General features: G+C 67.8%; 240 protein-coding genes, 3 tRNA genes, 1 other RNA gene, 1 pseudogene and 2 riboswitches (2 of these 247 cut by a window edge). Of the genes and pseudogenes, 107 read left to right on the forward strand and 138 right to left on the reverse strand.

All coding sequences use genetic code 11. From position 1 onward, the window contains the following. Positions 1-997, forward strand: the 3' portion of a protein-coding gene (dnaJ, locus tag MARKY_RS07605) for a molecular chaperone DnaJ (RefSeq protein WP_013704292.1). 89 nt of this gene lie to the left of the window's left edge; the window shows 997 of its 1,086 coding nt (coding positions 90-1,086); its start codon lies off the left edge, out of view; it ends in the stop codon at positions 995-997. Positions 998-1,003: 6 nt separating this feature from the next. Here the strand turns inward: dnaJ and MARKY_RS07610 are convergent, their stop codons facing one another. Further along, entirely contained in the window at positions 1,004-1,477 is a 474-nt protein-coding gene (locus MARKY_RS07610) for a ferritin (RefSeq protein WP_013704293.1), read from the reverse strand. 163 nt (positions 1,478-1,640) lie between these two features. Here MARKY_RS07610 and carB point away from each other — a divergent pair, with 163 nt between their 5' ends. Both carB and MARKY_RS07620 read left to right on the forward strand, forming a co-directional pair. Then, a complete protein-coding gene (gene carB, locus MARKY_RS07615) occupies positions 1,641-4,733 on the forward strand; it encodes a carbamoyl-phosphate synthase large subunit (protein ID WP_013704294.1) in 3,093 nt (1,030 codons plus the stop codon). 4 nt (positions 4,734-4,737) lie between these two features. Continuing rightward, positions 4,738-5,355, forward strand: coding sequence for a cyclase family protein (locus MARKY_RS07620; RefSeq protein ID WP_013704295.1), 618 nt, complete (start codon positions 4,738-4,740; stop codon positions 5,353-5,355). On the opposite strand, the gene MARKY_RS07625 is transcribed toward MARKY_RS07620, so the two are convergent. The 10 genes from MARKY_RS07625 to ffh all read right to left on the reverse strand — a co-directional run bounded on the left by MARKY_RS07625 (position 5,352) and on the right by ffh (position 13,131). Next, positions 5,352-6,116 carry an ABC transporter permease gene (locus MARKY_RS07625; protein ID WP_013704296.1) on the reverse strand — a complete coding sequence of 255 codons (765 nt, stop codon included), beginning with the start codon at positions 6,114-6,116 and terminating at the stop codon, positions 5,352-5,354. The genes MARKY_RS07620 and MARKY_RS07625 overlap by 4 nt on opposite strands. After that, positions 6,113-7,231 carry a betaine/proline/choline family ABC transporter ATP-binding protein gene (locus MARKY_RS07630; protein ID WP_041658348.1) on the reverse strand — a complete coding sequence of 373 codons (1,119 nt, stop codon included), beginning with the start codon at positions 7,229-7,231 and terminating at the stop codon, positions 6,113-6,115. The genes MARKY_RS07625 and MARKY_RS07630 overlap by 4 nt, the downstream gene beginning before the upstream one ends. Before the next feature lie 2 nt (positions 7,232-7,233). Further along, complete coding sequence (locus MARKY_RS07635; RefSeq protein ID WP_013704298.1) at positions 7,234-8,457, reverse strand: ABC transporter permease; 1,224 nt, start codon at positions 8,455-8,457, stop codon at positions 7,234-7,236. A gap of 55 nt (positions 8,458-8,512) precedes the next feature. Continuing rightward, entirely contained in the window at positions 8,513-9,427 is a 915-nt protein-coding gene (locus tag MARKY_RS07640) for an ABC transporter substrate-binding protein (protein ID WP_013704299.1), read from the reverse strand. Between the two features lie 173 nt (positions 9,428-9,600). Then, positions 9,601-10,014, reverse strand: a complete 414-nt coding sequence (gene rplS / locus MARKY_RS07645; RefSeq protein ID WP_041658350.1) for a 50S ribosomal protein L19 — start codon at positions 10,012-10,014, stop codon at positions 9,601-9,603. Positions 10,015-10,092: 78 nt separating this feature from the next. Beyond that, on the reverse strand, positions 10,093-10,836 hold the full coding sequence (gene trmD / locus MARKY_RS07650) for a tRNA (guanosine(37)-N1)-methyltransferase TrmD (RefSeq protein ID WP_041658351.1): 744 nt from the start codon (positions 10,834-10,836) through the stop codon (positions 10,093-10,095). Between the two features lie 25 nt (positions 10,837-10,861). Further along, the gene (rimM, locus tag MARKY_RS07655) at positions 10,862-11,344 is read right to left on the reverse strand and encodes a ribosome maturation factor RimM (RefSeq protein ID WP_013704302.1); all 483 of its coding nucleotides are present in this window, start codon (positions 11,342-11,344) and stop codon (positions 10,862-10,864) included. Next, positions 11,341-11,559 (reverse strand): KH domain-containing protein, encoded by a 219-nt coding sequence (locus MARKY_RS07660; protein WP_013704303.1) that lies wholly within the window; start codon positions 11,557-11,559, stop codon positions 11,341-11,343. Before MARKY_RS07660 ends, rimM begins: the two co-directional genes overlap by 4 nt. Further along, positions 11,556-11,828 carry a 30S ribosomal protein S16 gene (rpsP, locus tag MARKY_RS07665; protein WP_013704304.1) on the reverse strand — a complete coding sequence of 91 codons (273 nt, stop codon included), beginning with the start codon at positions 11,826-11,828 and terminating at the stop codon, positions 11,556-11,558. The genes MARKY_RS07660 and rpsP overlap by 4 nt, the downstream gene beginning before the upstream one ends. Positions 11,829-11,832: 4 nt before the next feature. Then, positions 11,833-13,131 carry a signal recognition particle protein gene (gene ffh / locus MARKY_RS07670; protein ID WP_013704305.1) on the reverse strand — a complete coding sequence of 433 codons (1,299 nt, stop codon included), beginning with the start codon at positions 13,129-13,131 and terminating at the stop codon, positions 11,833-11,835. A 324-nt stretch (positions 13,132-13,455) separates the two neighbouring features. On the opposite strand from ffh, the gene mgtE reads away from it, so the two are divergent. Continuing rightward, positions 13,456-14,814 carry a magnesium transporter gene (gene mgtE / locus MARKY_RS07675; protein WP_013704306.1) on the forward strand — a complete coding sequence of 453 codons (1,359 nt, stop codon included), beginning with the start codon at positions 13,456-13,458 and terminating at the stop codon, positions 14,812-14,814. A gap of 53 nt (positions 14,815-14,867) precedes the next feature. On the opposite strand, the gene MARKY_RS07680 is transcribed toward mgtE, so the two are convergent. Together MARKY_RS07680 and MARKY_RS07685 are read right to left on the reverse strand one after the other, a co-directional pair. Beyond that, positions 14,868-15,395 carry a phosphoribosyltransferase family protein gene (locus MARKY_RS07680; RefSeq protein WP_013704307.1) on the reverse strand — a complete coding sequence of 176 codons (528 nt, stop codon included), beginning with the start codon at positions 15,393-15,395 and terminating at the stop codon, positions 14,868-14,870. Positions 15,396-15,403: 8 nt separating this feature from the next. Further along, the gene (locus tag MARKY_RS07685; protein WP_148230415.1) at positions 15,404-15,946 is read right to left on the reverse strand and encodes a phosphoribosyltransferase family protein; all 543 of its coding nucleotides are present in this window, start codon (positions 15,944-15,946) and stop codon (positions 15,404-15,406) included. Positions 15,947-15,982: 36 nt separating this feature from the next. Here MARKY_RS07685 and MARKY_RS07690 point away from each other — a divergent pair, with 36 nt between their 5' ends. Then, complete coding sequence (locus tag MARKY_RS07690; protein WP_013704309.1) at positions 15,983-16,414, forward strand: bifunctional nuclease family protein; 432 nt, start codon at positions 15,983-15,985, stop codon at positions 16,412-16,414. A 3-nt stretch (positions 16,415-16,417) separates the two neighbouring features. On the opposite strand, the gene MARKY_RS07695 is transcribed toward MARKY_RS07690, so the two are convergent. Further along, entirely contained in the window at positions 16,418-16,747 is a 330-nt protein-coding gene (locus tag MARKY_RS07695) for a histidine triad nucleotide-binding protein (RefSeq protein ID WP_013704310.1), read from the reverse strand. 54 nt (positions 16,748-16,801) lie between these two features. On the opposite strand from MARKY_RS07695, the gene MARKY_RS07700 reads away from it, so the two are divergent. Further along, positions 16,802-17,215: an acyl-CoA thioesterase gene (locus tag MARKY_RS07700; protein WP_013704311.1), complete on the forward strand. Its 414-nt coding sequence runs from the start codon at positions 16,802-16,804 to the stop codon at positions 17,213-17,215. Between the two features lie 8 nt (positions 17,216-17,223). On the opposite strand, the gene MARKY_RS07705 is transcribed toward MARKY_RS07700, so the two are convergent. Next, on the reverse strand, positions 17,224-18,222 hold the full coding sequence (locus MARKY_RS07705) for a tetratricopeptide repeat protein (RefSeq protein WP_013704312.1): 999 nt from the start codon (positions 18,220-18,222) through the stop codon (positions 17,224-17,226). Between the two features lie 35 nt (positions 18,223-18,257). On the opposite strand from MARKY_RS07705, the gene MARKY_RS07710 reads away from it, so the two are divergent. From MARKY_RS07710 to MARKY_RS07745, 8 genes are all read left to right on the forward strand, one after another. Then, positions 18,258-19,073 carry a glycosyltransferase family 2 protein gene (locus MARKY_RS07710; protein WP_013704313.1) on the forward strand — a complete coding sequence of 272 codons (816 nt, stop codon included), beginning with the start codon at positions 18,258-18,260 and terminating at the stop codon, positions 19,071-19,073. Positions 19,074-19,206: 133 nt separating this feature from the next. Beyond that, the gene (locus MARKY_RS07715; RefSeq protein WP_148230470.1) at positions 19,207-19,689 is read left to right on the forward strand and encodes a DUF5317 domain-containing protein; all 483 of its coding nucleotides are present in this window, start codon (positions 19,207-19,209) and stop codon (positions 19,687-19,689) included. A 61-nt stretch (positions 19,690-19,750) separates the two neighbouring features. Continuing rightward, positions 19,751-20,758, forward strand: coding sequence for an isocitrate/isopropylmalate dehydrogenase family protein (locus MARKY_RS07720; protein WP_013704315.1), 1,008 nt, complete (start codon positions 19,751-19,753; stop codon positions 20,756-20,758). Between the two features lie 229 nt (positions 20,759-20,987). Beyond that, on the forward strand, positions 20,988-22,130 hold the full coding sequence (gene pilM, locus MARKY_RS07725) for a type IV pilus assembly protein PilM (protein ID WP_013704316.1): 1,143 nt from the start codon (positions 20,988-20,990) through the stop codon (positions 22,128-22,130). Beyond that, the gene (locus tag MARKY_RS07730) at positions 22,123-22,758 is read left to right on the forward strand and encodes a hypothetical protein (protein ID WP_013704317.1); all 636 of its coding nucleotides are present in this window, start codon (positions 22,123-22,125) and stop codon (positions 22,756-22,758) included. Before pilM ends, MARKY_RS07730 begins: the two co-directional genes overlap by 8 nt. Further along, positions 22,748-23,323, forward strand: a complete 576-nt coding sequence (locus MARKY_RS07735; RefSeq protein WP_041658357.1) for a type IV pilus inner membrane component PilO — start codon at positions 22,748-22,750, stop codon at positions 23,321-23,323. Before MARKY_RS07730 ends, MARKY_RS07735 begins: the two co-directional genes overlap by 11 nt. Next, positions 23,320-24,270: a hypothetical protein gene (locus MARKY_RS07740; RefSeq protein WP_013704319.1), complete on the forward strand. Its 951-nt coding sequence runs from the start codon at positions 23,320-23,322 to the stop codon at positions 24,268-24,270. The genes MARKY_RS07735 and MARKY_RS07740 overlap by 4 nt, the downstream gene beginning before the upstream one ends. A 2-nt stretch (positions 24,271-24,272) precedes the next feature. After that, positions 24,273-25,844, forward strand: coding sequence for a type II secretion system protein GspD (locus tag MARKY_RS07745; RefSeq protein ID WP_013704320.1), 1,572 nt, complete (start codon positions 24,273-24,275; stop codon positions 25,842-25,844). A gap of 73 nt (positions 25,845-25,917) precedes the next feature. Here the strand turns inward: MARKY_RS07745 and MARKY_RS07750 are convergent, their stop codons facing one another. Both MARKY_RS07750 and MARKY_RS07755 read right to left on the reverse strand, forming a co-directional pair. Then, the gene (locus MARKY_RS07750; protein WP_013704321.1) at positions 25,918-26,247 is read right to left on the reverse strand and encodes a metal-sulfur cluster assembly factor; all 330 of its coding nucleotides are present in this window, start codon (positions 26,245-26,247) and stop codon (positions 25,918-25,920) included. After that, entirely contained in the window at positions 26,244-27,407 is a 1,164-nt protein-coding gene (locus MARKY_RS07755) for a hypothetical protein (RefSeq protein ID WP_013704322.1), read from the reverse strand. Before MARKY_RS07755 ends, MARKY_RS07750 begins: the two co-directional genes overlap by 4 nt. A 99-nt stretch (positions 27,408-27,506) precedes the next feature. Here MARKY_RS07755 and MARKY_RS07760 point away from each other — a divergent pair, with 99 nt between their 5' ends. From MARKY_RS07760 to MARKY_RS07800, 9 genes and pseudogenes are all read left to right on the forward strand, one after another. Further along, positions 27,507-27,737 (forward strand): DUF2249 domain-containing protein, encoded by a 231-nt coding sequence (locus MARKY_RS07760; protein WP_013704323.1) that lies wholly within the window; start codon positions 27,507-27,509, stop codon positions 27,735-27,737. Positions 27,738-27,763: 26 nt separating this feature from the next. Next, positions 27,764-28,549, forward strand: coding sequence for a DUF2249 domain-containing protein (locus MARKY_RS07765; RefSeq protein WP_052297212.1), 786 nt, complete (start codon positions 27,764-27,766; stop codon positions 28,547-28,549). Positions 28,550-28,593: 44 nt separating this feature from the next. Further along, positions 28,594-29,745 carry a chorismate synthase gene (aroC, locus tag MARKY_RS07770; RefSeq protein WP_013704325.1) on the forward strand — a complete coding sequence of 384 codons (1,152 nt, stop codon included), beginning with the start codon at positions 28,594-28,596 and terminating at the stop codon, positions 29,743-29,745. Then, positions 29,742-30,296, forward strand: coding sequence for a shikimate kinase (locus MARKY_RS07775; RefSeq protein WP_041658359.1), 555 nt, complete (start codon positions 29,742-29,744; stop codon positions 30,294-30,296). Before aroC ends, MARKY_RS07775 begins: the two co-directional genes overlap by 4 nt. Further along, positions 30,277-31,305, forward strand: a complete 1,029-nt coding sequence (locus MARKY_RS07780) for a 3-dehydroquinate synthase (RefSeq protein WP_013704327.1) — start codon at positions 30,277-30,279, stop codon at positions 31,303-31,305. The genes MARKY_RS07775 and MARKY_RS07780 overlap by 20 nt, the downstream gene beginning before the upstream one ends. Beyond that, positions 31,302-31,745, forward strand: a complete 444-nt coding sequence (gene aroQ / locus MARKY_RS07785; RefSeq protein WP_013704328.1) for a type II 3-dehydroquinate dehydratase — start codon at positions 31,302-31,304, stop codon at positions 31,743-31,745. Before MARKY_RS07780 ends, aroQ begins: the two co-directional genes overlap by 4 nt. Further along, entirely contained in the window at positions 31,742-32,383 is a 642-nt protein-coding gene (locus MARKY_RS07790) for an O-methyltransferase (protein ID WP_013704329.1), read from the forward strand. The genes aroQ and MARKY_RS07790 overlap by 4 nt, the downstream gene beginning before the upstream one ends. A gap of 109 nt (positions 32,384-32,492) precedes the next feature. After that, positions 32,493-33,565, forward strand: a pseudogene (locus tag MARKY_RS07795) (integrase core domain-containing protein); the annotation flags it as partial. Positions 33,566-33,603: 38 nt separating this feature from the next. After that, positions 33,604-33,680, forward strand: a tRNA-Asp gene (locus MARKY_RS07800). A 31-nt stretch (positions 33,681-33,711) separates the two neighbouring features. Here the strand turns inward: MARKY_RS07800 and MARKY_RS07805 are convergent. After that, the gene (locus tag MARKY_RS07805; RefSeq protein WP_013704331.1) at positions 33,712-34,989 is read right to left on the reverse strand and encodes a (Fe-S)-binding protein; all 1,278 of its coding nucleotides are present in this window, start codon (positions 34,987-34,989) and stop codon (positions 33,712-33,714) included. 20 nt (positions 34,990-35,009) lie between these two features. After that, a complete protein-coding gene (locus MARKY_RS07810; RefSeq protein WP_013704332.1) occupies positions 35,010-35,297 on the reverse strand; it encodes a rhodanese-like domain-containing protein in 288 nt (95 codons plus the stop codon). A gap of 55 nt (positions 35,298-35,352) precedes the next feature. On the opposite strand from MARKY_RS07810, the gene MARKY_RS07815 reads away from it, so the two are divergent. From MARKY_RS07815 to MARKY_RS07825, 3 genes are read left to right on the forward strand one after another with little or no spacing between them, the layout of a single operon-like run. Further along, entirely contained in the window at positions 35,353-36,936 is a 1,584-nt protein-coding gene (locus MARKY_RS07815) for a DNA repair protein RecN (protein ID WP_013704333.1), read from the forward strand. A gap of 47 nt (positions 36,937-36,983) precedes the next feature. Further along, positions 36,984-37,844 (forward strand): cell division protein FtsX, encoded by an 861-nt coding sequence (locus tag MARKY_RS07820; RefSeq protein WP_013704334.1) that lies wholly within the window; start codon positions 36,984-36,986, stop codon positions 37,842-37,844. Continuing rightward, complete coding sequence (locus MARKY_RS07825) at positions 37,841-39,031, forward strand: murein hydrolase activator EnvC family protein (protein WP_013704335.1); 1,191 nt, start codon at positions 37,841-37,843, stop codon at positions 39,029-39,031. Before MARKY_RS07820 ends, MARKY_RS07825 begins: the two co-directional genes overlap by 4 nt. A 78-nt stretch (positions 39,032-39,109) precedes the next feature. Here the strand turns inward: MARKY_RS07825 and hpf are convergent, their stop codons facing one another. Further along, positions 39,110-39,661, reverse strand: a complete 552-nt coding sequence (hpf, locus tag MARKY_RS07830; protein ID WP_013704336.1) for a ribosome hibernation-promoting factor, HPF/YfiA family — start codon at positions 39,659-39,661, stop codon at positions 39,110-39,112. A 78-nt stretch (positions 39,662-39,739) separates the two neighbouring features. Further along, the gene (gene ftsE, locus MARKY_RS07835; protein WP_013704337.1) at positions 39,740-40,423 is read right to left on the reverse strand and encodes a cell division ATP-binding protein FtsE; all 684 of its coding nucleotides are present in this window, start codon (positions 40,421-40,423) and stop codon (positions 39,740-39,742) included. A gap of 55 nt (positions 40,424-40,478) precedes the next feature. Here ftsE and MARKY_RS07840 point away from each other — a divergent pair, with 55 nt between their 5' ends. Together MARKY_RS07840 and MARKY_RS07845 are read left to right on the forward strand one after the other, a co-directional pair. Beyond that, positions 40,479-41,807: a S41 family peptidase gene (locus tag MARKY_RS07840; protein WP_013704338.1), complete on the forward strand. Its 1,329-nt coding sequence runs from the start codon at positions 40,479-40,481 to the stop codon at positions 41,805-41,807. Positions 41,808-41,878: 71 nt separating this feature from the next. Next, a complete protein-coding gene (locus tag MARKY_RS07845; protein WP_013704339.1) occupies positions 41,879-42,271 on the forward strand; it encodes a DUF3197 domain-containing protein in 393 nt (130 codons plus the stop codon). 37 nt (positions 42,272-42,308) lie between these two features. On the opposite strand, the gene MARKY_RS07850 is transcribed toward MARKY_RS07845, so the two are convergent. The 14 genes from MARKY_RS07850 to MARKY_RS07915 all read right to left on the reverse strand — a co-directional run bounded on the left by MARKY_RS07850 (position 42,309) and on the right by MARKY_RS07915 (position 57,564). Then, positions 42,309-44,216 carry a S9 family peptidase gene (locus MARKY_RS07850; protein WP_013704340.1) on the reverse strand — a complete coding sequence of 636 codons (1,908 nt, stop codon included), beginning with the start codon at positions 44,214-44,216 and terminating at the stop codon, positions 42,309-42,311. Positions 44,217-44,304: 88 nt separating this feature from the next. Beyond that, a complete protein-coding gene (locus tag MARKY_RS07855; RefSeq protein ID WP_013704341.1) occupies positions 44,305-45,294 on the reverse strand; it encodes an ABC transporter ATP-binding protein in 990 nt (329 codons plus the stop codon). Continuing rightward, positions 45,291-46,313, reverse strand: a complete 1,023-nt coding sequence (locus MARKY_RS07860; RefSeq protein WP_041657962.1) for an ABC transporter ATP-binding protein — start codon at positions 46,311-46,313, stop codon at positions 45,291-45,293. The genes MARKY_RS07855 and MARKY_RS07860 overlap by 4 nt, the downstream gene beginning before the upstream one ends. 22 nt (positions 46,314-46,335) lie before the next feature. After that, positions 46,336-47,742, reverse strand: coding sequence for an ABC transporter permease (locus tag MARKY_RS07865; RefSeq protein ID WP_013704343.1), 1,407 nt, complete (start codon positions 47,740-47,742; stop codon positions 46,336-46,338). Between the two features lie 8 nt (positions 47,743-47,750). Beyond that, a complete protein-coding gene (locus tag MARKY_RS07870; RefSeq protein WP_041657964.1) occupies positions 47,751-48,749 on the reverse strand; it encodes an ABC transporter permease in 999 nt (332 codons plus the stop codon). 55 nt (positions 48,750-48,804) lie between these two features. Then, positions 48,805-50,511, reverse strand: a complete 1,707-nt coding sequence (locus MARKY_RS07875; RefSeq protein WP_013704345.1) for an ABC transporter substrate-binding protein — start codon at positions 50,509-50,511, stop codon at positions 48,805-48,807. Positions 50,512-50,744: 233 nt separating this feature from the next. Next, positions 50,745-50,972, reverse strand: coding sequence for a preprotein translocase subunit SecG (gene secG / locus MARKY_RS07880; protein ID WP_013704346.1), 228 nt, complete (start codon positions 50,970-50,972; stop codon positions 50,745-50,747). 144 nt (positions 50,973-51,116) lie between these two features. After that, positions 51,117-51,203: transfer RNA gene (locus tag MARKY_RS07885), tRNA-Leu, on the reverse strand. 52 nt (positions 51,204-51,255) lie between these two features. After that, positions 51,256-52,524: a phosphoribosylamine--glycine ligase gene (purD, locus tag MARKY_RS07890; protein WP_013704347.1), complete on the reverse strand. Its 1,269-nt coding sequence runs from the start codon at positions 52,522-52,524 to the stop codon at positions 51,256-51,258. An 8-nt stretch (positions 52,525-52,532) separates the two neighbouring features. After that, on the reverse strand, positions 52,533-53,453 hold the full coding sequence (gene purN / locus MARKY_RS07895) for a phosphoribosylglycinamide formyltransferase (RefSeq protein WP_013704348.1): 921 nt from the start codon (positions 53,451-53,453) through the stop codon (positions 52,533-52,535). Between the two features lie 8 nt (positions 53,454-53,461). Next, positions 53,462-54,358 carry an MBL fold metallo-hydrolase gene (locus MARKY_RS07900; RefSeq protein ID WP_013704349.1) on the reverse strand — a complete coding sequence of 299 codons (897 nt, stop codon included), beginning with the start codon at positions 54,356-54,358 and terminating at the stop codon, positions 53,462-53,464. Then, positions 54,355-55,113: a fumarylacetoacetate hydrolase family protein gene (locus MARKY_RS07905; protein WP_013704350.1), complete on the reverse strand. Its 759-nt coding sequence runs from the start codon at positions 55,111-55,113 to the stop codon at positions 54,355-54,357. Before MARKY_RS07905 ends, MARKY_RS07900 begins: the two co-directional genes overlap by 4 nt. 16 nt (positions 55,114-55,129) lie before the next feature. Next, positions 55,130-56,995, reverse strand: coding sequence for an ABC-F family ATP-binding cassette domain-containing protein (locus tag MARKY_RS07910; protein ID WP_013704351.1), 1,866 nt, complete (start codon positions 56,993-56,995; stop codon positions 55,130-55,132). Then, positions 56,995-57,564 (reverse strand): glycerol-3-phosphate acyltransferase, encoded by a 570-nt coding sequence (locus tag MARKY_RS07915; RefSeq protein WP_013704352.1) that lies wholly within the window; start codon positions 57,562-57,564, stop codon positions 56,995-56,997. The genes MARKY_RS07910 and MARKY_RS07915 overlap by 1 nt, the downstream gene beginning before the upstream one ends. 26 nt (positions 57,565-57,590) lie before the next feature. On the opposite strand from MARKY_RS07915, the gene MARKY_RS07920 reads away from it, so the two are divergent. Beyond that, positions 57,591-58,670, forward strand: a complete 1,080-nt coding sequence (locus tag MARKY_RS07920) for a LacI family DNA-binding transcriptional regulator (RefSeq protein WP_013704353.1) — start codon at positions 57,591-57,593, stop codon at positions 58,668-58,670. On the opposite strand, the gene MARKY_RS07925 is transcribed toward MARKY_RS07920, so the two are convergent. From MARKY_RS07925 to MARKY_RS07945, 5 genes are all read right to left on the reverse strand, one after another. Next, on the reverse strand, positions 58,667-60,481 hold the full coding sequence (locus tag MARKY_RS07925; protein WP_013704354.1) for an ABC transporter ATP-binding protein: 1,815 nt from the start codon (positions 60,479-60,481) through the stop codon (positions 58,667-58,669). The two genes, MARKY_RS07920 and MARKY_RS07925, sit on opposite strands and share 4 nt — an antisense overlap. Further along, positions 60,481-62,232: an ABC transporter ATP-binding protein gene (locus tag MARKY_RS07930; RefSeq protein WP_013704355.1), complete on the reverse strand. Its 1,752-nt coding sequence runs from the start codon at positions 62,230-62,232 to the stop codon at positions 60,481-60,483. The genes MARKY_RS07925 and MARKY_RS07930 overlap by 1 nt, the downstream gene beginning before the upstream one ends. Positions 62,233-62,324: 92 nt before the next feature. Continuing rightward, positions 62,325-63,185 (reverse strand): hypothetical protein, encoded by an 861-nt coding sequence (locus tag MARKY_RS07935; protein WP_013704356.1) that lies wholly within the window; start codon positions 63,183-63,185, stop codon positions 62,325-62,327. Positions 63,186-63,216: 31 nt separating this feature from the next. After that, the gene (locus tag MARKY_RS07940) at positions 63,217-64,248 is read right to left on the reverse strand and encodes a M20/M25/M40 family metallo-hydrolase (protein WP_013704357.1); all 1,032 of its coding nucleotides are present in this window, start codon (positions 64,246-64,248) and stop codon (positions 63,217-63,219) included. Positions 64,249-64,257: 9 nt separating this feature from the next. Then, a complete protein-coding gene (locus MARKY_RS07945) occupies positions 64,258-64,908 on the reverse strand; it encodes a response regulator (protein WP_013704358.1) in 651 nt (216 codons plus the stop codon). Between the two features lie 104 nt (positions 64,909-65,012). Here MARKY_RS07945 and MARKY_RS07950 point away from each other — a divergent pair, with 104 nt between their 5' ends. Continuing rightward, entirely contained in the window at positions 65,013-65,489 is a 477-nt protein-coding gene (locus MARKY_RS07950) for a putative dsRNA-binding protein (RefSeq protein ID WP_013704359.1), read from the forward strand. A 12-nt stretch (positions 65,490-65,501) separates the two neighbouring features. On the opposite strand, the gene MARKY_RS07955 is transcribed toward MARKY_RS07950, so the two are convergent. After that, complete coding sequence (locus tag MARKY_RS07955) at positions 65,502-66,632, reverse strand: radical SAM protein (protein ID WP_013704360.1); 1,131 nt, start codon at positions 66,630-66,632, stop codon at positions 65,502-65,504. A gap of 16 nt (positions 66,633-66,648) precedes the next feature. Between MARKY_RS07955 and MARKY_RS07960 the strand changes: the two genes are divergently transcribed. From MARKY_RS07960 to wecB, 4 genes are read left to right on the forward strand one after another with little or no spacing between them, the layout of a single operon-like run. Further along, positions 66,649-67,494, forward strand: a complete 846-nt coding sequence (locus MARKY_RS07960) for a phosphotransferase (protein ID WP_245526772.1) — start codon at positions 66,649-66,651, stop codon at positions 67,492-67,494. Between the two features lie 13 nt (positions 67,495-67,507). Beyond that, positions 67,508-68,134 (forward strand): uracil phosphoribosyltransferase, encoded by a 627-nt coding sequence (gene upp / locus MARKY_RS07965; RefSeq protein WP_013704362.1) that lies wholly within the window; start codon positions 67,508-67,510, stop codon positions 68,132-68,134. A gap of 25 nt (positions 68,135-68,159) precedes the next feature. Continuing rightward, on the forward strand, positions 68,160-69,302 hold the full coding sequence (locus MARKY_RS07970; protein ID WP_013704363.1) for an MraY family glycosyltransferase: 1,143 nt from the start codon (positions 68,160-68,162) through the stop codon (positions 69,300-69,302). Continuing rightward, positions 69,299-70,417: a non-hydrolyzing UDP-N-acetylglucosamine 2-epimerase gene (wecB, locus tag MARKY_RS07975; protein ID WP_013704364.1), complete on the forward strand. Its 1,119-nt coding sequence runs from the start codon at positions 69,299-69,301 to the stop codon at positions 70,415-70,417. Before MARKY_RS07970 ends, wecB begins: the two co-directional genes overlap by 4 nt. A 60-nt stretch (positions 70,418-70,477) precedes the next feature. Here wecB and MARKY_RS07980 read toward each other — a convergent pair whose 3' ends face one another. Genes MARKY_RS07980 through MARKY_RS08000 form a run of 5 tightly spaced genes read right to left on the reverse strand, consistent with a single transcriptional unit; the run spans position 70,478 to position 75,560 of the window. Continuing rightward, the gene (locus MARKY_RS07980; RefSeq protein ID WP_013704365.1) at positions 70,478-70,945 is read right to left on the reverse strand and encodes a c-type cytochrome; all 468 of its coding nucleotides are present in this window, start codon (positions 70,943-70,945) and stop codon (positions 70,478-70,480) included. Between the two features lie 59 nt (positions 70,946-71,004). Beyond that, positions 71,005-72,219 (reverse strand): MFS transporter, encoded by a 1,215-nt coding sequence (locus MARKY_RS07985; RefSeq protein ID WP_013704366.1) that lies wholly within the window; start codon positions 72,217-72,219, stop codon positions 71,005-71,007. A 36-nt stretch (positions 72,220-72,255) separates the two neighbouring features. Next, positions 72,256-74,118: a TRAP transporter permease gene (locus tag MARKY_RS07990; protein WP_013704367.1), complete on the reverse strand. Its 1,863-nt coding sequence runs from the start codon at positions 74,116-74,118 to the stop codon at positions 72,256-72,258. Continuing rightward, positions 74,103-74,594 (reverse strand): DUF1850 domain-containing protein, encoded by a 492-nt coding sequence (locus tag MARKY_RS11435; protein WP_013704368.1) that lies wholly within the window; start codon positions 74,592-74,594, stop codon positions 74,103-74,105. The genes MARKY_RS07990 and MARKY_RS11435 overlap by 16 nt, the downstream gene beginning before the upstream one ends. 3 nt (positions 74,595-74,597) lie before the next feature. Next, positions 74,598-75,560 carry a TAXI family TRAP transporter solute-binding subunit gene (locus tag MARKY_RS08000; protein WP_245526773.1) on the reverse strand — a complete coding sequence of 321 codons (963 nt, stop codon included), beginning with the start codon at positions 75,558-75,560 and terminating at the stop codon, positions 74,598-74,600. Between the two features lie 127 nt (positions 75,561-75,687). Here MARKY_RS08000 and MARKY_RS08005 point away from each other — a divergent pair, with 127 nt between their 5' ends. From MARKY_RS08005 to MARKY_RS11800, 6 genes are all read left to right on the forward strand, one after another. Further along, positions 75,688-76,848: an acyl-CoA dehydrogenase family protein gene (locus MARKY_RS08005; RefSeq protein ID WP_013704370.1), complete on the forward strand. Its 1,161-nt coding sequence runs from the start codon at positions 75,688-75,690 to the stop codon at positions 76,846-76,848. A gap of 1 nt (position 76,849) precedes the next feature. After that, positions 76,850-77,755, forward strand: coding sequence for a DNA polymerase III subunit delta (holA, locus tag MARKY_RS08010; protein ID WP_013704371.1), 906 nt, complete (start codon positions 76,850-76,852; stop codon positions 77,753-77,755). A gap of 67 nt (positions 77,756-77,822) precedes the next feature. Continuing rightward, positions 77,823-79,217, forward strand: coding sequence for a TldD/PmbA family protein (locus MARKY_RS08015; RefSeq protein WP_013704372.1), 1,395 nt, complete (start codon positions 77,823-77,825; stop codon positions 79,215-79,217). Between the two features lie 12 nt (positions 79,218-79,229). Continuing rightward, positions 79,230-80,543, forward strand: a complete 1,314-nt coding sequence (locus tag MARKY_RS08020) for a TldD/PmbA family protein (RefSeq protein WP_013704373.1) — start codon at positions 79,230-79,232, stop codon at positions 80,541-80,543. Positions 80,544-80,723: 180 nt separating this feature from the next. Continuing rightward, positions 80,724-82,229, forward strand: coding sequence for a sodium-dependent transporter (locus MARKY_RS08025; protein ID WP_013704374.1), 1,506 nt, complete (start codon positions 80,724-80,726; stop codon positions 82,227-82,229). Continuing rightward, the gene (locus MARKY_RS11800; RefSeq protein ID WP_013704375.1) at positions 82,226-82,336 is read left to right on the forward strand and encodes a MetS family NSS transporter small subunit; all 111 of its coding nucleotides are present in this window, start codon (positions 82,226-82,228) and stop codon (positions 82,334-82,336) included. Before MARKY_RS08025 ends, MARKY_RS11800 begins: the two co-directional genes overlap by 4 nt. Before the next feature lie 130 nt (positions 82,337-82,466). Here the strand turns inward: MARKY_RS11800 and MARKY_RS08030 are convergent, their stop codons facing one another. The 12 genes from MARKY_RS08030 to MARKY_RS08080 all read right to left on the reverse strand — a co-directional run bounded on the left by MARKY_RS08030 (position 82,467) and on the right by MARKY_RS08080 (position 92,878). Further along, positions 82,467-82,760 carry a hypothetical protein gene (locus tag MARKY_RS08030; protein ID WP_013704376.1) on the reverse strand — a complete coding sequence of 98 codons (294 nt, stop codon included), beginning with the start codon at positions 82,758-82,760 and terminating at the stop codon, positions 82,467-82,469. 248 nt (positions 82,761-83,008) lie between these two features. Then, on the reverse strand, positions 83,009-83,161 hold the full coding sequence (locus tag MARKY_RS11915) for a hypothetical protein (RefSeq protein ID WP_013704377.1): 153 nt from the start codon (positions 83,159-83,161) through the stop codon (positions 83,009-83,011). 25 nt (positions 83,162-83,186) lie between these two features. Continuing rightward, positions 83,187-84,038, reverse strand: a complete 852-nt coding sequence (locus MARKY_RS08035; RefSeq protein WP_013704378.1) for a hypothetical protein — start codon at positions 84,036-84,038, stop codon at positions 83,187-83,189. 432 nt (positions 84,039-84,470) lie between these two features. Next, a complete protein-coding gene (locus MARKY_RS08040) occupies positions 84,471-85,106 on the reverse strand; it encodes a V-type ATP synthase subunit D (RefSeq protein ID WP_013704380.1) in 636 nt (211 codons plus the stop codon). A 19-nt stretch (positions 85,107-85,125) separates the two neighbouring features. Then, positions 85,126-86,538, reverse strand: coding sequence for a V-type ATP synthase subunit B (locus tag MARKY_RS08045; RefSeq protein WP_013704381.1), 1,413 nt, complete (start codon positions 86,536-86,538; stop codon positions 85,126-85,128). Positions 86,539-86,548: 10 nt separating this feature from the next. After that, positions 86,549-88,285 carry a V-type ATP synthase subunit A gene (locus MARKY_RS08050; protein WP_013704382.1) on the reverse strand — a complete coding sequence of 579 codons (1,737 nt, stop codon included), beginning with the start codon at positions 88,283-88,285 and terminating at the stop codon, positions 86,549-86,551. An 80-nt stretch (positions 88,286-88,365) separates the two neighbouring features. After that, positions 88,366-88,689: a V-type ATP synthase subunit F gene (locus MARKY_RS08055; protein ID WP_174490738.1), complete on the reverse strand. Its 324-nt coding sequence runs from the start codon at positions 88,687-88,689 to the stop codon at positions 88,366-88,368. A 2-nt stretch (positions 88,690-88,691) separates the two neighbouring features. Beyond that, complete coding sequence (locus MARKY_RS08060; RefSeq protein WP_013704384.1) at positions 88,692-89,675, reverse strand: V-type ATPase subunit; 984 nt, start codon at positions 89,673-89,675, stop codon at positions 88,692-88,694. 9 nt (positions 89,676-89,684) lie between these two features. Continuing rightward, positions 89,685-90,251, reverse strand: a complete 567-nt coding sequence (locus MARKY_RS08065; RefSeq protein ID WP_013704385.1) for a V-type ATP synthase subunit E — start codon at positions 90,249-90,251, stop codon at positions 89,685-89,687. Next, positions 90,251-90,553 carry an ATP synthase subunit K gene (locus MARKY_RS08070; RefSeq protein ID WP_041658368.1) on the reverse strand — a complete coding sequence of 101 codons (303 nt, stop codon included), beginning with the start codon at positions 90,551-90,553 and terminating at the stop codon, positions 90,251-90,253. The genes MARKY_RS08065 and MARKY_RS08070 overlap by 1 nt, the downstream gene beginning before the upstream one ends. A 43-nt stretch (positions 90,554-90,596) precedes the next feature. Then, a complete protein-coding gene (locus MARKY_RS08075; protein ID WP_013704387.1) occupies positions 90,597-92,567 on the reverse strand; it encodes a V-type ATP synthase subunit I in 1,971 nt (656 codons plus the stop codon). Further along, positions 92,564-92,878, reverse strand: a complete 315-nt coding sequence (locus MARKY_RS08080; RefSeq protein ID WP_013704388.1) for a V-type ATPase subunit subunit G family protein — start codon at positions 92,876-92,878, stop codon at positions 92,564-92,566. Before MARKY_RS08080 ends, MARKY_RS08075 begins: the two co-directional genes overlap by 4 nt. 143 nt (positions 92,879-93,021) lie before the next feature. Here MARKY_RS08080 and MARKY_RS08085 point away from each other — a divergent pair, with 143 nt between their 5' ends. The 7 genes from MARKY_RS08085 (at position 93,022) to MARKY_RS08115 (ending at position 100,016) form a co-directional block, all read left to right on the forward strand. Beyond that, complete coding sequence (locus MARKY_RS08085) at positions 93,022-94,188, forward strand: 23S rRNA (cytosine(1962)-C(5))-methyltransferase (protein WP_013704389.1); 1,167 nt, start codon at positions 93,022-93,024, stop codon at positions 94,186-94,188. Further along, the gene (locus MARKY_RS08090; RefSeq protein ID WP_013704390.1) at positions 94,188-94,400 is read left to right on the forward strand and encodes a DUF3248 domain-containing protein; all 213 of its coding nucleotides are present in this window, start codon (positions 94,188-94,190) and stop codon (positions 94,398-94,400) included. The genes MARKY_RS08085 and MARKY_RS08090 overlap by 1 nt, the downstream gene beginning before the upstream one ends. After that, positions 94,401-94,856 (forward strand): DUF3809 domain-containing protein, encoded by a 456-nt coding sequence (locus MARKY_RS08095; protein WP_013704391.1) that lies wholly within the window; start codon positions 94,401-94,403, stop codon positions 94,854-94,856. It begins immediately after the preceding gene. 73 nt (positions 94,857-94,929) lie between these two features. Continuing rightward, positions 94,930-95,601: a metal-dependent hydrolase gene (locus tag MARKY_RS08100; protein WP_013704392.1), complete on the forward strand. Its 672-nt coding sequence runs from the start codon at positions 94,930-94,932 to the stop codon at positions 95,599-95,601. Next, positions 95,598-96,455, forward strand: a complete 858-nt coding sequence (locus MARKY_RS08105; protein WP_013704393.1) for a serine/threonine-protein kinase — start codon at positions 95,598-95,600, stop codon at positions 96,453-96,455. The genes MARKY_RS08100 and MARKY_RS08105 overlap by 4 nt, the downstream gene beginning before the upstream one ends. Further along, positions 96,452-98,395, forward strand: a complete 1,944-nt coding sequence (locus tag MARKY_RS08110; protein WP_013704394.1) for an AMP-binding protein — start codon at positions 96,452-96,454, stop codon at positions 98,393-98,395. The genes MARKY_RS08105 and MARKY_RS08110 overlap by 4 nt, the downstream gene beginning before the upstream one ends. After that, positions 98,388-100,016, forward strand: a complete 1,629-nt coding sequence (locus MARKY_RS08115; protein ID WP_013704395.1) for a dynamin family protein — start codon at positions 98,388-98,390, stop codon at positions 100,014-100,016. Before MARKY_RS08110 ends, MARKY_RS08115 begins: the two co-directional genes overlap by 8 nt. A gap of 229 nt (positions 100,017-100,245) precedes the next feature. On the opposite strand, the gene MARKY_RS08120 is transcribed toward MARKY_RS08115, so the two are convergent. The 4 genes from MARKY_RS08120 to sdhC are packed head-to-tail and all read right to left on the reverse strand — an operon-like array spanning position 100,246 to position 103,448. Next, positions 100,246-100,944 carry a succinate dehydrogenase iron-sulfur subunit gene (locus MARKY_RS08120; RefSeq protein ID WP_013704397.1) on the reverse strand — a complete coding sequence of 233 codons (699 nt, stop codon included), beginning with the start codon at positions 100,942-100,944 and terminating at the stop codon, positions 100,246-100,248. Positions 100,945-100,953: 9 nt separating this feature from the next. After that, positions 100,954-102,687 (reverse strand): succinate dehydrogenase flavoprotein subunit, encoded by a 1,734-nt coding sequence (gene sdhA / locus MARKY_RS08125; protein WP_013704398.1) that lies wholly within the window; start codon positions 102,685-102,687, stop codon positions 100,954-100,956. Between the two features lie 9 nt (positions 102,688-102,696). Next, on the reverse strand, positions 102,697-103,092 hold the full coding sequence (locus MARKY_RS08130; protein ID WP_013704399.1) for a succinate dehydrogenase hydrophobic membrane anchor subunit: 396 nt from the start codon (positions 103,090-103,092) through the stop codon (positions 102,697-102,699). Then, positions 103,092-103,448: a succinate dehydrogenase, cytochrome b556 subunit gene (gene sdhC / locus MARKY_RS08135; RefSeq protein ID WP_013704400.1), complete on the reverse strand. Its 357-nt coding sequence runs from the start codon at positions 103,446-103,448 to the stop codon at positions 103,092-103,094. The genes MARKY_RS08130 and sdhC overlap by 1 nt, the downstream gene beginning before the upstream one ends. A 321-nt stretch (positions 103,449-103,769) precedes the next feature. Between sdhC and speD the strand changes: the two genes are divergently transcribed. Further along, a complete protein-coding gene (speD, locus tag MARKY_RS08140) occupies positions 103,770-104,210 on the forward strand; it encodes an adenosylmethionine decarboxylase (RefSeq protein ID WP_013704401.1) in 441 nt (146 codons plus the stop codon). Between the two features lie 46 nt (positions 104,211-104,256). Here the strand turns inward: speD and MARKY_RS08145 are convergent, their stop codons facing one another. Genes MARKY_RS08145 through gmk form a run of 5 tightly spaced genes read right to left on the reverse strand, consistent with a single transcriptional unit; the run spans position 104,257 to position 107,534 of the window. Further along, complete coding sequence (locus MARKY_RS08145; protein WP_013704402.1) at positions 104,257-104,877, reverse strand: MarC family protein; 621 nt, start codon at positions 104,875-104,877, stop codon at positions 104,257-104,259. Then, the gene (argR, locus tag MARKY_RS08150; RefSeq protein ID WP_013704403.1) at positions 104,874-105,332 is read right to left on the reverse strand and encodes an arginine repressor; all 459 of its coding nucleotides are present in this window, start codon (positions 105,330-105,332) and stop codon (positions 104,874-104,876) included. The genes MARKY_RS08145 and argR overlap by 4 nt, the downstream gene beginning before the upstream one ends. Positions 105,333-105,374: 42 nt before the next feature. Further along, complete coding sequence (gene coaBC / locus MARKY_RS08155) at positions 105,375-106,571, reverse strand: bifunctional phosphopantothenoylcysteine decarboxylase/phosphopantothenate--cysteine ligase CoaBC (protein WP_013704404.1); 1,197 nt, start codon at positions 106,569-106,571, stop codon at positions 105,375-105,377. Between the two features lies 1 nt (position 106,572). Then, on the reverse strand, positions 106,573-106,875 hold the full coding sequence (rpoZ, locus tag MARKY_RS08160) for a DNA-directed RNA polymerase subunit omega (protein WP_013704405.1): 303 nt from the start codon (positions 106,873-106,875) through the stop codon (positions 106,573-106,575). A 2-nt stretch (positions 106,876-106,877) separates the two neighbouring features. After that, positions 106,878-107,534, reverse strand: a complete 657-nt coding sequence (gene gmk / locus MARKY_RS08165) for a guanylate kinase (RefSeq protein WP_041657971.1) — start codon at positions 107,532-107,534, stop codon at positions 106,878-106,880. Between the two features lie 248 nt (positions 107,535-107,782). Between gmk and MARKY_RS08170 the strand changes: the two genes are divergently transcribed. The 3 genes from MARKY_RS08170 to MARKY_RS08180 all read left to right on the forward strand — a co-directional run bounded on the left by MARKY_RS08170 (position 107,783) and on the right by MARKY_RS08180 (position 113,163). Further along, a complete protein-coding gene (locus tag MARKY_RS08170; RefSeq protein ID WP_013704407.1) occupies positions 107,783-110,650 on the forward strand; it encodes an adenosylcobalamin-dependent ribonucleoside-diphosphate reductase in 2,868 nt (955 codons plus the stop codon). An 85-nt stretch (positions 110,651-110,735) separates the two neighbouring features. Beyond that, the gene (locus MARKY_RS08175) at positions 110,736-113,039 is read left to right on the forward strand and encodes a glutamine--tRNA ligase/YqeY domain fusion protein (protein ID WP_013704408.1); all 2,304 of its coding nucleotides are present in this window, start codon (positions 110,736-110,738) and stop codon (positions 113,037-113,039) included. Positions 113,040-113,087: 48 nt separating this feature from the next. Then, positions 113,088-113,163, forward strand: a tRNA-Trp gene (locus MARKY_RS08180). 115 nt (positions 113,164-113,278) lie between these two features. On the opposite strand, the gene MARKY_RS08185 is transcribed toward MARKY_RS08180, so the two are convergent. The 4 genes from MARKY_RS08185 to erpA all read right to left on the reverse strand — a co-directional run bounded on the left by MARKY_RS08185 (position 113,279) and on the right by erpA (position 118,220). After that, positions 113,279-114,652, reverse strand: coding sequence for an ABC transporter permease (locus tag MARKY_RS08185; protein WP_013704409.1), 1,374 nt, complete (start codon positions 114,650-114,652; stop codon positions 113,279-113,281). A 10-nt stretch (positions 114,653-114,662) separates the two neighbouring features. After that, positions 114,663-115,670, reverse strand: coding sequence for an ABC transporter permease (locus tag MARKY_RS08190; protein WP_013704410.1), 1,008 nt, complete (start codon positions 115,668-115,670; stop codon positions 114,663-114,665). An 83-nt stretch (positions 115,671-115,753) separates the two neighbouring features. Continuing rightward, a complete protein-coding gene (locus tag MARKY_RS08195) occupies positions 115,754-117,631 on the reverse strand; it encodes a peptide ABC transporter substrate-binding protein (RefSeq protein ID WP_013704411.1) in 1,878 nt (625 codons plus the stop codon). A gap of 202 nt (positions 117,632-117,833) precedes the next feature. After that, the gene (gene erpA, locus MARKY_RS08200; protein WP_013704412.1) at positions 117,834-118,220 is read right to left on the reverse strand and encodes an iron-sulfur cluster insertion protein ErpA; all 387 of its coding nucleotides are present in this window, start codon (positions 118,218-118,220) and stop codon (positions 117,834-117,836) included. A gap of 83 nt (positions 118,221-118,303) precedes the next feature. On the opposite strand from erpA, the gene MARKY_RS08205 reads away from it, so the two are divergent. Next, positions 118,304-119,455 (forward strand): M24 family metallopeptidase, encoded by a 1,152-nt coding sequence (locus MARKY_RS08205; protein WP_013704413.1) that lies wholly within the window; start codon positions 118,304-118,306, stop codon positions 119,453-119,455. Positions 119,456-119,488: 33 nt separating this feature from the next. Here MARKY_RS08205 and ssrA read toward each other — a convergent pair. Beyond that, positions 119,489-119,838: a transfer-messenger RNA gene (ssrA, locus tag MARKY_RS11680) on the reverse strand. A 52-nt stretch (positions 119,839-119,890) separates the two neighbouring features. On the opposite strand from ssrA, the gene MARKY_RS08210 reads away from it, so the two are divergent. From MARKY_RS08210 to MARKY_RS08220, 3 genes are read left to right on the forward strand one after another with little or no spacing between them, the layout of a single operon-like run. Then, positions 119,891-120,850, forward strand: a complete 960-nt coding sequence (locus MARKY_RS08210) for an MBL fold metallo-hydrolase (protein WP_013704414.1) — start codon at positions 119,891-119,893, stop codon at positions 120,848-120,850. Between the two features lie 17 nt (positions 120,851-120,867). Continuing rightward, positions 120,868-121,068 (forward strand): hypothetical protein, encoded by a 201-nt coding sequence (locus tag MARKY_RS08215; RefSeq protein WP_041657974.1) that lies wholly within the window; start codon positions 120,868-120,870, stop codon positions 121,066-121,068. A gap of 44 nt (positions 121,069-121,112) precedes the next feature. Beyond that, complete coding sequence (locus tag MARKY_RS08220; protein WP_013704416.1) at positions 121,113-121,625, forward strand: HNH endonuclease; 513 nt, start codon at positions 121,113-121,115, stop codon at positions 121,623-121,625. Here the strand turns inward: MARKY_RS08220 and MARKY_RS08225 are convergent. After that, positions 121,622-122,491 carry a DMT family transporter gene (locus MARKY_RS08225; protein ID WP_041657977.1) on the reverse strand — a complete coding sequence of 290 codons (870 nt, stop codon included), beginning with the start codon at positions 122,489-122,491 and terminating at the stop codon, positions 121,622-121,624. The genes MARKY_RS08220 and MARKY_RS08225 overlap by 4 nt on opposite strands. A gap of 291 nt (positions 122,492-122,782) precedes the next feature. On the opposite strand from MARKY_RS08225, the gene MARKY_RS08230 reads away from it, so the two are divergent. Together MARKY_RS08230 and MARKY_RS08235 are read left to right on the forward strand one after the other, a co-directional pair. Next, on the forward strand, positions 122,783-123,142 hold the full coding sequence (locus MARKY_RS08230; protein ID WP_013704418.1) for a type II secretion system protein: 360 nt from the start codon (positions 122,783-122,785) through the stop codon (positions 123,140-123,142). 304 nt (positions 123,143-123,446) lie between these two features. Beyond that, complete coding sequence (locus tag MARKY_RS08235; RefSeq protein ID WP_013704419.1) at positions 123,447-124,988, forward strand: O-antigen ligase family protein; 1,542 nt, start codon at positions 123,447-123,449, stop codon at positions 124,986-124,988. Here MARKY_RS08235 and ribH read toward each other — a convergent pair. From ribH to MARKY_RS08260, 5 genes are all read right to left on the reverse strand, one after another. Further along, complete coding sequence (gene ribH / locus MARKY_RS08240) at positions 124,985-125,449, reverse strand: 6,7-dimethyl-8-ribityllumazine synthase (protein ID WP_013704420.1); 465 nt, start codon at positions 125,447-125,449, stop codon at positions 124,985-124,987. The two genes, MARKY_RS08235 and ribH, sit on opposite strands and share 4 nt — an antisense overlap. 12 nt (positions 125,450-125,461) lie before the next feature. Continuing rightward, on the reverse strand, positions 125,462-126,658 hold the full coding sequence (locus MARKY_RS08245; protein WP_013704421.1) for a bifunctional 3,4-dihydroxy-2-butanone-4-phosphate synthase/GTP cyclohydrolase II: 1,197 nt from the start codon (positions 126,656-126,658) through the stop codon (positions 125,462-125,464). Further along, positions 126,655-127,263, reverse strand: coding sequence for a riboflavin synthase (locus tag MARKY_RS08250; protein WP_013704422.1), 609 nt, complete (start codon positions 127,261-127,263; stop codon positions 126,655-126,657). Before MARKY_RS08250 ends, MARKY_RS08245 begins: the two co-directional genes overlap by 4 nt. Further along, on the reverse strand, positions 127,244-128,416 hold the full coding sequence (ribD, locus tag MARKY_RS08255) for a bifunctional diaminohydroxyphosphoribosylaminopyrimidine deaminase/5-amino-6-(5-phosphoribosylamino)uracil reductase RibD (RefSeq protein WP_013704423.1): 1,173 nt from the start codon (positions 128,414-128,416) through the stop codon (positions 127,244-127,246). Before ribD ends, MARKY_RS08250 begins: the two co-directional genes overlap by 20 nt. A gap of 77 nt (positions 128,417-128,493) precedes the next feature. Then, a riboswitch (FMN riboswitch) is annotated at positions 128,494-128,622 on the reverse strand. Positions 128,623-128,721: 99 nt separating this feature from the next. Then, positions 128,722-130,092 carry a tryptophanase gene (locus MARKY_RS08260; protein ID WP_013704424.1) on the reverse strand — a complete coding sequence of 457 codons (1,371 nt, stop codon included), beginning with the start codon at positions 130,090-130,092 and terminating at the stop codon, positions 128,722-128,724. Positions 130,093-130,270: 178 nt separating this feature from the next. Between MARKY_RS08260 and MARKY_RS08265 the strand changes: the two genes are divergently transcribed. The 7 genes from MARKY_RS08265 (at position 130,271) to MARKY_RS08295 (ending at position 136,552) form a co-directional block, all read left to right on the forward strand. Beyond that, on the forward strand, positions 130,271-130,645 hold the full coding sequence (locus MARKY_RS08265; RefSeq protein ID WP_245526774.1) for a 4-fold beta flower protein: 375 nt from the start codon (positions 130,271-130,273) through the stop codon (positions 130,643-130,645). A 12-nt stretch (positions 130,646-130,657) separates the two neighbouring features. Further along, the gene (locus tag MARKY_RS08270; RefSeq protein ID WP_013704426.1) at positions 130,658-131,803 is read left to right on the forward strand and encodes an acyl-CoA dehydrogenase family protein; all 1,146 of its coding nucleotides are present in this window, start codon (positions 130,658-130,660) and stop codon (positions 131,801-131,803) included. 19 nt (positions 131,804-131,822) lie between these two features. Further along, entirely contained in the window at positions 131,823-132,584 is a 762-nt protein-coding gene (locus tag MARKY_RS08275) for an electron transfer flavoprotein subunit beta/FixA family protein (RefSeq protein WP_013704427.1), read from the forward strand. An 11-nt stretch (positions 132,585-132,595) separates the two neighbouring features. Continuing rightward, on the forward strand, positions 132,596-133,558 hold the full coding sequence (locus MARKY_RS08280) for an electron transfer flavoprotein subunit alpha/FixB family protein (protein ID WP_013704428.1): 963 nt from the start codon (positions 132,596-132,598) through the stop codon (positions 133,556-133,558). Positions 133,559-133,630: 72 nt separating this feature from the next. Beyond that, positions 133,631-135,196 (forward strand): acyl-CoA carboxylase subunit beta, encoded by a 1,566-nt coding sequence (locus tag MARKY_RS08285; RefSeq protein WP_013704429.1) that lies wholly within the window; start codon positions 133,631-133,633, stop codon positions 135,194-135,196. 4 nt (positions 135,197-135,200) lie between these two features. Continuing rightward, positions 135,201-135,884, forward strand: coding sequence for a hypothetical protein (locus tag MARKY_RS08290; protein WP_013704430.1), 684 nt, complete (start codon positions 135,201-135,203; stop codon positions 135,882-135,884). Beyond that, the gene (locus MARKY_RS08295) at positions 135,881-136,552 is read left to right on the forward strand and encodes a uracil-DNA glycosylase (RefSeq protein ID WP_013704431.1); all 672 of its coding nucleotides are present in this window, start codon (positions 135,881-135,883) and stop codon (positions 136,550-136,552) included. The genes MARKY_RS08290 and MARKY_RS08295 overlap by 4 nt, the downstream gene beginning before the upstream one ends. A 44-nt stretch (positions 136,553-136,596) precedes the next feature. Here the strand turns inward: MARKY_RS08295 and MARKY_RS08300 are convergent, their stop codons facing one another. Then, on the reverse strand, positions 136,597-137,250 hold the full coding sequence (locus tag MARKY_RS08300; protein WP_013704432.1) for an MIP/aquaporin family protein: 654 nt from the start codon (positions 137,248-137,250) through the stop codon (positions 136,597-136,599). A gap of 62 nt (positions 137,251-137,312) precedes the next feature. Between MARKY_RS08300 and MARKY_RS08305 the strand changes: the two genes are divergently transcribed. Then, positions 137,313-137,774: an HD domain-containing protein gene (locus MARKY_RS08305; protein ID WP_013704433.1), complete on the forward strand. Its 462-nt coding sequence runs from the start codon at positions 137,313-137,315 to the stop codon at positions 137,772-137,774. Here the strand turns inward: MARKY_RS08305 and MARKY_RS11685 are convergent. After that, positions 137,673-139,517: a hypothetical protein gene (locus MARKY_RS11685; RefSeq protein WP_013704434.1), complete on the reverse strand. Its 1,845-nt coding sequence runs from the start codon at positions 139,515-139,517 to the stop codon at positions 137,673-137,675. The genes MARKY_RS08305 and MARKY_RS11685 overlap by 102 nt on opposite strands. 454 nt (positions 139,518-139,971) lie before the next feature. Here MARKY_RS11685 and MARKY_RS08315 point away from each other — a divergent pair, with 454 nt between their 5' ends. The 11 genes from MARKY_RS08315 (at position 139,972) to MARKY_RS08365 (ending at position 150,743) form a co-directional block, all read left to right on the forward strand. Beyond that, complete coding sequence (locus MARKY_RS08315) at positions 139,972-140,988, forward strand: GHMP family kinase ATP-binding protein (protein ID WP_013704435.1); 1,017 nt, start codon at positions 139,972-139,974, stop codon at positions 140,986-140,988. A gap of 23 nt (positions 140,989-141,011) precedes the next feature. Further along, a complete protein-coding gene (gene gmhA / locus MARKY_RS08320) occupies positions 141,012-141,551 on the forward strand; it encodes a D-sedoheptulose 7-phosphate isomerase (RefSeq protein ID WP_041658377.1) in 540 nt (179 codons plus the stop codon). Further along, entirely contained in the window at positions 141,545-142,792 is a 1,248-nt protein-coding gene (gene gmhB, locus MARKY_RS08325) for a D-glycero-beta-D-manno-heptose 1,7-bisphosphate 7-phosphatase (protein ID WP_013704437.1), read from the forward strand. The genes gmhA and gmhB overlap by 7 nt, the downstream gene beginning before the upstream one ends. Then, positions 142,789-144,168, forward strand: coding sequence for a UDP-glucose dehydrogenase family protein (locus MARKY_RS08330; RefSeq protein WP_013704438.1), 1,380 nt, complete (start codon positions 142,789-142,791; stop codon positions 144,166-144,168). Before gmhB ends, MARKY_RS08330 begins: the two co-directional genes overlap by 4 nt. 190 nt (positions 144,169-144,358) lie before the next feature. Next, the gene (locus MARKY_RS08335) at positions 144,359-145,495 is read left to right on the forward strand and encodes a glycosyltransferase family 4 protein (RefSeq protein WP_013704439.1); all 1,137 of its coding nucleotides are present in this window, start codon (positions 144,359-144,361) and stop codon (positions 145,493-145,495) included. Between the two features lies 1 nt (position 145,496). After that, complete coding sequence (locus MARKY_RS08340) at positions 145,497-145,913, forward strand: hypothetical protein (protein ID WP_013704440.1); 417 nt, start codon at positions 145,497-145,499, stop codon at positions 145,911-145,913. Then, a complete protein-coding gene (locus tag MARKY_RS11440) occupies positions 145,906-147,471 on the forward strand; it encodes a hypothetical protein (protein WP_013704441.1) in 1,566 nt (521 codons plus the stop codon). The genes MARKY_RS08340 and MARKY_RS11440 overlap by 8 nt, the downstream gene beginning before the upstream one ends. A gap of 123 nt (positions 147,472-147,594) precedes the next feature. After that, the gene (locus tag MARKY_RS08350; RefSeq protein ID WP_169311734.1) at positions 147,595-148,416 is read left to right on the forward strand and encodes a DUF1616 domain-containing protein; all 822 of its coding nucleotides are present in this window, start codon (positions 147,595-147,597) and stop codon (positions 148,414-148,416) included. Continuing rightward, complete coding sequence (locus MARKY_RS08355; RefSeq protein WP_013704443.1) at positions 148,409-149,332, forward strand: CPBP family intramembrane glutamic endopeptidase; 924 nt, start codon at positions 148,409-148,411, stop codon at positions 149,330-149,332. The genes MARKY_RS08350 and MARKY_RS08355 overlap by 8 nt, the downstream gene beginning before the upstream one ends. A 97-nt stretch (positions 149,333-149,429) precedes the next feature. Then, positions 149,430-149,597, forward strand: coding sequence for a hypothetical protein (locus tag MARKY_RS11920; protein ID WP_169311735.1), 168 nt, complete (start codon positions 149,430-149,432; stop codon positions 149,595-149,597). Between the two features lie 3 nt (positions 149,598-149,600). Next, positions 149,601-150,743 (forward strand): glycosyltransferase family 4 protein, encoded by a 1,143-nt coding sequence (locus tag MARKY_RS08365; RefSeq protein ID WP_013704445.1) that lies wholly within the window; start codon positions 149,601-149,603, stop codon positions 150,741-150,743. A gap of 3 nt (positions 150,744-150,746) precedes the next feature. Here the strand turns inward: MARKY_RS08365 and MARKY_RS08370 are convergent, their stop codons facing one another. From MARKY_RS08370 to MARKY_RS11445, 3 genes are read right to left on the reverse strand one after another with little or no spacing between them, the layout of a single operon-like run. Further along, positions 150,747-152,363, reverse strand: coding sequence for a hypothetical protein (locus MARKY_RS08370; RefSeq protein WP_013704446.1), 1,617 nt, complete (start codon positions 152,361-152,363; stop codon positions 150,747-150,749). Then, on the reverse strand, positions 152,360-154,771 hold the full coding sequence (locus MARKY_RS11925; RefSeq protein WP_169311736.1) for a hypothetical protein: 2,412 nt from the start codon (positions 154,769-154,771) through the stop codon (positions 152,360-152,362). The genes MARKY_RS08370 and MARKY_RS11925 overlap by 4 nt, the downstream gene beginning before the upstream one ends. Next, a complete protein-coding gene (locus MARKY_RS11445; protein ID WP_013704448.1) occupies positions 154,737-157,466 on the reverse strand; it encodes a glycosyltransferase in 2,730 nt (909 codons plus the stop codon). The genes MARKY_RS11925 and MARKY_RS11445 overlap by 35 nt, the downstream gene beginning before the upstream one ends. Positions 157,467-157,911: 445 nt before the next feature. Here MARKY_RS11445 and MARKY_RS08385 point away from each other — a divergent pair, with 445 nt between their 5' ends. The 5 genes from MARKY_RS08385 (at position 157,912) to MARKY_RS08405 (ending at position 160,429) form a co-directional block, all read left to right on the forward strand. Next, positions 157,912-158,295 carry a 4'-phosphopantetheinyl transferase superfamily protein gene (locus tag MARKY_RS08385; protein ID WP_013704449.1) on the forward strand — a complete coding sequence of 128 codons (384 nt, stop codon included), beginning with the start codon at positions 157,912-157,914 and terminating at the stop codon, positions 158,293-158,295. 97 nt (positions 158,296-158,392) lie between these two features. Beyond that, positions 158,393-158,614, forward strand: a complete 222-nt coding sequence (locus MARKY_RS08390; RefSeq protein ID WP_013704450.1) for a cold-shock protein — start codon at positions 158,393-158,395, stop codon at positions 158,612-158,614. Positions 158,615-158,717: 103 nt separating this feature from the next. Beyond that, positions 158,718-159,188, forward strand: a complete 471-nt coding sequence (locus MARKY_RS08395; RefSeq protein WP_013704451.1) for a GNAT family N-acetyltransferase — start codon at positions 158,718-158,720, stop codon at positions 159,186-159,188. A gap of 27 nt (positions 159,189-159,215) precedes the next feature. Next, complete coding sequence (locus tag MARKY_RS08400) at positions 159,216-160,004, forward strand: SDR family oxidoreductase (RefSeq protein ID WP_013704452.1); 789 nt, start codon at positions 159,216-159,218, stop codon at positions 160,002-160,004. A 5-nt stretch (positions 160,005-160,009) separates the two neighbouring features. Further along, complete coding sequence (locus tag MARKY_RS08405; protein WP_013704453.1) at positions 160,010-160,429, forward strand: OsmC family protein; 420 nt, start codon at positions 160,010-160,012, stop codon at positions 160,427-160,429. A 188-nt stretch (positions 160,430-160,617) separates the two neighbouring features. Here the strand turns inward: MARKY_RS08405 and MARKY_RS08410 are convergent, their stop codons facing one another. From MARKY_RS08410 to MARKY_RS08420, 3 genes are read right to left on the reverse strand one after another with little or no spacing between them, the layout of a single operon-like run. Beyond that, complete coding sequence (locus MARKY_RS08410) at positions 160,618-163,320, reverse strand: UvrD-helicase domain-containing protein (protein WP_013704454.1); 2,703 nt, start codon at positions 163,318-163,320, stop codon at positions 160,618-160,620. Then, a complete protein-coding gene (locus MARKY_RS08415; RefSeq protein ID WP_013704455.1) occupies positions 163,317-165,629 on the reverse strand; it encodes a PD-(D/E)XK nuclease family protein in 2,313 nt (770 codons plus the stop codon). Before MARKY_RS08415 ends, MARKY_RS08410 begins: the two co-directional genes overlap by 4 nt. A 17-nt stretch (positions 165,630-165,646) precedes the next feature. Further along, positions 165,647-166,843, reverse strand: coding sequence for a trans-sulfuration enzyme family protein (locus tag MARKY_RS08420; RefSeq protein WP_013704456.1), 1,197 nt, complete (start codon positions 166,841-166,843; stop codon positions 165,647-165,649). An 83-nt stretch (positions 166,844-166,926) separates the two neighbouring features. On the opposite strand from MARKY_RS08420, the gene MARKY_RS08425 reads away from it, so the two are divergent. From MARKY_RS08425 to MARKY_RS08435, 3 genes are read left to right on the forward strand one after another with little or no spacing between them, the layout of a single operon-like run. Further along, complete coding sequence (locus MARKY_RS08425) at positions 166,927-167,655, forward strand: class I SAM-dependent DNA methyltransferase (RefSeq protein WP_013704457.1); 729 nt, start codon at positions 166,927-166,929, stop codon at positions 167,653-167,655. Positions 167,656-167,700: 45 nt separating this feature from the next. Further along, complete coding sequence (locus tag MARKY_RS08430; protein ID WP_013704458.1) at positions 167,701-168,375, forward strand: response regulator transcription factor; 675 nt, start codon at positions 167,701-167,703, stop codon at positions 168,373-168,375. A 50-nt stretch (positions 168,376-168,425) separates the two neighbouring features. Next, positions 168,426-169,859 carry a sensor histidine kinase gene (locus tag MARKY_RS08435; protein WP_013704459.1) on the forward strand — a complete coding sequence of 478 codons (1,434 nt, stop codon included), beginning with the start codon at positions 168,426-168,428 and terminating at the stop codon, positions 169,857-169,859. Here MARKY_RS08435 and MARKY_RS08440 read toward each other — a convergent pair. From MARKY_RS08440 to MARKY_RS08475, 8 genes are all read right to left on the reverse strand, one after another. Further along, on the reverse strand, positions 169,810-170,187 hold the full coding sequence (locus tag MARKY_RS08440) for a DUF2089 domain-containing protein (RefSeq protein ID WP_013704460.1): 378 nt from the start codon (positions 170,185-170,187) through the stop codon (positions 169,810-169,812). The two genes, MARKY_RS08435 and MARKY_RS08440, sit on opposite strands and share 50 nt — an antisense overlap. 8 nt (positions 170,188-170,195) lie before the next feature. Next, positions 170,196-170,522: a hypothetical protein gene (locus tag MARKY_RS08445; protein WP_148230417.1), complete on the reverse strand. Its 327-nt coding sequence runs from the start codon at positions 170,520-170,522 to the stop codon at positions 170,196-170,198. Next, a complete protein-coding gene (locus MARKY_RS08450) occupies positions 170,519-170,890 on the reverse strand; it encodes an SHOCT-like domain-containing protein (protein WP_013704462.1) in 372 nt (123 codons plus the stop codon). The genes MARKY_RS08445 and MARKY_RS08450 overlap by 4 nt, the downstream gene beginning before the upstream one ends. After that, a complete protein-coding gene (locus MARKY_RS08455; RefSeq protein ID WP_013704463.1) occupies positions 170,880-171,608 on the reverse strand; it encodes a DUF4097 family beta strand repeat-containing protein in 729 nt (242 codons plus the stop codon). Before MARKY_RS08455 ends, MARKY_RS08450 begins: the two co-directional genes overlap by 11 nt. A gap of 10 nt (positions 171,609-171,618) precedes the next feature. Then, on the reverse strand, positions 171,619-171,828 hold the full coding sequence (locus MARKY_RS08460) for a hypothetical protein (protein WP_148230418.1): 210 nt from the start codon (positions 171,826-171,828) through the stop codon (positions 171,619-171,621). A 144-nt stretch (positions 171,829-171,972) separates the two neighbouring features. Further along, a complete protein-coding gene (gene ccsA, locus MARKY_RS08465) occupies positions 171,973-172,713 on the reverse strand; it encodes a cytochrome c biogenesis protein CcsA (protein ID WP_013704465.1) in 741 nt (246 codons plus the stop codon). Then, positions 172,710-173,927 carry a glutamyl-tRNA reductase gene (gene hemA / locus MARKY_RS08470; RefSeq protein ID WP_013704466.1) on the reverse strand — a complete coding sequence of 406 codons (1,218 nt, stop codon included), beginning with the start codon at positions 173,925-173,927 and terminating at the stop codon, positions 172,710-172,712. The genes ccsA and hemA overlap by 4 nt, the downstream gene beginning before the upstream one ends. Before the next feature lie 40 nt (positions 173,928-173,967). Beyond that, positions 173,968-174,669: a uroporphyrinogen-III synthase gene (locus MARKY_RS08475; protein WP_013704467.1), complete on the reverse strand. Its 702-nt coding sequence runs from the start codon at positions 174,667-174,669 to the stop codon at positions 173,968-173,970. Between the two features lie 77 nt (positions 174,670-174,746). On the opposite strand from MARKY_RS08475, the gene speB reads away from it, so the two are divergent. Further along, positions 174,747-175,619, forward strand: a complete 873-nt coding sequence (gene speB / locus MARKY_RS08480; RefSeq protein ID WP_013704468.1) for an agmatinase — start codon at positions 174,747-174,749, stop codon at positions 175,617-175,619. A gap of 5 nt (positions 175,620-175,624) precedes the next feature. Beyond that, positions 175,625-176,728, forward strand: coding sequence for a radical SAM family heme chaperone HemW (gene hemW / locus MARKY_RS08485; RefSeq protein ID WP_041658388.1), 1,104 nt, complete (start codon positions 175,625-175,627; stop codon positions 176,726-176,728). Here hemW and MARKY_RS08490 read toward each other — a convergent pair. Genes MARKY_RS08490 through MARKY_RS08500 form a run of 3 tightly spaced genes read right to left on the reverse strand, consistent with a single transcriptional unit; the run spans position 176,725 to position 179,328 of the window. After that, entirely contained in the window at positions 176,725-177,822 is a 1,098-nt protein-coding gene (locus MARKY_RS08490; RefSeq protein WP_013704470.1) for a 5-(carboxyamino)imidazole ribonucleotide synthase, read from the reverse strand. The two genes, hemW and MARKY_RS08490, sit on opposite strands and share 4 nt — an antisense overlap. Then, on the reverse strand, positions 177,819-178,316 hold the full coding sequence (purE, locus tag MARKY_RS08495) for a 5-(carboxyamino)imidazole ribonucleotide mutase (RefSeq protein WP_013704471.1): 498 nt from the start codon (positions 178,314-178,316) through the stop codon (positions 177,819-177,821). Before purE ends, MARKY_RS08490 begins: the two co-directional genes overlap by 4 nt. A gap of 43 nt (positions 178,317-178,359) precedes the next feature. Continuing rightward, entirely contained in the window at positions 178,360-179,328 is a 969-nt protein-coding gene (locus MARKY_RS08500; protein ID WP_013704472.1) for an alpha/beta hydrolase, read from the reverse strand. Between the two features lie 53 nt (positions 179,329-179,381). Here MARKY_RS08500 and MARKY_RS08505 point away from each other — a divergent pair, with 53 nt between their 5' ends. The 3 genes from MARKY_RS08505 (at position 179,382) to MARKY_RS08515 (ending at position 181,198) form a co-directional block, all read left to right on the forward strand. Further along, entirely contained in the window at positions 179,382-179,873 is a 492-nt protein-coding gene (locus MARKY_RS08505) for a redoxin domain-containing protein (RefSeq protein WP_013704473.1), read from the forward strand. Position 179,874: 1 nt separating this feature from the next. Beyond that, complete coding sequence (locus MARKY_RS08510) at positions 179,875-180,903, forward strand: zinc-binding dehydrogenase (RefSeq protein WP_013704474.1); 1,029 nt, start codon at positions 179,875-179,877, stop codon at positions 180,901-180,903. Between the two features lie 82 nt (positions 180,904-180,985). Then, positions 180,986-181,198: a YgaP family membrane protein gene (locus tag MARKY_RS08515; protein WP_013704475.1), complete on the forward strand. Its 213-nt coding sequence runs from the start codon at positions 180,986-180,988 to the stop codon at positions 181,196-181,198. Between the two features lie 36 nt (positions 181,199-181,234). Here MARKY_RS08515 and MARKY_RS08520 read toward each other — a convergent pair whose 3' ends face one another. Further along, positions 181,235-181,588: a hypothetical protein gene (locus tag MARKY_RS08520; RefSeq protein ID WP_041657994.1), complete on the reverse strand. Its 354-nt coding sequence runs from the start codon at positions 181,586-181,588 to the stop codon at positions 181,235-181,237. 90 nt (positions 181,589-181,678) lie between these two features. Between MARKY_RS08520 and MARKY_RS08525 the strand changes: the two genes are divergently transcribed. Further along, positions 181,679-182,239, forward strand: a complete 561-nt coding sequence (locus MARKY_RS08525) for a LabA-like NYN domain-containing protein (protein ID WP_013704477.1) — start codon at positions 181,679-181,681, stop codon at positions 182,237-182,239. On the opposite strand, the gene MARKY_RS08530 is transcribed toward MARKY_RS08525, so the two are convergent. From MARKY_RS08530 to rpsL, 36 genes are all read right to left on the reverse strand, one after another. After that, on the reverse strand, positions 182,236-182,754 hold the full coding sequence (locus MARKY_RS08530) for a ribonuclease FAU-1 family protein (RefSeq protein WP_041657995.1): 519 nt from the start codon (positions 182,752-182,754) through the stop codon (positions 182,236-182,238). The genes MARKY_RS08525 and MARKY_RS08530 overlap by 4 nt on opposite strands. Positions 182,755-182,821: 67 nt before the next feature. Further along, complete coding sequence (rplQ, locus tag MARKY_RS08535; RefSeq protein WP_013704479.1) at positions 182,822-183,178, reverse strand: 50S ribosomal protein L17; 357 nt, start codon at positions 183,176-183,178, stop codon at positions 182,822-182,824. A 4-nt stretch (positions 183,179-183,182) separates the two neighbouring features. Continuing rightward, positions 183,183-184,136, reverse strand: coding sequence for a DNA-directed RNA polymerase subunit alpha (locus MARKY_RS08540; RefSeq protein WP_013704480.1), 954 nt, complete (start codon positions 184,134-184,136; stop codon positions 183,183-183,185). 14 nt (positions 184,137-184,150) lie between these two features. Then, a complete protein-coding gene (gene rpsD, locus MARKY_RS08545; protein WP_013704481.1) occupies positions 184,151-184,768 on the reverse strand; it encodes a 30S ribosomal protein S4 in 618 nt (205 codons plus the stop codon). A gap of 12 nt (positions 184,769-184,780) precedes the next feature. Continuing rightward, positions 184,781-185,164, reverse strand: a complete 384-nt coding sequence (gene rpsK / locus MARKY_RS08550; RefSeq protein ID WP_013704482.1) for a 30S ribosomal protein S11 — start codon at positions 185,162-185,164, stop codon at positions 184,781-184,783. Positions 185,165-185,245: 81 nt separating this feature from the next. Continuing rightward, positions 185,246-185,626 carry a 30S ribosomal protein S13 gene (gene rpsM, locus MARKY_RS08555; RefSeq protein WP_013704483.1) on the reverse strand — a complete coding sequence of 127 codons (381 nt, stop codon included), beginning with the start codon at positions 185,624-185,626 and terminating at the stop codon, positions 185,246-185,248. A gap of 14 nt (positions 185,627-185,640) precedes the next feature. Beyond that, positions 185,641-185,754, reverse strand: coding sequence for a 50S ribosomal protein L36 (gene rpmJ / locus MARKY_RS08560; RefSeq protein WP_013704484.1), 114 nt, complete (start codon positions 185,752-185,754; stop codon positions 185,641-185,643). Between the two features lie 10 nt (positions 185,755-185,764). Beyond that, positions 185,765-185,983 (reverse strand): translation initiation factor IF-1, encoded by a 219-nt coding sequence (infA, locus tag MARKY_RS08565; protein ID WP_013704485.1) that lies wholly within the window; start codon positions 185,981-185,983, stop codon positions 185,765-185,767. Between the two features lie 9 nt (positions 185,984-185,992). Next, positions 185,993-186,745, reverse strand: a complete 753-nt coding sequence (gene map, locus MARKY_RS08570) for a type I methionyl aminopeptidase (RefSeq protein ID WP_013704486.1) — start codon at positions 186,743-186,745, stop codon at positions 185,993-185,995. Further along, entirely contained in the window at positions 186,745-187,299 is a 555-nt protein-coding gene (locus tag MARKY_RS08575) for an adenylate kinase (RefSeq protein ID WP_013704487.1), read from the reverse strand. The genes map and MARKY_RS08575 overlap by 1 nt, the downstream gene beginning before the upstream one ends. A 12-nt stretch (positions 187,300-187,311) precedes the next feature. Next, complete coding sequence (secY, locus tag MARKY_RS08580) at positions 187,312-188,631, reverse strand: preprotein translocase subunit SecY (RefSeq protein ID WP_013704488.1); 1,320 nt, start codon at positions 188,629-188,631, stop codon at positions 187,312-187,314. 1 nt (position 188,632) lies between these two features. Beyond that, positions 188,633-189,118, reverse strand: a complete 486-nt coding sequence (gene rplO / locus MARKY_RS08585) for a 50S ribosomal protein L15 (protein WP_013704489.1) — start codon at positions 189,116-189,118, stop codon at positions 188,633-188,635. Then, positions 189,115-189,300 carry a 50S ribosomal protein L30 gene (rpmD, locus tag MARKY_RS08590; RefSeq protein WP_013704490.1) on the reverse strand — a complete coding sequence of 62 codons (186 nt, stop codon included), beginning with the start codon at positions 189,298-189,300 and terminating at the stop codon, positions 189,115-189,117. Before rpmD ends, rplO begins: the two co-directional genes overlap by 4 nt. Continuing rightward, positions 189,300-189,770 carry a 30S ribosomal protein S5 gene (gene rpsE / locus MARKY_RS08595; RefSeq protein WP_013704491.1) on the reverse strand — a complete coding sequence of 157 codons (471 nt, stop codon included), beginning with the start codon at positions 189,768-189,770 and terminating at the stop codon, positions 189,300-189,302. Before rpsE ends, rpmD begins: the two co-directional genes overlap by 1 nt. Before the next feature lie 11 nt (positions 189,771-189,781). Next, on the reverse strand, positions 189,782-190,120 hold the full coding sequence (rplR, locus tag MARKY_RS08600) for a 50S ribosomal protein L18 (RefSeq protein WP_013704492.1): 339 nt from the start codon (positions 190,118-190,120) through the stop codon (positions 189,782-189,784). A 10-nt stretch (positions 190,121-190,130) separates the two neighbouring features. Continuing rightward, complete coding sequence (gene rplF / locus MARKY_RS08605) at positions 190,131-190,673, reverse strand: 50S ribosomal protein L6 (protein WP_013704493.1); 543 nt, start codon at positions 190,671-190,673, stop codon at positions 190,131-190,133. 1 nt (position 190,674) lies between these two features. After that, complete coding sequence (gene rpsH / locus MARKY_RS08610; protein ID WP_013704494.1) at positions 190,675-191,070, reverse strand: 30S ribosomal protein S8; 396 nt, start codon at positions 191,068-191,070, stop codon at positions 190,675-190,677. Between the two features lie 69 nt (positions 191,071-191,139). Beyond that, entirely contained in the window at positions 191,140-191,325 is a 186-nt protein-coding gene (locus MARKY_RS08615) for a type Z 30S ribosomal protein S14 (protein ID WP_013704495.1), read from the reverse strand. Between the two features lie 9 nt (positions 191,326-191,334). Further along, entirely contained in the window at positions 191,335-191,883 is a 549-nt protein-coding gene (rplE, locus tag MARKY_RS08620) for a 50S ribosomal protein L5 (protein WP_013704496.1), read from the reverse strand. A gap of 8 nt (positions 191,884-191,891) precedes the next feature. Then, positions 191,892-192,215, reverse strand: a complete 324-nt coding sequence (gene rplX / locus MARKY_RS08625; RefSeq protein WP_013704497.1) for a 50S ribosomal protein L24 — start codon at positions 192,213-192,215, stop codon at positions 191,892-191,894. Then, the gene (rplN, locus tag MARKY_RS08630; RefSeq protein WP_013704498.1) at positions 192,215-192,583 is read right to left on the reverse strand and encodes a 50S ribosomal protein L14; all 369 of its coding nucleotides are present in this window, start codon (positions 192,581-192,583) and stop codon (positions 192,215-192,217) included. The genes rplX and rplN overlap by 1 nt, the downstream gene beginning before the upstream one ends. Beyond that, positions 192,580-192,873 (reverse strand): 30S ribosomal protein S17, encoded by a 294-nt coding sequence (rpsQ, locus tag MARKY_RS08635; RefSeq protein WP_013704499.1) that lies wholly within the window; start codon positions 192,871-192,873, stop codon positions 192,580-192,582. Before rpsQ ends, rplN begins: the two co-directional genes overlap by 4 nt. Positions 192,874-192,878: 5 nt before the next feature. Then, positions 192,879-193,076 (reverse strand): 50S ribosomal protein L29, encoded by a 198-nt coding sequence (gene rpmC, locus MARKY_RS08640; protein ID WP_041657996.1) that lies wholly within the window; start codon positions 193,074-193,076, stop codon positions 192,879-192,881. Next, a complete protein-coding gene (rplP, locus tag MARKY_RS08645) occupies positions 193,063-193,488 on the reverse strand; it encodes a 50S ribosomal protein L16 (RefSeq protein ID WP_013704501.1) in 426 nt (141 codons plus the stop codon). The genes rpmC and rplP overlap by 14 nt, the downstream gene beginning before the upstream one ends. Further along, complete coding sequence (rpsC, locus tag MARKY_RS08650) at positions 193,475-194,218, reverse strand: 30S ribosomal protein S3 (RefSeq protein WP_013704502.1); 744 nt, start codon at positions 194,216-194,218, stop codon at positions 193,475-193,477. The genes rplP and rpsC overlap by 14 nt, the downstream gene beginning before the upstream one ends. Continuing rightward, on the reverse strand, positions 194,208-194,549 hold the full coding sequence (rplV, locus tag MARKY_RS08655; RefSeq protein ID WP_013704503.1) for a 50S ribosomal protein L22: 342 nt from the start codon (positions 194,547-194,549) through the stop codon (positions 194,208-194,210). The genes rpsC and rplV overlap by 11 nt, the downstream gene beginning before the upstream one ends. Positions 194,550-194,560: 11 nt before the next feature. Next, complete coding sequence (rpsS, locus tag MARKY_RS08660; protein ID WP_013704504.1) at positions 194,561-194,842, reverse strand: 30S ribosomal protein S19; 282 nt, start codon at positions 194,840-194,842, stop codon at positions 194,561-194,563. A 10-nt stretch (positions 194,843-194,852) separates the two neighbouring features. Then, the gene (gene rplB, locus MARKY_RS08665) at positions 194,853-195,683 is read right to left on the reverse strand and encodes a 50S ribosomal protein L2 (protein WP_013704505.1); all 831 of its coding nucleotides are present in this window, start codon (positions 195,681-195,683) and stop codon (positions 194,853-194,855) included. Between the two features lie 9 nt (positions 195,684-195,692). After that, on the reverse strand, positions 195,693-195,983 hold the full coding sequence (locus MARKY_RS08670) for a 50S ribosomal protein L23 (RefSeq protein ID WP_013704506.1): 291 nt from the start codon (positions 195,981-195,983) through the stop codon (positions 195,693-195,695). Continuing rightward, positions 195,980-196,603, reverse strand: coding sequence for a 50S ribosomal protein L4 (gene rplD, locus MARKY_RS08675; RefSeq protein ID WP_013704507.1), 624 nt, complete (start codon positions 196,601-196,603; stop codon positions 195,980-195,982). The genes MARKY_RS08670 and rplD overlap by 4 nt, the downstream gene beginning before the upstream one ends. Continuing rightward, positions 196,603-197,223 (reverse strand): 50S ribosomal protein L3, encoded by a 621-nt coding sequence (gene rplC, locus MARKY_RS08680; protein WP_013704508.1) that lies wholly within the window; start codon positions 197,221-197,223, stop codon positions 196,603-196,605. Before rplC ends, rplD begins: the two co-directional genes overlap by 1 nt. Continuing rightward, entirely contained in the window at positions 197,220-197,537 is a 318-nt protein-coding gene (gene rpsJ / locus MARKY_RS08685; protein WP_013704509.1) for a 30S ribosomal protein S10, read from the reverse strand. Before rpsJ ends, rplC begins: the two co-directional genes overlap by 4 nt. Before the next feature lie 8 nt (positions 197,538-197,545). After that, positions 197,546-198,763, reverse strand: a complete 1,218-nt coding sequence (gene tuf / locus MARKY_RS08690; protein ID WP_013703243.1) for an elongation factor Tu — start codon at positions 198,761-198,763, stop codon at positions 197,546-197,548. Positions 198,764-198,827: 64 nt separating this feature from the next. Then, positions 198,828-200,900: an elongation factor G gene (gene fusA, locus MARKY_RS08695; RefSeq protein ID WP_013704510.1), complete on the reverse strand. Its 2,073-nt coding sequence runs from the start codon at positions 200,898-200,900 to the stop codon at positions 198,828-198,830. 2 nt (positions 200,901-200,902) lie between these two features. Beyond that, complete coding sequence (rpsG, locus tag MARKY_RS08700) at positions 200,903-201,373, reverse strand: 30S ribosomal protein S7 (protein WP_013704511.1); 471 nt, start codon at positions 201,371-201,373, stop codon at positions 200,903-200,905. Positions 201,374-201,386: 13 nt separating this feature from the next. Continuing rightward, the gene (gene rpsL / locus MARKY_RS08705) at positions 201,387-201,770 is read right to left on the reverse strand and encodes a 30S ribosomal protein S12 (protein ID WP_013704512.1); all 384 of its coding nucleotides are present in this window, start codon (positions 201,768-201,770) and stop codon (positions 201,387-201,389) included. Positions 201,771-202,024: 254 nt separating this feature from the next. On the opposite strand from rpsL, the gene MARKY_RS12220 reads away from it, so the two are divergent. The 4 genes from MARKY_RS12220 to MARKY_RS08725 all read left to right on the forward strand — a co-directional run bounded on the left by MARKY_RS12220 (position 202,025) and on the right by MARKY_RS08725 (position 206,649). Further along, complete coding sequence (locus MARKY_RS12220) at positions 202,025-202,834, forward strand: alkaline phosphatase family protein (RefSeq protein ID WP_013704513.1); 810 nt, start codon at positions 202,025-202,027, stop codon at positions 202,832-202,834. 165 nt (positions 202,835-202,999) lie between these two features. Then, a complete protein-coding gene (locus MARKY_RS08715) occupies positions 203,000-204,001 on the forward strand; it encodes an iron ABC transporter substrate-binding protein (RefSeq protein ID WP_013704514.1) in 1,002 nt (333 codons plus the stop codon). A 69-nt stretch (positions 204,002-204,070) separates the two neighbouring features. Beyond that, on the forward strand, positions 204,071-205,588 hold the full coding sequence (locus MARKY_RS08720; RefSeq protein ID WP_245526775.1) for an ABC transporter permease: 1,518 nt from the start codon (positions 204,071-204,073) through the stop codon (positions 205,586-205,588). Between the two features lie 5 nt (positions 205,589-205,593). Beyond that, positions 205,594-206,649, forward strand: a complete 1,056-nt coding sequence (locus MARKY_RS08725) for an ABC transporter ATP-binding protein (protein ID WP_013704516.1) — start codon at positions 205,594-205,596, stop codon at positions 206,647-206,649. Here the strand turns inward: MARKY_RS08725 and MARKY_RS08730 are convergent. Next, on the reverse strand, positions 206,646-207,092 hold the full coding sequence (locus tag MARKY_RS08730) for a ferritin-like domain-containing protein (RefSeq protein WP_013704517.1): 447 nt from the start codon (positions 207,090-207,092) through the stop codon (positions 206,646-206,648). The two genes, MARKY_RS08725 and MARKY_RS08730, sit on opposite strands and share 4 nt — an antisense overlap. A 189-nt stretch (positions 207,093-207,281) precedes the next feature. Between MARKY_RS08730 and MARKY_RS08735 the strand changes: the two genes are divergently transcribed. From MARKY_RS08735 to MARKY_RS08745, 3 genes are read left to right on the forward strand one after another with little or no spacing between them, the layout of a single operon-like run. After that, entirely contained in the window at positions 207,282-207,620 is a 339-nt protein-coding gene (locus tag MARKY_RS08735) for a hypothetical protein (protein WP_041657999.1), read from the forward strand. A gap of 29 nt (positions 207,621-207,649) precedes the next feature. Further along, entirely contained in the window at positions 207,650-208,399 is a 750-nt protein-coding gene (truA, locus tag MARKY_RS08740) for a tRNA pseudouridine(38-40) synthase TruA (RefSeq protein WP_013704519.1), read from the forward strand. Next, positions 208,384-209,565 (forward strand): lipid-A-disaccharide synthase-related protein, encoded by a 1,182-nt coding sequence (locus MARKY_RS08745; protein WP_041658001.1) that lies wholly within the window; start codon positions 208,384-208,386, stop codon positions 209,563-209,565. Before truA ends, MARKY_RS08745 begins: the two co-directional genes overlap by 16 nt. 2 nt (positions 209,566-209,567) lie before the next feature. Here MARKY_RS08745 and MARKY_RS08750 read toward each other — a convergent pair whose 3' ends face one another. Continuing rightward, positions 209,568-210,362, reverse strand: coding sequence for a hypothetical protein (locus tag MARKY_RS08750; protein ID WP_013704521.1), 795 nt, complete (start codon positions 210,360-210,362; stop codon positions 209,568-209,570). Between the two features lie 163 nt (positions 210,363-210,525). After that, positions 210,526-210,635: riboswitch (TPP riboswitch) on the forward strand. 76 nt (positions 210,636-210,711) lie between these two features. Between MARKY_RS08750 and thiE the strand changes: the two genes are divergently transcribed. From thiE to MARKY_RS11450, 9 genes are read left to right on the forward strand one after another with little or no spacing between them, the layout of a single operon-like run. Beyond that, a complete protein-coding gene (thiE, locus tag MARKY_RS08755; protein WP_013704522.1) occupies positions 210,712-211,341 on the forward strand; it encodes a thiamine phosphate synthase in 630 nt (209 codons plus the stop codon). Continuing rightward, positions 211,322-211,516: a sulfur carrier protein ThiS gene (thiS, locus tag MARKY_RS08760; protein WP_013704523.1), complete on the forward strand. Its 195-nt coding sequence runs from the start codon at positions 211,322-211,324 to the stop codon at positions 211,514-211,516. Before thiE ends, thiS begins: the two co-directional genes overlap by 20 nt. Before the next feature lie 5 nt (positions 211,517-211,521). Then, on the forward strand, positions 211,522-212,316 hold the full coding sequence (locus MARKY_RS08765; RefSeq protein WP_013704524.1) for a thiazole synthase: 795 nt from the start codon (positions 211,522-211,524) through the stop codon (positions 212,314-212,316). Continuing rightward, positions 212,313-213,284 carry an NAD(P)/FAD-dependent oxidoreductase gene (locus tag MARKY_RS08770; RefSeq protein WP_013704525.1) on the forward strand — a complete coding sequence of 324 codons (972 nt, stop codon included), beginning with the start codon at positions 212,313-212,315 and terminating at the stop codon, positions 213,282-213,284. The genes MARKY_RS08765 and MARKY_RS08770 overlap by 4 nt, the downstream gene beginning before the upstream one ends. 10 nt (positions 213,285-213,294) lie before the next feature. Beyond that, complete coding sequence (thiC, locus tag MARKY_RS08775) at positions 213,295-214,617, forward strand: phosphomethylpyrimidine synthase ThiC (protein ID WP_013704526.1); 1,323 nt, start codon at positions 213,295-213,297, stop codon at positions 214,615-214,617. Beyond that, the gene (gene thiD, locus MARKY_RS08780; protein ID WP_013704527.1) at positions 214,614-215,390 is read left to right on the forward strand and encodes a bifunctional hydroxymethylpyrimidine kinase/phosphomethylpyrimidine kinase; all 777 of its coding nucleotides are present in this window, start codon (positions 214,614-214,616) and stop codon (positions 215,388-215,390) included. Before thiC ends, thiD begins: the two co-directional genes overlap by 4 nt. A gap of 45 nt (positions 215,391-215,435) precedes the next feature. Beyond that, on the forward strand, positions 215,436-216,191 hold the full coding sequence (locus tag MARKY_RS08785; RefSeq protein ID WP_013704528.1) for an ABC transporter permease: 756 nt from the start codon (positions 215,436-215,438) through the stop codon (positions 216,189-216,191). Next, complete coding sequence (locus MARKY_RS08790) at positions 216,192-216,938, forward strand: ABC transporter ATP-binding protein (RefSeq protein ID WP_013704529.1); 747 nt, start codon at positions 216,192-216,194, stop codon at positions 216,936-216,938. Next, positions 216,931-217,881, forward strand: coding sequence for an ABC transporter substrate-binding protein (locus tag MARKY_RS11450; RefSeq protein ID WP_013704530.1), 951 nt, complete (start codon positions 216,931-216,933; stop codon positions 217,879-217,881). Before MARKY_RS08790 ends, MARKY_RS11450 begins: the two co-directional genes overlap by 8 nt. Positions 217,882-217,962: 81 nt before the next feature. Here the strand turns inward: MARKY_RS11450 and MARKY_RS08800 are convergent, their stop codons facing one another. Further along, entirely contained in the window at positions 217,963-218,265 is a 303-nt protein-coding gene (locus tag MARKY_RS08800; protein WP_013704531.1) for a hypothetical protein, read from the reverse strand. Positions 218,266-218,373: 108 nt separating this feature from the next. Between MARKY_RS08800 and nucS the strand changes: the two genes are divergently transcribed. Beyond that, complete coding sequence (gene nucS, locus MARKY_RS08805) at positions 218,374-219,120, forward strand: endonuclease NucS (protein ID WP_013704532.1); 747 nt, start codon at positions 218,374-218,376, stop codon at positions 219,118-219,120. Here the strand turns inward: nucS and MARKY_RS08810 are convergent. Then, a protein-coding gene (locus MARKY_RS08810) for a Kelch repeat-containing protein (RefSeq protein WP_013704533.1) crosses the window boundary here: on the reverse strand, positions 219,117-219,406 show its final stretch. The gene runs 667 nt beyond the window's last position; the window shows 290 of its 957 coding nt (coding positions 668-957); its start codon lies off the right edge, out of view; it ends in the stop codon at positions 219,117-219,119. The two genes, nucS and MARKY_RS08810, sit on opposite strands and share 4 nt — an antisense overlap.

Here is a 219,406-nt window from a genome sequence, read left to right on the forward strand (position 1 = left end):
CCACCCGGACAAAAACCCCGGCGACAAGGAGGCCGAGGAGCGCTTTAAGGAGATCAACGAGGCCTACTCGGTCCTTTCCGACCCGGAAAAACGCGCGCAGTACGATCGGTTCGGCACCACCTACCCTGGTGCGGGACGGGAGTACCAGGACATCCCCTTCAACGACCTTTTCAACCTCTTCGAGGAGATGTTCGGGGTTTCCTTCGGTGGTCGGGGCGCCGCCCGAACGCGGCCCGCGCGCGGGGAGGACCTCGAGGTCAGCGTCCCGGTAGACCTCAAGACGGTCTACCAAGGCGGCGAGGTCGAGGTGCGGTACGAGCGGCTGGTGATGTGCGAGGCCTGCCGAGGGGAGGGGGGAGAACGCCGCACCTGTCCCTCGTGCCGTGGCTCGGGGCGCGTGGAGGCGTACCGGCAGAGCCTTTTCGGCACGATGGTTACCCAAACCCCTTGCCCGCAGTGCAAAGGGCGGGGGTTCATTCTCGTGGAGGCGTGCGACGCTTGCCAAGGCCGGGGGCGCACGCGCAAAGAGGAGCGTATCTCCGTGAACCTGCCCGCCGGCATGGACGAGGGCCATCTGTTGCGCGTGGCCGGCATGGGCAACCACGGCCCCGGTGGGGCGGGGGACTTATTCGTGCGCGTGCAGGTGCAGCCGCACCCTGAGCTCGAGCGCGACGGCCAGAACCTGGTGTACTGCCTGCGGCTGGGGTTGGCGCAGGCCGCGCTGGGCGCGAAGGTGGAGGTGCCCACCCTGGAGGGGCCGGTGCCCCTGGAGGTGCCCCCCGGGACCGGGCACGGCGAGGTGTTCGAGCTCGAGGGGTACGGCCTGCCGCACCCGAACGGGGCGCAAAAGGGAAGCCTGCTTGTGGTGACCGAGCTCGTCGTGCCTAAGAAGCTCTCGGCGAAGGCGCGGGACCTGCTCCGCGCCTACGCCGAGGAGGTGGGCGAGGCCGTGCACACCGAGGGGTTTTGGGACAAGGTCAAGAAGGTCTTTAAATAGCGCGGTTCACTCCGAGGGCAGGGCGGCCTGGGCCTGGAAGAGGTTCACGCCGCTTTCCACGATCTGGACGAGCTTGCCCATCGTGGCTTCTTCCTCGACCTGCTCCTCGATGAACCACTGGAGGAACTGGAAGGTGGTGTAGTCCTTCTCCGCGAGGGCGGTCTCGGCCATGCGGTGGAAGGAACGGGTCACCTCCTGCTCCCAGGCGAGGGCTTTCTGGACGGCCTCGAGGGCGGAGGCGAACCGGGGTTGGGCCTCGGGCACTGCGGGGAAGGTGAGGTCCGCCCCCACGTCGAGCAAGAAGCGCACGATCCGCATGGCGTGTTCGCGCTCTTCCTCCGACTGGCGGAAGAAGAACGCGGCCCAACCGTCGAGGCCTTGGCGCGCGAAGTAAGCGGCCATGGCCAGGTAGCGCTGGGCGGCTGTGTGCTCCGCGCCGATCTGGTCCACCAGCATTTCTCGTAGTTTTTCGCTGATCATATGCGACCTCCATTTTCATTATAGCGAGGCCGGTGCAGCCCCTACCTCAATTGATAAGTTATGCTTGATTCGTGCATGTTCATGCGTTAAGCTCCTCCAAGGGGCCGCCATGGTATGCTAAAGCCCCGGGTACAACTCGCCTACCCCTCGCCTAGGGAGGAGTATGCCGCCACGCAAAGACCTGAAAAAGATCCTGATCATCGGCAGCGGACCCATCACCATCGGCCAAGCGGCCGAGTTCGATTACTCCGGCACCCAAGCCGTCAAGGCCCTCCGCAACGCGGGGTACCAGGTGGTCCTCGTCAACTCCAACCCAGCCACGATCATGACCGACCCCGAGCTCGCGGAGGCCACCTACATCGAACCCCTCACCCCGGAGTTCATCGAACGCATCATCGCCAAGGAACGCCCCGACGCTCTGCTGCCCACCCTGGGCGGCCAGACCGCCCTCAACCTCGCCACCGCCCTCTGGGAGGCCGGGGTGCTCGAGCGTTACGGGGTCGAGCTCATCGGGGCGAACCACGAGGCCATCAAAAAAGGCGAGGACCGGGAGGCCTTCCAAGCCGCGATGCGCAAGATCGGCGTGGAGGTCCCCCGAGGCAAGATGGTGCACAGCCTCGAGGAAGGCCTGGCCTTCGCCCGCGAGGTGGGGTACCCGGTCGTGGTGCGCCCCTCGTTCACCCTGGGCGGCACCGGCGGCGGATTCGCCCACAGCGAGGAGGAGTTCATCCGGGTGCTCACCGCCGGCCTGCAGCAAAGCCCGGTGCACACCGCGCTCGTGGAGGAGTCCATCCTCGGGTGGAAGGAGTACGAGCTCGAGGTGATGCGCGACCACGCGGACACCGTGGTGATCATCACCTCGATCGAGAACCTCGACCCCATGGGGGTCCACACCGGGGACTCGATCACCGTAGCTCCGGCGCAGACGCTGACCGACGTCGAGTACCAACGCATGCGGGACGCCGCTCGGGCGATCATCCGGGAGATCGGGGTGGACACCGGCGGCTCGAACATCCAGTTCGCTGTGGACCCCAAGACCGGCCGCATGGTCGTGATCGAGATGAACCCCCGCGTCTCCCGCTCCTCGGCGCTCGCCTCCAAAGCCACCGGGTACCCCATCGCCAAGATCGCCGCGCTCCTCGCGGTCGGGTACCGGCTCGACGAGCTCCCAAACGACATCACCCGCAAAACCCCGGCCTCCTTCGAACCCACCATCGACTACGTGGTGGTCAAGATCCCCCGCTTCGCCTTCGAGAAATTCCAGCCCCTCCCCAACACCCAAGGCGCCCTCTCGGACGCGCTGGGCACGCAGATGAAGTCCGTGGGCGAGGTCATGGCGATCGGGCGCAGCTTCAAGGAGGCCTTCATGAAGGCCCTCCGGGGCCTCGAGGGCGACGTGCGCTACGAGGTGGGCGACCTTCCCACCGCCGAGCTGGAGGGCCTCCTCTACCCCAACCCCCGGCGGATCCACGCGGTGATGGAGCTCCTGCGGCGCGGCATGCGCGTGGAGGAACTCCACGAACGCACGCACATCGATCCCTGGTTCCTCCACCAGCTCGCTGAGATCGTGGAGGCCGAAGCCTACGCGAAATCCCTCGGCCCGATCGAGGACTGGACACCCGAGGACTTCCACGAGCTCAAGCAGGTGGGCCTCTCCGACCGCCGCCTCGCCGAGCTCGCCCAAACGAGCGAGCTCGAACTCCGCGCGCGGCGCAAGCAACTGGGCGTGGTGCCGGTCTACAAGACCGTGGACACCTGCGCCGCGGAGTTCGAGGCGTACACGCCGTACCACTACTCCACCTACGAGGAGGAGGACGAGGTCGCCCCTTCCAGTAAACCCAAGGTCGTCATCCTGGGCTCCGGCCCCATCCGGATCGGCCAGGGGGTGGAGTTCGACTACGCCACGGTCCACGCCGTCTGGGCGCTCCAGGAGGCCGGGTTCGAGACCATCATGGTGAACTCGAACCCCGAGACCGTCTCCACCGACTACGACACCGCGGACCGCCTCTACTTCGAGCCCCTCACCTTCGAGGACGTGCTGAACCTGGTGGAGCACGAAACCCCCGTGGGCGTCATCCTCTCCCTCGGCGGGCAGACCCCCCTCAAGCTCGCGAAACGGCTCGCCGAGGCTGGCGTGCCCATCCTCGGCACCCCCCCCGAGGCGATCCACACCGCGGAGGAACGCGAGGCCTTCAACCGCCTCACCCAATCCCTCGGCATCCCCCAGCCCAAGGGGGCCGTCGCCCGGGACCCGCTGCACGCCCAAGAGCTCGCGGAAACCCTCGGCTACCCCCTGATGGTGCGGCCGAGCTACGTCCTGGGCGGCCGGGCCATGCAGGTGGTGCGCACCCCCGAGGAATTGCGCCGCTACCTCGCGGAGGTGTACGGCGCGCTCGCGGAAAAACCCTCGATCCTCCTAGACCAGTACCTCGAGGGCGCTCTCGAGCTCGACGTGGACGCGATCGCGGACGGCGAGCGCGTGGTGGTGGCCGGGATCATGGAGCACGTGGAGCGGGCCGGGGTGCACTCGGGCGACTCCGCCACCCTCCTCCCCCCCACAAGCCTCACACCGCAACTCCTCGAGACCGTCAAGGACTACACCCGCCGCCTCGCCCAAGCCCTCGGCGTGCGGGGGCTCTTGAACGTGCAGTACGCCGTCAAGGACGACACCGTCTACGTCCTCGAGGCCAACCCGCGCGCCTCGCGCACCGTGCCCTTCGTCTCCAAGGCGATCGGGCACCCTCTCGCGAAGTACGCCGCGCTCATCGCGGTGGGCAAGACCCTCGAGGAGCTCGGGTTCACCGAGGATCCCAGCCCGCGCCTCTACGCGGTGAAGGAGGTGGTGATCCCCTGGCTCAAGTTCCCCGGCGTGATCCCGGTCCTGGGGCCGGAGATGCGCTCCACAGGGGAAAGCATGGGGATCGACACCGACCCGTACCGGGCCTACTACCGCGCCCAGGTGGGAGCGGGGCAGGCCCTGCCCCTCGAGGGCCGGGTGCGGTTCATCGGCGAGGGGCTGGAAGCCCTCAAGGCCGCCTACCAGCAGGCCGGGTTCCGGATCTCCGACGAGGCGTACGACCTCCTCATCTGCACCGTCCCCGACCCCGAGCTGCGCCGCGCCGTGGAGTTGGGCACGCCCTTCATCACTACGCCCGAGGCCGCCCGGTGGAGCCTCGAGGCCATCCTGCGCGCCCGCGAGCACGGCCTCGAGCCCCGCGCGCTACAGGACTGGCACGCCGCCCCAACCCGAGGGTAACCCCATGCCACCCCGCCTGATCGACATCACCCGCGCTCTGTACCCCGGCCACCCCGTCTGGCCGGGGGATGCGCCTTTTGCCCTCGAGCTCACCGCCAGCATGCGCGATGGGCAACCCGCGAACGTGATGCGGTTCTCCAGCACCACGCACCTGGGCACCCACCTGGACGCCCCCTTCCACTACGACCCGGCGGGAATCCGGCTCGGGGAGGTGCCCCTCGAGGTTTTGATGGGCCCTGCCCTCGTGATCCACGCGCCGGGCCGCGAACGCCTTGGGCCGGAGGTCCTCGAGGGGCTCGAGGCCCTTCCCGAGCGGGTGCTGTTTTTCACCGGGCAGCCGAACCGCTGGATGCGCTTCCCTACCGCGTTCACCGGCCTGAGCCCCGCGCTCGTGCATGCGCTCGCGCGGCGGGGGGTCCGGCTTGTGGGCACCGACGCGCCCAGCGTGGACCGCTTCGAGGACGCAGCGCTGCCCGTGCACCGGGCGTGCGCCGAGGCCGGCGTGTTCATCCTCGAGGGGCTGGTCCTAAAGGGCGTACCGGCGGGACGGTACGAGCTCGTGTGCCTGCCGCTTCCCCTGCCCACGGCGGACGCCGCTCCGGTGCGGGCCATTCTGCGCTAGTCACGCTCCCGCTCGAGCAGCAATCCGGCCGGGGTCAGGACGCGCTCCACCTGCCCCAGAAAGTAGTCCGCGATCACCGCGAGCAGTGCGGTCGGCACCGCGCCGAACCAGACGTGCGGGGGAATGCGGAGCTGGATGCCGTTCACGATCGGCTCCCCCAGCCCCCCGGCCCCTACGAGCCCCCCCAGCACCGCGGTGCCCACGTTCAGCACCACCGAGGTACGGATCCCGGCCAGAATGACCGGTACCGCGTGGGGCAGCTCCACCTGCCAAAGCAGCTGCCGGGGCGTCATACCCATCCCGAGCCCCGCGTCGAGCTGGGCGCGGTCCACGCTCTCGAGGCCCGCGATGGTGTTCCGTACGATGGGGAGCAGGCCGTTGATCACGAGGGCCACGATGGTCGGCCAGACCCCGAACCCCAGCACGGGAAAGGCGATCGCGATCACCGCGAGCGACGGCACCGTCTGCCCGGCATTGGCGAGGCCGCTCACGATCGGGGCGAACTCCTCGCGGTACGCGGGGCGCGTCGCGAGGATCCCGAGCGGCACCGCGATCAGCACCGAGATCCCCGAGGAGATCAGGACGAGCTCGATGGTGCGCAGCCCGAGCCGGAGCATGTCCCCGCCTGGGTAGGGGATGTCGTCCGCGTACTCGGGCCAGATCGCGAGCATTACGCGGGCGTGCAGCTCGTCCAGGCTGAAAAACCCGATCAGCAATCCCAGGGAAAGCAACGCCTGCAGTACGGGACCCAACAGCCTCAAGACGCGACCTCCCCCGCCTCGAGGTCCTCCAACAGCCGGATCAGCTTGGCCCGCGGCACCCACCCCACGAGCTCATCCCGGCCGCGCACCACCGCCACGATGCGGAACCCGGTCGCGATCATGACCGACAACGCCTCGCGCACCGTCGTGTGGTGCGGCACCGCGATGGTCCCAGCGTCCCGCCGCGCCAGGAGCGTGCGGATGGATTCGTTGCGCTCCAGGTCCTCCCGGTCCACCCACCCCACGAGCCGCCGGCCCTCCGCCACGAACACTCGACGCACCGCATAGCGCTGCATCAACTCCCGCACCTCGTCCAAGGACGCGTCCGGCCCCACCTGCGGCGGGTTGGGCTCCATCACGTCCTGTACGCGCAGCAAGCCCAGGGACTTCAGCGCGCGGTCCGCGCCGACGAAGTCGCGCACAAAAGCGTTAGCGGGCCGCTTGAGGATGGCCGCGGGGGTGTCGTACTGGATCAGCTTACCGTCCTTGAGGATCGCGATGCGGTCCCCCAGCTTGATGGCCTCGTCGATGTCGTGCGTTACGAACACGATGGTCTTCTTGAGCGCGCTTTGGATACCCAGCAGCTCGTCCTGAAGCCGTTCGCGCGTGATGGGGTCGAGCGCGCCAAAGGGCTCATCCATAAGGAGGATCGGCGGGTCCGCCGCAAGCGCGCGCGCCACCCCCACGCGCTGCTGCTGGCCCCCGGAAAGCTGCCGGGGGTACTTGTCGCGAAAGGCACGGGGCTCGAGGCCCACGAGCGCGAGGAGTTCGTCCACCCGCGCGGCGATGCGCTCCTTGGGCCACCCCAGAAGCCGGGGCACGACCCCCACGTTCTGCGCGATCGTCATGTGGTCAAACAGGCCGACGCTTTGAATCACGTACCCCATCTTGCGCCGGAGTTCCTCGGGACGCATCGAGCGGGTGTCCTTCCCCTCGATGAGCACCCGCCCCTCGGTGGGCTCCACCAAACGGTTGATCATGCGGAGCGTGGTGGTCTTGCCGCACCCCGACGGCCCGATCAAGACGCAGGTCTCCCCAGCCGCGATGGAAAGCGTGACGCCATCCACCGCCACGTGCGTCCCGTACCGCTTGGTGAGGTTCTCGAGTTGAATCATGCTCACGCGGCTTCCTCCCCCAAACGCAGTCCAGGCGAGGTTAACAAGCGCTGCACAAGCTGCAACACCCCGTCCACGCTAAACGCGAGCAACACTGCGGGAATCGTGCCCAAAAGGATCTGCACCAGGCTGACCCGCGCGATGCCCGTGAAGATGTAAAACCCCAGTCCGCCCGCCCCGATGAGCTGCGCGATGGTCGCGATGCCCACCGTAAGCACCGCGGCGTTGCGCACTCCCGCCATGATGACCGGAACCGCGCGGGGCAGCTGGACCCGCCAGAGGATCTGGCGGGTGGTCATGCCCATGCCTCGAGCCGCGTCCACCTGCGCCTCGGGGACGCTCTTCAATCCCACGTAGGTGTTGCGAATAACGGGCAGCAACGCGTACAAGGTCAACGCGGTGATCGCGGGGGCCGCGCCGAGCCCTGAGATCCCCACGCTCCGCAGCGCGGGGTAGGCCCGGCTGAGGGCCGCAAGCGGGTCTAGCAGCATCGCAAACAACGCGATGGAGGGAATCGTGAAGATCACACCCGCGACCCACAGACTCACCAAAGCCACCCGCTCGCGGTAACTGCCCCAGATCCCGAGGGGCACCCCGATCCCTACCGCGAAGGCCAACGCGAACCCGGTCAGTAGGAGGTGCTCGAGGAGGTGGATCTGCAGCTGGCCCCGGCGGATCTCGCGCTGGAACTCGAGGACGAGCAGGTTCTCCGCACCTCCCGCAACCACGCCGTACAGGATGTGCCCCAGCACCACCAGCCCTGGCAACCAGGTCACCGCAGTCACCAGGCTGCGCGGGTACCCTTGCCGGCGCAGGAGGAGCACACCCGCGGAGAAGACCAGGCCGAACCCCACCAGGCTCAGCCACGCGCCGCTGCTCCATAACGCCACCCGCGCGATCAACCCCTCCGCGCGGCCCGCGGCGATCAGGGTTTCGCTCAAGAAGTACACAAAGAGCAGCCCCACCCCTGCGCTTAGGGCGAGCCCCCACCCCTGGTAGCGGAAGGGCGCCCCCACGCTCAGGGCGAGGCTCACCCCCACCACCAGCGGGATCAGGTACGCGCCCGGCCACACCGCGGCCAGCGCGAGGAGGTGGATGAAGGTCGTGTTGAACTTGGAGCCCAGCGCGATCGGGTTCGGCGCGCTGATGAACCACGGCAGGGCCAGCATCGCGGCGAGCGCGAGCAGGCTCCCCAGCACCCCGACCCGGCTGACGGTACGCTCCATGGGCCTCCCCCAAGAAAAACGGCCGGGCCTTCGCGGCCCGGCTTTGAGCTCGAGGTTAGTTCAGGATGCCCAGTTCCTTCAGGTAGTCGCGGGCCACGTCCTCAGGGCGTTCCCCGTCCACATCCACGCGGCCGTTCAGGCGCGCGAGGGTTGCGTCGTCCAGGGTCTTGAAGATCCGGCAGAGGAGCGCCTCGATCTCGGGGTGCTGCTCGAGTAGTTCCCCCCGCACGACCGGCGTGGGGCGGAAGACGACCTGCGCGCCCTTGGTGTCCTTAAGCACCACCAGGTCGAACGCCCCGATCGTGCCGTCCGTCCCGTACACCACACCCAGGTTCACGCCCCCTGCACGGTTCGCCACGGCCTGTGCGGTCACGTAGGAGCCCTGCCCCAGAACGCGCACGTTCTCGCGGGGGATCTTGTACCCGTAGGTGCGCTCGAAGGCCTCCAGGGCGTCCGAGCGGTTCACGAACTCCGGGTTGGCCGCGAGGGTCACCTGCCCGCCCTCCGCGAGGTAGCGGGCCAGGTCCTCGTGCGTGAACACGTTGTTCGCCTCCGCAAAATCCCGCCGCACCGCGAGCGCCCAGGTGTTGTTCGCCGGAGCCGGGCAGAGCCAGTGCAGGTTGTTCTCCTCCGCGTCCACCTGCTTCAAAAGCTCGTACCCCTTCTCGGCGTCGTGCGCGAGCGCCTGGAGCTCCGCATTCTTCGAGAAAAAGACGGTGATCGCGGTGCCCGTGTACTCGGGGTACATGTCCAGCTCCCCGGCCTCGAGGGCCTCGCGCGCGACGGTGCTGCCGCCCAGCCCGAACTTGCGGTTGACCTTAAAGCCCTGGGCCTCGAGGGCCTGGGCCATCATCTCCCCGAGGATGAATTGCTCCGTGAAGTTCTTGGAGCCAATGGTGACGGTGCCCTTTTGCGCGAGCGCCGCGCCTAGCATAAAACCAAGTAGCAACAAGCCGATGGTCTTCCTCATGCGCATACCTCCAAGCAACCCTATCCCCTACGACCGCCATCGGCAGCGTTTTACGGGCTGCTTCCGTACTGTACGAACTCACTGTAACATTCAGTCCGCCCAGGTATGTTCACGAGATTACACTACAACCCGCCCCCGACCATGGTCGGGTGCGGGTTGGGCACGGCGTGCGCTTACTCCGCCTGTTCCTTCTTCTGCTTGGCCGCGGCGTACGCCTGCGCGTCGCGGTTGGTGCGCTTGCGGTCCTGCTTGATGCGGGCGGCTTTGCCCCGGCGCTCGCGCAGGTAGTAGAGCTTCGCCCGGCGCACCTTACCGCGGGCTAGCACGTCGATGCGGTCGATCAAGGGCGAGTGGAGCGGGAAGATGCGCTCCACACCTTCCCCGTGGGAGATCTTGCGCACGGTGAAGGAGGTGTTCAAACCGTTGCGCTTGATCTTGATGACCACCCCTTCGAAAGCCTGGATGCGCTGGCGGTTCCCCTCCACCACCCGGTAGTGCACCCGCAGGGTATCCCCCACGCGGAACTCCGGAAGGTCGTTACGGACGTAGGGCTGTTCTACGATTTTGAGCAGGGCACCTCGGTTCAGCTTCATCGCGTTTCTCCTTTCCAGCGGAGCCGAGAAGGCTCATGGATGCTCACAACGTGCCAGCCAGTGCCGGCCACGCTAACCTTCGTCAGTATAGTCGCCCCCTTCGGCCGCGTCAAACCGCGCTAGGAACTCGAGGTCCTCCGCGGTGAGCGGTGCGCGCTTGAGCAGGTCCGGCCGGCGCTTTAGGGTGCGTTCGAGGGCGCGCTCGCGCCGCCAGCGCTCGATCCGTGCGTGGTGGCCGCTCGTGAGGACCTCCGGCACCTCTAGTCCGCGGAACTCGGGGGGGCGGGTGTACTGGGGGTAGTCGAGTAACCCCCAGGAGAACGAGTCCTTCTGGTGGCTCTCCGGGTCCCCCAACACCCCCGGCACGAGCCGCGCGGTGGCCTCGAGGATCGCGAGGGCCGCGACCTCCCCCCCCATCAAAACGTAGTCCCCGATGGACACCTCCCGCGTCACGAAGTGCTCCACCCGCGCGTCGATCCCCTCGTACCGGCCGGCGAGGAGGACGAGGTGTTGTTTTTGGCTGAGCTCCTCGGCCATCCGTTGGGTGAAGGGATCGCCTGCGGGACTCAAGAGGATGACCTCGTCGGCGGGCAACGCGGCCTCGATCGCCCGGACGACCACGTCCACGCGCATCACCATCCCCGCGCCGCCCCCGTACGGGTAATCGTCCACCTGGCGGTGCTTGTCCGTGGTGTACTCGCGGATGTCGCGTACGTCCACCCGGATCAGGCCGCGGCGGATGGCCTTGGCGATCAGGGCCTCCTCGGTCCAGGGGCGCACCAAGCCGGGAAACAGGGTGAGGATGGTGTAGCGCAGCATGGCGAACCCGCGCGTTCGGCGGTCACTCCTCTAAAAGGCCGGGGATCGGGTCGACGTGAATCCCGTCCGCCCGCACCTCGACATAAGGGGCCTGGAGCGGCACCAGGTACTCGCGAAGGCCCTTGCGGATCACGAGCACGTCCTGCGCACCCGTGTCCCGGACCTCCGCAACCTCACCAAAAGCTTCGCCGCGCACGAAGACCCGCCGCCCCACCAGCTGGAAGTAGTAGTACACCCCCTCCTCCAACGGCGGGAGGGCTGCCTCGTCCGCGTACACCGCGAGACCCACCAGCTCCTCCGCGAGCGTGCGGTTCGTAACGCCCGCGAGGTACAGGATGAGGTCGCCGCCCACCTCCTCCACTCCCTCGATCGAGCGGTACCCTTTGCCCTCGATCCAGACGCGGTCCAGGTGCTCCAAAAGCCCTACCTCCCCCTCGGTGCGGAACCGGATCCCGCCCGAGAGGGCGTAGGGCTTCCCGAGCCGACCAATCAGGATGCGGCTCATCGCACCTCGACCGACGCGCGGCCGCGGGCGAAAGCCCGCACGATGGTGCGGATGCTCTCGATCACCCGCCCCTTGCGCCCGATCAGGCGTCCCTTCTCCTCGGGGGCGACCTCCACGTAGTAGACGGTCCCACGGGGGCCGCGCTTTTCCGTGACCCGCACGGCACCCGGGGTGTCCACCACGGCTTTGGCGAGGTACTCGACGACTTCCCTCATTCGCTCTCGGGTTTGGGCTCGTCCTTCTTGAAGACGCCGGCCATCCGCAGGATGCGGCGGGCGGTGTCGGTCGGCTGCGCGCCGACGCTCAGCCAGTAGCGGGCCCGCTCCACATCCACCTTGTACCAGTTGGGCGTGGTCTTCCGCGGGTCGTAGTACCCGATCTTCTCGATGTACTTCCCGTCGCGCTTGCGGCGCGCGTCGGCGACCACGATGCGGTAGTGCGGGTTGAACTTCGAACCAAAGCGAGCCAGACGAATCTTAACCATGTTCTTACCTCCTAAACCATCCCCTGCGGCGCTGGGTCTTCTGCAGGGTCTTCATCATGGCCTTCGTTTCCTCGAAGGTCTTGATGAGCCGGTTGATCTCCTGAACGCTCGTCCCGCTGCCGCGCGCGATGCGGCGCCGGCGGGAGGCGTTGAGGATCTTGGGGTTGCGGCGCTCCGCGGGCGTCATGGAGAGGATGATCGCCTCCACGCGCTTGAACGCGCGCTCGTCCACCGAAAACTCCGGCGGCAGCATGCGGGACACCCCCGGGATCATCTTCAACAGATCCCCCAACGAGCCCATCTTGCGCACCTGGCGCATCTGGTTCAAGAGGTCGTTCAGGTCGAACTCGTGGGGGGCCTTCTCCGGCGCTTCCAGCTCGGCCTCCTGGGCCTTTTCCAGCAGGGTCTGGATATCCCCCATGCCCAGGATGCGCTGCGCGAGCCGGTCCGGGTAGAAGGGCTCGAGGCCCTCGAGCTTCTCCGAGGTTCCCGCGAAGTAGATGGGTTTTCCGGTGACGAAGCGCGCGCTCAAGGCCGCCCCGCCTCGGGCGTCGCCGTCGAGCTTGGTGAGGACAAGGCCCGTGACGCCGATGCGCTCGTCGAAGGTCTTGGAGACGCCGAGCGCCTCCTGACCGGTCATCGCGTCCACCACCAAGAGGGTCTCGGTGGGGTTGAGCACCGCCTTCTGGCGCGCCAGGGCCTCCATGAGCGGCTCGTCGATCTGAAGGCGCCCTGCGGTGTCCACGATGACGAGGTCGCGGTAGTCCGTCTTGAGGTGGTCTTTGAGGCGCTGAGCGGTCACCTCGGGCGGCTCGTTGTCCGCGACCTCGAGCACCGGCACCCCGACCCGTTCGCCGAGGATCCGGAGCTGTTCGCGGGCCGCGGGCCGCTGGGTGTCCGCCGCGACCAGGAGCGGGCGGCGCCCCTTGCTCTTGTAGTAACGCGCGAGCTTCCCCGCGGTGGTGGTTTTACCCGAGCCCTGCAGGCCCACCAGGAACCACAGGTTTCCCTCGTGGCGCAGCTCGGGCTGCACGGCCTTGCCGCCCAAGAGGTCCGTGAGCTCGTTGTACACGATGGTGTAGACCTGCTCCGCCGGGGTAAGGCTTTCCAGCACCTTTTGGCCGATCGCCTTCTCCTGAACCCGAGCCACGAAGGCCTTGGCGACCTCGAAGTTCACGTCGGCCTCGAGGAGGCTCATGCGGATCTCGCGCATGACCTGCTTGAGGTCCGCTTCGGTGATCCGGCCACGGCCTCGCAGCTTGTCCAGACTCTCGCGCAGTCTTCGGCTTAGGTTCTCGAACATGCCTCACCCCTGGCCCCTCAAGGCCACACGCTAGGATAGCGCGCCCTATTTGAGCGTGTCAACCGCAATTTTTCTTATATTTTAAGCGAGGCATTTCCCCAACCTCCCCCATACGCAAGGGCGATTTCCCCTGTTTAGTTCTGCTTCACACCCCCTGCATGCTAAACTGGGCCTTGGGCTTTGCCCGGAGGTGGTGCCGTGGAAGGTTCGAGTCGAAGACGCAAGATTCCCTGGGGCCCGGCGCCTACCCCCGTGCAAAGCGCCGGCTAACCCCCCAAACCGTAACCCGCCACGGGACCCCTCCGCTCACGTGCGGAGGTGGCAATGCGGACGTTAGAGCGTGAAAACCTCTTCGAACTCCTGCGAACCGCTCTCGAACAAGGCGACATCCCCAAGGTTCGGGCGCTCGCGCAAACGCTCCATCCCCGGGAGATCCTCGATCGGTGGGCAGAGCTGCCCGGCGAGTACCGGTACGTCCTTCTCACCCACCTGCCCCCCGACCACGCCGCCGCGATCTTCGCGAACCTCGAGGCCGCAGACCAAGCGGAGTTCTTGGAAACCCTACCCCCGTGGCGGGTGCAGGAGCTCTTAGAAGCCCTCGACCCCGACGACCTGACCGACGCCCTACAAGCCCTCCAGGAGCAAAACCCCCAGCTCGCTCAGGAACTGATCGCCTCCCTCGAGCCCGAAACCCGCGCCGAGGTCGAGGCCCTCTCCGAGTACGAGGAGGACGAGGCCGGGGGGCTGATGACCCCCGAGTTCATCGCGGTGCGGGCCTCCATGACCGTGGAGGAGGTTCTGCGCTTTTTGCGCCGTACCGCTCCCGACGCAGAAACCGTGTACTACCTTTACGTGATCGATGATGAGCGGCGCCTGGTGGGCGTCCTCTCGCTCCGTGACCTGATCGTGGCCGACCCCCGCACGCGCGTCCAGGAGATCATGCGGCCGGACGTGGTGCACATCACCACCGACACCGACCAGGAGGAGGTCGCGCGCCTCATGGCCGACTACGACTTCAGCGTCCTCCCGGTCGTGGACGACGCCGGCCGCCTCGTGGGCATCGTCACCGTGGACGACGTGCTGGACGTGCTCGAGGAGGAAGCCACCGAGGACATCCACCGCCTAGGCGCCGTGGACGCCCCCGAGCTCGTCTACAGCCGCTCCAGCGTGTGGCACCTGTGGGGCGCGCGCGTGCGCTGGCTTGTCGTGCTAATCCTCACGGGGATGCTCACCTCGAGCATCCTGGCTGGGTTCGAGCGCGTCCTCCAAGCGGCCACGGCTCTCGCCTTTTACATTCCCGTGCTGCTCGGAACCGGGGGGAATACGGGGAACCAGTCCTCCACCCTGATCGTGCGGGCACTCGCCACACGGGACATCAACCTTTCCGACTGGCCCCGCATCCTCCTGAAGGAGCTGGGGGTGGGCGCGCTTTTAGGGCTGACGCTTTCCGCCTTCATCGCCGTGAAGGTCGCGGTGGACGGGTTTGCTGCCATCACACCGGTGGTCGCCCTCTCCCTGTTCCTCCTGGTGGTGGTCGCGAACCTGGCCGGCGCGCTGCTGCCCCTCGTGCTGCGGTCCTTGAAGCTGGACCCCGCCCTGATCTCCAACCCGTTAATCGCAACGGTCTCCGACGTTTCCGGCCTACTCATCTACCTTTCCGTCGCGCGCCTCCTCCTCTCCTAACCGCCGCCCCCGGCCATTGCGCCGGGGGCAAGTGCGCGTTCCAAGGATCGGGATCACAACACCGGGAGTTCCTCGAGCGCTACGACCTCCACCTTCGGGGTACCCTGCCGGAACGCCGCGAGCCGCGCCACAACCTCGGCCCCCGCCCGGTGCACGAGCCGCTCGAGGGCGTGCATCGTGCCGCCGCTCGCCACCACGTCGATCACCAGGGTAGCCTTCTGGTTCAGCAAGCGCTCCACGTAACGCCGGTCCAGCCAAAGGACCTCGTTGGCCCCTAGGGTTAAGGACTCCACCTCCTGGATCAAGGGGTCGTGCATGTACGGGCGGCGGCGCTTGCGCACCACCACGTACGGCTTGCCAAGGAGGGCGGCCATCTCGTGCACCAGCGGGATCGAGGAGGTCTCCGCGGTGACGAGCACGTCCGTTTCGGCCGGTACGTGCTTAACCAAAGCTTCGGCTAAAGCCTTGGCGAGTCCGACATCCCCCAAGAAATCGATGAGCGGAAGCCGAACGCCGGGGAAGGGTTCGTGCAGCGGCACGCGCCGCGTCAGGTTACCGATGGTGATCGGGTAGGTGTCCATGCTTCACCTCAAGCCTCGTCCGTCTTAAACAGGGGGAGGTGCCCCAAGGAGATCACGTCCTCGCGCGGCGTGCCCTCGGTGAACACCGCCAACACCGCGATCACGGTCCCGCCCACGCTCTCAATCAGCTCGCGCAGCCCCTTCAGGGTGCTGCCCGTCGAGACCACGTCGTCCACGATGGCCACCTTCCGGCCTCGAATCCGTTCGATGTCCGCCCCGTCGAGCACCAGCTGTTGCGGCTTCCCCGTCGTGATCGAAAGCACCTCCCGCGAGACCGGGTTGATCATGTACGGCTTCGCGGTCTTCCGCGCGACCACGTACGGCTTGCCCGTCCGCACCGAAAGCGCGTGCGCGAGCGGCACGGCCTTCACCTCGGGGGTCACCAAGACCTCAACCTCCTCTGGCAGTCGTCGCGCGAACTCCGCCGCGACCGCCTCCGTCAGTTCGGTATCCCCCAGGAGGTTCAGCAGGGCTACAGCCACACCTTCGCCCACCTGCACGATCGGCAGTTCGCGGTGGACCCCAGCGATGTCCACAGGGTAAGTCTTCATGCTTTCAGTGTACCGCATGCTGCCTATAATGAAACCATGGTTACGGCAAAAGTCGAGAACCTAGGCGTGGAAGCCTCGAGCGGAAACGTCGTGGTCCTGCTACGCGCGGAAACCGGGAAGCTCCTCCCCATCTGGATCGGCCCGCTCGAAGCGCAAAACATCGCCATCGCCCTTGGGGGCGAAAAACCGCCACGCCCCCTAACCCCGGACCTGATGCTCTCCGTCATGGAGATGCTGGGCGCCACGCTGAAACGCGTCGAGATCACCGAGCTAAAAGAAGGAACGTTCTACGCTCGGCTGATCATCGAACATCGCGGGATCGAGTACGAGATCGACGCCCGCCCCTCCGACAGCCTAGCCCTCGCCCTAAGGGCCCAAGCCCCCATCTGGGTGAACGAGGACGTGCTCGAGGAAGCCAGCATCGACGAGGGCCGGTTCGAACCGCACGGCAGTACCCCCGAGGCGTGACGCTTACCGGCGCCACCCCCCGAGCACGTGCACGTGCACGTGGAAAACCTCCTGTCCGCCCGCCTCCCCCACGTTCACCTGGACGCGGTAGCCTTCGAGCTTCAGCACATCCCGGGCCACGCGGTTCGCAGTGCGGAACAGCTGCCCGAGCGCCCTTTCCCCATCCTCGGTATCCGGGTAGTCGCTGAGCCGAGCCACATGCGCCTTGGGCACGACCAGGACGTGCACGGGCGCCTTCGGGCGAATATCCCGGAACGCCACGAACGCCTCATCCTCATACACCTTCTCCGCGGGCAACTCTCCCTGAACGATACGGCAGAAGACGCAATCCATGCCCTCAATATACGCAGGCGTCCGCCTTCAACCAACCGGGTACAATCAAAGCGTATGTCGCTGGACGCGTATCCTGTGGTCACCCCAATCCAAGTGCGGTTTCGCGACCTGGACTCCTTGGGGCACGTGAACAACGCGGTCTACCTCACGTACCTCGAGCTCGCCCGCATCCAGTACCTGGATCGCCTCAAGCTGGATACCCTCCGGCCCAGCATCGTTGTGGCGCGGATCGAGATCGATTACCTGCGCCCCATCCTCCTTGGGGAGGAGGTCGCGGTGGGTGTGCGCGTGACGAGCATCGGCAACAAGAGCTTCCGCATGGAGTACGGGATCGCCGCGGGCCAGGAGCTCGCCGCCCGCGCGACCTCGGTTCAGGTGTGGCTAGAAGCGGGCCGCCCCGCGCCCGTCCCAACCGCCGTTCGGGAAGCCATTCAACGCCTGGAACGCCTCCCAGTCCAGGGGAGGTAGCGCCCGCCTCACCCCCGCTCGACTCGAAACGGCGTGCGCACCCCCGCGAGCGCGATCTCCCGCGCCGCTTCAGGCGCCCAGGACAAAGCCAGGACCGTGCGGTACGCCCGAAGGGCCGCCTGCCGGTCCCCCAGAAGGTCCTGTACCTGCCCCAGGCGAGCGAGCACGTACCCAGGAAGGTACGCGGGGTGCTGGAACTCCTTGTGGATCAGGTCCTCCAGGATGGCTTGAGCTGCCTCCACCCGGCCCGCGGCCAGGTAGATCTGCGCTGCGAGGTACTGCGCTTCCGCGTTACCCACCTCCTGCAGCTGCGCGACCAGCCCGCCCCAGTCGTCCCCTTCCTCGAGCCGCCACGCCCGGTCCAGCACCGCGCGGTGCCGTTCCGCCTCGGTCGGCTCGTGCCGCCTTGGCCGCTCTGCCTCGGGCAGCAGCCCAGCAAGGACCGGGTAGTCCAGCACGTCCACCCACACCACGTACCGCCCCTCGGGTAGCGCCCGGAGGGCCTTCGCGACCCCGCGCATGCGGGCTTCGCGAAACCCGGTCGCCGGCCCCTCCCCAAACAATCTCGCCACCGCTTCGGTGTACGCCCTGAGCTTGAGGAGCACCGGCTCGCTCCCCAACGCCTCCGGCGTAAGGGGGCGCGTGAGCAAAGCCTGAAGCATCTCATCCAGCCTCGCGGCCTCCTCCAGGTAGGCCTTGCCCTTCTCGAGGCTTCCCAGGTACTCCCGGAATCGTTCGGCCTCCCCCTGCAACGCCTCCGCATCCTGTCCCAGCGCCTCTACCGGAATCCCGTTTGCCTCGGCCCAGGGCAGCAGGTGGAACAACCCCAGCTCATCCTTCGCGCGCCACAGGCCCTCAGCCAGCCCCTCGGGGCTGTACGAGGCGAGCAGCACGCGGTCCGGCGCGAACGCGCGCGTAAGCTCGAGCAGCGTCATCGCGTTGTAGCGCGGGTGGAGCAGGTGCAACGGCCCCAGTGTGGGTACGAGGAGTACGCGCATCGCCCCCATACTACCGGCTTTGGAACCGGGATAGACTGGAAGCGATGCTCTCGATCGTCGTCGTCTCGTACAACACGCGCGACATCCTCAAGGAGTGCCTCACCCGCCTCGAGGCGCACTACCCGGAGGCGGAACGCATCGTAGTGGATTCCAGCTCCACCGACGGGTCCGCCGAGATGGTGGCCCGATCCTTTCCCGACGTGCGCCTGGTCCGTGTGCCCAACCGGGGGTACGCCGCCGCGGTGAACCAGGGGCTCGGCCTCGCCCGGGGCCGGTACGTGGTGGAGATGAACGCGGACGTGTACCTGAACCCCGGGGACCTCGAGGCCCTCATCGCTGCGCTCGAGGCCGACCCCAAGGCGGCCTTCGCCGGCCCGACCCTCGTCACTCCCGAAGGGCGGCTCCAGAGCTTCGGCCCCCTGTACGCCCCGAACTACTGGCGGCTCCTCCGGCCGCGGCCCGTACCCTGGATCTCCGGCGCGCTGATCGTGGCCCGCCGCGAGGCCCTCGAGGCGATCGGCGGCATGGACGAGCGCTTCTTCTTCTATAACGAGGACCTCGAGTGGTGTACGCGCGCCCGGCGCTTGGGATGGCGGGTGCTGCTCGTGCCACGGCGCGTGCTGCACCTGGGGGGCGCCTCAACCCCGGAAGACCCGCGGTTCCTGGCGGAAGGGTACCGCGGCGGGCTCTTGTACACCGCGCTCTACTACCCCTGGCTGCACGGCCTGCACCGCAAGGCGGTGTGGCTCGAGGCACAGCTCCGCCACCGCTGGGACCCCCTGCCCCGGCGTCGGGAGGCGTACCGATTGATCCTGGAACGCTTGGAGCGGGACGATCTACAAGCACCTTTGGTATCATGAAGCTGGTCCGGCAGCCGAGCCGCTATCCTATGGAAAGACGGGAGGTGTTATTACGAGCCTGTTTCTCGCTAGCGCTGTTCTGGGTGTGGTCCTGGCCCTGCTCATCGGCGTCCGAATCCAGGACCTCGGGCGTATCGATCTCCGCGCGCCCTGGGCGTTCATCGCGGCCGCTCTGGCGGAAGGCGGGTTGGCTTACGCCACGTATCAGGGCCTGCTATCCCCCAGCCTCTCCGGGCCGCTCGCTAAAACCCTGGTCGTAGGGTTCGTGGGGTACGGCATCTATGCGAACCGCGGGCTTAAAAGCCTCTGGCTTGTGCTGACTGGGTTGGGCCTGAATCTGGCCGTAATGGCGGCCAACGGCGGGCACATGCCCGTCAGCGCGACCGCGCTTCAGGCCGCGGGCATCGGGCACTGGGTGCCCCTCCTCGAAACCACGCGCGACGGGGTGCACACCCTCCTCACCCCCACCACCCCGCTGGGGTTCCTCGGGGACACCATCCCCCTCTCCTTTATGCGGAAGGTCATCAGCCCGGGGGACGTGTTCATCCTGTTAGGGATTATCGGCGTGGTCGTTGAGGGCGGGCTTCGCGCCAAGAAGACCCGGCTCCAGGCGTAAGCCCCGGTCCCTTAGCGCATACCCCCCATCATCCCCTTAGAATGGGGGGCGGTGATTGCTGATGGGTCAAACCTACCGGATCTGTCTTATCGAAGGTGACGGGATCGGGCACGAGGTCGTCCCCGCCGCGCGTCGGGTGCTCGAGGCCACCGGGCTGAAGTTCGAGTTCACCGAGGCCGAAGCGGGCTGGGAAACCTTCGAGAAGTACGGAACCTCCGTCCCGGAGGAAACCGTGGAGAAGATACGCGCCGCGGACGCCACCCTCTTCGGTGCGGCCACCAGCCCCACCCGCAAGGTCGAGGGGTTCTTCGGCGCGATCCGTTACCTCAGGAAGCGGCTCGACCTCTTCGCGAACGTGCGGCCCGCCAAGTACCACCCCGTCCCCGGTGCGATCCAGGGGACCGACCTCGTGGTGGTGCGGGAGAACACCGAGGGGCTGTACGTGGAGCAGGAGCGGCGCTACGCCCGGGGCCGGATCGCGATCGCGGACCGCGTCATCACCTACGACGCCTCCTACCGGATCGCCGAGTACGCCCTCAAGCTCGCCCAGCGCCGTCGGGGCAAGCTGGCCCTGGTGCACAAGGCCAACGTGCTGCCCCTTTCGGACGGGCTCTTCCTCGAGGCCGCTTACGACGCCGCGAAGCACTACCCGGACGTGGAGATCAGCGAGGTCATCGTGGACGCGTGCGCCATGCGGCTGGTGCGCCGCCCGCAGGACTTCGACGTGCTCGTGATGGAGAACCTCTTCGGCGATATCATCTCCGACCTGACCGCCGGCCTGGTGGGCGGCTTGGGTATCGCGCCGTCCGGAAACATCGGGGAGGAAGCCGCGATCTTCGAGCCCGTGCACGGCAGCGCGCCGGACATCGCCGGTAAGGGCATCGCCAACCCCACGGCCACCATCCTTTCCGCCGCGATGATGCTCGAGCACCTGGGCGAAAAAGAGGCCGCAGAGCGGATCGAGCGAGCGGTGGACCGCGTGCTGGCGGAAGGGCCGCGCACCCCCGATCTGGGCGGCGACGCCACCACCGAGGCGTTCACCGACGCAGTGATTCGGGCGCTGGGCTAGCCCCCGCCCCACGCCGGGCGCGCGAGCACCCCTCGCGCGCCTGCGGCTTTGTATACTGTAATTCGATAGTGAAGCCCAATATGATCGCATTGCCTTACGTATTCTCTAGGGATAGGCGGGGGCCCCTAACGATTCCCGAACGTGCGTGATCCCGAGTGGGATCGAGCGAACGTGCCCGCGTGTTAGACTGACTACCGGCGATGATCGGTATGGCGTAAAGGGGGGAAGTGTGCGGAGGATATTAAGCAACTGGTTGCAGCCCCGTATCGAGGCTTTGGGCCTGGAGATCGGCGCCGCCAACCTCAAGTGCGTCGAGCTGAGCGGCACCCCCCCAGCCCTCAAAGCTTTCGCCATGCGCCCCACCCCTCCCGGCGCTGTACAAGGGGGCAACATCCTCGAGCCGGGCGCACTCGCGGCCGAGATCCGGGAGATGCTGGCCGAGATGCGAACCCGTAAACGCTACGTTGTAGCGGGTCTCTCCAACCTGGCCGTCATCACCCGCATCCTCCAAGTCCCCAAAATGACCGAAAAGGAGTTGGAAGAGGCCATCCAGTGGGAAGCCGAGCGCTACATCCCCTTCCCCATCGACGAGGTAGTGCTCGACTTCGCCCCCCTCACCCCCCCCGAGGAAGTCCCCGACGGGGAACAGCTCGACGTGGTGATCGCCGCGGCCCGGCACGAGATCATCGCGCAGCTCGTCGAAACCCTAAAAGAAGCCTCCCTCGAGCCGGTGGTGCTCGACATCAAGCCCTTTGCTGGTCTCAGGTCCATCGCCGCTCAGCTCGCCCCCAACCAGGACGGGCACGCTCCCGTCTCCATCTACCTAGAGATCGGCGCGGAATCCTCCACCCTGGTCCTCCTCCGAGGCCAACGCCTCCTCATGCACCGCAACATCGGTATCTCCGGCCAGGACTTCACCGAAGCCATCGCTCGGGCCTTCAACCTGGACATGCCCACAGCCGAAACCACCAAGCTCGAGTATGGGTTGGTCACCATCCCCACCGAGGATGAGGAGGCCCTCCTCGACTTTGACGCGGAGCGTGAACGATACAACCCCGCCCGTATGTACGACGCCATTCGGCCGGTGCTGGTGGACCTGACGACCGAACTTCGGCGGAGCCTGGAGTTCTTCCGCGTACAAGCCGGGGACATCGAGATCGAGCAGGGCTTTATCACCGGTGGGGGCAGCAAACTGCGCGGCCTACCAGGCCTGTTGAGCGAAGCCCTGGGCCTGCAACTCACCCCGATAGATCCCTGGGCCTCCATCACGGTCGACGAGCGGCAGTTCGATCCCAACCACCTACGCGCGATCGGGCCGGAGTTCACCGTGCCCGTCGGTCTCGCGCTTCGGGGGGTGGATCCCCTTGATTAAGCTCAACCTGCTCCCTAAAAACCTGCGCAAGCGCGTGGAACCCGGGTGGTGGCGGTTGGTGGCGGTGCTCTTCCCCCTCGCCACCTTCGCCGTCGTGGCCTTGGTGCACACCAGCACCCTCGGCCAGATCCGCACGCTGGAAAGCGAGCGCGACCAGCTCAAGCTCGAGGTCGAGGTGCTGCGCCCCTTCATTCAAAAACAAGCGGAGCTGAACCGCCGCAAGGCGGAGCTCGAGGAGGTCATCGCGGTCGCGCGCCAGATCGAGGAGCGGTTCATCCCCTGGTCGGACCACCTGGCCCGCCTCATCAACCAGATCCCTCGCGAGAACGACCAGTTCCGCGTCGCCCTCGCGACCATCGCCGCACAACCGGTGCCTCCTCAAACCCAAGAGGCGTACATGGCGCAAGGCTTGTACGACCGCAAACCCGTCCGTGTAGAGTTCCGCGTCGAGGGCGAAGCACTAGAAGAAGAGGCGCTGATCCGGTTCGTGCAAGCCTTTGAAACCTCGCCGGCCTTCGGGATCAACTTCCACCGCTCGAGCCGCGACGAGCAAGGCATGCTCAGGTTCAACGCCACCATCGGCCTGGTGGCCCCCACGGAGGAAGGGGGTGAAGCCCGTGCTCAATAGGCTTGGCCAACGGGGGGTCGCCATCCTGGTCATCCTTGTCAGCCTGCTCGCGACCGGAGGGTGGTACCTCCTCTGGTACACCCCAGCCCAGTCGGAGATCCGCGCTTTGGAGGAGGAGATCAGCCGTTTGGAGCTCCAGGCCGAGCGCGGGCGCCGGGCCCAACGCGCCTTGCCACAGCTCGAGGCGACCATCCAGGACCTGGAGGCGCAACGCGCGGAGTTCCTCCAGAAACTGCCGCCCAGGGAGCGTTTCGCCGATGTGCTGGAAGCCCTGAGCAGCCGCGCTGCGGAGACCGGCGTGACCGTACGCGGCCTGGCGCGCAGCCTCGGCGAGGTGCCGGTGGAGGGCGTACGGACGATCAACCTCACCCTTGAGCTGGAGTCCCCCTTCCCGGAACTCTTCGTTTTCCTCAGGGAGATCGAACGCATGCGGCGCTTCAGCACCATCAACGGCCTGACGCTCAGCCTGGGCCAGGAACGCACGCGGAACCCTACGCTTAACGCGAACCTCTCCATGACCGTTTACGTGTTTGAGCGCGCGGCTGAGGCGGAGGTGGAACGGTGAGAGGCAACCCCCGTTTACGCATCCTGATCCTGATCCTCCTGCTGACCGCGGCCCTATCCATCTGGTACACGCTCTTCACCCAAACGCGCCCCGAACTCGCCGCGCCTCCCGTCCCCTCTCCTCCGCCCGCACCTGCTGGCGAGCCCCCCAGCGCGAACCCCTCCCCTACAACCCCCGCGGCCACCAAGCCGCTGGAGGTGCTCCCGGTGCCCTTCCTGATCACCGAAGCGCCCGAGGAAGCTCCACTCGAAACGTCCGCACCGGAGTCCGAAACGATCGTGCTGGGCAGTACCGAGGTGCCCCCGAACCCCTTCGTGCCGCTACAGGTGGAGGAGCCCGCACAAGCGCAGCTCGTGGCGCGCCGCGGGCCTCCCGCTCCCCCCGCCCCCGTCCCCACCGACAACACCCCCATCCCCATCACTCCCCCGGAAGAAGCCCGCCCCCCCAGCATCCCGCTGCCCAAGGTGGTTCTTCCCCAAGGGGGGTCGGCCGCCCCCGTACCGGAGCCCCTCCTGGGCCAGGGCAGCCTACCCATTCGCCTGCACCCCCTCGAGCGTGAGCTGAACCGCGCCGCGCCCCTCGCCGAAGCCATGCCTGCCGTAGTGCCCCCCACTGACCCGACCACGGACCTACAGCTCTCGCTCGGCGCGGTCGGCCTCGAGCCCATTGCGGACACTCCCCCAGAGCCTTTGGATGTTCCCACGGAGGCCGCCCAGCCCGAAAACCCCCTTCTGGAGTGGGCGGCCGCTCAGGAGCTCACGCTCGAGGGCGTCGCGCTTGGCCCTGTCGGCATCGCGATCCTTAAGAGCGCGTACGGCTACCTCACCGTGCCCGTAGGGCAACCCATCCCAGGCACGGACATCCTGGTCAAGACCGTGACGGCCGAACGCGTGTTGCTGGTCCAAGGCCCGTATACGCTTACCCTGGAACACGGAGGCGGTGAGTGAGTATGAAACGTCTGTTAGCGCTCATGGTGACCGTGCTGGGGCTGGCTTTCGCCGGCACCCTGCCCGACGCCCCGCGATTCAGCACCCCGATCACGATCCAGACCGGGCCTGCAGGAGATCCCCTCGAGGTTGTGCTGAGCGCCGCCGCGCAAAGCGTGGGGCTCACCCCCGTGCTGCGCGACGTGCCCACCGTGAACGTGCGGCTCGCTCTGGTGAACAAGCCCTTCCGGCAGGTGTGGAACCTCTTGATCGCAACGTACGGGGAGGGCAAGCTGGACTACCAGCTCCTCGAAAACGACGTGATCCTCGTCGCGCCTACCGAGGTTATTGCGCGCCTCCGTACGCAGGAAACCCCGGACGCCGAAGCGCAGGAGGAGCCCGTCCTCCGCAGGTTCTACCCGGTGCCCACGGGCGACCCCAAACAGATCGCGGACTTCCTCGAGCAGGAGATCAGCGGCCTGAGCGTCTCGGTGGTTCCGGGGCAGAACGTGCTGGTCGTGCGGGGCGCCGAAGCGCAGCAGATCGAAGTGCAAACCCTGCTGAACCAGCTCCAAAAACCCGCGGAGGCCCCGCCTCTGTTGCAGCGCACCTTCCAGCTCTCCTACGCCAAAGCCGGGGAGCTCGCGAAGGTCCTAACCGAAGCCCTCGGCGCACAGGACGTGATCGACCGGCTGGCGGGCCTCGAGAACGTGGACGTGAGCCTCACGCCTCCGGAGGACGGCAGCCCCACGAAACCCATCAACATCGTGGCCGACGAGCGTACGAACACCTTGATCGTCACGGGCACCGCGGAGCAGATCGCGGTGGTCGAGGCGCTCATCCCCAAGCTGGACAAACCCGTGCAGCAGGTACAGCTCAAGGTGCGGGTGCAGGAGGTGGACTCCCAGGTCTTCAACAACCTGGGGCTGAAGTGGGACTCCCTCTCCGGAGGGAACCTCATCGCGAGCGTGCTCGATAACGGCTTGAACCTGATCTTCGACGCGACGCGCAGCCTGGCTTCGCTCAACATCGTCGCGACCCTAGACGCTTTGGAGAAGCAAAACCTGGCGCGTCGGGTGAGCGACGCGAACCTGATCATCGAGGACAATTTCGGCGCGAGCGACGAGGACCTGCGGCAGACCGGCGCGAAAGGTGCGGAACTCAAAGCCGGAGCGAAGCTCCTCCTCCCGATCCGCATCGGCGGTGAGATCGAGGTGCGGGAGTTCGACGTGGGGCTCACCCTGCGCCTTCGGCCGCAGATCACGGCGGACCGGCAGATTCTCCTCGAGGTCTTCACCCAGACCGGCGGCGACCCGCAGTCCGGCCCGGAGGGGAGCATCCTGATCCCGCAGAAGAGCACCCTTTCCAAGCTCCGCATCAAGGACGGACAGACCGTGGTGCTCGGCGGTTTGATCGAGCGCACCGTCAACAAGAGCGAGAACAAGGTTCCGTTCCTGGGTGATATCCCGATCCTGGGGATGCTCTTCCGTCAGACGAGCAACGAGGTGCGCGATACCGAGCTGCTCGTGGTGATCACGGCGAATATCGTGGACAACGCCCCTTCGGCGGAAGCCTCCGCCACCGGTACCCCATAGCTTCCACCTCACCGCCCCGCGCGGGACGGGCGTCCTTCGCCCGTCCCGGTTTTTTCAGCGGGGCACCGCGCCCCTACCCCCACCCGAGGGCACGCCGCGCCTCGGGGCTCATCCGCTCGGGTGTCCAGGGCGGGTCCCAGACCAGCTCCACCTCGACCGCCTCCACCCCCGGCAACCGCTCGAGCGCCCGCTCCACGGCCGGGGCCATGGCGTCGTGCAGGGGGCAGCCGGGCGTGGTGAGGGTCATCCGCACCCGGGCCTTCGGCGGACGGACCTCCACCGCGTACACCAACCCCAGGTTCACGATGTCAAGGCCGAGCTCGGGGTCGTAAACCTGAGCGAGGAGGGCGAAGGCCTGTTCCTCGAGGGGGTTTCGGGGCGACTCACCGTGGATCAGGTTCACCGTCGAACCACCTCCCACAACGCGTAGGTGTAGGGCAGCGTTCCCAGGGCGAAGAGCCAAAGCGCCTGGGGCCAGCCGGGCGCGAGCAGCGCGCCCAGAGCGAACAGCACGCCGGCCAGGTACGCGGCGCGTTCGGGCAGCATCTCCTTGAGCATCGGCACCGGCTCCCGCCCCACCCGGGGCGCGTAGCGGTGCGTCCAGACCAAAAAGGGCAGGATCTTGTAGAGCATGCCGGTGGTGACGAGGCCCACAAACCCCAGGACGAACCAGGTGCCGGCAACCAGCACGTTGCCCACGGCCAGGGCGCCCAGGGTCAACACCAAAAACCCCATCCCCGCCACGTAGTGGCGCACGCCGATATCCAGGGCGCGCCGGGTGCGCCGCTTCAGGATGCGCCACAGGTCCACCCCCCCAAGCCCCACCCCCACCGCGAGGAGCACGCCGCCCGTACGCTCCCCCAACGCGAGCCCCAGTAGCCCCAGGTTCACCGTCCAGAGCACAAGGCCCAGCACCTCCTCCCTCACCCCGTGCGCCAGGGTGAACATGGCGACGAGCTTGTGCCCCACCCCAAGGATCGCGAGAAGGAAAATCCCGCCTAGCCCCGCCAGAACGTGCCAAACGAGCCGTTCCGGGTCGTAAAACCCGTAGCGGGGGGCAAGGGCCTGCACCAGGCCCAGGACAGGGGTGAGCACGAGGTAGAAGGTGACCCAGGCCAGCGCCGTGGCCACCCGGTTCCACCGGGGGGCGCTAAGGAAAGTGAGGCCCATCTGGACCCCGAAGGTGAAGAGCGCCAGCAGCACGAGCCCGCCCCCAACGGCTACCCATTCCGGCCGCCCCGCGAGAAACCCCGCGGCCTCGAGGGGCACCCCCACGCCCCAAAGGAGCATCACCCCATACCCCAACCCCGGGCGGTACAAGGGCGCCTCGACGATCACAGGCACCAGCTGGTGCATGGCCCCCACGAGCACGCCTACCCCGAACCCCAGGAGCAGGAGGTGCGCTGCCGCGAGCACAACGGGGTGGCGGTACGCGGAAAGCGCCTCGGGATTCAGGGCGAGCAGGGCCGCCCCCCACGCGAGCGCTAGGCTGGCTAAAAGGAAGAACCCGCCGGGAAGGGTGAGGGGCACCACGCGCGCCTGGGATGGGGTCGCGGCAAGCATCACCCGGACCGTAAACCCAGGCTCTCCGGTCGGGCTATGACCTAGGTCATGGCGCACCGCCCCCCCAGCCCGGCATCCTGGGGCGCGGGAGGTGACCGAATGACGCGCGAAACGGTGCTCGACGTTCGCAAGATCCCGCCGCCCCAGCGGCACCCGCTCATCTTCGAGACCTTCGACGCCCTCGAGGCCGGCCAAGCCTTCGAGCTGGTGAACGACCACGACCCCAAACCCCTCTACTACCAGTTCCAGGCCGAGCGCCCTGGCCGGTTCTCCTGGACCTACCTCGAGGCAGGCCCCACGGTCTGGCGGGCCCGCATCGAGAAGCGGTAAGGGAGGCCCCCGTGGTCCGGCCCGAGATGAAGGTCAGCGAGGTGCTCCAGCGGTGGCCCGAACTCCTCGAGGTCCTCGTAGAGGCCAGCCCCGCCTTTCGGCGGCTCCATAACCCCTTGTTGCGCCGGACCATGCCCCGCCTCGTGACCGTGGCCCAGGCCGCGCGCATCGCCGGGATGCCCCCCGAGACCCTCGTCTCCCAGCTGAACGCCGCCCTGGGCGTGGAGACCAAACCCATGGAGATGCCGATCGCAAGCGATTCCAAGCTCCACACCCCCCCACCCCCCTGGCTCCAAACCCCTGTGGGCGCGCACCTCGACGTGCGCCCCATCCTCGAGGCCGGCGAGGAACCCTTCCCCAAGATCATGGCCGCGGCCCGCACGGTGAAGCCGGGAGGACGGCTGGTGCTCGAGGCGCCCTTCGAGCCCCTGCCGCTCTACCGCGTGCTGGCCAAGCAAGGGTTCAGCGCTTGGTGCGAGCAGCTCGGGGCGCAGCACTACCGGGTGCACTTCTACCGAGAACCCCTTCCAACACAACCCGAACCCACGAGCTCCTCCTCCGAACCGCTCACCGAAGCGGACTGGCAGGCCCACCACGCCGAGCTCACCGTGGACGCGTCCTGGGAACCGCCCCTGCCCATGCAGCGCATCCTGGAGGCCCTCGCGGCGCTCGAGCCGGGCCAGCGCCTTCTCGTCCATCACGTCCGCCGGCCCATTCACTTGCTCGCGCGGCTCGAGGCAGAGGGGTACCGGTACGCCCTGCGCGACCTTGGCCCTGGCCGGGTCGATCTCCTCATCGAGAAGCCCCGGTAAAACAGCTTCCCTCGCCTGGCCCAGGGGTGTGCTAGGCTTTCCCTATGCGGTTCTTGACGGCAGGGGAGTCCCACGGTCCACAACTCACCGGTGTCATTGAAGGCCTACCCGCCGGGCTTCCGCTCACCCCGGACGAGATCAACCCCTGGCTGGCCCGGCGGCAGGGCGGGTACGGGCGTGGCCGGCGCATGGTGATCGAGACCGACCGGGTGGAGATCCTGTCCGGCGTGCGGAACGGACGGACCACCGGCGCGCCGGTCACGCTCGTGATCCACAACGCCGACCACCGGAACTGGCAGGACATCATGGACCCCGCCCCAGGGTCCTGGCCCAGAAAACGCGCCCTGACCGCAGCCCGTCCTGGCCATGCGGACCTCGCGGGCGGTATCAAGTACGGACACAAGGACCTCCGGGACGTGCTCGAGCGCGCCTCCGCCCGGGAGACCGCGATGCGCGTCGCGGTGGGCGCGGTGGCGCACCAACTCCTCGCGGCCTTCGGCGTGGAGAGCGCCGCGCACGTGGTGGGCCTCGGCGGGGTGTGGAGCCAGACCCCCTTCGACTGGTCGCGCACAGCGGAGATCGAGGCAAGTCCCGTACGGGTCCTGGACAAGGAGGCCGAGGCCCGGATGATCGAGGCCATCGACCGCGCCAAAACAGCGGGGGACACGCTCGGCGGGGTGATCGAGGCCCGCTTCCGCGGCCTCGTGCCCGGCCTGGGCAGCCACGTGCACTGGGACCGGAAGCTCGACGGGCGCATCGCGCAGATGGTGATGTCCATCCCCGCGATCAAGGGCGTGGAGATCGGTACGGGGTTCGCGAACGCCATGCGGCCGGGCTCTGAGGTGCACGACCCCATCTACCGGGATGAGGCGCGGGGGTACTACCGCAAGACGAACCGCGCGGGCGGCCTCGAGGGCGGCATGACCAACGGGGAGGAGCTCGTGGTGCGGGCCGCGCTCAAACCCATCGCGACCCTGATGCGCCCCCTGCCCACGGTGGACGTCGTGACCCATGAGCCCGCCGACGCGGCCCGCGAGCGGTCCGACACCACCGCGGTGCCCGCCGCAAGCGTGATCCTACAAGCGTGCGTGGGGATCGTCCTCGCCCAAGCGTACCTGGAGAAGTTCGGCGGGGACACCCTGGACGAGCTGGTCGAGCGGGTGGAGCGCTACAAAGCGCACGTGCGGGCGTTCTGATGCGCATCGAGGTGCCTCGTCCCACCACGTGGGTGGCCCTCACCGGGTTCATGGGTGTGGGCAAGACGCGCATCGGACGCGAGCTCGCCCAGGAGTTGATGCTGCACTTCATCGATCTGGACCGGTACATTGAGCGCGAAACCGGCCTCAGCATCCCCGACATCTTCCGGTACCTGGGGGAGGCCACCTTCCGCCGCCTGGAGGCGGAGGCCGTCGCGGAGGTCGCGTCCAAACCCTACCTGGTGGTCGCGCTGGGGGGCGGGACCTTCGTGAACCCGGAAAACCGCCGCATCCTCCTGGCTCGAGGCCCGGTGGTCGCCCTCTGGGCCAGCCCGGAGACCATCTACGAGCGGGTGCGCCGCCGCCCCGGCAAGCGCCCGCTGCTCGCGGGCGAAGCGCCCCTCGAACGCATCCGGAAGCTGCTCGCGGAGCGTGAGGCCGCCTACCGCGAAGCGCCCATCCACGCCTCGACGGACCAGCGCGCCTCGCGCGAGGTGGTCCAGGAGATCATCGAGAAGCTCTGGAGGTGGCGTGAAGCTCAAGGTACGTGAACCGCCCTACACCGTACACATCGGCCGCGACCTCCTGCGCGAAGCGCAAATCTCGGCCCGGCCCGGCCCCAAGGCGCTGCTGTATGACCGCGCGGTCGAGGCCTTCGCACTCAAGGTCGCCGCCGCCCTCGAGATCCCCCACCGTCTCGGCATCCCGGGCGGGGAGGCGGCCAAGACCCTGGAAGGCTACCGCGCCGTCCTCTCGTGGCTCGCTGGGCTCGGCGTGCCGCGCGACGCGACGCTGTACGTCGTGGGGGGCGGCACGCTCACCGACCTGGGGGGGTTCGTCGCCGCCACCTACCTGCGGGGCATTGCGTACGTCTCGTGGCCCACCACCACCCTCGCCGTGGTGGACGCCAGCGTGGGCGGCAAGACCGGGATCAACCTCCCCGAGGGCAAGAACCTCGTCGGCGCGTTCCACGCCCCCGCCGCCGTGTACGCCGACCTCGAGGCCCTCCGCACCCTGCCCCCCCACACCTTCAAGGAAGGCCTGGTCGAGGCCTTCAAGCACGGCCTGATCGCGGGGGAGCGGGCCCTCCTCGAGCCCTTCGCCCTCTCCCCCACCCACCCCGAGCTCGGGGCCTACCTGGCGCGAGCCGTCGCGGTCAAGATCCGGGTAGTGGAGGCGGACTACGCCGAGCGCGGCGAACGGCGGAAGCTGAACCTGGGGCACACCCTGGCCCACGCCCTCGAGGCCGCCACCCAACACGCCTTCTCCCACGGGGAGGCCGTGGCGTACGGCCTCCTGTACGCCGCCCTGCTGGGGCGCGCGCTGGGCGGCGCGGACCTGACCGGTGCGGCCGCGCGGCTTCTGGCGTGGCTCGAGCCGCGGCCCTTCCCGGACCTCGCCTGGGAGGCGCTCGAGCCCTTCCTGGCGCGGGACAAAAAGAAGCGGGGTGGGGAGGTGCACTGGGTGGTGCCCCTCGCATTGGGTAAGCTGGTGGTGCGTCCGGTAGAACGCCGTGTGCTCGAGAGGACCTACCGCGAGTTTTTGGAGGTGGTGCGGTGATTCTCGTGTTGAACGGACCGAACCTGAACCTGCTGGGCACCCGGGAACCCGAGGTGTACGGGCGCCTCACACTGGAGGAGCTCGAGGACCGGATCGAGGCGTGGGGGGCGGAGCTGGGGTTGAGCGTCGTGTGCCGCCAATCCAACCACGAGGGCACCCTGATCGAGTGGGTGCAGCGGGCCGAAGGGGAGGGGTTTTTGGGGATCGTGATGAACCCGGGGGCGTTGACGCACTACTCGTACGCCCTCTACGACGCGATCCGTGCCCAGCCGCTGCCGGTGGTGGAGGTGCACCTCTCGAACATCCACGCGCGCGAGGCGTTCCGGCGCACCTCGGTGACGGCCGCGGCGTGCGTGGGGTCCATCAGCGGGTTGGGGCCCCTGGGGTACCGGTACGCCCTGGAGTTCCTCGCGGAACGCGTCGGAGCCCAGCAGCCGTGAAGGCCCGGAGCGACGCCCTCCTCAAGCCCGCGCAGGCCCGCTACCTGGAGGGCCTGTTGCCCGAGCGGGACCCGGTAGCTCGCGCGATCGAGGCGCACGCCCGCGCGCACGGCGTGCCCATCGTGGACCCTGAGGTCGGGGTGTTCCTCTACATCGCGGCCCGCAGCGCGGGGGTTCGGCGGGCCCTGGAGATCGGTACCGCCACCGGGTACTCCGCCCTATGGATCGCGCGGGCGCTGCCCCCCGAGGGACGGCTCGTCACGATCGATATCGACCCTGAGCGTCAGGCCTTCGCCCGGGAACGTTGGCAGGAGGCCGGGGTCTCGGAGCGGGTCGAGACCCGGCTGGGCCCGGCCCTCGAGGTCCTCCCCACGCTCCAGGGGCCGTTCGACCTGCTCTTTATCGACGCGGTGAAGCAGGAGTACCGCGCGTACCTCGAGCGGGCGCTGCCCTTGTTGCAGCCGGGCGCGGTGGTGCTGGCGGACAACGTGCTTTGGAAGGGCCGGATCGCCGAGGGGCGGCGCGACGCGGAGACGGAGGCCTTGCGGGCGTTCAACGCCTTCGTAACCCGCCACCCGCGGCTGACCGCCCTCCTGCTTCCGATCGGGGACGGGCTCCTCTACGCCATAGTCCACTAGCGCGGATCGCACGACCGAGGCCCAACCCGGTATGAACCCGGACAGACACATGTGAGACCGAATCGATAAGAATGTGGGGACCACTCCAGGAGAGAGGAGGTCCCCACGGATGCAGCTTACCACGGTTGGCCGAGAGGTGTGGAGAGGGGCGAGGAAGGCCCAACAACTCACCGAAGCAGGGGCCGGCGACCCCAGGGTCCAGGCCCGCGTGCGAAAGCTCAAACAGGTCGCGGCGTTCAGGGAACACGGGGTGGACCGGCCCGAAATCCAGGAGCTGGTGGGGATCAGCCGGGCCACCTACTACCGTTGGAGAAAGAGGCTCAAGGCGGAGGGGCTCAAAGGGCTGGCCCCGAAACCCAAGAGGCCCAAGCGTCTACGACAGAAGGTTTACTGGACCCCAACGCTGCTGATCGAGATTGAAGCCCTGAGGAAACAAAACCCCACCTGGGGGCGCTGGCCGATCTGGCTGAGCTTGAGGAGGCAAGGCTTTGAGGTCAGCGAGCGCACCGTGGGGCGGATCCTGGCCTACCTGGAGGCGCACGGCCGGGTGGAAAGGGTAGCCGCCTTTCTGGCGCGGGCCCGGCGGGGAAAGGTAAAGAGGAAGACCCGGCGCCCCTACGCCCAGAAAAAGCCCAAGGGGTACGAGGTCCACCACCCTGGGGACCTTATCCAGGTAGATACCCTGACCGTGACCTTGGGCCCTGGGGAGACGATCAAGCACTTCTCGGCCGTCGACCTCTTCACACGTTTCTCCCTTGCGGAACTCCACACCAAAGCCACGGCCAACCTGGCGGCCAGCTTCCTGGCTCACCGGGTTGCGCAAGCCCCCTTCCCCGTCAAAGCCATTCAGGTTGACGGCGGAAGTGAGTTCATGGCCGAGTTTGAAGAGACCTGCCAACGCCTGGGCCTGCAGCTTTTCGTGCTGCCGCCCAAAAGCCCCAAGCTGAACGGGCACGTGGAGCGGATGCAGCGGACCTTTAGGGATGAGTTCTACACCCGACCCCTGCCGTCGAAGATCCCCGAGCTTCAACAAAAACTCGACGCCTACCTGGACCACTACAACCGAAGGAGACCGCACCGGGCCCTAAACGGTCTGGCTCCCCTGGAGTTCCTGGCTATGATGCAAGAGGAGCCGGTCCCCAGGGAGTCTCAGATGTGTTGGCCGACCACACGGTATTGACGCGAGGCGGGGGCACGCCCTATACTTCCCTCGGTGGCAGGGCCCCGTGGTGTAGTTGGTTAACACACCCGCCTGTCACGTGGGAGATCGCGGGTTCAAGTCCCGTCGGGGCCGCCAATCCACCCCCCTCCCTAGCGGAGGGGGGTCGCTATTTTTCGGAACGCTGTTCCTGAAGCGCCGCCCACACCACCTCCGAAAGGTGGCGCACCTTCAGGCCGGGCGCGTGCCGGCGCGCGCCCAGGTCCAGCTGCAACAAGCACCCCGGGTTCTCCACCGTGAGCACCTCGGCCCCACTCTCCTTGACCCGCTGCATCTTAGCCTCGAGCAACCGCATGGAGGTCTCGGTGTGCGTCAGGTTATACACGCCCGCCGAACCGCAGCAGTCCATCTCCCCCACAAGGGGCCGGTAGTCCGCGATCTCGGCCAGGACCGCGCGGGGCTCGCGGTACACTCCCTGGGCGTGGCAGGCGTGGCAGGCCTGCTGGTGCGTGGTGGCGAAGGGAAAGCGCACCCCTTCGGGCAGCCCCGCGCGCCGCAGGAACTCACTGAACATCACGGTGCGCGCCCGCACCCGCTCGGCGAGCGGCCCGTAGACCGGGTCGTCCTTGAAGTGCCGCGCGTACTTCTTGAGCTCCGCGCCGCACGCGGCGCAGTCCGTGAGGATGTAGTCCACCTCGAGGCGGCCGTAGTACTCGAGGTTCCGCTTCGCGAGGGCCTCGAACCCCTCGAGGTCGCCCTCCTCGATGTGGGGCGCGCCGCAGCAGGTGGTCTCGCGGGGGATCTCTACCGCGTACCCCGCGCGCCGTACGACCTCGACCGTGGCCCGCGAGGCCTCGGAGAAGACCAGGTTCATGACGCAGCCCAGGAAGAACGCTACGGTACCCCGCTCCTCCCCCACCGCCGGGAGGCGGCGCGGGTAGGTGAGGCGGAGCGCCAGGTGGATCGGGCGTTCCGGGAGGAGGGCCTCGGCGAACTGCAACTTTCCCAGGCCCAGCCGCTCGAGCAGGCGCGTGCGGCGCACGAGGCGCTGCAGGCCGAGCCGCTGGTACAGCACGAGCAGGAGGTTCGCGAGGTCCACGAGCCACGGGTAGTGGAAGAAAGCGAGGGCCCACTTGACGAGGGGGTTCGCGGGCCGGCCCGCCTGCAGGGTGACGCGCGCATCGAGGGCCGCCTCACCAGGCCGGACCCCCATGGGGCAGACGCTCTGGCAGGCGCGGCAATCCAGGCAGTCGTACGCGGCCTCGAGGACCGCCGCCCGGTCGTTCACCTGCCCCTGGGCGTAGGCCGCGTACAGCATGACGCGGCCGCGCGGGCTTTGAATCTCGAGGCCGGTCTCGCGGTACGTGGGGCACACGGAAAGACAGAGGCCGCAGCGCACGCAAGCCTCCGCGTCCCGTACCAACTGCTCGGGGTCGAGGCGGGGCATGGTAGACCCAAGTATACCGGTTAGAAAAGGCCCAGCGCGTCCAACCCCCCCGCCAGGTTGTAGACCTCGGTGTACCCCTCGGCCTCGAGGTACAGCGCGGCGAGCTCGCTCATGCGGCCGATCTGGCAGACGAGGAGGAGGGGGCGGTCCTTAGGGAGGTCGTGATCCCCCTGTTGGATGCGCTCTAGGGGCAGGTTCACCGCCCCGTCCAGGCTCCCGTGCGCGAAACGTTCAGGGGGACGCACATCCACGATCACGGGGTTCAGGGCCAGCACCTCGGGTAGGGTCTCCGGGGTCACGGTCTTCATCAGGGACCAGTCTACCAACGCCTGCCGCGGGCAGGCCGGCGGTTAGACTAAGGGCATGCTCGAGCGCCTCGAGGTGAAGAACCTCGCCGTTCTCGAAGCCGCCACGCTGGAGTTCGGTCCGGGCCTGACCGTACTCACGGGGGAAACGGGGGCTGGAAAGTCCATCCTGGTGGACGCGCTCAGCCTGCTCCTCGGCGTCCGGGCGGACCCGGGGCTGATCCGGCCTGGCGCTGAGCACCTGTTGGTCACCGCGTGGTTCGACGGGAGGCCGTTCAGCCGCCGGGTGGGCCCGGCGCGCAGCGTCCCCCGGATCGACGGGGAGGTGGTGACCTTGCGCGAGCTGGCCGAGGCTACCGCGGCGCGCCTCGCCATCCACGCGCAGCACGCGGCCCTCACCCTCGCCACGCCCAGAAGCCACCGGGCGCTGCTCGACGCCACCGTGCCCTCCCCGACACGGGCGGCCTACCGCAAAGCGTACGCGACCTACCGGGCGCTCCTGGAGGAGGAAGCCCGGCTGCACGAAGCGGCCCGGGAGCGCGAGCGGCGGCTCGACGTGTTGCGTTTCCAGCTCGAGGAGATCCAGAAAGCCAACCCCACGCCTGGGGAGGACGAGGCGCTGGCCGCCGAGGCCGAAAAACTCCGGCACCTGGAGGTGCTCCGGGAGCGGGTCGCCCTCGCCCTCCAGCGGCTCAGTGGGGAGGAAGCCGATGCGCTTGGCCTCGTCGGAGAAGCTGTGCGCGCTCTGCGCAGCGCAGCCCGACACGACCCAGCCCTGACGCCCCTCGGGGAGGACCTCGAGGCCGCCGCCAGCACCCTGTACGCCATCGTGCAGGAGCTGGAGCAGTACCTGGAGGACCTCGAGGCGGATCCCGCGCGGCTAGAGGCGGTTGAGGCGCGCCTGGCCTTGCTCGAGCGCCTGAAACGCAAGTACGGGGACTCCCTCGAGGAGGTGCGGGCCTTCGCGGAAGCAACGCAGCGCGAGATCGAACACCTCGAGACGGCCGAAACCCGCTTGGGGGAGGTGCGCCAGGCCCTCGCCGAGGCGGAGGAGGCCGTCTGGCAGGCTGGACAAGCCTTGAGCACCGCGCGACGCCAAGCGGCGCAAGCCCTCGAGGCCGCAGCGACGCGGGAACTCCGGGCGCTCGGCATGCCGGAGGCGCGCCTCGAGGTGCGGCTCGAGGCCCAGGAAGCCCCGGGACCGGAGGGGCTGGAGGAGGTGCGGTTCCTGTTCAGCGCGAATCCGAACCTTCCCCCAGCCCCGCTCGAGCGGGCCGCGTCGGGCGGCGAGATGAGCCGGGTGATGCTCGCGCTCGCGCTTTTAACAGGCTCCGAGGCGGAAACGGTCGTGTTTGACGAGGTGGACGCGGGGATCGGGGGCGAGGCGGCGTGGGCGGTCGCGCAGCGGCTCGACCGGCTGGCGGCCGAACGCCAGGTCCTGGTCGTGACGCACCTGGCGCAGATCGCGGCCCGGGCCGCCACGCACTACCGGGTGGTGAAGGAAGAGGGTCGGGTGCGCGTCGAGCGCGTCGAGGGGGAGGCGCGGGTACGCGAGATCGCGCGGATGCTTTCGGGCTCGTACTCCGAGGCGGCCCTCCGGCACGCCCGGGAGCTGCTCGAGGGGCGCCGGGCGGACGTGTAGCCCCGCCCCTCACGCTTTTTAGCGTAGGGGCCGGGTAGACTGGGGACGTGTACGCGCTGGCCCAGGCCCTTCGTGCGTTTAAGCGACACCCTACGAGCGCTTTAGCAACGTTCACCACCGCTACGGTCTCCTTCGCGTTGTTGTTCCTGGTGGGGTTGGTGTTGTGGAACCTGGACCGCGTCATCGCCACAATCCAAAGCGAGGTTGAGGTGGTGGCCTTCCTGCAGGACGGCACCGCCCCCGAAGCCCTGCTCGCCGAGGTTCGCCGCTGGCCCGAGGTGCGCGAGGCGCGGTTTGTGAGCAAGGAGGAAGCGCTCGCTACGCTGCAACTGGACTACCCGTACCTCGCGCAGGCAAGCAGCCTCATCGAGAACCCGTTACCCCACACGCTGCACCTGCAACTCACAGATCCCGCGCAGGTGCGTCAGGTCGCCGAGCGGCTCGCCCGCATGCCCGGCGTGGCGGACGTGGAGTACGGCGGCGAGATCACCGAGCGTCTCATCCGCTTGCTGCACGGACTCCGGGTCGGAGCGAACGTTTTGATGTTGCTCCTCGTCCTCGACACCTTCTTCAGCGTGATGGGCACGATCCGCCTCTCGATCGAGAACCGCCGGGAGGAGCTGCGCATCATGCTGCTCGTGGGCGCCACCCGGCAGTTCGTGCAAGCGCCGTTTCTCCTCGAGGGGCTGCTCCTCACCTTGTCCGCGGCCCTGATCGCGCTCGCGCTTGGGAATCTCGCCTACCGCGCGGTCTCGGAAGCGGTTCAGGAACTCCTGCCTTTCGTCCCGGTCCTGTCCCGCGAGGACCTTCTCGCCGCCTCCGCCAGCCTGCTGCTCCTCTCAACGTTCATCGGGTACTTCGGTGCGTGGCTCTCCAGCCGCAGCCACATGCAGGACTCGGAGATATGAAGCGCCTCATCCTCGCCCTATTCCTCCTCCTCCCAGGCCTCGGCCTCGGTCAGAGCCTGGAGGCCTTGCAACGCGCCCTCCAGGAAGCCGAGCAACTCAAGCAACAACGCCTCCATGAGACACGAGCCTTGGAGGAGGCGCTTGCCCAGCTCGACGCCGAAAGCCGCGCTCTCGCTGAACGGCTCGCCCAGACCGAGGCGGAGGTCACGCGGCTCGAGCGAGAACGCAAGACGCTCGAGCGCGAAATCGCCGCGCTCGAGCAGCAGGTGGCGCGGGTGGAGGGGCAGATCGCCGCCGCGGAGACGCGCTTGCAAACCCTCAAGGCGCGCATGCAGCAACTGGTCCTCACGCTACACCGCGAGCGGGCCGGCCGGTACCTGCCTCTTTTGCAGGCGCGTTCGTTCACCGACCTGATCGTACGGGCCCGCTGGATTCAGTACCTGGGGCAGCGCGACGTGGAGCTGGTCGAGGAGTTAAAGGCGCTGATCGCGCAGCTCGAGGCCTCGCGGAAGCGGCTGGTGGCGCTCGTGCAGGAGTTGAACGCCAAGCAAGCCGAGCATACTCAACAGCTCCGCGCCCTCGAGGCTAAGCGCGGCGAGTATCAGGCCACCCTCCAGGCCCTTAATCAACGGAAAGAGGCGCAGCAGGTGCGGCTTGCCGAGCTCCTAAAAGCCCAGGAGCAGCTGGACCAGGAACTCGCCCGGCTGCAGCAACAGATCCAAGCGGAGCGGCGCCGCCTCGAGGCCGAGCGCCAAAAGCGCCAGGAGTCCGCGCGGCCCGTGGCCGCGGTATTTAAACCGCCGCAGGCGCTCGTTGGGCGTTTGTTATTCCCGGTTGCAGGGGGACGCATCGCGCGCGCTTACGGCACCGACGGGCAGGATTACGAGGAGATTCAAGCACCCAAGCCCGCCGCGCCGGTGCGCGCCGCGGCCGACGGGCAGGTCTTCGTGACGTTCTATTACGGGAACCTGGGGTGGCTGGTCATGATCCAGCACACGGACAACCTGTACACCCTGTACCACAACCTCCAGGACCCCCTCGTGGAGATCGGGGAGCGGGTTGAGCAGGGACAGCTGATCGGGTACCTGGGTGGAGGTGCCCTGATTCCTCCGGACGTGCTGTGGTTCCGGGTAGCGCTCGAGCAGGACGGGGCCTTCCGGTACGTGGACCCGGCGCTGTACTACTAACCCCACCCCGCGAAAGCACGTGGGGGTTAAACCGAAGGCCGGGCCGAAGCCGGCCCGGCGCTGGTGCAGGTCTCACGGTCACGGCCCAGGCTCGATCAAGCCGTAGTTGCCGTCCCGACGACGGTAGATCACGTTGATCTCATCGGTTTCCGCGTTGCGGAAGACGAAGAAGTCGTGCCCCAGAGCCTCCATCTGGATCGCGGCATCCTCGGGCGTCATGGGCTTCATCTCGAAGCGCTTGACCCGCACGATCTCCGGAGCCGGCTCTTCCTCCGTCTCGCTAGAAGGGACGGGCGGTACCGCAGCTTTCGCGTTCGTGGCACGCCGCCGATTCATCAAGCGTCCCTTAAAGCGCTTCAGTTGCTTCTCCAGGATCTCCACCCCGCGGTCAATCGCGGCGTACATATCCGCGTCGGACTCCTCAACCCGAATAATCCCCCCGGGCACGTTCAGTTGAAACTCCGCCTTGGCGCGGCGTTCGACGTGCGGGCTCCCGGCAACGGAGAGCACCACCTTAGCGTCAACAATGTGATCAAAATACCGGTCCAAGCGCGCGACTTTCTTATCGATGTAGTTCTTCAGGGCCTCGGTAACCTCGACGTTACGGCCAACGAGTTTGTAGATGTTCATGCTACCTCCCTTACCCGACTGTGCCTTAGCCCTATTGCCTCACCCCCATCTTAGCACCCCCACCCGGGACACTCCGCCCTACAGGTTGTACCGTGCTCCCTTCTCATCACGCACGATCTGCCCGCTCCGCAGCACGATCGTCCGCTGGGGGTACGCCTCCACCAGCTCCCGGGAGTGGGTGGCCACCACGACCGTCGCGCCTCGAGCGTGGATCGCCTTAAAGACCTCGAGGATCGCCAGGGCGTTATCCGGGTCGAGGTTCCCGGTCGGCTCGTCCGCCAGCACGATCGAGGGGTTCCCGATGATCGCCCGCGCGATCGCGACCCGTTGCGCCTCCCCTACGGAAAGCTGGTACGGGTACGCCCGCTTCTTGTGCACCAGCCCCACGGTGCGCAGCACGCGGGTGATGCGGTCTCGCCACTCGCCCTTCGGCACGCCCAGCACCCGCAACACGAAGGCCAGGTTCTCCTCAACCGTTAGACCGGCGAGCAACCGATGGTCCTGGAACACCATCCCGATCCGCCGGCGGTGCTGCGCGATGCGGTTCCCCTTGAGCGTCTTGAGGTTCTGGCCGTTCACGTACACCGCCCCTGAGGTGGGATCAAAGCGCTTGAGTATCAGGGAGAGCAAGGAGGATTTCCCGGCTCCTGAATGGCCTACCAGAAAGACGAACTCGCCTTTTTTAACCTCGAGGTTGATGTTGTACAGCGCCAGGGTCTTCGTGCTGGGGTACTCGAGCGAGACCCGGTGGAAGTGGATCATGGCAACAAGTATAGAGGACAACCCTCTTCTCATGGGAAGCGGGTAAAATGCGCTTATGACAAAGCGTAGAGGTCTGCTTCTCATCGTCCTCGGAGTCTTTACCGCGCTGGTATACGCGCAGTTCAGCAGGCCCTCCGCCCCGGACCTGACGAGCAATCCTCACGGGCGGGCTCTGCTGGAAACGTTTGAGTTGATCAGTCAACAATACCTGCAACGCTTATCGGGTGAGGAGCTCGATAAGATCATTCAAGGCGGCATTCAGGGCATGGTGGAGGCCCTCGAGGATCCCTTCACCAGCTACAGTTCCCCCCGCATCGCGCAAACCCGGGAGGAGGACCTCCGCGGGGAGTTCTTCGGGATTGGCGTGGAGATCACCGCCGCGCGCGGGGACGGTACCGGTGCGCGCATCGTGAACGTCTTCCGCTCTGGACCCGCCTTCCGCGCAGGGTTGCGCGTTGGCGACGAGATCGTCGAGGTGGACGGCGAGGACGTCACATCCCTGCAGCTTTTGGACATCGTCGCTCGGATCCGCGGCCCACGGGGCACGACCGTGCAGCTCGGGGTCAAGCGCGGGGATAGCAACGCCACGCTCGTCTTCGATATCGTGCGGGAAAAGATCGAGATCGTCTCGGTAAGCAAGGCCATGCTGCCGGAGGGGGTGGGGTACGTCGCGATCGAGACCTTCGGCAACCTCAAGGTCACCGACCAGCTCGCGGACGCCATCCGCGCCCTGGAGGAAGAAGGAGCGACCAAGCTCGTTCTGGACCTTCGCGACAACGGTGGGGGCCTCCTCGACCAAGGCTGCAGCGTGGCCGACGCCTTCCTGGACTCGGGCGTGATCGTCTACACCCGCATGCGAGACACCACCCGCGCCTGGTGCGAGGCCTCACGGCGCACCCTCTGGGAGGGCCCCATGGTCGTTCTGGTGAACGGGAACTCCGCCTCCGCCTCGGAGATCGTGGCCGGGGCTCTACAGGACTATGACCGCGCCACGGTTATCGGCGAAAAAACCTTCGGTAAGGGCGTGGGGCAGAGCGTGTTCACCCTGGCCAACGGCGGCAAGCTCACCCTGGTGACCTTCGAGTGGCTCACCCCCCAGCGGCGTGGCATCAACCAGGAGGGAATCACCCCGGACCTCGTGGTGCGCGACACCCGCTTCCCCAACCCGATCGCGTTTGAGGGCACCGGTGCACCGCCCGGCGCGACCGTCACCCTAACGGTGGACGGCCGCACCTTCACCGCCGTCGCGGACGAGGAAGGCGCCTTCAGCTTCAGCGAAACCCTTCCCCCACGCCCCCGCTCCGACATCCAGGGCGAGGCAGCGCTCGACCTTGAGCGCGACGCGATCCTGAAGAAAGCCCTCGAGGTGCTCAAGGACCAGTAACCCCAAATCTTCCTCCAGGCCCCGCGCCTCGATCGAGGCGCGGGGCCTGGGCGTGGACGTAAAATACGGGTATGGAGATCATCGGGTTTCGTGGCGCTCCAGAGATGACGCTCAAGGCTCTGCAAGACGCGCTGAAGAATACGCACTTCCCCTCCTTGATCGTCACGCTCGTGACCGACTGGCAGGACCAGCGGGACCGCGCCCGGTACGCCCTGTTCATCCGCGGGGCCAAGACCCCCATCCTTACCGAGGATGCGTTCGGTCCGGCCTTCGGTGAACCCGGGCGTCGCGCCCTCGCGGAAGCGGTGGCGTGGCTCGAGCAAAAAGGCGTTCGCAAGTTCTACGAGGCCGTGCTTCCCCCCTCGGAGTACCAGGGGTTATTCGACCTCGAGCCGGAGACGGCCTACCGACGGTTGGTCGCGTCGGCGAACCCGACAGACACCGCGATCTACAGCGTGGCTTAGCTTCTGGCCCCCTTTTGGAAGGGGGGCCAGGGGCACCTCATTCCTTCAGGTAGCGTTCAAACCACGCCAGGATCTCCTCCAGGCGCTTCACGCGTCGGTCGGGCCGGCCCGCGCGGGAAAGTTCGTGTCCTTCCTCAGGTACGCGCAGGAAGCGGACAGGCACGCCGCGCTCCCACAAGGCGGTAAACCAGGTCTCGCCCTGGTCCACCGGGCAGCGGTGGTCTGCTTCCGCGTGCACCACGAGCGTCGGAGCCTGGACCCGGTGCACCAGGCGCAGCGGGCTCTTGTTCCAAAGCACCTCCGGGTCCTCCCAGGGGCTGGCCTCGAGCTGCAGCTCCGTAAAGCGCGGCCCGATGTCGGAAGCGCCCCAGAAGCTCGTCCAGTTGCAGATCGAGCGTTGCGTTACCGCTGCCTTGAAGCGCTCCGGATAGCGGGCGGTGAGCCAGTTCGTCATGTATCCACCGTACGAACCGCCCGCGATGCCTACGCGCTCCGGATCCACGGGGAAACGCGCCAGCACCGCTTCTAAAAACCCCATGAGGTCCGCCTCGTCCACCTCTCCCCAGCGGCCCGCTAGGTCGGCGTACTCCTGGCCGTACCCGGTCGAACCCCGGGGGTTCGCGTAGGCCACCGCGATGCCGCGGGCGCGAAGGAGGTAGAACTCGAGCATGAACGCGTGTCCGTACGCGGTGTGGGGCCCGCCGTGAATGTAGAGCACGAGGGGGTGGGGGCCCGCTCCTTCCGGGAGGAGGACCCATCCCTCGACCGTGTGCCCTTCGGGGCTCGTCCAGCGGAGCGGTTCCGGCGGAGGAAGGGTCCCGAGCGCTTCACGGTTCGGGTCAAAGAGCACCTCGTCCCCTAACGCCAGCACTGGGGGGTGCACCTGGCGTTCGCGCAGGGTGTACACCCGGTCCGCGTCTAGCGCGAAGGCCGCGATGTTCACCCCTTCAGGCGTGAGGGCGCGGGCCTCGGCGGAGGCCAGATCCAGGCGAATGAGGCGGCTGGCACCTTGAACCGTCGCGGTGAAGTAGACCGCGTCCCCTTGCGGGCTGAGGGCGAGGCGGTTCGGGTAGGCTCCGTAACGCGCGTCGCTGTTGACGGTGTTTCCGATCCACAGGTCAAGGCTTTCGGTGAGGGAACGGGCCGATCCGCCCGCCAGAGGCTGCCTGTACAGGGCGGGTTGGGTACCGCCTTTACGTTCCCATCCGTGCCCTATGAACAGCACGGCCTCCTCGTCCGGCGTGACCAGAGGGCTCAGGATCGGACCACGCCCCCCGCCGATCTCCTCCACCCGCCCCTCGCTGGGGTCCAGCCGGTAGAGCCGCGTCCGCCAACGCGCGCGTTCCCGAGCGTCTCCCGGAGCGGTGAAGACAATGAACCGCCCCGTGGGAGCCCAGGCGAGCTCCTGAACGTCCTGGGGGTGCTGGGTGAGGCGGCGCGGCGTTCGCTCCGCCTCGCTCCACAACCAGATCTGGCGTGGCGTTTCCGGAAGGAGGCCGGCCCCGTCGAACTTGAAGGGGAGGGTTTCGTACACCCGGGGCGCGTCCCGCTTGGGCGCCTCCCAGTCCCCCCGCGAAAGAAAAGCGATCCGCTTTCCGTCGGGACTGGGCCAGTACGCCTCCACCCCGGCCTTGAGGTGCGTGAGTTGTTCGGCCTCCCCGCCCCTGAGGTCCAGGCGGAACAGTTGGGGAACGTTCTTAACTCGCCTCAGGAAGTACACGTACCGCTCACCGTCGTACCGCGGGCTATAGGCTTCCTCCTGGGTGAGCAGGCGCAGGGCTCCGTCCCAAAGCGCGAGACGGCGCCGGTAGGCGGGAGGGCCATCCCCGTCTTGGTCCGGTCGGTGGATCTCGGTCAGCACGAAGAGGGGACGCCCCCCAGGGCCGAGGGTCAGATCCGATAAAAAGCGCAACCTGTACAGCACATCCGGACGGAGTTCGCTCATGCCTCCATCCTACCTGACCCGCGGGTCAGTCAGGAAGGGCGTGGGGCCACGGTGCCCCCGTGGCCCCGACGCAAGACAAGCAGTGGGGTTAAAGGATGTCGTCGCGGATGCAGGCCTTGTAGTGCCCAGGCGAGACCTCGCGCAGCTCAGGCACCACCTCGGCGCACTCGGGGATCGCGTAGCGGCAACGGGTACGGAACACGCAGCCCGAAGGCGGGTTGATCGGGCTCGGGATATCGCCCTCGAGCACGATCCGCTCGCGTTTGATCGTGGGGTCCGGCACCGGCACCGCGGAGAGGAGGGCCTCGGTATAGGGGTGCTTGGGGTTCCGGTACAGCTCGCGGCTGTTCGCGAGCTCCATCACCTTACCGAGGTACATCACCGCCACGCGGTCCGAGATGTACTCCACTACGGCGAGGTCGTGCGCGATGAAGAGCAGGGTCAGCCCGAGCTGCTCCTTCAGGTCCTGGAGGAGGTTCACGACCTGCGCCTGGATCGAGACGTCCAGCGCCGAGACCGGCTCGTCCGCCACGATGAACTCGGGATCCACCGCGAGCGCCCGCGCGATGCCGATACGCTGCCGCTGCCCCCCGGAGAACTCGTGCGGGTACCGCCGCATATGGTCCGGCGACAACCCCACCATCTTCAACAGTTCCGCGACCCGCTCGGTCCGCTCGCGCGGCGAGTTATACAGGCTGTGGATCACGAGCGGCTCCGCGATGATATCCCCCACGGTCATGCGCGGGTTCAGCGAAGCAAACGGGTCCTGGAAGATGATCTGCATCTTCCGGCGGAACGGACGGAGCTTCGCCTTGGGAAGCTTGGCCACGTCCGTGCCAGCAAAACGCACCTCACCCGAGGTCGGTTCGATCAAGCGCAGGATGGTGCGCCCGACGGTGGTCTTGCCCGAGCCCGACTCCCCCACCAGGCCGAGCACCTCTCCCTTCCGCACAGTGAAGGAGACGTCGTTCACTGCCTTGACGTGCCCTACCGTCCGGGAAAGGATCCCGCCCCGGATGGGGAACCATTTTTTCAGGTTCTTGACCTCAAGCAACGGGCTGCCGTTCGCGTTTGTCATCGTACGACTTCCTCCTGAATCTCACGCCAACGCACGCAGCGTACCATATGCCCGTCACCCGCGTCCTCCAGCGGGGGGATCTCGGTGTTGCACCGGCCGTCCACCATGTACTTGCACCGCGGGTGGAACGCGCAACCCGGCGGCATAAAGAGTGGGTTCGGCACGTTCCCCGGGATCGCCTCGAGGCGCTGTTTGTGCTCCGAAGCGAGGTCCAGGCGCGGCACGGAGTTCAACAGGCCCATCGTGTACGGCATCAGGGGGCGCTTGAAGATCGAGACGACATCCGCCTCCTCCACCGCGCGGCCGGAGTACATCACCACCACGCGGTCCGCCATCTCCGCCACCACACCGAGGTTGTGCGTGATGAACAGGATGGACATACCGATCTCTTCCTGGAGCTTCTTCATTAGCTCCAGGATCTGCGCCTGGATGGTCACGTCCAACGCTGTGGTCGGCTCGTCCGCGATCAAGAGGCTAGGGTTACACGAGAGGGCCATCGCGATCATCACGCGCTGGCGCATCCCGCCGGACATCTGGTGGGGGTAGTTCGAAAGGCGTTTCTTCGGCTCGGGAATTCCCACGAGGTCCAGCATCTCCGCGGCCAGTTCCAGGGCTTCCTTCTTGGTCTTCCCCTGGTGGAGCATGATAGCCTCCGCGATCTGATCCCCCACGGTGTACACGGGGTTCAAGGAGGTCATCGGCTCCTGGAAGATCATCGCGATGTCGTTGCCCCGGATCCGGCGCATCTCCGCCTCGGATAGCTTGGTCAGGTCCTTGACCTGCCCGTCCTTACCCCGGAACAAGATCTCCCCACCGACGATCTTTCCCGGCGGGTACGGGATGAGCCGCATGATGGAGAGCGAGGTCACGGACTTTCCCGAGCCCGACTCCCCCACGACCGCCAGCGTCTCCCCCTTGTCGATGTGGAACGAAACCCCATCGACGGCCTTAACGACCCCCTCGTCGGTGTAGAAGTGCACCTTCAGGTCGCGTACCTCGAGCAAGCGTTTTTCGTCCATTTCCATGCGCGCTCCTTACAGCTTAGCGTTTCGCACGTGGATCCAAGGCGTCCCGCAGGCCGTCACCTAGAAAGTTATACGCCAAAATGCTCACGAAAATAAAGAACCCCGGCAACAGCAGCCACGGCCGCGTATTGATCGCCGCGATCCCCTCGGCTTGCGCCTTGGAGAGGAGCAGCCCCCAGGACGAGGCAGGCTCCTGGATTCCAAGCCCCAGGAAGGAGAGCGCGGACTCTCCCAGGATGAAGCCCGGAATCGCCAAGGTCATCACCACGATCAGGTACGTGAAGGTCCCCGGTAGGATATGGCGGATCAGCACGCGTGCCTCGGAGGCCCCGAGCGCTGTCGCGGCCTGCGCGTACTCCATCTCGCGCAACTGCAACACCATGCTCCGGATCGTGCGCGCCAACCCTCCCCACCCCACGAAGGACAGGATCGTGATCACCAGGTAGAACGTAAAGACCGGGGGTAGGTTCAACGCGCGCATCACCCCCGCCAGGGAGATCAGGAGGTACAGGCCGGGAATCGCCGCGAGGACCTCGGTCGTGCGCATGATCACGTCGTCCAGGTCCACCCGCAAGCTGCCAAAAAGGAGCGCCCACACGATCCACAGGATGGCGCCCCCACCGATCACCGTAGCGATCCAGCGCTCCAGCCCCGCGGAGACCTGCCAAAACCCGGCGAGGGTCACGGCGAGCACCGCGATCGCCCCGCCCCAGAACAGGATCTGGAGCAGCAAGGTTACCCCGAAGAGCCACGGGCGGCCGTTCTCCAAGCTCTCCAACCACCCCTTCCTGAACGACGGGTGGAAGAAACCGCGGATGGCGTATAACGGCCTCCCGGCGTATAGGCCCGCTAACCCCCCGAAGAACACGCCGAGCACCAGGGCTAGGATCGTGGCGAAGATCCCAACGGTCAGGCTGACCCGCGCCCCGAACCAGATGCGACTGAACAGGTCGCGCCCGAAATCGTCAGAGCCCCAAAGGAAGATCTGTGCCTTCTCCTCGGTCACCCAAGGCCCGCCGAACAGGTGGAGGTCCATGGGGATCAACCCGAGGAACTTGTACTCGTACCCCCGCACGAAGAAGTAGATGGGGTACTTCTCGCTGCAGTCCTCCTTAAAAACGAGCTTAAAGGTCCTAAGGTCCCGGGTGCGCGTGACCTTACACACGTACGGGCGGGTTAGCCGGCCGTCCTCGGTACGCCAGTGAATCGGTGTGGGAGGCGCGAACTGCATCTTCCGGAAGCTTTTCACCTCCGGGTACGGCGCGATAAAGTCCGCGAACAGCGCCCCTAGGTACAAGAAGAGCAGCACCCAACCCCCAAGGCGCGCCAGGGGGTGGCGGCGGAACCGGATCCAAGCCATCTGCCAAAAGCTCCGGCTCTCCTCCCCAAGACCTTCACGAAGATGGGTGTTTACCTCCGCCATACCCCCTCCTAGCTATACCGGATCCTGGGATCCACCCAGGCCAAAAGCAAGTCGGAAAGCAGGTTCCCCAACATCAACAGGATGCTGCTGATCGCGATCAAGCCCATGATGACGTACTGGTCAATGCTAAACAACGCCTCGAGCAGCATCGGCGTGAGCCCCGGCCAGGCCATCACCACCTCGACCAGCCCCGCCCCGCCGATCAGGTCCGGAAGCAGGAAACCGATCTGCGCGACCAGGGGGATGATCGCGTTCCGCAGAGTGTGCTTATAGATCACCACCCGTTCCGAGAGGCCCTTGGCCCGCGCGGTGCGCACGTAGTCTTGGCTTAGGGTCTCGAGCATCTGGCCGCGCATCACGCGCACCAGCCCAGCCATACCCGCTGTGGCCGCCACGATCACCGGAGGAATGGCGTGCCAAAGGATGTCCAGCCACTGCCGCCACTTGGGGGCCTCAAAGAAATCCACCCCCCCGATCATCTGAGAGCGCATCCCACCGATCGGTAGGATCTGACTCCCGGAAACGTCCTGCAGCCACAGCGCGAAGTACAACATGAGGAGGGCAAAAAAGAAGTTCGGGACGGCCAGACCGAAAAACGCCAGGAAGGTGAGCACCCGATCCCCCAGCGAGTACTGGCGCAACGCGGAGTAGATCCCCACGGGGATCGAGACCGCGTAAATGAGGATCACGGACAGGACGACCAGGACCATGGAGTTCAGGATGCGGGGCTTCAGGACCGTCCACACGTCCGTCTGGTACGAGAGCGAAACCCCCAGGTACCCCTTCATGAGGCCCGAGAGCCACTTCGCGTACTGCACGGTGAAGGGCTGGTCCAGGCCGAACTGCGCGCGTAACTGCGCGATCTGCTCGCGCTCGTAGGAGGGGTCGAGCTCGAGACGGGTGACGAAGTCCCCCGGGGCCAGTTGGATCACGAGAAACGCCAAAAACGTTGCCCCGAAGAAGGTTGGGATCAACTGTAGCAAACGCCGTACCAGGTACGCTGCCATCGCCTCACCATAGCACGAGGGGAAGGCCATATGGCCTTCCCCTCGTTGTTTCGCGTTACTGATCGATGAAGACGGTCTCGATGTAGGGGAACTGACCCACGAAGCTGTTCAGGTCCTCCTCACCGAACACGCCGCCCAAGCGCTTCAGCCGCGCGGGGTTGTACGCACCGGCCACCGTGTAGATGAGGGGCAGGTTCTCCGCCACCACCTTCTGGAACTGCACGTAGATCTCACGGCGCTTCTCCTGATCGAGGGTGGTCGCGCCTTGCTTCATGAGCTTGTCGATCAGGATCTCGAAGCTCTCGAACTCGGGGCCGTAGTTCCACATGTGCAGCGCCCCGTCAAGTTCCCAGACGTTGCGGCTAAAGGCCGGTTCGATACCGTCCGTCAGACCAACCAGGATCGCGTCGAAGTCGCGGGTGTTCAGGATCTTGCGCACCAGCTCATTGAAGTCGATCGGCGTGAAGTTGACCTTGACCCCGATCGCGCGGGCGTCCTCGGCGAAGATCTGCGCGATCTTCTCGCGAACGTTGTTCCCTTGGTTGGTGAAGAGGGTGAACTCGAGCACCCGGCCCGAAGCGTCCACGAGCCAGCCGTCCTCGTTCTTGGTGCGGAAGCCGATCTCGGCGAGCAGCTCGGCGGCCCGCTCGGGGTTGAACTCGAACTTCGGCACGTCGTCGGTGAAGAACTGCTTCGCGGGGATGGAGATGGGGCTCCACTGCGGCTGGCCCAGCCCGCCCAGGGCGAGTTCGATCATGGACTCCTTGTCCATCAGGTGGGCCATGGCCTGGCGGAACTTCTTGTTCCGGAAGAGCTGGGCCTTCCAGGGATCCTCGTTGTTCCAGTTGAAGAAGATGAAGTTGGTGCCGAAGTTCACGTCCGCGTTGGGGAAGATCTCGGCGTCGAGGCGGCCGGAATCGATCCGCTCGATGATCTGCGCGACCTGGTCCGCGTCCGAGGCGGTGTAGATGTCCGTCTCGCCTGCGAGGAACTTCGCGAGGCTCGCGTTCAGGTCAGGCACCACCGTGAAGATGTAGCGGTCCAGATACGGCACCGCCCGCCCCTCCGGGTCCACGCCCCAGTAGTTGGGGTTGCGCTTCAGGACGATACGCTCACCCGGAACGAACTGCTCGAGCATGAACGGACCGCCGGAAACGATCTCGGAGGGATCCGTGCCCACATCCCACAGCTCGGTCACCCGGCCTTCCTTGTAGGCGGGCTCGAAGATGTGCTTGGGCACGATCGACCAGCCCTGGAGCAAGGCCGGAGCGAAGGGCTTGGGGAAGTCGGCCTGGACGGTGTAGTCGTCGATCTTGGTCCAGATGACCGGCGAGCCGTCGATGAAGAAGCTCGAGCGGGAGTTGGAGTTCACCTCCTCGTCGGCGTGCACTTGGGCGCTGAAGATCACGTCGTCCGCGGTGATCGGGGTGCCGTCGGACCACTTGGCGTCCTTACGGAGGCGGAAGACGATGGTCAGGCCGTTGTTCTTAACCTCGAAGGACTCGGCCAGCATCCCGTCAGGCTCGATGGTGTAGGGGTTGTAGCCCGTGAGCGAGGGGAGGAAGAGGTCGATGACGTTCGTCGAGGACGTTTCCTTGGCCACAAAGGGGTTGAAGGTTTTGGGATCCGAGATCGAGTTGACCCGGAAGTCGCCCCCCATCTTGGGGGTCGCGTCCGGGTCCGGACCCTGGAACACTTTCGGCTGCGCGAGCGCCGCGCCACCCAAGGCGAGTGCAGCCAGCAAGAGTACCGTCTTTTTCATGTTGCGTGCCCTCCTCATAACGCGTTAGTGTGCGTGCCCAAACCAAGGGTACAGGCCAGCCAGCGCGTGCCACGTAGCGCACCGCACCTCTTCCCCGGTTTGGACTCACTGCTAAGTTACCGATGATTGCCTTTAATGTCAAGCGATTATGCCGGGTTCAACAGAGGACCTCGCCGTGCATCCAGAGCAAGGCCGGGGGCGCCGCGGCGCCCCCGGCCCTCATCTCTCCCGGGTTAGCGGGGCAATAAACCGATGAGCAAGGCCAACACAGCGAAGGCCGCGCCCATCCAGACCGTGAGCCGGTACATCCCCCCGGTCACCCCGCGCGCCGCAAACAGGTCCGTCTGCCCCCCGAGCAGGTCTCCCCCGCCCGTCTTGGGTTCCTGCGCCAGCACCAGCGCCACCAGCCCAATCGCGATACCCAGGTAAACCAGAATCAGCAGCACGTACAGGATGTCCATTATTGTTCCTCCCCTATCGCGTCCTACTGGACGCTCCGCGCACCAACCAGGACTTTACCACGGGGCCCCACCCCGCACAACCGACTCCCTTCCCATAAAACGGCGCGCCCCGACCGCGTCAAGCTCAGGGCGCGCACCTAGTCCTGGTGCCGGGAGAGGGACTCGAACCCTCACGGCCTTGCGGCCAGCAGATTTTGAGTCTGCCGCGTCTACCAATTCCGCCATCCCGGCGGGAAGGCGGGCGAACCGCGCCCTCTACTATAGGGCGGACCCCCGCCAGGCGTCAACCGTCCCCTAAGACCTCGAGCGCCTTCCGGCCGATATCCTTGCGGTACTGTGCGTGGGGAAACTCGACCGCCTCTACCCCCCGGTAGGCCACCGCCAGCGCCTCCCTCAAATCACGCCCACGCCCCACCACCGTGAGCACGCGGCCGCCGGCCGTCACCAGCCCCGCGTCCGTGCGCCGCGTACCCGCCTGGAAGTACAACACCCCCTCAGGCGGCGCTTCGGGAAGCCGCACCGGCAACCCCCGGTGGGGATCCTGCGGGTACCCAGGCGCGGCCATCACCACCCCCGCTGCCGCGCCTTCCTCCCACTCCAACCGGCACTCGGCCAACCGCCCCTCGACCACGGCCTGAGCGAGTTCCACGAGGTCCGACTTCAACAAGGGCAGCACCACCTGCGCCTCCGGATCCCCAAACCGCGCGTTGAACTCGAGCACCTTCGGCCCGTCCGCGGTCAGCATGAGGCCGGCGTAGATCACGCCCTTGTACACCACCCCTTCCTCGCGCAGCCCGTTGAGGAGGGGCCGGAGGATCTCCCGCTCGATCCGGTCCAGGGTGGCCGCGTCCAAGGGGTACGGGCAGACCGCGCCCATCCCGCCGGTGTTCGGTCCCTGATCTCGGTCCAACAGGCGCTTGTGGTCCTGCGAGGGCAGCAGGGGCTTGATCGTCTCGCCGTCGGTGAGCGCGAGCACGGTCACCTCGGTGCCCTCGAGGTACTCCTCCACCACCACCTCGCCGCGCCCGGCCTCGTCCGGGTGCCCCAGGATGTTCGCCACGGCCTGCTTGGCCTGGTGCAGGTCGGTCGCGACCGTGACGCCCTTCCCGGCGGCGAGGCCGGAGTCCTTCACCACGATGGGCACACCGACGGCCTCGATGTACTCGAGCGCCTCGAGGGGTTCATGAAAGACCCGGTACCGGGCCGTGGGGATCCCGTACCGCTCCATGAGCGTCTTGGCGTAGGCCTTGGACCCCTCGATCATCGCCGCGCGCTGGAGCGGGCCGAACACCGGGATGCCGCGCGCGCTGAACACGTCCGCGATCCCCTCCACAAGCGGCGCTTCCGGACCGACCAGGACGAGGTCGATCCCCTCCCGCTCGGCCCAGTCGGCCAGCGTGTGGATCGTGCCGTCCCACGGCACGATCTCCGCGAGCTCGGCGATCCCGGGGTTGCCCGGCGCCGCGTACAGGCGCGTGACGCGCGGGGACTGCGCGGCCTTCCAGGCCAGGGCGTGCTCCCGTCCACCTCCACCAACCACGAGGACCTTCATGGTGGGGATTATACCCGTTCCAGCAGGGTGCGCACCGCCGGGGGCAGCTCGGCCTTTAGGGCCTCCAGCTCCTGCCGCACCGCGGCCGCACCCGGCCGGTACGCCTCGAGCTTTAGGGTCTCCCAGGCCCACGCGGCGCGTTCCACGGGCCCGCCCGTGCCCTTCCAGGCCGCCAGGACCCGGTCCGGGTACCCGACCCGCTCGAGGAAGCGGGCCACGCGCAAATACTGTACCTTCCGGGGGGCTCCTTCGGGAGTGCGCCCCTCCAGCGCCGCGTAGATCGCCGCGGCCTCCGGCCCGTACCGCTCCCGCACGAAGCCTGCGTCGGGCGGCGGGAAGGCCCACCCCTCCAGTACGAGCCGCACCGCGTCCGGGTAGGCCCGGTGCTCCTCGTAAAGGATCCGCGCCGCGAGGGTCTCCTCCGTATCCCCTGGAAACACGGGCACGCGCCGCTGCAGCACCACAGGTCCCGAGTCCACCCCGGCGTCCACGAAGTGCACGCTACACCCCGCCTCGCGCGCCCCGGCCTCGAGGGCCTGCCGCTGGGCGTGCAACCCAGGGAAGTCGGGGAGGAGGGAGGGGTGGATGTTCAGGATGCGGCCCGCCCAGGCCTCCACGAACACGGGCGAAAGGATGCGCATGAACCCCGCGAGACACACCAGGTCGATCCCGCGCGCTTCGAGCGCCGCTTGCGCCTGGGCCTCGAACGCGGCGCGCCCCCCGCGGGGCCAGGGGATGTGAAGGGCCTCCACCCCGGCTGAGCGCGCGCGGGCAAGGGCGGGCGCATCCTCGCGGTCCGAGACCACCAGCACCACCGACCCCAAGGCGTCCCCTTGGGGGAAGGTCCGGAGGAGACTCGCCAGGTTGGTGCCGCGCCCCGAAGCGAAGACGGCGAGGCGGGCCGGACGGTCAAGGGGAAACGCGTCCATGCCCCACCTCACCCGAGGGCTTCCGGCCGGTGCTTGCGCCAGTACCGCACCAGCCCCATCACGCTCATCCACGCCGGGTCGGCCAGCTCGTACTCCCGCACCTCCGCGGGCGAGAGGCCGGCGGCCTCGAGCGTCTCCCGCACCAGCGCCTCGAACTCCGGCACGATGGCTTCCGCCTCCATCCCCTGCGCAAGCCGCGCGCGGATCCAGTCCGCCCAGTGAACCAGCCGCGCCTCCAGCGCGTCCAGGTGCGCGGCCACGTCCGTGAACCGCCCGAAGTGGGTCAGGTAGAGGGCCTCGAGGCCCTCCCGGCGCAGCCGGTCCAAGGAGGCCCGCCACGCCTCCACGTGGATGTCCGGGGGCGGGCACGGGGGGAGGACCGGCCCGTTACCGATCCGGACCCCGCCCACGTCCCCCGTGAAGGCCACGCCCTCCACGCGGTAGGCGTGGTGGTGCGGCGCGTGGCCGGGGGTCTCCAGCGCCTGGAAGGCCACCCCGCCGATCCGGAGCACCTCCCCGCTCTCCACGGGGCGGACCTGTTCCGCCGGGATGCCCTCCACGCGCCCCCACAGGCGCTCCATCGCCTCGCGGTAGATCCGCCGGGCCGAGTCCAAGAGCCGGCTGGGATCCACGAGGTGCTTCGCGCCGCGGGGGTGCACGTACACCCGGGCCCCGTGGTGCGCAAACCGCCAGGCCGCCCCCGCATGATCCAGGTGGATGTGGGTGACCAGCACGTGGCGCACGTCCTCAGGCGCGTACCCCAGCGCCTCGAGCCCCTCCGCTAAGCGGGCGTACGCCGACTCGGGTCCGGTCTCGATGAGGACCGGCCCGTCTTGGGTCTCCACCACGAAGCTCGCGATGATGCGGGGCACCCCGGCGTGGTGCACGTCGATCGTGTGGATCACCGGGCCTCCTCCACGATCTGCGTCCTAAGCGCCCCGATGCCTTCGATCTCGACCACGACCTCGTCCCCCGGACGGAGGGGCCCCACCCCTTCCGGCGTGCCGGTGAGGACCACGTCGCCCGGCCGCAGGGTCATGAAGGTGGAGATGTAGCTGAGGACGCGGGCGACCGGGAAGATCATCTGGCGGGTGGAGGCCTCTTGCCGCACTGTGCCGTTCACGCGCGTGCGGAGGGTGACGGCCTGCGGGTCGAGGGCCGTCTCGAGCCACGGCCCAAGGGGGCAGAACCCGTCCGCGGACTTCGCGCGGGTCCACTGCAGGTCCGTGCGCTGCTTGTCCCGCGCCGTCAGGTCCAGCGCGCACGTGTACCCCAGCACGTGCTCGAGCGCCGCCTCCTCCGAAACGTTGCGGAGCGGCTTCCCGATGACCAGCGCGAGCTCCCCCTCGTAGTGCAGTTCCTTCGTCCAGCTGGGGTAGGCCACCCGCGCGTCCGGGTCCGCGAGCGCGTTGGGGGCCTTCAGGAAGAGCCCCGGCTCCTGCGGGAGGTCCTTCCCGAAGTCGTGCCCCATCTCCCGGATGTGGTCCAGGTAGTTGCGCCCCACGCAGACGATCGCTCCGGGCGTGGCCGGCGCGCGGAGCCGCACTTCCTCTAGCGCGAAGGTGCGGCCGGTCGTAGCGCCGGCCGGCCCCTCGGTCTCCTGGATCGTGCGGCCTTCCAGCACCCCCCAGCGCCCCTCGTTGAACCGAACCAGCTTCATGGGAAAAAGTATACCCTCACCCCTCGAGCTCCGCCGCGAGCGCCTCCCACCGGGCGTATCGCTCCGCCAGCGCGCGCTCCAGCTCCGCTTGCTCGCGCGCGATGCGGGCGTAAGCCTCGGGGGAAAGGCCGGGGGTGTTCGCCTCCTGGGCGAGGGCCTGCCCGCGCGCCTCGAGCGCGGCAATCTCGGCCTCGAGCCGCTCCAGGGCGCGCTCGGTGTGCCAGCGGCTCTTGCCCCGACGGCGCGCGGGTCGGGGTTTTTGCGGCGCGGTGGGGGGAGTCTGGGGCGTGGAGCGCAGGCGCGCCAGGGCCTCGGAGGGCGGGGCGGGGTGGTCGTCGAACCGCCCCTCCCCCAGCCGCCAGGTGCGCGTCGCGACCCGGTCCAGGAAGGCCCGGTCGTGGCTCACCACGATCAGGGTGCCCGCGTACGCCGCTAGGGCCGCCTCCAACGCCTCGATCGTCTCGAGGTCCAAATGGTTCGTGGGCTCGTCCAGCACCAAGAGGTTGGCTTCTTTGAGGGCGAGCAGCAAGAGCATGAGCCGGGCCCGCTCCCCGCCGGAAAGGTCCCGCACCTTCTTGAACTGCGCGGCGTACGGGAAGCGCCACGCCCCCAACAGGTCGTGCGCCTTGCGTTCACCCACCAGGTCGTAGAGCGTCTCGAACAGTGTGCGCTCCGGGTCCACCCCGCTGAGCCGCTGGTCGTAATACCCCAGCACCACCCGCGCACCGAAACGCACCGTGCCCCTAGGATCGTCCGAAGCCAAGAGGCCCAGGAGCACCTTGAGGAAGGTGGTCTTCCCCGCCCCGTTCGGCCCCACGAGGGCCACGCGTTCCCCCCGCCGAAGCACGAGGTGCTCCACGGAGAATAACCGCCGCGCCCCGAAGGCCTTCACGAGCCAACGTGCCTCCAAGACCCGCTCCCCCGAGGGAGTCGCGGGAAACCGGATCCGAAGGCCGGCCGCCTTGCGCGGCGGCTCGGGCGGAGCCGCGGCCAGGTGGCGCTCGAGACGCGCCTCGAGCGCGTCCTTCCGCGCGGCCTGCTTGGCGCTGGTGGCCGCCCAGCGCCGGGTGCGCTCGAGGCTAGCCTCTAAACGGGCTTTTTCCCGCGCCCAGTGCTTCCACGCAGCGACCTCGGCCTCGAGCTCCCGCGCGCGCGCCGCCCGGAAGGCGGTATACCCGCCCTCGTACACCTGGAGCCGTCCGTTTTGGAGCAGGGCGGTCTTTTGAGCGACGCGGTCCATGAACGCGCGGTCGTGCGAGACGAAGAGGAGCGCGCCGCCATACCCCCGCAGGAACTCCGCGAGCCAGTCGCGCATCTCGAGGTCCAGGTGGTTTGTGGGCTCGTCGAGCAACAGCGCGTCCGCTCCCGAGAGCAAGGCCGCACCGAGCGCCAGTCGGCGGGCCTCCCCCCCGGAAAGGCGCGCCGCTTCCTCCTCCTCCCGGCCCGCAAACCCCAGCCCTTTGAGGACCGCCTCGTACCGGGCGCGGCGGGTGTACCCCCCACCGGCCTCGAACCGGGCGTGCAGCGCCTCCCAACGCGCGTACACCTCGGGGTCCGCGAGGCGGGGCTCGAGGGTGGCGAGTTCCTTTTCCATGGCTTCCAGCCGGGCGAAGCCTTGCTTGAGCACGGCCGCGACCGTCTGTCCCGGCAGGAAGATGGGGTCCTGGGCCAGTGCGGCGAGGTGCGCCTGGGGCGCGCGGATCACGCGGCCCGCGCTGGGCTCGAGCTCCCCCAGGAGGATCCGGAGGAGCGTGGTCTTTCCTGCGCCATTCGGCCCCACGAGGGCCACGCGCTCCCCCGTGCGCAGCTCAAAGCGCACGTCCTGGAACAGGTCGCGCCCGCCTACCGTGTAGGTGATGGCTTCCAGCGTAACGATCCGCATTAGCGTCGCCTCATCAGGATCTGCAATCCTCGAGCCAGCACCGCGAGGGCCACGAGCAGCACGGCGCTTAGGGCCTTGGGGTCCGTGCGCAGGGCGTAGAGCAGGTAGGCGTACCCCCAGATCGCCCCGAAGGGGATGGGGTAGATCCCGCGTCGGGTGTGCCGCCAGTACGCCAGGTAGTAAAGAAGCACGCCGAGAAGCCCCACCCCGAGCGCCGCCAGGGTGGGTCCGGGACGCAGGTACAGGAAGAACCCCAAGGTGGGCGCGATACCGCCGCCGCCGCGGAAACCGAAGTAGAGGGGCCAGGTGTGCCCCGCCACCACCCCGAGGGCCATGAGCGGCACCGTCCAAGGATGCTCAGCGAAGACGCTCAGGTACGCGACCACCGCGCCTTTTGCCATGTCCAGCAGGGCGACCGCCACCCCCCAGGCCGGCCCGAGCTGCCGGAACACCCCTGAGCCGCCGGGAAGGTCAGCACGCCGGATGTCCGTTCCACGTAGCAACCCGGCGATCACCCCGAAGGCGAGCGAGCCCACCAGGTAGCTCAGCGCCACGAGTAGCCCATCCATCGCTTTCGTAGGTTAGCATCTTGCGTGTGTTAGACTGTATTTGGAAATTAACGAGAAGCGTTTCCACGGGTTGCCATGAGGAAAAAATCACCATCCATGAGGTCGCCAAGCACGCCGGAGTCGGGATCGGCACCGTCAGCCGCGTGATCAACAACCACCCTTCCGTCCGGCCGGAGACCCGCGCGCGCGTCCTCGCGGCCATGGAAGCGCTGGGCTACACCCCCAACCCGCACGCGCGCCGCATCGCGGGAGGGCGCAGCTACACCGTCTCCGTCATGCTGCCCTTCATCGCCACCGAGTTCTACACCCGGCTCGTGGAGGGCATCGAACGCGTGCTTTCCGAGCAGCGCTACGACCTCGCCCTCTTCCCCATCCTGACCAAGCGGCGGCTCGAGCGCTTCCTCACCAGCCACACCCTCGCCTACCAGACCGACGGCTTGATCGTCGCCTCGTACAACCTCGCCGAGCTCTTCCCCGGCGGGCATCTCCCCACCGACCGCCCGGTGGTCTTCGTGGACGCGCAAAGCCCCCGGCACGACTCGGTCTACCTGGATAACCGCCTGGGCGGGCGGATCGCCGCGGAGTACCTGATGCGCTTCCCCGGTGGCCTGTACGCGATCGGGGTGGAGGAGGAGCTCGATCAGGCCTTCAAGAACACGGGGTTCGCCGAGCGGATCCAAGGATTCCAGGAGACCCTCGCCCAACACAACCGCCCCTTGCCGCCCCGCCACGTTTTCAAAACCCGCTTCAGCGCTGAAGGCGGACGCCTCGCCCTACAGCACTTCCTGCGCCAGGGCAGCCCCCCCTTCAACATCTTCGCCACCGCGGACCTCGTCGCGCTCGGCGTGATCGAGGAGGCCCAGCGCCTCAAGCTCAACATCGGCCAGGACGTTCGCGTCCTGGGGTTTGACGGCCAGCCCTGGACCGAAGCTAAAGGCATCTCCACCCTGATGCAACCGGTCGAAGCCATGGGAGAACGCGCCGCGACACTATTGCTCGAACGCATGGAAGGGCATAAGGGCCGACCGCGTTCGGTGCGGTTCGAGCCCATCCTGATCGAGCGCACCTCGACCGGGTACCCGCCGGACGCGGTGTACGTCCCCTAGGCGTGGGCGTACTGCAGCTCGTACAACTTCGCGTAGTACCCGCCGGCCTCGAGCAACTCCGCGTGCGTGCCCTCCTCGACGATGCGGCCCTTCTTGAAGACCAGGATCCGGTCCACGTGCTGAATCGTTGAGAGGCGGTGCGCGATGATCACCGAGGTGCGCCCCTCCATCACGCGCTCCATCGCGGCCTGGATCTTGCGCTCGGTCTCGGTATCTACGCTCGCCGTGGCCTCATCGAGGATCAGGAGGATGTCCGGGTTGTGCAGTACCGCGCGAGCCAGGGCGAGGAGTTGCTTCTGCCCGGTGCTGAGCCCGCCCCCGCGCTCGTGAAGCACCGTCTGGTACCCTTGGGGCAGCCGCTCGATGAACTCGTCTACCCCCACGAAACGGCACACCTCGCGGATGCGTTCCATCGGGATGCGCTCGTCCCCAAGGCGCAGGTTGTCCTCGATGGTGCCGGAGAAGAGGAAGGGGTCTTGAAGCACCAGCACCAGCCCAACCGCCCGCCGCAGGTCCTGCTGGCAGTACTCGCGCACATCCCGCCCGTCGATCAGCACGCGGCCCTTCTGGGGGTCGTAGAAACGAGTGATGAGGCTGATCGTGCTGGTCTTCCCTGCGCCGGTCGCTCCCACCAGGGCCACCTTCTCCCCCGGGCGGATCTGGAAGGACACGTCCTTGAGGACCCACTCGTCCTCCGCGGGTTCCCGGCCCGCCGGGGTGTAGGCGAACCACACGTGCTCGAAGCGGATCTCGCCCTTAAAGCGCGTGACCGGCAGGGCGTCGGGCTTATCGGTGACCTCCTCCGGGGTGTCCAGCAGGTTAAAGATCCGCTCGGCCGAGGCCATCGCGGCTTGGAAGATGTTGAACTTGTCGGACATGTCCTGAAGGGGCTGGAAGAAGTTGCGCGCGTAATCCAGGAAGGCCACGAGCACCCCAAACGTGATCGCCCCGCGCAGCACCTCTCCCCCACCGTACCAGATGAGCAAGGCCACCGTGATCTCGCCCAGCACCCCCACGATGGGGAAGAAGATCGCGAACCAGCGGATCACCTCGATCCAAGCGTCCCGCAGGCTTCGGTTCAGCGCGTCAAAACGCTCCGCCTGCCGGGCCTCCTTCACGAAAAGCTGCGTGGTCAAGACGCCGGAGAGGTTCTCCTGAAGGGCGGCGTTCACCCGCGCCAGCCTTAGGCGCATCTCCCGGTACGCCTCGCGCATGTGCACGCGGATCCAGGTCGTGACCCCCAGCAAGGCCGGCATCACCGCGAACGCGACCAAGGCCAGCTTCCAGTTCAGGGCGAGCATGAAGGCCATGATCCCCACCAGCATGAAGAGGTCGGCCAACAACCCGACCAGCCCTGCGGTGATGAACTGGTTGATCGCGTCCACATCCGAGGTAATGCGGGTCAGCAAACGCCCCACCGGGGTGCGGTCGAAATACCCCACGTGCAGCCGCTGGATCTTGCGGAAGATGTCCGAACGGAGGTCGTAGAGCACGCGCTGCCCGATCCAGGCGAGAAGGTAGGTTTCCGCGTAACGGGCCGCGAAATCCAAGGCACGCACCCCGAGAAACACCAGGCTCGCCCAGAGCAAGATCCGGTAGCGTTCGGCCACGGCGCGGGCCTCCTGCGGCACGATGGCCTCGTCGATCGCGTACCGCAGGATCAAGGGAAACACGTTCGCGGTCAAGGTAGAGATCAACAAAACGACGAGTGCAAGGACGACCTGCCGCCAGTAAGGCCGCACGTACTGCAGGATGCGGCGCGCAAGCCGCGGGTCGAAGGACTTCTTGTACGCCTCGTCTTCGCTATGCATCACTCCACCTCAGCCTCGAGCCGCTGCATGCGGTCCAGCTCCGCGTAAATCCCGCCCGCCTCGAGCAACGACTCGTGCGTGCCCTCCTCGACCACCCGGCCTTCGTCCAGGACCACGATCCAGTCCGCGTGGCGGAGCGTGCTGGTGCGGTGCCCGATCAGGATCGTGGTCTGCCGTCCCAGGACCTGCTTCAAGCCGTTCAGGATGCGCGACTCGGTCTCGGTGTCCACCGCGCTCATCGCGTCGTCCAGGATGAGGATCCGCGGCTGCTTCGCGAGCGCGCGGGCCAACGCGGTGCGCTGGCGCTGCCCGCCCGAAAGCGTTACGCCCCGCTCCCCGAGCGGCGTCCGGTACTGTTTGGGGAAGTCCAGGATGTCCTCGTGCACGCCCGCGAGTTTCGCGGCCCACACCACGCGCTCCATATCCACCTCGTCCAGCCCGAACGCGATGTTCTCCGCGATCTCCTCGGAGAAAAGGAACGGCTCCTGCGGCACCATGCCTACCGCGCCGCGCAGCACCGCGAGGGGGATCGTGCGCACCTCGTGCCCCCCCACGTAGACCCGGCCCCGCGTGGGTTCAAACAGGCGCGGGATGAGGCTGACCAGCATCGTCTTGCCGCTCCCCGTCCGGCCGGTGATCCCGAGGGTGGCGCCTTCCGGGATGGTCAGGGTGATCCCCTGCAAAATGGTCCGCCCCCCCAGCTCGAGCCAGACGTCCTCGAACCGCACCTCGCCGCCAAGCGTGCGGATCGCGGGGTTCACCTCGGGACCGTCCTGGATGCGCGGCTTCGCCTCGAAAACCTCCTTGAGGCGCGCCCAGCTGGTGGCGGCGCGCTGGAAGATGCCCATCACCCACCCAAGGCCCAGGAGAGGCCAGGAGAGCTGGAGCAGGTACGCGTTGAACTGGACGAGCTCGCCGAGGCTCATCGCGCCGCGGATCACGTCCTGGCCGCCGAACCACAGGACCGTGACCACGGTGAGGCCCGTGAGGAGGCTCATTAATGCGTGCAGCGGCCCCTCCACGCGGGCCAGGGCCAGGCTGCGCTCGATGTAGGCCTGGTTGAGCTTCTGGAAGCGCTCGAGCTCGCGTTCCTCGAGGGCGAACCCCTTGACCACGCGGATGCCGGAGAAGTTCTCCTGGGCGTGGGTGCTGATCCGGTCGAAGACCTCCTGCGCTTCGCGGTAGCGGCGGTGCACCAGGCGCAGCAGGACGCGCAGCGCGATGAACACAGGAGGCACCAGGAGGGTGATGAGGAAGGCCAGCCGGGCGTTGACCAGGTACATGGAGGCGAAGGCCATGAGCAGGAAGAGCACGATCCGCCAACCTATGTTGATGCCCGGGCCCAGCACGTCCCGCACGGCGGAGAGGTCGGTGTTGAGTTTGTTCATCAGGTCCCCCACCCGGGTCTTGCCGTAGTAGTAGGCATCCATGGTGAGGAGCTTCTCGAACAGCGCCCGGCGGATCCCGTACTCGACCTCACGGCTCGCGACGATGGAAAGTCTGCGCTGGGCCCAGGAGAAAAGCCCGGCGATCACCCCCGCGAGGACGACCAGGCCCGCGTACGTCACGTACGCGTCGGTGCCCTGACCGATCGCGTCGATGGCTTTTCGGAGGAAGTACGGGGCAATGATCACCGCGCCCAGGCTGAGCAGCCCGAAGGTAAGCCCCAGGGCGTACTTCCAGGCGAAGGGGCGCACGAAGCGCCACACGTCACGGACCAGCGTTAGAACTGACCGGTCAGTTTCCATCATCTCGATAATACTCCTTCATCCAATCCACCCAAACGCAACATACGCCCTCCGGCGAAGCGCGCCGCAGGGCTTATCCTAGCTCAGGCTAAGCGTCAAAAACGTGCGGCAAGGCGCGCAACCGCCTCGTCCGCCCGCTGCCCCAGGACGAGCACCTCGCTGGGCTTACGCAACCTCCGGGCAATCTTCCGGGCCAGGGAGGCCACCGCAGGGTTCTCGTCCTCCACCAGAAGCAGCACGCCCTTCACCCGGCCCAACCGGTCCAGGTACCGCGCCGCCCCGGCAAACTCCAGGTCCGTGGGCAGGTCCAGCTTCAACCCCATCCGCGCGCCTTCCTCGCGCAGGAAGGCCGGCGACCGGTCCGGATAATACGGGGCCAGATCCTCTTCCCGCAGCGCCTCCAGCACCTCCGGGTATAGCCGCGCGTCCTCCAAGAGGTACGGCTCGGCCGCAAGCCCCACCAAAGGACGCGAGGCGTCCAGCGAACCCCCCGGCGTGTAGGGACGGATCAAGTGCTGGGTGCGCTCGAGGGCCCGACGCACAATCTGGGGGTTGCGCACCAGCACCTGCCCAACCTCTGCGGCGGTGCCTTTGGTGTGCTCGGTCAGCTCCGCGGGTACCCGCAACACGGGCGGCAACCCAGGCACCACGCGGACCAGCATGCTCACCAAGTCCGCCGTCCAAGGGTTCTGCCCCCCGCCGCGCTCGCTCTCCACGCCGAACTGAGCGTCCGGGAGGAGCAGGTGGTCCACCCCCCTCTCCTTCAGCTCCAGCACCCGCGCCACCACAAGCCGTACGGGCCGCCCTCCCTCCAACCCCGCCAGGTCCGCACGCGCCAAAGCCGCGTCCACCGCCTCCGCGGGGCGCACGACCTCCACGCCCAATTCACGCAGGTACGCTTCCCAAAACGGGAGGTACCGCCGGTCCAGCCACGTGTCGAGAACACCAACGCGCATCAAGCCCCCATCTTACTCCCAACAAAACCCTTTAGCGCAAACCCCGCCCCACCCCGGCGGCCGTCAACTCCCGCACAAAGCGCAGCAACACCCGACGCCCCACGCGCAACGACGCTGGATCCACCCACTCCCCCGGCGTGTGCGCCCCGCCGCCGCGGTACACGCCGATCCCCAAAGCAGGAATCCCCGCCTCAACCGCCGCGCTCGCATCCGTCGAGCCCGCCTGGCGCAGCACCCTGACCCCCTCCGCCCAACACGCGGCCTCCGCCAGTGCCAGCAACCCCTCCGGCGCGGTGCGCCCCACCGGTCGGCGGCCCAACACCTCCACCTCGAGCCGTACCCCCACCCGTTGCGCAGCCGCCATCAGCGCCTGCCGCACCCCCCCCTCAAGGGCCCGCAACTCGCCCGGCTCGAGCGCCCTCAGGTCCAGCTCGCACCCCGCCTCGCGAGGCAGGGCGTTGATCGCCTCTCCTCCCCACACCCGCCCCGCGTTCACGGCCGTGTCCGCCCCCCGCGCCAGCGCGTACGCCTCCGCGAGCGCTTCCCCAAGAGCCCGGACCGGGTTCGGTGCCTTTCGGTCCCCCCAGGCATGCCCGCCCGGCCCTAAAAACCGCGCCCGCAACCGCACCGAACCCAGCGCTCGCTCCACCAGACTGCCCAGGTATCCATCCACCGCAACGAAAACCTCGGGCTTAAGGGCCCGCACCAAGGCCCGCGCGCCCTTAAGGTTCCCAAGCCCCTCCTCCCCCACGGTGAAGGCCAACACCACGCCCTCCGGGACCTCCCCCGCGAGGCTCGCCAGCACCGCGACGCCGCTCGAGTTATCCCCCACCCCCGGTCCCCACCACGCCCCTTCCGCCTCGCGGAGCGGGGTGGGCTCGAGGACCGTGTCGATGTGGGCGGCCAGCACCACCGTACCACGACCCACCCAGAGGTTTCCGAGAGCGTCCCGGCGCGGCTCCATCCCGCGTTGGCGGAAGTAAACCTCGAGGAAGTGGGCGCGTTCGGCTTCGGTGCGTAAGGGCGCGAAGGCGCGCAGAAGGTCCAGCACCGCGTGCGGCATGTCTCGGGGTTACTCCTCTGCGTCGGCCAGCCCTTCGCGGATGGCGTACAGGGCGGCCTGGGTGCGGTTGTTGAGGTGCAGCTTCGCGAAGATCTCGGAGAGCCGGTTGCGCACCGTCTTCTCCGAAAGCCCCAGCTCGTCCGCGATCTCCTGGTTCGTCGCCCCCTGCGCCAACAGCCGCAGGATCTGCACCTCCCGCTCCGTCAACTCCGCCGCCGGCGCCGTCGTCAGGGCCTCCCGCTTCGCCCGAAAATCCTGGATGATCTGCTCCGCCAGCTCCCCGTCCAAGAGCACCTCCCCCTGGTGCACCCGGCGGATCGCGTCGATCAGCTCCTCGGCCTGCGCGTCCTTGAGCAAATACCCCCGCGCCCCGGCCTTGACCGCCTCGAAGACGTACGCGTCCTGCCGGTACATGGTGAGCATGATCACCCGGGCCTCCGGGAACTCCCGCAGGATCTCCTGCGTGGCCTGCACCCCGTCCAGCTCCGGCATCTGGATGTCCATCAGAATCACGTCGGGACGCGTGGCGAGCGCCGTGCGCAGCGCCTCCCGCCCGTTCCCCGCCTCCCCGATCACCCGGAACTCCGGCTCGGCCTCCAGCAGCGTCCTGAGCCCCTGCCGGAACAGGGCGTGATCGTCCGCAAGCAGAATCCGGATCATGCTCCCTCAATTCTAAGCGAAACCGCCGAACTAGAGCCGGCCCGTGTTACAATAATTCAGCCCCCTAGGGTGGGGGTACGAGACCACACACAACGAGGGAGAACATGACCCATCCGAAGAGTGCGCTGATCGCCTACTGCCGCACCAAGGGGCTGGCAGGGCCCGAGTTCGACACCCGCGGCACCGGCCCCGAGCACGACCCCCTCTTCATCAGCGACGTCATGGTGAACGGCACCGTGGTCGCGACCGGCCAGGGCCGCACCAAACGCGAGGCCGAACGCATCGCCGCGGAACTCGCCTACGAAGCCCTGAAAAGCACCCACGGCGAGATCGAACGGAAAAGCGGCAGCGGGGGACGCAAGAAGAAGCGCAAATCCAGCGAACCCAGCAACAACGAGTCTTCCCCCGCGCTCACCTCCTGGCCGATCTTCCCCGAGGTGCTGGCCGAAGCGCTCCGGATCGCGAACCAACGCCTCCCCAACGGCCTGAAAGGACTCGAGGCCGCCGAGCAGGTCACGCGCCTCACCGCGGAGATCTACAAGGGACTGCTGGAGGACCTGACGGCCGAAGCAACGGAGTAGGCCGAGATCAGTTCAGTACACGAACTCACGGATGTCGTAACGGCTCGCCCGCACCCCCAAGCGGCGCACGGCGGCCGCGAGGCGCGCCAGTTCCGCCTCCACCTCCTCAGGGAGCATCGGTTCCAGGCCCGCCGCTTCGCGCAGCCGGGCGTATGCCGAGGTGGGGTGCTCCACAAACGGCGAGACGTAAACCAGGTCCTTCGCGTCCAGCGGCATCTCGCGTAACGCCTCGAGCGTGGCCTGGGCGTGCCGTTCGCGGTACGCCCGCCCCCCCACGCCTACCATCACGATCAGGCCCACGCCGAGCCCCGCTTGCTTTAGTTCCCCCACGAAGCGCACGAGCTCGGCCCGCGAGCCGGGCTTGTTGAGGAAGGCCAGCAGCGCGTCCAGGCCGGTCTCCATCCCGACGTACACCCGCTCGAGGCCCATCGTCTTGAGGGCCCGCCACTCCTCCAGGGTGTGCCGCTCCCCGGTGAAGACGTCGATAAAGCCGTACACCGGCCGGTCCGGAAAGGTCGCACGGGCCGCTTCCACGAGCGGAGCAAGCCGGTTCAACGAAAGCGCCAGGGCGTTCCCGTCCGCAAGGAAGATCCCTTTACGCAAGGCGAGGCCGCGCCCCAAAAACGCCCGGACCGCCTCCGCGTGCGCCGTGAACTCCGGGAGGTTGCGGGCACGGAACGGGCGGTCTGCGTAGAAGGTGCAGAAGGTACAGCGGTTCCAGGTGCACCCCTCGGTGGCCTGGAGGACGACCGCGAAATACTGGTCCGGCGGCAGGATCGAGATGGGCTTGTACACCTTAAGGAACCGCTCGCGTTCCGCCCACAAGCGCTCGGGTGTCCACCGGAGGACCTCCGCCTCCAGCCGCGCCCGCAACGCCGGGCCGGCCTCTCGCCACGCACGCTCGGCGAGTGCGTAGGCCTCGCGAAAGACCGCGAGGGCCTCCTCCACGTCCAAAACCCGCCGCACCCGCCGCCCCCCCTCCCGCACGCGCAGGTGCACCTCCGAGGCCAGACTGCGCTTATAGGTGCGCCCTGCCGCAAAGTAGGTGAGGAGACGCCCCTCCCGATCGAAACTCACGACGTGCGCACGGTCGGGGCTCACAACCGTCGCTTCGGGCCGAAGTTCGGCCAATAGCACGCTCATATTCTATGATGGGCGCGTGGCGCAGCGTTCGGTCCCCCTCACCGTCGTTCGGATGCTCGAGGCCCGCTTCGGCTTCCCCCTCACCCTGGTCGGGGACGGCCTCGAGGCCCGCGTGTTGCGCGGAGGGCCTTACGTCTTCAAGGTGTACGCCCCTCCCGAACGCGCCCTCGTCCGCCGGGAAGCGCGTAACATGGCCCGGGCTGGACTCAGCGAACGCGTGGTGGAGGTGCTGGACGATGCGACGCTGGACGGGTACGGTGCACTCATCATGCAAGCGTTCGAAGGGCAACCGCTCACCGCCGCGCGCTTTAACGACCGGGTCCTCGCGTACCTCTCCGGGTTCTTGCAACGCCTGCACACCCTGCCCGAGGCGGGGCGCACCTCGAGCACCGAGCTCGCCGCGCGGCTGGACGCTTTCGCTCAGGCGCTGCGCGACCTACCCGAGGCCACGGAGCTGATCCAGCAACTCAAGGGGCACCTCGCTCAAGTGGGCGGGGTGACGCACCGCTTTAGCCACCGGGACCTTTGGGCTGGGAACATCCTGGTGCGCGAAGGGGGAGAGATCCTGATCGTGGACTGGGCCCGCGCGGGTGGGGAGGACCCCGCCCGGGACCTGGCCATCCTGAAGACCGGCACGCTGGATCTCTTGGGCGAAGCGGCCGCTACCCACACCCTGCGGCGCATCGTGCGGCAGTACCCGGAGCCCCAAGCCCTCTGGGCGCGCCTGCGGTTCTACGTGCCGCTAACCTACTTGCACGACCTATACTGGTTCCGCACCAAGCACCCCGAGGGGTTCGCGGAGGCCGTGCGGGACAAGCTCCCACGCGCCCGGCGTTTTTACGAAGCGTTCACCCCGCTGTGATAGCCTTTGAGGGATGAAGGTCACGGTTGTGGATCACCCCCTTATTCAACACAAGCTGGCCCTTCTTCGGGACGAACGCACCGGAAGCAAGGACTTCCGAGAGCTCATGGCCGAGGTCTCGATGCTCATGGCGTACGAGGCCATGCGCGATCTGGAGCTCGAGGAGATCACCGTCAAGACCCCAGTCGCCTACGCGCGGGCGTACACCCTCTCGGGGAAGAAGCTCGCCCTGGTCGCGGTACTTCGGGCGGGGCTGGTGATGGTGGAGGGCATCGTGCGCCTGGTGCCGGCCGCCAAGGTAGGGCACATCGGGTTGTACCGCGATCCAGAGTCGCTCGCACCCGTCGAGTACTACGCGAAACTCCCGCAGGACATCCACGAGCGCCGGGTCTTCCTCACCGACCCCATGCTCGCCACCGGGGGCAGCGCCGCGCGGGCCCTTCAGATTCTGAAGGATAAAGGCGCGACCTCCATCAAGCTCATGAGCATCCTCGCGGCCCCCGAGGGCATCGAGCGGGTGCAGCGAGAACACCCGGACGTGGAGATCGTGACCGCGGCGGTGGACGAACGGCTGAACGAGAAAGGGTACATCGTGCCGGGCCTGGGCGACGCCGGGGACCGGATCTACGGAACGAAGTGACCCCGTACCGTTCCTAAAGGAGCTTATGCCCGAACCCCTCGAGCGTTTCCTGTGGAGCCTGGGCGTCGCGGACCCCACCGGTCCCGGGTGGCTGGCCGTGGTGGGCACCTTCGTACTCGCCGCGGTCGCCACCTGGCGGTTCATCCCCACGGTGCGGGCCTTCGCTTTGAAGGTAGGGTGGGCCGACCCGCCCTCCCCGCGCCGCCTGAACCGCACCCCGCTCCCTAACGCCGGGGGGCTCGCGATCTATGGGGGGGTGTGGGTCGCGCTGGTGCTGGCGTTTCTCTTGCGCCCCAACGTCCTGGTGGACGTCCAGCTCCAGGTGTTCGCGATCATGCTCGGGGGAGCGGTGCTCGTCCTCACGGGATTCGTGGACGACCAGTTCGGGCTGCCGCCCCTGTTTCGCCTGGGCGTGCAGGTCCTCACCGCGCTGTTGCTCTACGCGACCGGGATCCGCATCGAAGCCGCGTTCGGCTCGCCGATTGATCCCGCTCTTTCCTTCCTCCTCACGATCCTCTGGATCGTGGGCGTCACCAACGCGATGAACTTGATCGACGGGGTGGACGGCCTTGCGGGCGGTGTGGGGTTCATCACCGCGATGAGCCTCCTCGCGGCCTCCGCCCAGTTCGAAACCCGGGCGGCGGCCACCCTGGTCCTCGCCGCCTTGGGCGGGGCCGCGCTCGGTTTCCTCCGGCACAACCTGCACCCCTCGCGGATCATCATGGGGGACGCCGGCGCGTACTTTTTCGGGTACGTCCTCGCCGCGAGCAGCATCCTCGGTAACCTCAAGATCACCACCGTCTTCGCCCTCTTCCCCCCCCTCCTCTTCCTCCTCATCCCGGTCGTGGACACGGCCCAGGTCATCGTGCGCCGCCTTTTGGCGGGCAAGAACCCCCTCTCCACACCGGGCAAGGACCACCTGCACCACCGCCTTTTGGCCCGCGGGCTCTCGCAACACCAGGTGGCCTACCTCCTCTGGGGCGCCACGCTCCTCGCGAACCTCGCTGCGATGCTCGTGCAGGGCATGAACTACCCGACCGTCCTCACCACGGCTGGCGGCACGACCCTCCTGCTCGGTTTCGCCGTCTGGCGCCGCAGGCGCGCCGCGCAGCGCGAAGCCCAAACACCAGATCCCAACTCCACCGATCCCGAGGCGCAAACCCGATGAGCACCGTTGTACTCGCGTTCGGCACCCGCCCCGAAGCCACCAAGATGGCCCCTGTCTACCGTGCCCTCCGGCAGGTCCAGGGGCTCACCCCCCGGGTGCTCCTCACCGGGCAGCACAAGGAGCAGCTCGAGCAAGCCCTCTCGCTCTTCGAGGTGCCCGTCGCGGCCAACCTCGAGGTCATGACCGAGCGCCAGGCGCTTCCCGACCTCGCGGCCCGCATCCTGCCCCAGGCCGCGCGGAAGCTCCGGGAGCTCGAGGCGGAGTACGTGCTGGTGCACGGGGACACCCTCACGACCTTCGCGGTGGCCTGGGCAGCGTTCTTGGAGGGGCTGCCGGTGGGGCACGTGGAGGCCGGGCTACGCAGCCATAACCTTAGGGAGCCCTTCCCCGAGGAGGCCAACCGCCGGCTGACCGACGTGCTCACCGATCTGGACCTCGCCCCTACCCCGGGCGCGAAAGCAAACCTGATCCGCGAGGGCAAGCCGGCCGAACGCATCGTGGTGACCGGCCAGACCGGGATCGACGCGATCCAGTACGCCGCGCGGGTGGGGCGGCTGCCCGCGGGGTTGCCGCCCGGCCCTTACGTGACGGTCACGATGCACCGGCGGGAGAACTGGCCGCGGCTCGGCCATCTGGCCCATGCGCTGGCCGAGCTGGCGCGGGCGCACCCCCGGTACACCTTCGTCTACCCCGTGCACCTGAACCCCGTGGTCCGCGAGGCGGTCTGGCCGGTGCTGGAGGGGGTGCCGAACTTCGTGCTGCTCGACCCCTTGGAGTACGGGGCGATGGCCGCGCTGCTCCGCGAAAGCACGTTGATCGTGACCGACTCGGGAGGGCTGCAGGAGGAAGGAGCGGCCCTTGGGGTTCCGGTCGTGGTGCTCCGGAACGTGACCGAGCGGCCGGAGGGGCTCGAGGCCGGCATCCTCACGCTTGCGGGCACCGACCCCGCGCGGGTCTACGCCGTGGTGGACGGCCTGCTCACGGATCCCGAGGCGCGGGCGCGGATGCGGCGCGCCAAGAACCCGTACGGGGACGGCCGCGCCGCCCTGCGCGTCGCGCAGGCCGTGGCCTGGCGGCTGGGGCTCGGGACGCGCCCTGCGGACTGGCGGGCCTAAAGCCCAGGCCCCTGAGGGGCTTCGTATGTGGGGCGGGGGTACGTCCCCGCCCCACACGCCTCATTCGCCGAACTCCACCTTGGGCCGCAGCTTCAGCACCTCCTGCGGCTTAAGGTCCTCCACCCGCGCGGCCTGGACCTCCTCGGGGGCGATGGCCTCCCACCCCTTGGGCAAGAGCGCGTCGTTGCCCCACGCGGTCAGCACGTAGTTCAGCACCGCGGCGATCTGCGCGTCGTCGAAGCTGCCCCCCCAGGCCGGCATCTGTCCGTTGTAGCTACCGTTCACGGACTCGATTGGGCCCATCATGCCGAACAGCACCACCCGGATCAGGTAGTCGCGCCCTCCCTCAGCCGCGGCGATCCTAGGCAGCGTGCCCGCGAGCGGCGGGAAGATGCCGGGAAGCCCCATCCCGCTTTCCTGGTGGCACCCGGCGCACTGCTGGTACACCTGTGCTCCCAACCCATCCTGCGCCAGGGCAAGGCCTCCTAACAACAGGGCAACTAGCAGGGTGCGACCCCACACGCGCATATCGAGTCCCCCTTTCCACGTGACGCCCTTAGTATACAAAACCCGGCCGGGTACCCCGGCTACACCGCCTCCGGCCGCGCCGCATCCAGCCGCCGGGGCCAGGGGCGACGCAGGAAGAAGACCCACCCCGCGAGGGTGCAGGCTCCGAGCACCCCCGCGGCCATGCGCCCCCCTAGCGCCTCGAACAAGAGGCCCGTGAGGTAGGCGCCAAGCGGCCCCGTCCCCAACAGCACCAAAGAGTAGATGGACATCACCCGCCCCCTTAGCCGGTCGGGCACGATCGTCTGGACGGTGGTGTTCGCGCTGATCAGCGTGGTTACCATCGCGAACCCCGCCGCGATAAGAACGATGGCCACCCCCCACGCCGGAAGGCGCGCCAAGAGCAGCAGGTGCACCCCCCCCAACAACCCCGCCCCCAACAGCAGACGCGCCGGGCGTACGCTCGAGGCCCACGCCTGCCAGAGCGCTCCGCCGAGCGCCCCCAACCCCAGCGCTGAGAGCAGGAACCCGTACCCACCAGCCTCGAGGCCCAGCTCGAGCCGGGCGTACGCGGGGATGAGGGTCTGGAAGTTGATCCCGAAGATCCCCACCCAGAGCATGAGGAGGACGACGGTGCGCACGAGGGGGGTGGCCCAGACGTACCGCAGACCCTCCAGCGCTTGGGCGATGGGGTTGCCGCGCCGCTCCCCCGCGGCGTTCCCGACCGAGAGGCCGCGCAACACCAGGATTAGGGGGATGAAGGAGAGGGCGTTGAGGAGGAAGGTCCAGCCCATCCCGTACCGCGCGATCACCAGTCCGGCAACCGCCGGGCCCACCAGGCGCGAGAGGTTGAACCCGAAGGAGTTGAGGGAGATCGCGCCGGGGTAGCGCGCCCGCCCAGCGAGCTCCACGGTGAAGGCCTGGCGCGTGGGCAGGTCGAAGACGTTCGCGGTGCCGTAGAGCGCGGCAAAGATCAGGACGTGCCAGTACTGGACGGCCCCGGCAAAGATGAGGAGGCTCATCCCCAAAGCCAGCAGCATGAGGCTGGTCTGCGTAAGGAGCAACAGCCGGCGCTTGGGCGTCCGGTCGGCCACCACGCCCGCGAGGAGCGAGAAGAAGAGGGAGGGGGCAAACTGCAGCGCCACGACCAAGCCCAGCCGTTCGGCTGAGCCGGTGAGGACGAGGACCAGCCAGGCCTGGGTCGCGGCTTGCATCCAGGTCCCGAGCTGGCTGATGAAGAGGCTGATCCAGTAACGCCGATATAGGGGGTCGCGTAGGAGCTCGAGGGCCAACACCCCCCATCATATTACGCATCTGACTGACCGGTCAGCCTATTCTTGTGATTCCCGATCCTGTGCGGGCCCAAGCCCGCCGCGCGCCTGCAAGAACCCCACGCCCACCCCCACGAGCACCGCCGCGAGCCCTAGAAGATCCAGGGTCCTTTCCGGCACGAACAATGCCACCCCACCCCCTAAAAGCAAGGCCCGTTCCCAGGCCCGCAACGGACGGAACCCGTACCCTTCAAGAGCCATGGCGAAGGCGCACAAGGCCAGCGCGGCCCGCAACAGGTCCCACAAGACCTCAGGGGGCGAGCCCATCAAGAGCACCCCCGGCGCGTACACCATCAACAAGGGCACGAGGTACAACCCCTTCGCGAACTTCCAGGCTTGGAAGGCCGCGCGCATGGGGCTCGTTCCGGCCAACCCCGCCGCGGCGTAGGCCGCGAGGGCCACCGGCGGGGTGACGTTCGAGTCCTGGCTGAACCAGAAGACCACCAGGTGGGCCACGATCAAGGCGATCCCCAGCTCCTCCAGCGCCGGTCCGGCGAGGACCACCAGCACGATATAGGAGGCCGTGACCGGAAGCCCCATCCCCAACACTAAGCTCGCCAGCGCCACCAAAAGCAGCGCCAGCAAGGGGACCCCGCCGGAAAACCCGATCACCAGATCGCTGAACTTCAGCCCGAGGCCCGTAAGGCCCACCACCCCCACCACGATGCCCGCGGCGGCCGTAGCTACGCTCACGGGAACCGCGGCTCGCGCTCCCTTTTCAAAAGCCGCGATGATCTGTCCCAAACGCGGCCGGGAGGAACGGCGTACAAGCGCGGCGGCAAGCACGGTCAATACCGCGATGAACCCCACCCGCATAGGGCTCACCCCGGCGATCAGGTAGTACACCAGCACCCCCACCGGCAACAGGAAGTGCCAGCCCTCGAGGAGCACGCGCTTTAAGGGAGGCAGCTCCTCTGGGGGCAGCCCCCGCATGCCCCGCTTGGCCGCGATCAGATCCACGAAGAGGTAGACGGTGAGGAAGTACAAGAGCGCCGGGATCAAGGAGAGCTTCACGATCTCCAGGTACGGCACGCCGGTGAACTCCGCGATGAGAAAAGCCCCGGCCCCCATGATGGGCGGCATGATCTGTCCCCCGGTGCTCGCGGCGGACTCCACCCCCGCCGCCTCCTCAGGCCGGTACCCCAGCCGCTTCATGAGCGGGATGGTGAACGCGCCCGTCGTTACCACGTTTGCGATCGCGCTGCCCGAAACGGACCCCATGAAAGCCGAAGCGATCACGCTGGCCTTCGCCGGCCCGCCACGGCTCCGCCCCGCGAGGGCGTAGGCTAGGTCGATGAAGAACCGGCCCGCCCCGGTCGCCTCGAGCAGCGCCCCGAACAAGATAAAGATGAAGACGAAGGTCGCCGCCACCCCGAGCGGCAGGCCGTAAATCCCCTCGGTGGTCAGGTACAGCTGCCCCACCAAGCGCTGGAGGGAGTACCCCTTGTGCGCCAGGACCCCCGGCATGTACGGCCCCAAGAACGCGTAGGCCAGGAAGGCCGCGGCGATGAGGGTCATCGGCCAGCCGATCGCGCGGCGGGTGGCCTCGAGGGTAAGGAGGACCAGCGTGCTCCCCAGCCAGATGTCCTGCGGTTCCCACCACCCAAATCGCTCGATGATCGCGTCGTACCCGAAGTAGATGTACCCGCCCGTCACAAGGGCCAGCAGGACCAGCGGGCCGTCCACCATCCACCGCACGGCCGGGGAAGCCCGCCGGGAGACCGGCACCGTCAAAAAAAGCAGGGCGAGCACCAGCGCGAAATGCGCAGAGCGCTGGAAGATCGCGGGCATGGGGGACACGCCCGCAGTGTAGAGTTGAAACGCCACGAGCCCCAGCGCGAGCAGCGTCACCACGTAGCGCATGCCTCACCTCGTCCCAACCCCAAGCGCACGCCCGGACGGAAGGTGAGCCGCCGGTGCGCATAACGGGCGCTCAGGTCGTAGGCGCACCCACGGTGGTGGAGCGTATGGCGTACCTCGGGACTGCCGATGCGGAGCACCCACCCCTCGAGCGGCTCATCGATTCCCACGATCGCCAAGGCGTGCCCCGCCATCCCCACCACACGCCCCCTCCCGGGCACCTCACCCAACCCAGCCGCGAAGTAGGGAGTGCGCGTCTCCACCAGGTAAACGCGCCCCTCGCGGTACTCGAACACGTCCCACACCCGGATGCCGTCCACGGAGTGGACCCACGAGAGCGCGAACCGCTCCTCCTCCTTTAGCGGCAGGAACAGCACTCCCCTCCCGTCCACCTCGACCCAAACCCCCCGCTGCACCCCCAGGAAGAAGGCGAGGGCCCCCAGGCCTAACAACAGGCCGACGCCCAGGAGCCCCCGCATGGCCTACCGCTCGGGCTTCAGCGCTGCCGGCACCTCGAGGCCGAGCTCCTCGTAGTAGCGGAGCGCCCCCGGGTGGAAGGGGATCGGGGTGGAGTTCAAGGCGTACTCGGGGCTGATGATCTGCGCCACGGGGTGGATCTGCTCGAGCGCGTCCTTGTGCTCGTAAAGCGCCCGGGTGAGTTGGTAGACGAGCTCGGGGTCCGCGTCCCGGTGCACGAAGAGAACGTTCGCCACCTGGACGGTAGGACAGTCGTAATCCACGCCGGGATAGGTGCCGGCGGGAATGGTGAAGGGCGCGTAGTAACTAAACGCCTCCTGCACCTTTTGCTGCTCCTCCGGAGTCATGCACACCAGCTCCATATCCCGCGTGGTGGCCAGATCCACCAGGGAGCTGGCCCCCAGCCCCACCGACCAGCTGCCCGCGTCGATCGCCCCGTCCTTGAGCGCGTTCACGTTCTCCGCAAAGGAAAGGCGCTGAAGCTGCGCGAAGTCCGCGTAGGTCACCCCGAGCACCTCGAGGACGCTCTTGGTCATCACCTCGGTCCCCGAACCAGGCGCGCCCACCGAGACCCGCTTGCCCTTGAGATCCGCGATGCGGCGGATCCCGGTACTGCTCAGGGTCGCGATCTGCAGGGCGTTCGGGTACATCGCTCCGATCGCGAGGATCGGTTGGGGCTTGCCCTCGAACCGTCCGGTGCCCGCGTAGGCCTGGAAGACCACGTTCCCGGTGCCCAAGGCCACCTGGGCCTCGTCCAGCACCACCAGCCGCACGTTCTCCACCGAAGCGCCCGTGACCTCGGCGGTGGCCTCCACGCCCTCGACGAAGTCCGTCCAGACCTTGGCCATCCCCCCGCCCAGCGGGAAGTAGATCCCGCCGGTGCCGCCGGTCGCGATGGAGATCCGCGTCACCTGAGCCCCCGCAACGCCCCCCAGCAAGAGGAGCCCAAGGGCCACAACAGACCGCATGCCAAGCTTCATAACCCACCTCCCACGCTGTGTTGCGCCCAGATTCTACCCCGAAAACGCGGAACGTTGCAAAGGTTGCCGCCGCCTTCACCCGGGGGGTATCTTAGGCGCGAGAGCGAGGGAAACCATGCTGGACTACTACCAGGTCGCAGAGCTCTTCACCCCGGAAGAACGCCAGGTCCAGGCCGCCGCACGGAAGTTCCTCGAGGCCGAGGCCCTGCCCCACATCGCCCAGTGGTGGGAGGAGGGCGTCTTCCCCAAGCACCTCATCCCCCGGTTCGGGGAGATGGGGTTTTTGGGGGCGAACCTCCCCAGCGCGTACGGCGCGGCCGAGGTCAGCAACGTCGCGTACGGCCTGATCATGTACGAGCTCGAGCGCGTGGACTCCGGGCTGCGGAGCTTCGCCTCGGTCCAGGGCGCGCTCGTGATGTACCCCATCTACGCCTTCGGGTCCGAGGAGCAAAAACAGCGGTACCTGCCCGAGCTCGCCGCGGGCCGGCTCGTCGGCTGCTTCGGCCTCACCGAGCCCGACGGCGGGTCCGACCCGGACGCGAACATGAAGACCCGCGCCCGCAGGGACGGCGATCACTACGTCCTCTCAGGCACGAAGATGTGGATCACCAACGGGAACATCGCGGACATCGCCATCATCTGGGCCAAGGACGAGGAGGGCGTGGTGCGGGGCTTCATCGTGCCCACCGACGCGCCAGGCTTCACCGCGAACGAGGTCAAGCACAAGATGAGCCTCCGGGCCTCGGTGACGAGCGAGCTCGTCCTCGATGAGGTGCGCGTGCACAAGGACCAGATGCTCCCCAAGGCCCAGGGGCTGCGCGCGCCTCTCGCCTGCCTCACCCAGGCCCGCTACGGGATCGCCTGGGGCGCGATGGGGGCCCTCGAGGCCGTGTACACTGAAGCCCTCGAGTTCGCCTCGAGCCGCGTCACCTTCGGCCGCCCGATCGCCGCCCGTCAGATGGTGCAGCACAAGCTGGTGGAGATGCTCACCGCGCACACCCAAGGCCTCCTCCTCGCCTGGCGGCTCGGGCGCTTGAAGGACGCGGGCCGCCTCACCTACACCCAGGTCTCCCTCGCCAAGCGCCAGAACGTGCGCGCCGCGTTGCAGGCCGCCCGCACCGCGCGCGAGATCCTCGGGGGGAACGGGATCACCCTCGAGTACCACGCGATCCGGCACATGCTGAACCTAGAGACGGTGGACACCTACGAGGGCACCCACGACATCCACACCTTCATCGTGGGCCGGGACATCACCGGCAAGAACGCGCTGGGGTAGCGTGATCGTTGCCTTCACCGGCGACCCGTACCTGGCCCGGCAGGCGTTGTTACGGGAGGCCGAATTGAAGGGGCTCGCCCCGCGCCTCCTGCCCCCGGATCCCGCCCGGCTCCAGCAGGCAGCCGCAGGCGGGTTGTTCGGCCCCTCCGGGGCCCTCGTGGACCTCAGGGAGGCCGCCGAGGCCGAGTGGAAGGCCCTCCGGCCCGTCCTCGAAGCCCTTCCCGCGGACGCGCTCGTTCTGCTCCTGGATCCCAAACCCCCCGCGGCGCGGAGCCGCTGGTACAAGGCGCGCGCCGAGGTGCGGGACCACCCCACCCCGAGGTGGAAGGACCGGGTGCGCTGGGTGGAGAACGAGCTCAAATCCCGCGGCATCAAAGCCCCCAGCGCGGTCGCGCAGTACCTCGCGGGCCTCGAGGGCGACCTGGAGGCCCTGGCGATGGAGCTGGAGAAGCTCGAGCTCCTCTCCCCCCCGCTCAGCGTGGAGAAGGTGCGGGCGGTGGTGGCCCTCGAAGCGCCCTTGAGCGCGTTTGATCTGGTGCGCGCGGTGACGGAAGGACGGTTCCGCGAGGCGCTCCAGCACCTCCGCACCCTCCTGGCGCGCGGCGAGGAACCCTTGCGCATCCTGGGGGCCTTGAGCTGGCAGTACACGACCCTAGCCAAGGCCTGGGCCCTCCTCGCGGAGAACCCCTTGCTTGGGGAGAAGGAGGCCGCGGGGCTGCTAGGGGTGCACCCGTACGCGGCGCGCCAGGCCCTCCTGCTCGCGAAGCGGCTCGACGAAGCGCGCCTACGCCAGGCGCTGGAGGCGCTCGTCGTGGCGGAACGCCGGGCGAAGGAGGCCGGGAACCCGGTCCGAGCGCTTGAAGAAGCCTTGTGGCGTCTGACCCGACTGTTTTCGAAACCGAAATAACGCGGCGAACGCGGACGGTCACCCAGGTTACTGACCCGCCGGTCACTCGCCGGGTTAGAATACGCGCATGCTACAACCCGAACTCGTTTCGAAACTCCTAACGACCGCACATCAGTACGGTGCCGACTTCGCCGAGGTCTACGTCGAGCGCTGGCGGCGGCGCCACCTGCGCGTGCTAAACCGCGAGGTCAAGGAAGCCCTCTCCGGCCTCGAGTACGGGGCCGGGGTGCGATTGTTCTTTGGGACGGAGGTGGTGTACGCCTACACCAACGACCTCTCCGAAGCGAACCTCCTCGAAGTCACCGAGACGCTCGCCCGGCTCAAGGGCGAGAAAGGCCGCGTGGACGCCCGCGGCGCGGGAGGGCTGGATTTCCGAAAGCAGACCGCCACGGGGCTGCACGCCCCCAAGATGCCCCTCGAATCCCAGGACAAGCGCTACCGCCTCGAGCGCCTCCTCGAGGCGGAGGCCGCGGCCCGCGTCGCTCCGGAGATCAAGCGAGTGGAGACGCGCTTGCTGGAGTGGGACCAGGAGGTGCTCGTCGCCAACAGCGAGGGGGCGTGGGTGGAGGACCGCCGGGTGCGCACGCGCCTGGTCGTGGTGGCCATCGCCGAGGACGAACGCGGCGCCCAGACCGGCTCGGCCGGGCCGGGCTTGAGCGCGGGCCTCGAGCTCTTCGAGCGTTTCCCGCCCGCCGAGGTGGGCCGGCGCGCCGGCATGCAAGCCCTCACGAACCTGCGGGCACGCCCCGCCCCCGCGGGCACGATGCCGGTAGTGATCGGCAACGCCTTCGGCGGCGTGATCTTCCACGAGGCCCTGGGGCACCTCTTGGAGACCACCTCGGTGGCCAAAAAGGCCTCGGTCCTCTCGGACAAACTAGGGGAACCGGTGGCGAGCCCGGTCGTGACCTACATCGATGACGGCACGCTGGCGCACGGGTGGGGGTCCTCGGAGTACGACGACGAAGGCCACCCCACGGAGCGCACCGTCCTGATCGAGAACGGCGTGCTCAAGAGCTACATGGTGGACCGGCTCGGCAGCCTCAAAACAGGGTACCGTCCCACCGGCTCGGGCCGCCGGCAGGACTACACCTTCGCCCCCACGAGCCGCATGCGCAACACCTTCATCGCCCCCGGCGACACCCCGAAAGAAGCGCTGTTCGAGGGGATCGAGTTCGGCCTGTACGCCGCCGACATGGGGGGCGGGCAGGTCCGCCCCGGCTCGGGCGAGTACAACTTCGCGGTCAAGGAAGGGTACATCATTCGCAAGGGCCGCATCGAGGAGCCCGTGCGCGGCGCGATGCTTGTCGGCAAAGGCCCGGAAACCATCCAGAGGATCGTGGCGGTCTCGGACGACCTCGCGAACGCCCCCGGCATGTGCGGTTCGCTCTCCGGCTCGATCCCCGTAGAGGTCGGGCAACCGCACCTATTGGTGAGCGAACTCGTGGTCGGCGGGCAGGCGTAACCGGAGGGAACGATGACCTTTGAAGAAGCGAAAACCTACCTGCTCGAGCGCGCCCAGGCACTCAGGGTGCAGCTCGAGGTGTTCGGCAGTCACCAGCGCGAGCTCAGCCTCAAGGCGCACGAGGGCCGGCTCGAGGAGGTCAAGCAGGCCCAGCGCGGCGGGATCGGGTTGCGCTTGGTTGAAAACGGCCGGGTCGGCTACGCCTACACGGAGGACCTGACCCCCCCAAGCCTCGACTGGGCGCTGGAAGAAGCCCGGCAGAACGCCGCTTTGCAGTCCGAAACCGGGGGGTTCCTCCCCAAAGGTCACGCCCTCGGCCACCAGGACACGCTCGGCGAGGGCCTGTCCGCTCCGCTCGAAGCGAAACAACGCGCGGCCCTCGAGTTTGAGGCCAACCTCCGGAAGGACCCGCGCGTGGGGCAGGTCATGTTCGCCGGGTACACCGAGCGCGAGGTGGCGGTCCACCTGGGCTCCACCGAGGGGGCCTCCGGAACCTACCGCGCGGGGCTGGCCGGCCTTATGGGCTCGATGGTGATGCGTGAAGGCACGAGCCTCAAGCAGGGCTGGGGCGCGGACTGGGCCGGTGAGTTCCACGTCCTCGACCCTGGACGCACCGCCCACACCCTCCTGGAGCGTACGGGGCGGCTTCTGGGGGCGCGTCCCCTCAAGACCGGCCGGTACACCGCGTACCTCGAGCCGCGGGCCTTCGCGCACCTGCTCCTCGCCTTTTGGAGCTTATGGAGCGGTAAAGCCGTCCTCGAGGGGAAGAGCCGGCTCGCGGGCAAGCTCGGCACGCGCATCGCGAGCCCGGCGGTTACGCTGGTGGACGACCCCACGTTCCCGCAGGGCCTCGTGCGCAGGCCCTTCGACGCGGAAGGCACCCCTGCCCGCCGCACCGTGCTGGTGGAGGCGGGAGTGCTGCGGAACTACCTGACGAACAGCGAGGCGGCGCTGCGGCTCGGCGTGGCGAACACCGGGCACGCCGCGCGCGACTACCGGGGCACCCTCGGGGTGGCCCCCACGAACCTCGTGGTCGAACCCGGAGCGGGCGTGACCTTCGAGACGGGCGTGATCGTCAGCGAGGTGATGGGGGTGCACGCCGGGGCCAACCCCATCTCGGGGGAGTTCTCCCTGCAGGCGCTCGGGCTTTGGGTGGAAGATGGGGAAATACGCCATCCCGTGGAAAACTTTGCGATTAGCGGGAACTTCCTCGAGCTTCTCGAGCGCGTAGTTGCGGTAGGGGCGGAGCTCGAGTGGACGTTCATGGGCGTGGCGGTTGGGACGCCTGTTGTGGCGGTAGCGGACCTTTCCTTCGCGGGAGCGTAGGGACACCTATCCCGATGGGGCGGCCACAGGCCGCCCCATTTTTACTCGGTCCAAAACTTTACGCAGGCTTGACTCGAGGCCTCGAATTATGAATAATTCATCCTGACCGACCGAGATACCGCGTAACCGACGGCTTGACATCGTGGCATACATCTATTTTTTTGTGGGGAGGTTAGAACCTTGCAGCGAGAAACTTGGGCTACCCGTACCGGATTCGTGTTGGCCGCGGTAGGTTCGGCCATCGGGTTGGGGAACATCTGGCGGTTCCCCTACGTCACGTACGAGAACGGCGGCGGCGCGTTCTTGCTACCCTACCTCATCGCCCTGTTCACCGCCGGCATTCCCCTACTGATCTTTGAGTTCGCCATCGGGCACAAGTACCGGGGATCGGCTCCCCTAGCGCTGCGCCGCATCTCGGAGAAGTGGGAGTGGCTCGGGTGGTGGCCGGTCCTGGTCTCCTTCGTCATCACGCTGTACTACACGGTGGTCATCGCCTGGGCGGTGAGCTACGCGTGGTTCGCGCTCACGCAGGCCTGGGGCGCGGACACCAAGGGTTTCTTCTTCGGCTCGTACCTGGGCCTCCCGGATACCTTCTGGCCCACGGGCGGGCTGCAGCCCTCGGTTGCCATCGCCCTCATCCTGGTGTGGATCGCCTCCTTCCTCATCATGGTGCGAGGGGTGAGTGAGGGTATCGAACGCGCCAATAAGATCTTCATGCCCTTGTTGCTGGTGCTGATGCTCATCATCACCCTGCGCGGCATCACGCTGCCCGGTGCGGTCGAGGGGCTGAACCACCTCTTCACCCCGGACTGGAGCAAGCTCTTCGACGGCAAGGTCTGGCTCGCCGCGTACGGCCAGATCTTCTTCAGCCTGAGCGTCGGGCTCGGCGTGATGATCACCTACGCGAGCTACCTGCCGAAGAAGGCCGACCTCACCAACAACGCCTTCATCACTGCGCTCGCCAACAGCGGGTTCAGCCTGCTTGCCGCGCTCGGCGTGTTCGGCGCGATCGGCTTCATGGCCCAGGCCCAGGGGGTGCCGGTCAACGAGGTCGCCGCGGGCGGCGTGGGTCTCGCCTTCATCGTCTTCCCGCAGATCCTCAACTCCTTCCCGGCCTTGGGGGGCCTGTTCGGCTTCCTCTTCTTCGTCGCGCTCGTGGTTGCGGGCATGTCCTCCCTGATCTCCCTGGTGAACGTGGTCGCCCAGTCCGTGGCGGACAAGTTTGGCATCTCCTACAAGCAGGCCGTCATTGGCGTGCACGTGGTGGCCTTCCTGGGCAGCCTGCTCTTTGCCACCAAGGCCGGCCTCATCTACCTGGACATCGTGGACCACTTCATCAACAACTACGGCATCGCCCTGATCGGGCTGGCCGAGGTGGTTGCGGTGTTCTGGATCTGGAAGATCTTCGGGCCGCTGGCGGATCACGCTGACAGCGTCTCCGACTTCCGCGTGAGCCGTCCCTGGCTCCTCCTCTCCGCGGGGATCCTCACCCCGATCCTGCTCACCGTCATGGCCTGGAAGGCCCTCGCCGCCGACCTCGCCCAGCCGTACGGGGGCTACCCCATGGGCCTGCTGATCGGTTTCGGCTGGCTGACGGTCCTCCTCGTGATCGTGGCCGCCTTCCTGATTCAGCGGCTGCCCTGGGGCCGCAGCGTCGCGGTTGAGATGGAAAGGAGGGAAGCATGAAACCCATCGCGCTTCTGATGTTCCTCATCGCCGCCACCCTCCTTTGGGGCGGACTCGCGGTCTGCCTGCGCATCGCCCTGCGCCGCGAGCAAGAGCACAACACCTAACCCCTACTCCCAAGCGTCACCTAACGCTGCCCCTCCCGGACTTTAGGCCGGGAGGGGCACGGTGTTATGGTGGGCCAGGACCGCGAGGCGAACCCCAAGCGCAAGGTGGGGGCCTCCATCCTCCGCACCCTTACCCCTCACTCCCAACGCGCAGGACGAACCCGCCTGTGGGCGCGCTCTTCACCCACCAGGTGTACCCCCCGAACAGGCGACGTGCGAGGCCCTCGGCTTCCGCGACGCGCGCGTAGAGGCGGGCGGTGATGCGGTAGTCGGGCTCGAGCCCGTACGCGCGGCGCTCCTCGAGGTCCGCTTCCGTCACGGACCGCGCGCGGATCGTGATCACGTCCCCCTCCCGCTCCAGCTGGAGGAGGTCCAGGTCGTACCTCCAGTGGGTCTCGCTCGCAGGGAACTCCAGGGCGTGCACGACCTCAAAGCGCCCGTTCTCGAGGGGCTGGATCCGCTCGCTCCCCTATGTTTTGGAGGATCTCGAGGCCCTCCTGAAGAATCACGGCGGTTCCTCGGGGCTGACCCCGGGGTCGAGGAGCAACAGGTCCGCCACGCGCAGCGTGACGCGCCCGTCCGGGTGGATCTCGAGCTGGTAATCTTCCCGCTCAGGGACGGGCAAGCACCCCCGAGCAGGAACAGGAGCGCGAAGAGGAGCGGCGCGCGTGCCTAGGTCCGCATCACGTCCTTGATGCGCGGCGCGGCCGCGCGCGCGTCCAGGGCCAGGCAGCGGCCCCGGTTCAGGAGAAACCTTCGAAGGGCCTCCACGAAAAACGGTGCGCGGAGTTGCTGGGTGAGGGGCGGAGCGGCTTCCTTTTCCATGCTTACCTCCTCCTTTCCTCTGGTTTCAGCTTGTGATCTTCGGGCCGGGCGGCGGCACCTGCGCGAGGACGCGCTCCAGGTCCGCGGTCGCCTGGTACGCGCCGCGGGGCAGCTCGAGGCGCTTATCCTCCCCCATCGCGGCCAGGACGACCTCTTCCCCGGGCTTGAGGGGCGCGTCCAGGTGCGGGGGGTACGCCTCCGGGTAGAGCTCGAGGGCCCGCTCGACGCGCCGCCGTTGGGCGGTCTCGAGGGCCCGCGTGGCTGCGTCCGGTAATAGCTCCGGCTCGAGGACGCGGATGGGTGCGCCTAGCTGGGGGAGTCCGCTGTACGCGGCGCGGACCGCCTCGAGGACCCGGGGGTCCGGCCGGTCCAGGTACAGGTTCAGGGGCACCACGGCGGGGGCGGGCTCGAGGAGGGGTTTCCGCGCCGGCGTCCAGTCCAGGGGGGCGTCCCCCCGGAGCCGGGGGAGGAGGGCGAGGGGCGGGTGGAAGTCCTCGGCGGGGTGCAGCACGCGGCTCACGGCGCCCTCGAGGCCCGCCTCCCCCAGCGGTCGCGTGAAGCCCCGGTGGACGCCCTCGGGCAGGGCGGTGCGCCACGCGGCGAGGGCCGGGACGCAGAGGGGCAGGCCGAGCCGCACGACCCACCTCCCGTCGGGCCGTCGCTCGACCGCGTAGGCGCGCGCGACCTGGCGCAGGACGCGGTAGGGCGCGTCGGGGTCGTCGGGGAAGGCCGCGTGCAGGTCGGCCTCGAGGGTGCTCGCTTCGACGGGCTCACGCATCCAGGCGCGCTCAAAGCGCGCGCGGAGCGGCTCGAGGGCGAACGGGTCGTCCTCGGGGAGTTCGGCGCACAGGGCAAGGATGTCTTCAAGTAGGCTCATCAGATGACCTCCTCTGGGGAACGCAGCGCGTCCAGCGCCCATCATCGAAACGCCAGAGCTCGGCGAAGTGCACGCGCGGTCGCCGCTACCACCGCCGAGTTGGGGAGCGCAGGATGTACACGAGGATTTTTCTGCGCTGCTCACACTCGAAGTAGATGTTGTGGTGGCTTTTAAGTTCAGTAATCGTCTCACTGACCTCGTACATGCCGCTGCTCCTACACTGCGTGGGCCTGCTCCGGCGCTTTCCGTGTGCGTCCCGTTCGGGGTGGCGCGGCGGGGTTCGCGTCGCTCCCTGACCCGCGGTATCGTATAGGATCTACTTAGCAAGTAGTATAGCGTTCTGCGCGTAAAAATCAAGCAGCGGTTCCCGATCCCTCCGCATAAAAAGCCCGGCCCGCTTATTGCGGGCCGGGCCGAACCAACCACCAACGGCTAGGCTTTGGCCTCTGCCTCCTCGCGCGCTTCGATCTTGCCCTTAATCCGCTTGAGGCGGAAGATGTCCTCACGCTCCCGCTGCTCGAGCACCTGCTGGATGAAGCGGATCTGTCCCTGAATGCCGGGGATAACCACCTGCTCGAGCGCGTTCACGCGGCGCGTGGTCTTCTTGATCTCCTCACCGATCCGCCGCAAGCGCGTCTCGGTGTTCGCGACCGCCACCAAAGCCTCCGCGAACTGCCGAAAGGCCTCCTGCGCCTTCAGGGTCTGCCCGCCGGTAGCGATGGGGCTGCCCGCCAACCCCTCGGGCCACGCGACCTCGAGGCGCGGCACTCGAGTGCCCCAAACGTTCTCCACCTGGGCCTCCACGCCGGAGAGCAACGGCACGCCCAGCGTCGCGGCCTCCACCGCCTCCGGACCGTCAAACGCCTTGGCCAGGAACAAGGCCATGTACGCCTCGCGCGCCGCCGCGTTCAAGCGCTTGCGGGCCTCGAGGGTGTCGCGCACCAGGGCGAAGAACTCCCCCACCAACGCGTCGCGTTTCTTCTTGAGGAGGTCCACCCCGCGCTGCGCGAGCCGCAACTGGCCGCGGCGCTGCAGGAGGGCCATTCGGGTGGGGCTGATCTGGCTCATACGACCTCCCTAAGCGCGACTAGACCTGCGACGGCGCACCCCACAGCTCCTCGAGCTTCTTGCCGTAGTACTTGTCGATATGGTCCCGCGATACGCGCTTCAGCTCGGACTGCGGCAGCATCGAGAGCAACGCCCAGGCGAGCTCGAGGGACTCCTCCAAGCTCCGGTTCTGGTCGCCCTGGTTGATGAAGTGCTTCTCGAACGCCTCGGCGAACTCGAGGTAACGGCGGTCGTTTTCGGTCAGGGCGTCCTCACCGATGATCGCCACGAGGCGCCGGATGTCCTCGCCGTTGGCGTAGGCCGAGTACAGCTGGTCGGAGACCTGCTTGTGGTCCTCGCGGGTCTTGCCTTTCCCGATCCCGTTGTTCGCGAGACGGGAGAGGGAGGGCAGCGGGTTGATCGGCGGGAAGATGCCCTTGCGGTGCAGCTCGCGCGAGAGCTGGATCTGCCCTTCGGTGATGTACCCCGTGAGGTCCGGGATGGGGTGGGTGCGGTCGTCGTCCGGCATCGAGAGGATCGGGATCTGGGTGACCGACCCCTTCTTGCCCTCAACCACACCCGCCCGCTCGTAGATGCTCGCGAGGTCGGTGTACATGTACCCGGGGTAACCGCGCCGGCCGGGGATCTCCTCGCGCGAAGCCCCGATCTCGCGCAGCGCCTCGCAGTAGTTGGTCATGTCGGTCAGGATGACCAGCACGTGGTAGTCGTGCTCGAACGCGAGGTACTCCGCGGTGGTGAGGGCCATGCGCGGGGTTAGGATCCGCTCGATCGTGGGGTCGTCCGCGCGGTTGAGGAAGAGGACCGAGCGGGAGAGCGCCCCGGTGCGCTCGAACTCCTGCACGAAGTAGGCCAGCTCGCGCTGGGTGATCCCCATCGCGGCGAAGACCACCGCGAACTGCACGTCCTCGCCGGGCACGGTGGCCTGACGCGCGATCTGCGCGGCGAGTTCGTTCGCGGGCAGGCCCGACCCGGAGAAGATCGGGAGCTTCTGCCCGCGGATCAGGGTGTTCATCACGTCGATGGTGGAGATGCCCGTCTGGATGAACTCCTCGGGCTTCCGGCGCGCCACCGGGTTGATCGGCGAACCCACGATGGGAAGGCGTTTCTCCGGCGTCACGGGGGGCAGGCCGTCGATGGGCTTCCCGATCCCGTTGAACCGGCGGCCGAGCATCTCCTTGGAGACCCCAAGGCGCGCGACGTCCTCCACCAGGCTCACCGAGGTCGTGGCCAGGTCCAGGCCGGTGGTTTCCTCGAACACCTGGATGACCGCGTACTCCTCGGAGACCTCGATCACCTGGCCGCCGCGCACCCGCCCGGTGGCGTCCTTGATCTCCACGATCGCGCCGTAGGCGAGGTCCTTGGCGTTCTCCACGAAGAGCAGCGGCCCGGAAATGTAGGTCAGCGAGGTGTATTCCTTCTTCAGAAGATCCATAACTCCCCCCTCAGGCCACCTGCTTGAACGCAGAGGCGATCTCCTTCAAGACCTCCTCGAGGTAGGCCGGGAACTTATCCTCGGAGACGTACCGCGCTCGCCCGATCCGCTCCACAACCGGGTGCTGGATGATCTCGTCGATGGAAACGCCCCGCTTGATGGCGGCCTCGGCCTCGGTGTAGAAGTCCAGGATCATGCGCATGATGCCGTAGGCCTTCTTCATGGAGCAGTAGGCGTCGATCTCATCGAAGGCGTTCTGCTGCAGGAAGTCCTCCCGGATGATGCGGCCCACCTCGATCACCAGGCGCTCCGCGTCCTGAAGCGCGTCCGGACCCACGAGCTGCACCACCTCGGCGAGCGAAGCCTCGCGCTGCAGCAGCTCGCTGATCGCGTTGCGCACCTCCGGGTAGTCCTCCGCCACGTTCTCGCGGTACCAGGGCTCGAGGATCCCCGTGAACAGCGAGTACGAGCCGTTCCAGTTGATCGCGGGGAAGTGCCGGCGGAAGGCGAGCGAGGCGTCGAGCCGCCAGAACGCCCCCACGATGCGCAGCGTGGACTGGGTGACCGGCTCGCTCATGTCACCGCCCGCGGGGCTCACCGCCCCGACGATCGAGACCGCTCCGGGTTCCCCGGCGAGCGTCACCACCTTACCGGCCCGCTCGTAGAAGGCCGCGAGGCGGGCGGCCAGGTACGGCGGGTACCCTTCCTCCGCGGGCATCTCCTCGAGGCGGCTGCTGATCTCACGCAACGCCTCGGCCCAGCGGGAGGTCGAGTCGGCCATCAACGCGACCGAGTACCCCTGGTCGCGGAAGTATTCCGCGAGGGTCACGCCGACGTAGATCGAGGCTTCGCGCGCCGCCACCGGCATGTTCGAGGTGTTCGCGATCAAGACGGTGCGGTGCATCAGGGGCCCGCCGGTCTTGGGGTCCTCGAGCTCGGGGAACTCCACCAACACGTCGGTCATCTCGTTCCCGCGCTCCCCGCACCCCACGTAGACCACGATGTCGGCGTTGGACCACTTCGCGAGGGACTGCTGCGTCACGGTCTTCCCCGAACCGAAGGGCCCCGGGATCGCGGCCGCGCCGCCCATCGCGATGGGGAAGAGCACGTCCAGAATGCGCATCCCGGTGAGGAAGGGCTCGTTCGGGTCCAGCTTCCGCTGCACGGGGCGCGGGCGGCGCACCGGCCAGCGGTGGTACATCTTCAGCTCGGTGCCGTCCTCGAGGATGACCACCGGCTCCTCGACGGTGTACTCGCCCTCGGGCTTGACCTCCTTGACCCGGCCCTTCACGTCCGGCGGCACCAGGATCTTGTGGGTGAACTGGTACTCCGGAACGGTGCCGAGGACCATGCCGCCCGTCACCTCGTCGCCGGGCTGGACGCGCGGGGTCCATTTCCACTTGCGCTCGCGGTCCAAAGCGAGCACTTCCACACCGCGGGCGATGAAGGCCCCGGTCTTCTCCCGGATCTTGTCCAGCGGGCGCTGAATCCCGTCGTAAATCGAGTTCAGCATGCCCGGCCCCAGCTCGACCGCCAGCGGCTCCCCGGTCGAGATCACCGGCTCGCCCACGGTCAGCCCGGAGGTGTCCTCGTACACCTGCACGAAGGCCGTGTCCCCATCGAGGCGGATGATCTCACCCACCAGGGCCTCACGGCCGACCTTGACGATATCGTACATTCGCGCGCCCAGCATGCCCTTGGCGATCACCGCCGGGCCCGCGATCTTTTGGATGGTTCCTTGGATCATCGTGCCTCCCTCATTTCGCTGAAAGCCTACCGCCAGCGCTGAAGGTATCACACCATTCTACTGCCCTCAGCGCCCGGCGCTCACAGCTTGATCTCGTACCCGATCGTTTCCCGCACCAAACGGCGCATGTACGCCTCCACCTCGTCGCCTTCCGCCTCCCCGAAAGCGAAGCGCAGCGACGGGAAAGGCAACAGCACCGGCAGGTCACGCCCACGCATCGCGCGCGCCACCGCCTTGTGCGGGTCCGGCAACAGGGCCTCGTTCACCGCGACCAGAGCGTAGGCGTCCTGCTCGATGAGGCCCGTCAAGACCTGGGTGGCTTCCTCAGCGGTACTCGCAACGGCCACCTCGAGTCCCGCCATCCGGAAGCCCGTGGCGGTCTCCGGGTCGGTCAGTACCGCGATCTTCATGCGCAGAACACCTCCCGCTCCACGGCTTCCACCGGAAGCTCGTAGTACGCGCGGCGGGCCAGAAGCCGGATGCGGGCCGCCTCCCACTCCTTAGCGCGGATGTAGCTCAGCACCAGCCCGGCTCCCAGGGGATCGTTCGCGCCTTGACGCGCCTTGTCCAAAAGGGCGCAGCGCAGGCCGCGCTCGAGCGCCCCCAGGTCCCGCGCTTCCACGACCGGCGCCAACGGCGTGCTTACTAGCTCATCCAGCGCGGTGAGCTCGGCGGCGGCCAAGCGGTTGAACAAGGCCAGCGTCACGTACCGGCCTCCAGCCACGAAGTACCGGTCCGCCTGCCCCGAGGCCCCGCTGGCCTGGAGTTTGAACGCGGTAGCCAGGTTCACCGCGTCGATCTCCAACGCCAAATACCCCGCCAGGAAGACGTCGTCCAGGCGTTTCGCCTGCCGCAACAACCCCTCGTAGAAGGTGCGGTCCAGCTCGACCTCGAGCTCAAAGGGGTCCTGCGTCTTCTGCAGCGCCTCGCGCACGGCGCGGGCGAGGGGGTGGCCGGGCAGCAGGAGGATCTGGGCCATCGAAGCCGCGTCGGGCGCCTCGAGGAGGGCGTTCAGGATCCCCTCAGGCAACGTGCCGCCCGCCAGGCGCCCCTTGATCTCCTCCGCGGGCTGCCCAGCCGCCTTGCCGCGCAGGATGGCCTTGACGTTCACGAGGTCCGCGCGCACCAAGAGGAGCTGCAGCGCCTCCCGCGCCGCTCCCGTGACGAGGCGGGGCAGGTCCCCGACGCGGCGCGCCAGGTGCTGCGCCACCGCGCGGTCCACGCTCTCCAGGTCCTCGCCCGCCAGGTCCGGCGCGTACGCGGTCTCCCCGAGTAGCCGCAGGAAGTCCGCGAAGGAAAGGTGCAGCGCCTCCTGGAAAAACCCCTCGGGAAGGAGCTCACCTCGGCGCGCGCGCACCCGAGCGTTCAGGTAACCGAAATCGTCCGCCACCCTACCTCCTCACCCCCAGAGGATCTGGGCGACCCGGGCGGAGAGCGTCTCCCAAGCGCGCTCGAGGCGTTCGGGAAGCGTGTTCTCCACCTGGCTCTTGCCGCCCTTCGCCACGACCCGCACCCCAAGCCGCAGCTGGGCGTCGGTGCGGAGCTCGAGCCCGCGCTCCTGCGCCCAGGTCTGGAGGTGCGCGGCGTCCTCCGGGTTGACCACGACGGCTTCAGCCTCACCCAAGGCCCCGACCGCCTCCTCGGCCAGCTTCTGCAGGACCTCGGCGTACTCCGGCTTGGCCGCTAAGCCCTCGAGGGCCTCGAGGACCTTGGCGTACACCTGGTCCACCACCTCGCCCTTGGCCTTCATGCGGGCCGTGGCCACTTGTAGCTCCGCCGCGCTTTTAGCGCGCTTGAGCGCCGCGGCTCGCTCCGCTTCGAGGGCCCGCTGCCGGGAGGCCTTGAGGGCCTCGGCCTGCTCTTGGGCCTCGCGAAGGAGGGTCCCGGCCTTGGCTTCCGCCTCGGCCAGGAGCCCGTTGATCTCCGCGAGAACCTCCTCTTGGAGGATGTTCTCGAGCTTGGGCATTAGAGGTTCCCGTTCAGCAGAATGAACGCCACGAAGCCGAAGATCACCAGGGTCTCAGGCAGGAGGAGGAAGACCAGCGCGATACCGAACATGCTGGGTTTCTCAGCCACGGCCCCCACGCCAGCCGCACCGATTCGGGCCTGCGCGATACCGGTGCCGAGCGCGCCGAGACCGATGGCGAGGCCCATGCCCACCGCGATCAAGCCACGCCCGACATCCCCAGCGGCCGCCGCCGCTTCCTCCGCCGCGAAAGCCAGAGCGCTGAGAGCCACCATAGCTAGCAGAGTGAGAACCTTCTTCATCATCCTTACCTCCCTACACCTATAACTCACTAATTCCCAAACGCTATACCGCGTCACTGCGGACCGACTTGAAGGGCCGGTACGGACGGCCGCTCTCCTCGTAGAAGCCGAACTTGGTGAAGAACTCCACCCAAACCAGACGGATGGGCTGCAGCACGTGCCCCAGCGTGGTGAGCAGCAGGATGAGCCCGTGCACCAACAGCCCCGCGACCAGCCCGACCAAAAGGCCCAGCAACCCCAGGCGTTCCGCGATCGCGAATCCCAGGTCGGTCGCGAGGTTGGCCATCAGGGCCCCCGCGATGCCCACCGCGTAGATACGAATGTAGCTCAGCACGTGCCCGCCGATCGTGGCGAGCTCGGGCAGCATCAGCCATACCCGACTCAGCACGATCCCCAGGAAGAAGAGCACAAAACCCGCCACGGTCAGCGCGGTCAGGAAGCCGTTCGAGGCCCCGGTCAGGAAGCTGTAGGCGACCAGGATCAGCCCGAACAGGCCGCCCATATACCCCACCGCCTCCCAGAAGTGCTTGGTGTGGTGATGGGCCAGCGCCAACCGCGCGCGGACGTAGAACCCGTGGAAGACCTGGAGCACCCCGAAGGCGATCGAGACCAGGATCAGGGTGTTCGCGGTCGCGACGGTATCGGCTCGAGGGATCAGGATGGGGATGAGCCCCCCCGCCTCGTGGCCCGGGATGTAGAAGACCTTTAGGTGCTCGAGGAAGTTCCCGAAGAACTCCCCGTACGCAACACCCCACAGCGCAGCCCAGACCCACATCGGCCTGAGGATCTTGACCACGCCGTCCAGCACTTGGGGGGAGAGGGTCATGCCGAAGAAGTCGATGACGAGCGGCTCGCCCCGCTTCACGTACCCGTTCAGGAAACGCGCGAGGAGAAGGAACAACAGGGCGTAACCGATATCCCCCACGATCATCCCGAACCAGAAGGGGAAGAAGACCGCGATCACCCAGCTGGGATCGTAGTGGCCATACTTGGGGGTGTTCAAGAAGGAGATCAGCAGTTCAAAGGGCCGGACCCACGGCGGGTTCTCCAGGGTCACCGGCACCCGGTCGGCCTCGTGGTGCGCGTCCACCGGCTCGAAAGCGTACACCACCTGGTCCTTAAAGCGGGCCATGGCCTCCTCAACGCGCACCTTCAGCTTCACGGGCACCCAGCCAAACAGCGCGAACCCGTAGCGCCCCGAGGCCAGCTGGCGCAGGGTCGCGAGGCGCTCCACCTCGTCCCGCGCCCGGGTCCACAAGGCCCTAAGAGGCTCCGTCGCCTCGCCCGCCAAGCGGCGCAACCCGTCCTCCACGCCCGCGAGTTCCTCCGGCGCGAGCCGGGCCCGCTCGGCCATCTTGGCCTTGGCCTGCCCCAAGCTCAGGCCCGCGTAAGGCCCCGACAACCGGAGCTCCCCGATCCCCAAGCGGGACAGCGCGCTGCGCGCCGCCTCGAGGTCGCGCTTCAGCACCACGACGACCACCGCGAGCCGCCCCGCCACGGGCTCCGCCGCGACCACCGCGCGGCCCTCGAGGGCCTCCTCCAGGGCCCGCTCCACCGCGCCGAGCTCCTCCTCCTTCTCCAGCTGGAAGGGGATCACGGCGAGCCAACGGCTCTCATCCAGCCCGTGCGCCAGCTCGGCCAGGGCTTCGACCGGTTTTTGGAACTGGTCGATCGTCTCGAGCTCCTCCCGGAGCTGGTCCCGTTCCTTCGCCAGGACCGTGGCGCGGTGCGCCCAGGGCTCGACCGCGGCCTCGGCTTCCTCGAGGCTGCCGGTAAAAGGTTTCGCCGGCGTCACCTCGTGCCCGAGCAAGCGCAGGGCGTGCTCGGCTGAGGCGGCCACCGCCTCCCAGCGACGCAGCTGGTCCTCCTCGTCCTTGGAGAGGCGATACGCGGAAAGCTCCTCCACCTCGAGGGGGTCCAGGTGCACCACCCCGACGCGCTGGAGTTCCGCGAGAAGCTCGCGGGCCAGGCGTTTCGGCCCCGCGACCACGAGCTTCTCCATAGGTGCGATCACGGCAAGACCTCCTGCAGCGCGGCCTGAACGGCCTCATCCAGACGGGCGGCCGCAGCCTGCTTCACTTGTTCCGCCTCCGTCTTGGCCCGGGCGTCCGCCTCCTCCTGGATCCGCCGCACCTCATCCGCGATCTTTTGCGTGTACGCTTCCGTAAGCTGACGTACTTCTTCTTCTGCCTCGGTCAGGATACGTTTGGCCTCGGCTTCTGCTTCTTTGATCTTAGCCTCGGTTGTGCGGCGGGCCTCCTCGAGCTTTTGGGCTAGCTCCCGCTCGCGCTCCGCGAGGCTTTTCACAAGTCCCAGGCCCTGCATAGCGCCTCCCTTCCCGTCACTACCGATAACATGCGTCCTGGACGCATCCCGGGGCATAATACCCCAGCCCCTAGGGGGTGTCAACGCCCCAGGTCGAACTCCATCATACGGACGGCATGCGCGAAAATGCTAGACTTCCAAGGATGAAGGTACACGTTCGTGAACGCGGCGCGCAGCGGCTCCTCGCACGGCATCCCTGGGTGTACCGGAGTGACGTGCGGGAAGCCCCCGACCGCCCCGGCCTCTACCCCGTCGTGAGCCGCGACCAGCCGATCGCATGGGCTCTGGTCAACCCCCGTTCGGAGATCACGGTGCGGGCGTTCTCCTTCGACCCGAAACGCGACCCGCAAGAAGCCCTGATCGAGAACCTCAAGCGGGCCCTCGCCCAGCGTGCCGAAGCCCTACGGCGTGACCCGCTGGGGGGGTACCGGCTGGTGCACGCGGAAGGCGACTTCCTCCCGGCCTTCGTGGCGGACTACTACGCGGGGTACGTCGTGATCCAGGTAGGCTCCGCCGCCCTCGAGCCCCTCACCCCGCGCCTCCTCGAGGTCCTGATAGCGCAGGTGCGTCCTAAAGGCGTCCTCGCCAAGAACAACCACCGGGCCCGCCGGCTCGAGGGTCTTGCCGAGGAGGTGCGCGTCCTGCACGGCGAGGTGCCTGAACGGATCCTGGTGCACGAGGGGCCATTGCGGTACTGGGTGGACCCGTACCGCGGCCAAAAGACGGGGGCCTTCCTCGACCAGCGCGACAACCGCCTGGCCCTGGCGCGCCACCTCGAACACCGCGTTCTGACGCGCGCCCTGGACGTCTTCAGCTATCACGGCTCCTTTGCGCTGCACCTCGCGCGGTTCGCGCAGCAGGTGGAGGCGGTAGACACCTCGGCCGACGCGCTGGCACGCGCCGAAGCCAACGCCCGGGAAAACCAGCTCGTGAACCTCGAGTTTATTGAGGCGAACGCCTTCGACTTCCTGCGCCATAAGGCGCGCGCCGGCGAACGGTACGACTGCATCGTGCTGGACCCGCCGGCCTTCGCGAAAAAACGCGCGGACCTCGAGCGGGCGTACGCGGCGTACAAGGAGGTGAACCTGCGTGCGATGAAGCTCCTTAGGCCGGGGGGTGTGCTCGCCACCGCCTCGTGCAGCTACCATCTGACCGAGCCGCTGTTCTACGAGATGCTGCGGGAAGCCGCGGCCGACGCGCACCGGAGCGTGCGGGTGCTGGAGCGCCGCGGGCAGGGCTGGGACCACCCGGTCTTGCTCAACGTGCCCGAGACGCATTACCTGAAGTTCGCCTTGCTGGAGGTGTGGTGATGGAGGTGGATCCCGACGCGTTGACCGAGCTGGGGCGTCACCTGGTGTGGCGCATCGGCAAGAGCGAGGATGAGGAGGTCCTGGTGGTTCGTGTGGGGTTGGCCTCGGCCACGCCCCGGTTCGCGCAGCTGCCCCGGCTGCGCAACGTGAGCGAAGCCGAGATCGAGGCCCTGGTCAAGGCCGGCAAGGTCAAGGTGGAGTGGGTGGAGTAAATGGTTTTGGAACGCGAGATCGAGCTGAACGTGCCCTTTAACGGTCCTCTGCAGGAGGCCAAAGCCCGGTTGCTTGCGCCGGAGGTGGTGTTCGCCCCGGTCAGCGTGCTCAAGGACCTGCGCCGAGAAGGCACGGTGGTGGAGGGGCGGCTCAGCACTTCTATCGCCTTATTCGGCGAGGTCAGCTTCCCCTTCCGCTCCCAACTCCGAGCGGAGGGGGAGGCCGCCGTGCTCGAGGCCCTCCCGCTGGAAGCGCCCTTTTGGGCCGAGCTCTCCGGGCGGGGTGAGGCGCGCGGCTCACACCTGCACTACCGCGTCCGCTTGAGGGTGCACGCGGAGATCCCTGAAGGGGAGAAGTGGGGGGGACGGGCGTTCAGGCGCCTTGCAGAGGCCACCTTCCAGCGGACCCTTGAGCGGGTGCTGGCCCAGCTCGCCGCGGAGCTGGCCGCTGGATAGTCCTAGGCTCGGGAAGGGAGTTTGTTAGACTTGTCGTGAGGGTGCTTGCACAGCACGAGAAGGAGGAGTCGGTATGGTGGAAGTGCACTACCTAGGGCATTCGGCGGTCTACCTGACCGACGGCAAGACCCGGATCGTGATCGATCCCTTCCTGAGCGGTAACCCCACCGCCAGCGCAGGGCCGGACGAGATCGAGGCCGACCTCATCGTGGTCACGCACGCGCACGGGGACCACTGGGGGGACAGCGTCGCCCTCTCGAAGAAAGGCGGGCTGCTCGTCTCCACCTACGAGATCGCGGTCTACTCCGAGCAACGGGGCGCGAACGTCCACCCGATGAACATCGGGGGGAGTTACGCCTTCGAGGGAGGGCGGCTCAAGTTCTTCCCCGCGTGGCACTCCTCTTCCTTCCCCGACGGAACTTACGGCGGCATGCCCATGGGGGTGGTGATCGAGCTCGGCGGGCAGCGCATCTACCACGCGGGGGATACCGCGTTGTTTAGCGACATGCGGCTGATCGGCGAGCTGGGGCTGGACCTCGCGCTCCTCCCCATCGGGGATACCTTTACCATGGGACCGGACGACGCCCTCAAAGCGCTGGAGTACCTGAAGCCCAAGCGGGTGGTCCCCATCCACTACAACACCTTCCCCGTCATCGAGCAGGACGGGCCGGCGTTCGTGGAACGCGCCGCGCTGCTCGGCGTGGACGGTCAGGCCCTCCGCCCTGGAGACACGCTTAAGCTGTGAACCCTCGGCTCACGCGCGCGGACTTTAAGCTCGTCATGCTCCTGGGCCTCGGGAAGACAGCCCAGGTGTACCTGGCCCGCGCCCCGGACGGGCGGGAGGTGGCCCTCAAACTCCCCCGAAAAGAGGTCCGAACCAACCCGCGCCAAGCCCGGATGTTCGCCCAAGAGGTCCTACTCTCCCTCGGCCTCACCCACCCCAACCTGGTGCGCGGTCTGGCAGGCAAGCCCTACGGGGAGGACGCCTTCCTCGCGCTGGAGTACTTCGCCGAAGGTTCGCTCCAGCAACGGTTGGCCCAAGGCCCCCTCGAGGTGGGGGAAGGGCTGGGTTACATCCAGCAAGTGGCCCAGGCCCTGATCTACCTGCACAACCGAGGCATCGTGCATCAGGACGTCAAGCCCGCCAACGTCTTCATCAGCGGGACGGTCGCCAAACTCGGGGATTTCGGGGTGGCCAAAACCCCGAACGACACCCACCCCTTCGAGCGGGCCGGAAGCCCTTACTACATGGCACCCGAGCTCTTCAAGGGCGAGGCGGCCACTCCCGCTGCGGACGCGTACTCCCTAGGGGTGCTCGCGTACGAGCTCTTCTCGGGGCGACGGCCGTTCGAGTGCGAGAGTTACGACGCCCTGATAACCGCGCACCTGACCCAGCCTCCCCCGCCCCTAACCGGCGTGGACCGCCCCCTCGCCCAAGCGATCCTCGGCCTTTTGGCCAAACATCCACGCGATCGCTTGAGCCTCACGGAGTTCGTGCAGGTCCTCAAAGGAGAATCCCCGTCCCCCACCCCCAAGGATGAACAACCCACGACCCCACGCCCCTCGTTGTTGCGCCGTTTGTTCCGGAGGAAACCATGAACGCCGTTTGGTACCCTAGCCCAAGCTACACCCAAGGCAGCCACCTCGAGCGTCTCATGCAGGCGCTAGGCCTCGAGGACTACGATGCCCTGTACCGGTTTAGTGTCGAGTCCCCCGAGGCGTTCTGGAGCAAAACCCTCGAGCTGCTCGGCATCGAGTGGTTCCAGCCGTACGAGCGCGTGGTGGACCTCTCAAACGGCCCCCAGTGGCCCCGCTGGTTCGTAGGGGGAAGGTTGAACCTGGCGCATAACGCCACCACCCGCCACGCGCAAGGCCCCAAAGCCCAACAGCTCGCCCTCATCTGGGAGGGGGAGGACGGCGCGCTTGTGCGCCTCACCTACCGCGAGCTCGAGCGTCAGGTCGCGCAGACCGCGAACGCCCTGCGACGGCTCGGCGTGAGGAAGGGCGACCGGGTGGGGATCTTTCTGCCCATGCTGCCCGAGACCGCGATCAGCGCGCTGGCGGTCGCGCGGATCGGCGCGATCTTCATCCCGATCTTCTCCGGGTACGGCGCGGAGGCTGCGGCTACGCGGCTCAAGGACGCTGGAGCCAAGCTCCTCATCACCGCGGACGGGTTCTTCCGTCGGGGGCGCGCGGTGCCCATGAAACCCACCGCGGACGAAGCCGTTCGGCTCTCCGGCACCGTGGAGAAGGTGCTGGTGGTCCGGCGGCTGGGCACGAACGTCGCGATGGAGGAAGGGCGCGATTACGTCTGGCAGGAGGTCGTGCCCCAAGAAGCTCCTACCGCGCACACCGAGGCGATGGACAGCATGGATCCCTTCATGCTGATCTACACCTCGGGCACCACGGGCCGCCCCAAAGGCACGGTGCACTACCACGCGGGCTTTCCCCTCAAGGCCGCGCAGGACATGGCGCACCTCTTCGACCTGCGCTCTGGGGAGGTCCTGTTCTGGTTCACGGACATGGGCTGGATGATGGGCCCCTGGGCGATCCTGGGTGCCCTCATCCTCGGGGCGACGGTGTTTTTGTACGAGGGGGCGCCGGACTACCCGGGACCGGACCGGCTCTGGGCCATGGTGGAACGCCACGGGATCACGCACCTCGGGATCTCCCCCACCCTGGTGCGCGCCCTGATCCCGCACGGCACCGAGCCCATCCAAAAACACGACCTCTCCTCCCTCCGCATCCTGGGCTCGACCGGCGAGCCGTGGAACCCCGAGCCGTACCTGTGGTTTTTTGAGCAGGTGGGGGGCGGCCGCTGTCCCATCATCAACTACTCGGGAGGCACTGAGGTCTCGGGCGGCATCCTGGGGTGCACCGTCTACCGTCCGATCAAACCCACCGGATTTAACACCGCGGTTCCCGGGATCAAGGCCGCGGTCCTTAACGAGGCAGGTCAACCGGTCACCGGCCAGGTCGGGGAGCTCGCGGTCCTCGCCCCGTGGCCCGGGATGACCAAGGGGTTCTGGCAGGACCCCGAGCGCTACCAGCGCACCTACTGGAGCCGGTTCGAGAACGTCTGGGTGCACGGGGACTGGGCCATGGTGGACGAGGAAGGGCACTGGTTTATCCTGGGCCGCTCCGACGATACCCTCAAGATCGCGGGCAAGCGCGTAGGCCCTGCCGAGCTCGAGTCCGCCGCTACCGCGCACCCCGCGGTGCGGGAGGCCGGCGCGATCGGTGTGCCGCACGAGGTGAAGGGCGAGACCGCGGTGCTCTTCGTGGTCCTCCGGCCCGAGTTCACCCCCTCCGAATCCCTCGCCGCCGAGATCGCCGACGCGGTCGCCGAAGCCCTCGGCAAACCCATGCGGCCCGAGCGGGTGCACTTCGTGCCCGACCTGCCCAAGACGCGGAACGCCAAGGTCATGCGCCGCCTGATCAAGGCCGCGTACCTGGGCGAACCCACGGGGGACACCTCGGCGCTGGAGAACCCGGAGGCCCTCGAGCCGATCCGCGCGCTCGCCCAGGGTGATGCTTGAGCCGCAACTTCAGACCCTCGCCCAGGAGGTGCGGGACCTGCTGGGGCGCGCCGTGGAGGCCCTCGCGCAAAGCGGGGCGGACGCCGCCCCGCTCCGGCAGGCCCTACTGGACCTCGAGGGGCCGTTCTTGCTGGCGGTCGTCGGGGAGTTCAACAGCGGCAAGTCCAGCCTCTTGAACGCCCTGCTGGGCCGGGAATTGCTCGAGGTCGGGGTCACGCCCACCACGAACCGCATCCAGCTCATCGGGTACGGGCCCGAGCCGCGCGTCGAGGTGCGCGGCCCCGACCTCGCCGAGGTGTGGCTGCCCCACCCCCTCCTGCGCGAGGTGCGGCTGGTGGACACGCCCGGCACGAACGCGGTCCTGGAGCGCCACCAGCTCCTCACCGAGCGGTTCCTGCCGCGCGCCGACCTCATCCTGTTCGTCACCAGCGCGGACCGGCCCTTCACCGAGAGCGAGCGGCGGTTCCTCGAGCTGGTGCGGGGGTGGGGGAAGAAGCTGGTGCTGGTGGTGAACAAGCTGGACCTCCTCACCCCGGCGGAAGCGGAGGAGGTGCTGGGGTACGTACGCACCCACGTGCAGCGGGCCCTCGAGGATCCGGTGCCGCTGTTCGGAACCTCCGCCCGAAACGGGCAGGGCGTGCCGGCCCTCGAGGCCCACATCCGCGACACCCTCGCGTACCAGGCCGCGCGCCTCAAGCTGGGCGCGCCCTTAGGCGTGGCGCGGAAGCTCGTGGAACGCGCACGTGCGAGGCTGGACGAGGAGGCCGCGCGCTTGGCGCGCGAAGAGGAGGTGTGCCGCTCTCTGGAGGCCCTCCTCGAACGGCACGCGGCAGGGGTAAGGGAGGCGTTTCGCGGTCAGGTCGCGCAGCTCGAGGGGGTGTTCGCCCAGGCCGTGCGCCGCGGGGAGGCCTGGCTGGACGAAACAGTCCGGCTCGGGAGGGTGTTGGACCTGCTGAACGCGGCCAAGGTGCAGGCGGGATTCGAGCGGGAGGTGCTGGTCCCGGCGCGCGCTCAGCTCGAGCAGCGCATCCAGGAGGCGCTGGCCTGGCTCGCGCGGCGCGAGGGGGACCTGCTCGAGACCGCTTTGGAACTCCTCAAGCAAACGGCGGGACCGGCGCGCCCCGCACCCTCCCCCGCCGGGCCGCCCCTCGAGCGGACGGTCCGGGCGGCCCTCGAGCGCTACCGCCCCGAGGAGGAGGCGCAGGAGGTGCAGCGCCTGCTGCAGGGAGCGTTGCAGCAGACCGCGCTCGCGGAGGCGGGTGCCGTGGGGTTGGGGGCGGGGCTCACGCTAGCCCTTCACGGCCTGGCTGCCGACGTCACGGGGGTTGTGGCGGGGCTTGTCGCGGCGCTCTTGGGTCTTTCGATCCTCCCTCGCCGCAAAGAAGCTGCGAAGCGCCGCCTCCGGCAGCGCAGCGAGGGTATGCAGCGGGAACTCGCCGCGGCCCTCGAGGCGACGCTTGAAGGAGAACTCCTCCGGATCCACGAGCGGTTCCGGCGGCTGTACCGGCCGCACTGCGCACAGGTGGAAGCCCAAACGGCGCGACTCAGCGCGGCGCGGGAAACGCTCGAAGCCCTCCGCAAAGAAACGGAGCGACTCGAAGCCCGTATTGAGGCGCTTTAAACGTCGTCGGTGTCGCTGCCCTCGGCGGGGTCTTCGCCGCAGCAGGGGTCCGCGTGGTAGGCGTACTCCATCGCCCATTCGTCGGTTACTTCCCAAACGGTTGCTTCCATTCGGGACCACCTCCACCCCCACCCTAGTGGAAATTTCCAGAGAGTTACAGGGGGCGTGTACGCAAACGCCAAGCCCCACGTGGAATCTTCCACGTGGGGCTCGAGTGCGCGGTCGGTTTTTAGAACTGGTGGTAGACCATCGCCCGCTTGACCTCTTGGATGGCCTGGGTGACCCGGATTTCCTTCGGGCAGGCCTCGGTGCAGTTGTACGCGGTGCGGCACCGCCAGGCGCCCGTCGAAGCGCCCAGCACCTTGAACCGCTCCGCCGCCCCTTGGTCACGCGAGTCGAAGATGAAGCGGTGGGCCTGGACGATCGCGGCCGGCCCGATGTAGGTCCCGTTCACCCAGAAGACCGGGCAGCTCGTGGTGCAGCAGGCGCACAGGATGCACTTCGTCGTGTCATCGAAGCGCGCGCGTTCCTCCGGGGACTGCAACCGCTCACGCTCGGGCGGCGGGTCGTCGTTGATCAGGTAGGGTTTGACCGCCTTATAGGCGTCGAAGAAGGGCTCCATGTCCACGATCAGGTCCTTCTTCACCGGGAGCCCCCGGATCGGCGCGACCGTGATCTCCTCTCCCAGGTCCCGCACCAGCACCTTGCAGGCCAGGCGGTTCTTTCCGTTGATCAGCATCGCGTCCGAACCGCAGATGCCGTGCGCGCAACTGCGGCGGAAGGCCAGGGTGCCGTCAATCTCCCACTTCACCTTGTGCAACAAGTCCAGCACCCGATCCTTGGGATCGGCCTCGATCCGGTAGGTTTCCCACCGGGGCTGCGAATCCACCTCAGGGTTGTACCGCTGAATCTTCAGGGTAACCTGCATCTCCCCTCCCTAGTAGGTGCGCGGCTTGGGCTCGAAACGCCCCAACACCACCGGCTTGTAGCGGAAAGAGACCTTGCCCGGCGCTTCCCGGTAGATCAGGGTGTGCTTGAGCCAGTTCTCGTCGTCCCGCTCCGGGTAGTCCTCGCGGGCGTGCGCGCCGCGGGACTCGGTACGGTTCAGGGCCGAGTGCACCGTCGCTTCGGCCACGTCGAGCAGGAAGCCCAGCTCGATGGCCTCCACCAGCTCGGTGTTATACCGGTCGCCTTTGTCCTGAATCCCCACCTGCTGGTAGCGCTCGTGAAGCTCCTTAAGGATCTGCACCTGCTTCGTCAAGAGCTCCTCGGTACGGAAAACCGAGGCGTTATCCATCATGGTGCTCTGCAGCTCGGCGCGCAGCTGGGCCACCGACTCCTTACCGCCGGAGTGCTTGATCCGCTCGACGAGCTCGCGGGCCGGCCCCGCCGCGTCCCGACCGAGCTCCGGCATCTCCGCGGTCTTCGCGAACCGCGCCGCCGCGATCCCCGCGCGCCGCCCGAAGACCACCAGGTCCCCGAGCGAGTTCGTGCCGAGCCGGTTCGCGCCGTGCAGGCTCACGCAGGCCGCCTCCCCGGCCGCGTACAACCCGTGCACCACGGTGTTGTGCTCGTCCGAGATCACCTCGCCCCAGGTGGTGGTGGGGATCCCACCCATCGCGTAGTGCGCGGTCGGCAGCACCGGGATCGGCTCCTTCACCGGATCCACGCCGAGGTAGGTGCGGCTGAACTCGGCGATCTCCGGGAGCTTCTTCTCGATCACCTCAGCGGGCAGGTGGGTCAGATCAAGAAGGATGTAGTCCTTGTTCGGACCGCACCCCCGCCCCTCGCGCACCTCGAGGTACATCGCGCGCGCCACCATGTCGCGCGGCGCGAGGTCCTTGATGGTGGGGGCGTAGCGCTCCATGAAACGCTCGCCTTCGGCGTTGCGGAGGATTCCCCCCTCACCGCGCGCCCCCTCGGTCACCAGGATTCCCAAGCGGTACAGGCCGGTGGGGTGGAACTGGTAGAACTCCATGTCCTCCAGCGGCAGCCCCCGGCGATACAGGATGGCCTGCAGGTCCCCGGTGAGGGTGTGGGCGTTCGAGGTGACCTTGAAGATACGCCCGAACCCGCCCGAGGCGATCACGATCGCTTTAGCGCGGAAGACGTGCAGCTCACCGGTCGCGAGCTCGTAGGCCACCAGCCCCTTCGCAACCCCGTCCTCCACGATCACGTCCAGGACGTGGAACTCGTTGTAGAAGGTGATCCCGTGCTTGATGGACTGCTGGTACAGCGTCTGGAGGATCATGTGGCCGGTGCGGTCCGCCGCGTGGCACGCCCGGTGCACCGGCGCCTTGCCGAACTCCTTGGTGTGCCCCCCGAAGCGCCGCTGGGAGATCTTACCGCTCGGCAAACGGTCGAAGGGCAGGCCCATATGCTCGAGCTCGATCACCGCCTCGATCACTTCCTTGGCGAAGATCTCGGCGGCGTCCTGGTCGGTCAGGTAGTCGCCCCCCTTGACCGTGTCAAACATGTGCCATTCCCAGTGGTCCTCTTCCACGTTGCCCAGCGCCGCGCCGATCCCGCCTTGGGCCGCGCCGGTGTGGCTGCGGGTCGGGTACAGCTTAGAGATCACCGCGACATCCGCGCCGTGCTTTGCCGCGTACAGCGCCGCGGTCAGGCCGGCCCCGCCGGCCCCCACCACGATCACATCATGCTGGTGCGCCATCTCGCCTCCTTACGAAATCTGGAAGTCGTAATTGAAGAGCACCAGGCTCCCCAGGAAGAACAGGATCGCCACCACCGTGTAGAACACCGTCTTCACCCAAAAACGCACGGCCGGGTTCCGCACCAGGTCGTCGATCACGTACCGCATACCGTTCGTACCGTGCAGCAACGCCAGCGCGAGGAGCAACCAGTCGTACACCTTCCAGGTGGTCTGGCTCAGCCGCTTCGCCACGTAGTCGTAATCGATCTCTCCCGCGTTGATCAGGATGTTTTGGATGTACAGGTGTCCCAGGGCCAAGAAAACGAGCAAGAGGCCCGATATCCGCATGAACACCCACCAGGCCAGCTCGAGGTTCGTGCCGGCCTGCTGCTTCGCGTCCTCGTAGCGCCGCGCTCGAATCGCCATTACTTACCTCCGAAGATCTCCGGCAGGATCTTAAAGAGCGCCGGGAGGTACATCACCACAAACAGCACCCACACCCCGTACCAGAGCTGCCGCTGCACCCGGACTCCCCAGGAGGTAAAGTCCATCAGGATGATGCGCAGCCCGTTCAACGCGTGGTAGAGCACGCCCGCGATGACAAGGAGCAGGCCGATCCGGAAGATCGTCTGGTGGTAGAACGCGAGGAGCCTGTTGAAGACCTCCGGCCCCCACATCGCGAGGGAGATGTCCAGGACGTGGAGCAATAAAAAGGCCAGGATCGCCACGCCCGAGATCCGGTGCAGGAAGAAAGCCCATTGTCCTTCTCTTCCGCGGTACATATCCCCTCCTTTTCCAGAGATAACTTTACCACCCCTCCACCCGTGCCACATGCGTTCCTGCCGCCCTCAGCCCGAAGGCCTCTACAAATTTTGACCGCTGCCCTTCAAAAAGTGCAACATCAACCTTACCCATCGGATTTCCTGTGTTCATGGGGAAAACGCGCTCTTCACTCCGCGGGACGGTAGGCAAAACCGGACAAAGCGCCGAAGAATTCTTGACACAGCACCCCCCCCGTTCCATAATGGAGGCTTAGAGCGGGGAGATACCCCGCGCGCAAACCCTGCTCAGCCTAAGGGCTAGCGTTCGAGGAGGTACACCCGTTGGAGCTGTTCGGTTTTGGACCCCACCTGATGATTGACGGTTACCAGGCCAACCCGGAAAAGTTGGCCGATGCGGAGATGGTCAAGCGCGTCCTCGACGAGATGCCTGAGGCCATGGAGATGACGAAGGTCCTACCGCCCTTCGTCTTCGAGTACACGGGTGCGCGCGCGGAGGACGCCGGGGTCACCGGAGTGGTGATCATCGCGGAAAGCCACATCGCCATCCACACCTTCCCTGAAAAACGGTTCATCAGCGTGGACATCTTCTCCTGTAAGGAGTTCGACCTCCGCAAGGCGGTCGAGTACCTGGTGGAAACCTTCGAGATCGGCCGGTACGACACCTACCTGATCAATCGCGGCAAAGAGTACCCCAAGGATCCGGAGCTCGCCCGTCGGATCGTCGAAGGCGAGCGCGAGTACCTGGAAAGCCGCATCGCCTAAAAACCGGCCGGACCATTCGCCCCCCGCCCATCTGGGCGGGGGATGGTTATTCCGCGAGGAGCAACACCCGCACCCCGTCCCCCACGAACTGCACCGCAAGCGCCGAGAGCAACACCCCCAGGATGCGGGTCACCACGTTGACGCCGGTCCGCCCCAAAAGCCGCGCCAAGTACCCCGCGAGCCGCAGCGAGTAGTAGCACAACCCCAGCACCAGCCCCGCCGTGCCCAGCACCAGGGCCACCCCTAGCGGTTCTCCCCGCGCTTCCCCCGCGAGGATCATCACGCTGGCCAGCGCGCCTGGCCCCGCGATCAGGGGGATCGCCAAGGGGAAGACGCTGATGTCCTCCCGGTGGACGGCCTCCTCCTTTTCCTCCTCCGTCTCCCGCTCCCGGTGGGCGAAGATCATGTCAAAACCAATCTTAAAGAGCAGGATACCCCCCGCGATGCGGAACGCGGCGAGGCTAATGCCCAGGTGCTCGAGCAGCCAAGCCCCCCCCAGGGCAAACGCGAAGAGCACCGCCCCGGCCACCAGCACCGCCCGCAGGGCGATTCGGCGCTGCTCGAAGGGCGGGCGCGTCCCCGCAAGCGCCACGAACACCGGCGCGAGCCCCACGGGGTCCATCACCACGAACAGGGTGAGGAAGGCCTTGATGAACAGCGCGCTCACGCCAGGAAGCCCTCGAGTTCTTCCAGCAGGTTTTTCGCGTCCTCCACCGTGCGGGCCACCACGAGGATCGTGTCCTCACCGGCAAGGGTCCCCACGATATCGTCCCGGCGCAGCTTGTCGATCAACAGGGCAATCCCGGAGGCGTGCCCCTCCGCCGTCTTCACGACCAGAACGTTTTCGCCCCGGTCCACGTCGCGCACGAACTCCCGAAACCGGTGCTTCAGCTCCTCGAGCACGTCCTCCTCGAGCTCGATCGGGGCCAGGGCGTACTTGTGCCGGCCGCGCCCCATGGGGACCCGCACCAGCCGGAGCTCGTTGATGTCGCGGCTGACGGTGGCCTGCGTGACGTTGAACCCCTCGCGGCGCAGGCGGTCCACGAGCTCGGCCTGGGTAGAGATCTCCTCGCGCGCAACGATCTCCTGGATTTTCTTGTGACGCAGTTCCTTGCTCGGCATACCACTCCTCCCGCGGCCCAACCGGACCGTCACATCCGCCGATTATACGCGACGATGCAGGATACGGTGAACCCGGTCCAAAATCTCGTCCGCGAGGGCCCGCTTGGACATCCGCGGCAAGGCTTCGGAGGTTCCTTCAGGGGTTACGATCGTGACCTCGTTGTGCGTGCTGCCGAAAGCGGAGCCTTCCCGCGTGGGGTAGTTGAGGCAGATGAAGTCCAGGTTCTTCCGCCGCGCCTTCTCCGCCGCGCGGTCCACCCCCGCGTGGGTTTCCATCGCGAACCCCACGAGGACCCGGTCGCCCTTGGCCTCCCCGAGGCTTTTCAAGATGTCCGGGTTCGGCACCAACGGCACGACCTTCTCCCCCGCGGTTTTGGGTTCTTTCTCCGCCTTAACCTCCGCGGGCCGGTAGTCCGCGACCGCCGCGGTCATCACCACCACGTCGGCCTCCGCGAAGTGCGCGTGCATCGCCTCGTACATCTCCAGGGCCGAGGTGACCCGGACACACTCCACCCCCCAAGGGGCGGGCAGGGTGGTCGGCCCCGAGACCAGAACCACCCGCGCACCCCGGTCCCGCGCGGCCTCCGCTACCGCGTACCCCATCCGGCCCGAGGAGGGATTGGAGATGAACCGCACCGGGTCCAGGTACTCCCGGGTCGGCCCGGCGCTCACCAGGACGGTCACGCCCTCGAGGTCTTTGGGAGTGAGGAGGTACCGCACGCGCTCTACGATCACCTCGGGCTCGCTCATACGGCCCAGGCCCTCCCCCTCCCCCACCGCGGCCAACGCCCCGTGCTCCGGCCCCACGAAGGCGTGCCCCCAGGCCTCGAGCTTCGCGACGTTCGCGCGCGTCGCGGGGTGTTGCCACATCTCCGGATTCATCGCCGGGGCCCAGAGCACCCGGCGCGCGCCCGCAAGCAACGTCGCGGAGAGCAGGTCGTCCGCCAGGCCCGCGGCGGCCTTGGCGAGCTGGTCGGCCGTAGCCGGCGCGACCACCACCAGGTCCGCCCAGCGGGCAAGCTCAATATGCAGCGCGTTGCCGTACGCGCTGAACCACCGCGCTTCGGTCGCCACCTCCCCCCCTGCGGCCACCGCCAGGGAGAGCTCGGTCACGAACTCGAGCGCGCGCGGCGTGGCCAACGCCCGCACCTCGTGCCCCGCTTCGCGCAAGCGGCGCAGAAGGCTCGGGGTCTTGATCGCGGCGATACCGCCGCCGGCAGCGACCAAAACGCGGGCCAAGCTACTCCTCCACGGGCTCTTGGGGGTACAGCTGGTCCATCACCCGCGCCAGCCGGTCCTCGGGCACGAGATCCTCCCCGATGCGGAGGCGTCCCGTGCGCAGCTCGCGCATCGCCCAGGTGACCGGGTTCGGGTCCGGGTACTCCCCATCAATGGTCCGCATCTTGGGGCGCTCGCGCGGCTCGAGCACCGTGTTGGAGAAGTTGTATCGCAGCAACTGTTGCGCCCGCCGCGCCACGACCACCGTGAGGCGATACTTGGAGTCCGTTAGGGTGAGCAGTTGGTCAATGCCGGGTTCCGCCATGGTCAATCCTCCTTGAGCTTGCGGGTGATTCGATCCAGTTCGGCTTCCAACAGCGGGTCGCGGGCCTTGGCGCGCTCGATGGCGTGCCGCATGCGCGCGCTCTTGCTCCGCTCGGCCCACACGATATGCTCGATGGCCGTTACGGCCTGTTCGAGCAGGTCGTTCACCACCACATAGTGGAAGGCCTCGGCCTGCTCGAGCTCCTCTTCTGCGCGTTTGAGGCGTTTCTCGATCTTTTCTAGGGAGTCCTTGCCGCGCCGGAGGAGGCGGCTGCGCAGCTCGCTGAGGGAGGGCGGCACCACGAAGATCAGGACCGCTTCCGGCACCTGCTGGGCCACCTGCAACGCCCCCTGCACCTCGATCTCCAGGAGGACGTCCTCCCCGCGCGCCAAGGCCCGCTCCACGGGTTCGCGGGGGGTGCCGTAGTAGTGGTCCACGTACCGGCACCACTCGAGCAGGCCGCCGCGCTCGATCTCGGCCTCGAACTCCTCGGGGGTGACGAACCAGTAGTCCACCCCGTGCCGCTCTCCTTCGCGGGGCGGGCGGGTCGTCATGGAGATCGAGTAGTGGAAGGCGACGCGCTCCATGAGGCGGGCGCGGATGGTGCCTTTGCCCACCCCTGAAGCTCCGGTCATCACGAACAGGTTGCCTCTCGCCATAGCCATACGAGCATACCCCGCTCCGCGAGGCGTACGCATCCTATCAAGAGCATTCTACGCGGGACAAGCAGCCTCCCGCAGGCCCTGGGGGTTGGGTATAGTCTAGGTGAAGCGGCGTAACATTAAGGCGCCCCCCTTGCCCTCGAGGCACAACCTGTAGTATCATCCTCGCGTCAGAGGCCCAATATATTGTGCAAGGGCCGCTATGGAGCGGCTGGGGCCTGGTGTGGAGGGAGGTCGTTCGCTGTATGAAGATGGTTCCGTTTGACGAGCACGCCCAAGCCATCGCCCGAAGGCAGTACATGCAGGAAGGCGACGGGGATGTATTCGGCATGTTCCGCCGCGTGGCGAACTGGGTCGCGCTTCCCGAGAAGGAAGCGGAGCGCGAGCGTTGGGCCCAGCGCTTCTACGAGCTGATGGCCACGAAGCGCTTCTGCCCCGGCGGCCGCGTCCTCGCCGGTGCCGGCACCGCCCACGGCAACGTGCTCAACTGCTTCGTGCAGGGCGCCACCCAACACCCCCCGGCCTCCTTCGAAGGCATCATGGAGGTGGCCGAAAAACTCGCCCTAGTCACCAAAGTTGGGGGCGGCAACGGCGTGAACCTAGACCCCTACGTCTCCCGCGGCGCCACCAAACGCACCGGAACCGTCCGCGGCTGGGCGTACCTCCGGGCCGACCACCCCGACGTAGAGGATTTCATCAAGGGCCTCATGCGCCCCCCCACCAACCCCGACGGAGACAAGGAACAGATCACCGTCCGTAACTGGACCCGCGTGGTCTACGGCCTCCTTCCCCCCGAGCACGCCGCCCTCGCCCGCCGCCACGGTGTCCTCACCGTCCGCGAACGCCCCGCGGACGCCCTCGAGGTACCCGACGATATGGGGGGCATCATCCGATCCGCCGCGCAAGCCGTCGCCCAGGCCAAGGAAGGCTACGAGCCTCACGTGGACTTCTCCCAGCTCCGCCCCGAAGGCGCCCCTATCAAAGGCTCAGGCGGTACCTCGAGCGGCCCCGTCAGCTTCCTCCTCGAGATCTTCGACAACTTCCTCGAGTGGGCCAACCTCGGCGCGGAAGCCGCGGGGCCCGTCGCCACGCTGCGCTACGTGTACGCCCCCGTCCTGCGCGTGGTGCGCCAAGGCGGCACCCGCCGCGGCGCGGGCATGGCGACCCTGTCCATCGACCACCCCGACCTCCTAGACTTCCTCACCGCCAAGGACCTCGACCGGGAAGCCGCCGAGGGGGATATCAGCACCTTCAACATCAGCATCCTCGTCACGGACACGTTCTGGAAGGCCCTCGAGGCGGACGCCCTCTGGCCCGTCACCCCCGTGGAGGTGCCCGGCAAGTACTACCCGTACCCCCTCGAGGAGCCCTACACCGGCACCCTCCCCGAGTTGCCCGACCGCGAGGCGGACGGCGCGCGCGCCATCCCGCTCTATGACGGCAAGGTGCCCGCCAAGTGGTTGTGGCACGAGATCGCCTGGCACGCCTGGGCTACGGGCGAACCCGGGCTGATCTTCATCGACCGGGTGAACGACCTCTCCGCCCTAAAAGGCCTCGGGGAACGCTACCGGATCCGCTCGACCAACCCGTGCGGTGAAATCCCGCTAACCGTCGGGGAGCCCTGCGACCTCGGCGCGATGAACCTCGCGGCGTACGTACGGGAAGGCGCGTTCGATTTCGAAGCCTTCCGCCGGGACGTGCGGATCGCGGTGCGGTTCTTGGACAACGTCCTCGACGTGAACAAGTTCGCCCTCGAGGACAACCGCGCGGCAAGCCAAAAGCTGCGCCGCTTGGGCCTGGGCGTGATGGGTCTCGCCGATGCCCTCATCAAGATGGGCCTGCCCTACGACTCCGAGGCCGCGCGCGAGCAGGTCTACGAGATCATGAGCGTCCTGCGGGAGGAAGCGATCCGGGCCTCGGAGGCGCTCGCCGAGGAGCGCGGCGTCTTCCCCCTCTACGCTGAGGAGCAGGCCTACTTTGAGAAGCTCGGCATTCGCCCCCGCCGGAACGTCGCGCTGCTCACCGTGGCCCCCACCGGCACGACCAGCATGCTCATGGGGGTCTCCTCGGGGATCGAGCCGGTCTACAGCCCCTTCGTCTGGCGGCGCATCGGCTCGGAGTACAAGCCCCTCCTCCACCCCCTGTTCCAGGAGCTGATGGCGCAGTTCCCCCCGCACCCCGAGTACGCCAAGGACGGCGGGTGGGACTGGGACAAGCTCATCGAGGCCATCCAGGAGAACCACGGCTCCGTGGAGGGGCTGGAGATGATCCCCGAAGCGATCCGCCGGGTCTTCCGCTGCGCGCACGACGTCGCTCCCCTGGACCACGTGCGGATGCAGGGCGTGGTGCAACGCGCCTTTGACGCCGAAGGGTACGCGGGGAACTCGCTCTCCAAGACAATCAACCTTCCGAACGAGGCGAGCGTCGCCGACGTGGAGGCCGCCTACACCGAGGCCTACCGCACCGGCTGCAAGGGCATCACCGTGTACCGCGACGGAAGCCGCGAGTTCCAGGTGCTCAGCGTGAAGAAAGAAGAGAAGGAAGCAAAAACGCCCCAGCCCGCATCGGCATCCTCCGAACCCGCCGCGCCCACGTCCCGCCCTGGAAAACCCCTCTACGAGCGCACCGGGCGGCTGGTGGGCTTCACGGACATGGTCAAGCTCACCGCCGCGGACGGCACGCGCCGCAGCTTCCTCGTCACGATCAACATGCAGGGCGAGCACCCCATCGAGGTCATCGTGACCTCCGGCAAGGCCGGGGACGAAGCCAACGCGGACTCGGAAGCCCTCGGGCGCGTGGTCTCCATCGCCCTCCAGTACGGCGTGCCGCCCGAAGCGATCATCAAAACCCTGCGCGGCATCAACGGCGGCCTGTACGGCAGCTACCAGGGGCGGCTCGTGGCCTCCAAGGCCGACCTGATCGCGGTCGCCCTCGAGACCGCCTCCGGCGTGTCCCTCGAGCTGCAACCGCAACCCCAGACCCCCAAGGCGCAGCCCGTCCCGGTGCCCGCAACGGGCAAGTCCAGCGCGTGCCCGGAGTGCGGCAGCGAGAGCCTCGTGCGGGAGGAAGGGTGCGTGAAGTGCCCAGCGTGCGGGTACAGTAAGTGCGGGTAACGCCTCCCCTCTTCGCAAAGGCCCCCCGGCTCGGGGGGCCTTTCCGCGCACCTCCCCAGGGTGTATCCTGAGGCGCGATAGAGGCATGAGCGCGGAGAAAGAGCACACCACACCCAAGAAGGACGAGCACCGCCACGTCAGTCCCAACTTCATCACCGAGATCATCGACGAGGACCTGCGGCAAGGGCGGTACAAAAAGATCGTGACGCGCTTCCCGCCCGAGCCCAACGGGTACCTGCACATCGGGCACGCTAAGAGCATCTGCCTGAACTTCGGCATCGCTCTGGACTACGGCGGGGAGTGCAACCTGCGCTTCGACGACACCAACCCCGAGACCGAGAACGAGGAGTACGTCGAGGCCATCAAGCGCGACGTGGAGTGGCTCGGGTTCAAGTGGGCCAAGGAGTGCTACGCCTCCGATTACTTCGAGAAGCTCTACGAGTGCGCGGTGGAGCTCATCAAGGCCGGCAAGGCCTACGTGGACTCCCTCTCCGAGGAGGAGATGCGCGCCTACCGCGGCACCGTGGACACCCCGGGCCGCCCCAGCCCCTACCGCGACCGCAGCGTCGAGGAGAACCTCGAGCTCTTCGAACGGATGCGCCGGGGGGAGTTCCCGAACGGGGCGCACGTGCTCCGCGCCAAGATCGACCTCGCGAGCCCCAACATGAAGCTCCGCGACCCGGTCCTCTACCGCATCGTGCACGCCCCCCACTACCGCACCGGGGACCGGTGGTGCATCTACCCCATGTACGACTTCGCGCATCCCCTCTCCGACTTCATCGAGGGCGTCACGCACAGCCTGTGCACTCTCGAGTTCGAGAACAACCGCGCGATCTACGACTGGCTCGTGGAGAACCTCAAGGGCAAGTGCGGCCTGCCCCAAAGCCCGCGCCCGCACCAGTACGAGTTCGCGCGGCTCAACATGGACTACACCGTCCTCTCCAAGCGCAAGCTCATCCGGCTGGTGGAGGGCGGGTACGTCCAGGGCTGGGACGACCCCCGCATGCCCACGATCTCCGGGCTGCGGCGGCGCGGCGTCACCCCCGAAGCGATCCGGGACTTCGCGAACCGCATCGGGGTCGCCAAAGCCAACAGCCGCGTGGACATCCGCATCTTCGAAGCCGCGATCCGCGACGACCTCAACCACCGCGCGCCCCGCGTGCTCGCGGTGCTCCGCCCCCTCAAGGTCGTGATCACGAACTACCCCGAAGACCAGGAGGAGTGGCTCGAGGCCCCCTACTGGCCGCACGACGTGCCGAAGGAAGGCACGCGAAAACTCCCGTTCTCGCGCGAGCTGTTCATTGAGCGGGACGACTTCATGGAGGACCCGCCCAAGGGCTTCCGCCGCCTCACGCCGGGCGGAAGGGTGCGCCTACGGCACGCGTACGTGATCCGCTGCGACGAGGTCGTGAAGAACGCACGCGGGGAGGTGGTGGAGCTGCGCTGCACCTACGACCCGGACACCCTGGGCAAAAACCCCGCGGACGGCCCGGTCAAAGGGACGATTCACTGGGTCTCCGCGCGCCACGCCATCCGAGCCGAGATGCGCCTGTACGACCGGCTCTTCACCGTGCCCAACCCCGAGGAGGGCGGGGAGGACTTCACGCGCCACATCAACCCCGACTCCCTCGTCGTGGTGGAAGGGTACGTGGAGCCCAGCGTCCGGCACGACCCCCCGGACACGCGCTACCAGTTCGAGCGGCTCGGGTACTTCTGGCAGGACCCGGCGGACTCGAGCCCCGAACGCCTGGTCTTTAACCGCATCGTGACGCTGCGGGACGCGCGCACCAAACCCACGCCGCGCCCCGCCAAACCTCAGCCCAAGCCCGCCCCCGCCCCTCCCAAGGAGCAACCTGCCCTGACCCCCGAGCAGCAAGCGGCGCTCGAGCGCTTCAAGCGCCAAGGGATCGGGAAGGCCGAGGCCCTCGTGCTCGCGCGGGAGCCGAAGCTCGCCGCGTACCTCGAGGCGGCCGGCCGCCACGCCTCCCCCGCGGCTCTGGCGAGCTGGGTGGTGCACGAGCTGGGGCCAGCGATCCGTGCGGACGCGGTGCGGGTCACGCCCGAGCAGCTCGCCGAACTAGTGCGCCTCCTCGAAGAAGGCACGATCCACACCCGCATCGCCAAGAGCGTCCTGGCCGAGGCGCAGGCGAGCGGCGAGGCCCCGGCCGCGATCGTGGAGAAGAAAGGCCTCCGCCAGCTCGCGGACGAGGCGGCGCTCGAGCCGGTCGTGGACCGGGTGCTCGCAGCGTACCCGGACAAGGTCGAGGCCTTCCGGAAGGGGAAGACGGGCTTGATGGGGTTTTTCGTGGGGCAGGTGATGCGGGCGACCGAGGGGCGCGCGAACCCCCGGGTCGTGCAGGCGCTGGTGGCGCGGAAGCTCGGAGGCTAGCGGGGCTTGCCCGAAAGGGCCTTTTTTGCTAGAATCTCCGAGGCGTAGGGGCCGTTAGCTCAATTGGTAGAGCACCGGTCTCCAAAACCGGGGGTTGGAGGTTCGAGTCCTTCACGGCCCGCCACCCACAGCCCGTATCCCTCCAGCGGCTTAGTAGTCGCTGGAGGTTTTTGCTTGGGGGTCAACCTTAAACCGCGCGCCCAGCGGCTTCCGGGCGCGCGGTCGAGACGGAACAGGAGTTACAGGCGGCTGCGCGGGTCGAGCGCGTCCCTGAGCCCGTCCCCCACGTAGTTAAAGGCCAGCACCGTAAGCACGATCATCACGCCCGGGAAGATCGCCAGGGTCGGGGCGAAGAAGATGAAGTCCTGCGCCCCGGTCAGCATGTTCCCCCAGGTGGCCACGGGCGGTTGGATCCCAAAGCCGAGGAAGGACAGCGCGGCCTCCACCAGGATCGCGGTGCCCACCTGCAGGGTGGCCTCCACGATGATGGGCGCGAGGGTGTTCGGCACCAGGTGCCGGAACAAGATCCGGCCCTCCGAGGCCCCAAGCGCCGTCGCCGCGAGGGCGTACTCCTGTTCGCGAATCGAGAGGATCTGGCCGCGCACGAGGCGGGCGGTGGTGATCCAACCGAAGATCACCAGGATGAAGATGATGATGAAGACCGAGGCCGATTCACCAAAGGTGTTCTGGGCGAAGGCCCCCAGGGGCGAGTCCGGGTTCCGCATGAAAGCCGAAAGGACCAGGAGGATCGGGAAGCTGGGAATGGAGAGCATGAAGTCGATGATCCGGCTGATGATCGTGTCCAGGTCCAGGTACAGCACCCCCCGCACCCCCCAGACCGCGATCCCTAGCCCCACCAACCCCGTAAGGCCGAGGCCGACGGCGGAGAGCGTGCCGTTCAGACCCCCTTCCTTCAGGGCCGGCGCGGCGAGGGTGTACGCGAGGTCCCACACGCCCCACACCACGGCGAGCAGCAACCCCCAGCTGACGAAAGCCCAGGCGATCCGGGCCAGTTGCGCCGCCATACCGCCCAGGGCTTGAAGGATCAACAACCCCGCGAAAAAGGCCAGGGCGTACAGGGCGAACCCCCCCGCGCCGCCTCCAGCGTAGATCCACGCCCCCAGGAGGCCCGCCACGAGGAACGCGCCCACCCCAGCAGCACGCACCCCGGGAGCCGCCGCGCGCCAGGCGGCCTGAAAACGGTCCGAGAAGGGCCCCGTGTAGAACTGGAAGGGGCGTCCGGAAAAATACCCGGCCAGCGCACCGATCAGCGTACCGATGAACACGCTGGAGATCGCAACGGAAAACCCTACGAGGAGGGAGATCCGCCCCCCGTAGAGGATGCGCGAAAGCACGTCCCGACCGAGCTCGTCCGTTCCGAGGAGGTGCCCTTCGCTCAAGGGGGGAAGGAAGTACTTCGAGGCCAGATCCGGCCCTGTGGGTTGGGCGTTCGGGTCGTAAGGCGCGATCTGCGGGGCGAACACCGCCGAGAGCACGAGGAGGAAGATCACGCCGAGCGAGAACATGGCCATGCGGTGCTTGCGGAACCGCCGCCAGGCCAAGGCCCAAGTGGATTCGCCGCGCACGGGCTTTGCGTTTGCTGCACTCGCCATGCCCTACCCCCTAGCTGTACCGGATGCGCGGATCCACCACCGCGTACATCAGGTCCGCGATCAGGTTAAACAGCGCCGTCAAAAAGGCCAAAAACACGATCGCCGCCATGGCCACGTTGTAGTCCTTCTCCACCAGGGCGTCGAACAACGCGCGCCCCATCCCCGGCCAGGAGAAGATCGTCTCCGTGATCACCGCGCCGCTAAACAACCCCGGAACCGCGAGGCCCACGAGCGTCACAATGGGGATCAAGGCATTCCGGAGCGCGTGCTTGTAGATCACCACCCGTTCCGAAAGGCCTTTGGCCCGCGCCGTGCGCACGTAATCCTGCCCCAAAACCTCGAGCATCGCGGCGCGCATGAAGCGCGTCCAGGCCGCCATGCTGATCGCGGAGAGCGTGAAGGCAGGCAAGACCAGGTACCACGCCCGGTCCTTCAGGTACGCCCACCAGCCCACCGTCTCCGGCGAAACCCCCGGACTCACGAACCCGCCCGGCGGGAAGATCGGACTGAACGGCCGCCCCAAGAGCTCCGGCAGCCACACCGCGAAGACGAGGAGGAGCATGATCCCCAACCAGAACACGGGCGTGGAAAAGCCCAGAAAAGCCAAAAAGGTGATCACGTAATCCGCCATGGAGTACTGGCGCACCGCAGAGAAGATCCCCACGGGAATCGCGACGACCAACGCCAGCACAAAGGCTGTTCCGGAGAGCAAGAGGGTCATGGGCATGCGCTGCACGAAGATGTACTCCGTGGCCGGAATCGCGTAGGTGCGGGAGAAGCCCATATCCCCCTGCAAGGCGCGCCCCAACCACTTGAAGTACCGGATATGAATGGGTTGATCCAGGCCGTAGGCCGCCTTCAGCGCGGCGATGTCCTCCTGAGTGAGCTTCGGGTTCTGGAAGATGAGCCCCTCGAGCGGATCCCCCGGCTGCAGCGCCACGAGCGCGAAGGCCACCAGGGAAACAAAAAAGAGCAAGGGGATCATCTGCAACAGACGACGAACCGTGTACGCAAACATTGCTCTGGTGTTCCTCCGTCCGTGTTTTACCTTTAGAATCCGTGGCCGCGGTTACCCGCGGCCACGGTTTGGACGCGATTCGGTTACTCGAGCACCGAGGAGGCGTACTTCGCCTGGTCGTACACCTTCTCCGCGCCGTTCGACTCCCAACCGATCAACCACGCCTGGGTGGAGGGGTAGCCGAAGCTGCCGTGGAAGGTGGAGGCCAGGTAGTTCACCAGGCCCTTACGCACCACCATCGGGGTGGAGCGCCAGTACAGGGGCAGCGCGGGCAGCTCCTCCGCCCAGATCTCCTGCATGCGGGCGAAGAGCTGCTGGCGCTTGGCCTCGTCAAAGGTCACCATCGCCTCCGCCCGGAGCCGGTCGAACTCCTCGTTGCACCAGTTGAAGTTCACGCCCGAGAAGTTGTTCTCCGGCCGCGGCACGAAGGACTCGCCGGTAATCAGGTCATTGCAGGTGAAGGTCGAGGCGTCCTCCACGATGCCGAAGAGCCAGGCGAACTCGAAGAGGCCCTTCCAGCTTCCCTCGATGGGCTTGGAGAAGAAGTCGTTCGAGAACACCACGGCGCTCGGCGCGTTGTTGATCTTGACCTTGATGCCCACCTGCTTGAGGTTCTCCTGGAAGAAGACCTGCGTGCGCTCGCGGATGCGGTTACCCGCGGTGGTCACGTACTCGAGCTCAAACTCGACGATGCGGCCGTCCTCGGTCTTGCGCTCGAGGATCCCGTCCCCGTCCAGGTCGCTCCAGCCGAGCTCGGCGAGGATCTGCTTGGCCTTCTCGGGGTCGTAGGGGTACTTGGCCACACCCTCGTCGTTGTTGAGGGGGTTCTGCGGGTGCACCCAGGTGTTCGCGACCGGCTGGAGCCCGTCGAAGAAGGCCTGCACCAGCCCCTCGCGGTTCATCGCGTAGAGGAGGGCCTGGCGGGTGCGCGGGTCATCCAGCATCAGGTCGCGCACCTCCTGCACCTCGGTGAACTTGTTGACCTCGAGGTGCTCCCAGATCACGCCGGGCACCATCCAGATGTCGAACCGGCCGGGCGCGCGACGCACGAGCTGGGGCGCGCGGGCCTGGTCAAAGGTCAGCGCGACGCTGGAGGTGGCGTCGATGCTTCCGCCGAGGATCGCGACGAGGAGGGCGTTCGTGTCCTGGATGAAGCGGTAGACGACCTTCTGGACGTACTTGTCCGCGCCGCCGGGCGGGGTGATGTGGAACTTGTCGTTCCGCACCATCTCGATGGTGCTGCCCGGCACCCACTTCACGAGCTTGAAGGGCCCGGAGAAGACCAGCGCCCCGTTGTTGAGCGCCTTGGGGGTGGCGAACTTGGAGACGAAGCCCTGGAAGAGCTCGGTGATCTTCGCCGCGTCCTTCTCGGGGTCGAGCTTGGCGATCTCGGCCTTGGTCTTTTCCCACTCGGGGCGCATCACGTGCGCGGGCGCGATCCCGATCGCCGAACCCACCAGGTCGTAGAAGAAGGCCGGCTCAAAGGTGACCGTGAAGTTCTTCTCGTCCTGAACCGTGAGGTTCACGCGCTGCCAGTACGAGGGGTCCTGCACGGGCGCGCCGGGGTACTTGCCCACCTCGAAGTAGAAGGCCACGTCGTCGGAGGTGATCGGCGTGCCGTCGGACCAGAAGATGTCGTCGCGCAGCGTGTACTTGATGTCGATGCGCTTCTTGCCGTCCCCGATGTCCGTGACGATCACGCGGCCGTTCTCGACCGTCGGGACCTCGGTGACCAGGTAGGGCTGGTCGTTGCCGTCCTGGTCAATGAACTCGAGGCCAGCCCAGAGGTAGTTCTCGATCTCGCTGGCGATCGCCTGGCTGGTGACGAAGGCCCAGAAGTCCCCGAGCACGCGGGGCTCCTGGGAAGCGCCCACCACCAAGCTGTTGTCCCGGGGGCCAGCGAGGGCCAGCCCGGCACTCAGTGCAAGGCTTGCCGCTAACACTTTACCCAGTCGCTTCATAGATCCTCCCTTCCAAGGCCAGCACGTGGCCCTAGCACGACGGCATTTTCGCTGCCGCTATCATTATAGCCAGAGCAAAACGGGTGTCAACACATAATCCTGCACTCCCGCGCGGATATTCTTCGCCGCCCCCCTCGGCAGAAAGGCGGACGGGCATAAAAAAACGCCGGGAAACCCCGGCGCGCAATGTGCATCTGGAGCGTTAACAGCAACCGCAGCCCGCTGGCCCGTCCGGGGCCTTCGCCCCGTCCGTGCGGAAGGAGTGCCCGCACCCACAGGTGGAGGTCGCGTTCGGGTTGTGCACGGTAAACCCGCCGCCCATCATGCTCTCCACCCAGTCGATCGTCGAGCCCACCAAAAGGGGCAAGGACATCCGGTCCACGACCAGCTTCACCCCGTGCATCTCCACGAAGGTATCGCCCTCAAGCTCGCGCTCGTCGATCGCCATGCCGTACTGGTACCCGCTGCACCCCCCGGACTTGATGAAGACGCGGATCGCGGCGTTCGGCTTGTTGTGCCGCTCGAGGATCTCGCGGGCCCGGGCGGCCGCGGTCTCGGTGATGCTGATCACGGTCTGCTCCTCAACCATGAGACGCCCTCCTATCCTCGAATCTAACACACCAAGGGGGAGAGAACGTAAGCCGATCCACGCGCCCGTGCTAGCGTAAAAGCATGGATCTTCCTCGCGTGCAACGCATCCTAAAGGAGCATGCGCTACCCGCCTGGCTCCTCTACAGCTTCGGGACGCACAACCCCCTGGCCCTCGAGGCGCTGGGGCTCCGGGGCCAGCACCTCACGCGGCGGTTTGCTTACCTCATCCCAGCCTCCGGAACCCCCATCCGCCTCGTGCACCGCATCGAAACCGCGCCGTTCGCGCACCTCCCCGGTGAGCAGCGCACGTACCACAGCTGGGATAGCTTCGTGGAAGCGCTTAGGGAGATGCTCATCCCCTACCGGCGAGTCGCGATGGACTACGTGCCCGGCGGGCAGATCCCCTACCTCTCCCGCGTGGACGCGGGCACGATCGAGCTCATCCGCGGCCTGGGGGTCGAGGTCGTGAGCGCCGCCGAGCTTCTATTGCACTTCCAAACCTGGGGCGTAGCCGAGCTCGAGCGCCACCGCCGCGCCGTAGCCGGCGTTGAGGCCGCGCGGGACGCGGCGCTCGAGTTCATCCGTGCCCGCCTTCCGGAAGCCCCTCCGACCGAGCTCGAGGTGCAGGCCGTGATGATGCAGGCCCTCCAGGACCGGGGGCTCGTCACGGACCATCCGCCGATCGTAGCCTTCGGCCTGAACGCGGCCCTGCCGCACTACGCGCCGAGCACGGAGAGGACGCGGCAGCTCGAGCCGGGGGACGTGGTCTTGCTCGACGTGTGGGCCAAGGAACCGGACGGGGTGTACGCGGACATCACCTGGATGGCCGGGTGGCAAGCCGCGGAGGCGGTGCACCGGGCTTTTGAGGCGGTGCGGGCGGCGCGGGACCGCGCGGTCGCGTTCGTGCGCGAGGCGTACCGGGCGGGCCGGCACCCCGCGGGGTTCGAGGTGGACCGCGCCGCGCGGGCGGTGCTCGAGACCGCGGGGTACGGGGCGTTCGTGCTGCACCGCACGGGGCACCACCTGGGCGCGGACGCGCCGCACGGGAACGGCACGCACCTGGACGACCTCGAGACGCACGACACGCGCCCCTTGATTCCGGGGCTGGCCTTCACGGTGGAGCCCGGCGTGTACCCGGGGCCGTTTGGGGTGCGCAGCGAGATCAACGTTTTTCTGCGGGAGGACGGGCCGGTGGTCACGACCGAAGCGCAAACGGCGCTCGCGGCGCTCTAAAAAGGCGCGGAGCCGGGCTTTGCCCGGCTCTTTTGGTGGAGGCGGCGGGACTCGAACCCGCGTCCGAGAGCCCATCGGGTGGGCGTCTACGAGCGTAGTCCGTGTTTCAAGTGTCGCCTAAGCTTACCCCACGGACAGGGGGCTTAGGCCAAGCCCCGGAAGCGGTTCGCCGGGCGGCTACGGGGCCTTGCCCCCGGCTAGCCGGTTTTGTGTCGTCCGCCGCTCGAGCCACCGGCGGGGCTTAGCGGGGACGTGGCGGGATTAAGCCGCCAAAGCGTAACGGTTGTTGCCAGTTATGGCGTTGCCGGTGTTTTACGAGGCCTCCGGCACCTCGGCTCGCAGCCTCACCGTCAGCGACCCCCGTCGAACCCAGGATCGCCCCCACGAGGCCACTTCTATTTTAGCACACCTCCATCCAAACGGTATGCTGAAACCATGCGCGAGGTCGCCCCTGGCATCCACCATATCCCCATCCCCATCCCCTACCCCATGAAGTACGTGAACTGTTACCTCCTCAAGGGCGACGGGCACGCCCTCATCGACACCGGCCTCGACACCCCCGAGGCCCGCCGCGCCCTCACCGAAGCCCTCGCGCACTTCGGGCTCGACCTCGCCGACCTCGACGAGGTCCTCCTCACCCACCACCACCCCGACCACTACGGCCTCGCCGGCCTCCTCGAGGCCGCCGGCGCGCGCGTGCGCATGCTCGACGTGGAGTACCAGCGCGGCCACGCCCAGTGGACGCGCTTCGAGGCGCACCTGCCCCAAACCCTCCAGGCCTTCGCCCAACACGGCATGCCCGAACCGGTCCGCGCCGGCATCCTGGAAACCATGCGCGCCACGCGCCGCCGTCTCCACCCGCCCCAACACCCCGAAACCTTCCCGGACGGCGCGGTCCTCGAGGTCGCCGGCATGACCCTCCAGGCCTTCTGGACCCCCGGGCACGCCGACGGGCACGCGGTCTTCCTCCGCCCCGCAGACGGCACGCTCCTCGCCGGCGACCACATCCTGGAGCGCATCACCCCCAACATCAGCCTCTGGCCCCACAGCCGCCCCAACCCCCTCAAGGACTACCTCGAGGCCCTCGAGCGCGTGCGCGCTCTGGCGCCCGAACGCGCCCTCGTCGGGCATTACGGCCCCGTCATCCCCGACGTTCCCCGCCGCATCGCCGAGATCCAAGCCCACCACCAGGCGCGCCTCGAGCACCTCAAGACCCTCCTGGCCCGAGGCCCACAGACCGCGTGGGACCTCTCCCTGGCCCTCTTCCCCGGAGAACTCACCCTCGCCCAGCGGCGCTTCGCCTGGGCGGAGACGCTCGCGCACCTGGAGTACCTGGTCGCTGTGGGCCTGGCAGCGCGGCTCGAGGGGCGCACGATCCGGTACGCGCCCGCCTAACGCGTATACTGGGGCGCGTGGACCCCGTGTTCCTCATACTCTTGATGCTGCTCTCCTTTCTCATCGCCCTCAGGGGCTGGCTCGAGGGAAGGCGGTGGGCCGTGGTTTTCCTTGTGCTTCCGGGGCTCTACCTCGTGCCGGGCGGGGAGCGGTTCGGGTGGGCGTACCTACTGGGGCTTGCGGCCGGGTGGTTGCTCCTGCGCTTTGGACGTCGGTAACCTCACCCACACCGCAAACGAGATGCGGTATCCTAAGTGGTACAGTGAACCTTGACGCGCCCAGAATCTTGGTTCTGAACGCGGGGTATGAACCGCTCGGACTGACCTCGATCAAACGCGGGGTCATCCTCGTCATGAACGGCACCGCGGAGGTCGTGGAGGACTCGGGAGCCTTCCTGCGCACGCCCTCTAGACCCTACCCCGTTCCCAGCGTGATCCGCCTCAAGCGCATGGTTCGCCGCCCTCCGGGGCGGCTCACCTTGTCCCGACGCAACATCTTCCGCCGGGACCGGCACACCTGCCAGTACTGCGGCCGCACCGGTGGGGAGCTCACCGTGGATCACGTGATCCCCAAAAGCCGTGGGGGCCGCACCAGCTGGGACAACCTCGTCACCGCCTGTCGCAGCTGCAACACCAAAAAACGCAACCGCACCCCCGAGGAGGCCGGCATGCGCCTGCTCTCCCGGCCCCGGGCCCCGCACTTCGCGGAGTTCCTCGTGTTCCACCTGCCCGAGGTACCCGAGTCCTGGAGGGTCTTCCTGTCCTACGCCCGCTAGCGCGCCCCTCGCTCCGTCCGGGGACTCACGCGCCCCCCCTGCACCGCCACCACGACCGCCGCAAGAATCAACCCCGCTCCCACGTACTGCAACGGCCCAAACCGCTCGCCCCACCACACGTAAGCCAAAACCGCGGCCACCACGGGCTCCAGGGTCGCCACGATGCTGGCCCGCGTGGCCTCCACCCGCTTCAACCCCTCGGCGTACAGCAGGTACGCGAGGTAGGTGGAGACCCCCACGAGGCCCAACAACGCCCCCCATGCTACCGGCGTTTTCGCGCTAAAACTCACCCACGGCAACAGCCCCACCGCGCCCACCGGCAGCGCGTACGCGTAGAGCAGCGCGGGATCGTACCGCTCGAAGTAACGCTTCCCAAAGAGGTAGTACAGGGCGTACGCCAGCCCCGACACGAGCCCCCACCCCACCGCGCTCACCGAGGGGCGGACCTCCGCCGACCCCCCAAGCGCCACGCCCACCACCCCCAAAACCGTCATCCCCAAAGCCACAAGCTTCGCGGGGGTCAACCGCTCCCCCAGCCACAGCACGCCCATCCCCGCCACCCAGGCCGGGGCCGTGTACAGTAGGACCGAGGCCAAGGCCGCCCCGCCCTGCTCCACCGCGAGCTGGTACGCGCCGTAAAACAACGTCACCCCCACGAGCCCAAACGCCACGAGCACCCCCAGGTGCTCGCGCGCCACGCGCCCCGAGCGCCGCCAAGCCGCGTGCGCCCCGAACAAGACCCCGCCCAGCGCCGCGCGCCAGAAAGCGACCTCGAGGGGTTCCATCCCCTCCCGGAACGCGAGCTTCGCCACCGGCCCGATCAACCCCCAGCACACCGCGGCGAGCAGGATCAGGACGTACCCCATAGGGGTCATTCTACCGGCCTGCTGCTCGAGGCCCCTTGGAAACACTCCCCTGCCCGCGTCGTCTTCCGCTCCTCGCGGGGGTACCCCCGTTTTGGGGTATTGCCTAAAAGGAGGGGAGTCGTTAGACTGTGCCTAGCGTAGAGAGGAGGTGAAAGCGAGAAAGTCCGTAACGGTAGGCTTTCATAAGCTGGCGGATCCCTTAGGCCCTAGGTTTTACCTGCACTCATACCAAGAACCGCACCGTATCATACCTTTTCATCATCGGTGCGGCCAAAGTTGAGGAGGAAGCGTATGCGGAAGACCGGCGGTTTCACCCTGATCGAGCTCCTGATCGTGATCGCGATCATCGGCATCTTGGCTGCGGTGCTGGTGCCCAACCTGCTGGGGGCGCGCCGCACCGCCACGGAACGGGCGGCCCAATCCTACGCCCAAAACGTATACAAGGCAGCCTTCGCCTACGTTGCCGACAACCCGAACAACGTTGTGGTCCAAGACAACGACTGCACGGATGGCTACACGGCCGGCTCGTACTCCGTGCCCGCGCCTGGGCAGGGCGTGGTGACGGGCTGCACGGTGGCTGACAGCAATTCGGACAACGTCCCCGAGGTTGAGGTAACGAGCAAGTTCAACACCACCTACACCTTCCCGTAAAAAGCGCCCGAGCGCTGAACTGGGGGGAGCGATCCAGGGATTCAGCTCCCCCCTTAAACGTTTCGGAGGCTCCCGATGCGGCGCAGCGCCCAGAATATAATTGAGCTGAAGGTACCGAGGTCGTGCAGGTGCAAGTCCTTCGCGCTCCGAAAATCTCACCTCGCGCTCCGAAGTCCCGGTTCCTGTCCCGAAAGGAGGGGGTGTTTGGGTTCTTTACGCCTGCGCTCATCCGGAGCTCCTCGCTACCTCCGATTCCCCAGATCAAGCCCTGCCGCGTACACCCGATCGCCGCAAAGGAGGCCCCGTGACGCAACGGATCCCTAGCCTAGCGATACTCCTTCTCCTCTACACCCTCTGGCAACGCCCCTACTTCCTCTATAGCGACCCGCCCCTATGGCCCCTCGCGCTGGGCGGGCTCAGCCTGGTCTTCCTCGCCGCCCGCATCCCGGTCTGGGGGTGGGCCTGGTGGGGGGCTGGAGCGCTCACCCTTCTCTGGAGCCTCGCGCCGGGCAACACCCTCGCCGCAAGCCTCTGGGAGGCCCTGTACCTCGCGGCCCTCGGCGCGGGCCAGTGGGCCCTGGGGGTGTGGGGGTTGAACCTCGTCCTGCTCCTGGACAACCTCTACACCAGCCTCGCCCTTCAGTGGTACGGCCTCACCCAGTACTTCTCCGGCTCCCACCACTACGTGGCCGGAGCCCAGGCCCTCGTCCTCATCCCGCCGCTCGCCGCGGCGTTCTACCGTCCCTCGCGCTGGGCGCTCCCCGCCGGGGTGCTGCTCGTGTTGGCCTTGTACGCGGCCCTGATCTCCGGAGCGCGCGCGGTGTACCTGCCGCTGTTGCTCATGCTGCCCCTCATGGCGTGGCGGCTCCTGCGCAAAGGTGTGCGCCCCGCGCAGCTCGCGCTCGGCGGGGCGACCGTCGCGGCAATGCTGGTGGTGCTGGACGTTGCGAACCCCACGCACCCAGCCTGGAGCGCCCTCTCCCGCAAGGCCTCCCTCGAGGCCCAGGCCAGCGCGGTCACGGACGGGGGGAGTTTCGACGCGCGGCTTAAGATGTGGGCGCAAAGCCTCCGGATCCTTCGGGACTACCCCCTAGGGAGCGGGAACGGAAGTTACCCGTTCGTTTTCGAGGCGTACCAGGAGGACCCCCGGGCGTTCTCGCGCAGCGCGCACAACTACTTCATCGAGACCCTCGCCACCGGCGGGGCGCTCCGTCTTGTGCTTCTCCTGGCCCTGCTCCTCCCCGCCCTGTGGCGCGGCTGGCGGGGCCCGGACTGGCCCTGGGCCGTGGGCGCGGCAGGGCTTTGGCTCAGCACGGCCTTCGACGTGACCGGGTACTACCCGAGCTTCATGATGCTGGCCTTCCTGTTGATCGGGCGGCTCTCCCCCACCCCCGCCCCTGCGCCGCGCTGGGCTCGAGCCGGCGGCCTTATGGCCCTCGCGGCCCTCGCGCTTTGGTGGTATGTGCCCTGCAGCGCGCCGGACTGCGCGATCACGCGCTACCGGGCCTTCCAGCCCAAGCTCGCCGCAGCCCTCGAATCCCTTCCCGCCGAGGCGCAACGGCAGCTCCTCGAAGAAGCCCGCAGGCTGTACCCCAAGGACGCGTGGGTGGTGCGCAGCATGCTCGAGCGCGCCCGCACCCCGGAGGAGCGGCTGCAGCTCGCCCGTACGCTGGTGCGGGAGTTCCCGGGGGCCAACGTCAGTTACTACCTCGCGTGGGCGAACGCAGCGCGGGCCGCGGGGCGGGCGCTGGAGGCGGAGGAAGCGATCCAGACGGCGCGGGAGCGGTTCCCCTGGTGGAATCCGGACCGATCGCCGCGGGATGAGGACCTCCTCTCCTACCCCTAGCGCAGGGCCTCCAGCACCCGCACCATCTCCACCGCACCCATTACGGCCTCGGCCCCTTTATTCCCGGCCTTGGTGCCGGCGCGCTCGAGGGCCTGCTCGATCGTGTCCGGGGTGAGGATCCCGAAGATCACGGGTTTTTCGGTCTCGAGCATCGCGTGCATCACGCCGCTCGCGGCCTGGCCAGCCACGAAGTCAAAGTGCGCGGTCGCTCCGCGGATCACGGCCCCGAGGGCCACGACCGCGTCGATATCCTCCCGGCGGGCGAGGGCCTTGGCCGCGAGGGGGATCTCGTAGCTCCCGGGCACCCAGACGACCGTCACGTCGTCCGAGCTCCCTCCCAGGCGCTGGTACATCTCGAGCGCGCCGGCGAGGAGGTTCTTCGTGACGAGTTCGTTAAAACGCGCGACGACGATCCCGAGCCGCACGCCGTCAGCGGAAAGGGTTCCGGTGATCTCACGCATACTCGCTCCTTCTCAGTCCATCCAGTGCCCGAGCTTCTCCTTCTTCGCCTTCAGGTAGCGTTCGTTGTACCCGTTCTCCTCCACGCGCAAAGGCACGCGCTCCACGACCTCGAGGCCGAACCCGGAAAGGGCCCGGATCTTGCGGGGGTTGTTGGTGAGGAGGCGCAGCTTGCGCACCCCGAGGTCGTGCAGGATTTGCGCGCCCACGCCGTACTCCCTGAGGTCCGGGGGGAAGCCCAGGGCGAGGTTGGCCTGGACCGTGTCGAGCCCCTCGTCCTGCAGGGCGTACGCCCGGATCTTGTTCACGAGCCCGATCCCGCGCCCCTCCTGGTTGCGCAGGTACACGAGGACCCCTCGGCCTTCCTCCGCGATCTTCTGGAGGGCCAGGTCGCGCTGGAAGCCGCAGTCGCACCTCAGGGAGTGCAGCGCGTCCCCGGTGAGGCACTCGGAGTGCATGCGCACCAGGACCGGCGCGTCCCCCGCCACCTCCCCCATCACGAGGGCGGCGTGCTCCTGGCCGGTGAGCCGGTCCCGGTACGCCACGATGCGGAAGACCCCGTGCTCGGTGGGGAGGGTGGCCTCCGCCTCGCGCGTGACGAACCCGTCCCCGTGCTCGAGCCGGTAGCGGATTAGGTCCGCGATCGTGCCGATCTTGAGGCCGTGCCGTTCGGCGAAGGCCTCGAGGTCCGGGAGGCGCGCCATCTCCCCGTCGTCCCGCAGGATCTCGATGAGCGCCCCGACCGGCTCGAGGCCCGCGAGGCGCATGAGGTCCACCGTGGCCTCGGTGTGCCCCGCGCGACGCAGCACCCCCCCGGGCCGCGCCACGAGGGGGAAGACGTGTCCGGGCCGGCGCAGGTCCTGGGGCCGGGTCTGGGGGTCCACGAGAAGCCGGATCGTTAGGGCACGGTCGTGCGCGGAGATGCCGGTGCCGCCACGGGCGGCGTCCACGCTCACGGTGAAGGCCGTGCCGTGCGGGTCCTCATTCTTCGCCACCATGGGGCCGAGCTCGAGGGCCTCGGCGCGCTCGGGGGTGAGGGCCACGCAGAGGAGGCCCCGGCCCTCCCGGATCATGAAGTTCACCCACTCGGGGGTCGCGTGCTGGGCGGGAAGGATCAGGTCCCCTTCGTTCTCGCGGTCCTCGTCGTCTACCATGATGACCGGGCGGCCGGCCTTGAGCTCTTCGAGAATCTCCGGGATCGTGTGGATCATGGTTGAGCCTCCGCGGGTGGGGTGGGCTGAAGGAGGCGCTCCAAGTACCGGGCGATGAGGTCCACCTCGAGGTTGACCGCGTCGCCTTCCTGGAGCTCCCCGAGGGTGGTGGCCTTGAGGGTGTGGGGAATCAGGGTGACGGAGAAGGTCGCGCCCTCCACCTGCACCACGGTGAGGGAGACGCCGTCTATGGCGATCGAGCCTTTGCGGGCGATGTACCGAGCGAGTTCGGGGGGGGCCTGGATCACCAGGTCGTACGCGCCGGGCACGTTACGCCTGGCCTGGACGCGGCCCACACCGTCCACGTGCCCCGTGACGAAGTGGCCGCCGAGCCGGTCCCCGAGGGCGAGGGCCCGCTCGAGGTTCACGCGCCGCCCCGCCGCCCAGCGGGGGGCGGTGCGCTCGAGGGTCTCCCGGGCGAGTTCGACGGCGAACCCGTGGGGCTCGCGCGCGACGACGGTGAGGCAGACGCCGTTTACGGCGATGGAGTCCCCGATCCGTGCGTCCTGGGTGACGGTGTGGGCCTCGATCCAAAGGCGGAGGTTCCCGTTGGAGGGGGTGGCCTCGCGGATCGTGCCGACTTCCTCAACGATTCCCGTGAACATACGTCCTCCTACGCGGAGCCTGGCCCGCGATGCGTCCTTCCAGCCACAACTCCTCCCCCACCCACTCGCGCCGGGTGAGGGTCACGCCGAGCGCCTCGTCCATGCGCGCCGCGCCAAGGCCCGCGAGCAGGGGCCGGCCCTCCCCCACGAGCTTGGGGGCGAGGAAGAGGGCGAGCTTGTCCACGAGGCCCGCCCGCACGAACGCGCCCGCGAGGGTGGGGCCGCCCTCGAGGAGCAGGCCGTCGATCCCTTCGTTCCAGAGCCACTCGAGGGCCGCCCGGAGGCTCGGGCGCCCTTCCTCGTCCGGGAGGGGCACCACGCGCGCCCCGGCGGCCTCCAAGGCCCGCGTGCGCTCGAGGGGCGCGGCCGCTCCCACGAAGACCACCACGCGGGCCGGCTCGCCGCGGGGGCCCGGCGCGAAGAGGCGGGCCTGCGGCGGGGTGCGGGCCTGGGTGTCGAAGACGACCTTCAAGGGGTCGCGCAAGGGGGGCGGCTCGAGCATCCAGGGGTAAGGCCGGAACTCCGGGTCGCGCACCGTGAGGGCGGGATCGTCGGCGAGTACGGTGCCCACCCCCACCGCGATGGCCGCGAGGCTTTGGCGGTAGGCGTGCGCGATGCGGCGGCTCTGGGGGCCGGTGACCCACTGGGCGTGCCCCGTGCGGGTCGCGACCCGCCCGTCGAGGGTCGTTGCGGCCTTCCACAAGACGAACGGCCGGTTCTGCTCGAGGCCGTGGAAGAAGACCTCGTTCTGCGCGCGGGCCTCGGCCTCGAGCACCCCCCACTGGACCGCGACGCCCGCCTGCGCGAGCCGCTCGAGGCCGCCCTGGGCCTTGGGGTTCGGGTCGCGCGCCGCGACCACCACCCGCGCCACGCCCGCCTCGAGCAGCGCGGTGGTGCAGGGGGGGGTGCGGCCGTGGTGGTTGCAGGGCTCGAGGGTGACGTAGACCGTGGCGCCGCGGGCGGCCTCCCCGGCCTGGCGTAGCGCGAAGACCTCGGCGTGCGGCAGGCCGGCTCTTGGGTGGTACCCTTCCCCCACGATGCGGCCGTCCTTGACCACGACCGCACCCACCAGGGGGTTGGGGTGGGTGTGCCCTCGAGCGCGTTCGGCCAGCTGGAGCGCCCGGCGCATGTAGCGCTCGTCCAGGTGGCTCAAGCTGGCCTCCTTTTGCGTGGGGATGGTGTGTGTGTGTACGTCACAGCTTCGCCTAGGGGCTTGGGCCCCAAAGGCTTCACCTCCTTCTCCCATCCGGACTGTCACCGTCGGCCCCGGAGTTCCACCGGGTCGGGCCTTAGGCCGGGCCTAAGGCTTCGCGGGCTGTCACCGCCGGTCGGGAATTCCACCCTGCCCCGAAGGAGCTGTGTTGTGGGCGCGTACCGCGCCTATGTCCAAAATAGCACAAGGTCCGCGCCGGATTGTAGCGTGAACGGGAAACCGGGCCGTGTGGCCCGGTTTCCCGGCTAGAGCGGCTCGAACCGCGCGGTGAAGTGCCGGAGGAAGGGCGGTTCCTCCACGATGCGGTAGCCGCGAATCTCCTCCCGGCGCGCCCAGACGCGCTCGACAGCCTCCACCACGTAGTCCATGTGGCTTTGGGTGTAGGCCCGCCGCGGGATCGCGAGGCGCACCAGGTCCCACTGCGCGGGGCGTTCCTCTCCAGTGTGCGGGTCCTTGCCGAACATCACGGTGCCGATCTCCACCCCACGGATGCCGGCCTCGAGGTACAGCTCGACCGCGAGCGCCTGGCCGGGGTACTCGAGGGGGTCGAGGTGCGGCAGGAAACGCCGGGCGTCCAGGTAGACCGCGTGCCCCCCCGCGGGGCGCACCACGGGGATGCCGCGCTCGGTGAGGTGGTCCGCCACGTACCGGGTGGAGACCAGGCGGTAGCGGAGGTAGTCCTCCTCGAGGACCTCGCGTAGCCCCACCGCGATCGCCTCCAGGTCCCGGCCCGCGAGCCCCCCGTAGGTGGGGAAGCCTTCGGTGAGGATGAGGAGGTCCCGCTCCTGCTGGGCGAGGCTGGCGTCGTTGGTGCAGAGGAAGCCACCGATGTTGGCGAAGGCGTCCTTTTTAGCGGACATGGTGCACCCGTCCGCGTAGCTGAACATCTCCGCGACGATCTCACGCACGCTTTTGTTTTGGTAGCCTTCCTCGCGCAGCTTGATGAAGTAAGCGTTCTCCGCGAAGCGGCAGGCGTCGATGTAGAAGGGGATCCCGTGTTTGCGCGCGATCCGGGAGACCTCGCGGATGTTCGCCATGGAGACGGGCTGCCCCCCGCCGGAGTTGTTGGTCACGGTGATCATGATGAGGGGGATGCGTTCCGGCCCTACCTCCTCGATGAGGGCCTCGAGGGCCTGGGTGTCCATGTTGCCCTTGAAGGGGGCCTCGAGGGCGGGGTCCTTGGCTTCGGGGCAGGGGAGGTCCACGGCCCGGCCGCCCAGGTACTCGATGTTGGCGCGGGTGGTGTCGAAGTGCGTGTTGTTCGGCACGACCATACCGGGCTTGACCATGACGCTGAAGAGGATGCGTTCCGCCGCGCGGCCCTGGTGGGTGGGGATCACGTGCTCGAAGCCGAAGATCTCCCGCACGGTCGCCTCGAAGCGGTACCAGCTGCGGGCTCCGGCGTAGGACTCGTCCCCTCGCATCAAGGCGCTCCACTGGGCGGCGGACATGGCGCTCGTTCCGGAGTCGGTGAGGAGGTCGATGATCACGTCCTCGGCCCGGAGCAGGAAGAGGTTGTACCCGGCCTCTTGGATGTAGCGTTCGCGCTCGGCGCGGGTCGTGAGCTTGATCGGTTCGACCATCTTGATCTTGAAGGGTTCGATAATGGTGTTCACCGCTGCCTCCTTTTCGCGTGTTGTATGTCGTCCCCACTATAGCGTGTGCGCGCGCGGCATTCCCGAACGTTTCTAACGCTTTCTCGTCACCGAAGGCGTGATACGATATGCTTTGGGTGGCTTGCGTAGGCCGGAGGAAGATATTTAGACTTAGTCAAAGGAGGTAGCGTTGCGCACGGTGCTATGGGATAAACACGGCGAACCGGTCCTCTACCTGACCGGCAGCGGCGTCCTCTACGCCCTCACCAACGACCCCCTAGGGATGCTCACCACCCCCAGCGCGGGCGGCTGGCGCGCCGCCTTGGACTTCCAAAGCCGCCCCAAAGGCTGGTACAAGGACGGCCTCCTCTACGACCTCGAGGGCCGCCTCCTCGCCTTCACCAAAGGCGCGCAGGCTCCCCTCGAGCTGCCCCGTGCCCAACCCCTCCGCACCCCCCTCAAACCCCGTCCCGCCCCCGGCCTCGCCCTCGAGGGACCCCTCCCGCCCCTCCCCACCTTCCGCGCCGAGTGGAGTCCCCACCCCCTCCCCAGCCTCTTCGCCTCGAGGGAATAAAGGAGGTTCGAGATGCCGATAGACTTCAGCTTGACCGAGGAACAAAAGCAGCTCCAAGCCCTCGCGCGGCGGTTCGCCCGCGAGCAGATCGCCCCCATCGCCGCCGAGTACGACCAGAAGGAGGAGGTTCCCTGGCAGATCGTGGAGAAGCTCCACGAGGTCGGCCTCCTCAACGCGATCATCCCCGAGGAGTACGGCGGCCTCGGGATCGGCATGCTCGAGGAGGTCATCATCGGCGAGGAGCTCGCCTGGGGCTGCATGGGGATCTACACCATCCCCATGGCCAGCGACCTCGGGATCACCCCGATCCTGCTCGCCGGCACGCACGAGCAAAAGGAGCGCTTCCTCCGCCCCCTCACCGAGAAACCCGCCCTCGCTGCGTTCGCCCTCTCCGAGCCCGGGAACGGCTCGGACGCCGCGGCCCTCCGCACCCGCGCGGAACGCGACGGGGACTACTACATCCTCAACGGCACCAAGATGTGGATCTCCAACGGCGGCGAGGCCGACGTCATCGTGGTCTTCGCCACCGTGGACCCCGCCAAGCGCCACAAGGGCGTGGTGGCCCTCGTGGTGGAGAAGGGCACGCCCGGCCTCAGCGCGCACAAGCTCCACGGCAAGATGGGCCAGCGCGCCTCCGGCACGTACGAGCTCGTCTTCGAGAACGTGCGCGTCCCCGTGGCGAACCGGTTGGGCGAGGAGGGCGAGGGGTTCAAGATCGCCATGAACACCCTCAACAAAACCCGCATCCCCGTCGCCGCCGGCAGCGTGGGCGTGGCCCGCCGCGCCCTAGAAGAGGCCACCAAGTACGCTAAGGAGCGCGAGGCGTTCGGCCGGCCCATCGCCGACTTCCAGGCCATCCAGTTCAAGCTGGCCGACATGTACATCGGCCTCGAGACCGCCCGCATGTACACCTACTACGCGGCCTGGCTGTGCGACCAAGGCCTGCCGCACGCCCAAGCCTCCGCGGTCGCGAAGGCCTACGCTTCGGAGATCGCCTTCAAGGCCGCGAACGAGGCCATCCAGATCCACGGGGGGTACGGGTACATGCACGAGTACCCCGTGGAAAAACTCCTGCGCGACGTGAAGCTCAACCAGATCTACGAGGGCACCAACGAGATTCAGCGCGTGATCATCGCGCGGAATCTCCTCAAGGAGTAAAGGGAGTAAAGGAGGAGCGATGAAGTTCGTAGCGATCATCCGACAGGTTCCCGACGGCGAGTCCAAACTCAAGATCGAAAGCGGCCGCGTGGACCTCTCCACCGCGACGATGATCCTCGACCAGATGGACGAGTACGCGGTCGAGGAGATCATCCGACTCAAGGAGCAGCACGGCGGCGAAGCGGTCGTGGTGGCCTTCGGCCCCGAGCGCACCGAGGAAGCCGTGCGCACCGCGCTCGCCATGGGCGCGGACCGCGGCGTGCTCATCGTGCACGAGGGGTACGTGGACCCCGTCACGCAGGCCCAGGCCCTCGCCAAGGTCCTCGCCGAGGAGAAGCCCACCGTGGTCTTCACCGGCGGGCAGCAGGCCGACTGGGACTCCCAGGCGCTCGGCAGCGCCGTCGCCGAAGCCCTCGGCTGGCCGGTCCTCAGCTGGACGACCGCCTTCGAGCTCGAGGGCGAGACCACCGCCAAGGCCCGCCACGACCTGGACGAGGGCGCCGCGGTGGTCAAGGTGCAGCTCCCCGCGGTCTTCACCACACAGCAGGGCCTGAACGAACCGCGCTACCCCACCCTGCCCGGCATCATGAAGGCCAAGCGGAAGGAGATCAAGAAGCTCAGCGCCGCGGACCTCGGCGTCACGGGCAGCAAGGTGGAGGTCCTCGAGCAGAGCATCCAGGAGCGCCAGCGCCTCGGTAAGATCCTCGACGGCACCAAGGACCCCGCCCAGGCGGCGGAGGAGCTCGTCAAGCTCCTGACGGAGGAAGCCAAGGTTATCTAACGGAGGTGGCCATGATCCTCGCTGTACTCGAACACGACGGCAACACCCTCAAAAAAGGCGCCCTCGAGGCCGTGACCCGCGCCCGTCAGCTCAAGGAAGCCCTGGGCGGCGAGGTCATCGGTCTGGTTATCGGCCACGGCCTGGACGCCGTAGCCGCGGAGGCCAAGAAGTTCGTGGACCGACTCTACGTCGCGGACGACGCGGCCTTCGCGCAGTACAACGCCGAGAAATGGACCGCCGCGGCGGCGGCCGCGGTGCAGGCCAGCGACGCGCGGGTCGTGGTGGCCAGCGCTTCGCGCACCGGCCGCACCTGGACCGCGCGGCTCGCGGCCCGGCTCAACGCCGCGCTCCTCGAGGACACCCTCGAATCCTGGGCCGAGGAGGGCAAGATCCTCGCCAAGCGGTACAGCTTCCTCAACCGCGTGACGGAAACGCAGGCTGCGGCGCTGCCCGTGGTGCTCTCGGTCAAGCCCAACACCACCCCGCTCGCGGAACCCGCCGGGGAGGGCAGCCTCCAGCCCCTCTCGGTCGAGCTCGGTGACCTGGAAGCGCGGGTGGAGGTGCTCGAGGTCGTCAAGGAGGAGGCCAAACGCGTCTCGCTCACCGAGGCGGACGTGGTGGTCTCCGGAGGCCGCGGCCTGGGGAGCCCCGAGGCCTTCAAGCAGGTTGAGGAGCTCGCGGACCTCCTGGGCGGCGCGGTGGGCGCGACGCGCGCAGTGGTGGACGCGGGCTGGCGCCCGTACGCCGAGCAGGTCGGCCAGACCGGGAAGACCGTCCAGCCCAACCTGTACATCGCCCTGGGCATCTCCGGCGCGGTGCAGCACCAGGCGGGCATGAACAAGTCCAAGTACATCGTCGCGGTGAACAAGGACGCGGAAGCCCCGATCTTTAAGATCACCGACTACGGGATCGTGGGGGACGTGAACCAGGTGCTGCCCGCCCTGATCGAGGCGGTGCGCAAACGCAAAGCCTAGCCTGTCGGCTCCCAAAGGGCGGAGGGGCCACCCCTCCGCCTCTTCTTTTTCCCTAGGTATGATGGTCCTGCTATGGCGGACAACACCCATGCCTGGATGGACGAGCTCATCGCGGAAATGGAGGAACGCCGCAAAAAGATCGAGCAAGGCGGCGGCCCCAAACGCATCGAGAAGCAGCACGCGGCGGGCAAGCTCACCGCGCGCGAACGCATCCAGAAGCTCCTAGACCCGGACAGCTTTGTGGAGATCGGACCGTTCGTCGAACACCTCGAGACCGGTCTGATGGAGGGGATCGAAGCGCCGGGGGAAGGCGTCGTGACCGGGTACGGCACGATCAACGGCCGCAAGGTCTTCGTCTTCAGCCAGGACTTCACCGTGCTGGGCGGCAGCCTCGGGAAGATGCACGGCCGGAAGATCGCGCAGCTCATGGACCTGGCCGCCAAGGTCGGCGCGCCGGTCATCGGGCTGAACGACTCCGCCGGCGCGCGCATCCAGGAAGGGGTGGACAGCCTCTCAGGGTACGGGGAGGTCTTCTACCGCAACGCGATCTACTCCGGGGTCATCCCCCAGATCAGCGCGATCCTCGGCCCGTGCGCGGGCGGCGCGGTGTACAGCCCCGCGATGACCGACTTCATCCTGATGAGCCGCGGCACGAGCTACATGTTCATCACCGGCCCCGAGGTGATCAAGTCCGTCACGCGCGAAGAAGTCACCTTCGAGGAGTTGGGCGGGGCGGACGTACACGCCCAAAAATCCGGGGTGGCCCACCTCGAGGCGGACGGGGACGAGGCGGTGCTCGAGCTCATCCGCGAGCTGCTCTCGTACCTACCGCAGAACAACCGGGAAAAACCACCGGTCCTGGAAACCCAGGACCCCGCGGACCGCACCACCCCGGAGCTCGTGGATCTTGTGCACCCGGACCCGCGCCGGCCGTACAACATGCACCAGGTCATCCGCACGCTGGTGGACGACGGCCGGTTCCTCGAGATCCAGCCGGGCTGGGCGCGCAACATCATCATCGGGTTCGCCCGGCTTGGAGGGATGCCGGTCGGGATCGTAGCGAACAACCCGCGCTTCATGGCAGGCGCACTGGACATCAACGCCGCGGACAAGGCCGCGCGGTTCATCCGCACCTGCGACGCCTTCAACGTCCCCCTCCTGACCCTGGTGGACGTGACGGGGTTCCTGCCCGGCGTGCTCCAGGAGCACCAAGGCATCATCCGGCACGGCGCGAAGATGCTGTACGCCTACGCGGAAGCTACGGTGCCCAAGATCACCCTCATCACCCGCAAAGCCTACGGCGGGGCGTACCTCGCGATGAACTCCAAGGACATGGGGGCGGACGTGGTGCTCGCCTGGCCCACCGCGGCCGTGGCGGTCATGGGCGCGGAAGGCGCGGCGAACATCATCTACCGCAAGGAGATCCAAAACGCCCCCAACCCCGAGGAGGCCCTGCGCCGCAAGATCGAGGAGTACAAGCGCGCCTTCGACAACCCCTACGTCGCCGCCGCGCGCGGGTACGTGGACGACGTGATCAACCCCGAGCTCACGCGGCTCTACCTGATCCGGCACCTGCGGATGCTCTGGGACAAGCAGGAAGAACGGCCGTGGAAAAAGCACGGGAACATCCCCCTCTAACCCCATGAACGCCTTCATCGCCCACCTCAAGGCCCAGGGCTTCGCGCTCGCCCGCGGGGAGGAGCACCTCCTCATCTACCGGCCCGACCTCGAGGAACGCACCCTCCCCCTGGTGCGCCTGGGCAAAGCACGCGTGCGCCTCGAGCTGCGGGGGCAGTCCTGGATGGAGCGGCTTTGCTTCCACTTCTTCGAGGACTGGGAGGTCGAGGTGCGCCGCTTCCTGGCCACCACCCCCCTCCACGACCCCGAGGGCCACCTGGACCGCATCCGCACCTGCCTCGCGGCCTACCCCGAGCCCCAACGCCACTTCGCGCTGCTCGTCGCCTGGGCCCACGCCGTGCACGCCCTCGGCCAGAACCAGGACCACGCCGCTCTAGACTACGCCTGGCGCGCGCGCTGCGCCCTAGAGGGTCGGTTCGACCTCCCCCACCCCGCCGTGGGCCAGGCGCACCCCTACCTCGCCGAGCTCGCCCCTCGGATCAACACGGCCGTTCTCACCGCGTTCAAGCTGGTTCTCGAGGGCGAAGCCCTTACGGAGGAGGAGATCCGGGAAAAACTCGCCGCCCCCAGCGTGCCGCTGGGGCCATTGCTCGAGCACCTGCCGCCCTTAAAGCCCGTTGCACGGGTGGAGCGCGTGGCGGAGCTCGAGACGGACCTCGAGGTCGTCGCGTGGACGCTGGAGGAGTGAAGACGCGCGAAGTCCTACACGCGGAGCTGGAGCGCTGCGCGCGCTGCCCACGGCTCGTGGCGTGGCGGGAAGCAGTAGGCCGCGCGAAGCGCCGAGCCTTCCGGGACTGGACCTACTGGGCGCGGCCGGTCCCGGGGTTCGGGGACCCCAACGCCCGCATCCTGATCTTCGGCCTGGCCCCCGGCGCGCACGGCTCGAACCGCACGGGCCGGCCCTTCACCGGGGACGCCTCGGGAGCGTTCCTGTACCCGGCCTTGTGGCGCGCGGGCCTCGCGAACCAGCCCCGGGCCACCCACCGGGGGGACGGGCTCGAGCTTTATGGGGTGTACGTCACCGCCGCCGTGCGGTGCGTGCCCCCGCAGAACCGGCCTACCCAGGCCGAGCTCCGGGCGTGCGCGGACTGGACCCGGCGGGAGCTCGAGCTGCTCCCCAAAGTGCGGGTGGTGGTGGCGCTGGGACGGATCGCGCACGACGCGATGCTGGCGCACTTTGGCCTCAAGAAGCGCGCCCATCCCTTCGCGCACGGCACGGAGCACCGGTTGCCGAACGGGTGGGTGCTGTTGGACAGCTACCACGTCTCGCGGCAGAACACGAACACCGGGCGGCTCACCGTGGAGATGTTCGACCGCGTCCTGGCGCGCGCGAAACGCCTTGCGGGGCTGGAATAGCACCGGGGCGGGCTTTAGCCCGCCCCGGTGCTGCGTTATTGGGGTTACTTCTCGTAGAACCAGCGGGCCGCGAGGGCCGCGAGCGCGCCCCCCACGAGGGGCCCCACCCAGTAGGCGAGGTGCCCTGCCCAAACCCCGGAGAGCACCGCCGGTCCGAAGGCCCGCGCGGGGTTCATGGCCGCGCCCGTCAGGGGCCCGCCCGCGAAGATGTCCATCACGATGGCGAGGCCGATCGCGAAGGGGGCGAGGGCGCTTTTCTGGTACACCGCGACCGTGGCGATCACGAAGACCAGGAAGAAGGTCAGCACCGCTTCGATCGCGATCCCCGCCCCGAGGCCGACGCCCTCCCCGAGGACGGGGGTGCCGTACGCCACGGCCTCCAAGAGGTCTGCACCGTACAGCACGCCGAGCAGACCCGCCGCCACCAGACCGCCCAGCAACTGCGCGATCCAGTACCCCACGGCCGTGCCCAGCTCGATCTTCCCGATGCTCCAAAGCCCGAAGGTCACGGCGGGGTTGAAGTGCGCCCCGGAGACCGCGCCTAACGCCGCGATCATCAACGCGATCGCCAGACCGTGGGCGAAGGCGATGCCCACGAGGCCCACCGCCCCGTCGGTCGCGTAGTTCGCGGCGATCGCGCCCACGCCAGCGAATACCAGGGCAAACGTCCCTATAAACTCCGCCATATATGCCCGCATCACACACCTCCCGGGAATGCATCCTAACGCATCCCCCCGGGGAGCGTGTATCTTAAGGGCCGATGCGTAAGCGGATCGAGCGGCTCTTGAAGGCCTTCTTCCCCCACCTGGCCCGCCCAGACGACGCGTGGGCGCTGGGGTGGCTTAAAGAGGACGAGCGGGGCCTGTACCTGGCCATGGACGTGCGGGACCGCGAGCACGCCGTGCAGGTCGCGCGCCGCCTCCTGGAGCGCTACCCTCAAGCCCCAGACTACGCGGTGCGCGCCGCGCTTCTCCACGACGCGGGCAAGGCCCTCAGGCCCTACCGGCCGCTCGAGCGCATCCTCACCGGCCTGGTTGCGTTGCCCGTGCCGCCTCATCCCCTGCGCCGGGGGCTGATGGGCGCGTTTCAGGTACGCCGTTACCACGCCGAGTACGCCGCGTCACGAATCCAGGACCGGCTGGTCGCGGAGATCGTACGCCTCCACCACGTCGGCGGCTCGCCCTGGGCTGAACGCCTTCGCGCGGTGGACGGAGAGTTCTAACTCGAACAATCCGGCCTCGCTCAGGCTCTGCACGCGCAGGCTGCGGCTTTGTGGGAGGTAGAGCCAGTAATCCATGTCCTCGCGCACCGGAAGCAAGAGCGTGCCGTCCCCAAGCCAACGCGGCGTCCGTACCCCCGCAAAGACCACGCGCGCGGGACGTTCGCCCGTCACCCGAACCTCAAGGGGTGCCGCCTCCCCGGAAAGCCCCACCCCCAAGGCGTTCTCCTGGTACCCCCGGCCGCGTATACGGAGCAGGCACGGCTCCTCCGGGAGTTGCCATTCCGCACCGCTCGGCGCCTCCTTTCCCGGCACCCGCACCCACGTGCAGTGTGCTCCCTGAAGCTCAAACCCCTCCCCAAAGCGGCTGGCCTCCAGCAAGGCGAGCTCCTGCCCCACCCGGAAGGCCGCGCGCGCGAGGGGCTCCCCCTCCGGCTCGAACCCCAGCCAGGCCTCGAGGGTCACCTGCGCCCACTCCGGTAGCCCAGGAAGCAGCGCCTCCCAGTCCACCGGCTCGCCTGCGCGCAGGAGGTGGTACGCCTCCGCCAGGCGGTGCCCTTTCATCGCGAAGTACTCCGCTGCCGTACGGTGATACCGCTGGTGGCGTCCCTGCTGCAGGGAGGCGTAGATCACCCGGCGTGCCGTCTCATCGGCGAAACGCCATTGCCGGTCGAAGACCAACCACCCGCGCCGCTCGAGCTCCTCCAGGTGCGCGCGGGCCCCGAACGCTTCCAAAAGCCCGTCATCCAGGGCGCCGGGGTGCACGCTCAATCGCTCCAAGGCCAGCCGCGCCTCCAGGCTGAGGTAACGCGTCTCGAGCTGGAAGGCCGCGCGTACCCGCTGCGGCACCGGGAGCTCCGGCCCGAAGCCTTCGCTCGGCCTGAGCGACAATAACTCCCGCAGGTATCCGGGGTTGCCCGCAGTCGCGAGGTACAGCCGCGCCGCTTCGCTAAACGGCAGCCCCCGCAACAAACTACCGAACGCCTCGTTCCAGGTCAGGGGCGGCAGTACCACGTACCGCACCCGGTCGGGCGGCCAGGTTTCCCGAAGCTGAAGCACCACCCGAGGATCCTCCCCGTAACTGGAGCGCTCCACCACCCACACGCCCTCCCGGTCGCTCAACGCATGGGCCGGCAAGGTGCTCGGGTACGGTGGGCGAAGGTAATGCAGGACCTTGCCCTGCCCCGAATCCCCCTCCCGGTACGGCAGGCCCAGCTCGCGCGCGAGCGCCTGAGCAAACGCCTGGTGCTCAGCCCCCGGCCCGCCCTCGAGGATGATTAGGTACGGCGGGCGCACCTGGGCCGCTAGTTCACGCACCAGGTCTTGCCGCGTCGCGAACTCCGTGCTCACGGAAGCGATGATCTCTCGCCGGACCTCGAGCCACTGCTGGAACTCAGGGGAGAGGTCATCCAGCCCCTCCAAGGGCAGGCCTTCCGAGGGCGTGCGGTCGATCTCGATGTAGTCCGGCAACCGCAGGGGGTCCTCCCCCGAGGCGAACAGGTTGAACCCCAGGGGCATCAGGGCCTGGCGCAGCCGGTGCAGCTCCACCCTAAGGTTCTGCGAGGCCGCGTTGTGCCCCCACAAGAGGTCCGCGAGCACCTCGCGGCGCGTGGGCCCCTCGAGGGCGAGGTAATACAAAAGCGCTAACCCCTTGCGGCGCAGCTTCACCGGCTTGCCGCGGTACTCGAGCCTCGCCTGCCCCCAGAAGGGGAGTTTTAATGGCGCGCTTCCTCTGGATGTGCTCACGGAAACCTCCAGATACAAACCAATACCCAACAATTGGCTACGCTCAAGCCTAGCCTAACATTACGGAAGGCCGGTAACTTTAGTTTATCAGTCTACGCCTATGATCTGCGGGAAGCTACCCCCAAATGAGGGGGGTGAATACGAGGGGGCGAACCCCTACCACCATTTCAACTCAACCGCACCCTTTGCGCTCGGCCCTCCTGAAGTTCACCATAGCATACCCTTCACCGAAACCCTCGGTTATACACCGCCCTGTTACCCAGCGCGTTATCCCCGCGTTTCCCCCCCAGCCCCTGGCGTGACACACCCCCTCCTACCCGGACGATAGGGTGTACGCGTCCTCCTCTCCTCGCATAACGGGCAGGTTACGCCGCGTTCCCTAGCCTAGGAATACGAACGCCCACGCCTAAGGAAACACGTGAACCTGCGTAAGGCCCATTGGGAGGAACCCGTCATGATAGTGCGTGCACGAGCTCCACTGCGCGTGAGCTTCGGCGGCGGCGGTACCGACGTCCCCCCCTACTGCGATGAACGCGGCGGTGCCGTACTAAGCGCGACCATCAACCGTTACGCCTACGCCACCCTCGTCCCCGGTGGCGGACGCCTCGAGGTGCGCAGCCTGGATTACGACGCAAGCATCTCCTACAACTTGGACGACCCCTTCCTCTACGACGGGCAGCTGGACCTCGTCAAGGCCGTTCTGGACCATTTCCGCAAGCACAAGCGGTTCACCCAAGGCCTCGAGATCGCCCTGCACAACGACGCCCCGCCCGGCTCCGGTCTGGGGTCCTCCTCCGCGATCACGGTGGCCTTGGTGCGGGCGCTGGCGGAGTACCTGCACACCCCCCTCGACCCGTACCAGCTCGCCGAGCTGGCCTACAAGATCGAACGCGTCGATGTCGGCATCAAAGGCGGCAAGCAAGACCAGTACGCCGCGGCCTTCGGGGGGTTTAACTTCATCGAGTTCAAGGAAGGCGTGAGCATCGTGAATCCCTTGCGGCTGAACCAGGAGACCTTATATGAGCTCGAGTACAGCCTGGTGTTCGCGTACGTGGGCGGGCAGCACTTTTCCGGAAAGATCATCGAGAAGCAGGTCACGAACTACCAAAAGCGCAAGACCGACGCGGTGGCGTCCATGGACCGGCTGCGTGAGCTGGCCTACGAGATGAAGCGCGCCTTGCTCCTCGGGCGGCTGGGTGAGTTCGGCGAGCTGTTGGACGCGGCCTGGGAGAGCAAGAAGAAGATGGCGGAGGGCATCAGCACCCCCCACATCGACGAGCTGTACCACGAGGCTCGGCAAGCCGGCGCGCTGGGCGGCAAGATCAGCGGAGCGGGTGGCGGGGGATTCATGTTCTTCCTCTGCGCTCCCCGCCGCGCCTACGCGGTTCAAGAGACCCTGCGGCGGATGGGGGCCCAACCGGTGCACTTCAGCTTTGTGGACGAGGGGGTACGGGCGTGGCGGCTCGGGTGAACGGCCAGGCGGCATCGCGGCTGATGGAGGAGCACCTGGAGGTGGTGCAGGCCGCACGCTCACTCGCGCAGGAAGTCGAACGGGCGGCGGAACGCATCGCCAGGTCCCTGGAAGCGGGCGGAAAGGTCCTCCTGTGCGGCAACGGAGGTTCCGCTGCGGACGCGCAGCACATCGCGGCGGAGCTGGTGGGGCGTTTCCTCAAGGAGCGCCGCGCCCTACCCGCGTTGGCCCTCAACACGAACACCTCCATCGTGAGCGCAATCGGCAACGACTACGGCTTCGCGGAGGTCTTCGCCCGCCAGGTCGCGGCCATGGGCCACGCGGGCGACGTACTGGTCGCGATCTCCACCAGCGGGAACAGCGCTAACGTACTGCGCGCTGCCGAGACCGCCCGGGCCAAAGGCCTCGAGGTCATCGGTCTCACCGGCGCGGGCGGAGGACGCCTGGCCGAACTGTGCGACCTGTGCCTGCGCGTTCCCTCCACCAGCACCCCAAGGATTCAAGAGGTCCACATACTGATTGGGCACATCATTAGCCAGCTGATTGAGGAGCACGTATGTTAAAACAAGCCGTCATTCTCGCTGGAGGTTTAGGCACCCGCCTGGGTCCCCTCACCCGGGACACCCCCAAGCCCCTCCTGCCCGTAGGCGACGCGCCCTTCCTCGAGCACGTGGTCTGGAACCTGAAGCGCTTCGGGATCGAGCGCTTCCTCTTCTCCGTGGGGTACCGGGCCGAGAAGATCATGGCCCACTTCGGCAACGGACGACGGCTCGGCGTCCAGATCGAGTACGTCTTCGAGAAAACCCCGGCGGGCACCGGAGGCGCCTTGGTCCTCGCGCAGCAGCTGGGACGACTCGACGAGTGGTTTCTCGTGGTGAACGGGGACACGCTCTTCGACATCAACTTCCTGGACCTCAGCGTGCTCACCCAGTCCCAACGCGCCCTGGCCGGCCTGGCCCTGCGCCAGATCCCCGACGCGAGCCGGTACGGCCGGGTGCGCCTCAACGGCGTTCACATCACCGGGTTCGACGAGAAATCCGGGAAAGGCCCCGGCCTGATCAACGGCGGAGTGTACACGATGCACCGCAAGGCGCTCGAGCACCTCCCCCCCGGCCCCAGCTCCCTCGAGCGCGACCTCTTCCCCAAGCTCGCCGCCCACGGAAAACTGGTGGGCCGGGTGTACGCTGGGTTCTTCATTGACATCGGGGTGCCTGAGGCGCTCCAGGCCGCCCAGGTCCTGGTGCCCCGCTGGCGCCAGCGCCCTGCGGTGCTCCTAGACCGGGACGGGGTGCTGAACCAGGACCTCGGGCACGTGCACCGCCCTGAGGAGTTCACCTGGATGCCCGGCGCGCCCGAAACGGTGAAGTGGCTGAACGACCAGGGGTACCTGGTCATCGTGGTCACGAACCAGTCCGGCATCGCGCGCGGGTACTACACGGAGGAGGCCTTCCACGCCTTCACCGCCTGGATCAACCAGGAACTCAACAAGATCGGCGCGCACCTCGACGCCACGTACTACTGCCCGCACCACCCCACCGAAGGGTACGGACCGTACCTGCGGACCTGCAACTGCCGCAAGCCCGCGCCGGGCATGATCCAACGCGCGATCCGGGACTGGGGGATCGACGTACCCCATAGCCTCCTCGTAGGGGACCAGGAGACCGACCTCCTCGCCGCGCAAGCCGCCGGGGTGCACGCCGCCCTGTACTACGGAGGACCGCTCCTGCCCTTCGTGCAACACACCCTCACCGCCCTCACCACCCCCCCGCCCATCTCAACGCCACACAAGGAACGACGCCCATGAAGGTCGCCGTCATCGGAACCGGGTACGTAGGCCTCACGACCGCCGTGGCCCTCGCCTACCTCGGGCACGAGGTCTGGGGCGTGGACGTGGACGCTACCAAGATCCGCGACCTCGCGCGAGGCCACCCGCCCATCCATGAGCCGGGCCTCGAGGCTCTGCTCCCTCTGGTCCAACCCCGGCTGCACTTCACCACCGCGTACGCCGACGCGATCCCGGGCGCGGAGGTAATCCTGATCGCGGTCGGCACCCCCCCAGGCGCGGACGGCGCGCCCGACCTCCGCTACGTGCGCCAGGCGGTCGAAGCGCTCGCTCTGCACCTGGATGGCGCGCACCCCGTGGTCGCCATTAAATCCACCGTCCCCATGGGGACCGGCCGCTGGGTGCGCGCCCGGATCCAAGAAATCCGCGCCGAAGCTTACGAGGTGGCCTCGAACCCCGAGTTTTTGCGGCAAGGCTCCGCCCTGCACGACACCTTCTACCCCAACCGCATCGTCATCGGGGCCGACACGCCCCGGGCCGTCGCGGTGCTAGAGGCGCTCTACCGCCCCCTTCTGGAACAATCCTTCCCGCCCCCCAAGGGGCTGCCCCGGCCCTCGGGCCTCGAGGCCGTCCCTCTGGTCGCCACAGACCTGACCTCCGCGGAGTTAATCAAGTACGCGGCGAACGCCTTCCTCGCGCTCAAGATCAGCTTCATCAACGAGATCGCGGCGCTCGCCGAACAGGTCGGGGCCGACGCCACCCACGTCGCTCGAGGTATCGGATTGGATGCCCGGATCGGTCCGCAGTTCCTCCGGCCTGGCATCGGCTGGGGCGGGAGTTGCTTCGACAAGGACACCGCCGCGCTGCTCGCCCTTGGGCGCGCCCATGGAACCGAGATGCGCATCGTCCAAGCGGCCCGCGCGGTCAACCACCACCAACGCGAACGCATCATCGAAAAACTCACTCGGGAGTTGACCACCCTGCGCGGCCGTACCGTCGGCCTGCTTGGCATCGCGTTCAAGCCTCACACGGACGACCTCCGCGACGCGCCCGCCCTCGCGATCGCGCATCGCCTGATCCAGTGCGGCGCGCACGTCCGGCTCCACGATCCCGTCGCCCTCGCGCGCGCGCGGCGCGAGCACCCCGAGCTCGAGCGGGCCTACCGGGAACACCCAACCGAGGTCTTCGAGGAGGCCGACGCGGTGGTGTTGGTCACGGAATGGCCCCAGTACCTCGAGCTGCCCTGGGAAACCCTCGCCCCCAGGATGCGTTTCCCTCTCGTCCTGGACGGGAGAAACGTGCTGGACGCCGCGCGCCTTACCGCCGCGGGGTTTCGTTACTTGGGGACCGGCCGCTGCATCGCCCACACCGCCCCGGCCCCGACCCCACCCCGCTAACCGCGTGTTACCCGGGCCGTTATCCTCCCGTTCCCCGGGCTTTTCGCGCCGTTACACCCCCGCCGTCCATGAGGCCTGGCCCCTCCCCTCACTCTTTCCCTGCGTAACGAGCCGGTCACGCCCCAAAGGGTAGGGTGCAGAGAACGGACGAACGGCGCGTGTACGCCCCCCTTTGGGGAAAGGAGACGAAGTGCGCGTAGGTGTGTTCACATACGGGCTGGAGGCCCGCCTCACCGGGATCGGACGGTACACGGTCGAACTGACCCGAGCCCTTAAACGGCTCGACGCGAGCCTCGAGATCATCCTGCTCAACCCCTACCCCAACTCCAAGCTCGGCTGGTACCAGGAGTTCGAAACCTACCCCGTCCCCGAGCTGCGCCGGGTGCCGCTGGCCGCCAGCCTGGGGAACTGGACGCTGCACCGCGCGGCGCTCCGGCTGGGCCTCGACGTGCTGCACGACCCTTGCGGGATCGCTCCGTTCCTAGCCCCCACCCGGCGGTACCGGCGGGCCACCACCGTGCACGACGCCATCCCCTTGATGAACCCCCAGGTGCAGCCCCTCGCGACCCGTCTGATCTTCCGCACCCTCATCCCCCTCGCACGGCACACCGCGGACCTGGTGCTCACCGTGAGCTGCGCTTCGGCCCAAGACCTCGAGCGCTACGCCGGTATCCCCGCCCACAAGTTATGCGTGACCCCGCTTGGGGTCACGCCGCCCCCGCACATGCGCTCGGAGGAGGTCCAGCAAGCCTTAGCCTCACTGAACCTCGAGCCCCCGTACTTCCTGTACGTGGGAGCGCTCCACCCCCGGAAGAACCTGTGGCGGGTGCTCGAGGCCTTCGCCGAGGTGCGCCGGGAGGCCCCGGCGCTGCGCCTGGTCATCGTGGGGCCTGCAAGCTGGCGGGCGCACGAGGTGTTCCGCAGCGCCCGGCACCTTGAGGGCGTGGTGTTCACGGGGTACGTGAGCGAGCCTACCCTGCACGCGCTGTACTACGGCGCGCTCGCCCTCGTCTTCCCCTCCCTGTACGAGGGGTTCGGCCTGCCGGCGCTGGAGGCCATGGCGCACGGCACCCCGGTCATCGCCGCCAACACCAGCGCCTTCCCCGAGGTGGTCGCGGACGCCGGGATCCTGGTCAACCCTACCGACACCCGGGCCATCGGCGCGGCCATGCGGCAGGTGCTCGCGGACGCGCAGCTACGGGCCCGCCTAGGCGAGGTGGGGCGGTTGCGTGCCCAAGCTTTTACCTGGACCCGCACCGCCCGCGCGACGCTGGAGGCGTACCGCGCCCTGCTCGAAGCCCCAGCCCCGTCCGGGACGGGAGGTTAAGATGCGCAAACGCACGCGGATCCTGCTCGGCCTGCTCGGCCTCGCCCTCCTCGCCGCCTTCGCGGTCCCCTACGGTCTCGAGCTCGTCCGGAGCGCGCAGCGCCCCGCCACCCCCGCGCGCGACTTCGTCGGCGTGGGGCAGGTCACGCACCTCCAGCGGTTGTGGCCCACGAGCCGTTGCCGCATCACGCTGGAGTTGGTGCAGTGGAGCTCGCTCGGCTCGGGCTTCACCCTGGCGGACCTGCCGCAAGCCGGGGAGCGCTACGTGATGTACGCCGACGCACCCGCGTGCGGCTGCCTGACCCCCGAAACCAGCCTGAACCAGGCGTTCCGGGCCGTGCAGTCCTCGGAGGGGCGCTGGTACCTCGAGCTCTACCGTCCCGCTGCCGCCTGCCAGGAGGTCACGTCCCATGAGTAAAGGCACAGTGTTTTGGTTGATGGGTCTCGTCAGTCTGCTTCTAGGCGTTGTCGCTGCGCCTCCTGTCGGAGCGCGGGTGGAGACGCCCACCCGGCTGTTGAAGGCGTACTGGTACACCAAGATCCTCGGCGGGGCGCTGCACCGGGAAACCCAGGGCATGGTGTACCGCCCTGGGCAGTTCGACGCGGGCCTGGTCCTGGATCCCGAGGACGGCCTGACCGTAGAGGACCCAGGTCCTTACCGCGGGGTGGACGTGCTGCTCACCGTGAACTGGGGCACGGGCACCACCTACACGCGCCCCGACTACCACCGCATCGTCCTGAACCGCGAAGCCCGCGTAGGCGTGATCTGGTACGGTACCCCAGAGGAGCGACCGGAGTGGCTCTCAGGATGGGAGCGCGGCCAGGACATCGTCGTGAACGGAACCCCCGTACCGACCTTCTGGACCCAGCTCCCCGCAGGCCCGCACGACCTGGGCTCGGTCGAGAGCAAGGCCCCGCGCATCTACACCATCCTCCTCGCGGAAGCCGACGGCTCCCCCTCCCCCGTCCCGCCGGCACCCGTGGGCCTCGAGCCGCCCAAGCCGAACGCCACCTGCCCTAGCTGGGTGCACGACCAGTACACCGTCCAGGGGCCGGATGGGCGCGTCTACCGTACTTGGCACCCGCAGATCGATCCGGTCTACTGGTGTTACTTCCGTCACGAGCACGGCTCCGACCCCTCCCGGTTCGCGGGGTACCCTCAGGTACAGCCGCTGTTTAACTACACCAGCCCCGCCGAGTCGCACGCGGGCTTCAAGGTTCTCGTCACGGAGAAGGACGGGGTCTCCCTCATGATCACCTGGCACGCGGACACCAGCAGCGCTCAACGCGTCTGCCTGCGCTACCACACGCTGGACATCGCCCTGGCTGACGCCGCCACCGGAGAGGTCCTGGCCCACACCCATCAGGAAGCCGATTTCGGAATCGCTTACATCGTGAAACCCGGCACCGCAGCCCTCCAGCCGTTACGTCCCCGCAACTGCCCGGAGAACGCCGCGCTGGATCCCGGCACGGTCCCGGGCCGGCGCAACCTCACGCCGGCAACGGCCGGGGCGGGGCATGAGGCGTGGCAAGCGGTTCCCGGCCCCGCGCTCCCCCTCCTGGGCTCGCTCGTGCTTGTGGTCGACAACCCCATCACTCGCTGCGCAGACCCCGCCACCTGCGACACGCTGATCCCCGGGGGACCCAACGACGGCACCCGCCGCTGGTTCACCATCTCCGGGAGCACGCAGGGCTTGATCCTGGATGGAACCCGGGTGCTCGAGGCCCGGTTCTGTACGGATCCTCGAGGCCAGGTGCTCCGCGACTGCAACGCTCCGGATGCCGTCACGCAGTACGTGAAGCCCGGCGTGCGCGTGGAGATCGCTACCCCAAGGAACGCGCAGGGCGTTACGCCTAAGTTCTGGGTTGAGGACCCTTGGAGCGCGTTTTACGAGTTCCACGAGGCCAACGAGCCCATGCTTCGGATGAATCAGAACCTGGAGTTGCAGATCCGTCCGGGCACGGATGCCAACTAACGGTCTTGGCCCACGTTACCTTAACGATTTTGTGGCAGAATCCCTTTATAGCCGCTTCTTGTGGAGTGTAGGATGATGCAAATGCGTCCAAGTCATTGGACTTACTGGAATAATGCGGACCTTGTGTTTGCATTGCTCGTAGCACTTATAGCGGAGGTTATCGCCTTAGGGTTTCCCGAGGCCTACTCCCCCTTCCGCGTAATCGTCGGCGGAGCGCTGGTGCTGTTCGTCCCCGGGTACGTCCTGATGGTTGCCCTGTTCCCTCGGCATCACGACCTCAACGGAGCCGAGCGCCTTGCCGTCAGCCTGGGTCTCTCCGCAGCGCTCGTTCCCATGGCAGGCCTCATCCTAAACTACACCCCCGCAGGGATCCGCTTGGAAAGCCTCACGATGGCGCTCTCCCTGCTCGCTGCTCTCGGCGCGCTGGCGGCGTACTTGCGCCGCGCTCGCATCCCCGAGGAGGAGCGCTTCGTCTTCCTGAAAGACCCCCAACTCACCCGAGGCGCGCTGTTTGGCGCGGTAGGGATCGCCCTTATCGTCGGCGCAACCTACCTCACGCGCCCTGAAACGCGCTTTACCGCGTTCTACCTGTTAGGTGAGAACGAACGCATGGAGAACTACCCCACGCATCTACGTCCAGGAGAGTCCTTTACCGTCACGGTAGTGGTGGAGAACCGCGAGGGGCAACGCATGGCTTACCGTATCCGGGCGCCATTCGATCCCGAAACCCCCCCCATCGAGGTGCCGCCCCTCCCCCCTGGAGCCTCCTGGCGCCAGACCCTGACTCTGAAAGCCCCCTCCACCCTCGGCGTAACCCCGCTGGTGCTCGAGCTATACCGGGCCGGCGATGTAGAAGCGTACCGGGAGATCCACCTGTTCGTCAGTATTCGTCAGGAAGGCGCAGCGCCGGCTCCTTCCCTCTATCTAAGGGGGGTTTATGTTTGAGGAAAGCCCCCGTACCGAGTCCCCGCCCACACCGGAGCCCCCCCCTACAGGGGACAACGCGCCGCCCGTACCTCCGCGCCCCCCCAGGGTGATCTGGGCGTACCCCGCACTCTTCGCCCTGGCCGGGGTTTGGCTCGCCCAAGGGGAGGGGGCGCGCGGGGCTGGGCTGCTGGCCGGAGTGTTCCTCATCCTGCTGGTGCACGCGGCCTGGATGCACCGCACGCACCCGGTCAGCGAATTGTGCACCGCGCTGGCAGTCCTGCCCCTGGTGCACCTCGTGCCCGTGTTGTTGGGGCCGTGGATCGCCGCGGGCTCCCCGTGGCACCTCGGGCTTGCCAGCGCGCTGCTCGCGTTGGCTGCCTTAACCGCCGCCCGCGTCTTGGGTTATACCCCCCGCGATCTTGGGCTTGCGCTTGGCCCTTGGAGGCAGCGCGGAAGGAACGGGGCGGCCTCCGTCTTCTCCGCAGCGGTTGCGCTACCTTTGGTGAACATGGCCGCGCACACCTTCGTCCAAGCCGGCATCGCGGTAAGCGGTGTGGGGATCGGAACCCTTATGCTGGCCTTGTTTCCCACTCCCGGTCTTGTGCTTCCATCCCCTGCCTCACCCCTACCGGCCATGGCTGCGCTGGGGCTCGCCGGACTCACGGAGGAGCTCGTGTACCGAGGAGTGCTCCAGCACGCCGCGGTTCGGGCATTAGGCGGCACGCAAGGCGTCGTGTACACCGCGGTCACTTTCGGTGCGATGTACATCGGCTTTTACCCCCTAGAGTACGCCCTGGCCATGGGGATCCTGGGCCTCGGGTTCGGCTTCCTCGCACTCCGCACCGGCTCCATTCTGGGCATCGGAACCGCCCATGCCCTGGCGAACCTGGTGGTGCTGGGCTACCTCCCCCCGGCCTTCCTGGGGGTGAGGTAACCGAAGGAGGATGCCGATGAGTTCCATACTAAACGTATTTTCCACGGATCCCTTGATGCACACCCGCTACGGCGAAGGCCTTGAAGTGCTAACGGTCGTGGCACTCTTAGGATTGCGCATCGCTCGGGACTTGGCCCTCGGCTCGGACAACCCTAAGATCCGGCACTTCGCTGAGGTTGCGGATATCGGCGCCTCCCCCCTCCTTCTGGTCTTTTTGGGCCTGGTCGTCTCCAAGCTCATGGCCGTTCTGGGCCTCACGGGGTAGGCCATGACCGAACTCGCGATTGACGTGACGCCCCTACAGTCCGAGCACCGTTGGCGCGGCGTCGGGGTGTACGTGCGCGAGCTGGTCTCGTGGATCGAGCGGGAAGCTCCCCTCAAGCCCGTGTACCTCGCCTCCACGGTCGCACGCGACGCGCTGGAGGGCCTCGTGCCGCCCGAACGCACCGTGTACCTTTACCGCCCCCACCGGCCAGCTCAGGTGTACTGGGTGTACAACGAAGCCTTCTTGCGCCAGGGCCTCCGGAAAACCCGCCCCAAGGTCTTCTTCGCGCCGGACTTCAACGGGCTCGTCCTCAACCCCCACGGCAAAACCGTCGCGGCACTCCACGACCTGAGCGCCCTCAAGCTCGCCCGGGAGAACGGGCACCGCCCCTTCCCCCCAAGCCTCAGCGAAGGCCTCAGCGCCCTCCGGTGGCGCGTCTATTACCGCAAGCTCGCCCGCGTCGACCACATCATCGCCCGCAGCGAAACGGTCAAGGCGGACGCCATGCAGCTGCTCGGCATCCCCCCTGAAAAGCTCAGCGTCGTCTGCCAAGGCCTCAACCGCGCGCTCTTCACCCCCAGCACCGGCAAGGGCCCCTACGCCACGCACCCCCCTTACTTCGTCCACCTCGGGGGACGCAACGCGAACAAGAACCAAGCGCGCATCCTCGAGGCCTTCGCCCGGATCGCTCTGGAGTTCCCCGAGGTGCACCTGTACTTCGCCGGGCCCTGGAACCCCAGCGACCTGCGATGGCTCGAGGCGGAACGCCAGCGGCTCGGCCTCGCCGATCGGGTGCGGCACCTGGGGTACGTTCGGGACGAAGAGGTCTCCAGCCTGTACGGGAACGCCGTCGCCCTGGTGTTTCCCTCCCTCGAGGAGGGGTATGGTCTCCCGGTTCTGGAGGCCATGGCTAGCGGCGGCCCGGTGATCACCTCGAACCGCTCCTCCATGCCGGAGCTGGCGGGCGAGGCCGCGATGCTGGTGGATCCCCTGTCGGTCACGGAGATCGCCCGCGCGATGCGCGCGCTTCTCGTTGATCCGGCCTTGCGGGAGCGCTACCGGCAGCTGGGCCTCCGCCGCGCTGCCGCGTACTCTTGGCAGGCGTTCGCGGAGGAAACCCTTAGGGTGCTGGTGGGCCTGCTTTAAGGATCACCGCTCGTAGAGCGTCTGGGAGACCCGGCGGTAGATCTGGGCCACGCCGTTGTCGTAGATGCGGTCGCCGATCAACCGCGGGGGGATCCGAACGCCTAGAGCGATCATGTTGGCTTGGTTGAGCGTGGAGTTGATCGCGTACGTGGCCCGCGGTTTCGGCCCTCCACGGATCGTGCCGTCCATGAGGTTATCGCCCGGCAGCACCTCGGAGTAGCTCTGCACCCAAGCGTACGCCAAGCGGTGTTTGGCCCCCACCCAAAGCACCTTGTGGTTGACGTTCGTGGCCCAGGTGCGCATCGCCTCCACCTCCGCCGGGTGGTATACCAGCCAGTGGTTGCTTACCAGGGGGTCCAGCGTCGCCTTGAGCAAGCTACTCACCGCGAAGAAGGCGATCACGAGCCCCACCGCCCCCTGCAGGAGCGGCCTGGGCACCCAGCGCGCCAGGTACTGCACGAAGCTCGTCGCCCCGATGACCCAAAGCGGTACCGCCACCAGCACGAAGTAACTGAACACCCGAACCTGCAGGTTGCTCCCCGGGGTGAGGCCCGCCAGGTCCGCCAGCACCGCGCCCACCATCTCGAGGCCGAACGCTACGTACAGGGCGAGCAGCAGGGATTGCGGCAGCCGCAGGGTGCTCCGCCGTAAGAGCGCGCGGCTCAGCATGACGAGCGCGGTGATTCCGGAGCCCGCGAAGAGCACCCAACGAAACGCGGTAATGAGGCTGTACGCTTGTACGCTCACCCAGTCCTCCTCGATCGCCGCGTAGGGGTTGGGGAGTGGCTCCTGGAGCGTCCCGGCCTCCGCGGGGCTGAACCGCGCCTCGAACGCATCCCGAACCAGGCTCAGGTCCACCTGCGCCAAGGGGTACACGTGCCACACCACGGCGTACCCCATGATCCACGCCGTGCCGATCACCAGGGCGATGCGCTGAGCGGTAGGCCCCACCCACCGGTGCCGGGGCCCCAACCCCCAGGCGTACCCTCTCAGGAAGAGGTAGGCCAGCGACCAGGCCAGCACGAACAAGAACCCAAACACCAGGTTCACGGTGATCAGCACGAAGGCGAGGAGGTGGTAGATCAGGGACCACGCCACGAACACCCCCCACCGCCGCGGCCCCATCATCTCCACAAACCCGCGGTACAAGGCCAGCGAGGCGAGAAGGGCGAAGACCACCGTGAGCTTCTCGTGATTGCCTCGCGACACGGTAAACACAAGCTCCGGAACCAGGAACAACGCCATCGTCGCCACGAGCCCCAGGCGGTCAGAGCCCAGCAGGTTCCGGAAAAACACAAACCCCATCAACGCCAGGAAGACGTTCCCCAGCAAGGGGGTGTACACGCGCAGCATCTCCCCCACGTCCAGGCCCGTTAGCAAGCTCAAAGTGCTGGCCCAAAGCGGGTACGCGAACCCGTGCGTGTACGCCTCGGGGTAAAAGATCCGCCCCGCGTCGATCATCCAGGCCACGCGCAGCACGAAGAACTGGGAGTCCTGCTCCGCCCAGTACCCCCCATAGCGCAGCACGAAGTACCCCCCAAAGGCCAGCCCGATCCCCAAGGCGAGCAGCAGGTACCGGACCTCCAGCGCCCCGGCCGTGATCCAACGCCACCCCTTCATGCCGCCTCCCAAATCCCCCGCAGCACCACGACCGCCAAACCCACCGCGAGGATCACCAAAACCCCCGCGAGCACCCCTCCACCGGCGAGCCCTAGCGCGTTCCATCCTTGGGGGCGCGCGGCCGCCTCGACCGCCACCTCGCCCAAGCTAAACACCTTCGTTCCCATCAAGAGGCGGACCTCGTACCTCCCCGGGGCCTCCGGCGCCCAGGGCACCTCCCACCCCACCTCCGTAAGCCCCGGCACCACCACCTCGCGCCCCACCGGAACCCCTTCACCCCCCACGTACAGCACCGCGCTGCCCGACCAATCCACGGTACCCGCGTTCCGCACGCGCAGCGAGATCCGCCCGGGAACGTACTGCACCATCTCCGGAATACGGGCGGTCACTTCGAGGCGCGGTTCGGTCGCGACCTGGCGGCGCCACGTGCCCGTCCTCGCGTCGTAACTCAAGACGTACCGCCCCGGCTCCAATCCCCTAAGCACCGGCACCAGCCCCAAATCCCCCCGCAGCTGTGGCTGGGAAGATAGGCTCAGTACGAACCGAAACCCTTCCGGGGTGGCGCGGACCTCGCTCAAGCGCGCCCCCGCCACGCGCACCGCCGGACCGGGGAAGGCCTCGAGCCACGCACGGAGATCGAAGGGATCCCGCGCCTGCGCTTCGTAAGGCGCAAGCCTCGAACGGAAGGCTTCCCAGGAGGTCCGGTCCTCAGGTGGGGTCAGCGTGAAGGCCTCGAGGGCGTAATCGGCCTGGCGGAGCTCGAAGCCGTCCTCGCCGGCGTACACCAGGTAACCGTGCAGGGCGTACAGGGCTTCTTGTACCGTTCCAGTGAAGGCCTGGGGCATCGAGACGCCGAGCTGTTCAGGCACGCGCTCTCGCGTCCATCCCTCGATGTGCGGCCCGCCGGTCAGGTTGAGGGTGCGGAGCACCCACCCGTTCCCCAGGTTCCACACCCCCCCTTGGGCGTAGCGCAGGTGCAGCCGGTTGTCGATCGGGCTCAGGTACAGCCGGGGCTTGCGCGGGGTGCCCGCGTGGTACTCGCCGCGAAACGCCGGGGGAAGGCTCGCACCGGCCACCTCCACCAACCGGTCGTCGGGCTGCAGGTAGGGGTAGGCGAGCGCGTCCGGCGGGTAGTCCGTCGCGCCGCTTAGCCAGGCCCAGAGCCGCGCCTGGGACTGGTAGCCCGGCGCGTAGAAGTAAATCCCCTCCGAACCCGGATACCCGTTCACCGCCTCCACGAAGGTCACAACCTCCCACGCGCGTTCGTTGATCCAGCGGGGAAAGTCCTCGGCGGAGATGAGCTCGACCCGCACGCCCCCCGCCCCGACCCTTCCGATCTCGACCTCCTGATCGAAGGCGTGCGTGCCGTTGATCTGCAGCCCGTACCGCCAGCGGGTCTCGTCGAAGAGTTTCCACGAGTAACGGATCTCGTTTCGCTGCACGCTCTTGGGCTCCGGCCCGAACGGGTCCCCTTCGCGGTACCCGCCGCTGCGGATCACCATGTGCGCGTACCGCGTCCGGGGATCGAAGCTGTAGAACACGAAGGGGCTCTCAAAATCCGGGTGGGGCGCGGGGCGCAGGGAGTTGATCGTGTACACCCCGCCGATCTGAAACCCCACGAAGGGGTAGAGGCGCAGCCGGTACGCGAAGGGATCCTGCCCCGTCTTATCCGGCAGGTCGAAGAAGATCGGGTGGGGGTTCTCCACGAAGCGGTCGCTGGGCTTTTGCGCGATCCCCAAGTAGGGGAAGGAGGGCATGAGGGGAGCGGCGGCCTTAAACGGGGGGGCTTCCGGCAAGCGCACGGTCGCCGCAAGCCGCCGGCAGCTCCGGTTCGGGAAGGGGTCGTACATCCTGCGCTGCACCTCCCAAACGGGCACGCCCGTTCCCTCGCTCCGCACCCACATCTGCCAGTCCAGCCGGCCATCCGGGAACTGCTCCCCGCCGCAATCGTCGTAGTCCTGCCACAGGTTCAGGTCGTAGTTGGGGCGTCCGTCCACCAGCCAAGCGCCCTCCTCCGGCCGCACCCGCAAGAGCGGGTGCCCGCCGTGAGAGAACACCCGCAGGGCCTCCCCCTCCAAGGTGTACTCGAGCGGGAGGCGCCCCCCCTCGTTCACGTACACCCGCGCCTCAGGGCGGCCGTCCTCGAGCAGGACGAACTCGAGGATCAAGCGCACCTCGTCCGGGCGTTCAAAAGCGAACAGGTACGCGTCCGTCCGGGTGTTCCCCCAGCGCCACCACGGCTCGTTTTGCCGCACCGCTTCGGGGATCTCGTGGCCCCTAGGCACGACCGTGACCCACGCGGGCACCCCGTCGATCTGGCCCTGCCACGTGACTGGCGCGCCGGCTAGGGCCACCCCCAGCGCGACCCAAAGACTACTTATGCTCGTGCTTAGGCGCAAGAACCTCACCCCCACCCAGGATCCGCCCGTACAAAGCCGCTAAGGTCTCGCTCGCGCGGACCCAGGAGAACCGCTCCGCCCACCGCAAGGCTTCCCGACCCATGGCTTCACGACGCGCGCGGTCCCGAGAGAAACGCCACATGGCCTCCTCGAGGGCCGGCTCATCCCCCGGCGGCACCAGCACCCCCCCATCCGGGGCGACCATCTCCGGAAGCCCCCCGATCCGGGAGGCGATCACGGGCCGGCCCGAGGCCTGCGCCTCGAGGGCCACCAGTCCCGCAGGCTCCCGGAAGACGGAGGGGGTCACGCCGACGTCTGCCGCGGCGTACACGGCGGGCAGGGTGGTGGGGGGCACCACCCCTAGGAACCGCACGCGTCCCTCCTTTTGAAGTGAAGCCAGGGTATGACGCACCTCCTCTTCGTAGGTCCTGCCTTCGCTCGAGCGCCCGAACTCAGAGCGCCATAGCGCACTTCCCCCCGCAAGCACCAGGTACACGTCGCGCGTGCGCTGCGCGAGCCGTTCAAACGCGCGCGCCAGGTGGAGCACGCCCTTCTGCGGGATGATGCCGCCCACGTACGCGAAGACCGTGGCCTCGTCGGGCACTCCCCACTCCCGGCGCAACCGCACGCGCGCCTCCGCCCAACGCTCCGGAAAGAAGCGTTCTAGATCTACTCCATTGTACACCACAACCACATACCCTTCCGTGCGCGCCTGACGCAGGCCGCGCTCGAGCTCGTCGGCCACGAAGCGGCTTACGGCTACCAGCGCGTCACCATACCGCGCGATCACCTTGAGGTCGTCCGCGCTGAGGGCCCGCGCGTGATCGAAGCGCGGGGGGCACGGGTCGTTGTGAAAATGCAGCACGCGCCCTCCGGCCCGCAACCACCGCGCGTAGTAGTACTGGTGGCCGTGCACGATATCGAAGCGGTGCCTCCAGGTCAGGAACACGTACGGGAGGTGCATCTGGAAGGCGAGGCGCCGCCCTTTAAGGGGCAGGGGGGGGAGCGGCGCGAATCGTAAGGACACGAGGCGCACCCCCCGCCACTCTCCTTGCCAGCGGCGCGCCCCTACAGTCACGACCCAGACCTCGTGCCCGTCCCGCCGCTGCCGCCACGCCAGCTCGAGGGCCACGCGGGTCAGGCCTCCGGTCGCTTCCGCATCAGGGTCCTTCGGTAGGTAGCGGTCACCCAGGATGTGGAGGATGCGGTAGCGTAAGGCCGTGTCCCCAGCCGGCGGGGTCCGTAACGCTCGGTAGTACCCCAGCCGCCAGATGACCAGGAGGTAAAGCAGGGTGGCCAGAGGCACCGCGAGGCCCACCCCGACGCCGCCGGGCAGCTGGGCTTGAATCCAGTACGGCCCTAGGTACGCGCTCCCCAAGCCCACCGCCCAAACCCCGGCCAGCGCACGCCACGGCACGATCGGTAGCGGGCGCGACGCCCCAAGCGTACGACGGAGCACCCGTTGCAGCACAAAGTACGCGCCCAGGGCAAAGGTCGCTTGCGCCAGGGTGTTGGCCATCGCCCCCCCCACCGCTCCCCTCGAGGGGATGAGGAGCAGGTCCAGACCGAGGTTAAGCACCGAGGTAGCCACCCCTAGGGGAATCAGGGCCCAGGGCCGGTTGATGGCGCTGAGTGCAAGCCCGAACACGCTGAGCGTCATGGCGGGCACCAGGCCCGCGAAGAGGATGTAAGCCGCAGGAACGGCCGGGAGCATCTTCGCACCGAAGAGGAGGAGCACCACCCCCTGGAGGGTCGCTAACGCTCCCAGGCTGAGGGGCACCGCGTACAGGTTTGCGAGCAGGATCCCCTGCCGGATCTGCTCCTGGACGCGCGTCCACTGCTTCGCGCCGTAGTTTCGGGAGATCGAGGGGAAGTACCCGTTCATAAGGGCAACCCCCAACCCGATGCACAAGGCGTAGACGGTGAAGGCCAGGTTGTAGTACCCGATCTGAGCGGCGGTGCTGAAACGCTCGAGGAAGAAGACCTCCGAGCGCTGCCACACGATCATCTCGATGACGGCGAGAATGGTGATGGGCGCGGCAAACACCCAGAAACGCCTTCGGGTTCCAGGGCTGGGGTGGAGGGCGGTTCTCGCGCGGACGAGAGGGGGGCGTATCCGGGCGTAGAGCGCGAGCACCCCGAGCGCAACGAGGTGCACGGACAGCATGGCGACGAAAAACCCGCGGATTCCCCATCCCTGGGTGTAGGCCAGGAAGGTTAGGAGTAGCTGCGTTAGGGCGGCGACCCCCAGCGCAAAGGCCGTGGGCTTGTACCGCTCGTGTCCCCAGAACGAGGAAAAGAGAAGGCGTCCAAGCGCGTTGATAACGGGAAGGATCGCGATAATCCATAGGAAGAAACGCGCCTGAGGCGGGGCTTGAAGGGCCCACACCGCGATGAGCAGCCCGAGGAGGAAGTTGGCCCCTAAAAGCCCCTTCGCCACCCAGCGGATGAGGGCCTGCCCCTCCTCTAGGCGCTCGCGCCCCCGCAGCTCCGCGGTGAGCTTGGTTAAGGCGACCGGGAAGGAAAGCACTCCCAGGCTGCTCAGTAACCCCGCGAGCCAGATGTAGTAGCTCAGCCGACCGTACTCCTCAGGGGTCAGGCTGCGGATGATCAGGATGGAGGCCAGGATCCCCGCGATCGAGGAGGCGGCGGTGCCCATCAGGTTCCAGATTCCGTTTCGCAGCGCGAGACTAAAACCGCGCATCGAGACCTTCACTCAAGCTCCCCCTCACCGCCACGCTTTGCCATCCCCACCCGCTTCCGTATAAACGCGTTCGCTATACGCTATTACGGCCAGCGTGATTACCGCGTTACCCTCGACGTGACGGCTTAAACCGCCCCCCTGGGGCCGCGTTACCCTGGGCTCTTGCCGCGTTCTTTCCTGTCACGATGCGATAACGCCCCCGGTAACAAGCCCCTTTCCCGCCCTACCACGAGAGAACACCCCCGGGGTTCAACCGGGGCGTTCTCCAGGAGAGGCACGTTACAGCATAAGCATAGCCTCGCTTCCGTTACGCTCGCGTTACCCCCGGCTTTCCGTTACGCCGCGAGGGGGGAGCATGCACCTGAGCATCCCGTAGCCGAACCGCCTGGTTTGAACACGGGTGATTCACGCGCAGGGTAACGCCTGGGCGTAAGATGAGGGTGTCATGCCGATCCTCGCCGTGGGTACGGACCTCGTCTCTATCCCGCGCATTCGCGGAGTGTACACCCGGCATCCGGTGCGCTTCCTCGAGCGGCACTTCACCGCTGTGGAGCGCGCGTACTGCTTGAGCAAGCCCGACCCGGCCCCTTCACTCGCCGCCCGGTTCGCCGCAAAGGAGGCGTTCCAAAAGTGCTGGCCGGAACCGCACGGGTGGCGAGAGGTGTGGGTAGAGATGGAGGGCCGACGGCCCGTGCTGCGTTTCGCGCCACGCATCCAAGCGCGGATGCGGGAAGCGGGCTGGGTGGCGCACCTGAGCCTCGCGCACGAGCGGGAGCACGCCCTGGCGGTGGTAGTGATCGAGCAGGTGGACGCGCGGGAAAAGACGTGATAAAATCCAGGAATCCAGGGTAAATCGAGGTGGCCCACCGGCGGGCAGTTCCACGCCTCGTCCCTGGAGGGGCCAAGGCCCTTTGAGAGGGAGCAGTATGCAAAGAGGCCGAGTCAAGTGGTTCAATGCAACCAAGGGGTACGGGTTCATCGAACGCGAAGGGGACAGCGACGTGTTCGTCCACTACACCGCGATTAACGGCACCGGGTTCCGCACCCTGAACGAGGGGGACATCGTTACGTTCGAGGTCGAACCGGGCCGTCCTGGCAAAGGACCGCAAGCCACGAACGTGACGGTCGTCGAGCCGGCGGAGCACTAACGCTCGTCTTCTCGAGACGCCCCCGGGCTTCCGGGGGCGGTTTTCCTGCCTCGAACCCTCACACCCCCTCCGATGCGCAACCGGTAAAATAGGGTGAGAGCCTATGCCTGTGGTGAGCCACCTGGAATACCAACCGGTAACCGCCGCCGACGCCCCTATCGTCCAGGCGCTGTATCAATTAAGCCCAACCTACTTCCACCTCATCGCCATGGAGATCCCCGACCTGTCCGACGTGGAACGCGAGGTTGAAACCCTTCTCCAGGACGAGCGACGACGCGCCTACCTGATCTACGCCGGAAACACCCCGGTCGGGTACCTTGACTACAAGGTGCACTACCCCGAGGAAGGCGAGGCCACCATCAGTCTGTTGCTGATCGCGGAACCCTACCAAAAACGCGGGTACGGCACCCAAGCCGTGGCCGACCTCGAGGTCCTCCTCAAAGGCCAGGTGCGCCGCTTGTACGCGGTCGTGTACGGGAACAACCCACCGGCCCGCCGCTTCTGGGAACGCCAGGGGTTCCGGTACCTTAAGGACGGCGGGGTCACCCTCACCTGGTTCGCCAAGGAGCTCTGACGCCTCCAGAGTCGGTACAATAACCGTATGGACCTCGGATTAAAGGGAAAAACCGCACTCGTTACCGGCGCCTCCCAGGGCATCGGGAAAGGCGTGGCGCTGGCCCTCGCCCGGGAAGGCGCGCGGGTCATGGTCACCGCCCGAAACGCTGAACGGCTCGAGGCCCTCGTCGAGGAGATCCGCGCGGCCGGCGGGGAAGCCGCTTACTTTGCCGGGGACCTCTCCGCCCCTGAGACCGTGGACGCGTTGTACCAGGCCACACTCGAGCGCTTCGGTCCGGTGGAGGTCCTGCTTGGCAACACGGGTGGCCCAGCTCCAGGCCCTGCGGAAGCCCTAGAGGAGGCGGCGTGGCGTGAGGCGGCCGAGCTGCTGTTTTACCCGATGGTGCGGCTCGTGCGCAGGGTGCTTCCCGAGATGAAGGCGCGCCAGTGGGGGCGCATTCTCTTCATCACCTCCCTCTCCGTGAAGGAACCTATCCCGAACCTGGCGTTATCCAACGCGCTTCGCGCCGCAGTGACCGGTTTCGCGAAGACCTTGAGTACCGAGGTCGCTCCGTACGGGATCACGGTGAACTGTCTGGGACCGGGGTACACCCGGACGGAACGCCTGGTGCACCTCTTCGAGGACCGGGCCCAACGGCAAGGCATCCCGGTGGAGGAAGCCTACCGCGCGCAGGAAGCCCAAATCCCGATGCGGCGGCTCGCGCGCGTCGAGGAGATCGCGGACGTCGCCGCGTTCCTGCTCTCGGAGCGCGCCAGCTACGTGACCGGCCAAACCCTCGTGGTGGACGGCGGCGCTACGCACGCCCTACTCTAAAGGCTATGGACAAGAAAAAGCTGATCGTGCACCACATCACGGGACACCGGTTCCTCGGCATCAACGAAAACGGCGATAAGGTCGTGATCGACGGGGACCAACCCGCCATGGGCTTACGCCCTATGGAGCTCCTCCTCGCCGCGCTCGCCGGATGCACCGCCTACGACGTGGTGGACATCATGCAAAAAAAACGCCAACCGCTCGCGCGCTACCGCGTCGAGGTCGAAGGCGAACGGGCCGAGACTCACCCCCGCCGCTACACCCGCATCACCCTCACGCACTACGGGGCCGGGCCGAACGTGACGGAAGAAGCCCTCTGGCGCGCGGCGACCCTCTCTCACGAAAAGTACTGCTCGGTCTCCGCCAGCCTGAACGCCGAGATCGAGGTGCGGGTGGTGGTCGAGCCCTGGAACGAGGAAGCCTAGCCCGCACCATCCACGCGCTGCTCGCCCAGGGCCTCGAGCGCGAAGCCATCGCGCACCTACGCCGCGCCCTCGAGGAAAGCGACCGCCTCGAGGTCCGCGCGGCGCTCGAACGTGTTTTGGGGCTCCTCCTGATCCGCGTGGGGCGCGAGGTCGAGGGCACACACGCGATCGAACGCGCGGAAGCCGTGCTAGATCGGCTCGGCCTCCCCTACCCCACGCTGGAAAGCTTCTTCCAGGAGGCGGGGCTCGAGGCAGACGACCTCCCGGGTCCGTAAAAACACCAGGCGCACCTCGGGCTCGATCCCCCACGCTTCCCGAACCCCCCGGCGGTACAGGGCGAGCTGGAACGCGTACCGTTCGGGACGGGGGGTGCGGTCGGTCTTGTAATCCTCCAGGTACCACCGGTCCCCCACCCGGTACAACCGGTCGATCACCCCCTCCCAGACCGTGCCCGCGTGCGGCAGGGCTAGGGGCAGTTCGGGGTAATCCTCGTCGCGGGGCCAGGGAAGTTCGCGCCCTAAAAGGGCGCGGTACGCTCGGAGCAGTTCACGTACCTCGGCGAGGAGGCGCTCCTGCTCCTCAGGCGCGTAAGCGAGCATCACTTCCTGAGCGCGCAGGTTCTCGAAGTGCTCAGGGTCGTCGGGCCCCCAGTTCTGGGCGATCGCGTAGTGCGTGAGGATGCCCACCGCGCGGGCGTCCCCCCCAGCGGAGGCTTCGGGATCCACGCAGTCCACCTCGAGAGCCTCTGCACGCTCGGCCTTGAGGGCTGAGGGGGAGTACACGGGCGGGTAGCGGCCCGGCCGGACCGGGCGCATCAATGCCGGCACCCCCGCGGGCGGTTGGACCTCCTTGCGTTGAACGCGCGGCGCGGCGGGAACCTCCTTCAGCTCCCAGCGCCGGGCCCGCACCTCAGGCCACGCGTCCACCTCCAGCGCCCAAAGCGTCCGCGCCCAGCTTTCCCCGTAAAACCGGGCCGCCAACCGCCCCTCTTGATCCGGTTTGAGGGCGACGCTCCCGGTCAGGATCAGGTGTTCCGCCGCTCGGGAGGCCGCGACGTAAAAGAGGCGGTAGGCCTCCTCCGCCTCGCGGGCCTCCCAAGCCTTTTGGTACTCGGTGAAGTCCGGATCCTCCCTGGTCGCAAATCGACCGTCCTCAGGGCGCACGAACACAGGCGCGCCCGGATGCGCGCGCTTGCGGCTCAGGTCGAACACCGCGACCACCGGCCACTCCAACCCCTTCGCCGCGTGCACCGTCACAACGCGCACCGCGTCCTCACCACCCGCGGGCACCTCCCCCGCCTCGTCCGCCCACCGCAACTCCTCGAGGCGGGCCAACAGCGCCTCGATACGCGCCGGAGGGTTCCGGGAAAACTCCAGCAGCAAGGCGTCCACGTTCGCTCGAGCCGCGGGGCTCAACCACTCCAGGTAGCTCTTCCCCCCCAAAAACCGGGTGCGCACCAAGCGCTTAAGGGCCTCAAACGGCGCGGTCTGCCGCACCCAGGTGCGGATCTCCGCCACACGCGCGGCCACCTCGGGGTAGGCCTCGAGGGCGGCCAAGGGGTCCTCCGCGGCGAGGATCGCATCCACCGCGCGGGGGCTCAGTCCCCCAAACGGCCCCCGTAAGAAGGCCGCAAGGGAGAGGTGGGCGCGCGCGTCGAATCCCACGCGGAGGGCGTGGTACAGGTCCCGCACCTCCAGCAGGCCGTAGAACCCCCGGGCCTGCGCGGTCACGAAGGGCACGCCCCACGCCTCGAAGGCGGCCTCGAGGGCGGGGAGGCTGCCGCGGCTTTGGATCAGGACGGCCATCTCGCGCCAGGGACGCCCCGCGTCGTGCAGGGCCCGCAGGCGCGCGGCGAGCACCCGGGCCTCCCCCTGGCGCAGCTCGGCAAGCGCGGCCTCGCCCGTAACCCAGTGCAGCTCGATCCGTCCCCCTTCCGAGCGGGCAGAGCGCACCTCAGGGGCCTCCTCCGGCCCAAACCCCCAGCCGCGCTCAGCGAAAGCCTGGGTGAGGCGGTTGAGGAAGCTCACGAGGCCCGGAGCGTGCCGGTAGCTGACGGCCAAGGGCGCCTCAACCACGCCGCGGCGCAGGGCCCGGCGAAAGACGGCGACGTCCGCGTTGCGGAAAGCGTAGATGGACTGCTTCGGGTCCCCCACCACCTCGATCGAAACCCCGGCGGCCTCGAGGGCCTCGAAGGCCTGGCCTTGCAAGGGGTTCGTGTCCTGGTACTCGTCCACCAGGACGTGCGCGTACCGGCCCCGGATGCGTTCAAGCGCGCCGTTTGGGGGTTCGGTCAGCATCTGTACGGCCCGGAGCTCGACATCCGCCGGCCCCAAAGCCCGCCCGCCGAGACGGGCCAGGTACCGGCGTTCCGCGGCGCGGAACAGCGCCCACAGCCGTTCCGCCCCCGGTCCTGCAGGGCGGAGTTCTCGCGCTAAGGCGCGCTTTTCGTAGAGGTGCATCAAGGGCGCCTCGAGGCCCGGATCCTCCCCTCGCAGGTAGAGCAGGGCGCGGACCTCCTCGCGGAACACGCCGGTCGCGTCCCCCGCGGAAAGCACTTGGAAGTCCGGGTCCAGTCCCATAGCGGGCGCGACCAGGCGCAACAGCTCAGCGAAAAAACCGTGGATCGTGTGGATGGGCGCGGCGAGCACCGCCTCCTTCAGGCTGAAAAGGCGGGGAAGACGCTCGGGGGGCGGGACGTACCCGTAATACGCCCCCTCGCGCTCCAACACCGAAAACCCCGCGTAGATCCGGCTCTTAAGCTGCGCGGCCGCCGCGCGGGTGAAGGTCACCGCGGCCACCCGGTGGGGGGGGTGCGCCTCCAGCAACTCGAGGTACCGCCGCACGAGGGCGGTGGTTTTCCCGGTGCCGGCGGAAGCGACGCGAACCCTCACGCCTCCTCCTTGTAGCGGCACACATCCGCGTACGCGCAGGTGCGGCAGTGGTAGCCGGGACGAGGCGCGAAACGCCCCGACCGGTAGTCGTCGAGGGCTTCACGGGCTTTCTGCGCGCGGGTGCGCATACTCGCCCAAACCTGCCGAACGGGCTTCTTGTACGCCTCTACCGGCGCCCCGCCCACCGGCCAGACCCAAAGCCGGACCGCGCGCACCCCGCCGGCCCCGTGCTCCAGGATCCAGCCCGCGGCGTACAACTCGCTCCAGCGCGCCTTGAGCTTCTCTCGCGCGTCCTGCGGCGTCATGGGGTGCGCCTCGGGCTCGACGAACCGGTAGATCTCCACCTCTCCTGCTCCGTTCCTGCGCACCGCGTCGAGGCGCGCGCGCGGCAGGGCCCGCTGTGGCAACCAAACCCCGAAGCGCAGCTCGAGGAGACGCTCGCGGTAGGCGCCCAGCCACGCGGCGGCCTCAGGGAACGCCTCGGCCAGCTCTTGCAAAGCGTTCGTCCCAAGCCGACCGCGCTCCCGAAGGGCCCGCACCAAAGCGCGCCACCCGGCCTCGTGCCCGTCCAGAGGCAGCCGGCGTTCCGCCCAAAAGCGGAAGGGGCACGTCGCGTACTGCCGGAGGGCCTCCACGGACACGCGCTCCGCGGGGGGCAGCTCGGGCGCCTCGTTCGGCAGCGGACGCGGGCGGGCGGGCTCGAGCAGGAGGGGACTCGCGGGCGGCACCTCGGGCAGGGGGGGCACCGCCTCCCGCGCGAGGCCCACCAGCCCCGCCTCAGGCTCGAGCAGCCCGCCCTGCTCGGCCTCCGGAAAGGTAAGGATGACCTCGTCCGCGCGGGTGCGGAGTTCCGCCCACAGCCCCGCGTCCCGTCCCCGAAGCCGCACCGGCAACCCCAGCTCTTCGAACGCCCGGGCCCAAGGGAGGCGGGCCTCCTCAGGCACGAAGTAATCCTCGCGCTCCCCCGCCCGGTACGCGCCCTCCACCGCGTACATCACGTAAGCTCGCCGGAAGCGCCGCCCGGAGGCGGCCTCCGGCGTGAGCAGCGCCACCCCCGACCGAGGCCGCTCGAAGACCCGCATCTCCCCCACCAGCGCGGCCCACCACCGGCGGAACTCGGGGCCCGCGCCGAGCCAGCGCGCCTCGCGCGCGCGGTCCAGGAGGGCCGCGCGGTACGGGCTTTCCGCCAGCACGGGGAAGCGCGCGATGAGGCCCTCGGCCCACGCCAGGGGGTCGCCCTGGGGCTCGAGGGCCGTCATCCACTCCGCGTACCGCTGCTGAAGGCCAAGTTCCTGGGCCAACCGGCCGAGCGCCTCCCGGCCGGAGAGGCCCTGGTCGAAAGCCGCAGTCACGAGGGGCTCGAGGCCCTCGAGGTGCGCGGCGCGGGAGGGGGTGGGGTGGTCCGGGAACTCGAGGAGGTCCAGAAGGACCCGACCGGCCTCGGTCTCCGCGAGGCCGGCCCGGGTCTCGTCCATGAGGTACAGGCCGTACTCCTCGGCCAGAACCTGCACCGCGCGCGCGCGTTCTTCCGGCACGATCACGGCGAGGTCCAGGGGGGCGTACCCCTCGAGGAGGTCCTGCTTGATGCGGGTGAGCACCCAGCGCAGCTCGCTCACCGGGTTCGCAGCACGGTAGGCCACGACCCGGCTGGGCCGTGCGGGAAGGGTCTGCGTGGGTGTGAATCCCGGCGGGGCCTTGGGCAGGCTCGCCCAGACCGGGATGCGCTGGGCGAGGCCCGTTAAAAACCGGACCTCGAGGGGGCTGAGTTCGCGAAACCCGTCGGCGATGACGAGGTCCGCCTCGGGCTCGAAACGCCCGGACCCCGCCAGCTCCACCGCGGCGAGGCGCGCGTCGTCAAGATCCCAGTGCGGGTCTTTCAGGGCCTCGTAGAGGCGGAATACCGCCTTAAAGCGCCGGGCTTCGGCGTCCACCTCGGGCACGGCGCGCCAGGTGAGGCCGTAGCGTTTGGCCTCGGCGATACCCCGCGCAAATAACCGCGCCTCCCCCGGGGTGGGGGGGCGGCCGGCCAGCTCCTTAAGGGCCTCCCCCACCCGCGCCACGCGGGCCGAGGCGGTGAAGAGGGGCTTCAAGCGCCGCGCGGCGGCGAGCAAGCGGTAGTAGGCCTGCTGAAGCTGCAGGACCTCTAGGCCCAGGAGCGGCCCTTCTCGGGTCGCGCGCCGGTAGACGTAGGCCCGTTGGCTTGGGAGCGCAAGCCACCAGACACGGCCGCGGCCCTCGAGGACCGCCCGCGCCTCCTTAAGCAAGCGAGCGGTCTTGCCCGAGCCGGGAGGGCCCACCACGAGCTGCATACGTTTATGCTACCCGGTCACCCGGCCCGCTCCAGGACCTGTTCGACCCGCGCGAGGGCCTGCTCGAGGTCCGCGATCAGGTCCTCGGGGTCCTCGATGCCGATGGAGAGGCGCACCAGCCCGTCCGTGACCCCCTGGCGCTCGAGGACGTCCGGGGGCAGCAGCTGGTGCGTGGTGGAGGCGGGGTGAGTGGCGAGGGACTCCACATCCCCCAAGGAAACCGCCTGGAGGAAGAGCTCGAGGCTATCGAGGAAAGCACGAGCCGCGCGCGCCCCACCCTCGAGCTCGAAGCTGACCATCCCCCCGAACCGGCGCATCTGGCGGGCGGCGACCGCGTGGTTCGGGTGCTCGGGCAGGCCCGGGTAGTGGACCCGCCGTACCAGGGGGTGGGCCTTGAGGTAGGCGGCGACGGCCTCCGCCCCGTCGCAGTGCGCCTCCATGCGCAAGGGGAGGGTTTTCATGCCGCGGAGGAAGAGGTAGCTTTCCAAAGGCCCCAGGCTGCCCCCGACGTGCCGCAGCCCCTCGGCCCGCACCTGGTCCACGATCTCCTTGGGCCCGGCAAGGATCCCGCCGACCGCGTCCCCGTGCCCGCCCAGGTACTTGGTGGCGGAGTGCAGGACGAGGTCGATTCCGTGCTCGAGGGGGCGGGTGAGGTAGGGGGTGGCGAAGGTGTTGTCCGCGACGGTGAGGATCCCGCGCGCCCGGCCGATCCGGGCAACCTCGGCCAGGTCCGTGATCCGGAGGGTGGGGTTGGAGGGGGTCTCGACGTAGATCATGCGGGTGGCCGGGGAGAGGGCCGCTTCCAGGCTCTCGTAGCCCGTGGCGTCCGTAATGGTGACCCCGAAACGCGCGAGCACGTCCAGGAAGAACCCCTCGGTGCCGCCATAGAGCGGGCCGATAAAGACCACCTCGTCCCCGGGCCGGAGCAGCGTGAGGGCTAGGGCGCTCACCGCGGCCATGCCGCTCGCGAAGGCCACCGCGTCTTCCGCGCCCTCGAGGTCCGCGAGTTTCTCCTCGAAGCTGCGCGTGGTGGGGTTCCCGATGCGGCTGTAGAGGAAGCCCGTCTCCTCGCCAGCGAATAGCCGAGCGCCGCGATCGAAGGAGCCGTAAGCGAAGGTCGAGGTCTGGTAGATGGGAGTCGCGTGCGCGCCGGTGAGCGGATCGGGGCGTTGGCCGCTGTGCACGGCGCGCGTCCGAAAGCGTTTCGTCTTCATGATTCCACAACCTTCCGTTCGTGCTACCCGCTTCATTAGTACCACGCCCGCTCCCGCCCATGCCTCCCGGTAAAATGAGGGGTATGCGTCCGTTCTCCGCCCTCGCCCGGGTGTACGACCGGATGATGGCGGACGTACCCTACGCGGCGTGGGCGGCGTTCGTGCTGAGCGTACTCGCGGGGGAAGGGGCTTACCCCAGGAGCGTGCTCGACCTGGGAACGGGGACCGGGGCCTCCCTCGAGCCGTTCTGCGCGTACGGCCTTACGGGCATGGGCCTGGACGCCTCGGAAGCGATGCTCGCCCGGGCCCGAGAGCGCCTCCCGGGCGTTCCCTTCGTGCAGGGGGATTTCCGCACCTTCCAGCTCGAGCGCCGGTTCGACCTGATCGTCTCCGTCTTCGACAGCTTGAACAACCTGACCGACCCCAGGGACCTCCGCACGACCTTCCAGCGCATCCACGCCCACCTCCGCCCTGGGGGCTGGTTCGCCGCCGACCTGAACACCCCGCTTGGTCTCGAGGAGCTCTGGGAGGACGGGGTTTGGGAGGGGGAGGGGTACCGGCTGGTGCACCGCTACGACACCGAGCAGCGGCTGGGGCATATTGAGGCCACGATCCTGACGCCCGAAGGGCCGGTGATCGAGCACCACGTGGAGCGCGGGTACTGGCCGGACGAGGTGGCGGCCTGGCTCAGCGCGGCGGGGTTCGGGCGGGTGCGGTGCCTCGAGTACCCGGACGCTGCCCTGGCCGGTCGGCACAGCCTGCGGTTCTGGGTGTTCGCGCAGCGTCCGAACGGGAGTCCTTCCCGAATGTAGCTTTCTCATGAGAATGTGGGTTACACCTTCTATATCATGGGAGGTATGGACAGCCCACTGGTCTTGATCGTCGAGGACGAAAAAGACATCGCTCGCTTTATCGAGCTCGAGCTTCAGGCCGAAGGGTACCGCACGGAAGTCGCGTACGACGGGATTACGGGCCTTTCCAAGTTCCGAGAAACCTCACCCAACCTGGTCATCCTAGACCTCATGCTCCCCGTGATGGACGGCCTCGAGGTCGCGCGGCGCATCCGCAAGACCTCGAACGTGCCGATCCTGATCCTGACCGCCAAGGACGCGGTGACGGACAAGGTGGAGGGCTTGGACGCCGGGGCGGACGACTACCTGGTCAAGCCCTTCTCCATCGAGGAGCTCCTGGCCCGGGTGCGGGCGCACCTGCGCCGGGTCACGCCCGCGATCACCGGGGAGATCCGCGTGGCCGATCTGATCATCAACCTGGAGGGGCGCGAGGTCTTCCGCGGCGGGCGCCGCATCGAGCTGTCCAACAAGGAGTTCGAGCTTTTGGAGCTCCTGGCCCGCAGTCCCGGCAAGGTCTTCAGCCGCTTCGAGATCGAGGAGAAGGTCTGGCCGGGCTACCAGGGGGGCTCGAACGTGGTGGACGTGTACATCGGGTACCTGCGTAAGAAACTCGAGGCGGGGGGGGAGCGGCGCCTGATCCACACCGTGCGCGGGGTGGGGTACGTGCTGCGGGAGGATTGAGCGCGGTATTAGGCGGCGCTAACCCCGAACGGTTAGCCTAAGGGGCCGGCATGACCCTCCGCACCCGCATCACCCTCCTGACCCTTTTCGTCCTGACGCTCTCCCTCTTGGTCATCGGGAGCAGCGTGTACGCCTTGCTGCAGCGGTACCTGTACCAGAACCTGCGCACGGAACTGGCGGAGGCCGTGGAGCAGGTGGTGCGCCTGATCAACCAAGGCAGCCAGCAAGGCATCAACCTCTTCGAGATCGCCCTGCCGCCCTCGCTGTACGCCGAGATCGACCTGGTGGTGACCTCCCCGCCCTACGACACGCGCGATCTCATCGAGGGCGTCATCCCCATCCGCAACCCCACGCTGGGGGGGTACCGCCTCCAACTCACCCCCGAGGACTACCAAACGCTGTTACGGGAGCAAGCCCTCTGGACGATCAGTACCCTGCCCCGGGAGAACGCCCCACCGCTACGGCTCATGGTGCGTGCAGTGCTGGTCGAAGCCCAGTACCCAGGGCTGGACCGCATCCCCGCGGTCATTCTGACCGCGAAGCCCGTCGAGGGGATCGAGGCCACGCTGCGCGAGCTGGCGCGCTCCTACGCCTTCACCGCAGTGACCGTGCTGCTTTTCGGCAGTCTGCTGGCGTATCTGCTAGTCACACGCACCCTCCAGCCCCTCGAAACCGTGGCCCGCAAGGCCGAGGAGGTCAGCCTTCAGGGCATGACCTCCCTGCCGGAACCCCGCGGGAAGGACGAGGTCGCAGCGCTGGTGCGCGCGTTGAACCGGATGCTTTCGCGGCTCGAGGCCGCCTTCCGTTCACAGACCCGGTTCCTGGCGGACGCTTCGCACGAGCTGCGCACGCCCATAACCGCGATCCTGGGGCATGTAGGGTACCTGCTCCGCCGCACCTCGCTCACCGAAGCGCAGCGGGAGAGCCTGGAGATCATCCGGCGAGAGGCCGAACGCATGACGAAGCTCGTCACGGACCTGTTGGACCTGGCGGGCAGCGAGGGGGGGTGGCGGCTCGAGATCCGGCCGGTGAACCTCGCGAGCCTTTTGAACGAGCTGGCGGAGGAGTACCGTCCGGCTTTTAACGGGCGCCTCGTAGTGGAAGCCCCGAGCACGGTCTGGGTCGCGGGGGACGACAGCCGCCTCCACCAGGTCTTCGCCAACCTGGTGAACAACGCGATCAAGGCCGGGGCCCGCACGATCACCCTGCGGGCGCGCAGCCTAGGCGAGAAGGTAGTGGTGCAGGTCGTGGACGACGGGCCGGGCATCCCGCCGGAGCACCTGCCGTACCTGTTTGAGCGCTTTTACCGGGTGGACAAGGCCCGCGACCGCGCCGCCGGGGGCTCGGGACTGGGGCTGGCGATCGTCAAGGCGATCGTGGAAGCCCACGGCGGCGAGGTCTGGGTCGAAAGCGAGTTGGGGAAGGGCGCGGTCTTCAGCGTTTCCTTAAGGCGCGCAGTCGCGCAGCCGCTTCCTCAGCGCTGATCTCGCCGCGCTCGAGGGCCGCGAGGACCTCCGCGCGTTCGTCGTTCGTCTCCTCCTCCACCTCATACCCTAAGGCGCGCAGCAGGGCCTCCAGACGCGCACGGACCGTGGGGTAGCTGACCCCCAGGATGCGCTCGACCTCCTTGAGGTTCCCGCGGGCCTTGACGAACAAACGCAGGAACTCGAGGGGCTCCGGGGGCAAAAGGGCGAACTCGTTCAGCACGAACTCGCCCTCGATCCGCGTGCGGCAGTGCGGGCAGCGCAGTCCGGTCACGCGTAGCGTTTCGTGGCATACCGGGCAGTGGGTGGGTGCGGCGTACTCGGACATGATTCCTCCTACTCGGCGCGGGGCGTGTCCGGCCAGGGCACGATCCGGAGCATGGCCTTACGCGTCTCGACCTCCAAAGCGAACCCCGCGAGCGAGGGCGGCGTCGTCCACAGCACCCCGAGCACCTGGCGGCGGTTAAGGCCCAGCCGGCGCGCGAGGACCAACCCCGCGAGGATCAGCGTGCACCACAGCACCGTCTCGAGCACCCCGACGGGGAAGACCCAGACGAGGCGGCGCGTCTCCGTGCGCAGCTCGAAGCAGAAGAGCAGGGGACGCCTGGGCGCGAGCCGCCGCAGCAGGACGGGGGTGCGGGAAGGCTGGACCATCATGCTCACACGACCTCGACAACCACCCGCACCGGCTGGCCTTCGTCGTTGGCCTCGATGTCCACGAGGCGGCCCTCGGGCAGCTCGCCCTTCAAGAGGTCCAGCAGCTCGTCGAGGTGGATGCCTTGGGCCTCCATCTGCTCCCGCTGCTCCTTGGGAATGAAGTTCAAGGCGAACTTGGCGAGCTGAGCCGGCACGTTCACCCGCACCTTGGCTTCGTCCTCAGCGTCCACCAGGATGCGGAGCATCTTGGCCTGGCCTTTAGGTACAGGCGAAGCGGAAGGGGTGGGCTCCAGCGCCGCGAGCAGGTCGAGCGCCTCGTCCACGGTGATCTGTCCGCCCGCGAGCATCTCCAGGATCTTTCGTTTATCGTTCATCGCACACCTCCAACTCCAGGTTGCCCATGCGCACGTGAGCCTTGAAGACCGCCTTGCCTTCCCCTACCCGCCCAGCTACGCTTCGCCCCATCCCCTTGCCCTGGGCCTCGAAGGCCCCACTGGCCTCAACCCGTCCCACCCCCACCGCGCCCTCCAGCGTGACGCTCGAGCCGGGGAGCAACGTCAGCTCCGCGTTTCCGGTGCCGAGCTCGAGGCGGTGCTGGCCTTCGCTCAAACACAGCTCCAGCTCGACGTTACCCGTCCGAACGCTCAGCTCGAGCCCGCCGAGCTCGTCCACCTCGAGGTTGCCCGTGCGCAGGCTGCCCTTGAGGTACGGGAGCCGGTCGGCCTCCACGTTTCCCGTGACCTCCTCGAGCACCACGCCCCACCCGAGGGGTAAGTACAGGTGCACCCGCCGGTCCTTCAGGGCGCCGATCCAGCGGAGGAGCCCGCCTCCCTCCCGCGCTTTTGCGCGGTCGGTGACCCGAATCCCGTCGGGTACGGCCTGAATCGTGGCCGCGCCCTCTACCCGCGGCTGGTCCAGAGCCGGATCCTGGGTGATCTCGAGGTTGCCGGCGCGCACCTGGATGCGCGCCCAGCAGAGCTCCCGCCGCGCCGCTTCCGGCTCCCCCTCCAGCGCCTCGAGCAGGAGCCGGGCTTCTGCTTCGCTGATCCTGCCTTCCTCCAGCAGGGCGTGAATCCGGGTGTACGCGTCCATGACACTCCCCCTAGTACGACCGGGCCTGCACCTTGGCCTTGGGTAAGGGCTCAGGGTCGAGGCGGGCAGCCCACGCCCTCAGGCGGTGGGCCAGGCGCTGGCGGAGTGAGGGTCCTCGGGCCCACCGCTCGATCTGGGCCTCGCGGCGGTAGCCCTCGAGCTTTTCCCGGGCCAGCGCTTCAGCCGCGTGGAGTTGCCACGCTTGGATCTCCCACATCATGCACCCCCTTGAGCTAAATTATAAAGCATTAATTTATAGATTGTCAAACGAAGGTTTACATACATTGACGGCGCGTGGAAAACAACCGGCGCCCGGCGGATCCGCCGGGCGCCTCCCATACCCCATCGAGGCTGCACGCGGCCGCTACGAAGGGTGCCGCCCCCCCAACAAAGGCGCCCCTAAAAAGGTAAACAAGAGCATGCCGTACACCAACAACCACGCCCCCAGCCGCCCCGACCACCTTAGCCCCCCACGCGCGAGCAGGTAAAGCGTCAACAAACTCCAGGTCGCCAGCGTCGCGACCTCCTTCGGGTCCCAACTCAACGCACTCCCCCACCACCCCCACGCCCAGGCCATCCCGGTGAAGGCCCCCGCCGTGTACGCCACATACCCCACGCGCAGGTAGGGCAGCTCGAGGCGGCGGAGCGTCACCAAAGGCGGGATGAACCGCGCCCGCCAAGGCGCCACCCTCAAGGTCCGGTCCTGCAACACCCCGAGCAGCCCCGCCACGAACGCGATCGTTAAGGCCACATACGCCACCAAAAAACTACCCGCGTGCACCACCACGAGCAGAACGGGCAGCGGGGTCCCAACACGATCCGCGTAGTGCAGGCTCGCCAGCGTCAAGAAGAGGGCGAGGGCGTACGCGTACCGCACGAACGGACGAAGCCGGGGCCGCCACGCGTAAAAACGCGCGGCGAAGATCACGCCCGCACTCATCACCAGCCCTGCCTGAAACGGGTTCCCGAGCAGCGTACCGTGCACCCACGCGTACAAGCCCGCTGCGAGCACCAGCCCCGCCGCAGCCCACACGGCTAGCCCCCACCCCCGCAACAAATCCGCGAGCAGGGCCAGGACCGAGACCGCCACCAGCCCCAGGATCATCGCTGCGGCAACGCTTGCTCGAGCCGCAACCCCACCTCAGGATCCTTCGCCAACTGGATCAGGGGGTGCGTCGCCTTGCGCACCACCCGGTGCACGAGCCGCCGCACCGCCGCCACCTCCTCCGGCGTTAGATCCTTCAGCTTGCCGCGCAACAAGCTCGCCAGCTCATCCGCCGCAAGCGCCTCCAACCCCTGCCGCACGGCCCGGATCCGCTCCCGCGACCGGTGTCCCGCGTACCACTCCAGGTAGTCCGCGATCTCCTCCTCGATGAGCGCCTCAACCCGCGGGAGCTCCTCCCGCCGCGCCTCCAGCGTCCGCTTCACCACCGCCTGGAGGTCGTCCAGGTTGTATAGGTACGCCCCCTCGACCCGGCCCACCTCCGGTTCCACGTTGCGCGGCATGCCGATATCGATCAGGAACAGAGGGGCATCCCGGCGGCTCACCACCGCCCGCACCCGACGCGCCTGCACCACGTAGTGCGGCGCGGCCGCCGAAGTGATCACGATATCCGCCCGCTCGAGGGCAGTCTCGAGGTCCTCCATGCCGTGCGCCCGACCCCCGAACCGTGCCGCTAGCTGCTCCGCCCGCGCTCGCGTGCGGTTCAGCACGTCGATTTCCCGCACCCCCCGCGCGGCCAGGTGCTCGAGTACGAGTTCCGCCATCTCTCCCGCGCCGACCACCAGCACGCGCCGACCCGCAAGATCGCCGAACACGCTCCGCGCGAGGTCCACCGCCGCGTACGCCACCGAGACCGCCCCCGCACCGATGCGGGTCTCGCTGCGGGCGCGCTTCCCCACCGCGATCGCGGCTTGGAAGGCCTGCTCCAAAAGCGGCCCGGTCGTGCGGGCAGCGCGGGCAGCCTCGAGGGCCTCCTTGACCTGCCCGAGGATCTGCGCCTCCCCCACCACCAGGCTCTCCAGGCCCGTGCTGACCCTAAAGAGGTAGCGGAGGGCCGCCACCCCTCGGTACGCGTACAACCGGTCCGGGAAATCCCCCAGGTGCTCACGAAACAACTGCAGCGGCGCGACCCGGGACGAGGCCACGTAGAGCTCAGTTCGGTTGCAGGTGGAGAGGACCACCACCTCCGCGGCCATGGGCTTCAGGCGCTCCAGCAAAACGGCGAGGCGTTCGCCGCTAACCGCCACACACTCGCGCACCCCAACCGGCGCGGTCTTATGGCTTAGTCCCACAACCCACACGTCGAGCTCTCGCATGGCGTCGCCCCTCACTACTGCAAGTGTATCCCATTCTCGCTTAGGTCATATGTCCCACGGCCTGCAGTACGCTGCGCACCCATCCCTCCAGCCCCGGGCGTTCCGGGTAAAACACCCGCGAGAACCCCGCATCCCGCGCCGCGCGCGCGGTCGTCTCCCCAATGCACGCCGCGGGCAGATCCCCCCCGACCGCGCGCACCCAAGCCCGCACCGCAGAGGGCGAGGCGAAGGCCACCGCGTCCGCCTGCCGGGCCCGCCGAGCGGCCTCAGGCGGCACCTCCACCGGCAGCGTAGTGTACACGTTCAACCGCACCACCCTAAACCCGCGCGCGCCCAGGCCCGCCTCGAGCGTTGCGTCCGCCAGCGCCGAGGCCGGGTAGAGCACCCGCCCCGCACCCGGCAGCTCCTGAGCCAACGCCGCTCCCTTCGCCCGGGAAGGCACGAACCCCGGCCGAAGCCCCGCATCCTCCAAAACCCGCGCCGTGCCCGTCCCTACCGCAGCAACCCGCAACTCCGGTCGCCCTGCGGCCACCCACGCCTCCAAAAGGACCCGCGCCCCCTCCGGGGAGGTGACCACCACCCAGTCCCACGCCTCGCCGAGCGCGGCCTCGAGCCGGTCCTGGTCCGGCCCCGGCGCGTGCGCCAGCAAAGGCAGCTCGAAGGCCGCGATTCCCAAGGCCTCGAGCCGAGCTCGAAGGGCCGCGTTCTTCCCGCGTTCCCGGGTCAGGACGACGGTCGGCATGCCCTTATTCTGCGCGTTTTCCTCCTCAGGGAGGAGGGGCCTTCGTCCTTCCGCGCAAAAGTGGTAGATTACCCAGTATGGCGGCCTTCGGTGAGGTCCAGACCCCCCTCGAACAGGCCCGGGTCGTGGTGCTCCCGGTGCCCTACGACCTCTCGCTCTCCTTCTTGCCCGGGGCGCGCAAGGGCCCCAAGGCGATCCTGGACGCCTCGGTCGAGCTCGAGCTCTTCCACGCCGAGCTGGGGATCGACCCGTCCGAGGTGGGGATTCACGCGGCGGAGGAAGTGCCTTGGGTGGCGGGGGACGCGGCGGCCTCCCACGCCCTCATCCGGGACGCGGCCCGGCGTTACCTGGAGCTCGGCCGGTTCGTGGTCGCCCTGGGGGGGGACCACTCGATCACCCACCCTCTCGTCCAGGCCCACCGCGAAGCGGTGGGGGCGTTCACCGTGCTGCACATCGACGCGCACACCGATCTCTATCCCGAGTGGCAGGGCTCGATCTACTCCCACGCCTCCCCCATCTACCGCCTGGTCCAGGAGGGGATACCGGTCGTCCAGGTCGGTCTCCGCGCGATCAGCCGTGAGTCCCTCGCCCTCATCCGCGCGCACCGCATCCCCTACTTCCCCGCGCACCGCCTGCACACCCAGGGCTGGCCCCTGCAGGAGATCCTCGACGCGCTGGGGGAGCGCGTGTACATCACCTTTGATTTCGACGCCCTCGACCCCTCGGTCATGCCCGCGGTCGGCACCCCCCTTCCGGACGGGCTCACCTACCGCGAGGCCGCGAACCTCCTCACCGCGGTCTTCCAGCACAAGGAGGTCGTGGGCATGGACTTCGTCGAGCTCAGCCCCAACGGAACCTTCCACGCGGAGATGACCGCGGCGCAGCTCGTCTACCACGCGATCGGGTGCAAGGCCCTTCAGGCCGGGTGGCTCCAACCGGAACACGAATGAACCGGGTGACCTCCCTGTACGTGCACGTCCCCTTCTGCCCCACGATCTGCCCCTACTGCGACTTCCACGTGGTGCGGCGGCACAGGGGCGTCGTGGAGGCGTACCTGCATCGCCTCGCCGAGGAAGCCCAGGCCCTGTACGCCCACCACCCCGACCCCCTCGACACCCTGTACTTTGGCGGGGGCACCCCCAGTTTTCTTCGGGACCGGGAGTTCGAGGCCCTCTTCGCCGCCCTCCCCTGGAGGCTCGCCCCGAGGGCTGAGGTCACGCTGGAAGCCAACCCCGGCACGCTGGACCCCGCGCGCCTCGAGCACCTCAAAGCCCTGGGCGTCAACCGGATCTCGATCGGCGTCCAGAGCTTCCAGGATCCGGTCCTGAAGACGCTAGGCCGCGCGCACGGCAGAAAAGGCGCGTTCCGCGCGGTCGAGCTCGCCCAGGAAGCTGGGCTTCGGGTCTCGATCGACCTGATCCTCGGTCTGCCGGGCCAAGACGTGGCGGCCGACCTTCGCGAAGCCGTCCAGCTCGAGGTGGGGCACGTTTCCGCGTACACCCTGCAGATCGAGCCGGGCACCCCCTTCGCCGTGCGGGGCCTCGAGCCCGACCCAGAACGCGAAGCGGCGGCCCTCGAGCAGGCCGAGGCCATCCTGGGCGAGGCCGGCCTGGTGCGGTACGAGGTCTCGAACTTCGCCCGCCCCGGCGAGGAAGCCCGGCACAACCAGGTGTACTGGCGCGCGGGGTTCTGGGCCGCCTTGGGGCCGGCGGCCGCCGGGCACTACCCGGCGGCCAACGAGGCGTACAGCGTGCGCACCACCAACCCGCCCCTCCCCCGCTGGCTCGCGGGCGAGCCGCCCCAGCGCGAGGCGATCCCCCCCCTGGAGCACGCCAAGGAGGCCCTGATGCTGGGGTTGCGCACGCGGGAGGGCGTGGACCTCGAGGCCCTCGAGGCGCGCACCGGCCTCATGCTCTGGCCCGCCCTCGAGCCCATCGCCGCGCGCCTCGAGGCCGCAGGGCTCCTCGAGGTCGCGGAGCGCCGCCTCCGCCCCACCCGCGCGGGGCTCATGCGGCTGCACCCGGTGATCCTAGCGCTCTGGGAGGCGCTCGAGGCCTAGGGCTCGGCCACTCCCTCAGCGCGCAGGGCGGCCAGGCGCGCCTCGAGCGTGGCCGTATCGTCCGCGCAGACTGTCACGTGCCCCAGTTTGCGGCCGGGGCGCGGGGTTTTGCCGTAGAGGTGCAGGTGTGCGCCGGGTACCCGGAGCACCGCGGCAGGCTCCGGCACCTGGCCGATCAGGTTGAGCATCGCGCTGACACCGCGCGGGGCGGTGCTCCCGAGGGGCAGGCCCGCCACGGCGCGCAGGTGGTTCTCGAACTGGCTGGTCTCGGCCCCCTCGATCGTCCAGTGGCCGGAGTTGTGCACGCGGGGGGCCATCTCGTTGGCGACGAGGCGGCCGTCGACCTGGAAGAACTCGATCGCGAGCACCCCCACGTACTCCAGGGCCTCGAGGACCCGCCGGGCGTAGACCTCGGCCGCCTCCTGCAATTCCGGCGGTGTGTCGGGCGCCGGGGCGCGCGAGAGGCGCAGGATGCCGGCCTCGTGGCGGTTCTCCACCAAAGGGTAGAAGGCGCACGTACCGTCCTGGGCGCGCACCGCGAGGATCGAGACCTCCCGCCCAAACGGCACGAACCCCTCCAGGATCAAGGGCGCGCCGCCGAGCGCTGCCCACGCGGCCTCCACGTCCCCCGCCTCCCGCAGCACGCGCTGCCCCTTCCCGTCGTACCCCAACCGGCGGGTCTTGAGCACCGCGGGTAGTCCCACGCGCGCCACCGCCTCCTCGAGGTCCGCCCGGGTGTGCACCGGCACAAAGGGCGGGGTGGGGATCCCCAACCGCTGGAAGCAGGTCTTTTCCGCGAGGCGGTCCTGCGCCACCTCGAGGGCCGCGGGCGGCGGCCGGACCGCGACCCGCTCCGCGAGGAAGCGCGCCGCTGCGACCGGCACGTTCTCGAACTCGTAGGTCACCACGTCCACCCGCGCCGCGAGCTCCGCGAGGGCCTCCGCGTCGTCGTAGGCCGCCACGAGCTGCACGCTCACCGGGCGGGCGGGGGCCTCGGGGTTCGGCTCGAGCACCACGCACTCGAGCCCCAGCGGATGTCCCGCGAGGGCGAGCATGCGCCCGAGCTGCCCGCCGCCCAGGATCCCGACCCTCACGGGCGCCCCTCCCGGGGGTCCGGGTGCGCGAGGACGTCGGCCGTCTGCTCCTTGCGGAAGGCCTTGAGGGCCTGCTTGATCTGGGGGTATTTGTTCGCGAGGATCGCCGCGGCCAACAGTCCCGCGTTCTTCGCACCGCTCGGCCCGATCGCGAGGGTCCCCACGGGCACGCCGCCCGGCATCTGCACGATGGAGAGGAGCGAGTCCAACCCCTTAAGGGCCCGCGACTCCACGGGTACCCCCAGAACGGGCAGGGTGGTCTTGGCCGCGACCATGCCCGGCAGGTGGGCCGCCCCGCCCGCTCCCGCGATGATCACCTCGAGGCCGCGGGACTCCGCGGTCTCGGCGTACTCGAAGAGCAGATCCGGCGTGCGGTGCGCGGAAACCACCCGCACCTCGTGGGGCACCCCGAGCCGCTCCAGCACCTCGACCGCGTGCCGCATCGTCTCCCAGTCCGATCGTGAACCCATGATTACGCCAACGAGAGGCCGCATCGTACCGGATTCTACCAAGGTCCCCCTGGGCCCCAGACGCCGGTCACCGCGTGGGCCCCAAGAGGTACCGGAGGCCCGGCTCGAGGCCTTGCTTCCAGGTCACCCAGTTATGCCCGCTGGGGCGCTCGTGGTAGGCGTGGGGGTAGGCCTTGTCGAAGAGCATCCCGGCAAACCGACGGTTCGCGCCCAACAGCCACTCGATCACGCCGGTCTCCACGTAAAAGCGCAGGGGCAGCCGTTCGGAGCGGGCGTACTGCTGGGTGAGCCACTCGGGGTCGTTGTAGGAGTCGCCCCCGTGGGGGTCAGCCTTCAGCGCAGCGGACTGCATGCCGACGAGCTGGAAGACCTCGGGGTTGCGGAAGGCCAGCCAGGCCGAGACCAAAGCGCCGAGCGACGCCCCCCAAAGCCCTCGTTCAGGGGTCGGGCCGTACTGGCGCTCCACCTCGGGGAGGACCTCCTCGAGGAGGAAGGCCTCGTAGGTGGGGTTGAACCAGTACTCCTTGCTGCGGTCCTTGGGCTCAACGAACACGATGCGCGCGGGCCGGGCTTCGCCCCGCTCGAGGAGCGCTTCGGCGACCTCGTGCAGCCGCGCGGTGCGGTAGTAGGCCACCCCGTCCTGGACGAAGAGCGTGACCTCCGGGGGCTCCGGGGGCTCGTACACGTAGTAGCGCCGGTCGGTGCCGAAGGCCTTCGAGGCGAGCTTGTAGCGGTGCACCTTGCCGCGCCGGAGGGTGGGACGGGGCGGTTCGGTGAAGGCGTGCCCGGGGAGGGTGACGGCGCGGGGGTAGCTCCACCACGGGTTCTGCGCCTCGTTGGGGTTGTCCGGGTCGGGGAAGGGCTTGCGGTGCGCGTCCATGAAGGCGTACTCCACGTACGCGCCTTCCGGGAACTCCAGCGTGACGGGGCCGGACAGGGGGATCGGGCGCTTGTTCCAATCGGTGAAATCCCCGATCAGGTAGGCCGCGCCCTCGGGAGGGACGAAGGTTACGTGGCGTCCTGACACCTCAACCATACCCCTTTAGTCTAAAGCGCTGCTTGCTAAGATGAGCCTTATAGGAGGTGCTTATGAGCTTGAAGGCGGGAGATCCGCTACCGAACGCTACCGTGCTGAGCGCGAACCTCGAGCCCGTGAACCTCCGGACGTACGCCGCGGGCAAGCCGCGGGTGATCCTCTTCTTCCCCGCGGTCTTCACCCGCGTGTGCGAGAAGGAGCTCTGCACCTTCCGGGATGATCTCGCCCGGTACAACCAGCTGGGGGCCGAGGTCCTGGGCATCAGCGTGGACCTGCCGTTTAGCCAGCAGGTCTTCGCGAAGCAGTACGGGATCCCCTTCCCCCTGTTCTCGGACTTCAACAAGGAAGCGATCCGGGCCTTCGGCGTGGTCCTCCCGGACCTCAAGGGCCTCCGCGAGCTCGCGCAGCGCGCTGTGTTCGTCGCGGACGGCGAGGGCGTGGTGCGTTGGGCGTGGGTGGCGGAGCACCCGGGCCTCGAGCCTCCCTACGCCGAGGTCGAGCGGGCGGTGCGGGCCCTGGAGTCCGCCGGGATGCAGGAGGCCTAGGATGCGGGCCATCCTTATGAACGCCCGCGGTGGGCGCGAGGTGCTGCAGTACGGGGAGGTGCCCACGCCCGAGCCCGGCCCGGGTGAGGTGCGGGTGCGGGTCAAGGCCGTCGCGCTGAACCACCTGGATGTCTGGGTGCGCCGGGGGGTGGCGAGCCCCAAACTGCCCCTGCCCCATATTCTGGGGTGCGATGTCGCGGGCGTGGTGGACGCCCTCGGCCCCGGCGTGACGGGCCTCGAGGTGGGGCTCGAAGTCGTGGTGAACCCGGGGGTGTCGTGCGGGCGGTGCGAGCGGTGCCTCTCGGGACAGGACAACCTCTGCGCGGACTACCAGATCCTCGGGGAGCACCGCTGGGGCGGGTACGCCGAGTACGTGGTGGTGCCGGCGGCGAACGTGCTTCCGAAGCCGGAAGGCCTAAGCTTCGTGGAGGCCGCGGCGGTCCCCCTTACCTTCCTCACCGCGTGGCAGATGGTGGTGGACAAACTCCAGGTGCGGCCCGGCGAGGACGTGCTGGTTATGGCTGCGGGCTCGGGGGTCTCGGTCGCGGCGCTGCAGATCGCGAAGCTCTACGGCGCGCGGGTCATCGCGACCGCCTCGAGCGAGGCCAAGCTCGAGCGGGCCCGGGCGTTGGGGGCGGACGCGGTGGTGAACTACTCGAGCCCCGAGTGGTACAAGGAGGTGCGGCGCCTTACGGGCGGTAAGGGCGTGGACGCGGTGGTGGACCACACCGGAGCGGAGTTCTGGCAGGGGGTCATCAAGGCCACCGCGAACGGGGGACGCATCGCGTTCGTGGGGGCGTCCTCGGGGTACGAGGCCGTCACGCCACTCGCGCACGTGTTTTACCGGCAGCTCACGATCTACGGCTCCACGATGGCCTCGAAGAGCCGGCTCTACCCCATCCTGCGCTTCGTGCGCGAGGGGAAGCTCAAGCCCGTGGTGGGGGCGGTGCTGCCGCTCGAGGCGGCCGCGGAGGGACACCGGCTCTTGGAGGAGCGGGCGGTGTTCGGGAAGGTCGTGCTAGAGGTGTAGCCCGCGCCAATTACCCATACCTCCTATAGGTAGGACATTTGCCCCTATAATCGGGGTGTACCTTATGGGTAGGAGGTAGGGTATGGAATGCAACGTGGGTACGACCGATCGCTTCGTCCGGCTGGTGCTGGGCGTCGTGCTGCTCCTCGCGGCCCTCACGGGCCAAGTCTCCGGCCCCGCCGGGACCGTGCTCGGCGTTATCGGCGCGGTCTTCGTCCTGACGGGAACGTTGCGCTTTTGCCCGCTCTACCGCCTTCTGGGCGTGCGCACCTGCCCCCCGCCCGAGGCCCGCTAACCGCCTGCGGCCCGGGGGGATACCCCCCGGGCTAGGCTAGAGACAGGAGGAGTTCCGCTTGTGGCTCTCGATGTACGCGAGGGCCTCCTCCACCGTGTAGACCCGCACCTTCCCCTTCGCCTCGGGATCCAGATCCACCAGGTACTGCCGCGCCCCCTGGTCCCACATCAACCGGAACAACACCTCCTTGTCCCGCCAATCCTTCGCCGCATACACCACAAGCCCCGCACCCACCTCGTACGGAATTAACGGGCGTACCTTCTCGCTGCCGGCCCGCGTGGTGAAGACCACCGCGAGCTTCCCTTCCGGACCCTGCAGGTACACCAGATCCAACGTGCCTTCCTTATCCGTACGTCCCAGGTAGTACAACGTCTGGTCCAGATGCTGCATACCCTGCATCATACCGCCCCTCCCCCCCTCCACCATCCACGCCCCTTCACTTTTGGGTGGCACACGGTATGATGAACGGGAGGGGTGAACGTGGAACGCATTGGATTATTTATTGACGGCTCGTACATATACTCCGCCGCGAAGCGCATGGGCTGGAACGTCGACCACCGCCGGGTGCTCGAGCACTTTCGCGGCGACCGCGCGCTATACAACGCGTTTTACTACGCGCCGATCACCGACCCTAACGACGAACGCCAGCTGAAATTCCTCGACGCGCTGGTCTTCATGGGGTACACGGTGCGCTCGCACGAGGTGCGGGGGGAGTCCCCCAACCTGGGAGTCTACCTGGTAACCGACCTCCTCCTCACCGCCCCCCGCTGGGAGGTGGCCCTGATCTCCAGCGGTGCCCGCGAGATCGCCCCGGCCGTCGAGGCGGTCCGCGCGATGGGCAAGGAGGTCCGGCTGCTCGGCCTGCCCGAACTCACCGACCTCGAGCTGCGCTCGAGCAGCGACCGCTTCATCGATATCCGCGAGTACCGGGAGGTGCTCGAGCGCCAGCCGGGCGGCCGCCGCGTCTACCCGGACGTCACCGCCGAGACGGAAAGCAGCACGGTGAACAACGTGCTGGACGCGCTCGAGGAAGAACTCTAGCGCGGCATCCAAGGCCGCGGGGCCTCCGGCGGACGCACCGGCCAACGTCCTGTTCGCACGTGCGCGAGCACCGCAGGGATCGCGGCTTCGGCTTGCGCGGCCCAGACCGCAGGGTAGTGGGGTTTGCGGGCCTCGAACTCCGCGCGGTCCCACACCCGGCACGCGTGATCCGCGCGGCAGCGCACGTCCAGATCCAAATCGTACTGCCAGATCCGCCCCGCCTCCAGGTTGGGCGGGGTTTGTACGTTCCAGTAGTATTCCAGAACCCGGCCCATAGCGTCCAGGTCCGGCCCTCCGGAGTACCAACGTCCAGGGAAGAAGGCTACGTAGGCCGTGTGATCGAGCCGGTACACCCGCCCCCGCGCCTCATGGTGGAACAGGCTCCCTACGGGCATGCGGGTGAGCACCCCTTCGGGGCGCACCTCGACCACCTCGGCCTCCCACCAGTAGTGCAAGGCCTCCTCAGGGTACTTGTAGAACTCCACACGCACCGTCTCGCCTACCCGGTACCGCATCCCTTGCAGTGTACCGAAACGCAAGGCGCGGCCGGCATGCCGGCCGCGCACCCCCTCCAGCAAGGGATTAATCCACCAGCTCGATGATCGCGAGCTGCGTCCCATCGCCCTTACGGCGCTCGGCCAGCTTCAGAATGCGGGTGTACCCGCCCGGCCGGTCCGCGTACTTGGGCGCGATATCGTCAAACAGCTTGCGCACCACGGTCAGGTCGTGGATGTCCCGGATCACGCGCCGGCGGGCGGCCAGATCCCCCCGCTTCGCCACGTTGATCAGGTGCTCCACGAACCCCCGCAGCTCCTTCGCCTTCGGAACGGTCGTGGTGATCCGCCCGTGCCGCAACAGCGCGGTCGCCTGATTGCGGTACAGGGCCAGCCGGTGGCTCGAGTGCCGGCCCAGCTTGCGTCCAGACTTCAGGTGGCGCATGCTCTCACTCCTTTAGCGACAAACCGTGCTCGGCAAGACGCTCCTTGATCTCCTCCACGCTGCGCTCGCCGATCCCGGGCACCTTCTTCAGTTCACGCTCGGTCAGCGCCAGGAGGTTCTCGATCGAGTCGATCCCCTCCTCCTTGAGGTTGTGCAGCACGCGGGTGGAAAGCCCCAGGTCATCCAGGGTCAACGCGGGGCGTTCCGCGGCCTCCTCCGCGCCTACAGCCTCTACCTCCGGCGCCGCCTCCACTGGCTCCGCCTCGGCCTCCGCCACCACAGCGGCCTGATCGAAAAAGCCCAGATGCTCCCGCAGGATCCCCACCGCGGACTGTAGGGCGTCCAGCGGCGAGACGGACCCATCCGTCCAGATCCGCAGGATGAGCTTGTCCAGGTCGGTGCGCTGCCCCAAGCGGGTGTCCTCGACGTGATACGCGACGCGGCGCACCGGCGAGTACAGCGCGTCCACCGGGATCGAGTTGATGCGGTCCTTGATCCCGTGCTTCTCCGCGGGCACGTACCCCACGCCCTCGTCCACCCGCACCTCCATCACCAGCTTGCCGCCCTCACCCAGCGTGGCGATGTACAGGTCCGGGTTGATGATCTCGGCGTCCGGCGGGCACTCCAGGTCACGGGCGTAGATGGTGCGGGGCCCTTCGGCGCGCAGGGTCAAGATCTTGGACCCCGGCGCGTGGAACTTCACAACGAGTTCCTTGAGGTTGAGGATGATCTGCACCACGTCCTCCTTAACCCCGGGAAGGGTGGAGAACTCGTGCAGCGCATCCTCGATGTACACGCTGGTCACCGCGGTGCCCGGGATCGAGGAGAGCAGGATGCGGCGCAAAGGGTTACCCAGCGTGACCCCGAAGCCACGCTCGAGGGGCTCGAGCACGAACTCGCCGTAATTCCCCTCCACGCGCGCGGTAAACACCGGGGTTTTGGTCTTCGTGGTCTCCAAAAGAACCCCTCCTCTTACCTGGAGTAGTACTCGATCACCAGCTGCTCGTTCACCGGGATCGCGAGCTCATCCCGCTCCGGCAGCCGCACGAACTTCCCGGTCATGGTCTCCGGGTCGTACTCGAGCCACATCGGCAGCTTCCGGCGCTTGGCCGCCTCGGCGTTTTCCTGGAAGACCACGAGTTTCTTGCTGCGCTCCGCGACCGAGATCACGTCCCCGGGCTTGACGCGGTAGCTGGGGCGATCCACCCGCTTGCCGTTCACGAGGATGTGCCGGTGCACCACGAACTGGCGGGCCTGGCGACGGGTGGTGGCGATGCCCAGACGGAAGACCACGTTGTCCAGGCGGGACTCCAGCAGCTGGAGGAAGACCGTGCCCGTCACGCCCTTCTTGCGGGTGGCTTCCTCGAAGAGGTTACGGAACTGCTTCTCGTTCAGGCCGTACAGGTAGCGCAGCTTCTGCTTCTCGCGGAGGCGCACGGCGTAGTCGCTCGGGCGACGGGAACGCCGCTGGCCGTGCTGCCCCGGCGGGTACGGACGCCGATCCATGTAGCGCTGGACCTTCTCGGTCTCAGCGATGTTGATGCCCAAACGGCGTGCGATTCTTACGACTGGACCACGGTAACGACCCACTTCCTTCCTCCTTTACGCACGCTTCCGCTTCCGGGGACGGCAGCCGTTGTGCGGAACCGGGGTGTCGTCGACGATCGAACGGACCTGAAGACCCGAAGCCTGCAGGGCACGGATGGCCTGCTCGCGGCCCGCGCCGGTGCCCCGCACGATCACGTCCACCTGGGTCATGCCGTAAGCCTGCGCTTTTTTGGCCGCGTCGATCGCCGCGAGCTGCGCGGCGTACGGGGTGCCCTTGCGGCTCCCCTTGTACCCGATCACCCCACCGCTGGACCACGCGATCGGGTTCCCCTCGGGGTCGGTAATCGTCACGATGGTGTTGTTGTAGGTCGCGTGGATGTACGCCTTGCCGTGCGCGACCTGCCGCTTGACCTTCTTCCTGGATGTTCTCTTGGCCATACTCTCCTCCTAAGGAGTATCAACTGGCCCCTAAAGGCACAACTCCCTAAGTTTACGCACTCGAGCGCATCCCCGCAAGGCTTACTTCCGCGGCGCCTTCTTCTTACCAGCCACGGTCTTACGCGGCCCCTTGCGCGTGCGCGCGTTGGTCCGGGTGCGCTGGCCGCGCACTGGAAGCCCCCGGCGGTGACGCAGCCCCCGGTAGCAGCCGATGTCCATCAAGCGCTTGATGTTCGCCTGCACCTCAGCGCGGAGCTCCCCCTCGAGCTTCCAGGTGTTCTCCACGTACTCGCGCAGCTTAACCACTTCCTGGTCGGAAAGGTCCTTCACGCGCACCGAGGGGTCGATCCCCGTCGCCTCGAGGGCCTGCTTGGCCCGGGTGCGCCCGATGCCGTAAATGTAGGTCAGCGCGATCTCGACGCGTTTGTTGCGCGGAATCTCCACACCAGCGATACGAGCCATACTTCCTCCCTAACCTACCCCTGGCGCTGCTTGTGCTTGGGGTTCTCGCAGATCACGTACACCCGCCCGTGCCGGCGGATCACCTTGCACTTGTCGCAGATCTTCTTGACCGAAGCACGCACCTTCATCGCCACTCCCTCACTTTCGGTAGATAATCCGTCCCTTGGTCGGATCGTAGGGAGAGATCTCCACCACGACGCGGTCGCCAGGAAGGATGGGGATGTAGTGCATCCGCATCTTACCGGAGATATAGGCCAGGATCTCCAGCCCGCTGTCCAGCTTCACCCGGAACTGGGTGTTCGGCAACGCCTCCTCTACCACGCCTTCCGCTCGAATGGTGTCCTTACCCTTCGCCACATCCCCTCCCTACAGGATGCCCGTCAGCAACCGGGGTCCGTCCTCGGTGATCGCCACGGTGTTCTCGTAGTGTGCGGCCAGGTTCCCGCGACCCGCGGTGGCCGTCCAACCATCCTCCAATACTACAACAGGTGCGGGGTGCAGGGTGACCATCGGCTCGATCGCGAGCACCATGCCGGGGCGCAGCTTGGGTCCGGTCCCGGGCCGCCCGTAGTTCGGCACCTGCGGGTCCTCGTGAAACCGCGCGCCGATCCCGTGCCCCACGAACTCCCGCACCACCCAAAACCCCGCGGCCTCCACGTGAGCCTGCACCGCCGCGGCCACGTCCCCCACGCGGTTCCCCACCTGGGCCGCGTCCAGCGCCTTCCAGAAGGCTTCCTCCGTCACCCGAACCAGCCGCTCGGCCTCCGCGCTCACCGCGCCGATCGGGTAGGTGCGCGCCATGTCCGCGGCGTACCCCTTGTAGAAGAGGCCCACATCGATCGAGAGGAGATCCCCCTCCTTGAGGGGCTCCTCGTCGGGAATCCCGTGCACGACCACGTCGTTCTTGGAGGCGCAGATCACCGCGGGAAACCCGTGGTACCCGAGAAACGCGGGCTTCGCGCCGCGCTTGGCGATCGCCTTGCGCGCGATGCGATCCAGCTCGCGCGTGGTCACGCCGGGACGGACGGCCGCCTCCACCTCGGCCAGCACCTCGGTCAGCAGGCGGCCCGCCTCCGCCATCACCTCGAGCTCGTCCCGGCTTTTGAGCGTGATGGCCACTAGAGCGCCTCCCGGATCCGGCGGTACACCTCATCCACCGTGCCCACGCCGTTCGCCCGCACCAGCACGCCCCGCGCCGCGTAGTAATCCACGAGGGGCTGGGTTTTTTCCGCGTACACCTCGAGGCGGCGGCGTACCGTCTCCTCGTTGTCGTCCGAGCGCCCTTCGAGCTCCGCGCGCTTCAACAACCGCGCTACGAGCTCCTCCGTGGGTACCTCGAGGAGCAACGCCTTATGAATGGGCGCGCCGAGCGTCTCGAGAAGGCGGTCCAGCGCCTCAGCTTGCGCGGTGGTCCGGGGGAAGCCGTCAAAGATCGCCCGCACCTCGGGCATTTGCTCGAGCTCCTCCTTGATGATCGCGAGGATGAGCTCGTCCGGAACCAGGTCCCCCCGGTCCATGATGGGCTTGACCTTGCGGCCCAGCTCGGTACCTTGGGCGACGTGCGCGCGCAGGATATCCCCGGTGGAGATCTTCTTGAGGTTCAGGTCCTGCGCCAGCCGGGCGGCTTGCGTTCCCTTACCCGCGCCGGGCGGCCCCAAAAAGATCAGCACCATAGGCTCGCTCACCTAGAACCGCCCCCTTCCACGGATGCGCCCCTTGGAGAGGAAACCCTCGTAGTTGCGCAGCATCAGCTGGGACTCGATCTGGCGGAGGGTGTCGAGGGAGACGCCCACCACGATGAGCAGCCCGATCCCGGAGAAGGCCAGCGTCTGGACCTGGGTCAGGTTCTGGATGATCTGGGGCAAAGCGGCAACCAACCCGAGGAAAAGGGCCCCCCACAGCGTGAGGCGGGTCACGATGTGCTCGAGGAACTTCACCGTGGGTTCACCAGGGCGCACGCCCGGGATGAACCCGCCGTACTCGCGCAGGTCAGAGGCGATTCGGCGTGGGTCGAACTGCACCGCGGTGTAGATGTAGGTGAAGACGATGACGAGCAGCACCTCGATGGAGAGGCCCCAAAAGCCCCGCGGGTTAAAGAAGTTCGCGATCGCCTGCGCGACCGGGGAGTCGCTAAACGGCGCGGTGAGGAAGATCGGGATCTGCAGAATGGCCGCGGCGAAGATGATGGGGATGACGTTCGCGGCGTTCAGTTTGATGGGGATGTAGGTGGCCTGGCCGCCGTAGACACGGCGCCCGACCACTTTACGCGCGTACTGCACGGGGATGCGCCGCTCGGCCTGGGTGAACGCGGCCATACCCGCGAAGGCCAGGATCAAAAAGGCCAGGAAGAACAGGATGTTCAGGATGCCGAGCTCCCCGGTCCGTACCAGCTGGAAGGTGCTCAGCAGCTGCGGGATCCAGACCGCAACGATCCCGGCGAAGATGATCAGGCTGGTCCCGTTCCCGATCCCGTACTCGGTGATCCGTTCCGCCATCCAAAGGAGTAGGGCGATCCCGGCCACCTGGGTGACCACCACCACGAAACGGAAGAACCACCCCGGCTCCCAGCCCGGCAGGAGGAACTGCCCGCCCTGCGACTCGAGGAAGGCGACGGCGAGGAAGAACCCCTGGAAGGCCCCGAGCGCGATGCCCCCGATCCGCGTGTACTGGTTGATGATCCGGCGGCCTTCCTCACCCTCCCGGGAGAGTTTTTCGAGCTGGGGCACCACGGTCACGAGGAGCTGCATGATGATGGCCGCGGTGATGTAAGGCATAATCCCCAGGGCGAAGATCGAGAACTGCTCGAAGTTTCCCCCGGAGAAGAGGTTGATGATGCCGAACACACCACCGGCCTGGGTGCCCAAGAACTCGCGCACCCGGGCTACGTCCACCCCCGGCGTGGGGATGGTGGTCCCCAGCCGGTAGGCGGCGAGCACCAGGAGGGTGAAGAACATGCGCTGCCGGAGTTCGGGGATCAGGAAGGCATCCCTAAACGCCCGGAGCATGTTACGCCTCCTCGGTCTTCTGCTGGCCCAGCAGGATCACCTCGCCCCCCGCGGCCTTGATCTTCTCGACCGCGGAGGCGGAGAAGGCATGCGCGCTGATCGTGTATGCCGCGCTAACCTCGCCCCGGCCCAGCACCTTCACCGGCCGTTCTGCCTTGCGGATCAGGCCGGCCTTCGCCAGGACCTCGGGCGTCACCTCGCCCCCCTCAGGGAAGCGCTCGGCCAGCCGGTCCAGGTTCACGATCTGGTACTCCACGCGAGGGATCGCGCCCGGCACCTGCCCCCGCATGCCCCGCTTGGGCAGGCGCATCAGGAGGGTGGAGCGGCCGCCCTCGAACTTGGCGGGGTTCTTCAGCCCGCCAGAACGAGACTTCTGCCCCTTGTGCCCCCGGCCCGCGGTCTTACCGTGGCCGCTCGCGATCCCGCGCCCCACACGCTTCTTGCGCTTGACCGCACCCTTGTTCGGACGGAGATCCGTGAGCTTCATTCCTTCACCTCAACGATCTTGACCAGGTGCTGCACCTTACGGATCATGCCCCGGATCGCCGGGTTGTCCGGCAACTCCCGCTCGCGGTTCAGCTTGGTGAGCTTCAAGGCCCGAAGGGTAGCCTTCTGGTCCTTCGCGTACCCGATGGGGCTTTTCACCAGCTTGACCCGGATGGTGCCCATCAGACGACCTCCTTCCTCAGCCGCCGCACCTCGTCCCAGGTCTGGAGCTGCTTCAAGGCCTCGATGGTCGCGTACGCCACGTTGATCGGGTTGCGGCTCCCCAGCTCCTTGGTCAGGATGTCCGTGACCCCCGCGAGCTCCAGGATCGCGCGGGGTACCGCGCCCGCGATCACGCCGGTACCGGGCGCCGCCGGGCGCAGGAGCACCCGAGTCGCCCCGTACTCCACCTCGATCTCGTGCGGAATGGTGCCGTTCTCGATCGGCACCTCGATCAGGTTGCGGCGGGCCACGTACTGCGCCTTCTGCACGGCGAGCGGCACCTCCTTGGCCTTACCGAGCCCCACGCCCACACGGCCCTGCCGGTCCCCCACCACGACCAGGGCCCCGAAGCGGAAGCGGCGCCCGCCCTGGTAGGTCTTGGCCGTGCGGCGGATCAGGATCATCTTTTCTTCGAAATCGGTCTCCGGCATGTCTCCTCCCTTTAGAACTCGAGCCCACCTTCGCGGGCGCCTTCCGCCAGGGCTTTCACCCGGCCGTGGTACTTGAACGGCCCGCGGTCGAAGACCACCTTGGTAATGCCTTTTTCCAGCGCCTTCTTGGCGATGTCCTCGCCGACCTTCCGGGCCACCTCGGTCTTGGTGCCCGAGAGCTTCAGCGCGAGGCTCGAGGAGGCCACCAGGGTGTGCCCCTTCTCGTCATCGATGATCTGCGCGTAGATGTGCTTCAAGCTACGGTGCACGCTCAGCCGAAGGCGCCCGGAGCGCTTGATCTTGTTGCGCGTGCGGAACTTACGACGCTCGTACGCGGTAAGCCTCGACATGGTCTACCCCCTACTTGGTGGTGCCGGCCTTACCCGGCTTGAGGCGGAGGACTTCGCCTGCGTACCGGATCCCTTTGCCGTGGTACGCGTCCGGCGGTCGAATCGCGCGGATGTTCGCAGCCACCTGCCCCACGAGCTGCTTGTCGATCCCGGAGACGCGCAGCTTGGTGGGCTCGGGCACCTCGAAGGTGATCCCCTCGGGCGGCTCCACCACGACCGGGTGGCTAAACCCGATGTTCAGCTCGATGTTCTTCCCGGCGAGCTTCGCCCGGTACCCGATCCCTTTGATCTCGAGCTCCTTCACGAACCCTTTGGAGACGCCCTCCACGGCGTTCGCGATCAGGGTTCGGGTCAGGCCGTGCAGGCTCTTGTGCCGACGGCTGTCGGTCGGGCGGGTCACCCGCACCACGTTGTCCTCCACGACCACCTTGAGGTCCGGATCCACCGGCACGACGAGCTCACCCTTCGGTCCCTTGACCTTCACCTTGCCGGTCTGGACCTCGATGGAGACGCCCTGCGGCAGCTGGATGGGTTGCTTGCCAATGCGGGACATCTTACCACACCTCGCAGATCAGCTCGCCGCCCACACCCAGGCGACGGGCCTCGCGGTCCACCAGAACGCCCTTGGACGTGGAGAGGATCGCGATCCCCAGACCGCGGCGCACCACGGGCACCTCCTTCGCCGCGACGTACACGCGCCGGCCGGGCTTGGAGATGCGCCGAATGTGCTTGATCACCTGCTCGCGGCGCGGGCCGTACTTAAGCGCGAGGCGCAGGTACGGCTTGCCGTCCACGTCCACCTTCTCGTAACCCTTCAAGAACCCCTCCCGCACGAGGATCTTCACGATCTCTTCCTTGAAGCGGGAGGCCGGGACGTCCACGGTGTCCTTGTACACCATGGTCGCGTTCCGGATCCGGGTCAGCATGTCCGCAATCGGGTCACTGAGCATATTTCCTCTCTCCTTTTATGCGCCGTGCGTCACGAGCGGTCTCGAGGGAACCCCCTCGACCGGACCTCGCTACCAGCTGGCCTTCCGCACCCCCGGGAGCTGGCCCTTGTGCGCGAGCTCACGGATGCAGATGCGGCACAGCCCGAAGTAGCGGTACACCGAGCGGGCGCGCCCACACCGGTTGCAGCGGGTGTACGCCCGGACCTTGAACTTCGGCTTCCTCTTCGCCTTCTCGATCAGCGCTTTCCTCGGCATAACACTCCCTTACTTCCGGAAGGGGAAGCCCAAGAGCTCCAAGAGGGCCCTGGCCTCCTCGTCGGTCTTGGCGGTAGTCACCACCGCGATATCCATGCCTCGAGTCGCGTCCACCAGGTCGTAGGTGATCTCGGGGAAGATCAGCTGCTCGCGGATCCCCAGGTTGTAGTTGCCCCGGCCGTCAAACCCGTTCGGGTTGACCCCGCGGAAGTCGCGGATGCGCGGCAGGGCCACGTTCAAGAGTTTCTCCAGGAAGATCCACATCCGGTCCCGGCGGAGCGTGACCTTGAGGCCGATGGGCATTCCCTTGCGGATCTTGAAGTTCGAGACCGACTTCTTCGCCCGGGTGATCACCGGCTTCTGCGCGGTGATGAGGGCCAGTTCCTCCGCCGCCTTCTCCAGGATGCGGCTGTCGTCCCGGGCCTCGCCCAGCCCCTGGTTGATCACGACCTTCTCCAAGCGCGGCACGGCCAGCGGGTTCTCGTAGCCGAACCGCTTCATCATCTCGGGGCGGACTTCTTCGTAGTACTTCTTCTTCAGCGCAACTTCCAGCGGCATACTTCACCTCACCCGTCGAGGGCGGCCCCACACCGGTGGCAGACCCGCACCTTCGTGCCGTCCTCGAGGATCTTCTTCTTCACCCGCACCGGGTGGCCGTTCGGGCAGACCGGACGCACCTTAGCCGCGTGCAGGGGCGCTTCCATCTCCCGGAACCCGCCCTGGGGGTTGTCCGGCGTGGGGCGCACCGCTTTCTTCACGATGTTCACGCCTTCCACCAGCACGCGGAACTTCTTGGGGTACACCGCGATCACCTTCCCGGTCTTGCCCCGGTCCTTTCCGGACACCACGATCACGGTGTCGCCCCGCTTCACGTGCAACTTGGGCCGCATTACAGCACCTCCGGAGCCAGCGACACGATCTTCATGTACTTCTTCTCGCGCAGCTCGCGCGCCACCGGGCCAAACACGCGCGTTCCGCGCGGCTCACCCTGGTTGTTGATGATCACCGCGGCGTTCGTGTCGAAGCGGATCGCGCTGCCGTCCGGCCGCTTAACCTCTTTCTTGGTGCGCACGACCACGGCCTTCACCACATCCCCTTCCTTCACCACGCCCCCGGGGATGGCCTCCTTCACCGAAGCGACGATCACATCCCCCACGCTGGCGTAGCGGCGGAAGGACCCCCCGAGCACCCGGATGCACATGATCTTCCGGGCGCCGGTGTTGTCCGCAACCTCGAGCATCGTCTGAGGCTGAATCATGCCTTACCACGCTCCTTGCGCAGGCGGTAACGCTCCACCACGTCCAGCCGCCCTTCCTCCAGGCGCCGCACCACGCGCCACTTCTTGCGCTTGGAGATGGGGCGGGACTCCACGATCTCCACCACGTCGCCCACCTTGTAGGCGTTCTCCTCGTCGTGAGCCAGGTATTTCTTGGAGCGCTTGACGACCTTCCCGTAGAGGGGGTGGGCGAACTGCCGCTCCACCAGCACCGCTACGGTCTTGTCCATCTTGTCGCTCACGACCACACCGGTGAGTACCTTCTTCGGCATCTAGATCACCTGATCCCCAGTTCCTTCTCGCGCAGGATGGTCAGAAGCCGCGCGATCTCCCGCTTGGTCTCGCGAATCCGGTGGTTCTGGGAGAGCTGCCCGATCGAGGCCTGGAAACGCAGCTCCATCAGCTCGCGCTTCTTCTCCTGCACCCGCTTCCGGATCTCGGCAGGCGAGAGCTTGCGGATCTCACTGGGCTTCATCGTAGGCATCGCGCTTCACCACCTTGGTCTTGATCGGCAGCTTGTGCCCAGCCAAGCGGAACGCCTCCCGGGCCTGTTCCTCCGTGACCCCGGCCACCTCGAACATCACCCGGCCCGGCTTGACCACGGCCACCCAGCCCTCGACGTTACCCTTACCCTTACCCATGCGGACCTCGAGGGGCTTTTTGGTGTAGGGCTTGTCGGGGAAGATCCGGATGAAGATCTTCCCGCCACGGCGGAAGTGGCGCACCATAGCCACACGGGCCGCCTCGATCTGCTGCGAGGTGATCCAGGCCGGCTCGAGGGCCACCAGGCCGTAATCCCCGAAGGCCACGTAATCCCCACCTTTGGCAGTACCGCGCAAGCGACCGCGGTGCTGCTTCCGGTACTTGAGGCGTTTAGGCATCAGCATCTTCGGACTCCTTCTTCACACGGCGACGCACCGTCGGGCGACGCCGACGCGGACGCTCGGTCTCCGCCTTGGGCGAGGGCTTCGCCGCGGTCTTCTGGCGGCCGATCACCTCACCCAGGAAGATGTACGCCTTCACCCCGAGGACCCCGTAAGTGGTCCAGGCGAGGGCGAAACCGTAGTCGATGTTAGCACGAAGCGTGTGCAGCGGCACGCGACCCAGCGCAGCCCACTCGGTCCGGGCCTGTTCCGCACCGCCGATCCGGCCCGAGACCACGACCTTGGCCCCCTGGGCCCCGGCCTCCATCACGCGCTGCACGGCCTGCTTGATCGCGCGGCGCACCGCGAAGCGGCGCTCGATCTGCTCGGCCACGCGCTGGGCCACGAGCGGCGCGGACAGGTTGGGGTTGGGCACCTCCTGCACGTTCAGGGAGATGGTGCGGTTGGGGAAGCGCTTTTGCAGCTCCGCGCGCATGCGCTTGATCGTCTCGCCCCCACGCCCGATGATCACGCCGGGCTTCGCGGCGTGCACCGTCACCGAGACGTTATCCGCCGCGCGCTCGATGTCGATGCGGGCGATGCCCCCGTGGTAGACCTCCCGCGTGATCAGCTCGCGGATGATCCGGTCCTCCACGAGCAAGGCCGCGTAGTCCTTCTTGCCCGCGTACCAGCGGGACTCCCAATCCCGGGTGATGCCCAGACGGAAACCAATCGGGTTGATCTTATTGCCCATTGCGTTCCTCCACGATGATCGTGATGTGGCTGGTGCGCTTCTTGATGATGTCCGCCCGTCCCCGAGCCCGCGGCAGGATGCGCTTGAGCGCAGGCCCCTCGTCCACGTACGCGGCCTTCACGTAGAGGGCGTCCTCCAAGAGGTTGTGGTTGTTCACCGCGTTCGCCACAGCGCTCTTCAGCACCTTGCGCACCGGCCGTGCAGCGCGCTTGTTCAGGTAACGCAGCAGAACGTCCGCCTCCTCCACGCTCTTGCCGCGAATCAGGTCCACGACCAGCCGGACCTTTCGAGGAGACATGCGCACGTACCTGGCAACGGCTTTGGCCTGCATCAGTCGCCTCCTTACTTCTTCTTCGTGGCCTTGGCGTCCTTGCCGTGGCCCCGGTAGGTGCGGGTCGGCGCGAACTCGCCCAGCTTGTGGCCCACCATGTTCTCGGTGATGTAGACCGGCACGTGCTGCTTGCCGTTATACACGGCGATGGTGTGCCCAACCATCTCCGGAACGATGGTGGAGCGGCGGCTCCAGGTCTTGATGACCCGCTTCTCGCCCTTCGCGTTCAAAGCCTCGACCTTCTCCAGGAGGTGGTCGTCAATGAAGACACCTTTTTTCAAGCTGCGCGGCATACTTCACCTCTCACGACTTCCGCCGGCTAATGATGAACCGGTTGGAGGGCTTCTTCTTCTTACGGGTCTTGCGCCCCTTGGTCTGCCACCCCCAAGGCGAGGCCGGAGGACGACCGCGCGGCGCCCGGCCCTCACCACCACCGTGCGGGTGATCCACCGGGTTCATCGCGGCACCCCGCACGTGCGGCTTGCGGCCCAACCAACGGCTGCGGCCCGCCTTGCCCAGCACGATGTTCTTGTGGTCCGCGTTCCCCACGGTACCCACGGTGGCGTAGCACTCCGCGTGGATCTTGCGCAGCTCCCCCGAGGGCAGGCGAAGGATCACGTAATCCCCCTCGCGCCCCTGGATCTGCGCGCTGGTCCCCGCCGAGCGCGCGATCTGCGCCCCCTTGCCCGGCTCGAGCTCCACCGCGTGGATCACGGTACCCACGGGGATGAACCGCAACGGCAGCGCGTTCCCCACCTGGATGGGAGCCTCCGGACCGGCCACGACCTTCATACCCGGCTTGAGCCCGTCCGGCGCGATGATGTACCGCTTCTCGCCGTCCACGTAGTGCAACAGCGCGATGCGGGCCGAACGGTTCGGGTCGTACTCGATCGCGGCCACCTTGGCGGGAATGCCGGCCTTATCCCGGCGGCGGAAGTCGATGATGCGGTACAGCCGCTTGTGCCCACCCCCACGGAAACGCGCGGTGATGCGCCCCTGGTTGTTGCGCCCACCCGTCTTCTTCAGGGGTTCGGTCAGGGACTTCTCCGGGCGCTTCTTCGTGATCTCGGAGAAGTCCGCGACGGTCATGAAGCGGCGGGAGGGGGTGTACGGACGGAACTTCTTCACACCCATGATTCACCTCTAGATCAGGCCTTCCAGGGCCTCGATCTTCTGGCCCTCGGCCACGGTCACGATGGCTTTCTTGCGGTCCGGCCGCTTGCCGAGGAACCGGCCCAGGCGCTTCTTCTTCCCCCGGACGTTCGCGATGTTGACCTTGACCACCTTGACGTTGAACGCCTTCTCAACCGCGTTCTTGACCTCGGTCCGGTTCGCGTCGGGGTGCACCCAGAAGGTGTACTTCCCCGCAGCGTACTGCGCGTAAGCCTTCTCGGAAAGCACCGGGGCCAGGATCACGTCGAACGGGGTCTTCATGCTTCACCTCCAGCGCCGATGCGCTCGAGGGCCAGCTTCAAGGCCGCCTCGTCGAGCAGCAAGCGCTCGTGGCGCAGGATGTCGTAGACGTTCAGGCCCTCCGGCTCGAGGACGCTGGCCCAAGGGAGGTTGCGCGCCGCGCGGCGCACGAGCTCGTTCTCGGTCACGACCAGCACCGTCTCGCTACCGTCCAACCCGTTCGCCTTCGCCCAAGCCAGGAACTCCTTGGTCTTGCCGTTCACGCCCTCGAAGGCCTCGACCACGAGGAGCTTCTCCTCCTTGGCCCGGTCGGCGATGGCCATCGCGAGCCCCAGCTTACGCACCTTCTTGGGGAGGGTGTAGCTGTAGTCGCGCGGCTTGGGCCCGAAGACCGTGCCGCCCCCCACGAAGATCGGCGCCCCGCGGTCGCCGTGACGCGCACGACCGGTGTGTTTTTGCGGGTAGAGCTTGCGGCTCGAGTAGGCCACCTCGCCCCGGGTCTTGGTCGAGGCGGTCCCCCGGCGGCGCTTGGCAAGCTGCCACCGCACCACCTCGTAGAGGACGTGCGGGTTGATCTCCTCGGGGAGGTTGACCTGCACCTCCTTCTTGCCCGATTTCGAGATCACGGGAAGCGTGTACATCACTTAGCCCCCTTCACGGATTCACGCAGGATGACCAGGCCACCGTTCGGCCCAGGAACGGCGCCTTTCACGAGGATGAGGTTCTCCTCGGCGATCACGTCCACCACCTCGAGGTTCTGCACGGTCACCCGCTCGGCCCCGTAGCGGCCCGCCATCTTCTTGCCCTTGTAGACGCGGCCGGGGGTCTTGCGCTGCCCGATGGAGCCGGGGTGGCGGTGGATGCGGTGGGCGCCGTGGGAGTCCGGACCGCCGGCGAAGCCCCAGCGCTTCATCACGCCGGTAAAGCCCCGCCCCTTGGAGATTCCGGTCACGTCCACCCGTTCACCGGGCTGGAAGATCGAAACCGTGACCACGTCCCCCTCGGGGTTGAAGCCGCGGATCTCACGCAGGTACCGCACCGGCTCGACCCCGGCTTTTTCGAAGTGCCCCTTCATGGGTTTGTTGACCCGCTGGGGTTTTTGAGGGAGGAAGCCGAGCTGCACCGCTTCGTACCCGTCTTTTTCCACGGTGCGGCGCTGCACCACGGGGCAGGGGCCCGCGAGGATGACCGTGACCGGGATGGCCCGGTCATCCTTCCAGATCTGGGTCATGCCGATCTTGGCGCCGAGGATGCCTTTCACCGCCCACCTCCGATGGTCTTGATCTCGATCTCCACGCCGGTGGGGAGGTCCAGGGTCATCAGGCTTTCGATGGTCTTCTTGTTGGGGTTGAGGATGTCCACCAGGCGGTTGTGGGTGCGGATCTCGAAGTGCTCGCGGGAGTCCTTGTGCTTAAAGGGCCCGCGAAGCACGGTGAAACGACGCACCCGGGTCGGCAGAGGGACCGGCCCCGACACCTGCGCGCCGCTACGCCGCACGGTCTCCACGATCTTCTGCGCCGAGGCGTCCAAGCTCTTGTGATCGAATCCCCTGAGCTTGATGCGAATCTTCGGCATCCCTCACCTCACTCCAGGATCTTGGTGACGACACCCGCGCCCACGGTACGGCCGCCCTCGCGAATCGCAAACCGCAGCCCCTCCTCGCACGCAATCGGCTTGATCAGCTCCACCGTGAACGTCACGTTATCCCCGGGCATCACCATCTCCACGCCCTCGGGCAGCGTCACCACACCCGTCACGTCCGTCGTCCGAAAGTAAAACTGCGGCCGGTACCCAGAAAAAAACCCCGTGTGCCGGCCCCCCTCCTCCTTCTTCAACACGTACACCTGCGCCTCAAACTTCGTGTGCGGCGTGATCGATCCCGGCTTCGCCAACACCTGGCCTCGCTCCACCTCGTCACGCCCCACACCGCGCAGCAACGCCCCAACGTTGTCCCCCGCAAGACCCTCCGACAGCGTCTTCCGGTGCATCTCCAAACCCGTCACCACCGTCCGGCGCGTCTCCCCCAAACCCACAATCTCCACTTCCTCGCCAACCGTGATCTTCCCGCGCTCAATGCGCCCCGTCGCAACCGTCCCCCGACCCGTGATCGTAAACACGTCCTCAATCGGCATCAGGAACGGCTTGTCCACATCCCGCTCCGGCGTCGGAATGTACTCGTCAATCGCGTCCAGCAACTCCCAAATCTTGTCCACCCACTCGTTCTCGCCCCGCTGCGTCTTCGGGTTCGCGTGCAGCGCCTCCAGCGCCTTCAGCGCCGAACCACGGATCACCGGCACCTCATCCCCGGGAAACTCGTACTGGCTCAACAGCTCCCGAACCTCCATCTCCACCAGCTCCAGGAGCTCCTCGTCGTCCACCATGTCCACCTTGTTCAAAAACACCACAATGTACGGCACGCCCACCTGACGCGCCAGCAAAATGTGCTCCCGCGTCTGCGGCATCGGCCCGTCCGCCGCCGACACCACCAAAATCGCCCCGTCCATCTGCGCCGCACCCGTGATCATGTTCTTCACATAATCCGCGTGCCCGGGACAATCCACGTGCGAATAGTGCCGCTTCTCCGTGTTGTACTCCACGTGCGCCGTGTTGATCGTAATCCCCCGCGCACGCTCCTCCGGCGCCTTGTCAATCTGGTCGTAGTCCTGCACCTCCACCGACGGGTCCATCGCCGCAGCAGCAAACGTGATCGCCGCCGTCAGCGTCGTCTTCCCGTGGTCCACGTGCCCAATCGTCCCCACGTTCACGTGAGGCTTCGTCCGCTCAAACACACCCTTGGCCATCGTAACCGTCCTCCTTCAGACAACACGGGGCGGGGAAGGCGCGCCCTCCCCCGCCCCACGCACGTCATTCCTTGATCAGCTTCTCCTGGATCTGCTTCGGAACCTCGGCGTAGTGATCGAAGAACATCACGAAGGAAGCCCGCCCCTGGGTCTTGGAGCGCAGGTCCGTGGCGTACCCGAACATCTCCGCGAGCGGAACGTTCGCGCGCACCACGGTCGCGTTGCCGCGCGGCTCCATCCCCAGGATGTGCCCCCGGCGCGAGTTCAGGTCGCCGATCACATCCCCCACGTACTCCTCGGGCGTGGTCACCTCGACCCGCATGACGGGCTCGAGGATCACCGGGTTGCCCTTTTGCACAGCCTCCTTGATCGCCATCGAACCCGCGATCTTGAAGGCCATCTCCGAGGAGTCCACCTCGTGGTAGGACCCGTCGTACAGGGTGACCTTGATGTCCACCACGGGGAAGCCGATGAGGGGCCCGGACTGCATGGCCTCCTCGATGCCCTTCTGCACCGCGGGGATGTACTCCTTGGGCACCACGCCGCCCACGATGGCGTTCACGAACTCGAACCCGCCACCGCGCGGCAACGGCTCCGCTTTGATCTTGACGTGGCCGTACTGGCCGCGCCCACCGGTCTGGCGGATGAACTTGCCCTCGACGTCGACCGGGGTGGTGATCGTCTCGCGGTAGGCCACCTGCGGCTTGCCGACGTTCGCGTCGACCTTGAACTCGCGCTTGAGGCGGTCCACGATGATCTCGAGGTGCAGCTCACCCATCCCCGAGATGATCGTCTGGCCGGACTCGGGGTCGGTCGAGACGCGGAAGGTCGGGTCCTCCTCCGCGAGGCGCGCGAGCGCCATGGTGAGCTTCTCCTGGTCCGCCTTGGTCTTGGGCTCGATCGCGACGTCGATCACCGGTTCGGGGATGTCGATGGACTCGAGGACGATCGGCTCGTCGTTTTCCCCGACGAGGGTGTCGCCGGTGATCGTGTCCTTGAGGCCCACGACGGCCCCGAGGTCCCCGGCCTTGAGTTCCTCCACCTCCTCGCGGTGGTTGGCGTGCATCCGCAGGAGGCGGCCAACGCGCTCTTTCTTGCCCTTGGTGCTGTTATAGACGTACGAGCCCGCGGTGATCCGGCCGGAGTAGACGCGGATGAAGGTCAGCCGGCCGACGTAGGGGTCCGCCATGATCTTGAAGGCGAGGGCGGCCAGCGGGCCGTCGAAGTCGGGGGAACGGGTGATCTCCTCCCCGTCCGGGGTTGTGCCCTTGATCGGGGGCACGTCCAGCGGCGAGGGCAGGTAGTCCACCACCGCGTCGAGGAGGAGCTGAACGCCCTTGTTTTTCAACGCGGAACCGAGGAAGACGGGGGTGATCTCCAGGGAAAGGGTGCCTTTGCGGATCGCGGCCTTGAGCTCCTCTTCGGTGATCTCCTCACCTTCGAGGTACTTCATCATGAGTTCTTCATCGAAGTCGGCCGCGGCTTCAACCAGCTTCTCGCGCCATTCGGCGGCCTGGTCCTGGTACTCGGCGGGGATCTCCACCTCCCGGATGTCGGTGCCGAGGTCGTTCCCGTAGGTGTAGGCCCGCATCCGCACGAGGTCGATGATCCCGCTGAAGGTGTCCTCCCGACCGATCGGGAGCTGCATCAGCACCGGCCGCGCGCCAAGGCGCTCGATCATGCTGTTGATCACCAGCATGATGTCCGCGCCGGTCTTGTCCATCTTGTTGGCGAAAGCAATGCGCGGCACCCGGTACTTCTCGGCCTGACGCCAGACGGTCTCGGACTGCGGCTCCACGCCCTGCGAGGCGTCGAAGACCGCGACCGCCCCGTCCAGCACGCGCATGGAGCGCTCCACCTCGATGGTGAAGTCCACGTGGCCGGGGGTGTCGATGATGTTGATGCGGTGGTCCTTCCAGAAGCAGGTGGTGACCGCGGAGGTGATGGTGATCCCGCGCTCCCGCTCCTGCTCCATCCAGTCCATCGTGGCCGCGCCTTCGTGCACCTCGCCGATCTTGTGGATGCGGCCGGTGTAGTAAAGGATACGCTCGGTCGTCGTGGTCTTACCGGCGTCGATGTGCGCGGCGATCCCGATGTTACGGGTCTTTTTAAGGTTAAACTCCGTCTTAACCGCCATACTTACCACCGGTAGTGCGCGTAGGCCCGGTTCGCTTCGGCCATGCGCTCGACGTCCTCACGCTTCTTCACCGCGCCGCCCTTGCCTTCGGCCGCCTCGAGCAGCTCGTTCGCCACGCGCTCGACCGCGGTCCGTTCGGGGCGGGCGTTGGCCGCCTGGACCAGCCAGCGCAGGGCGAGGGACTGCTGCCGGCGCGGCGAGACCTCGACCGGCACCTGGTAGTTCGCACCGCCGACGCGCCGGCTGCGCACCTCCAGCCGCGGCTTGACGTTCTCCACGGCCTGCTTGAAGACCTTGAGGGGCTCCTGGCCGGTCTTTTCCTGGATGAGTCTGCAGGCATCATAGAAGATGCGCGCGGCCAGGTTCTTCTTGCCGTCCCGCATGATCTTGTTGATGAAGGCCGTGACGACGACGTCGCCGTAGACCAGGTCAGGCTGGAGTTGACGGATCTCTGCTCTTCTTCTCCGTGCCATGCTGCACCCTCACTTACTTCTTCGGCCGCTTGGTCCCGTACTTGGAGCGGCTCTTCTTCCGGTCCTTGACCCCCTGGGTGTCGTAGACCCCACGCACGATGTGGTACCGCACGCCGGGCAGGTCCTTCACACGGCCCCCGCGGATCAAGACCACCGAGTGTTCCTGCAGGTTGTGCCCTTCGCCAGGAATGTACGCCGTCACCTCGTACCCGCTGGTAAGGCGCACCTTCGCCACCTTGCGCAGCGCCGAGTTCGGCTTCTTCGGCGTGACCGTACGCACCACGGTGCACACGCCACGGCGGAATGGGCTTCCCTTCAACGCGGGAACCTTGCTCTTTTTCTTGGTGGCCTTGCGGCCTTTGCGGAGAAGCTGATTGATCGTCGGCAGTGCAATCACTCCCTTCCTGGCTCAGCCCACTCGGGCTGGTGTTGCCCCCGTCTCTCAAGAACCTCTGGAACCCGGGCGGGGCCGAGTCCCGATTGTAACCGCCTCCAAATCGCCGGTCAAACCGGCCGGGAGGCGGCTCGGCCCGGGACCAGGGGCTGGCCCCAGGGGTCCCTCAACTTGCGCAGTATACACGCTTTTACCCGTGTGCCGCAAGCCCCGTTCCCCGCGCCGCAGCGGAGTTTCACCGGGTATACACTGGGACCGTGCTCGCCCTACTCTTTGTGGACGGCCTGGGCGTCTCCGCCCACCCCGAAAGCCCCCTACGCCACGTGGCCTCCCTTCCCCCCGAGCCCCGCCGGGAGGATGGCGTGTGTTACCAGCTACTCGACGCGCGACTGGGGCTGGAGGGCCTCCCCCAGTCGGCCACCGGCCAAACCAGCCTCCTCACCGGAAGGAACGCGGCGCGGCTTCTCGGGTACCACCACGGACCGTTCCCCGGCCCCACCCTACGGGCCCTTCTCGCCGAGGAAAGCCTGCAGGTGCGGGCCGTGCGGCGGGGGCTGCGCGTGCACCACGCGAACGGGTACCGGTCGCGCTACCTCGAGCTCCTCGAAAAGCGCGTCCGCCACGTGCCCCTCTCGGCTTTCGGGTACGCGGCGCGGGCCGCGGGGCTGCCCCTCCTGCCCCTGGAGCACCCGGAGGCCGTCCACCCGATGCTTCCAGACCCGGAGGCTGCCGCCCTGCGGTTCGCCGCGCTGAGCGAACGCTACGACCTGGTGATCCTCGAGCACTGGGCGCTGGACCTAGCGGGGCACCGGGACCCCGCTGCTATTCGGGGACACCTCGAGCGGTTGGATCGGTTCCTCGAGGCGTTTCGGCGGGCGCGGCCCAAGAGCAGTCTGGTGCTGATCTCCGATCACGGCAACGCGGAGGAGCCTTGGCATACCGCGCACACCACGAACCCGGTGCCTTTTCTGGTGCTCGGCCCGTTGGCGGCGGCGACGCCGGAATTGGGGGATATCGTGGCTTGGGGGCGCTGGGTGCAGCGGGTGGTGCTCGAGGAAAGGACGTAATGGACGTAATGCAAGACGTAATGCAAGACGTAATGCAAATGGTTCCTATTCTCAAATCCAATAATTCCGAGCGGTTTACTTGACATTATTCCCACGATCCCCTAGACTGCTTTCTGGGTGACTGACCGCTGGGTCCGCCCAAAACTCATCGGAGGTTGCGTCCTTATGAAAAGGGTTCTGGTACACTCCCTAAGCGCTCTGCTCGCCCTCTCCGCTCTCGGCACTGCGGCCGCCCAAGAGCTCGTGATCTACTCGGGGCGTAGTAAAAGCCTGGTCGAGCCGATCATTCAGCAGTTCGAGCGGGAAACCGGCATCAACGTCAGAGTCAAGTACGGCAAAACCGCCGAACTCGCCGTCCTTCTCCTCGAGGAAGGCATCCGCAGCCCCGCGGACCTGTTCTGGGCGCAGGACGCGGGCGCCCTCGGCGCGGTGGCCAAGGCCGACCTGTTCGTGAAGCTCCCCGAGTCCGTGGTGGCGCGTGTCCCCGAACAGTTCCGGAACGAGAACGGCCTCTGGGTCGCCATCACCGGCCGGGCCCGCACCCTCGCCTACTCCCCCGAGCGCGTCAAGCCCGAAGAGCTCCCCAAGAGCATCTTCGACCTGACCGACCCCAAGTGGGCCGGACGCGTGGGGTGGGCACCCACCAACGCCTCCTTCCAGGCCTTCGTCACCGCGATGCGCGTCCTCTACGGGGAGGAGACCACCAAGCAGTGGCTCCTCGATATGAAGGCGAACGGCACCAAAGCCTACCCCAAGAACACCCCGATCATCGAAGCCATCGCCGCGGGCGAGATCGACCTCGGCCTGCCCAACCACTACTACCTGCTGCGCTTCAAGAAGGCCGACTCCAAGTTCCCCGTCGCGCAAACCTTCTTCCAGCCGGGTGACGCGGGCAACCTGGTGAACGTCGCCGGCGTGGGCATCCTCAAGTCCGCCAAGCACCCCAAAGAAGCCCTCGCCTTCGTGAAGTACCTCCTCTCCGAAAAAGGCCAGCAGTACTTCGTCAGCGACGTCTTCGAGTACCCGGTCACGGACGAGGTCATCCCCAACCCCAACCTGCCGGTGGCCTTCGAAGAACTCCTCGAGCTCACGCCCCAGATCGACCTGGACGACCTCGACGACCTCAAGGGCACGCTCGAGCTGTTGCGGGAGGTGGGGCTCCTCTAACCCCCAAAGGAGGACAATATCCTTCTCCATCGAGCACGAAGGGCTCCTTGGTACTTCCTCGCCCCGGCCGTGGCGGCCGGGGTGGGGGTGTTGTTGCTGCTCGGGTACTTGCTGCTCCGGGCCTTAGGCGTGGAGGCCGAGGAGCTCGCCAAGCTCGTCCTGCGCCCCCGCAACCTCCGCCTCCTTCAAAACACCCTCCTCCTCGCCGCGGGCGTCCTCGCCTTGGACGTCCTCCTCGCCCTCCCGCTCGCCTGGCTCACCACCCGCAGCGACCTGCGCTTCAAGCGGGCGTTCACCCTCCTCGGCGTGCTGCCCCTAGCCATCCCGGGGTACGTCATGGCCTACGCCCTCCTCGCCCTGGGCGGGCCCTACGGCGCGGCGGCGCAGCTTTTCGGCGTGACCCTCCCGCGCCTGAACGGGTACGCCGGCGCCCTCATCGCCCTCACCATCTACACCTTCCCCTACATGTTCCTGAACCTGAGGGCCGCCCTTCTCGGCTTAGACCCCACCCTCGAGGAGGCCGCCCGATCCCTCGGGTACCGGCCCCACCAGGTCTTCCTCCGCGTCGTCCTGCCCCAGCTCCGCCCCGCGTTCTACGCCGGGGGCCTTCTGGTGGGGTTGCACGTCCTCGGAGATTTCGGCGTGGTCAGCCTGATGCGCTTCGAGACCTTCAGTTACGCCATCTACCTGCAGTACTCCGCCGCCTACGACCGGGAGTACGCCGCGTGGCTTGCCCTCATGCTCCTGACCCTGACCGGCGGACTGCTCTACCTCGAGGCGCGCCTCCTGCATAGGGTGCGCCTCGACCGCATCGGTACCGGCGTGAAGAAACGCGCCGCCCCCACCCCGCTGGGTGCGTGGCGCCCCCTGGCCTACGGTTTTGCCCTGGGGTTGCCGCTCCTGGCCGTCGGGGCTCCGGTCCTCGCGATTGGGTACTGGATGACCCGAACCTCCAACCCCGGCGTGCTGACCGACCTGGGCGAGGCCCTCACCAACTCCATTTTGGCCTCCGCGCCGGCCGCTTTCCTTGCCCCCATGCTGGTCCTGCCCATCGCGTACCTGAGCGTGCGCTACCCTTCGCGCCTCTCACGCTTCCTGGAGCGCGTGGCCTACATCGGGTACGCCACACCTCCCCTCGCCTTCGCCCTCGCGCTCATCTTCTTCTCGCTGAACCTCGTCCCGTTCCTATACCAGACGCTCGCCCTGCTCGTCTACGCCTACACCCTGCACTTCCTGGCGGAGGCCATCGGCCCGGTGCGCAGCGCCCTCTACCAAGCCTCCCCTCGCGTCGAGGAGGCCGCGTACAGCCTAGGGTACACCCCCTTCTGGGCGTTCTGGAAGGTCACCTTCCCCGTGCTGCGCGGCGGGCTTTTGGCCAGCACCGCGTTCGTCTTCCTCTCCGCGATGAAGGAGCTCCCGCTCACCTTCCTGCTCGCGCCGATCGGGTTCGAGACGCTCGCGACGAACGTCTGGGGCTACACCACGGAGGCCATGTTCGCTGAGGCCGCGCCGTACGCGCTCGTGATCCTCCTGGCCTCCGCCGGTTTCGTGGGGCTCCTGCTCGCGCAGGAACGGAGGTCCGCATAACACCCTTGCTGCAAGTCACGAACCTCACCAAACGCTTCGGGCCGGGGCTGCCCCCCGTGGTGGAGGGGCTCGAGTTCACCGTCGCGCCCGGCGAGATCCTTGCCCTCCTGGGTCCCTCCGGGTGCGGGAAGACCACGACCCTGCGCCTCATCGCGGGGTTCGAGCGCGCCGACTCCGGCGAGGTGCGCCTCCAAGGCCACCTCCTCACCGGCCCCCACACCCACGTGCCCCCCGAGCGCCGCGGCATCGGGTTCGTCTTCCAGGACTACGCCCTCTTCCCGCACCTTTCGGTGCTCGGCAACGTGATGTTCGGCCTCGCGCACCTCCCCCCGCGCGAACGCAAAGCCCGCGCGTTGGAGGTGCTTGACCTCGTGGGGGTCACGCTCTTTAAGGACCGCATGCCCCACGAGCTCTCCGGCGGACAGCAGCAGCGGGTGGCGCTCGCGCGTACCCTGGCCCCCGCGCCGCGGCTCATCCTCCTGGACGAGCCCTTCTCCAACCTGGACGTGGCCCTCCGCAGCACGACCCGCGAGGAGGTCCGGGCCATCCTGAAGGCCTCCGGCACCAGCGCGGTGCTCGTCACGCACGATCAGGAGGAGGCCCTTTCTTTCGCGGATCGCCTCGCGGTGATGCGCTCGGGCCGCATCGAGCAGATCGGCACCCCCGAGGAGGTCTACCACCGGCCGCGCACCCCGTTCGTCGCGCAGTTCCTCGGGCGCACCAACCTGATCCCCGCCCAGGCCGAGGGGCGCTACGCCGTAAGCCCCCTGGGTCGGCTCGAGCTCGACCGCGCCTGCCGCGGCCAGGTGCTCCTCTCCCTGCGCCCCGAGCACCTCGAGCTCGTGCCCGCCAACGGGGAGGTGAGCGGCGAGGTGATCGCGCGGGAGTTCAAGGGGCACGACCTCACCTACCGGGTGCGCCTTGGGGATGCGGTCTACCTCGTGCAGACCGATTACACGAAACGCTTCGAGCTCGGCGCGCGGGTGCGCCTCGTGCCGCGCGAGGCGGCGGTGGTGGTGGGTTCGGGCGGGCCCCTGGACCCCGAGCCCTGCCCCTTTTAAGCCGTCCAGTTTCCGGCCAGAAGGAGTTCGGCCTCCTCCTTGTGTCGGGTCTCGTCGCTGACGAAGTCCTGGAGGTCGTTCGAGAGCCCGTAATCCCCGAGGGCCTCGGCTTGCTTGATGCGTTCGACGTAGCGCTGGATCGTCTCCTCCTCGGCCTGCAGCACGTTCTCGACCATCTCCCGTGCGCTGTTGGCCTGGGGCACGTCGGGCACGCTCACCCGCGGGTCGCCCCCCAGCGCGACGATCTTGCGCGCCAGGTACTTGGCGTGCTTCAGCTCGTCCGCGATCTCCTCCTCGAAGAACTCCGCCAGGTGGTTGCGGTGGATGCCCTTCACCCCCGCCGCGTACGTGAGGTACATGGTGACGGCCTGGCACTCGTGCACCAGGTCCGTCCGCAAGCCTTCAATGAGCGCCGACTTCTGCTGTCCGGTCTTGACCGCCATCGCCACACCCCCCACCAGGCCGCGCTGTTGATGCGGCCTGAACCTCAGGCTAGGGTCTGTTTTTCCCCAGCGCCACGCTCCGTGTCACGATTCCCCGAAACCAGAGAAACCCGAGCAATCTACTTGACATTCGCGCACGGCGCGGATACACTCGTACCGGAACGCTATCGCCCGTACCGTCGCTGAGCTATGATGCCGCACGAATCCACCCCTCCCCCCACGGAACTCGACCGGGCCCTGGCCGAGGCCGAGCGCCTCATTGCCCGCATCCAGCAACACCCGCGCTGGCGCACCCCCGCCCCCACCCTCGAGGCCCGGCAAAACCGGTTTTACGCCAAGCTCCGCGCCACGCACGCCGTCGCCGAAAGCCGCGCGCGCCTCGCGCGCCTCGCGGAAGGGTTCGAACTCGGCGCTTGCAGCGCGGAAGAAGCCGTTCGCGCCAGCTACGTCATCCTCTCCCACCTCGCGCGTCTTTGGCTCGAGCTCGAACAGCCCACCCCCAAAACCACCGAAGCGGAACGGCCCTAGCCCGCCAGCGGCGCGTTAGAGTAGGACCGATGCGGCGCATCAAGCTCACGCTGGAGTATGACGGCACCCGCTTCGCCGGTTTCCAACGCCAAGCCAAAGGCGAGCGCACCGTTCAAGCCGAACTGGAAAGCGCCCTCGCACAGATCCCCGGGGCCGTTCCCAAGGTGGTCGCAGCCGGCCGTACCGACGCGGGGGTACACGCCCTGGGCATGGTGGTGCACTACGACACCGAGGACCGCATCCCCCCCGAGAAGATCCCTTACGCCCTGAACCGCCTTCTCCCCCCCGACGTGCGCGCCCTGGCCGCGGAAGCCGCCCCTCCCGGCTTCCACGCCCGCTACAGCTGCCACTGGCGGCGCTACCGCTACCGCATCCTGAACCGGCAGATGCCCAGCGCCCTGGCGCGCGAGCGCACCTGGTGGGTGCCCAAGCCGCTCGACGCGAACGCCATGCAGCAAGGCCTCGCGCACTTTCTCGGCGAGCACGACTTCAAGGCCTTCGCCACCCAGGAGCGGCGGGGGACCGTGCGCACCCTCTACCGCGCGCGGCTCGAGCGGTGCGGTGAGGAGATCGTGATCGACCTGGTCGGGAACGGGTTCCTCCGGGGCCAGGTGCGGGCCATGGTGGGCACGCTCGTAGAAGTAGGGCTGGGCAAGCGCGACCCGGACGTGATAGCGTGGCTTCTAGCCCACGGGGAACGCAAGGACGCGGGCCCCAGCGCCCCACCCCAAGGGTTGTACTTCGTCGCCGCGGGGTACGCGCCGTGGAACGGATCGTGATCGTTTCGAACGGGCACGGGGAAGACGCGATCGGCACCGCGATCGGACGGGCGCTGACCGCCCTCGGGTGGGAGGTCGTGGCGCTGCCCCTGGTGGGGCAGGGCCGGGCCTACGCGCAGGCCGGGTTTCCCGTACTGGGCCCCCGGCGCGAGATGCCCTCCGGCGGGTTCGTGCACCTCAACCTCCGGGTGTTCCTCAAGGACCTCAAGGCCGGCTGGTTCGCGATGAGCCGGGCGCAGTACCGCGCGCTCCACGAGGCCGCCCGCACGGCCAGCGCCACCCTGATCGTGGGGGACCTGATCGTGGGGGACGTGTACGCCCTGTGGGTCGGCACCCGCTTCGGCAAACCGCCCTTTTACCACGTCCAGCCGCTGGTCTCGGTCTACTACCAGGAGGGGCTAAAGCCCTGGCAGGAGCTGCACCGCGTCAGCGTGAACGGCTTCATCTGGCCCGAACGCAAATTGATGCGCCGCGCGCGGCGCGTCTACCCCCGGGACGCCGCCACCGAAACCCACCTGCACCGCCTCGGCATCCATCACGCGCGCTACCTGGGAAACCCCATGATGGACGCGGTGGAAGGCCGCGCCCCGGTGGACGCGCCCGAGCCGTACCTCCTCCTCCTACCCGGCTCGCGGAAGGACGCGTACTTCTCGCTGCCCTTGATGCTCGAGGCCGCCCTCCACCTCCCCCTAACCCCCGTGATCGCCTGGGCCGGTCTCCCGCTCTCCGGCCTCGCCCTCCCCGATTGGCGCGTCCGCCCCACCCCCAACCCCTGCGGGGTGACGCACGTCCTCACGCACACGAGCGGGAGAAAAGCCTACCTCACCCAAGGCGCGTTCCGCACGCTGCTCGAGCTGCAAAGCCGCCTGGCCTTCGCCACCGCGGGCACCGCAGCAGAGCAGGCCGCGGGGTACGGGATTCCCCTCATCGCCTTCCCCACCCCAGGCCCGCAGTACACCCCAGGTTTCGCGCGGGCCCAGCAGCGGCTGCTCGGGGAGGCGCTCACCCTCGTCCCGCCCGACCCCAAGGCCCTCGCTGAGGCGGCCCGGGCCCTTCTCGAGCACCCCGACCGCTACCGCCGAGCCCAGGCCGCCGGGCGCGAGCGCATGGGCCCCCCCGGCGGCGCGCAGCGCATCGCGGAGGACCTCAGCACCACGGTGGGCTAGGCCTAGCGTCCCCGCACCTCCACGAACACCCGCCACGCGAACCCCGGCTCGAGGAGCAGATCCACCCCCGCGCCCACCTGCGCACCGTCCGCCCCCCAGCGTCCCGCGACCCCCACCGTCCCCACGCGCCCCGGCCACCAGCGCCCGTGCGCCTCGAGGTGCACTCCCCGCGCCAGTCGCGCCTCTGCCTGGCCCCACACCCCCGCCTCGAGCCTCCACTCCAGCCGGTACTCAACCCCCGACCAGCGCCCTCGGAGCCCGAACCCCGGCAGGACCTCCCCCTGCCGTACGCCCGCCACGCCGTACACGCCCCACCCCCGCCCGCGGCGCTCCGCGAAGGCCAGCCCGCCCGCCGGGTGCGCGTACCCCCCCACGCGCCACGCACCCGTCCGCCACTCCGCCCCGAAGAGGGCGTGGGGAGCGCTCTCGAGGAGGAGGGCTTGGAGCGTCACGTCGTGCCGGGGGTAGTAGCGCAGCGCCGCGCCCCAGACCGCGGGGCGCGCGGAGAAGCGCGGCTCGGGGATAAACGGGGCCTTGCCTAGCTCCAGCCGGGCCTCGCCTAAGGGGAGGTTCACGAACCCTTCCTCCAGCCACGCCTCCAGCCCGAAGCGCACCCGGGCCACCGCGCGGTACGCCCCTTGGATGCCGCCGTGGACCCAGGTGTCCTCGAGGGCCACGCTGAGGCTCGGCACGCCCGGGGAGGCCGCGGTTTGGTCCCAGCGAAACACGACCTCCGCCTCGGGGCGAGCCCAGGCCAGCGAAAGGAGTACCCCTAAGGCGCACGCAAGCCGGCGCATCCCCCCTACTCTACCCGCCCCTTCCGGCCGGTCCACCGCTTCACGCGCGTAAGCCACGTACCCAAGGGCGAAGAGCGCGGCCCAATCCCCTAAGCGCTCCCGAGGAGAAGGCCCCCGGCCACACGGACTTGACCCCGAGCGCCAAGAGGGGGTAGCGTAAACCCTGACAGGCTAGGGGTGCTCCAATCGAGGGGCTGAGACCTGGGTGTTTCCCAGGAACCCTTGGAACCTGATCCGGGTAATACCGGCGGAGGGAAGCCATGCGCAAACGTTCATCACCCCTTTCACAACTCGTTCATTCATGGGAGCCCCGCCTCCCAGACCTTCCGCCGGTCTGGGAGGTGAGAACTTGTTGGGACGGCTGTACCTGGTAGCCACCCCCAGGCCGCACTGGGACGCCGCAGAGTTCACCGCGCGCGTCGAAGCCGCCCTGGCCGGCGGGGTGGAGGTCCTCCAGCTCCGGGTCAAGGACGCCGAAGCCCAAGCCTACCTCGGCCTCGCCCGGCGCATCCGCCCCCTCGCCCGGCGGTACGGGGTCCCCTTCTTCCTCAACGACCGGCCGGACCTCGCCGCCCTCGCCGAAGCCGACGGGGTGCATCTCGGTCAAGGGGACCTCACGCCCCACGAGGCCCGGCGCTTCTTCAGCGGGCGGATCGGGCGCAGCACCCACCGCCCTGAAGAGGCCCGAAACGCCCTCGAGGAAGGCGTGGACTACCTCTCCATCGGCCCCGTCTGGCCAACCCCCACCAAACCCGGCCGTCCGGCCGCGGGCCTCGAGTACGTCCGCTGGGCGGCCCGTCACCTGCCGGCCGATGCGGTCTGGTACGCGATCGGCGGGATCACCCTCGAGAACCTCCCTGAGGTCCTCGAGGCCGGCGCGCGGCGGGTCGCGGTGGTGCGCGCGATCCTGGACGCCCCGGACCCCGAGCGGGCCGCGGCGCGGTTTCGGGAGGTGCTGGATGGTGCGCGTGAACGGTAAGCCCGTGCCCGCCGCGGGCCAGACCCTAACGGAACTCCTCGAGGCGTTCGGCCTCGACCCTGAACAGGTCGCGGTCCTCGTGAACGGCGAGGTCTACCCGCGCGGGGAACTCCCCGACACCCCCCTCGCGGACGGGGACGAGGTCGAGATCGTCACGCTCATGCAAGGAGGATGACCCGTATGCCCGACCCCCTCGTCATCGCCGGCAAGCCCTTTAACAGCCGCTTGATGCTCGGCACCGGCAAGTTCAAGGACTTCGGCGTGATGCGCGAGGCCCTCGAGGCCAGCGGCGCCGAGATCGTGACCGTCGCGATCCGCCGCGTAGAACTCGGCGCGCCGGGGCACGTGGGGCTGCTGGAGGCCCTGGACCTCTCGCGCTACCACCTCCTCCCCAACACCGCGGGAGCCCGGACCGCCGAGGAAGCCGTGCGCATCGCCAAGCTCGCCCGCGCCCTCACCGGCACAAACTGGGTGAAGCTCGAGGTGATCCCGGACCCCACGTACCTCCTGCCGGACCCCCTCGAGACCTACCGCGCGGCCCAGGAGCTCCTGGAAGCGGGGTTCACCGTACTGCCCTACATCGGTCCCGACCCCGTCCTCGCCCAAAAACTCGCGGCCCTCGGTACCGCCACGGTCATGCCGCTCGGCGCGCCCATCGGTTCGGGCTGGGGGCTCAAGGGCCGGGCCTTCATCGAGATCCTCACCAAGGAACGCCCGGCCCCCGTCGTCGTGGACGCCGGGTTGGGCCTGCCCTCCCACGCCGCCGAGGCCATGGAGCTCGGCGCGGACGCGGTCCTCGTGAACACCGCGATCGCCGAAGCCAAAGACCCCGTGGCCATGGCCGCCGCGTTCCGCCAGGCCGTCGAGGCCGGGCGGGCCGCCTACCTCGCGGGCCCCATGCCCCCCCGTGCCACCGCGAGCCCCTCCTCCCCCACCGCGGGGATCCCCCTCCCCCAACCGGAGGCCCCCACGTGAGGACCGAGGTCGCCGTCGTCGGCGGAGGCGCGATCGGCAGCCTCGTGGCCTACGCCCTCCAACGGGCGGGCCTGATGGTCACCCTCCTCGAGCCCGACAAGCCCGGCGCGGCCTGGCGCGCCTCGGCGGGCATGCTCGCCCCGCACGCCGAGGGGCTCTCCGGGGAGCTGCTCGCCTGGGCGGAGGAAAGCCTCGAGCGCTACCCCGCGCTGGTGCGCGCCCTGGAGGAGACGAGCGGGGTGCGGGTGCCCCTGGTTCTGGAGGGCACCTGGGTCGTGGCCCGCTCGGACGCCGAGGCCGAGGCCCTCGCCCCCCTCGAACCCCTGCCCGCCCCCCTCGACCGGGTGCGGGGGGCGCGGGGCGGACGGCAGTACCCCGGCGGGCAGGTGGACCCCCAGGCGCTCGTGCACGCGGCCCGCACCGCCCTCGAGCGCCTGGGCGGCCGGATCCTCCCCGCCGAAGCCCGAGGGTACGACGCCGCCGTGGACGGGGTGCGCGTCTATCTGGAGCGGGAGGTGCTACGCGCCGAGCAGCTCGTCCTCGCCGCGGGCGCCTGGTCGGCCCGGTTCGGCCTGCCCGTCCGGCCCTTAAGGGGCGAGGCCCTCCTCCTCGCGGGCCGCGCCCCCAACACCCCGGCCTTCGTGGGGGAAGGGTACCTCCTGCCCCGCGCGCTCGGCGTGTACGTCGGGGCCACGAGCCGCGAAGGCTGGGGCCGGAGCGCGAACCTCTGGGGCCTCCGCTGGCTCGCGGACTACGCGCACGAGACCTTTCCCTGGCTGGAGACCGCCCCCTTACGAGAGGTGTACGCGGGACACCGGCCGGCCGCCGAACGCCCCTGGGTCGGCCCCGTCGAGCCCCGCGTCTGGGCCGCGGTCGGGCACGGGCGCAACGGGGTGCTCCTCGCCCCGGCCACGGCCCGCATCCTCACCCAACGCATCCTAGGCCCAAAACCCCACCCCATCCCTTAAGGAGCAGACCATGACCCAACTGGAAGCCGCGAAACAAGGTCGCATCACAGAGCAGATGGCGTACGTCGCCGAACAGGAGGGCCTCGAGCCCGAAACGGTCCGGGAGCTCGTCGCCGCGGGGCGCGTCGTGATCCCCGCGAACCCCAACCACACCACCCTCACCCGCTTCACCGCGATCGGTGAGGGGATGCGCGTCAAGGTCAACGCCAACCTCGGCACCTCCTACGACTACGTGAACCCTGAGGAGGAGGTGGAGAAAGCCCGCGTCGCGATCGAGGCTGGCGCGGACACGGTGATGGACCTCTCCACCGGCGGGGACCTCGCCGCGATCCGCGCGCGCATCCTCGAGGTCGCCACGGTCCCGCTCGGCACCGTGCCCATCTACGAGGCGGAGTTCAAGGCCGCGGCGCGGAAGAACTTCTTCGACATGAGCGCGGACGAGCTGTTCGAAACCATCGAGGCGCACGGCCGGGCCGGCGTGGACTACATCACCGTGCACGCCGGGGTCACGCTCGCCACCCTGGAGCGCTACCGCAACGCCGAGCGCGTGACCGGGATCGTGTCACGCGGCGGCGGGCTGATGGCGGCCTGGATGCTCCAGAACGCCCAGGAGAACCCCCTCTACGCGCGGTTCGACGACCTCCTCGAGATCGCCCGCACCTACGACATGACCCTCTCTCTGGGGGACGGGCTCCGCCCGGGCTCCCTCGCGGACAGCACCGACCGCCCCCAGATCCAGGAGCTCCTCATCATCGGTGAACTCGTCGAACGGGCCCGCCAAGCGGGCGTGCAGGCCATGGTGGAGGGTCCCGGCCACATCCCCCTCAACGAGATCCAGACCAACGTCCAGATCCAGAAAAAACTCACGAACCACGCGCCCTTCTACATCCTGGGCATGCTGCCGATCGACACCGGCGCGGGCTTCGACCACATCGTCGGCGCGATCGGCGGGGCGGTCGCGGGCTGGTACGGGGCGGACATGCTCTGCTACCTAACCCCCGCGGAGCACCTGGGCCTCCCCACGCCCGAGCACGTCCGGGAAGGCGTGATCGCCTTCAAGCTCGCCGCGCACATCGCGGACGTGGCGCGGGGCCGTCGGCCGGACCTCGAGCGCAACCGCCGCATGTCCGAGGCGCGCTACCGGCTCGACTGGGAAACGCAGTTCCAGCTCGCCCTCTACCCCGAGGCGGCCCGCCGCATCTACGAGGCCCGCGGCACGAAGACCAAGGCCTGCAGCATGTGCGGTCCCTACTGCCCCATGAACCTCGTGGAGGCCGTGCTGCGCGGGCAACGCAGCCAAGGCCTCGTCGAGCTCGAGGTGCGCCCGGGGTGAGGCGGGCCCTCACCATCGCCGGTTCGGACTCCGGGGGCGGGGCCGGGGTTCAGGCCGACCTCAAGGTCTTCCACCGCTTCGGGGTGTACGGCACGAGCGCCCTCACCCTCGTCACCGCGCAGAACACCCTGGGCATCCAGGCCCTCCACCCCTTGCCGCCGGAGCTGGTGGTCGCCCAGATCGCCGCGGTCGCGACCGACCTGGGCACCGATGCGGCCAAGACCGGCGCTTTAGGGTCGGCGGAGGTCGTGGAAGCGGTCGCCTGGGCAATCCAGCGGTACGGGGTGCGCCCCCTGGTGGTCGACCCGGTGATGGCGGCGACGCACGGACCGCCCCTCCTCGCCGAGGCGGCCCTCCAGGTCCTAAAAGCTCAGCTCCTCCCTCAGGCCGCCCTCGTCACCCCCAACCTGCACGAGGCGCAGGCCCTTCTCGGCCGCCCGATCCGCACCGAAGCGGAGATGCGCGAGGCCGCGTTGGCTCTCCTCGAGCTCGGCCCTAGGGCCGTGCTCCTCAAGGGAGGCCACCTGGAGGAGGCGGAGGCGGTGGACTACCTCGCGGAAGGCGGGCGGCTCCACCGCCTCGCCGCCCCGCGCCATCCCACCCCCCACACCCACGGGACGGGGTGCACCTACGCCGCGGCCATCACGGCCCTCCTCGCTCAGGGGCGGGGGCTGCTCGAGGCCGTACGGGAGGCCAAGGCCTTCGTGACCCGCGCGATCCGGGAGGCGCCGGGGCTTGGGCGGGGACAGGGGCCCTTGAACCACTGGGCGTGACCCGCTCCCTTGACGGGATCATATACCCGTGATACAGATACACTCATGGGTAGGTTGCGCCGCTCCGGCCCCTTCCTTGCCGCTGTCGGAAGCCTACTCCTGGCCTGGAAACTCGCCGCGCTCGCCCTTCCCGCCTACCTGCTTCCCCCCCCGGAAGCGGTGCTCCGCGCCCTGCCCACCGCCGCACAGGACCCCGAGTTCATCGCCTCGGTAGGGCGCTCCCTCCTGCGGCTGGGGGCGGGATTCGCCTTGGCCTTGGGAAGCGGCGTCACGATCGGGCTTCTCGCCAGCATCCTGCCTATCTTCCGCGCCTACGCCCGCGCCCTCCTCTCCATCCTCCAGGCCGTGCCTCCCATCGCCTACCTTCCCCTCCTGATCCTGATCCTCGGCTTCGGCGACCGGGCGATCCTATGGGTGATCACGCTGGCCGCGCTCTTCCCCATCGCCATCAACGCCATAGCCGCCGTGGAACAGATGCGCTGGGTCCACATCGCCGCCGCCCGCAACCTGGGAGCTCGCCCCCACCACCTGGCCCTCCGGGTCTACCTGCCCGCCTCCCTCCCCACCCTCCTCGCCGGCGCCCAGGCCGGCTTCGGCAACGCCTGGCGCGCCCTGATCGCCGCGGAGATGTTCGGCGGCACCAACGTAGGCCTCGGCTGGTCCATCGCCACAGCCGCTCAGGTCGGGGACATGGCGCGGGTCCTGCTCGGCATCACCACGATCGGTCTGCTCTCCGCAGCCATCGACAACGGCCTCTTCACCCTCGCCAAACGCAAGCTGTTGCGCTGGAGGTACGCCTAGATGATCCAGCTCGAGCGCGTCACCCAAACCTACGGGAACCTCCACGCCCTAGGTCCCATCACGCTCAGCACAGAAGCCGAGACTTTCACCGCCCTCGTCGGGCCCTCAGGCTGCGGGAAATCCACCCTGCTCCGGCTCATCGCCGGCCTCGAACCCCCCAGCTCGGGCCGGATCACCGTAGGGGGCCTGCCGGTGACCGGCCCGTCCCCCCAGCGCATCCTGGTCTTCCAGGAAGAGGCCCTCTTCCCCTGGCTCACCCTGGAGCGCAACGTGGCCTTCGGCCTGGAGGTGTGCGGAGTTCCCAAACGTGCAGCCCTCGAGCAAGCCCGCACCTGGCTCGACCGCGTCCACCTCGCGGGCTTCGAGCACTACTACCCCCACCAGGTCTCCGGCGGCATGCGCCAGCGTGCGGCCCTCGCCCGGGCGCTCATCCTGAACCCCCAGGTGCTCCTCCTCGACGAGCCCTTCGGTGCCCTCGATGCCCTCACACGGCTCAAACTCCAGGAGGAGCTCGTCACCCTCTGGGAATCCCGCCGCCCCACGGTCCTCCTCGTCACCCACGACGTGGAGGAAGCCCTCTTCCTCGCGGACCGGGTCGTGGTCCTCTCCCCGCGCCCCGCCCGGATCCTCGCGGAAGTCCCCGTGCCGCTCCCAAGACCACGGGCACGCGGTGCCCCCCGGCTCGCCGAACTCAAACGAGAAATCCTCGCCCTGCTCGGCGTCCAAACGGAGGTGCCCCATGCGTAAGCTGATGCTCCTCTCCCTACTCGCCGGCCTCGCCCTCGCCCAACCCACCGCCCGCGTCGGCTACGTGAACGTCCTACCCGCAGCCCTCCCCCTCGTCGCCGACGCCTTCGGGCTCTACGAGGAGGCTGGCCTCGAGGTGGAACTCACCCCCTTCGGCGACGGCCCCACCATGATGCAAGCCCTGATCGCCGGCCAGTTGGACGCGGTCTACGTCGGGTTCGCCCCCGCCTACCTCTGGGCGGTGCGCGGCGCGCCGATCAAGATCCTGAGCAAAGCCGCGAACTTCGACCTGGTCGTTCTCGCCCGCGCGGACAGCGGCATCCAAACCCCCCAGGACCTCGCCGGCCGGCGCGTCGGCGTCCTCCCCAAAGGCAGCATGCCCGACGTGCTCTTCCGCGGCCAGGTCCTAAAGGAAGCCGGACTCAAAACAAGCGACCTCACCCTCATCCACACCAAAGCCCCCAACCTGGTGCCGGGACTCGCCACCGGCCAGCTCGAGGCCGCGGTCATGCTCGAGCCCTGGACTACCATCGCCCGGCTCCAGCTCGACCTCGTCGAGGTCTACGACATCAACCAAGCCTGGCCCGAGTCCACCGGCCCGGTCCTCGCCACTACCGAACGGGTCATCGCGGAACGCCCCGGACTCCTCCGCGCCCTGCTTCAAGCCCACAAGAAGGCCGCTACACTCTCCGAAACCCAAGCCGACGCGGTAAACCGCCTCCTCGCTCAGACCTACTTCCCCCAAGGCGTTCAGACCCCCCACGGCCCCGTGGACGGCGTCACGGTCATCGCCCAGGCCCGCCGGCGCATCCGCTACGGCTTCGGGGTGAGTGAGGCCGCCCTCCGCCAGATGGAGGCCGTAGCCCAGATGCTCAAAACGCTCGGGTACATCCCCAAGGTGCGCCCCATCACCGAGGTGGTGGACCTCAGCCTCGAGCCGTAACGGAGCTCCAGCACCCGCTCGCCAAAGCGCTTGTGCCACGCTTTTAGGGCATCCACCGGAGCATCCGCCACAGTGGGGTACTTAAGCCCCTCCCTCGTCCTCCCAACGCTCCAAGGCCCGCCGGCTCTCCAGCTGGCGGTAGACCGCGTCGCGCTCCGCGCCCAGCTCGAGCTCGTCCCGATGCCCTCCTGCAGCCTCGTACGCGGCGACCGCGCCCACCAACTGGTTGAACGCCTCCACGCACGGGTCCGGTGCCGGGGACTCGTCCTCCATGCGGGTGACTTCATCGTACTGCTCGCCGTACTCCAGGGCCTCGAGCTCCCGGCACCGCTTCAGCGCTGCAAGGGCCGCTTCGACGCGTTGGCGCGCCTGCTCCTTCGGCATACGAACCCCTCCTTACCCTTAGCGTAATACCCGCACCGCCCCCAGAACCCCACCCATTTCACGCACCCGTTCCATCCTAGCTCCCGCAACGAAGGGTACACTACGCGCGTGCGCGTGTACGTGCCCGACGACCTTTGCCCCGCCACCCTCCAGGCCTTCATCCAAACCCACCGCGCCGCTACGCGCGTCGTACAACTCGCCGGGCGCGTCACCGTCCTCTACACCGGCCGCGCCGCGAGCCTCAGCCAGGACGGCGAGTTCCTCATGCTCCTCAAAGCGGACGGCAGCCTCCAGCTCCACGGCCCCCGCCTCGTCAAACCCACCAACTGGCAACCCCGCACCGACGCCCTCCACCTCGAGTGCACGGAGGCTGGCCTGCGCCTCACCGCCATCCGCTACCGCCCCGACGAACTCCTCGAGATCACCTGGAGCGCGGTGCACCACGCCACTGCCTTCGAGATGGAGGAAGCCACGGTGTGGCTCGAGGGCACCGAAGCCCAGCTCCGCGCGCGCCTCGCTGCGAACCCCAGCGTGATCGAGCCCGGCCTCACGATCCTCGAGGAGGAGCTCCCCGTAGGGGTGGGCGGCGTGGATCTGTACGCCCTGGACCGCGAAGGCCGGTACGTTATCATCGAACTCAAGCGCGGCAAGGCCACCCAGGAGGCCGTGCACCAGCTCCGCCGGTACGTGGACCAGGTGCAGGCCCAGCTCGACCGGCCCGTGCGCGGCATCCTCGCCGCGCCCAGCATCACGCGCCCCGCCCGCCGCGCCCTCGAGACGGCCGGGCTCGAGTACGCCGAGATCCAAGCTCTTCCCACCGAACCCGAGCCGGACCCCCAGCCGCCCCTGTTCTAGCGCGTGGGGCAAGGCGGCGGGGTGTACGCCTCGAGGACCGCGCTCGCCCCCAACCCCTGCCGCACCGCGCCCGCGGGCAGGTAGATCCGTTCCCCCAGCACCGCCGCGCCCAAACCGTGCCGGGGCGTGGGCATCGCTCCCAACCCCACCCACCGCGCTTCCGCGATCACGTACGCCTCCACCCGCGCGAAGTTCCCGCTGGGCGCCGCTGGGTTCCCCTCACCGCCCAGCACGTACACGCACCCCCCTAGCGCAGCCACCGCGTGCCCAGAACGCCCCCTAGGCA

It is taken from the genome of Marinithermus hydrothermalis DSM 14884 (assembly GCF_000195335.1).
Classification (GTDB): Bacteria; Deinococcota; Deinococci; order Deinococcales; family Marinithermaceae; genus Marinithermus; species Marinithermus hydrothermalis.

Excerpts from the sequence above, each read along its gene's own strand:
- MARKY_RS07705 (WP_013704312.1), bottom strand. The coding sequence starts at position 18,222 with ATGGGGGCGATGCGCGTACTCCTCGTACCCACACTGGGGCCGTTGCAC.
- MARKY_RS11435 (WP_013704368.1), bottom strand. The coding sequence starts at position 74,594 with ATGCGGGGGCTCCTGGGCGTCGGCCTGTTGTTAGGCCTGGGGGCCCTC.
- MARKY_RS08305 (WP_013704433.1), top strand. The coding sequence starts at position 137,313 with ATGCGTAAGCGGATCGAGCGGCTCTTGAAGGCCTTCTTCCCCCACCTG.
- MARKY_RS08430 (WP_013704458.1), top strand. The coding sequence starts at position 167,701 with ATGGACAGCCCACTGGTCTTGATCGTCGAGGACGAAAAAGACATCGCT.
- MARKY_RS08505 (WP_013704473.1), top strand. The coding sequence starts at position 179,382 with ATGAGCTTGAAGGCGGGAGATCCGCTACCGAACGCTACCGTGCTGAGC.
- MARKY_RS07760 (WP_013704323.1), top strand. The coding sequence starts at position 27,507 with ATGACGCGCGAAACGGTGCTCGACGTTCGCAAGATCCCGCCGCCCCAG.
- MARKY_RS07765 (WP_052297212.1), top strand. The coding sequence starts at position 27,764 with ATGAAGGTCAGCGAGGTGCTCCAGCGGTGGCCCGAACTCCTCGAGGTC.
- MARKY_RS07905 (WP_013704350.1), bottom strand. The coding sequence starts at position 55,113 with ATGAAGCTGGTTCGGTTCAACGAGGGGCGCTGGGGGGTGCTGGAAGGC.
- MARKY_RS07970 (WP_013704363.1), top strand. The coding sequence starts at position 68,160 with ATGCCCGAACCCCTCGAGCGTTTCCTGTGGAGCCTGGGCGTCGCGGAC.
- MARKY_RS08245 (WP_013704421.1), bottom strand. The coding sequence starts at position 126,658 with ATGATCCACACGATCCCGGAGATTCTCGAAGAGCTCAAGGCCGGCCGC.
- thiC (WP_013704526.1), top strand. The coding sequence starts at position 213,295 with ATGACCCAACTGGAAGCCGCGAAACAAGGTCGCATCACAGAGCAGATG.
- sdhA (WP_013704398.1), bottom strand. The coding sequence starts at position 102,687 with ATGGCGCACCAGCATGATGTGATCGTGGTGGGGGCCGGCGGGGCCGGC.
- rplR (WP_013704492.1), bottom strand. The coding sequence starts at position 190,120 with ATGTCGAGGCTTACCGCGTACGAGCGTCGTAAGTTCCGCACGCGCAAC.
- MARKY_RS07810 (WP_013704332.1), bottom strand. The coding sequence starts at position 35,297 with ATGAAGACCGTGACCCCGGAGACCCTACCCGAGGTGCTGGCCCTGAAC.
- MARKY_RS07840 (WP_013704338.1), top strand. The coding sequence starts at position 40,479 with ATGACAAAGCGTAGAGGTCTGCTTCTCATCGTCCTCGGAGTCTTTACC.
- rpoZ (WP_013704405.1), bottom strand. The coding sequence starts at position 106,875 with ATGGCGGAACCCGGCATTGACCAACTGCTCACCCTAACGGACTCCAAG.
- MARKY_RS11800 (WP_013704375.1), top strand. The coding sequence starts at position 82,226 with ATGAAACCCATCGCGCTTCTGATGTTCCTCATCGCCGCCACCCTCCTT.
- MARKY_RS08210 (WP_013704414.1), top strand. The coding sequence starts at position 119,891 with ATGCGCGAGGTCGCCCCTGGCATCCACCATATCCCCATCCCCATCCCC.
- MARKY_RS08190 (WP_013704410.1), bottom strand. The coding sequence starts at position 115,670 with ATGTTTGCGTACACGGTTCGTCGTCTGTTGCAGATGATCCCCTTGCTC.
- MARKY_RS07940 (WP_013704357.1), bottom strand. The coding sequence starts at position 64,248 with ATGCCGCACGCGGTGCTGGACCTTCTGCGCGCCTTCGCGCCCTTACGC.
- wecB (WP_013704364.1), top strand. The coding sequence starts at position 69,299 with ATGAGCACCGTTGTACTCGCGTTCGGCACCCGCCCCGAAGCCACCAAG.
- MARKY_RS07930 (WP_013704355.1), bottom strand. The coding sequence starts at position 62,232 with ATGATGGAAACTGACCGGTCAGTTCTAACGCTGGTCCGTGACGTGTGG.
- MARKY_RS07915 (WP_013704352.1), bottom strand. The coding sequence starts at position 57,564 with ATGGATGGGCTACTCGTGGCGCTGAGCTACCTGGTGGGCTCGCTCGCC.
- MARKY_RS11450 (WP_013704530.1), top strand. The coding sequence starts at position 216,931 with ATGCGTAAGCTGATGCTCCTCTCCCTACTCGCCGGCCTCGCCCTCGCC.
- MARKY_RS08575 (WP_013704487.1), bottom strand. The coding sequence starts at position 187,299 with ATGGTGCTGATCTTTTTGGGGCCGCCCGGCGCGGGTAAGGGAACGCAA.
- MARKY_RS07640 (WP_013704299.1), bottom strand. The coding sequence starts at position 9,427 with ATGAGGAAGACCATCGGCTTGTTGCTACTTGGTTTTATGCTAGGCGCG.
- tuf (WP_013703243.1), bottom strand. The coding sequence starts at position 198,763 with ATGGCCAAGGGTGTGTTTGAGCGGACGAAGCCTCACGTGAACGTGGGG.
- rpsQ (WP_013704499.1), bottom strand. The coding sequence starts at position 192,873 with ATGCCGAAGAAGGTACTCACCGGTGTGGTCGTGAGCGACAAGATGGAC.
- MARKY_RS08005 (WP_013704370.1), top strand. The coding sequence starts at position 75,688 with ATGCTGGACTACTACCAGGTCGCAGAGCTCTTCACCCCGGAAGAACGC.
- ccsA (WP_013704465.1), bottom strand. The coding sequence starts at position 172,713 with ATGATCCTGGGGCTGGTGGCGGTCTCGGTCCTGGCCCTGCTCGCGGAT.
- MARKY_RS08365 (WP_013704445.1), top strand. The coding sequence starts at position 149,601 with ATGACCGAACTCGCGATTGACGTGACGCCCCTACAGTCCGAGCACCGT.
- MARKY_RS07925 (WP_013704354.1), bottom strand. The coding sequence starts at position 60,481 with ATGCATAGCGAAGACGAGGCGTACAAGAAGTCCTTCGACCCGCGGCTT.
- MARKY_RS11440 (WP_013704441.1), top strand. The coding sequence starts at position 145,906 with ATGAGTAAAGGCACAGTGTTTTGGTTGATGGGTCTCGTCAGTCTGCTT.
- MARKY_RS08115 (WP_013704395.1), top strand. The coding sequence starts at position 98,388 with ATGCTTGAGCCGCAACTTCAGACCCTCGCCCAGGAGGTGCGGGACCTG.
- MARKY_RS07950 (WP_013704359.1), top strand. The coding sequence starts at position 65,013 with ATGACCCATCCGAAGAGTGCGCTGATCGCCTACTGCCGCACCAAGGGG.
- MARKY_RS08450 (WP_013704462.1), bottom strand. The coding sequence starts at position 170,890 with ATGAACGATAAACGAAAGATCCTGGAGATGCTCGCGGGCGGACAGATC.
- MARKY_RS08715 (WP_013704514.1), top strand. The coding sequence starts at position 203,000 with ATGAAAAGGGTTCTGGTACACTCCCTAAGCGCTCTGCTCGCCCTCTCC.
- MARKY_RS08500 (WP_013704472.1), bottom strand. The coding sequence starts at position 179,328 with ATGGTTGAGGTGTCAGGACGCCACGTAACCTTCGTCCCTCCCGAGGGC.
- MARKY_RS08040 (WP_013704380.1), bottom strand. The coding sequence starts at position 85,106 with ATGAGCCAGATCAGCCCCACCCGAATGGCCCTCCTGCAGCGCCGCGGC.
- MARKY_RS08520 (WP_041657994.1), bottom strand. The coding sequence starts at position 181,588 with ATGCAGCATCTGGACCAGACGTTGTACTACCTGGGACGTACGGATAAG.
- MARKY_RS08080 (WP_013704388.1), bottom strand. The coding sequence starts at position 92,878 with ATGCAGGGCCTGGGACTTGTGAAAAGCCTCGCGGAGCGCGAGCGGGAG.
- ffh (WP_013704305.1), bottom strand. The coding sequence starts at position 13,131 with ATGTTCGAGAACCTAAGCCGAAGACTGCGCGAGAGTCTGGACAAGCTG.
- MARKY_RS07745 (WP_013704320.1), top strand. The coding sequence starts at position 24,273 with ATGAAACGTCTGTTAGCGCTCATGGTGACCGTGCTGGGGCTGGCTTTC.
- MARKY_RS07630 (WP_041658348.1), bottom strand. The coding sequence starts at position 7,231 with ATGATTCAACTCGAGAACCTCACCAAGCGGTACGGGACGCACGTGGCG.
- rplX (WP_013704497.1), bottom strand. The coding sequence starts at position 192,215 with ATGCGGCCCAAGTTGCACGTGAAGCGGGGCGACACCGTGATCGTGGTG.
- MARKY_RS08395 (WP_013704451.1), top strand. The coding sequence starts at position 158,718 with ATGCCTGTGGTGAGCCACCTGGAATACCAACCGGTAACCGCCGCCGAC.
- MARKY_RS08530 (WP_041657995.1), bottom strand. The coding sequence starts at position 182,754 with ATGCGGTACCGGGTAGGCGAGACGGTGCGTGTGGAGTTCTACAAGTAC.
- MARKY_RS08270 (WP_013704426.1), top strand. The coding sequence starts at position 130,658 with ATGCCGATAGACTTCAGCTTGACCGAGGAACAAAAGCAGCTCCAAGCC.
- MARKY_RS08790 (WP_013704529.1), top strand. The coding sequence starts at position 216,192 with ATGATCCAGCTCGAGCGCGTCACCCAAACCTACGGGAACCTCCACGCC.
- purE (WP_013704471.1), bottom strand. The coding sequence starts at position 178,316 with ATGCGGCCTCTCGTTGGCGTAATCATGGGTTCACGATCGGACTGGGAG.
- MARKY_RS08050 (WP_013704382.1), bottom strand. The coding sequence starts at position 88,285 with ATGATCCAAGGAACCATCCAAAAGATCGCGGGCCCGGCGGTGATCGCC.
- rpsK (WP_013704482.1), bottom strand. The coding sequence starts at position 185,164 with ATGGCCAAGAGAACATCCAGGAAGAAGGTCAAGCGGCAGGTCGCGCAC.
- MARKY_RS07955 (WP_013704360.1), bottom strand. The coding sequence starts at position 66,632 with ATGAGCGTGCTATTGGCCGAACTTCGGCCCGAAGCGACGGTTGTGAGC.
- upp (WP_013704362.1), top strand. The coding sequence starts at position 67,508 with ATGAAGGTCACGGTTGTGGATCACCCCCTTATTCAACACAAGCTGGCC.
- MARKY_RS08415 (WP_013704455.1), bottom strand. The coding sequence starts at position 165,629 with ATGCAGCTCGTGGTGGGCCCTCCCGGCTCGGGCAAGACCGCTCGCTTG.
- MARKY_RS07710 (WP_013704313.1), top strand. The coding sequence starts at position 18,258 with ATGCTCTCGATCGTCGTCGTCTCGTACAACACGCGCGACATCCTCAAG.
- MARKY_RS08225 (WP_041657977.1), bottom strand. The coding sequence starts at position 122,491 with ATGGGGTACGTCCTGATCCTGCTCGCCGCGGTGTGCTGGGGGTTGATC.
- MARKY_RS08000 (WP_245526773.1), bottom strand. The coding sequence starts at position 75,560 with ATGCGGTCTGTTGTGGCCCTTGGGCTCCTCTTGCTGGGGGGCGTTGCG.
- MARKY_RS08290 (WP_013704430.1), top strand. The coding sequence starts at position 135,201 with ATGAACGCCTTCATCGCCCACCTCAAGGCCCAGGGCTTCGCGCTCGCC.
- MARKY_RS07685 (WP_148230415.1), bottom strand. The coding sequence starts at position 15,946 with ATGAAGACTTACCCTGTGGACATCGCTGGGGTCCACCGCGAACTGCCG.
- MARKY_RS08735 (WP_041657999.1), top strand. The coding sequence starts at position 207,282 with ATGATGCCGCACGAATCCACCCCTCCCCCCACGGAACTCGACCGGGCC.
- gmhA (WP_041658377.1), top strand. The coding sequence starts at position 141,012 with ATGGAGGAGCACCTGGAGGTGGTGCAGGCCGCACGCTCACTCGCGCAG.
- secY (WP_013704488.1), bottom strand. The coding sequence starts at position 188,631 with ATGCTCCGGGCGTTTAGGGATGCCTTCCTGATCCCCGAACTCCGGCAG.
- MARKY_RS07815 (WP_013704333.1), top strand. The coding sequence starts at position 35,353 with ATGCTCGAGCGCCTCGAGGTGAAGAACCTCGCCGTTCTCGAAGCCGCC.
- ftsE (WP_013704337.1), bottom strand. The coding sequence starts at position 40,423 with ATGATCCACTTCCACCGGGTCTCGCTCGAGTACCCCAGCACGAAGACC.
- MARKY_RS07635 (WP_013704298.1), bottom strand. The coding sequence starts at position 8,457 with ATGGAGCGTACCGTCAGCCGGGTCGGGGTGCTGGGGAGCCTGCTCGCG.
- MARKY_RS07945 (WP_013704358.1), bottom strand. The coding sequence starts at position 64,908 with ATGATCCGGATTCTGCTTGCGGACGATCACGCCCTGTTCCGGCAGGGG.
- rpsH (WP_013704494.1), bottom strand. The coding sequence starts at position 191,070 with ATGCTCAGTGACCCGATTGCGGACATGCTGACCCGGATCCGGAACGCG.
- MARKY_RS08250 (WP_013704422.1), bottom strand. The coding sequence starts at position 127,263 with ATGTTCACGGGAATCGTTGAGGAAGTCGGCACGATCCGCGAGGCCACC.
- MARKY_RS08175 (WP_013704408.1), top strand. The coding sequence starts at position 110,736 with ATGAGCGCGGAGAAAGAGCACACCACACCCAAGAAGGACGAGCACCGC.
- MARKY_RS07875 (WP_013704345.1), bottom strand. The coding sequence starts at position 50,511 with ATGAAAAAGACGGTACTCTTGCTGGCTGCACTCGCCTTGGGTGGCGCG.
- rpsS (WP_013704504.1), bottom strand. The coding sequence starts at position 194,842 with ATGCCGCGCAGCTTGAAAAAAGGTGTCTTCATTGACGACCACCTCCTG.
- MARKY_RS08100 (WP_013704392.1), top strand. The coding sequence starts at position 94,930 with ATGGTGGAAGTGCACTACCTAGGGCATTCGGCGGTCTACCTGACCGAC.
- MARKY_RS08455 (WP_013704463.1), bottom strand. The coding sequence starts at position 171,608 with ATGGACGCGTACACCCGGATTCACGCCCTGCTGGAGGAAGGCAGGATC.
- MARKY_RS08035 (WP_013704378.1), bottom strand. The coding sequence starts at position 84,038 with ATGAGCCTACTTGAAGACATCCTTGCCCTGTGCGCCGAACTCCCCGAG.
- MARKY_RS08800 (WP_013704531.1), bottom strand. The coding sequence starts at position 218,265 with ATGCCGAAGGAGCAGGCGCGCCAACGCGTCGAAGCGGCCCTTGCAGCG.
- MARKY_RS07855 (WP_013704341.1), bottom strand. The coding sequence starts at position 45,294 with ATGACAAACGCGAACGGCAGCCCGTTGCTTGAGGTCAAGAACCTGAAA.
- MARKY_RS08095 (WP_013704391.1), top strand. The coding sequence starts at position 94,401 with ATGGTTTTGGAACGCGAGATCGAGCTGAACGTGCCCTTTAACGGTCCT.
- MARKY_RS07720 (WP_013704315.1), top strand. The coding sequence starts at position 19,751 with ATGGGTCAAACCTACCGGATCTGTCTTATCGAAGGTGACGGGATCGGG.
- MARKY_RS08435 (WP_013704459.1), top strand. The coding sequence starts at position 168,426 with ATGACCCTCCGCACCCGCATCACCCTCCTGACCCTTTTCGTCCTGACG.
- thiS (WP_013704523.1), top strand. The coding sequence starts at position 211,322 with ATGGTGCGCGTGAACGGTAAGCCCGTGCCCGCCGCGGGCCAGACCCTA.
- MARKY_RS08340 (WP_013704440.1), top strand. The coding sequence starts at position 145,497 with ATGCGCAAACGCACGCGGATCCTGCTCGGCCTGCTCGGCCTCGCCCTC.
- MARKY_RS08785 (WP_013704528.1), top strand. The coding sequence starts at position 215,436 with ATGGGTAGGTTGCGCCGCTCCGGCCCCTTCCTTGCCGCTGTCGGAAGC.
- MARKY_RS08170 (WP_013704407.1), top strand. The coding sequence starts at position 107,783 with ATGAAGATGGTTCCGTTTGACGAGCACGCCCAAGCCATCGCCCGAAGG.
- MARKY_RS11915 (WP_013704377.1), bottom strand. The coding sequence starts at position 83,161 with ATGGAAAAGGAAGCCGCTCCGCCCCTCACCCAGCAACTCCGCGCACCG.
- MARKY_RS07620 (WP_013704295.1), top strand. The coding sequence starts at position 4,738 with ATGCCACCCCGCCTGATCGACATCACCCGCGCTCTGTACCCCGGCCAC.
- MARKY_RS07610 (WP_013704293.1), bottom strand. The coding sequence starts at position 1,477 with ATGATCAGCGAAAAACTACGAGAAATGCTGGTGGACCAGATCGGCGCG.
- purN (WP_013704348.1), bottom strand. The coding sequence starts at position 53,453 with ATGGACGCGTTTCCCCTTGACCGTCCGGCCCGCCTCGCCGTCTTCGCT.
- MARKY_RS07860 (WP_041657962.1), bottom strand. The coding sequence starts at position 46,313 with ATGGACGAAAAACGCTTGCTCGAGGTACGCGACCTGAAGGTGCACTTC.
- MARKY_RS08015 (WP_013704372.1), top strand. The coding sequence starts at position 77,823 with ATGCTACAACCCGAACTCGTTTCGAAACTCCTAACGACCGCACATCAG.
- rpmC (WP_041657996.1), bottom strand. The coding sequence starts at position 193,076 with ATGAAGCCCAGTGAGATCCGCAAGCTCTCGCCTGCCGAGATCCGGAAG.
- rplP (WP_013704501.1), bottom strand. The coding sequence starts at position 193,488 with ATGCTGATGCCTAAACGCCTCAAGTACCGGAAGCAGCACCGCGGTCGC.
- MARKY_RS07755 (WP_013704322.1), bottom strand. The coding sequence starts at position 27,407 with ATGCTTGCCGCGACCCCATCCCAGGCGCGCGTGGTGCCCCTCACCCTT.
- MARKY_RS08230 (WP_013704418.1), top strand. The coding sequence starts at position 122,783 with ATGCGGAAGACCGGCGGTTTCACCCTGATCGAGCTCCTGATCGTGATC.
- MARKY_RS08355 (WP_013704443.1), top strand. The coding sequence starts at position 148,409 with ATGTTTGAGGAAAGCCCCCGTACCGAGTCCCCGCCCACACCGGAGCCC.
- rplO (WP_013704489.1), bottom strand. The coding sequence starts at position 189,118 with ATGAAGCTCACGGATCTCCGTCCGAACAAGGGTGCGGTCAAGCGCAAG.
- MARKY_RS08280 (WP_013704428.1), top strand. The coding sequence starts at position 132,596 with ATGATCCTCGCTGTACTCGAACACGACGGCAACACCCTCAAAAAAGGC.
- rplV (WP_013704503.1), bottom strand. The coding sequence starts at position 194,549 with ATGCAGGCCAAAGCCGTTGCCAGGTACGTGCGCATGTCTCCTCGAAAG.
- hpf (WP_013704336.1), bottom strand. The coding sequence starts at position 39,661 with ATGAACATCTACAAACTCGTTGGCCGTAACGTCGAGGTTACCGAGGCC.
- rimM (WP_013704302.1), bottom strand. The coding sequence starts at position 11,344 with ATGAGCCGCATCCTGATTGGTCGGCTCGGGAAGCCCTACGCCCTCTCG.
- MARKY_RS07870 (WP_041657964.1), bottom strand. The coding sequence starts at position 48,749 with ATGGCAGCGTACCTGGTACGGCGTTTGCTACAGTTGATCCCAACCTTC.
- MARKY_RS08420 (WP_013704456.1), bottom strand. The coding sequence starts at position 166,843 with ATGAAGACGAAACGCTTTCGGACGCGCGCCGTGCACAGCGGCCAACGC.
- gmhB (WP_013704437.1), top strand. The coding sequence starts at position 141,545 with ATGTTAAAACAAGCCGTCATTCTCGCTGGAGGTTTAGGCACCCGCCTG.
- MARKY_RS08670 (WP_013704506.1), bottom strand. The coding sequence starts at position 195,983 with ATGAAGACCCCGTTCGACGTGATCCTGGCCCCGGTGCTTTCCGAGAAG.
- rpmJ (WP_013704484.1), bottom strand. The coding sequence starts at position 185,754 with ATGAAGGTGCGTGCTTCGGTCAAGAAGATCTGCGACAAGTGCAAGGTG.
- rpsE (WP_013704491.1), bottom strand. The coding sequence starts at position 189,770 with ATGCCGGAGACCGATTTCGAAGAAAAGATGATCCTGATCCGCCGCACG.
- aroC (WP_013704325.1), top strand. The coding sequence starts at position 28,594 with ATGCGGTTCTTGACGGCAGGGGAGTCCCACGGTCCACAACTCACCGGT.
- MARKY_RS07850 (WP_013704340.1), bottom strand. The coding sequence starts at position 44,216 with ATGAGCGAACTCCGTCCGGATGTGCTGTACAGGTTGCGCTTTTTATCG.
- secG (WP_013704346.1), bottom strand. The coding sequence starts at position 50,972 with ATGGACATCCTGTACGTGCTGCTGATTCTGGTTTACCTGGGTATCGCG.
- mgtE (WP_013704306.1), top strand. The coding sequence starts at position 13,456 with ATGCGGACGTTAGAGCGTGAAAACCTCTTCGAACTCCTGCGAACCGCT.
- MARKY_RS08315 (WP_013704435.1), top strand. The coding sequence starts at position 139,972 with ATGATAGTGCGTGCACGAGCTCCACTGCGCGTGAGCTTCGGCGGCGGC.
- rplF (WP_013704493.1), bottom strand. The coding sequence starts at position 190,673 with ATGTCCCGCATTGGCAAGCAACCCATCCAGCTGCCGCAGGGCGTCTCC.
- MARKY_RS08110 (WP_013704394.1), top strand. The coding sequence starts at position 96,452 with ATGAACGCCGTTTGGTACCCTAGCCCAAGCTACACCCAAGGCAGCCAC.
- MARKY_RS08205 (WP_013704413.1), top strand. The coding sequence starts at position 118,304 with ATGGATCTTCCTCGCGTGCAACGCATCCTAAAGGAGCATGCGCTACCC.
- rpsG (WP_013704511.1), bottom strand. The coding sequence starts at position 201,373 with ATGGCACGGAGAAGAAGAGCAGAGATCCGTCAACTCCAGCCTGACCTG.
- MARKY_RS07690 (WP_013704309.1), top strand. The coding sequence starts at position 15,983 with ATGGTTACGGCAAAAGTCGAGAACCTAGGCGTGGAAGCCTCGAGCGGA.
- MARKY_RS08045 (WP_013704381.1), bottom strand. The coding sequence starts at position 86,538 with ATGGATCTTCTGAAGAAGGAATACACCTCGCTGACCTACATTTCCGGG.
- rplQ (WP_013704479.1), bottom strand. The coding sequence starts at position 183,178 with ATGCGCCACCTGAAGTCTGGACGCAAGCTGGGCCGGCACTCGAGCCAC.
- truA (WP_013704519.1), top strand. The coding sequence starts at position 207,650 with ATGCGGCGCATCAAGCTCACGCTGGAGTATGACGGCACCCGCTTCGCC.
- MARKY_RS08460 (WP_148230418.1), bottom strand. The coding sequence starts at position 171,828 with ATGATGTGGGAGATCCAAGCGTGGCAACTCCACGCGGCTGAAGCGCTG.
- MARKY_RS08330 (WP_013704438.1), top strand. The coding sequence starts at position 142,789 with ATGAAGGTCGCCGTCATCGGAACCGGGTACGTAGGCCTCACGACCGCC.
- rplN (WP_013704498.1), bottom strand. The coding sequence starts at position 192,583 with ATGATTCAGCCTCAGACGATGCTCGAGGTTGCGGACAACACCGGCGCC.
- rpsJ (WP_013704509.1), bottom strand. The coding sequence starts at position 197,537 with ATGCCGAAGATTCGCATCAAGCTCAGGGGATTCGATCACAAGAGCTTG.
- carB (WP_013704294.1), top strand. The coding sequence starts at position 1,641 with ATGCCGCCACGCAAAGACCTGAAAAAGATCCTGATCATCGGCAGCGGA.
- rplE (WP_013704496.1), bottom strand. The coding sequence starts at position 191,883 with ATGCCGCTGGAAGTTGCGCTGAAGAAGAAGTACTACGAAGAAGTCCGC.
- MARKY_RS08085 (WP_013704389.1), top strand. The coding sequence starts at position 93,022 with ATGAAGGTACACGTTCGTGAACGCGGCGCGCAGCGGCTCCTCGCACGG.
- MARKY_RS08120 (WP_013704397.1), bottom strand. The coding sequence starts at position 100,944 with ATGCAGGTTACCCTGAAGATTCAGCGGTACAACCCTGAGGTGGATTCG.
- MARKY_RS08385 (WP_013704449.1), top strand. The coding sequence starts at position 157,912 with ATGCCGATCCTCGCCGTGGGTACGGACCTCGTCTCTATCCCGCGCATT.
- MARKY_RS07865 (WP_013704343.1), bottom strand. The coding sequence starts at position 47,742 with ATGGCGGAGGTAAACACCCATCTTCGTGAAGGTCTTGGGGAGGAGAGC.
- MARKY_RS08020 (WP_013704373.1), top strand. The coding sequence starts at position 79,230 with ATGACCTTTGAAGAAGCGAAAACCTACCTGCTCGAGCGCGCCCAGGCA.
- MARKY_RS07845 (WP_013704339.1), top strand. The coding sequence starts at position 41,879 with ATGGAGATCATCGGGTTTCGTGGCGCTCCAGAGATGACGCTCAAGGCT.
- MARKY_RS08515 (WP_013704475.1), top strand. The coding sequence starts at position 180,986 with ATGGAATGCAACGTGGGTACGACCGATCGCTTCGTCCGGCTGGTGCTG.
- MARKY_RS08090 (WP_013704390.1), top strand. The coding sequence starts at position 94,188 with ATGGAGGTGGATCCCGACGCGTTGACCGAGCTGGGGCGTCACCTGGTG.
- ribH (WP_013704420.1), bottom strand. The coding sequence starts at position 125,449 with ATGCGTGAGATCACCGGAACCCTTTCCGCTGACGGCGTGCGGCTCGGG.
- MARKY_RS08390 (WP_013704450.1), top strand. The coding sequence starts at position 158,393 with ATGCAAAGAGGCCGAGTCAAGTGGTTCAATGCAACCAAGGGGTACGGG.
- MARKY_RS08510 (WP_013704474.1), top strand. The coding sequence starts at position 179,875 with ATGCGGGCCATCCTTATGAACGCCCGCGGTGGGCGCGAGGTGCTGCAG.
- MARKY_RS08300 (WP_013704432.1), bottom strand. The coding sequence starts at position 137,250 with ATGCGGGCATATATGGCGGAGTTTATAGGGACGTTTGCCCTGGTATTC.
- rpsC (WP_013704502.1), bottom strand. The coding sequence starts at position 194,218 with ATGGGCAATAAGATCAACCCGATTGGTTTCCGTCTGGGCATCACCCGG.
- MARKY_RS08765 (WP_013704524.1), top strand. The coding sequence starts at position 211,522 with ATGCCCGACCCCCTCGTCATCGCCGGCAAGCCCTTTAACAGCCGCTTG.
- MARKY_RS07695 (WP_013704310.1), bottom strand. The coding sequence starts at position 16,747 with ATGGATTGCGTCTTCTGCCGTATCGTTCAGGGAGAGTTGCCCGCGGAG.
- purD (WP_013704347.1), bottom strand. The coding sequence starts at position 52,524 with ATGAAGGTCCTCGTGGTTGGTGGAGGTGGACGGGAGCACGCCCTGGCC.
- erpA (WP_013704412.1), bottom strand. The coding sequence starts at position 118,220 with ATGGTTGAGGAGCAGACCGTGATCAGCATCACCGAGACCGCGGCCGCC.
- rplD (WP_013704507.1), bottom strand. The coding sequence starts at position 196,603 with ATGTACACGCTTCCCGTGATCTCGAAATCGGGCAAGAAGGAGGTGCAG.
- MARKY_RS08615 (WP_013704495.1), bottom strand. The coding sequence starts at position 191,325 with ATGCCGAGGAAAGCGCTGATCGAGAAGGCGAAGAGGAAGCCGAAGTTC.
- MARKY_RS08065 (WP_013704385.1), bottom strand. The coding sequence starts at position 90,251 with ATGCCCAAGCTCGAGAACATCCTCCAAGAGGAGGTTCTCGCGGAGATC.
- MARKY_RS08475 (WP_013704467.1), bottom strand. The coding sequence starts at position 174,669 with ATGCCGACCGTCGTCCTGACCCGGGAACGCGGGAAGAACGCGGCCCTT.
- MARKY_RS08285 (WP_013704429.1), top strand. The coding sequence starts at position 133,631 with ATGGCGGACAACACCCATGCCTGGATGGACGAGCTCATCGCGGAAATG.
- MARKY_RS08750 (WP_013704521.1), bottom strand. The coding sequence starts at position 210,362 with ATGCGCCGGCTTGCGTGCGCCTTAGGGGTACTCCTTTCGCTGGCCTGG.
- MARKY_RS08130 (WP_013704399.1), bottom strand. The coding sequence starts at position 103,092 with ATGGCGATTCGAGCGCGGCGCTACGAGGACGCGAAGCAGCAGGCCGGC.
- MARKY_RS07660 (WP_013704303.1), bottom strand. The coding sequence starts at position 11,559 with ATGAGGGAAGTCGTCGAGTACCTCGCCAAAGCCGTGGTGGACACCCCG.
- rplB (WP_013704505.1), bottom strand. The coding sequence starts at position 195,683 with ATGGGTGTGAAGAAGTTCCGTCCGTACACCCCCTCCCGCCGCTTCATG.
- MARKY_RS07980 (WP_013704365.1), bottom strand. The coding sequence starts at position 70,945 with ATGCGCGTGTGGGGTCGCACCCTGCTAGTTGCCCTGTTGTTAGGAGGC.
- MARKY_RS07825 (WP_013704335.1), top strand. The coding sequence starts at position 37,841 with ATGAAGCGCCTCATCCTCGCCCTATTCCTCCTCCTCCCAGGCCTCGGC.
- MARKY_RS08195 (WP_013704411.1), bottom strand. The coding sequence starts at position 117,631 with ATGAAGCGACTGGGTAAAGTGTTAGCGGCAAGCCTTGCACTGAGTGCC.
- rpsM (WP_013704483.1), bottom strand. The coding sequence starts at position 185,626 with ATGGCTCGTATCGCTGGTGTGGAGATTCCGCGCAACAAACGCGTCGAG.
- MARKY_RS08425 (WP_013704457.1), top strand. The coding sequence starts at position 166,927 with ATGCGTCCGTTCTCCGCCCTCGCCCGGGTGTACGACCGGATGATGGCG.
- MARKY_RS07935 (WP_013704356.1), bottom strand. The coding sequence starts at position 63,185 with ATGCGCGTTGGTGTTCTCGACACGTGGCTGGACCGGCGGTACCTCCCG.
- MARKY_RS07700 (WP_013704311.1), top strand. The coding sequence starts at position 16,802 with ATGTCGCTGGACGCGTATCCTGTGGTCACCCCAATCCAAGTGCGGTTT.
- MARKY_RS07910 (WP_013704351.1), bottom strand. The coding sequence starts at position 56,995 with ATGCGGATCGTTACGCTGGAAGCCATCACCTACACGGTAGGCGGGCGC.
- MARKY_RS08275 (WP_013704427.1), top strand. The coding sequence starts at position 131,823 with ATGAAGTTCGTAGCGATCATCCGACAGGTTCCCGACGGCGAGTCCAAA.
- rpsP (WP_013704304.1), bottom strand. The coding sequence starts at position 11,828 with ATGGTTAAGATTCGTCTGGCTCGCTTTGGTTCGAAGTTCAACCCGCAC.
- MARKY_RS07990 (WP_013704367.1), bottom strand. The coding sequence starts at position 74,118 with ATGCGCTACGTGGTGACGCTGCTCGCGCTGGGGCTCGTGGCGTTTCAA.
- MARKY_RS11445 (WP_013704448.1), bottom strand. The coding sequence starts at position 157,466 with ATGCGCGGTTTTAGTCTCGCGCTGCGAAACGGAATCTGGAACCTGATG.
- hemA (WP_013704466.1), bottom strand. The coding sequence starts at position 173,927 with ATGCGAGAGCTCGACGTGTGGGTTGTGGGACTAAGCCATAAGACCGCG.
- MARKY_RS07680 (WP_013704307.1), bottom strand. The coding sequence starts at position 15,395 with ATGGACACCTACCCGATCACCATCGGTAACCTGACGCGGCGCGTGCCG.
- MARKY_RS08070 (WP_041658368.1), bottom strand. The coding sequence starts at position 90,553 with ATGAAGAAGGTTCTCACTCTGCTAGCTATGGTGGCTCTCAGCGCTCTG.
- gmk (WP_041657971.1), bottom strand. The coding sequence starts at position 107,534 with ATGGCGAGAGGCAACCTGTTCGTGATGACCGGAGCTTCAGGGGTGGGC.
- rpmD (WP_013704490.1), bottom strand. The coding sequence starts at position 189,300 with ATGGGCACCATCCGGGTCAAGCTGGTGAAAAGCCCCATCGGGTACGCG.
- MARKY_RS08400 (WP_013704452.1), top strand. The coding sequence starts at position 159,216 with ATGGACCTCGGATTAAAGGGAAAAACCGCACTCGTTACCGGCGCCTCC.
- MARKY_RS08405 (WP_013704453.1), top strand. The coding sequence starts at position 160,010 with ATGGACAAGAAAAAGCTGATCGTGCACCACATCACGGGACACCGGTTC.
- speB (WP_013704468.1), top strand. The coding sequence starts at position 174,747 with ATGGCGGCCTTCGGTGAGGTCCAGACCCCCCTCGAACAGGCCCGGGTC.
- sdhC (WP_013704400.1), bottom strand. The coding sequence starts at position 103,448 with ATGTACCGCGGAAGAGAAGGACAATGGGCTTTCTTCCTGCACCGGATC.
- MARKY_RS08185 (WP_013704409.1), bottom strand. The coding sequence starts at position 114,652 with ATGGCGAGTGCAGCAAACGCAAAGCCCGTGCGCGGCGAATCCACTTGG.
- MARKY_RS08440 (WP_013704460.1), bottom strand. The coding sequence starts at position 170,187 with ATGTCCGAGTACGCCGCACCCACCCACTGCCCGGTATGCCACGAAACG.
- MARKY_RS07805 (WP_013704331.1), bottom strand. The coding sequence starts at position 34,989 with ATGCCCCGCCTCGACCCCGAGCAGTTGGTACGGGACGCGGAGGCTTGC.
- MARKY_RS08730 (WP_013704517.1), bottom strand. The coding sequence starts at position 207,092 with ATGGCGGTCAAGACCGGACAGCAGAAGTCGGCGCTCATTGAAGGCTTG.
- fusA (WP_013704510.1), bottom strand. The coding sequence starts at position 200,900 with ATGGCGGTTAAGACGGAGTTTAACCTTAAAAAGACCCGTAACATCGGG.
- MARKY_RS08370 (WP_013704446.1), bottom strand. The coding sequence starts at position 152,363 with ATGAAGGGGTGGCGTTGGATCACGGCCGGGGCGCTGGAGGTCCGGTAC.
- argR (WP_013704403.1), bottom strand. The coding sequence starts at position 105,332 with ATGCCGAGCAAGGAACTGCGTCACAAGAAAATCCAGGAGATCGTTGCG.